Origin of the sequence: Streptomyces sp. NPDC090108 (assembly GCF_044747185.1) — a bacterium.
Lineage (GTDB): Bacteria > Actinomycetota > Actinomycetes > Streptomycetales > Streptomycetaceae > Streptomyces.
Window position 1 is genome coordinate 936968 of the sequence record NZ_JBIVDQ010000002.1, and the last position, 230686, is coordinate 1167653.

Here is a 230686-nt window from a genome sequence, read left to right on the forward strand (position 1 = left end):
CGGGGCGCAGGGCTGGGGCGCCGCCTCTACCACCGGTTCTTCGACCTGGCCGCGGCCGAGGGCCGCGCCCGGGTCGCGGCCGTCACCTCGCCGCAGAACCGGCGCTCCATCGCCTTCCACACGGCGATGGGGTTCACGGTCACCGGACCCGTCCCGGACTACGACGGGCCGGGCGTCGAACGGACCGTCTTCCAGCGCCGGCTGCCGACCCGGTGACCGGCGCCCACCGACCGGCGCCCACCCGGTGACCGGGTCCCTCCCGACGGCCGGCGCCCACCCGTTCGGTGGACTTCCCGGCCCGGCACGCGGCCGGGAGGACCGTGCCGCTCGATGATGCGTGCACAAGCAAACGCAGACGCGCGCAGACGGGCACGGACCGGGACGGCAGGTCACGGGACGAACACAGAACCACCTGGTTCGTTTTCTTGAATCATTCGTGTTTACGGGGGTAGGTTCGGCCTATGACGTCATCCCCGCCCCCGACCACCGCCGAGGAGTTGCGCGGTGCCGGTCTGCGTGTGACGGCGGCCCGCGTCGCGATGCTGGAGACCGTCCGGGACGGTGATCACCTCGGGGTCGAGGCGATCGCCTCCGGCGTCCGCGACCGCGTGGGCCATATTTCCCTGCAAGCTGTCTACGAAGCCCTGCACGCGCTCTCCGCTGCGGGTCTGATACGCCGGATCGAGCCGGCGGGGAGTCCCGCCCGGTTCGAGGGACGCGTCGGCGACAACCACCACCACGCCGTCTGCCGGTCGTGCGGCGTCGTCGCCGACGTCGACTGCGCGGTCGGCCGCGCACCCTGCCTGACGGCGTCCGACGACCGCGGTTTCTCGATCGACGAGGCCGAGGTCGTCTACTGGGGCACCTGCCCCGACTGTTCCACCGGCCGCAGTTCCTGAGCACACATTTCCGTTCGCTTCGGAAGGATTGCCATGACTGACAACACCGACCCGGTCATTGCTGAAGGAAAGAACGAGGGCGCGGGAGGCTGCCCCGTCGCACATGGGAGCACCCTGCACCCCACCCTCGCCGGCGGCAATGACCACTGGTGGCCCGAGCAGCTCAATCTGAAGGTCCTCGCCAAGGACCAGCCCGTGGCCAACCCGCTCGGCGCGGACTTCGACTACGCCGAAGCCTTCCTGAGTCTCGACCTGCCGGCGGTCAAGCGGGACATCGCGGAGGTGCTCACGACCTCCAAGGACTGGTGGCCCGCCGACTTCGGGCACTACGGCCCGTTCATGATCCGCATGGCGTGGCACAGCGCCGGCACCTACCGGATCCGGGACGGACGCGGTGGCGGCGGTACCGGCCAGCAGCGTTTCGCCCCTCTGAACAGCTGGCCGGACAACGCCAACCTGGACAAGGCGCGCCGGCTGCTGTGGCCGGTGAAGAAGAAGTACGGCAAGAACCTTTCCTGGGCCGACCTCATCATCCTCACGGGCAACGTGGCCCTGGAGACGATGGGCTTCAAGACCTTCGGCTTCGGCGGCGGCCGCGTCGACGCGTGGGAGCCCGACGCCGACGTCTACTGGGGTCCCGAGACCACGTGGCTCGCCGACGAGCGCTACTCCGGCGACCGTGAGCTCGAGGAGCCGCTGGCCGCCGTCCAGATGGGCCTGATCTACGTCAACCCCGAAGGCCCCAACGGCAATCCGGACCCGATCGCCGCCGCCCGCGACATCCGCGAGACGTTCCGCCGGATGGCGATGAACGACGAGGAGACCGTCGCCCTCATCGCCGGCGGCCACACCTTCGGCAAGACCCACGGCGCCGGCCCGGCCGAGGACGTCGGTCCCGACCCGATGGACTCGCCGATGGAGCAGCAGGGCCTCGGCTGGAAGAACTCCTTCGGCACCGGCAAGGGCCCCGACGCCATCACCTCCGGACTGGAGGTCACCTGGAACAACACCCCGATCGAGTGGGGCAACGGCTTCTTCGACAACCTCTTCGGCTACGACTGGGAGCTCACCGAGAGCCCCGCCGGAGCCAAGCAGTGGACGCCGAAGGACGGCGCCGGCGCGGGCACGGTACCCGCCGCCTTCGGCGACGGACGGATCGCGCCGTCCATGCTCACGACGGACCTCTCGCTGCGCTTCGACCCGATCTACGAGCCGATCGCGCGCCGCTTCCACGAGAACCCCGAGGAGTTCGCGGACGCCTTCGCCCGCGCCTGGTACAAGCTGACCCACCGCGACATGGGCCCGAAGTCGCTGCTCCTCGGCCCCGAGGTGCCGGCGGAGACCCTGCTGTGGCAGGACCCGCTGCCGGAGCGCGACCACGAGCTGATCGACGCCACCGACGCCGGGAACCTCAAGGCCAAGGTCCTGGACTCGGGCCTGACCGTGCCGCAGCTGATCAGCACCGCCTGGGCGTCCGCGTCCACCTACCGCGGCAGCGACAAGCGCGGCGGCTCCAACGGCGGCCGCATCCGCCTGGAGCCCCAGCGCAACTGGGAGGTCAACGACCCCGACCAGCTCGCGCTGGTGCTGCGCACCCTCGAGGGCATCCAGCAGGAGTTCAACGCCTCCTCCGGCGCCCGCAAGGTCTCTCTGGCCGACCTCGTGGTCCTCGGTGGCGCCGCCGCCGTGGAGAAGGCCGCCAAGGACGCCGGGTTCCCGGTCGAGGTGCCATTCACCCCGGGCCGCGTCGACGCGAGCCAGGCGGAGACCGACATCGAGTCCTTCGACGCCCTGGAGCCCGTCGCGGACGGCTTCCGCAACTACCTCGGCAAGGGCAACCCGGCCCGCGCCGAGTACCTGCTGGTCGACCGTGCGAACCTGCTCACCCTGAGCGCCCCCGAGACGACCGTCCTCCTCGGCGGTCTGCGTGTCCTCGGCGCGAACTACGACCAGTCCCCGCTCGGCGTCCTCACCGAGACGCCCGGCAGGCTGACGAACGACTTCTTCGTCAACCTGCTGGACCTGGACACGGAGTGGCAGAGCGTCGCCGGGGAGCAGGGCACGTTCGAGGCCCGCGACGGTGCCGACGGCGCGGTCAAGTGGACCGCCACCCGTGCCGACCTCGTCTTCGGCGCGAACGCCGAGCTGCGTGCCGTAGCGGAGTTCTACGGCAGCGACGACGCGAAGGAGAAGTTCGTGCACGACTTCGTCGCCGCGTGGGACAAGGTCATGAACCTCGGCCGGTTCGACCTCGCCTGAGCGGATCCCGCCGAACGTCCGGCCCGGGCCCCGCGAGGGTCCGGGCCGGACGCCGTCCGCCGCCCTTTGCCGCCGCCCGCCGGCCGGCCGGATCTGCGCCCGCGCGGACCGGGGTGCACGATGGTGGGGTGACGCCCGCGGGCCGGGTCCGCGCACCCGCCCCGACGGCGCCCGACGCCCGTGGCGCACCACGCGCGGGCCGTGCCGGGCGCCGCCGCGGGGGCTGTGCGTGGGCCGCCGGTCCGCCAGGTCACCGGGATCCGACCCGGACCTTCCGGATCCCCGTCCGGTTCTTCCTTCCGGATGCCGAGCGGGGCAGCACGTCACGGCGTGCCGCCCCAGGCGGGCGAGAGGAGGCGGCGGCCGATGCATCGGACACCTCCGACGACGGTCACCCCGGTACGGCTGTGGCGCTGGCGGCGCAACCCGCTGCGGCGGCACAGCGACATCGTCGAGGCCTGGGTCGTGCTCACCGCCTGGATCCTCGCCGTGCTGGGAGGCGTCGCCGCGGGCTGGGCCGCCGCGCACGCCGTGGAATCCGGGCTCGCCGCCCGCCGGGCCCACGTGCACGCCGTGTCCGCCGTCCTCGCCGACGCCGCGCCGAGGACCCCGCCCCCGGGCAGCGGCTACGACGACGGCCGGGTCTGGGCCACCGTGCGCTGGACCTCCCCGGACGGCACCGTGCGCACGGACCGGGCCAAGGTCCTCGCCGGCGCCCCCGCGGGCAGCCCCGTCACCGTCTGGACGGACGGCAGCGGCCGTACCGTGCACGCGCCCGACTCCGCGGGCGAGGCGATGCTCCAGACCGTGCTGACCGGCACCCTCGTCGCCCAGCTCGGCGGAGCGACCGTCTGGGCCGGGGGATGGGTGCTGCGCACCACGCTGGTCCGCCGGCGGCTGGCCGAGTGGGACGCCGAGTGGCGGAAGGTCGGCCCGGAGTGGCGCAACCTGAGCGGCGGCAGAGGCTGACCCTCCTGGGCCTCAGGAGCGCAGCGCCTCGAAGGCCAGGCGGCCGGCGGCACCGATCGCGAGGTCGATGTCCGGTGCCTGGGCCGCCCGCCGGTCCGCGCGGGTCAGCGCGGCCAGGGCGATCCGGTCCCCGGAGTCGGCCTCGACCACACCGATCTCGTGCCGCAGATGCAGGAACGAACCCGTCTTGCCGCTGAACCGCAGGCTGTCCGCGCGCAGTTCGGCCGCCAGACGGTGGGTGAAGACCTGGTGCCCCATCAGCCTCCGCAGCTCGGCGGTGACCCGCGGTCCGGAGATGTCGTCCCGCCACACCCGCTCCAGCAGGGCCACGAGGCCCGCCGCCGTCCCCGCGTTGGCGTGGACCGGGTCGAGGGACGTGATCGTGTGCCGTCCCGCCCGTTCGTCGCGGACCGCCAGCTCCAGGGCGAGGGAGAAGTCGTCACCGGCGGCGCCCGCGGCGCACGCGTACATGTGGTCCATGCGGTGCCGCACCCGGATGCCCTCGCAGCCCCAGGCGCGCAGCCGCGCGTCCACGTCCTCGGCCGGCACCAGGCCGAGGAGCGCGTCCGCGGCCGCGTTGTCGCTCACCGAGAGCATGAGCAGCAGCAGGTCGCCGACCGCCACCGTGGCCGGGTGCCGGAACGCGGCGAGCCCGGTGGGGCCGACGCCGCTCGCGGCCGGGTCGACGGTCACCGGACGGGCCGGGTCGAGTTCCCCGGTGGCCACCCGGTCCAGCACGACGAGCGCGAGCGGCACCTTGACCACGGAGGCCAGCGGTACCGGCTCCGCCGCGTCGAAGCCGAGCTGCTCGCCCGTGTCGATGTTCCGGGCCAGGAAGGAGCCCCGGACACCGAGCGCCGCCCAGTCCCGCGCGATCGTCCCGGCCACGTCGTGCAGGGCGCCGTCCCCGGCGACGTACGCGGGCCGGCGGTCCGCCTCCCCGCTCATCCGCGTGCCGCCGGTCGCGCCGCAGCACTCTCGCGTTTTCCCCCGGGGACCGCCGGGACCGCCGGGTCTGCTGGGTCTGCTGGGTCTGCCGGGTCCGCAAGGCCCGCTGGTTCCGCAAGGCCCCCAAGGTCTGCTGGTTCCGCAAGGTCTGCTGGGCCCGCCGGGTCTGCCAGGTCGCCGGCGGCGCCGCCCGGGGCGCCCGCCGCCGCGGCCAGGGACGGCACCAGCCAGCCGGGCACCGCCGCCGTACCGTTCGGGCGTGTGGTGGCCCCGACCGCGTATCCGCGGTGCAGTGACGGGTCGGCGAGGCGGACCCAGCGCGCTCCGTGCTGCCGGGCGAAGGGCTCCGCGCACAGCAGCGCCGCGCGCCCGGCCAGGACCTCGGCGAGCGCGGCGGCGGCCGGTCCGGCCGGGCGCGCCAGTCCCTCCGGCAGGCCCGCCCGGGCCAGGGCGCGGGCCAGCCGGTCCCGCGCGTACGGCACCTCGTCCTCCGCCAGGGTCAGCACCGGCAACGGAACCGGCGGAGCGCCCGCTCTCCGCGCGTCCGGCGGTCCGCCCCGCCGCGGCCGGAGGTCCTCCAGGTGCAGAGCGCGGCCCCGGCCGGAGCGCCCCGCCGCACCCGGTGCCGGATCCCCGTCCCCCCAGGGCGCCGACGCCAGGCCCAGCGGCACCCGGAACTCCGCCTCCTCGGGAGGCAGACGCCGCAGGGCGTAGGCGAGAGAACCGTCCGAGAGGCCCATGTCCCGCTCGTGCGGCGGAAGTTCACTCACGGTCAGGGTGATCCCGTGCTCGGCGCCGGCCCGGATCACCCGTGCCAGCGCCGCGGGCACACAGTCCGCCGGCACCCCCACGAGCCGTACCCGCGCCCGCCGGGCCGACCGCGCGGCCTGTTCCAGCCGCTGGGCACGGTCCAACACGTCCCGCGCGTACGGCAGCAGGAGCAGCCCGAGTTCCGTCGTGGCGACCTGGCGTCGCGAACGGTCGAACAGCAGGCCGCCGAACCGCTCCTCCAGCGTCTTGATCCGGCGGCTCAGCAACGGCTGGGCGATGCCCATCCGGTCGGCCGCGCGCGAGAAGTTCGCCTCGTCCACGGTCATGACGTAGGCCTCGAGATGCGCGAGGAGATCCATCCAGCAGTCATACCAATGAGTTATGGAGCAAGTGAAGTTCCCTCTTGGACATGGATCGGGCCGTGCTGCTTCGCTGTCCCCGTCGAAGATCCGCAGAGCCGACGTACACGAGCCGGGAGATTCCGCACATGACCGCACCCACCCCTCTGCCGCGCCGCCGCCTCCTCAGGACCGGCCTGGCCCTCACCGCCGCGGCGGCGGCCGTCCCCGTCCTCGGCGCGTCGTCCGCGTCCGCCGCGCCGCGCGCCTCCCGCGGCGCGGGGCGGGCCGACGTGGGCGCCGAGCTGGCCGCACTCGAACAGCGCTACGGCGCGCGCCTCGGCGTCTACGCCCGCAACACCCGCACGGGCCGGTTCGCCGCCCACCGCGCGGGGGAGCGGTTCGCGATGTGCTCCACGTTCAAGGTGTTCGCCTCCGCGGCCGTCCTGCGCGACGGGGGCGGCTGCGCACCACTGGACCGGGTGATCCACTACCCGGCGGCGGACATCCTGCCGAACTCCCCGAGGACCGCGGAGCACGTCGGCACCGGCATGAGCGTCGGCGATCTGTGCGCCGCCGCGATCCAGTACAGCGACAACACCGCCGGCAACCTGCTGCTCCGCCAGATCGGCGGCCCCGCCGGTCTCACCGCGTTCCTGCGCACCCTCGGGGACGACGTGAGCCGGCTCGACCGCTGGGAGACGGAGCTGAACCAGGCCCTCCCCGGAGACCCGCGCGACACCACCACCCCCGAGGCCGCCGCCGCGGACCTGGAGCGGGTGACGCTGGGACGGGCCCTGGACCGTGCCGGGCGCGAGCAGCTCCTCACCTGGATGAAGGGCAACACCACCAGCGCGGAGCGGTTCGGCAGGGGGCTGCCGCCGGGCTGGGTCCTCGCCGACAAGACCGGCACCGGCGACTACGCCACCGCGAACGACATCGGTGTCGCGTGGACCACCCGGAAGACGCCCGTGGTGCTGGTGGTGCTGTCCACCAAGCCCGCCCGGGACGCCGCCGTCGACAACGCGCTCATCGCCGACGCGGCGGGCGTCCTGGCCCGCGCGGTCGCCCCGGGCGAGTAGTCCGGCACGGTCGGTGACCTGGGGATTTCTTGTACATGTACGGCTTCCCAGTACCGGCAGTAACATGATCATCTTGGCCTGGGTTACCAGTCAGTCAACCAGGTGCCGGCCCCGATGGGGCGCGCCTTGCCCGGAGATGCCATGTCTACTGCCGACGACGCGTTGGAAAACACGCGTTCCACCTATGAACAGCACGTGCGGACCTGCCGCCAGTGCCATGCCGACACCACGCCCTGTGCCGTGGCCAAGCATCTCCTGCGACTTCACAACCAGGCCCGCAGAGACCATCTGCGCACCTCGGGACGCTAGGGAGCGTCTCCCCGGTCTCCGCGGGCCCGCGACGCCCGGCCCGGCACCTCGCCGCACGGCCGAACCGTCCACGTACGACCGGTACGAGGGCGGTCCGGCCGCACGCCGAGGCACCGCACCGGACACCGCGGCCTGATCCTCGAAGATCGAAGAGGCGCCCTCCAGGGCGAGTCCGGCGCCCGCCCGGGGCGGGGCGGGCCGCCGTGCTCATCGGGTCCGAGCGGCCCCTCGGCGGCGACAGGAGCCGGTCAGAGCGGGGGTGCCTCGCACAGGTCGACCAGTGATTCGGCGATCCGCGCTCCCGCGGAGACGGCGCCGTCCTGTCCGGGGAACACCCGCCCCCAGGCCCGCGCCCGTCCCAGGGCGCCGAGGCGCCACGCGAGACTCATCGCGCGCCGCAGCTCCCCGGTGGTCCGCCCCGGCCCGGTCCACGGCTCCAGATAGGCGTCGCGCAGACGGGCCACGACCGCGTCCCCGTGGCGTTCACGGGCCCGCATGGCCGGGATCCGCAGACTGCAGAACGGGTGCGAGACGACGGCGTCGCCCCAGTCGAAGAAGGTGTACCGGCCCGGTGCCGGGCTGAACAGCTGCCCCTCGTGCAGATCCGCGTGGTCGAGGGAGTCGGGAACGCCCACGGCGGCGAGCTCGGCGCACCAGTCGGCCACGCGCGGTCCGAGCGCGACGAGGCGCGCCCGCTCCTCCGTGCTGAGGGACGTGTTCCCGTCCAGCAACTCGTCGAAGCACAGCATCAGTTCCGCGGTCCTGATCCGCTGCACGCCCAGCTCCGCGAGGGCGTCGGCGTGCGGTACCAGCGCCACCTGCATGGTCGCGTACCGCCTGAGCAGGTCCTCCCAGGCGTCCGGACCGGCCGCGTCCCGTTCGAGTACGTCCTTGAAGAGGTCCCCGCCGTCGGGCAGCAGCGACCAGCCGCGCGCGGCGTCGACCGCCAGCGGTTCCAGCACGTGCTCCGGCACCCAGCGCGCCAGCGCCGCCGTCAGCGGTGCCTCGAACGCGCTCGCCGGCGGATTCGCCTTGAACCACACGGCCCCGCGTCCGGCCACCGGCACCCGTACCAGCACCGACCACGGCCGCAGCCGCACCCGCAGCGGACCGGACGTGCGCAGCCCGTGTCCGGCGAGACGGTCCGCCACCCAGCCGAGCGCGTCGGACCGCCAGCTCTCCTGCTCCCAAGGCGTGATCGTGTCCGGGTACTGTCCCCGGTCCACGATCGGCGCCGCATTGTCTGACATCCGGTCATTCCAGCATGGTGAAACGGCACCTGACCAGCGAATTCCGCCATGCCTCGGGGGAGTTGCGGGTCAGCGCACCGGGAAGCCGAAGGAGTAGCCCTGCTGCTTCAGCCGGGGGAGCACGGTGCTCAGGGCCGCCACGGTCTGCGAACGGTCGCCGCCGGCGTCGTGGAAGAGCAGCGTGGGTCCGTTGTGCAGTTCGCTCTCCACCGTCGCGACGATGGTCCCGGTCCCGGGCCGCTCGAAGTCCTTGGAGTCCACGTTCCAGCCGAGCGGACGCATGCCGTGCGAGGCCGCGAGGTGCCGGCTGTACGGGGTGAACGCGCCGCCCGGGGCGCGGTAGTACATCGGCCGTACGCCCCCGGAGGCCCGGGTGATCTGGCGGGCGGCGTCCAGGATCTGCTGGGACTGGTATGCCTCGGACTTGGAGTCCATGGCGGTGTCGTGGGACACGGTGTGGTCGCACAGCCGGTGCCCGGCCGCCACCACCTGCCTGACCAGATCCGGGTGCGCCTCGGCCTGGGGGCCGACCATGCAGAACGTCGCCTTCACGCCGTTCGCCCGCAGGACGCGCAGCACCTGCGGGGTCCAGACCGGGTCCGGGCCGTCGTCGATGGTGATGTTCACGGCCCGGGCGCCGCCCTCGGAGGCGTGGGCGATCGTGGCCTGCACCGGTGCGGTCCGCGGGGCGGCCGGGTGTGCGGACGCCCCGCCGCGGGAACCCTCGACGGGTCCCGCCTGCGCGGTCCACACGGAGGTGGCCGCGGCCAGTGCCGTCACTCCGACCGCCGCCGCGATCATTCGGCCGTGCCATCCGCGCCCGCTGTGCCGTGCCATGTCCGCCCCGTTCTCCGCTGTCCGATGGGTGCTTGTGCATCTGTCAGGACGGCGGGGGAGCGTCCGGGGCTCCCGCTGTTACCGATCAAGGACAATTCCGGGCTGCTTCCCGGACACCATCACGGCGCGGCTGTGGCCGTCGGTGGCGGGAGGCATGTTCCGGGGCACGGGAGGTGACGTACCGTCAGGTCCTACTCGTCCGGGTCCCAGGCGCTGAGCCGGTCGAAGATCTGCCGGTCGCCGTCGGTCTCCAGGGAGTCGAACGGGATGCGGCCGTGCAGGACGAGGACCAGCTCGTCGGCTGTTCCCCGGGCGGAGACGGAGGTGGAGACCGGGTCGGGGTCCTGGCCGGCGGCGGTGGCCGAGAGGGTGCCCGGCCCGGGGAGGCGGGTGCTGCGTGCGCCGTCGCCGTCGAGGGTGAGGCGCCAGGAGCGGCCCTCGGAGGCGTGGAAGTCGATCGCGGCGGGCTTGTGCGGCCACGCACTTGTCGTGGTGACGCAGGTGGACAGGAACTCGTCGATGCCGTCGAGCGCGATCTCCTCCGGCAGTGGCTGCGGCGCACCTGCGGTGATCTGGGCGTCGTAGGTGTGCACCGCCATCTGCTGGAGCTGATGCCGGGCCACGGCACCGGTGGTGTGCGGCGACTGCAGCGTCTCCCACCACGCCCAGCAGCCACGGTCCGGGCCGGCCTTCCGCAGCGCGTCCACGAGTTGCTCCGTGGACTCCGCCAGCCAGGCGAGCAGGGCCTCGCGATCCCGGGGCGCGGCCGGGGCGCCCTCCGCCGTCGACTTGGCCGGAGCGGGTCCGGCGGCGACGGTGGCGGCCCAGTCGCGGCGCCCCTCGCCGATGTGCTCCGCCAGATCGAACAGCGTCCACTCGGGGCAGGTCGGCACCTGCACGTCGAGGCTGGGGGCGGAGGCGACCGCGGCGCGGAAGGCGGTCGACCGTTCGTCGATCAGGTGCAGCAGAACAGGGAACTCGAGTGTCATCGTCACGCCGAATCCCTATCACCGCGTTCCGGCGCTCGGACAGCGGTTTTCACGGCCCTCCTCGCGGGCGGATGCCGGGCGGGACCAACTCTCGTTCACATTCATGAACTTGGCTCACGTGGGTGTACATGCGTGACGCGGCCGTGCAACGCTCGACCAACTCCCGCTCAGAGCAGTCAAGTTGGAAGGAGACCGGTCCGATGGACCTTTCCCGACGTGCCGTTCTGACCACGGCCGCCGGCGCCGCGGCGCTGTACGCGACACCCGCGACGACCGCCCACGCGACACCCGCGACGACCGCCCACGCGGCCTCCGGACCGTCCGCCCACGCGGCGGCCGAGCGGACGGCGTCCGCGGAGAGCGCCCGCACCCCGGCGGACACCGTGCGGACGCTCCGCTCCGCCGCCGACTACGCGGTCGGGAAGCTGCGGACCGTCGCCCCCGGCGTGACCGCCTTCCCCACCGGCACGAAGGCCGAGAAGTGGGTGTACTCCCAGAACGGCGACTGGGTCGGCGGATTCTGGCCCGGCACCCTCTGGATGGCCTGGCTCCACAGCGGCGACGACACCTTCCGCACCCTGGCGCTCGACTCGGCGCGCGGACTCGCACCCCGCCAGTACGACACCACCACCCACGACCTGGGCTTCCTCTTCTCCCCCTCCTGGGTCACCGCCTGGCGCCTCACCGGTGACGACACCTGGCGCACGGGCGCCCTGCACGCCGCCGACTCGCTCAGCCGCCGGTACAACCCGGCCGGCCGCTTCATCAGGGCCTGGGGAGCGCTGGACGACCCGAACAACGCCGGCCGCGTGATCATGGACACGATGATGAACCTCGATCTGCTGGCCTTCGCGAGCGAGCAGACCGGCGACGCCCGCTACCTCGACATCGCCGCGGCGCACGCCGGGACGGTACGGCGCACCTTCCCGCGTCCGGACGGATCGACCCCGCACGTGTACGACTTCGACCCCGTGACCGGCGCGCCCGTCGGCCCCGGAACCGTCCAGGGATACAGCCCCACCTCGTGCTGGTCGCGCGGACAGGCCTGGGGCATCTACGGCTTCACCACGATCCACCGGCGCACCGGCAGCCCGGAGTTCCTCGCGACGGCACGCGCGCTCGCCGACTACGCGCTCGGCGCGCTCACCCCCGACCACGTTCCCGTATGGGACTACCGCGCGCCGCAGCAGCCGTACGACGTGAAGGACGCCTCCGCCGGGGCGATCATGGCCTGCGGTCTGCTCGACCTCGCCGCGGCGGCCGGCCACCCGCCGTACCGGGACGCGGCCCTGCGCATCCTGACCGCCCTGGCCGACACCTGCCTGACGCGCCACTCCACGCGCGCCCAGGCCGTCGTCGCCCGCTGCACGCGCAACCGGCCCGCCGAGGACGGTGTCGAGATCTCCCTCCCCTACGCGGACTACTACCTGCTGGAGGGCATCCTGCGCGTGCTGCGTCCGGGGGACGTCGACCGCGCGATCGACCTGTCCACCCGGGCCGGCTCCTGACCGCTACGGCGTCCGCGCGCGTGTCCGGGTCCGTACCGCGGCACGGGTGCGGACGAGCGCGGGGCTGCGGCGTCCGTCAGCGGCCGTAGCGGCGGTCGCGGGCGGCGTACGAACGCAGGGCCCGCAGCAGGTCGATCTCCCGGAACGCCGGCCAGAGCACGTCCACGAAGTGCACCTCCGCGTACGCCGACTGCCACAGCAGGAAGCCCGACAGGCGCTGTTCGCCCGAGGTGCGGATGATGAAGTCGGTGTCGTGCCCGGCCGGCGAGTACAGGTTGTCGGTGATGTGCTCCAGGTCGAACTCCGCCGCCAGGTCCCGGGGATCGCCGCCCGCGCCGATGTGCTGGTCGAACGCGGCCCTGACCGCGTCGACGATCTCGCGCCGGCCGCCGTAGCCGACGGCGACGTCGACCTTGAGCCCGCCGCGGCCGTGCGTGCTCGCGGCGGCCTCCTTCAGGACCCGGGCCGTGTTCCCGGGCAGCAGGTCCAGCGCGCCGATGATCTCGATGTGCCAGGGCTCCTGCGGGGCGCAGACGCGCTGGACGGTCTCCTCGATTATGTCGAGCAGCGGGCCCAGTTCGGCGGCCGGCCGGTGCAGGTTGTCGTCGGACAGCATCCACAGCGTCACGTGACTGATGCCGGCGTCGGAACACCAGTGCAGGAAGTCCGTCACCTTCGCGCCGCCGACACGGTAGCCCTCGCGCACGTCCTGATGGCCGGCGTCCCGCGCCCAACGCCGGTTGCCGTCCAGCATGATCGCCACGTGCCGGGGTCGGGGCAGCCCGTCCAGCTTGCGGTTCAGGCGTCGCACGTACACCGCTTCCAACGCCGCACGCAAGGCTTTCCACGCCACGCCGATACCCCTTCCACGACCGTGTGAGAAGTGGCAACGATAGCCCCATGACCCGCGCGTGAGGCACGCGGCCGCCCCCTGCGCCGCTCGGCCGCCCGCCCGCGGTTACGCTGCCGCCGTGACCGGTCGAACCCCCAGCCGCCGAGGAGTGCTGCGGTCCGCGCTGCTCGGCGCGGCCCCCGCGGTCCTGGCCGGCTGTGCGCGCGGCCAAGGGCCCGAGCGGCAGCTGAAGTTCGCGACGGGTGCTCCCGGCGGCCCCTACAACGCCTTCGGCAAGGCCCTGGCCGCGCAGGCCGCGCACACCGTGCCCCGGCTGCGCATCACCCCTGTCGGCACCTCCGCGAGCGTGGACAACCTCCGCCGCCTCCAAGCCGGTTCGGCGGATCTCGGGCTCGCCATGGCGGACGCCGCCGACGACGCCGTACGCGGACGGCCGCCGTTCCCGTACCCCGCCGCGCGGGTGACCGCCCTCGCCCGCGTCTACGTCAACTACACCCATCTGGTGGTCCCCGCCGACGGGCCGGTGCGCGCCCTGCGGGACCTCGCGGGGCGGTCGGTCGCCACGGGCGCGGCCGGCTCCGGCGGACAGGTGCTCGCCGGCCGGCTGCTGGACGTCGCCGGGCTGACCGGGCACCGGGCGGTACGGCAGCGGATGCTCGGTCTCGCCGACTCGCTCACCGCTCTGTACGAGGGCAAGGTCGACGCCGTGATCTGGGCGGGCGGGGTGCCCACACCGGCGCTGGCCGCGCTCGCCCGCCGGTTCCCGCTGCGCTTCCTCCCGCTGGAGGCGGAGGCGGAGACCCTGCGCAACAAGTACGGTCCCGTCTACACGGCGGTCACCCTCCCGGCCGGTGTCTACGGACTCACCGCGCCCGTCGGCACCGTCGGTGTCGGCAACCATCTGCTGGCGCGCTCCGGAGTGCCGGACCGGGCGGCGAGCGAGGTGCTGCGGGTGGTGTTCGACCGGTGGCGGGTCCTGCTGGAGGGAGTCACGGCGGGCGCCCGGCTCGAACCCGGATTCGCCGTCGCCACCGGCGACGTGCCCCTGCACCCCGGAGCCGTCGCCTACTACCGCTCGGTCTACGGCTGACCCCTGGCGGCAGAGGCCCACCGATCCCGCCTTGCACAGCCCGGGCGGCCTCTCTCACGCAAGGGTCCGGGCGGCCCCGTGACGTCATGGCGCGGGCGACCTCCAGACGTCATGGCCCGGGCGCCCTCCTGACGTCATGGTCCGGGCGACGCCCTGACGTCATGGTGCGGGCGACCTCCAGACGTCATGGTGCGGGCGGTCCTCGCGCGGCGGTCCGGCCGGCCTCGCGTGGAACGGCCGCCGGTCGCCCGCTACTCCTGCCCGGCGTCCGCCTCTCCGGCGTGCGCCTCCCCGTCCACGGGGCCGACGGGCAGCCGCAGTTCGACCACCAGCCCGTGCGGATCGTTGCCGCGGGCCGTGAGCCGGCCGCCGCTCAGGCGGGCGATCTCGTCGGCGATGGCCAGCCCCAGACCGCTGCCGGGCACGTTCTGGTGCCCCGGCGCCCGGGTGAACCTGCGGGTGAGCAACGGCAACTGCTCCGCCGGGACGCCCGGACCGTCGTCCTCGACCCGCACCACCGCCCCACCGGCCTCGTCGCCCCGCTCGGAGCCCCCCGCGACCGTGACGCCGACCCGGCCGCCGGCCGGCACGAACTTCAGCGCGTTGTCGAGCGCCGCGTCGAGCACGCGCCCCACCGCGTCCGGCACCCCCCACGCCCGCACCCCCGGCGGGACCCGCGTCGCGACCAGCTCCAGCCCCGACGCCTCGAAGACCGGCTCCCACGCCGAGACCCGCCCGCGCACCGCACCCGACACGTCCTGCTCCGTACGCTCCGCCGTGCCGGACTCCACCCGGGCCAGCGCCAGCAGCCCGTCCAGCAGTTCCGCCAGCCGTTCCGCCTCGTCCAGAGCGCGCGCGTGCTCCCGCCCGCCGGGTCCGGGGACGAGATGCGGCTCGATGTTCTCCAGCTGAAGCACCAGCGCGGCCAGCGGGTTGCGCAACTGGTGGGAGGCGTCCGCGACGAAGGCACGCTGGCGGCCGAGGGAATCGGCGACCGCCTCCGCCATCCCGTTGAAGTGCCGCCGCAGACTGCGCAGTTCAGGAGGGCCGGTGTCCGAGACGGCCCGCGCCTCCAGACTCCCCGAGGCCAGCCTGGAGACGGCCCGGTCGAGGTCACGGACCGGACGCATCAGCCAGCGCGTGATCCCCGCCGCGACCAGGGCGGCGGCCGCGAACGCGGCGAGCGCTCCGCAGGAGACCACCACCCAGCGCACGGTCACGTCCCGGCGGGCGGCGGCGGCGGTCGGCACGGCCATCAGTACGGCTCCGCTGACCCGCTCGTCCCGGCCCACCGGTTCGGCGAGCACGACCCGGCGCGGCCCCCACGGCCGGACCGTCGGCAGCAGCTCGGTGGACCGCCCCGTCAGCGACCGGCGCAGCACGTCCCGCGCCGCGTCGGCGGGAACCCGCGCCCCGGCCCGCGCCAGCGTCCGGCCCGCCGTGTCCACCACGGTCACGGAGGCCCCGTACAGCTCGGCGTACCGGTCGATCTCGGCCGACAGCTCGGCCCGGTCCGCCGCCGTCCGGCCCCGGTCCGCGAGATCGGCGAACCGTACGGCGTCGGCCCGCCGCTCCAGCAGCAGATGTTCCGTGCGTCCGCTCGCGTACGACTCGGCCAGCGGGACCGACAGCAGCAGGGTGGCGGCTCCCATGAGCACGGTCAGCACCACCAGCAGGCGCCGCCTCAGGGCGCACCCCACCCCTCGCCGTCCGCCGGCGCCCCCAGCTGGTAGCCGAAACCGCGGACGGTGCGCACCAGTTGGGCGCGGCCGCTCTTGGCGCGGATGCCCGCCACATGGACGTCCAGCGAACGGGAGGCGGCGAGGAAGACATCGCCCCAGACGCGGTCCAGGATCTCCTCGCGGGCGTGCACCTCCGCGGGCCGGGCCGCGAGAAAGGCCAGGACGTCGAACTCGCGCCGGGTGAGCCGTACTTCCGTGCCGTCCACCGTCACCGTACGGCCCGCGAGGTAGATCACCACGTCGCCGGTGCGCACCGGGTTCCCGCCGCTGTCCGCACGAGAGCCGTTCGCGGGGATGGTGGTGCGGCGGCGCACGGTGTCGATGCGGGCGATCAGCTCGTTCATCCGGAACGGCTTGACCACGTAGTCGTCGGCACCCGCCCGCAGCCCCTGCACGATGTCCCGTTCCTCGCACCGGGCCGTGACCACGATCAGCGGGGCGTCGCACACGGTGCGCAGCCGCCGCAGCAGATCGAGGCCGTCGAGGTCGGGCAGCCCGAGGTCGAGCAGGACGAACTCGGCCTCGTGGACGAGCCGCAGCGCGTCCGAGGCCCGGGCGGCCCGGCGGACGGTGTGTCCCCGCTGGGCGAGGGCCGTCGTGAGGGCCTGGGCCATCCGGTCGTCGTCCTCGACGAGCAGCGCGTGCATGGAAAGTCCTCGTACGGTGGTGACCTGGGCGGCAGCCCGCGTGAATGCCGCAGCATACGGAGCCGGCACCGCCCGGGCCACCACCGGGTCAGCCCGCCGCCCGCGCCGGGCTGCGGTCCTGCCCGGCGCCGGCCGCCGCCTCGGAGCGGCTGAGCGCGGCGTCACGGGTGTCCGGCATCAGCACATAGGTGACCAGCGAGACCAGCGCGCATCCCGACACGTACCAGAAGAACACCTTCTCGTGCCCGCTGTCCTTGAACCACAGGGCCACGTACTCCGCCGTCCCGCCGAACAGCGCGTTGGCGATCGCGTAGGGCAGGGCCACGCCCAGCGCGCGCACCCGGGTCGGGAACAGCTCCGCCTTCACGGCCGCGTTGATCGAGGTGTAGCCGGTGACGATCACCAGCGCCAGCAGCGAAAGCCCCAGCGCCGACCAGTACGAGGACGCCGAGCCGAGCGCGGTCATGATGGGGTAGGTGCCCACCGTGCAGCCGACCGCGAAGGTGATGAGCAGGGGCCTGCGCCCGATCCGGTCGGAGAGCATCCCGGCGAACGGCTGGAGCAGCGCGAAGACGGCGAGCGCGGTGAAACTCACCAGTGTGGCGGTGGACTTGGCCATCCCCGCGCTGCCGATCAGGTACTTGGTGAGATACGTGGTGTACGTGTAGTAGGCCACCGTGCCGCCCAGGGTGAGCGCCATGACCAGACCCGCCTCGCGCCGGTGCTGCCACAGCTCCGCGAGCGTGCCCCGCGCGGTGTCCGGGTGGGCGTCCTCGCCCGCCTCCTCGGTGAACGCCTCCGTCTCGGTCAGCCTGCGCCGCAGCCAGAACACCACGAGGGCGAACAGCGCCCCGATCACGAACGGGATCCGCCAGCCCCAGCTCTGCAGCTGGGCGGTGCTCAGCGTGTGCTGCAGGGTGATCAGGATGGCCAGCCCCAGCAGCTGACCGCACGTCATCGACACGTACTGGAACGAGGAGCCGAGACCGCGCTTGTCGCGGGCGGACGCCTCGGTCAGATAGGTGGCGCTGGCGGCGTACTCGCCGCCGATGCTGAGCCCCTGCAGGAGCCGCGCCAGGAGCAGCACCAGCGCGCCGAAGTAGCCGGCCTGACCGTAGGTCGGCGCCACGGCGATGAGGAGCGCCGCCACCGACATCATGGTGACGGTCAGCGTCAGCGCGCTCTTGCGGCCGTGCCGGTCCGCCGCCCGCCCGAGGATCCAACCGCCGACCGGGCGCATCAGGAAGCCGACGGCGAAGATGCCGGCGGTGTTCAGCAGCTTGGTGGTGGGATTGTCGCCGGGGAAGAACGAGTCGGCGAAGTAGATCGCGAAGCTGGCGTAGACGAACCAGTCGTACCACTCGACCAGATTGCCCAGTGACCCGCCGACGAGGGCGAGACGGCGGGCCCCTGCGGAGGGTGCGGACGGAGGTGCGGGTACGGGGGCGGGGGACGGCATGGCGGCTCCAGAACGGGACGGGGGAGGCACCCGGGTGGGGCCGGGCGCGGGTGAGCGGTTTCCCCGGGGGGACGACCGCGCCCGAGCATGCGGCGCCCGGTCCAGCCGGACAAGGTCCGCCACGCAGATCTAACATCCCGCTAAGAAAGCGGGCACCTGGTCAGAGCGGTGCCATCTCCACCCGGCCGGTGAACCGGCCGCCCACCTGTTCCGCGAGCCAGTTGATGCGGTCGGGACAGTTCTCGGCCCACGGCACGTGCACGTGGACCGTGTGATCCCGGGACGGCTCGTCCTGGTACAGGTCGCGGGAGTTCACGGTCAGCGTGAGATACGCGTACTTCTCCGACACCATCTCCAGCCCGGCCCCGGGAACCTCCGGCCACGCGTTCAGATCCCAGCGGACGGCAGCGCTGTCCGCCCCCAGCGCGGCGACGAACGGTTCCGCGCGGTCGAGCGGACGACTCCAGTCGTGCACCCTGACCGGCAGGCAGCGGACAGGGTCGTCGCCGTCCTTCGAGGAGCCGCGCTCCCCGCCCGACAGGGCCCACCATTCGAGGTCGGGCAGGACGCCCAGGACCCGTGCCAGGGTGTCGGGCGACGCGATCCTCGCTTCGAAATCGACCTCGGCACAGTCGAGATCGGCGATGTCCAGCAGCGTGCGCACCGCGCGCATCGCCTCGTCGAGGTCGGCCGTCGTGAGCACGGCGGCCGCGGAGGAGTTGCTCATCGGCGAACCATAGGCCGGAGGTCTCTCGGGTCCATACCGGTTTTCCGTGTGCGGCGCGGGGGCGTGCGGCGGGCCGCGGGACACCGGCTTGGCTCTCTTGTCCAACTCTGGCTCATCGGTCTAACGTGTGCGCGGGCACCCCGAAGATCCGAAGAGGCAGACATGGAAGCGCAGTTCTCAGCGGTCGCCGCCGCCGCGGCGGCGGACGAGCACCTCATCCGGGAGACGGAGAAGATCGCCGTCGCGCTGGGGAGGATGTTCCCGGGGCTGTGCGAGGTGGTGCTGCACGATCTGCGTGATCCCCGGCACGCGATCAAGGCCATAGAGAACAACCTGTCGGGACGCCGGGTGGGCGACAGCGCGACCGAACTGGGGCTGGCCCGGATCGCCGACCCGCACTACCCCGGCGTCGTGCAGAACTACCCCAACCGCTTCCCCGACGGCCGTCCGGCGAAGAGCACGTCCATCGGGATCAAGAACAGCGCGGGCGAGTACATAGCGGCCCTGTGCCTGAACCTCGACGTCTCCGTGCTGTCGCCGGTGACGCTCGCGCTGTCCCAGCTCGTCGCCACCGACACCGGTACCGGCGACCAGGACCGGCCCCTGGAGAGCCTGCGGGACCGCAACGCCCGCGAGCTGCGCCAGGCGATCGAGACGCTCGCCGCCGAACGCGGCGCCACCCCGCGGTCGTTGGGGCGTGACGCCAAGAAGGCGCTGGTCCGGCAGCTGCACCAGGACGGCTACTTCGACTCGCGCGACGCGGCGCAGGCCATCGCGGATCTGCTCGGTGTGTCCCGGGCGACCGTCTACAACTACACCAGGTGACCTTCCGCCGCGGCCGGACACCCTCCGGCTGCGAACACCCCCTGGCTCCGGCACCCGCAGCCCCGACTCCCACAGGCTCCGGCACCCCCAGCCCCGACCCCCGCAGGCTCCGACACCCGCTGTCCCCGCCACGTAAGGACACGTCATGGCCACCGTCCCGCCCGTCACGTTCGACGACATCCGCGAGGCCGCCGTACGCCTGAAAGGCATAGCGCACCGCACGCCCGTACTCACGTCCCGGACCCTCGACGCCCTGGTCGGAGCGGAGGTGTTCATCAAGTGTGAGAACTTCCAGCGGATCGGCGCCTTCAAGTTCCGCGGCGCCTACAACGCGATCAGCCGGCTGACGGACGAGCAGCGGGCCAAGGGCGTCGCCGCCTACTCCTCCGGCAACCACGCCCAGGCCATCGCCCTCGCCGCCCGTGAGCTGGGGACGACCGCCGTCATCCTGATGCCCGAGGACGCGCCCCGCTCCAAGCTGGAGGCGACGGCCGGCTACGGAGCGGAGATCGTCACCTACGACCGTTACGCCCAGGACCGCAGCGCGCTCGGCGAGTCGCTCGCGAAGGACCTGGGCCTGGCGCTGATCCCGCCGTACGACCATCCGCATGTCATCGCGGGCCAGGGCACCGCCGCGCTCGAACTCGTCGAGGACACCGGCGAACTGGACGCGCTCGTGGTGCCCGTGGGCGGCGGTGGGCTCATCGCCGGCAGCGCGACCGCCGCCAAGGCGCTCCTGCCCGGCATCCGGATCATCGGCGTGGAGCCCGAGGCGGGGGACGACACGAAGCGCTCACTGGAGAGCGGACGGCGCGTCGCCGTCCCCGTGCCCCGCACCATCGCCGACGGCCAGGCCCTGGCCACTCCGGGGGAGATCACCTTCGAGGTCAACCGCCGTCTGGTCGACGCCGTCGAGCTCGTCAGTGACGAGGAGATCGTCCGCGCCATGCGGTTCGCCTTCGAGCGCCTGAAGATCGTCCTGGAGCCCAGTGGCGCGAGCGGTCTGGCGGCGCTCCTGGCGGGCCGTGTGGAGAACCTGCCGCGGCGCGTCGGAGTCATCGCCTCGGGCGGCAACGTGGACACGGAGAGGTTCGCCGACCTGGTGCGCGCCGGGAACCCCGGTGACGACTGAGGTTCCCTACCCGGCGGGCAGGGCGTGGTCCGCGAGCACGACGGAGCCGGAGTTGGCCAGCGGTATCCCCTCCAGGTACGCCGCCGGAAGGTCGAACGCCTCGACCAGCTCGGTCATGTGCGGGGCGAGACCGTGCAGGACGTCGTCGAGGAGCTGCGGCAGGCCGCGCACCTGCTCGGCGCGGAGGTGCCCGTCGGCCAGCAGGTCCCCGGTGTGCGGACCGAGCTGCTGGAGCAGGAACAGACGGCAGAGCCGCGTCAGCAGTTCGCGCGTGCCGGGTTCGGCGGCCCGTCCGGCCGCGTCGAGGAAGGCGTCCGCCGCCCTGAGCCCGGCATGGACGGACACCATGTCCAGCGCGGCGGATGAGGCGCCGTTCCACCGCCGTACCGGGTCGCCGGTCGGGCCCTGGCGCAGCCGGGCGCGGGCGCGGTCCCGCCAGACGGTCTCGGCCCGGGCCAGCAGCTCCCGCAGATGGCGGACGTCCGTCAGCTGATCCACCCCGTCCGGCGGGGCCAGGGCGCCCGGGGGCCGGCGGTCCGCGAAGAGCAGTTCCGCCGCGGCCTTCACCCAGATCACGGTGTTGTCGCCCTCCGCGGTGACCGTGCCCTCGATGTACTGCGGGAACTCGGACAGCCCGTTGACGGCGAACAGGCCCTGGGCCCCGCAGCGTTCACGGCACTCGACGGTGACGGCCCGCGCCTGCCAGGTGATCCAGCCCTTGGCCACGGCCACCAGGCGCTCGGCGGCCGCCCGTTCTCCGGCGTCCCCGCCGGCGCGGTCCGCGGCGGCCCAGCGGGAGAGCGCCGTGCGGTGCAGGAAGGTCATGGCGTAGGCCGTGGCGAGGCCCTTGAGCAGCGGCCCGTGATGGGAGCGGTGGGCGTTGACGGGGATGCGCATGCCCGCGCGCGGGCCGCTGACCTGCCGGAGATCGCCGTAGCGTACGGCGATGGCCAGCGCGGCCCGGGTCGCGCCGACGGCGGCGGCGCTAAGGCACAGCTTGCCCATGGTCACCCGGCCGATGGACCGCAGGGACCGCTTGCGGCGATTGCCGATGCTGCTGTGCAGCCGTCCCGCGGAGTCCAGGCTGCCGTTCTCGGACTCCAGCAGGGCGTCACGGGGAAGGAGCACCCGGTCGAACGCGGTCAGACAGTGGTCGACCGGGGCCCCTGTGCGCATGGGCAGCCGGCGCACCCCGACCCCGGGCAGAAGTCCGTTCTCGTCGCTCAGCGGGGTGAGGAAGAGGAAGACGCCCTCGTCGCGGCCCTCGACGAGGAGCCGGGCGGCGACGACGGCGCTCTTCGGGCCGCCCGTGACGCTGGTGTTCGGCATGAACTTCTGCGCGCCCGTGTGCGGTGTGTTCAGGACGAACCCGCCGGTGGACGGGTCGAGTTCGGCGGTGGTCTCCAGCGCCGAGATGTCGTTGCCGTGGTCCAGCTCGGTGCAGAGGAAGGTGCCGATCCGCCGCAGGGAGGTGAAGTCGGACAGATCGCGGCCGCGCGGGCCCTGGTGGTCGAGGAGGCTGCCGAGGAAGAGGTTGTAGTGGATGCTGGCGACGGTGCACAGTCCGCCGCCGCCGTCCACGATCGCCGCCCATTCGTGCAGCGCCGCCAGGCGGGTCGGATCGGCGGCGAGCCGACGCGGGTCCCCGGCCCTGCCGTTGACCAGCCGCAGCCAGGTGTAGGAGAGGGCGGCGCGCTCGTCCGCGCCGAGCCCCGGACGGTGGCGGAAGGTGTCCTCGGCGATGAGGTCACGCCAGCGGCCGTGCACCTGGTCGCGGCCGGCGCCGCCGAACAGCAGACCGCTCAGGCCGGCGGCGGCCCGGTCGGCCGGACCGCCGCCGGCTCCCGGAAGCGGACCGGCGGCGGGGGAGTCGCCCGCGCGTGCCTTACGGCCGGACAGGATTTCGCCGGCCGAGGGAGCGGAGGTGAGGTCCGTCCGTGAGGTCAGAGGGGTCGTCATGGCCTTCTCCGGGAGGTCGCCGATGCGGAAGGTGGGGAGCACGCCACAGCAGAAGATACGGACCTTCCGGTTTTCTTATCAAGAAGAACGCTGCTCATCGGTGACCGGGCGCTCGCGGATGGTTGTTCGTTTTTGATCGTCAACTGAGTTCATTTGAAAGCTTCTTGATTGACCGGGGTCTGCTGCGTCGTGCGGCCGACTGCCTGCGAGGCGTTGAGATACCGGGCGGCTCGTTCTATCGTGACGGCCGGCGACGGGCCCCGGATGCCCGGTGCGGCGGGCGCGGAGCGGGTGCGCGCACGCTTGAAAGGCCGACTTCCGGGGTGGCAGGATGCGTACCCGCCGGTCTCTTTTCGTCGCCGACCGGCAGTGAGGCCAGTGCGGAAGGTGTGTCGTGGCCCTGCAGGAACGAGCGATCAGGACAAGGCGCAGCATCCTGGTGGCCGCCGCCGACGTCTTCGCCGACGTCGGATACGAAGCCGCCACCATCTCGGAGATCCTCCAGCGCGCGGGCGTCACCAAAGGCGCCCTCTACTTCCACTTCGCGTCCAAGGAACAGCTCGCCCAGGCCGTGCTGACGGAGCAGCTCGAACCCGTGCTCGGCGCGCCTCCGCGCGAACTCGTCCTCCAGGAGGGTCTGGACACCGGTTTCCTTCTCGCCCACCTGCTCCGTGCGCGCGATCCGATGGTCTGCGGCAGCGTCCGCCTCACCGTGGACCAGGGTTCACCGCAGGACGGACTCGACCGGCGCGTGCCCATGGCCGCCTGGATCGAGTACAACGCCGCACTCCTCACCCGGGCCAGAGCGAGCGGTGAACTGCTCCCCCACGTCGACGTGGACGCCGCGGCCAAGGCGTTCGTCGCCGCGTTCACCGGCGCCCAGGTGCTGTCCAAGATCATGAACGATCACGCCGACCTGATGGACCGTGTCGCCGACCTCTACCAGCACCTGATGACCAGCGTCGCGGTCCCCGCGGTGCTCGTCCGGCTGGACATCTCGCCGGACCGGGGCAGGAGGGTCTACGACGAGGCCGTGGCCCTGAGCCGAGAGTCGCAGGAGATGCCGGCCGCGGGCTGACCGGGCCGTGACGGGCCGCGGGCAGTCGAGGTCCGACGGCGGCTTCGGCCCGTCACCGGCACGAGGCGACCCGACGACGTGGATCAGGACCGACCCAGGGAGTACACCGATGGACACGACCTCCTGCCCCTACGCCCTGGACCTCACGGGGCGCGACCACATGGGCGAGGCCGCCCGCCTGCGCTCCCAGGGCCCCGCGGTCCGTGTCCAGCTGCCCGGCGGGGTGCCCGCCTGGGCCGTCGTAGGGCAGAGCCATGTCGAGCGGCTGCTGGTCGATCCGCGCGTCTCGCGCAGCGCGCGCCTGCACTGGCCGGCCTTCATCGCGGGCGAGATCACCGAGGACTGGCCGCTCTACCCGTGGGTCGCCAACGAGAACATGCTCTTCTCCTACGGCGAGCACCACACCAGGCTGCGCCGGCTGGTCGCCGCGGCCTTCACGGCACGGCGCTCCGAGCGGCTGCGCCCCCGCGTCGAGGCGCTCTGCGCCGAACTGCTCGACGGTCTCGACGGGCTCGCCCCCGGCACCACCGTCGATCTGCGCGCCGACTACGCCGAGGTCCTGCCGCTGCGTGTCGTCTGTGAACTGTTCGGTGTGCCGAGGGGCGCCGAGACCGACGCGCTGGCCGCGGCGCTGAGCACGGTGTTCAGTTCCACGGTCTCCGCCCGGGAGATGGAGGCCGCCCGCCTGGAGGCGTTCGGGCGCCTCGCCGCCCTGGTCGGGAGCAAGAGGAGTCTGCCGGGCGACGACCTGACCACCGCCCTGATCGCCGCGCGGGACGAGGGCGACCAGCTGACCGAGGACGAACTGCTCGGCACCCTGTTCATGTTCATCGCCGCCGGGCAGGACACCACCGCCACCCTGATCACGAACGCAGCCGGCGCCCTGCTCACCGACCCCGGGCAACTGGAGCATGTGCGCGCGGGGAGGGCGACCTGGTCCGACGTGGTGGCCGAGACGATGCGCGTGCACACGCCCGGCGCCTACTCGCCGTTGCGCTTCGCCGTGGAGGACATCGACCTCGACGGAGTGACGATCCGCCAGGGCGACTGCATTCTGGTCAACTTCGCCGCGGGCGGCCACGAGACGGACCGGCACGGAGCCGACGCCGACCGCTTCGACGTGCTGCGCACCGGCCGTGACGTCCTGGGCTTCGGACACGGACCGCACCGCTGCCTCGGTGCGCCCCTCGGCGAGATCGAGGCGGCGTCCGCCCTGGCCGGACTCTTCGACCGCTTCCCGGACATCCGGCTCGCCTGCGACCCCGGGGAACTGCTGCCGCTGCCGACCTTCATGCTGAACGGTCACCGCTCGCTGCCCGTGGTCCTGCGGCCGGTGGCTTCATGATTTTCCGTCTCTTCCGTCTCTTCCGTCACCGGGACGCCGGGTTGTCCTCCGGGCGGCGGAGTTCCGCAGCGGCCGGCGTCCGGCCGGGAAACCGCGCGAGCGGCCCGCCGGACGCGGGTGCCGGTGCGACATGCCGGAAAACCCGTGCGGGGGCGACCGGTTCGCGTGCGGTCCCGCGGGCGTTCCGCCCCGTGTCGCCGCGTCGGATCACAGCGAATATCCAGATCACATCGAACATACCGAACATGCGCTTATAGGGAGCCGGTCGAGAGGAGAGGCCCGCGTCCCGGGCGCGTTCCCGGGCCGGGCCCGGAAGGAGAGCGTCATGGTGAAGCAGCTGCGAGCGGTCCGTACGCGGGAGGCCCTCATCCGCGCGGCGGCCGAGGTCTTCGCGCACAACGGATACGCCCGCGCGTCCCTGCCCGCGATCAGTGAGCGGGCGGGGGTCAGCGCGGGTGCTCTGCACTTTCACTTCCCCAACAAGGAAGCCTTGGCCGACGAGGTCGAGGACGCGGCGGTCCGCGCCGTGCGCGAGCTGGCCGAACAGTGTCCCCGGACGGGCGGTGGCGCGCTGGAGACGCTCGTCACGGTGACCCACCATCTGGTCGCCGCCGTCACCACCGACCCCGTCACCTGGGCGGGCTTCAGGCTGAGCGGCGACCCGGTGCGCAGGAGGCGGGCCGGGCTCCTCGAATGGTGGCACGTGTGGGTGCTCGACATGATGGGACAGGCGCGGGAAGCGGGTGAACTCGCCGACGGGGTCAGCCCGGAGAACGCGGCGGTGGCGGTCGTCGCCGCGACGGTCGGCTTCGAGGCGCTGGGCAGCCGGGAGCGGGAGTGGCTGTCCCCGGAGCGCATGGTCCAGTTCTGGACGTTCCTGTTGCCCGGGCTGGCGGCGGCCTGCCCCCCGAGTCTCGTGCAGGCGCTGAACGGCGTCGGAGTGGACCCACCGAAACGAAGAAACGGTTCGGTGGCCCTGGTGGGCACCGCACACGAGGCCGACACCGCGACCTGACGCGGGGGCTGGGCCCAGGGCCAGGGCCGGAGCCAGGGGCGCGGGCAGGAGTACGAGTACCGGCAGGAGTACGGGTACGGGCAGGAGCGCGGCGGCGGAAGGCGGGGGACTGGGGGAGGCCGGGGGCGACGGACAGGGGAGAGCGGCGGCCCGGTACCCGGCCGCCGTCCCGGCGTGCGATCGGCCGCCCGGCCGCCCGGCCGACGCGTCCGCTCGGACGCCGCCCGTGTCCCGTCCATCAGCCCCAGGGGACCCCGGACTTCCCCGTTCGCACGAGTGGCGGAGACGCGAAGAACCCCGCCCCTGATCCCAGGGGCGGGGTTCCGTTCGAGCGCCGGGCAGGCCTTGCACCTGCATTTCCCCGCAGGAAGCGGGGCGTCTTTCCTTGGACCACCAACGCACTGTGAGTCGGCCGCGGTTGTCGGCCTCGCTCGTGATCGACCTTATCCCAGGAGGCACCCGGCAGGCAAAACCCGGTGGCCCAACCGCCCTTTCCGCTGGACCCGTTGATGGCACCATCTCCTGAAGGGGCCGGGACGCGGAGCCCGGTCGGCGCGAGACAGAAGGCCGCGTGACAGGAGGCCGCGTGACGGAAGGCTGGGTGTGGGACGAGTCCCTGTTCGAGGGGGCCGCCCCCCACTACCGCCGCGGGCGCCTGCCGTACGCGCCGGGACTGGTCCCGCTCCTCGCCGACGTACTGGCGCCGGACGGCACGGGCCGGCTGCTCGACGTGGGATGCGGACCGGGCACTCTCACCCTGCCGCTCGCTCACCTCTTCGACGAGGTGGTGGGGGTGGACCCGGACGAGGGCATGATCGCCGAAGCGCTCAGGTGCGCGACCGCGGCCGGGACAGGCGCGCGCGGGCGCGGCAGGGCGGTGTGGGTCCGGATGCGGGCCGAGCGGCTCCCCGCCGGACTCGGCTCGTTCGACGTGGCGCTCTTCGGGCAGTCCTTCCACTGGATGGACCGTGACCTGGTGGCCGCGACCGTCCGCGACATGCTCCGGCCCGGCGGGGCACTCGTCCATGTGTCCCCCCTCGCCGGCGAGAGCCGGGACACGAGCGGACTTCCCTGGCCGGACGTGCCGTTCGGGGACATCGCCGGCCTGGTCGGGGAGTATCTCGGGCCGCTGCGACGTGCGGGGCGGGGGGTGCTGCCGGGCGGGACGCCGGGCGGGGAGGCCGCGGTGTTCGCGGCGGCCGGGTTCGCGGAGCCCGAGCGGTACGTCGTTCCCGGTGGTCAGGCGCTGGAACGGGACGAGGACGACGTCGTGTCGTGGACGTACTCCATGTCCTCGTCGGCGCCGCACCTGTTCGGCGCCCGTCTGACGGCTTTCGAGGCGGAGCTGCGACGGCTGCTGCGCGCCGTGTCGCCCACGGGCCGGTTCTCCGCCCGCGTGCCCGGCACCGAGGTCTTCGTCAGGCGTGGTCCCCTGACCGGCTGACCGGCTGACCGGCTGACCGGCTGACCGGCTGACCCGCGGCCGAGGGCGCGGGTGGTTCGGCCTCTCCGCGCCGGAGGCGGGGGCCGGAGCCCGTCGTGCCCCGCACGCGCGAGGCGTGGGGGCACGACGGTGTGGGCGGTGCCGGTCAGACGGTGCCGCTCTCGGTGATCGTGATCTTGCCCTTCGGCGTGCCGTTGCCGCTGCCGAGCTTCTCGATCTGGTCGACGATCTCCTTGCCCTCGACGACCTCGCCGAAGACGACGTGCTTGCCGTCGAGCCAGTCCGTGACGACCGTGGTCACGAAGAACTGCGAGCCGTTGGTGTTGCGGCCGGCGTTCGCCATGCTCAGCAGGTACGGACGGTCGTGCTTGAGGGTGAAGTTCTCGTCCTCGAACTTCTCGCCGTAGATGCTGCGACCGCCGGTGCCGTTGCCCCGGGTGAAGTCGCCGCCCTGCAGCATGAAGTTCGGGATGACGCGGTGGAAGGAGGAACCGGCGTAGCCGTAGCCGTGCTCACCGGTCGCCAGCTGGCGGAAGTTCTTGGCGGTCTTCGGGACCACGTCGTCGAAGAGACGGAAGACGACTCGGCCGGCCGGCTTCTCGTCGATGCTGATGTCGAAGTAGACGTTCTCGCTCATGGAGATCAACCTACCGCCGCACGGCCCCGGTGGTCGTCAGTGCCCGGTCACGACGCGCTGCGGCAGGCGGGCCCGGCGCGGCGCGACGGCACACCCGTTCCCGGCCGCAACCGTGGCGACGCCGCAGGTCACGCCGCGCACGCCTCCGTCCCGCTGTGGGGTCCTGCCTGCGAACCGTCACGGTGACCATGGACCGGGCCTGTTGGGCCGCGGTGGCCGCGCCGGCCGGACGCGCACCGCCGTGCGACGCATTCGCGAACGCCCGCACCGGCCGGCCGGTGTCCCGCGCCGGGAGCGGCTCCTGAATGAGGCACAGCACCCGATGGAGGACGCCCGGCCGGAGTGGGATTTGTCACCGCGTCGGCGGGACCGTCCCGGTACCCGCGGGGCCGCCCGACAGGAGAGCCGGGCGGCCCCGCGGCATGGGCCGACAGCGGCTACCAGGTGACCGGCAGCGTCCGCGGGCCCCGGATGAGCCCGTCGCGCTGGAATTCGACCTGCTCGGCGGGGACGGCCAGCCGGAGGCCGGGGAACCGGTCGATCACGGCCTGGATCATGACCTCGGCCTCCATCCGCGCCATGAGGGCGGCCAGACAGAAGTGCGGGCCGTGACCGAAGGCCAGATGCGCGGCACCGTCGCGGTCGAAGTCCAGCGCGTCGGGGTCGGGGAAGACCCCGGGGTCGCGGTTGGCGGCGACATAGGCGTTGTAGACCGCCTCGCCCTTGCGGATCAGATGGCCGCCGATCTCCACGTCCTCCGTGGCGATACGGGGGATGCCGACGCCGTTGCGGTGCGGGACGAACCGGAACAGCTCCTCCACCGCCCGGGGCAGCAGCCGCGGATCGCGGCGCAGTTGCGCGAACTGCTCCGGATGGGTGAGCAACGCGTACATCATGGAGCCGCTGTTGTTGCGTACGGCGTGGCCTCCGCTGACATAGATGGCCATGGCGAGCGAGGCGGCCTCGTCGTCGGTGATCTCACCCGTGGCGGCGGCCTGGGCCAGCACTCCCGCGAGGTCCTCACGGGGTTCGTCGCGGCGGCGCCGCAGGAGCGCGGTCACCCGGCCGTAGGTCGCCGCACGGGCCTCCTGGTTGCGCTGCGCGCCGTCCGGGTCCTTGGACAGGAGGGCCTCGGAGTTGCCCGCCCACGCGTGCCAGTCGTCCTCCTCCGCACCCAGGAAGTAGCACACCACCGCGATCGGGAAGGGCGTGTGCAGGTGCTCCATGAGGTCACCGGGAGGTCCCGCCTGCTCCAGCCCGTCCAGCATCCCGTGAGCGGTGCGCTCCGCCATCGGGCGCAGCCGCGCCATGCTCCGGCCGGTGAAGGCCCGTGCCACCACCCTGCGCAGACGGGTGTGCCGGGGCGGGTCGACGTACTGGAGCCCGGCCGTCTGCGACGCCACCGCCTGCGGCGCCATGGAGGTCACCGCGCGCCCGACCAGTTCCTCACGGGAGAACCTCGGGTCCGAAGTGATCATGCGGACGTCCTCGTACCGGGTGACCAGCCACGCGTGTCCCTCGCCGTGGGGCAGGGCGATCCGGGTGACCGGCTCGTCGCGCAGCAGTGCGTCGAGGAAGGGGTCGGGGTCCAGGGCCGGCAGGTCCTCGACGGACCACCGCCGCACCGGCGGACCGGGCGACGCGGAGGGGCAGTCGGTGTCCAAGGTCATGGCGCATCACTCCTGAGGTGTCCCGAAGGTCACGTCGGCACGTGCCGTGCTGCGTGCCGGAGCGGCCGCCGTCCCGGCCGGGTCTCCCTCTTTCTCCGGCTCTGCTCCGTAGCCTGCATCAGCCCGGAGGGGCCCGCACGTCAGGCCGGGGTGTCCCGGCGGCCACTCGCGTGACGGACGCCGGGATGCCGGGCGGCGGGGCACGCCGTGCCCGCGCCCGTGCCGTCCGCGGTGACCGGGCCGTCCGCGCGGTCGCCGCGGATCGTGCCGACCGGGCGCGAGCCAGGACTGCTGGAGTCGGTGCGGAAGTCGGGAGCGCGCGAGCCAGGACTGCCGGAGTCAGGACTTCCGTGCGACGCCCGCGTAGATGCCGACCTCGCGCGACCGCGCCGGCGGCGGTGCGTCGGGGCGCCAGAACGGCGCCTGGACCAGGCCGGGGTCGAGGAGCGTGAAGCCGTCGAAGAGCCGTTCCACCTCCGCGTGGGAGCGCAGGTTCAACGAGGCGGTCGCCCTGCCGTAGACCGCCCGTGCCGCGCTGCGGTCCGCGAAGTCGTCCGTGGCGTGGGACAGGACCAGGAAACTGCCGGCCGGGAGCGCGTCGCGCAGGGTGGCGACGACCCGGCCCGGCTCGTCCGACCCGGTGAGGAAGTGGAGCACGGAGACGAGGAGCAGGGCGACGGGCCGGTCGAAGTCGATGACACGGCGGACGACCGGGTGGTCCAGGACGGCCACCGGATCGCGCAGATCGGCCAGGACCACTCCGGTCGTCCCGTCGGAGCCGGCGCCGGAGCCCGTGGGCGCGGTCGGCGATCCGTTACCGCGCACGCCGAGCAGTGCGTCCGTGCGTGTGACCACGAACGGGTCGTTGTCGACGTGGACGACCCGCGTCCGCGGCGCGATCGACCGCGCGGTCTCGTGCACGTTCGGCGAGGTGGGCAGCCCGGTGCCGATGTCCAGGATCTGCTCGACACCTTCGCCGACCACATGCCGTACGGCGCGGTGGAGGAAGGCGCGGTTCGCCCGCAGACCGATCCGCACCTCGGGGGCGGCGGTGGCCAGTTCGTCCCCGGCCCGCCGGTCCGCCTCGTGGTTGTCCGTGCCGCCCAGCAGATAGTCGTAGATCCGCGCCGGGTGCGGTCTGCCCATGTCGGTGCCAGTGCCAGTGCCAGTGCCAGTGCCGGTACTGGTGCCGGTACCGGTGCCGGTGGTCGCGGCCGGACGGCCGTCGTGCGTCATGCCCAATCTCCTTCCGCCGGCCGTGACGGCGTCCTCGGCGCACGGCCGGCGCGAGTCTCGCACGACAACTCGCCTCGCTCATAGCGAAGTTGAAGAATCCATCACCGGCTTCGAGGATCCGATGACCGGGCCGGGACCTGCGAAGCCACCCCCCGCCCGGGACGGGTGAGGCCGCCCTGTGTGACGTGTTTCCTTGCGGTCGCTGTGCCCGTGCTGTGAACCTCTCGTGGAACACGTCTGCGAAGAACTGTTATCCGACACAGGCGAAACGGTCTCCCAGGTATCGGACAGCTCGTCCGGCGTCGAGGACAGGGAAGCTTTTTGATGAGGTCACAGCACGCGGTGGAGCCGGCGGCACTCGTGAGCGCTGCCCGGGCGGGGGACCCGGAGGCTCAGGACGCCCTGATCGGCACGTATCTGCCGCTGGTCTACAACGTCGTGGGACGGGCGCTGAACGGCTCGGTCGATGTCGACGACATCGTGCAGGAGACCATGCTCAGGGCCCTGGACGCGCTCCCCGGCCTGCGGGCCCCCGAAAGCTTCCGCTCCTGGCTCGTGGCCATCGCGATGAACCAGGTGCGGGTCCACTGGCAGCACCGGCAGGCCGCCCAGGGCATCGTCGACGACGCGGCCGGACTCGCCGACCCGGGCGCCGACTTCGTCGATCTGACCATGCTGCGGCTCCAGTTGTCCGGACAGCGCCAGGAGACCGCGCGCGCCACGCGCTGGCTCGAACCCGACGACCGCGCCCTGCTGTCGCTGTGGTGGCTGGAATGCGCCGGGGAACTCACCCGCGCCGAGGTCGCCTCGGCCCTGGAACTGTCGCCCCAGCACACGGCCGTGCGGGTACAGCGGATGAAGGCCCAGCTCGAAGCGGCGCGGGTGGTGGTGCGGGCCCTCGACACGCACCCCATGTGCGAGGAACTGCGCGGCGGACTCGCCTCCTGGGACGGCCGGCCCTCGGCGCTGTGGCGCAAGCGAATAGCCCGGCACGCCCGTGAGTGCGTGCGCTGCGCGGGCCTGTGGAGCGGGCTGATGCCCGCGGAGGGGCTGCTCGCCGGCCTGGCACTGGTCGCGGCCACGCCCGCGCTGCTGGCCAGGGTGCGCTCCGCCCTCGGGACGGCCCCGGCGGGCTCGGCGACCGCGCTCGACACCACCGCGTTCGACGTCCCGGCGCCCAGGAACACCGGAGACGAGTCCGCCGGAGCGGGGGCCGCCGAGCCGGGGACCGAGACGACCGGGACCGACGGGGCGGGGTCCGGCGGAGCCCGGACCGCCGGGCGGCGGTCCTCCGCGGACCGTGACACAGCGGACCCGGCCGCCCGCCACCGCGCCTCGCGCGGCCGCTCGGCGTCCCGCGGCGAGGCCCGCCGGCGCAGGCGGGTCCGGCGCCGGGTCGTCGGCGGAGTCGTCGTGGCCGCCTGCGTGGCGGGCGGCGGCCTCTGGTACTACGGCCCCTTCGGCACCGCTCCCGGCACCGGATCCGGCGCCACCGCCGCCGCACGCGCCGTGGGGGACCCGCTCCCCGCCCCGTCGCCGTCCGAGACCGAGGCCCCGGCCTCCCCGGCGCCGGTCCCGGCACCGCCGACCGTGCCGCCGTCGGCCCCCGCGTCCACGAAGGCCCCGGCACCCGCTTCCCCGCGCCCCACCCCCAAGCCCTCGCCGTCGTCGCCCCGGACCCCGCAGCCGTCCCGGACCGCCACCGCCCCGGCCCAGTTGCAGTCGGCACCGGCGGACACCGTGGCCCAGGTGGTCGCGCTGGTGAACAAGGAGCGGGCGACCGCCGGCTGCGGCGCGCTCACGGAGGACCCGGACCTGGAGAAGGCGGCCCAGGGCCAGTCCGACGACATGGCCGCCCGTGACTTCTTCGACCACACCAACCCGGACGGCGCCGACCCCGGCGAGCGCATCACCGCCGCGGGCTACCGCTGGTCCACCTACGGCGAGAACATCGCCAAGGGCCAGGCCACCCCGGCCGCGGTGATGGACGCCTGGATGAAGAGCCCCGGCCACCGCGCCAACATCCTCAACTGCGCGTTCAAGGACATCGGCGTGGGCGTGCACAAGGGGACGGGCGGCCCGTGGTGGACCCAGGACTTCGGCGCCAAGCTCTGACCCGGGCACAACCGAGTGGTCCCGTCGAATCCGTATCGCACCCGCACCGGCCCCGAGATCCTGCGTGTCCGCCTTTCGCCGCGGACGGCCGAGGCCGACGCCGAACTGTGGCGCCCGGTGGAACCCGAGCGCGGCTGAACGGAGCGGCATGCCCCCGAACGCCCTCAGGGGCGGCGGGGCGTGTCCCCCGGGAGGGGCGGGGTGTCGTCGGGCATCGGGGGCAGGGCGAGGTGGGCGAGGTCTCCCGGGGGGCGGGTGGTGACCGGCCACAGGGGAGCCGCGGTTCCGTCGGCGACGGCGGCCGGCGCGTCGGTGAGGTTCATGCGCTCGCGCAGGCGGCCGTAGAAGTCCATCGGTCCCAGCCGGACCGCCTTGAGCCGGCGGGGAGCGGCGTACACGCCGATCCAGTCGCCCGGGTCGAGCACCCCCCGCACCTGTCCGTCGACGCTGACGGCGGCCTGGCCGGACCGTTCGAGCACCCGCAGCGCGATGGGCTCGTCGGGGGCGGCCATCACCGACCGGTTGAACGCCATGTGCGGGGCGACCGGTGTGAAGACGAGCCCCTCCGCGCGCGGGGAGACGACCGGCCCGCCGGCGGCGAAGCTGTACGCGGTCGAACCCGTGGGCGTGGCCACCAGCAGGGCGTCGGCGGAGTAGGACGCGAGGAGCCGGCCGGCGATGTAGACGCCGGCCGACACCTGCCGGTCCCGGGCGAGCTTCTCCAGGACGATGTCGTTCAGCGCGGTGACGTTCAGGGCGACTCCCCAGTCGTCCCCGCTCTCGCAGTCCGTGCGCACGCGGGGCGGGGGCAGCAGCGGACCGCGGCCGTACCGCACCAGCGCCTCCATGTGCGAGGGCACCTCGAGCCGGCAGGACGCCCGCATGGTGAGCATCATCCGGCGTTCGACGGTGATCTGCTCCTCGAGCACGGCGTCCAGGGCGGCGCGCACCGCGGTCGCCGGGACCTCCGTCAGGAACCCCACCCGCCCGAGGTCGACACCGAGGACCAGGGCGTCGTTCTCGGCCGCGAGCCGGGCGCCGCGCAGGAAGGTACCGTCGCCGCCGAGGGTGACGATGAGGTCCGGGTCCCCGGCGGAGTCGACCTCCTCGCGGGCGCTGTGCCGCTCGCCCTCCTGCCACACGTCGATGGCGGCGCACCCCACGGCGTGCTCGGCGCACCACGCGCGCACGGCGTCGGCGGCCGCCACGGCCTCGGGCCGTCCGCCGTGCACGACCAGGCCGACACGGTTCACCGTCATCTCCGCCTCCCAGCCGGATCGCACGGAGTGCCATCCTCACCGGCGAGCGGGCGCCGGCCCCGCACGCCACGCCGCCTTCGGCCGCTCGCGGCGTCTTCGCCGTCCCCTCGCGGGGCAGCGCCGCCGTCAGTGCCGGTTCGTCGAGGAGACCGCCGTGCGGGCCGCGCGTTCGACCAGGGCGACGCCGTCCTTCATCGACTTGTTGCCGTCCGAGAGGACGGCGACCAGGTAGTGGTGTCCGCCCGAGGTGATCCGGCCGACGCTGTTGATGTCCCACAGGCCGGTCGAGTTCCGCTGGAGCCACCCGTTCTTCAGGGCGGCCTTCGGGTCGTGACCCGAGCCGTGCGTACCGCCCGCCGCCGAGACGCCCCAGGACTGCTCGTCGGCGACCTGGCCCATCAGCTTGCGGACGTAGGCGCGCGAGGTGGTGCCGAGGGCCGGTCCGTGGCCCGGCTTCGCGGCGGAACCGCCGGCGGTCCCGTCCGCGGGCCCGGCGTCGAACAGGGCGCGCAGCAGTCGTATCTGGTCGCTCGCGGTCGTCCGGGTCAGGCCCCACCGGGCGTCCGGACCACCTCGGGTGGCCTTCAGCCCCAGCCGCTTGTTGGCGGCCTCCAGCCCGTCGGCGCGGCCGATGTGCCGCCACAGGGCGTTCGCGGAGGCGTTGTCGCTGTGCTCGATCATGGCCTTCGCCTGGGCGCGCTTCGCCGTGGTCAGCGGGTGTCCGGAGTCCTCGGCCTGGAGCAGCGCCGTCGCGAGGATGTCGACCTTGATGATGCTCGCGGTGTCGTACGGGGCGTCCTCGCCGTAGACGGCCGTCTTCCCGCCCCGCGCGTCGAGATCCAGCACCGCGGCCGTCACCCGCGCCTGGCCCTCGGCCCGCACCGACGCCGCGAAGCCGGAGGCGTGGGAGCCGGCGAAGGAAGGGGAGGGGGAGGAGGAGCCGGTCCGGGAGGCGGCCTGGCCGGCGGAGGCGAGAGGGGCCGCCGTCGCCGGGGTCGCGTGGAGCGCGCCGGCCACGAGCAGTGCCGTCGCCGCGGCCGTGACCACGCCGGACACCGCCGTGCGGCCGCCCCGGGACCTGGTCCTCGCGGGACGCGGCTGGTACTTCGGGCGGTGGAGCGGATACGGCATGGTGGGCGGCCTCGGTATTCCTGGGAGCAGGGACACAGCACTGCGAACGTAAACAAAACGGCCGCTCGGCGAAGTGACGGCGGCCACGCGGACCGCCCCTGGGGCCGAAGTGTGAGCAGGGCGACAGCGGTCGCGAGGCGATGGGCGGACCGACGGTGACCTCTCCTCGCACCGCGTGATCCCGGCGTCCGCCGCGCGGTGCGATCCTTCGTGCGCCATGACCCGTCATGACCCGCTGTGATTCGGCCAAGAAATGATCAATTTCCGCCACCGGACTCTTCTGGTCGCCGTGATCACGGAGGAGACTGTGATCAATGGGGCGGCATCAGCTTCGGGAGGCGTCATGAGCACATCAGTCGAGCCGAGGGTCTCAGGTCTGGAGGTCCGGTCGATCGACTACGTTCCCCTGAGCGAGCGGCACGGCAAACTCTGGCACCTGGGCCCCCTGTGGTTCATGTCCAACGCCCAGATCGCCACCCTCGCGGTCGGGCTGATCAGCATCACCGAGGGCGGTAATCTCGTCTGGTCGCTCCTCGCGATCGTGGCCGGCACGGTCATCGGCACCTTCTTCATGGCCTTCCACTCGGCCCAGGGGCCCCAGCTGGGCCTGCCGCAGATGATCCAGTCGCGGCCGCAGTTCGGCTATGTCGGCGCCCTCCTGGTGTGGCTCTTCGCCTACGTCCAGTACGCGGGGTTCAACGTCTTCAACACGATCCTCACCGCCGACGCCCTGCACACCACGCTCCACGGCGGCGTCAAACTGTGGGTCGTCGTGGTCACCGTGGTCGCCGCCGTCATCGCGCTCGTGGGCTACGACGTCATCCACAAGGCCGAACGGGTCCTGACGTACACCTTCCTCGTCATCTTCGGGGTCTTCACCGTCGGCGTCCTGGTCTATCTGCACTACCCCGCCGGTTCGTTCGACCTGGGCGGCTTCAAACTGACGCCGTTCCTGGCCCAGTTCGGGGTCGTCGCCGGGTACCAGATCAGCTGGGCCATCTACGTCTCGGACTACTCGCGCTACCTGCCGCCCGGCGTCACGGTCCGCAAGACCTTCTACTGGACCTACTTCGGCTCCGCGCTCGGCGGTGTCTGGCTGATGGTGCTCGGTGCGCTGCTGGCCGCCTGGGCGGGCAAGAACTTCGACACCATCGCCTCGATCGACGCCGCCGGCGACAAGGTGTTCAACGGCTTCGGCGCGATCGTGCTGCTCTTCGCCGCGCTGGGCCTGATCTCGGTCACGGCCCTGAACATGTACGGCGGTTCGCTGACCCTGATCAGCGCCATCGACTCGGTCAAGCGGGTGCGTCCGACGCTGGGCGTCCGCCTGGTCACCATCGGACTGACCGCGCTGCTGTCGCTGGTCGGCGCGCTGGCCGCGACGGCCCACTTCCTGGAGAACTTCAACAACTTCCTGCTGCTGGTGCTCTACCTGTTCATCCCGTGGACCGCGGTGAACCTGATGGACTACTACGTCGTCCGCCGGGGCCGCTACGCCGTCGCCGAGATCTTCAACCCGAACGGCATCTACGGCCGTTGGGGCTGGCACGGCATCATCGCCTACCTGGTCGGGTTCGCGGTGATGATCCCGTTCTTCTCGGTCGGCACCCTGTACGTCGGCCCCGCCGCGAAGGCGCTCGGCGGAGCCGACATCTCCCTGTTCATCGGACTGCCGGTCTCCGCCGCGCTCTACTGGTGGCTGACCCGCTCCATCGACGTGGCGGCCGAGGCCGCCCTGGCCGACGCTGAGGCGGACGAGCTGGAGCGGGCCGCGCACGAGCACGCCGAGCCGGACGTGGAGCGGACCGCGCACGAGCACGCCGAGCCGGACCCGGGCGCCTGAGGCGCCGGCCGGTGCAGGGACTTCGGTGCCGTCCTACCGGGCGGTGCCGAAGTCCTGCGTCCAGTAGCTGCCGGGCTGGGCGAGGCCGACACCCATCTCCTTGAAGGAGCAGTTGAGGATGTTGGCGCGGTGGCCGGGGCTCGCCATCCAGCCCGCCATGACCTCCTCGGGCGTCGCGTAGCCGTAGGCCACGTTCTCGCCGTACGTGCTCCACGCGTAGCCGGCGCTCGTGAGCCGGTCGCCGGGCGCGGAACCGTCGGAACCGGTGTGCGACATGTTCTGGTGGGCCGCCATGTCGGCGCTGTGCGCCTGCGCGACCTTGTCCAGCGTCGAGTTGAGGGTCACGGCGGAACAGCCGACCTTGGCGCGCTCCGCGTTGACCAGCTGCACGATCCGGGCCACCGTCGAGGACGCCGTGGCGGCGGTCTGCGGGGCGCTCGGCGTCGCCGTCGCCGTGGGGGCGGACGTGGCGGCGGGAGCGGTGGTGGCCGGTGCGGTCGCGGCCGGGGTGACCGGCGACGCGGTCGCAGTGGCGTGCGCCGTGCGGACGGTGGGAACGGCGCTCACGGTGGCCCGGGGTGCGGGCGCCGAGGCCGTGGCACGGGGAGCCGGCTCGGAGCGGTGCGTCCGCGCGGTGGGCGTGGCCCCGGCCTTCCGCGGCGCCTGATGGCCCCTCGCGCCGTCCTGCGAGCCGTTCTCCGCGCGCAGCGGCACGGCGGTCGCGGTCTTCGAGGGCGTCGCCGAGGGGGTGCCGGACCCGGTGCCGTTCGCGGAGGGGCTCCGGTCGTCCCCTGCCTGGGCGCGCTCGGTGGCGTACCACCAGTCCTTCTCCGCGGCCCGAGGAGCCGAGGAGGCGGGGGAGTCCGACCCGCGCCCCCAGTCGGTGCAGGCCATGGCGGCGGACGGTATGCCCACCGCGCTCACGACCACCGCGGCGATGACCATCCGTCGGAATTGCGGCTTCTTGCGGTGCTTACTCATGCGTGACCTCACCCGGTAGTCGCCGAGCGCCCCTTCTGCGGCTGCCTCTGCGCGGACTTCGCCCTCCGAACCGCGGAAGGCGCCCCCTTGCGGTCGTCATTCTTAGGACGCCTTCACAGGGAGCGCAAAGAGCGCTTCGTACTACGCCGCTTCGTAGGGAGGCCGGCGTTTGCCAAGCGTGCGCCGGCGTGCAGCACCGGTGCCCACGGGCGTGTGCGGCGCCTGCCGCCCCGTCAGGAGCCCGCCGGATTTGCAAAGGCGAGCAAAAGTCCGGAACCGGTGAAAGGCCGTCACTCCGGGGGCGGCCACCTCGTGGATCATGACGGACAAATCCTATTTGTCAGCAGACAGTCGCCCACTCCGCCGCGGGTCCGGAACAAGGATCGAGGTGACGCATGTCACGGAACCGGCGCCCTCCGGGGATCCGGGGGCGGTCCCGGCGGCGCACCGGCGAGGTGGTGGAGGTGGTCGTGTTCCGCGCGCGCCAGGCGCAGGGCCCGATCGGCACCTCCCGCGACGGGCGCGGCCCGCGTGCCTGCGGAGGGCGGATTCCCGTGGACGGGGTCCGGGTCCTCGGGTGGAGGCGGGCCGGGTCTCCCGGTGAACAAGGGGGGCGGGCTTCTCCGGAGCGCGGGCCCCGGCGGGCCGCTGTGCCTATGGTGAGGTGTGATCGACACCGAGGCCACGCCCGCCCGGCCCCGCCGCCGGCCGGGCTACGGAGCCGCGGCGGGCGTCTTCGCCGTGGGGATGATGGGCACCACCTTGCCGACGCCGCTGTACGGGCTGTACCGGGAGCGGATCGGGTTCTCCGAGCTGATCGTGACGGTGGTGTTCGCCGTCTACGCGGTGGGCGTCATCGTCGCGCTGCTGGTCGCCGGCGGCGCGTCCGACGTCCTGGGGCGGCGGCCGGTGCTGCTGTGCGCGCTGGCCCTGGCCGCGCTGAGCGCGGTGTGCTTCCTGGCCGAGGGGGGACTGCCGCTGCTGTTCACCGGCCGCGTGCTGTCCGGATTCTCGGCGGGGCTGCTCAGCGGCACGGGCACCGCCGCCGTGCTCGACCTGGCACCGCCCGAAGCGCGGGGGCGGGCCGCTCTCGCGGCCACCGCGGCCAACATGGGCGGCCTCGGTCTCGGCCCGCTGGTCTCCGGACTGCTCGCCGAGTACGCGCCCTGGCCGCTGACCCTGCCCTTCCTGGTCCACCTGGCACTGCTCGCCGTCGCCGCCGCCGTCACCCTTCTCCTGCCCGAGACCGTGCGCCACCCGGGGCGGCGGCCCCCGCTGCGCCCCCAGGGCATGACGGTCCCGCCGGAGGTGCGCGGGGTGTTCACCCCCTGCGCGCTGGCCGCCTTCGCGGGCTTCGCCCTGCTGGGCCTCTTCACGGCGGTGGCCCCGGCCTTCCTCGCCGAGACGCTGGGGGAGCACAACCTGGCGGTCACGGGAGCCGTCGTCTTCTGCGTCTTCTGCTCCTCGACCGTCGGTCAGCTGCTCATGGGGCGCCTCGGCGCGGGTCCCGCACTGCCCTGGGGCTGCGTCGTGCTCGTCGCCGGGCTGCTCCTGGTGGGCGCCTCGCTCCTCACCGCGTCCTTCCCGGTGCTGCTGGCCGGGGCGGTGACGGGCGGGGTCGGGCAGGGCATGGCCTTCCGCGCGGCGCTGACCGCGGTGAGTTCCGCGGCACCGCCCGAGCGCAGGGGTGCCACCATCTCCGCCTTCTTCGTCATCGCCTACCTGGGCATCTCCCTGCCCGTCGTCGGCGTGGGCGCCCTCGCCGTGGCGCTCGGCGTGCGCGACGCCGGCATGGTCTTCACGGTGTGCGCGGTCCTCCTCGTCACCGCCGTGGGCATCCGGGTGCGGCTGAGCCCGCCGCGCGTGGCGTGACGGCTCCGGGAGCGGGTGCGGAACCGGACCGCCGGGGCCGTCAGATCTCCACGTGGACGTAGCTCTCGACGTAGCGGTCGCCGCCGGCGCCGTGGTAGGTGCAGGTGCGGGCGTCCAGGTCGACGTCGTACCGGACCACGCCTGCCTGCCAGCAGCCCCGAACGAACTCGGGGAAGGCGGTCTCGCCCGCCTGGTCCGCGCGCAGCGCGGCGATCAGGGCCTCGCGGTCGAAGGGGGCCACCTCGGTCATGCCGCCGGTCAGCGGCTCGCCCTGTGCGAGGACGGCCCCGGCGTCCGTGAGGTAGAGCATCGTGCCGGCCGGCACGGTCATCACGCAGTGTGTGACCCCGGCGCGGCGGAGCGCCTCGGCGAGGTACGGGAACCCGCCCACCTTCGGGCGGACGGCGGCGGCACGCGCCAGGGCGTCCTGGACACGGGTGAGGGCGGTGGTCATGGGTTTCTCCGTACGGGTGAGGTGATGTCCGCCGCGGCGGGATCGCCGGCTGCGGTCCGACATGTCAATACACTGCCATTACGACAACATGTTGTCAAAGTGTGGCGCGGCCGCTCTCCTGTCCCTTGTGGCACTCTGTTGTCGTACCGGCAGCGTGTTGTCATGCGGGAGGCGTGAGATGCGGGACGAGGCAGCCCTACTGGTCGCCGACGTGTTCGAGGCGGCGGGCGCGCTGCGGCGGCTGGGAGAGCGGACCGCCGGCGCGGAAGGGCTCACCCAGGCCCGCTGGCAGGTGCTCTCCGTGGCGTCCGACAACCCGCTCACCGTGGCCCAGGCGGCACGCAGGCTCGGCGTCAGCCGTCAGAACGTCCAGCGGGTCGCCAACGACCTCGTGGCCCAGGACCTCGCCGCCCTGGAACCCAACCCCGACCACCGGGGCTCGCCCCTGCTGACGCTCACCCCGGCCGGCCGGGAATCCCTGGCGCGCGTCACCGTCCGGGCCGCCGAACAGCACCGGACCCTCTTCGGGGACGTCCCCGAGGACGAGATCCGGGCCACGCGGGCGTCGCTGCGCCGCCTGCTGGACGCGCTCGACCGCCAGGAGGGGCCCACGGGCACCCCCTGAGGGGCTGTCTCACCGCGCCGACGGGTCCCAGGGCTCACCGCCGTTCAGCCGCACCGTCGTACACACCCGTACGACGGAAGGGGTGCGGGGCGTCGAGCCGAAGCCGAACCGCACGGGCGGGGCCACGGGCGCGAGCCGGCCGAGGTCCCGGCCCCGGTACACGGCCCGCGCGGAGGTGATCCGGTGCAGGTCGTGGGCGCCGTACCACTCGTACCGTCCGCCGCCGGCGCTTCCGCGGGTGCGGACGCCCATGAGCAGGCGGGCGGCCGGATCCGTGACGGCGGACCAGGCCGGCCGCGCGGCGAGCTCCCGCGGGATCATCCGCAGCACCGCGCCCAGCGCCCCGCGCCCGCCGACGGTGAAGGACAGGTCGAGGAGCCGGCCGGCCCGTACTGTCCAGCGGTTCCCGGCGACATGGACCTCCACGGGGACGACCCGCACCTCCTCGAAGGTGTAGGTGCCCGCGATGAATCCCGCGGTCTGCCGGGTGGGGGCCAGCAGCGTGCGGTGGCCGTCAGGCTCCTCCACCATCACGTCGCTGAACGAGCCGAACGGGGTCCGCGCCCAGTGCCCCAGCACCACGCGCGTCCCGGACGCGGTTCCCACACCGGCGATCCGGCCGTCGAAACGCAGACGGGCCGCGGACCCGGCGCCCGGCCCGGTGCCCCCGTCCCCCCTGGAGCGCAGCGAGAACAGCACGCTCATGCGGGTGCCCCTCCTTCCCTGCCCGTGTCCGCCCGTGAGGGACTCCGCCGCCCGTGTTCGCTCACGCGGGGCTTCCCTCCCCGTGATGGTCCCCTTTCCCGCGCCGCCGCGCGCGGTCACGCGCCGGCCGCGCGGGGCCGAAAGGGCGCGAGGCGCCCACCCGTACCCCCCGGATCCCGTCACAGAAGTGCACCAGGGGCTCGTGGACCGGCGGCGGCAGGCCCACCGCCAGGGTGAGCGTCTCCGAGAAGCCGTCGAGACCGGCCGCACGCAGGGGGAACGGCGGGTGTTCGACGGGTGTCTCCCACAGCACGCCGAGCGACCGGGTGCAGGCGCGCCAGCGCGTGGTCAGCCAGACGTCCCGCGCAGTGGGCACGAGCGGCTCACCGGGGCGGACGACCAGCCGGTACGACGGTCCCGTGCGCCCCCGTGAGCCCGTGTACGTCACCGTGCCGGCGCCCCGCGCCACGCACAGCCGTGCGGCATGGGCCGGGGCGCCCACCGCGCGGGCGGCGAGCATCGCCGCACTCCCCACCTCCAGGGACAGGAACCACAGGCCCTCGCGGCCGTCCCGCCGCCGTACATAGGTGCGCAGATTGGTCTCGGGGAAGTCCGGCGGTCCGGGCAGGGCCGCGGGCAGAGCCGCCGGCCGCAGGCCGGACATCACGAACGCGGTGAGGCTCACCCACGCGGTGCCGTCGAACGTGTCCACCGCCAGGCCGTCCGGCACCAGCCGCCGCACCCGCTCCAGGGGGCAGGGCCAGTGGACGAACGCCTGGGTCAGCCAGCCGGCGTACAGCACGGGGACGCGCACCCGCAGTTCCGGCCCGTACGAGACCACGCGCCCCGAATGCCCCGGAGCCCGGCGGCGAAACCCCGGTGCCCGGCGGCGGGATCCCCGGCCGGGCGGGGGAGCCTCGGTGTCGGGTGGCGGGATCCCCGGCCGGGCGGAGGAGCCTCGGTGTCCGGTGGCGAGATCCTCGGCCGGGCGGGGGAGCCTCGGTGTCCGGTGGCGGGATCCTCGGCCGGGCGGAGGAGCCCCGAGGCCCGGGGGCGAGATCCCGCGGGCCGACGAGGTCCCCGCCTCGGCGCGGGGTGTCAGTGGCGCGCGGGCGCCGCCCGCTCCAGCAGCTCGCGCGCGATGCCGAGGGCCTCGGCGCGGTCGTCCGGGACGATGCCGATGCGGGTGCGCCGGTCCAGGAGGTCGGAGGGGTCGAGGGCGCCCTCGTGCAGGACCGCCCAGAGGAGTTCGGCGCGGGTGACGGGGTGCCCGGGGAGGACGGGCTCGGCCAGCGCGGGCTCGCGCACGGCGAGTTCGTGCACGGAAGGCGCCTCGGTGCCGTACCGGCGGACCAGGCGGTCGGGAGCGGGCAGGGAACGCAGCCGGCCCGGCGCGGCGGCGCCGACGAGGGGCAGCGTGGCGGTGAGGGAGGGGCCCGCGGGCAGTCGGTGGGCGGCGACCGCGGCGTCGACGGCGTCCTGCGCCATCCTGCGGTACGTGGTCAGCTTCCCGCCGACCACGGTCACCGCGCCCTCCGCCGAGGTGAGGACCGCGTGCCGGCGGGAGATGTCGGAGGTCCGGGCGGCGGAGCCGTCGTCGCCCGAGGTGTCGAGAAGCGGGCGGAGCCCGGCGAAGGCGCCGTCGACCTCGTCCCGGTGCACCGGCGTGGCGAGGACCGAGCCGAGCACGTCCAGTAGGAAGCCGATGTCCGTCTCCGGCACCTCCGGCTCGTCCGGGATCTCGCCCTCGACCGGTTCGTCGGTGAGCCCGACGTAGGTCCGGCCGTCGCCCTGGGGCAGCACCAGCACGAAGCGGTTGGTCTCCCCGGGCACGGGGACGTGCAGGCCCGCCGGGAGCGCGCCGAGCCGCTCGGAGCGCAGGACCAGGTGGGTGCCCCGGGAGGGGCGGACACGGATGCCGTCGACGAGGCCGCCGGCCCACACACCGGTGGCGTTGATCACCGCACGGGCCCTGATCTCGCCCTCCTCGCCGGTGAGTTCGTCGCGTATCCGGGCCCCGGAGGCGGTCAGCTCCAGCACCCGGACCCGGGTGAGCACGCGGGCGCCGCGCGCGGCCGCGGTACGGGCGAGGGCGGTGACCAGCCGGGCGTCGTCGGTGACCTTGCCGTCCCAGGACAGCAGGCCGCCCCGCAGCCCGGCGGCGCGCACCGACGGCGCGAGATGCCGGGCCTCGGTGCCGGAGAGGCGGCGCGGCGCGGGCAGCACCTGGCGCGGGGTGCGGGCGGCCATCCGCAGCATGTCGCCGGCCCGGAACCCGGCCCAGGCCAGGGAGGCCTGCGCCCGGGTCACGAGCGGGGTCAGCGGCAGGACGAAGGGCTGGGCCGCCACCAGGTGCGGTGCCGTACGGGTCATCAGCACGCCCCGCTCGACCGCGCTCTCGTGTGCCACGTCGAACTGGCCGGAGGCGAGGTAGCGCAGGCCGCCGTGGATGAGCTTGGAGCTCCAGCGGGAGGTGCCGAAGGCCAGGTCGTGCGCGTCGACCGCGACGACGTCGAGTCCGCGCGCGGCCGCGTCGAGCGCGGCCCCCGCCCCGGTCGCGCCGAGTCCGACGACCAGGACGTCCGCGACCCGTCCGTCCGTCGCCGCGGTCAGGTCGCGGGTGCGCCGGGCGGCGTCCAGGGACGATCCCGCTGCGGCGCCGGAGGGTTCGGCGTGGTTGCCGGTGGAGCTCATGGGGTGAGGGTCCTCTCCAGAAGGGTGCGCAGCTCGCCGAGGAAGGCACCGGTGTCGAGTTCGGGGTCGTCCTCGTCGGTCATCGTGCGGAGCGACAGGGCGAAGGACTGCACGGTCAGCAGCACGCTCCGGGCCTGCCGCCCGGTGTGCGTGACGCGGACCGAGCCGTCCGCGTGGCCCTCGCGCAGCGCGTCGCCGAGGAGCCCGAGCAGCGCCTCCTGGCTCGCTCCGCGCCGGTCCAGGACGTAGGGCAGGAGCAGTTCGGGGTCGACGTCGACGATCTTGCGGAACAGGGGATGGGCCCGGAACGCGGCGACGCCGGTGACCAGTCCGTCCACGATGCGCGTCCGCGCGTCCGGCCCGCCGGTGGCGGGGGTGCCGTCGGCGCCGCCTGTGGCCTTCGGGTCGCCCGTGCCTTCCCGGTCGCCGGTTTCTTGCGGGCCGCCGGTGCCGGGGGGCATCGCCCTGGCGGCCACGGCCAGCCACTCGCGGGTCATCAGATCGCCCACCAGGGCCTGCAGATCGGGCCAGCGCCGGTACAGCGTCATCCGGGAGACGCCGGCGCGGCGGGCCACGTCGGCGAGGGTGGTCCGGCGCACGCCGACGGCCAGGACGCAGTCGCGCACCGCGTCGAGCACGGTGTCGGCGTCCGAACGGTTGTGACGAATAGACGTCATGTGTAACAGTGTAACGCCCCGGGAGCGGGGCGGGCCATGTTGCCCCGTCAACCGGCCCTGCGAAGAAGCGTCTTGGGCGCGCGCCGAGCGAACCGACCTTGTGAGGACGACCGTTCAATGGACATGCTGTGGAACGGCTGGGGCGACCCGGCCAAGGCGGCCCCGCTGCCCGGTGAAGTGACCGGCCTGCTGCGCGACATGCTCGGCGTCAAGCCCCCGCGCGTCTCCGGAGCGGCGGAGCTGGAGGACGTCTCCGTCCCCGGCACCACGGCGGAACCGGCGGCGCTGCGCGCGCTCGCCGAGGCGGCCGGCGGCGAGGAACACGTCCGGACCGACGCGGAGAGCCGGATCCGGCACACCCGCGGCAAGTCCACCCCCGACCTGCTGCGCATGCGCGCGGGCGACGTCACGGACATCCCCCAGGCCGTCGTCCTGCCCGGCAGCCACGACGAGGTGCTCGCCGTGCTGCGGGCCTGCGCCGCGCACCGGCTCGCCGTCGTCCCCTTCGGCGGCGGGACCAGCGTCGTCGGCGGACTCGCCCCGCGCCGGCGGGACTTCGTCGCCCTTGACCTGCGCCGCATGAACGCCCTGCTCGAACTGGACCCGGTCTCCCGGACCGCCGTGCTCCAGCCGGGACTTCGCGCCCCCGAGGCCGAAGCCCTGCTCGCCGCCGAGGGGTTCACCCTCGGACACTTCCCGCAGTCCTTCGAGTGGGCCACCATCGGCGGCTTCGCGGCCGCCCGCTCCAGCGGCCAGGCCTCCGCCGGGTACGGCCGCTTCGACGACATGGTGCTCGGCCTCACCCTCGCCACGCCCCGCGGCACCGTCGAGACCGGCCGCGCCCCCCGCTCGGCCGCCGGCCCCGACCTGCGCCAGCTCATCCTCGGCTCCGAGGGCGCCTTCGGCGTCATCACCTCCGTCACCGTACGGATCCGCCCCCTGCCGGAGCGGTGCCATTACGAGGGCTGGCGTTTCCCCTCCTTCGAGGAGGGCACCGCCGCGCTGCGCCGGCTCGCCCAGGACGGGCCCCGCCCCACGGTCCTGCGGCTGTCCGACGAGACCGAGACCTTCATCGGCCTCGCCCAGCCCGACGAGATCGGCGCCGGCCCGTCCGGCGGCGACGCCGGGTGCCTGGCGATCACCGGCTACGAGGGCACCGCCGAGGACGTCGCCCACCGCCGTGAGCGCGCCGCCGCCGTACTGGAGGCCTGCGGCGGCACCCCCGCCGGGACCGGACCCGGCGAGCGCTGGGCCCACGGCCGCTACTCCGCGCCCTACCTGCGCGACGCCCTGCTCGACACCGGCGCGTTCGCCGAGACCCTGGAGACGGCCGCCTTCTGGTCCCGGCTCCCCGGGCTGTACGCCGCCGTGCGCGGCGCGCTCACCGACACCCTCACCCGCGCGGGCACCCCGCCGCTGGTCATGTGCCACATCTCGCACGTGTACGAGAACGGCGCCTCCCTGTACTTCACCGTCGTCAGCGCGCAGGGCGACGACCCCGTCGCCCACTGGGAACCGGCCAAGCACGCGGCCAACGAGGCCGTCCTGGCCGCCGGCGGCACCATCTCCCACCACCACGGCGTGGGCACCGACCACCGGGACTGGTACGTCCGCGAAGCGGGACCGCTCGCCGTCGACGCCCTGCGCGCCGTGAAGCACGGCCTCGACCCCGAGGGGCTGCTCAACCCCGGCATCCTGCTGCCCGTGGACTGAGCCGGACCCCGCCCGGGCCGCGTACCCGGCCCGGGGCCGCGACCCCGTCCGACGGGTTGCCCGCGGCCCGCCCCGCCCCCCTCCTCACGAATCCACCGGCCCGTCCCACCGCACCCGCCCCGGAGGCACATCGATGCGACAGTTCACCGCCATCGTCAACCCGACCGCGGGCGGTTCCACCGGGGCGGCGACCCTGCTCCAGGTGGCCCGGCTGCTGCGCGAGGCCGGCGCCACCCTGGAGACCGAGTACAGCGACAGCCTCGCCCACGCGCGGGAGATCGCCCGGGACGCCGGGGCGGCGGGCCGGGTGGTGCTGGCGGTCGGCGGCGACGGCATGGCGGGCGGCATCGGCGGCGCGCTGAGCGGCACCGACGCGGTCCTCGGCCTCATACCCGCGGGCCGCGGCAACGACTTCGCCCGCGCCCTGGGCCTCCCGGCCGACCCCGAGGCCCTGGCCCGCATCCTGCTGGACGGCGAACCCCGGCACGTCGACACCATCGAGGTGGAATCCGCCGTCCACCCGCGCACGGTGGTCCTCGGCAGCGTCTACGCCGGCGTCGACGCGCTCGCCAACCGCCACGCCAACGAGTCCCGGCTCCTGCGCGGCGCCGCCTCCTACTACGCGGGCGGCCTGCGCGCGGTCACCACCTGGCGGCCCGCGGACTACCGCGTCACCGTCGACGGCGTGACCCACACCCACCGCGGCTACACCGTCGTCGCCGCCAACTCCCCCTACTACGGCTCCGGACGCATCATCGCCCCGTCCGCCGAGGTGGACGACGGGCTGCTCGACATCGTCCTGATCCGCGAGGCCCCGCGCCGCCTCTTCTTCGCCCTCATGAACGAACTCAAGACCGGCGCCCACGTCCGCCGCCCCGAGGTACAGGTCCTCCAGGGCCGCGAACTGCGCATCGAGTCCTCCCGCCCCGTGCCCTACGGCGCCGACGGCGAGGTCGAGGCCACCCTGCCGGTCACCGTCCGGGTACGCCCCGGCGACCTGGCGGTCCTCTGCTGACGGGCCGCCCCGGTCCGCCGGGGGAGGGTGCCAAGCTACGGCCCGGCCACGGTTCCTTGATTGCGCGGCGCCCGGGGAGGGGTATTCCGGTCGACATGAGCGAACGGATGGCACAGGGGCGCACCACGGCCGGAGCAGTCCCGATCCGGCTGCCGGGCTACCGGGTCCGGGCGGCGACCACCGCCGACGGCGAAGCGATCCACCGCCTGGTCGGCGCCTGCGAGCGCGAGCTGTACGGTCGTGCCGTGACCGGCGCGGACGCGGTCACCGCCGACCTCACCCTGCCCGGCGTGGACCCCCGGCTCGACACGGTGCTCGTCCAGGGCCCCGGCGAGGAGCCCGCGGGCTGGGGCTGGGTGAAGCGCGGACGGCGCTTCAGAGCCGACGTCCACCCCGCTCACCGCGGACGCGGCATCGGCACCGCGCTGCTCGCGTGGGCGGAGGCGCGGGCCCGCGAGGCGGGCAGCGACCGGCTGGCCCAGACCGTCCCGGACGGCGACCGGGCGGCGATCGCGCTCGTACGGGCCAACGGCTATCTCCCGTTCGTCACCGAATGGCTCCTGGAGATCGGGCTGGCCGCCGAGCCGCCGGTGATCGCGCCCCCGTCCGGGATCACCGTGCGGTCCTTCCGCCCGGGTGACGAACAGGAGGCCTACCGGCTCACCGAGGACGCGTTCGCCGAGTGGCAGCCGCGCCGGCTGCCCTACGAGGAGTGGGCCGGGCACTGCGTGGCCCGCGAGACGTTCGCCCCCGGGGCCTCTCCGCTCGCCTTCGCGGGCGGCGAGATGGTCGGCGCGGTGCTGTCCCTGGACGATCCGGGCCGGGACGAGGGGTACGTCGAGCGGATCGCCGTACGGCGCGACCACCGGGGCCGGGGCATCGCCGGCCTGCTGCTGACGGAGGCGTTCCGCGCCTGCCGCCGCGAAGGGAAGCGGACCTGCACCCTGTGGACGCACTCGGAGACCGGGGCGCTGCCGCTGTACCAGCGGATGGGGATGTCCGTCCGCCGCAGCTCCACGGTCTACGGCAGGGCCCTGACCGGCCCGCCGGAGTGAGGACACGCTGTCCGGAGGCGGGGGTGGGGCAGGGCTGGGGCTGGGGGAGCCGCGGGGCGGACGTTCCGGTCGATGCGCTGGAGGGAGGCGCCGGGTGTACCGGTCGCGGAGGGAGGCCGGGGGCCGGAGCCGATGCGGGGGAGACACGGCGGGGATCGACGGCGAGGTGCGGGTGCTCCGGGTGGACGGGGGGAGACGTGTCCCCGCCGGTCCCGCCGGATGTCAGGGGGTGCCGTTGCGGACCGTGCTGTTCCGGACCGTGCCGTTGCGGACCTCAGGCCGGTGCCGCGCCGTTCAGAAGGCGACCAGTTCGGCCCAGCGGGTGACCCCGCCCAGGCGGACGCGGAGGCCGTGGCGGGTCGCCAGGGCGTGCACGATCTCCTCGCCGCGCCCGTGCTCGTCGGGGTCGATGCCGGGCGGCGAGATGCCGTCCGGAAGGGCGGGACCGGCGTCGCCGACCTCCACGCGCAGTGTCTCGAAGCCGTCCTCGCGGCGCCACGACAGACGCAGCTCCGCCGGAGGCAGGGCATGGACGATCGCGTTGGTGACGAGTTCCGACACCACCAGGAGAGCGTCCTCCACGATGTCCGGAGCGACGCCCCAGTCGGCGAGGACCGCGCGCGCCCGTCGGCGGGCGACCGACACGGACCCGGCGACGGGGGGCATCGGACACACGTCCTCGTGCGCCTCCCCGGCCAGCGTGCTGAGCTGTACCACCATCTTGTCTCCATCGGGGTGAACGACGCCGGTGGGGCGCCGGGCCCGGACTTCCGCCAGGCTCTGCTGCACGGTAGGAACACCTGACGGCGCCGGTCAATGAACGGCGGTCGGCATTACCGAACGGCAGCGGCCACTCCCGTGCCCAGGTGCGCGGACACACACCAAGCGAACCGCTCGCGGCGGTAATAGGCTCAGCTCATGGCCGGCCCAGTCCAGTCGATCGAACGGGCGGCGGCGATCCTGCGCCTGCTGGCGGGAGGCCCGCGCCGACTCGGGCTCGGGGAGGTGGCGGCCTCGCTCGGGCTCGCCAAGGGCACGGCCCACGGCATCCTGCGCACCCTCCAGCACGTCGACTTCGTCGAGCAGGACGCGGCGACCGGGAAATACCAGCTCGGGGCCGCCCTGCTGCACCTCGGCACCAGCTACCTCGACGTCAACGAGCTGCGCTCGCGCTCCCTGAACTGGGCCGACGCCCTGGCGGCCCGCAGCGGGGAGGCGGTACGGCTGGGCACGCCCCTGGAAGGGAAGGTGCTGGTCATCCACCATGTGTTCCGGCCCGACGACACCCTGCAGACCCTCGACACGGGGTCGCTGCTCCCCCTGCACGCCTCCTCCCTCGGCAAGGTCCTGCTGGCCTACGGGACCGCCACCCTGGAGGAGGACCCGGACACCGGACCGGAGGCCTACACCCGGCACACCCTCGTCACCGCGGAGCAGCTCGGCCAGGCGCTCGCCGAGGTCCGGGAACAGGGGTGGGCCGCCGAGATCCAGGAGATGATCATGGGTGAGGCCGGGGTGGCCGCGCCCATCCGGGGGCATGGCGGCCTCGTCGTCGGGGCCCTCGGGGTGTCCGGTCCGGTAGAGAGGATCTGCGACGGTCAGGGGCGGCCGTGGCCCGCCCTGATCACCCTGCTCCGGGAAGGAGCCCGGGCGATCTCCAGAGACCTGGGCGCCACGCGCTGGTAGGCCCGGCGGCTCCCCTGGCGCACGTCCCTCCGCAAGCCACCGGAAGGCGAACCCGATCATGGTTGAACGGTATGTGATGTCCATCGACCAGGGCACCAACTCCACTCGATGCATCCTGTTCGACCATCAGGGACGGCTGGTGTCGGTCGCCCAGAAGGAGCACCACCAGTACTTCCCGAAGCCCGGCTGGGTCGAGCACGACGCCGTCGAGATCTGGCAGAACCTGCGGCGCGTGGTCCCCGAGGCGCTCTCCGCCGCCGGTGTCGAGGCCGACCAGATCGCCGCCGTGGGACTGGCGAACCAGCGGGAGACGATCGTCGTGTGGGACCGGCACACCGGCGCCCCGGTGAGCCGCGCGATCGTCTGGCAGGACACCCGTACCGCCCCGCTCGTCGAGGAGCTCAGGGAGCGGCCCGGGGAGGACTTCTTCCTCGACCGGTGCGGCCTGCCCCCCTCCACCTACTTCTCGGCGCTGCGCCTGCGCTGGCTCTTCGACCACGTCAAGGGCCTGGAACAGCGCGCGAAGGACGGCGACGTGCTGTGCGGCACCATCGAGAGCTGGCTGATCTGGAACCTCACCGGCGGCGCCGACGGCGGCCTGCACCTCACCGATCCCACGAACGCCAGCCGCACCATGCTGATGAACATCCGCACCCTCACCTGGGACGAGGAACTCCTGGAGCTGTTCGGTGTGCCGCGGCCGATGCTGCCCGAGATCAGATCCTCGGTGCAGATCTACGGCGAGGCCCGCACCCTCGTCCCCGGCGTCCGCATCGGCGCCGCGCTCGGCGACCAGCAGGCGGCCCTGTTCGGCCAGACCTGCTTCTCCCCGGGCGAGGCGAAATGCACGTACGGCACGGGCAGCTTCCTGCTGCTCAACACCGGCCACGACCTCGTGCGCTCCCGGCACGGCCTGCTCTCCACCGTCGCCTACCAGATCGGCGACCAGCGGCCCGTGTACGCCCTGGAGGGGTCCATCGCCGTCACCGGCTCCCTGGTCCAGTGGTTCCGCGACCGGCTGGGGCTGATCAGCAGCGCGCCCGAGATCGAGACCCTCGCCCGCACCGTCGAGGACAACGGCGGCTGCTACATCGTGCCCGCCTTCTCCGGCCTGTTCGCCCCCCGCTGGCGCAGCGACGCGCGCGGGGTCATCGTCGGCCTCACCGCGTACATCACCAAGGGGCATCTGGCCCGTGCCGTGCTGGAGGCCACCGGCTGGCAGACCCGTGAGGTCGTCGACGCCATGAACGCCGACTCCGCCGTGGCGCTGCGGGAGCTGAAGGTGGACGGCGGCATGACCTCCGACAACCTCCTCATGCAGTTCGTGGCCGACGTCCTCGACGTGCCCGTGGTACGTCCCCTGGTCGCGGAGACGGTTTCCCTCGGCGCCGCCTACGCCGCGGGCCTCGCCGCCGGTTACTGGCCCGACCTGGAGGTGCTGCGCCGCAACTGGCACCGGGCCGCCCAGTGGCTGCCCGGCATGGACCCCGCCCACCGCGAGGCGGAGTACGAGAACTGGCAGGAGGCCGTCGAACGCTCCCTCGGCTGGGTCAAGCCGCCGAAGCCGGAGCCCGGGCCGGCGTGAGCGGCCGGCCCCCGCCCCCACCCGCGAGGGAGGGAGCGAGGGCCGGCTGTCGCTGTTGCCGTTGCCGGGGCCTGGCCGGAGCCCGGAGCCCGGAGCCCGGAGCCCGCAGTCCGGGCCGTCGCCCGTGGGAGGACTCAGGGCAGGGCGCGGCGGAGCAGACTCAGGGCAGGGTGCGGCAGAGCAGGGCCGCGGGACCCGGGCGGCTGCCCAGCCGGGTGGTGAAGGCGATCCCCGCGGCGTACTCGTGCACTCCGCACTGGCCCTTGTAGTCGCCGTAGGCGAAGTCGCCGCCGGACGCGTCGGCGGGACGGTTGTCGGACCGGTCGAACCACACCGTGCGCCCGCCGCCCCCGAGCGAGCCGCGGCCCGGTGCGCACAGGGCCGCCGAGACCCGCTCGCCGCGCACGCTGTAGCCGATGAGGAAGGCACCCGAGGGGCACTGGTACTTGGTGTAGCCGGACGCCCAGTCGCCGCCCGAGGGGACGTACCGCTCGTCCGTGACCACCGTCTGCGCCCCGTCGGCCGCGCGCAGGTCACCCGCGTCCGCGTCGGTGCACAGGCCGCGGCCGGAGGTGTGGCCGAGGCCGGCGAGTCTCGTCCCGTCCGGACAGGCGGCCTTGCGGGCCCCCGCGTCCCAGTCGCCCGTGGACCGCACCCGCAGGGACTCCACCGCGTCGGCGTGATCGGTGGAGAGCATCCGCCAGACCGGCACGGCCGCGACCGGTCCGGTGCGGTCCGGTGCTGTCATGAGGTGCTGCCAGGCCGTGGCGCGCCAGTCGGCCGAGTCCAGGATGCCGGAGCGGTGCCCGGCGCTGTCGTAACGCAGCAGCGCCCAGTCGTCGTGGCCCTCGAAACCCACCAGCGGCCAGTACGCGAAGTCGGCGTCGTGGTCGGTGAAGTAGTCGGTGATGTTCGTGAACCAGGTGCGGGCCGCCGCGTTCGTGTCCCCGGCACCCGCGCCGAACTCGCTCACCCAGACGGGCGCGGTGTAGTGCTGTCCGGACTGCTCCACGTAGAACGCCTCGTCGTCCAGGGCCGTGTTCAGCTCCGCGCGGGTCATGTCCTGGTAGCGGGGGTCGTGGGTCTCGCCGATGCCCGTGGCGCCGCTGTGGTTCGGGCCGGTGTAGCCGTAGAAGTGGGCCGAGTACACCAGCTTGTGGGCGTCGACGAGGGTGTGCGACAGGGTGCGGACGGGGGTGAGCGTCGGCCGCCCGTGCGGGAAGCCGTCCACCGGCAGCCCGGTCCAGTTGATGCCCTCGATGACGATCAGCAGGCGCGGATCGGCCTCGGTGAGGATGCGGTCCGCGGCCAGCTGGGCCGCCGCGTACCAGTCGTGGGCGTCGCCCAGGCCCCAGTTGGGGTCGTCCAGGATGTCGCGGCGCACCTCGTTGTACAGGTCGGCGCCGACCACGCGCGGCACGGAGGCGTAGCGGCGGGCCATGAACACCCAGTCGTCGGCCCACTGCGCGGTGCTCTGGCTGCTGTTCCAGCGCTCGTTGCCGTCGATCCCGCAGCACCAGCGCGAGGTGTTGGTGTGGTTGTTCAGGATGACGGCGAACCCGCTCGCGCTGAGCGCGGCGACCACCGCGTCGTAGACCTCCAGCGGAGTCCTGCCGCGCAGCTGCGGGTTGGCCGCCACCGCGCCGTCGGGGACGGCCGCGGTCGCGTGGATCATCTCGTTGGAGAACGGCAGCCGCACCGTGTTGATCCCCAACTGGTGGAAGTCCGCGAGGAGCTGGGCGAGCGGGGCGCGGTCCAGGCCGAGCGGGATGCCGTGCGAGTCCTGGCCCGCGTGGTGGTTCGCGGGGTCGGCGACATTGCCGCTGCCGTTGTACGAGCCCTGCGCCCCGTCCCAGTTGGCGGCCTTCAGCCGGAACCGGTTGCCGTCGGCGTCGACCACGTACCGTCCGCGGGTCGACAGCGGCGCGGTCCAGGAGGCGGTGTCGGCGGCCGTGGCGGCCCGGGAAGCGGAGAGAAGAGACGCGGCGGGCAGGGACGGATGGGACGGCTGGGCGGCGAACACCGGCGTGGTGCCGGCCGTGAGGAGCAGTAACGCGGCGCCGGTGACGGTCAGGCGCAGAGAGGGTCGTGCGATCGGCATGGGGAAGCCCTCGGGGGTCGGGGGGTGGCGGGAACGCTGAGCCGGAGCGGCCGAGCCGCCCCGGCTGCGCGCAGTGTCCACCACCCGGCCCGCCGCACGGAAGGGCCTTCACCCCAACTGTGGTGTGAATGACGGGAGTTGGGACTGCGGGCCGGACCTCACGAGGCGCCCGTGCTCACTTCCCGCGCTCGTCGCCCTCCCGCTCGCCCAGCTTCTCGACGTACTCCTGGGCCTTGTCGACGGCGGTGTCGATCGCGCCGCTGTGCTTTCCCCCGGTCCGCTCGTCGACGACGTCGCCGAGCTTCTCCAGGCCGTCGGAGATCTGGTCGCCGTGCTCCTCGGCGATGTCCTCGGCCTTGTCCTTGAGGTTCTTCAGGTTGTCGAACACGGATGCCCCATTTCTCGGAGTCTCTCGAAGAGTGCCGCGTACAGGCGCGGTCGCCGACCCCGGCATCATCGCACCAGGCCTGTGGGGAGAAAGGATGAATTGCCGGATTCAGGAGGCGGCCTCGGTCTCCTCGTCCTCCGGAACGGCCAGTTCGGCCCAGATGGTCTTGCCGCGGTGTTCGCGGCGGGTGCCCCAGCGCTCGGTGAGCTGGGAGGTGATGGACAGCCCCCGGCCGTGCTCGTCGTCGTCCTCGGCCTGCCGCAACTGCGGGGCCGTGCTGCTGTCGTCGGTGACCTCGATGATCAGGGCGTGGTCGCGGACCAGACGCAGCACGATCGGCCCGTCGGAGTAGCGGACCGCGTTGGTGACCAGCTCGCTGACCACCACGGAGGCCCCGAACTCCAGCTCCGACAGGCCCCATCGGCGCAGATGGCGCACGGTGCGGTGCCGGGCCTCGCCGACCGCCGCGGGATCGTTGGACAGCGTCCAGGAGGCGACCCGGTCACCGCTCAGCGCCAGCGTGCGGGCCAGCAGCAGCACCCCGTCGGTCGTCGGGTCCGGCCTCGGTGCCAGGCTCTTCAGGACCGACTCGCAGATCTCCTCCAGCGGACGGTCCCCGGGCCGCAGCGCGTCGCCGAGGCGTTCGAGCTGCTCGGCGGAGCCGGGGCCGGCGGCGCGCAGCAGCACCTGGTTGCACAGCACCAGCACCGTGCCCTCGGGCAGCTCGGTGCGCACCGACCGGTAGCGGCCGCGGCCCCGGCCCAGCGGGGGACCCACCGGTACCTGGGCGAAGCTCACCGGGTCGCCCGGCCGGGCCAGGGCCGGCGGCGGGTGACCGGCGCTCGCCAGGGTGCACCGGCGCGAGACGGGGTCGTAGACGGTGTAGAGGCAGCTGGTGCCCGCACGCCGGGTGTCCTGGCTCTCCGCGGGGCGGCGCGACTCCTCCGCGTCGAGGCGGGTGACCAGTTCGTGGACGCGCTCCAGGATCTCCTCGGGCGGCAGATCGAGCGAGGCCAGGGCGCCGATGGCGGCCCGCATCCCGCCCATCGTGACGGCGGCGCGCAGCCCCCTGGCCGGTGGCTCACCGACCACCAGCGCCACCCGCGCCCCCGACAGCGGGATGATGTCGAACCAGTCCCCGCTGGTGCTGCTCGGCAGATAGCTGTGCGCCGTCTCCACCGCGTCGTGCCCGGACATGTGCGGGGGCCGCAGACTCGACTGGAGGATCCGCGCGACGGACCGCTCACGCGTGTACAGCCGGGCGTTGTCCAGACACAGCGCGGTGTGGCGGGCCAGCTCCCCGGCCAGCCGGAGATCGTCCGGGCCGAAGGGCACAGGGGTGAACGGGCGGTAGAAGCGGACCAGGCCCAGCACGCCGCCCCGCGCGCACAGCGGCACCGCCAGATGCGCGTGCGCGGTGCCCTCCGGCACCAGCTCGTGCCCCGTCGCCCGCGCCTCCTCCGGCGTCCGGCCGCTGATCAGCAGCGCCTGCCGCCTCACGAGGATGTGCCGGTAGCGGTCGGTCAGCGTCGGCTCCAGCACCCCGCCGAGCTCCGGGGCGTCCCCATCACCCCCGGGGCGGACACAGCGGTAACCGGCGCAGCGCAGCAGCAGCCGGTGCCCGAGGGACTCGACCGAGGGCACATCGCCCCGCAGCACCGAGTCCATGACGTCCACGATCGCCATGTCGGCCAGCCCGGGCACGCTGACGTCGGCGAGCTCCTGTGCCGTGGGCACGAGGTCCAGGGTGGACCCGATCCGCACGCCGGCCTCGCGGAGCACGTCGAGCCGGACCCGCGCGCGACAGCGGTCCGTCGTGTCCTCCACGGTGAGGGCGAGCCCCCGTACGCCGTCCCCCGTGACGCCCAGCCGGTACGCCGACACGGTCAGCACCCTGACCGGGGTACCGGCCGGGCCGGCGGCCACGACCTCGATGCCCGTCGCGGCGGTCCCGGTCGCCAGCACCTCGCGCAGCGCGGCCTCGACGGGCCCGTGGTGCAGCGCCGGCGCCCAGTGCCCGAGCGGGCGGCCGAGGGCACCCTCCAGGGGGAACGCCCCGTCGCGCCGTGCGGCGTCGTTGAAGCCCGCCAGACACAGATCGGCGTCGAGGACGTACAGCGGCTGCGGACAGTCGGAGAACAGCGCGCCGAGCACGGCCTCGTCGAAGCCGCGCCCCGGATCCGCGGCCATGTTCCGCGATACGTTCACCCTTCCAGACTGCGCTCCGGAGGCCCGGTGTGCCGTGCGGGAGGCGGGCCGGACCCCTCCCCGCACCCCGGTCCGCGGCGGGGCTCCGACGCTTGTGCGGGCTGCCCGCGCGTGTGCCAAGCTCGAATCATGACTGCTCCCGCGAACACGACCGGAACCAACGACACCACGCTGTACTACGGCGAACTGAGCGCGCCCCACGAGCTCCAGGTGTTCATGGAGATGCGTGACCGGGCCAGCGCCGAGGTGGCCAAGACCCTGCTGGACAACATTCGCCAGGGGGCCGACCAGGGCAAGTACGTCGTGAAGTTCCACTTCGCCGAGACGATCGACGACACGGTCGGCGGCTCCGGTTCGCAGCGGGCCGTCAGCGCGCTCGCCGCGGCGAGCGACGAGGGGCAGAAGGAGTTCATCGAGTACATGGCGGCGCTCTTCGCCGCGCAGCCCTTCCCGCCCGGTGACGACAAGTTCTCCGAGGCCTCGGTGCTGCTCTCGGTGGCGGACAAGGTGGACGGGCTGCGGTCCGACTCGTTCGACCAGAAGATCACCGACAACACGTATCTGACCTGGGCCGGCGAATCCATCGGGAACTTCGGGTCCTTCGGACTGCCGGGCACGCCGGCGATCTGGTACGACAAGGAGAACATCCCGGTCGTGACGATCGAGGGCGACGTCGACATCACCGTGCAGAAGTTCCTCGGCGACATCAAGTGACGACGAGCCGCGCGGCATGAACACGCAGGACCGACTGACGCACATCGACGAGGCGGGCGCGGCCCGGATGGTCGACGTTTCCGGGAAGGACGTGACCGCGCGCACCGCCCGTGCCAGTGGCCGGGTCCTGGTCTCGCCCCGGGTGATCGAGCTGCTGCGCGGCGAGGGCGTGCCGAAGGGCGACGCCCTGGCGACCGCGCGGATCGCGGGCATCATGGGCGCGAAGCGCACCCCGGACCTGATCCCGCTGTGCCATCCGCTGTCGGTGTCCGGTGTGACCGTGGACCTCGCGGTCGCGGACGACGCGGTGGAGATCCTGGCGACCGTGCGGACCGCCGACCGCACCGGTGTCGAGATGGAGGCGCTCACCGCGGTGTCCGTCGCCGCGCTGACCGTGATCGACATGGTGAAGGCGGTCGACAAGGGCGCGGTGATCACGGACGTACGGGTGGAGGAGAAGACCGGCGGCAAGTCCGGCGACTGGCACCGCACCTCTTCCTGACCCCGCGGGGAGGTGCGCGGGCCGCCGTCCTGGGTAGGGAACGAGCGCCCGGCCGTACCGACGGCCGGGCGCTGGACGTGCCATCAGGGAACGACGGCGAAGAACAGGGAAGGGGTGGTGGAGCCATGACGGTGGAGCAGGCCGCCGGGGGAACGGTGCAGGCGGTCGTGGTGTACGACGGCAGACTGCTGCTGGTGTCCGGACCCGGGCACTGGGAACTGCCCGCGGGCACACCGGAACCGGCCGAGTCCCCGCAGGCCACCGCGGAGCGCGTCGTCTACGAACTCACCGGTTACCTCGTCGCCGGCTCGCAGACCATCGAGCCGCGCGAGCCGGGCGAGGACCCGGTCCCGGTGCCGGCCGTGGTGTGCCAGCTGCTCAGCGAGTCGCCGTCCGACGGCGGCAGCCTCACCGCGGAGCGGCAGCGCTGGGCCCCGTTCACCGAGACCGCCGACGCCCGGCTGCCCGGCGCCGTCCGCACCTACCTGGAGGGTCACACCCCGGTCTGACCCGCATGGCTGCCTTCGCCCTGCTCAGTCGCCCGCGGCGGCGTCCGCCGACCGCCCGAGGAACCGCCGGCGGTCGACGACCGCCCGGTCGATCTCCCCGCTGGCCACGAGCGCGCCCGAGCCGTCGACGGCCCGTACCGCGAAGGTGAGCCGCCGTCCGTCCCCGGACGGCGGCTCGGCGGTCACCTCCACCTGCCCGCCCACGTGCGTGGCCCGCAGATGCTCGACGCGTACGGCGGTTCCCACCGTGGTCCGGTCCGGCCCGGTGTACGGCGCGGCGGCCCGCACCGTCGCCGCCTCCAGCCACGCGATCAGCCGCGGGGTCGCGAGCACGGGCACGTCACCGCTGCCCAGGGCCGTCGCGGTGTCGTCGTCGGTCACGTCATGACGCATCGCACCACGCTAACGCCTCCGGGCAGTCCTCAGCGGTACAGGAGCCGGGCCGGCAGTCCTCATGCGCAAGGGACCGGGCCGGCAGGAGTCAGCGGTAGAGGAGCCGTGCCAGCAGGAGGTAGGCCCGCTGCTCGGCCGCGGCGAGGGCGGCGGGGTCGATGCCCGCGGGCCACAGCTCGCCCGCCGCCGCGTCGTCGGCCTCACGCAGTTCGACGGTCGTCACGGCCAGCTGCACCTGCACGATCGCCCGGGGCGAGTGGGCGGGGTCGGCCAGCGCCTCCTCCGCCCAGCCGATCGCCTCCGTGCACGCGGCCAGTGCCCGCTCCACCCGGACCGCGGCACGGTCGTGGACCACCAGCAGCGCGCACAGCAGCCCGACGACGATGCCGAGGACGCTGGCGAGACCCCGGTCGTAGAGCAGTGTCTCGGTGGGCGAGGGGGTGGCGAGATCGCTCAGCAGCAGCGCCAGCGGGGTCAGGAAGACGACGCCCAGGCCGTAGTTGCGGACCACGCCGTACTCCAGCAGGAACTCCAGGAGCACGATCACCACGGCGAGCACCACCGGGAGCGGGTGGGCGGCCAGCACGGCGAGGGCGATGAGCAGGCCGACCGCCGTGCCCAGGGTGCGCTGGACGGCCCGCTGCGTGGTGGTGCGCACGTTGACCGAGTGCAGCACCGCCGCCGCCGAGATCGCCGCCCAGTAGCCGTGCCCGATCCCCAGTCCCACGGCGATCCCGCCGGCGACCAGCGTGCCGAGGAACATCCGCAGAGCCGGCACGAGCAGCACGGTGCGCGGGGCGTGGCTGTCCCGGCTGCCCTTGACCAGTTCCCAGGCCCGCCGCGCCGCGGGATCGACCGGCGCCAGTCGCACGCCCCGCTTCCTCGGCCCCGGGACCGTCGTCGTGACGGGGGACAGCACGGCGAGGTCGGGCAGCATCGGGGCGAACCGCAGACGGCGGTCGGTGAGGAGCGCGGCCTGCTCCCGCAGGTGCCCGGCGAGCACGGTGTCGTCGGTGGAGTACCGGGTGGAGTCGATCAGCACGGTCCAGGACAGGTCGGTCAGGCGCACACAGGTGCTGCCGCGGTCGACGGTGTCCGCGCCCGTCGGGGGAGTCATCCCCAGCGAGTGGTACGCCTGGAGCACGGCCCCGGTCGCCCGGTGCCGGGAGCGCCCGGCCCCGCCGCTGCCGGTGTCGAGGAGGTCGGCGAGCGCGCGCAGCGCCGCGGCCACGACGAGCCGCTGCGGCCGGTCGGGGTGCACGAACCTGCCGGTCATGGCCAGCGCCCAGGCCACCGCCGCCCCGGCCGCGGCCAGCGCGGTCTGCACCGGCACCTCACCGGGCTGCGGCTGCGCGTTGGCCGACACCGCGAAGGAGAAGAGCAGCATCACCGCGCCGAGCCCGCCGAGCCCGGTCGCGTCGCAGACGAGCTTCGCCAGCCCCGCGACCACCGCCGTCGCCGCGACCACCAGCGCGGCGCCCGCGCCGCCCTCCCACGGGTGCGCTGCCGCCGCGAGCGCCGAACCGAGCCCCACGCACGCGGTCATGGCCACCGCGACCACCGCGAGCACCCGGGCCCGGCGCCGGTAGGGCAGATTGCGTCCGAACGTGGTGGTGAAGGAGCCCAGCATCGCGTACACGGCGAGGTCCGGACGGCCGGCCAGGGCGACGGGCAGCGCGCTGAGCGCCATCGCGAAAGCCGCCCGCAGCGCGAAGAGGAACGCCCCGTCCACCCGGTTCAGGGTGAGCACGCCGCTCGGGACGAGCACTCTCGTCAGACCGGCGGCCGACCGCCGTCTGCCGCTGCCGTTCCCGGCAGGGTCCGAAGGGCGAGAGAGGGGCATGTTCGGTGTATATCACCTGCCCGGGGCGGTTTCCCTGCCGAATGACGACGACTTGGGCGAAGGCCCGGACGGCGTCCGCCGCCGTGCTCCCGTGTCCTGCGCCCCCGGACCCCGATGGCTCCGTCACCGTGCCGACCGGGCGGGGGGCCGCTACGGTGAGGCCGTATGAGCAGATGGCTGCCGTTGTCCGCGGTTCCCCGGCTGGCCGTCGCACTGGCGGCGGGCGCGGTGGTCGGTGCCATCGTCGGTGTGACGACCGAGCAGTCCACGCTGGGCCTGCTCTCCGGTATCGGCGCGACGGGGACGCTCTTCGTCGTCACGGGCTGGCTCGTGCTGTGGCCGATGGACGGCGCGGAGACCCACCGCAGTTCGCGGCGCGAGAACTTCCGGCCGCTCACCGAGGAACTGGTCGTGGTGGCCGCCGCCTCGTGCGGGCTGGTCGGTGTGGTGCTGCTGCTTCTGTCGAGCCATTCCGGCACCGGCCACGCCGCCGCGGCGATCGCGCTCGGCGGCGTGTTCATGGCGTGGGCGGCCCTGCACCTGATGTATGCCACCCGCTACGCGCACCTCTACTACGACGTGGCCGGCGGCGGGATCGACTTCAACAACAAGCTGCCGCCGACCTACCGTGACTTCCTCTACTTCAGCTACAACCTCGGCATGACCTACCAGGTCTCCGACACCGACGTGTCCAGTCCGGTGATCCGTTCGATGGTGCTGCGGCAGACCCTGCTGTCCTACGCGTTCGGCACCGTCATCCTGGCCACGACCATCAACCTGGTCGCGGGCATCGTCACCGGCTGACCGTATGCGGGCGGGACGTGGCGCGGAGAGCCGAGGCGCGGCCCCGCGAGGGGGCCGCGCCTCGACGTGCCGGGTCAGCAGGCGCCGACCCACTCCTCCGCGCCGTCCACGAAGATCTGCCGCTTCCAGATCGGCACCGTGTGCTTCAGGTCGTCGATCAGACGGCGGCAGGCGGCGAACGCCTCGGCGCGGTGCGGGCAGGAGACGGCGGTGATCACCGCGACGTCACCGATGGCCAGCAGGCCCGTGCGGTGCACGGCGGCCAGCGCGCGGACCGGGAACTCGGCGGCGACCTTCGCCGCCACCCGCTCCAGCTCGCGTTCGGCGGTCGGGTGGGCGCTGTACTCCAGCGCGGAGACCGGCTTGCCGCCGTCGTGGTCGCGCACCGTGCCGACGAAGAGCGCGGTGCCGCCCGCCGCGTCGTCGCCCACGGCGGCGTACACCTCGTCGAGCGACAGGGGGGTCTCGCGCAGGGACAGCAGGCGGATGGGGGTCGTCAGGGGCTGGGGTGTCTGCAGCATGGGGAATCCAGATTCAGGTCCGAGGTGCGGCTTGAGGTCGCAGTGCGGGTGCGGGTGCGGGTGCGGGGCGGGAACGGGGGAGCGGGAGCGGCGGCGCGGTGCCGGCGGGCGGACTCAGCCGCCCGCGAACGGGGGCAGCACCTCGACCGTGCCGCCCTCGGGGAGCACCACCGAGGCGTGGTCGCGGCCGCCCACCTGGTCGCCGTTCACCAGGATCGAGGAGACGGCCAGCACCTGGGCGAAGCGCGGCCGGTCGGCGTGCCGGGCCCGGGCCTCGTCCAGCGCCTCGCCGAGGGTCGACGCGCGGTACGGCTCCTCCGCCGTGCCGGCCGCGCCCTTGGCGGCCGCCCAGTAGCGGATGATCCCGGTGGGTGCTGTCGCAGTCTCCATGTCTGGTGCCTTCTTCGTCGGTGTGTCTCCGGCTCGTGGGCCGGCGGGTGTCGTCGGGTCGGGGGATCGGTGGAGCGGGGCGCGGGCCGCGGCGGCCCGTGGGGTCAGCGGCCGGGCAGCCGTACGACCTCCACGGCGGCCCCGGCGGCCACCCCGCCGGGCGGCAGCACGGCGAGGCCGTCGGCGAACGCCAGGCCGCGCAGCATCGCGGGGCCGCTGTACGGCAGGGGGGCCACCGTGCTCCCGGTCGCGCGGACCGGCAGCAGCTTGGTGTCGCGCGGGTGCCCCGGCAGGGCCTCGGCCGCGCTGAGCAGACACGGTTCGGTGTCCGCGTGCCCGCCCAGGTTCCGCAGCAGCGGGACGGCCAGGGTGACCATCCCGGCCACCGCGGCCAGCGGGTTGCCGGGCAGTCCCACCAGCCGCCGGGCCCGTCCGTCGGGAGCGGGCGGCAGCTCGGCGAGCAGCATGGGGTGGCCGGGCCGTACGGCGACGGAGTCGACCGGCAGCCGGGCGCCCAGCGCGCTCAGGGTGTCGTGCAGGAAGTCCACGGGGCCCGCGGCGGTGCTGCCGGTGGTGATCACGACGTCGGCCGTCGAGTCGCGTACCGCCTCGTGCAGCGGACCGAGTTCGTCCGCGATCCGGTGCCGGCCGGTCAGCTCCGCGCCCAGGCTCTCCAGCCACGGCGGCAGCAGGGGGCCGAGCGCGTCCCGGACGCGTCCGCCGCGCGGTACCCCGGAGTGGAGCAACTCGTCGCCGAGGACGAACAGTTCGACGCTCGGACGGCGGTGCACCAGCAGCCGGTCGTAGCCGGTCGCCGCGGCCAGGCCCAGCACGGCCGGGGTCACGGTGGTGCCGGCCGGGAGCAGCGGCTCACCGCTGCGGCACTCCTGGCCGCGCGGCCGCACGTCGCGCCCGCCGGCGAGGGGCTCCGGGCCGGGGGAGCGGTCGTGCAGGACGCCCTGGCCGTCCGCCTCCCCGTGCTCGCGGCGCAGTACGGCGGTCGCGCCCGGGGGCAGCGGCGCGCCGGTGGCGATGGGGATCGCCGTGTCCGGCCCGAGCGGTTCCGGCGAAGCGCCGGCCAGGATGCCGGCACCACCCAGCCGCCAGGGCCCGGGGCCGGACACGGCCCAGCCGTCCATCGCCGAGGTGGCGAACGACGGCAGGTCGGTGAGCGCGGTCAGCGGCTCGGCCAGGGCGTGGCCGAGGGAGTCCGCCAGGGTGCGCGGAACGGCGTGCAGGGGCTGCCCGGCCGCGGCGCGTGCCGCCGACCGGGCCTGCTCCCAGCCCGTGTGGGCCGGGTGCGCGCCGTGTCCGGCGGCGCCGCCCGTGCCGTTCGTGGGGTCCGTGTTCACGGGGCTGTGGAGTCGTTCTCGTGCTCGGCCGCCCAGCGCCCGGCCAGCTTCGTCATCAGCGCGTCGGCCTCGGAGACCGCCGCCGGGCCGCCGCCGCGCAGCGCCGCGGCGTAGCCGACCAGGAACGAGGTGATCGGCGCGGCGGGGCGCGCCACCTCATGGGCGACGACCTTGGTCATGTCCAGCAGTTCCTTGACATCGACGTCGAGATCGATGCCGAGTTCGGCCTTGGCGGCGTCGATCCATTCGTACATCCGGCTCATGGTGTCGTCCTCGCAGTCGTGCGGTCGGGTCGGGTGTCGGGTGGTGTCCGGGGGGAGTGGTGCGGGGGAGATCCGAGGGGTGGTCAGCCGCCGATGGCCGACATCGGGCGGTCGGGCCGGCGGAAGTCCTCGCTGTTGATGGCGTGGCCGCGGGCCTTGCCGCCGATGCAGGACCGCCAGGCCGCCTCCACCGCGTCGTCGTCGGCTCCGCCGCGCAGCAGCGCCCGCAGGTCCGACTCCTCGGTGGCGAACAGGCAGTTGCGCAGCTGGCCGTCGGCGGTGAGCCGGACACGGTCGCAGCTTCCGCAGAACGGGCGGGTGACGCTGGCGATCACGCCCACCACCGAGTCCGTTCCGTCGATCCGCCACTCCTCGGCCGGCGCGTTGTCCTCCCGGCCGACCGGGGTGAGGGAGAAGCGCTCGCCGATCCGCTCCAGGATCTCCTCGGCGGTGACCATCCGGTCGCGTTCCCAGGCGCCCTGCGCGTCCAGCGGCATCGACTCGATGAACCGCATGCGGTAGCCGTTGTCGACGGCGAAGGCCACCAGGTCGGCGATCTCGTCGTCGTTGACCCCGCGCACCGGGACCGCGTTGACCTTGACCGGGTCGAGACCGGCCTCGTGCGCGGCCCGCAGGCCCGCCAGCACGTCGGCCAGCCGGTCGCGCCGGGTGATGGCGGCGAAACGCTCCGGGCGCAGGGTGTCCAGGCTGACGTTGACGCGGCTCAGGCCGGCCTCGCGCAGCGCGGTCGCGCAGCGGGCCAGGCCGATGCCGTTGGTGGTGATGGAGAGTTCGGGGGCCGGGTCCAGGGCGGTGAGCCGGGCGATCAGGTCCGGCAGGCCGCGCCGCACCAGCGGTTCGCCGCCGGTCAGCCGGACCTCGGTGATGCCGAGGCGCTCGGTGGCCACGCGGACCAGGCGCACGATCTCGTCGTCGCCGAGGATCTCGTCCTTGGGCAGCCACGCCAGGCCCTCGGCCGGCATGCAGTACGTGCAGCGCAGGTTGCAGCGGTCCGTCAGGGACAGCCGCAGGTCGGTGTGGACACGGCCGAACCGGTCCAGAAGGGGCCGCGGAGCGGGGCGCGCGAGTTCGGCGGAGCCGAGCCGAAGCGGACCGGCGCCGGCGGCTTCGCTGTGCTGGTCGGTGTGCTTTCGGTACACGGTCCTGCCTTCTTCCTCTGCTGCCCGGAGCCGGTCGTACGGTGCGGGATCCTCCGCGGGGAGGCGGTCTTATGGTCGTATGGTGCGTGATCCGGGGCGGTGACGGTCCGGCACGGCGCGCCGGAGCGGCGACATCGGCGTGGTCCGCCGGTCCGCCGGGGCGTCCGGCGGGGTCCGCCCGGACCGTCGCGGCCGGTCGGGCCGGTCGAGTCGTTCCGGTCACCCGGGGGTGGGCCCGTCCGCGCGGGCGGGCCGGTGCCGGCGGGCCGCAGTCCGCCGTACCGGTGTGAGCGGGGTCCGCCGGGCCGGCGCGAGCGCGGCACGTCCCGATGATGATCTCGGGAAGCGGACCGGCCTTCGTACATCGCCACGCCGTCGCCTGCCCCGCCCGCCCGGCCGCGGACCGCGCGCGGGGCGCGGCCCGCGGCGGCGCGGGGGAGCGGACGGGAGACGGGGGACGTCATCACGGACCGGGTTCTCAGCGAGCCGCGTGGCTGCCGTGGACGGGGCCGTGCACGACCGGCGCGGGAATGTGCTGCACGCCGATCCGCTTGCGGAACACCCAGTAGGTCCAGCCCTGGTAGAGCAGCACCAGCGGGGTGGCGAAGCCCGCGACCCAGGTGATGATGCCGAGCGTGTACGGGCCCGCCGCGGCGTTGGTGGCGGTCAGGCTCCAGGCCGCGTTCAGGCTGGACGGCATGACCTCGGGGAACAGGGCGAGGAACAGCATCGCCGTGGCCGCCACCACGCTCAGGCCGGAGCAGACGAACGCCCGCCCCTCGCGCTGGGCGAAGTTGAAGCCCAGTGCCGCCACGATCGCCAGGACGGCGATCACCTCGGCGACCAGGCTGCGCGGGTTGCCTGTCTGGACCTGGGTCCAGGTCAGGAAGGCCAGCAGCAGGGCGATGACCACCACGCCGAGCTTCTGGGCCAGGTGCCTGGCCCGGTGCCGGATGCTGCCGACGGTCTTCAGCGAGGCGAACACGGCCCCGTGGAAGGTGAACAGCACGGTCGTCGTGACGCCGCCCAGGATGGCGTACGGGTGGACCAGGTCGGACAGACCGCCGCGGAACTGGTGGTCGGAGCCGATCGGCAGGCCGTGGACCATGGCGGCGAACAGCAGGCCCCAGATGAAGGCCAGCACCAGGGAGGTGAGGAAGATGATCGCTTCCCAGTTGCGCTTCCAGCGCTCACCGTTGCGCTTGGCCCGGTACTCGAAGGCCACGACGCGCAGGATCAGGCAGAGCAGGATGACGAACATCGGCAGGTAGAAGCCGCTGAACAGGGTGGCGTACCAGTCGGGGAAGGCCGCGAAGGTCGCGCCGGCCGCGGTGACCAGCCAGACCTCGTTGCCGTCCCAGACGGGGCCGATGGTGTTGATGAGGACGCGGCGCTCGTCCTCCCCGCGGGCCAGGACGCGCGTGAGGATGCCTATGCCGAAGTCGAAGCCTTCGAGGAAGAAGTAGCCGACCCACAACAGGGCGATGACGAAGAACCACAGATCATGGAGATGCACGGATCCGGTCTTTCTCTCTCAGTACGCGAAGGCGAGCGGCTTGTCGGGGTTCTGCTCGGCGCCCGGCTCCGTGGATCCGCCGCCCATCTTGATGTCGCGCATCGGCGGCCGGTCGGAGGTGACCGGACCGGCGCCGGCGTACTTGACCAGCAGCTTGAGCTCGACGACGGCCAGCGCGATGTAGAGCAGGGCGAAGCCGATCAGCGTGATGAGCTGCTCGGTGAGCGAGACGTTCGGCGAGACGGCGTCGACGGTGCGCAGCAGGCCGGTGACGGCCCACGGCTGACGGCCCATCGCGGTGAAGATCCAGCCGAAGGAGTTGGCGATCACCGGGAAGGCGAGGGTGAAGATCAGCGCACGCCAGACCAGGCCGGTGATGGCCGGGGCGAGTTCGCGCTTCTTGGTCAGCATCATGCGCGGCACGTCGAAGGAGCCGGTGCGGAACTCGGGAGCCAGCCAGAACTTCCGCCGCGTCAGCCACAGTCCGGCCGCGCCGAGCGAGAAGGAGGTCATGCCGAACAGGATCATCGCCCGGAAGCCCCAGTACGTCATGGGGATGTTCGGCATGTACGAGGAGGGGCTGCCGCCGTACTGGGCGGCCTCGGCCTTCGCGGTGTCGTTGATGCCGGGGACCGCCGAGTGGAAGTCCTTGTGCGCGAGGAAGGACAGCAGGCCGGGAACCTGCACGTCCACGCTGTTGCGGTGGTTGGCCACGTCCGGGACGGAGAAGGCGGAGAAGGGGGCCGGAGCCTCCTTGTCCCACAGCGCCTCGGCGGAGGCCATCTTCATCGGCTGCTGCTCGAACATGACCTCGCCGAGCTTGTCACCGCTGATCGCGGTGCCCAGACCGAAGACCACGGCCAGCACGAGACCGAGCCGCAGCGACGTGCGCATGGCCGCGACCTGCTTGAGGTCGGTCGGACGGCCGGCGCGCTGACGGCGGGCGGCACGCCACAGGTGGATGGCGGAGATGCCCATGACGAAGGCCGCGCCGGTGAGGAACGAGGCGGTCAGGGTGTGCGCGACGACCACCAGGTTCAGCTTCTGGAAGAGCACCGCGGCGATGTCCGTCAGATGCGCCTTGCCGCCGGTCCTGTCGAGCCGGTAGCCCACCGGGTTCTGCATGAAGGAGTTGGCGGCGAGGATGAAGTACGTCGACAGGATCGTGCCGATCGAGACCATCCAGATGCACGCGCAGTGGATCTTCTTGGGCAGCTTGTCCCAGCCGAAGATCCACAGGCCGATGAAGGTGGACTCGAAGAAGAAGGCCAGCAGGGCCTCCAGCGCGAGGGGGGCGCCGAAGACGTCACCGACGAAGCGGGAGTAGGCGGACCAGTTCATGCCGAACTGGAACTCCTGCACCAGCCCGGTGGCGACACCCATGGCTATGTTGATCAGGAAGAGCTTGCCCCAGAACTTGGTGGCGTGGAAGTACTTGGTCTTCCCCGTGCGCACCCAGGCGGTCTCCAGGCCGGCGGTGATCGCGACCAGGCTGATGGTGAGGGGCACGAACAGGTAGTGGTAGACGGTCGTCATTCCGAACTGCCATCGCGCGATGGTGTCCGGGGCCAGTGCCAGGTGCACGGCGGGTCTCTCCTCACTCCACGGCGCCGCTCGCGAAGCCGAGCCGGGCCACCGCCAGAGGGTGAATGTGGATATGTCGGGAATCAACCCCAAGGTGACATTTCGTGCGTCACCTTCGAGTGTGATACGGGTGCTGTGCCTGCGGAGTCTTTTCCGCGGCGGTCAATGCTTGATTACTGTGCGCTCGCCAGCGTCGACGAATTCGTCCGCCAAGTCAAAGAAGGGCGGTCGATCGCGCAATAGGCGGCACTTATCTCTCGCCGACAGGTGGCGTCGAGGTCGGTGTCCGGTCGAACATTATGCCTGGTCGGGGCGGGTGTCATCTGGCGGGGTCCGGTTCGGGTCGGGCTCCGGACGGGCTCCCGGGGCTAGCGCTTCAGCGAGGGGCCGGGTGAATATGAGATGCTCCGATCCGGGGAGAGAAGGTAGATAAGCGGCGCCTATCGCGTGATCGGAATTGCCTCTTTGACTTTCCCTGCGGAAATGAAACAAACTGCCGTTGCAGCGGGATTCGGAAATCGAGACTCGCGGAAGACGCGGACGACGCAGGGAGGAAGAGTGCGGGACCTGACGCGGCACACCGGCCCGGGACCCCACTCGCCGGCGGCGCGGACCGTCACGGCCGTTCCGGCCGCAGCGGCACTCACGTCCTCGAACCCCCCTCCGGGCTGACCCGCCTGCCGAGGCGCCCGCCCGCTCGCCCCCGGATCCGAGGAGACATGTCCCTCCCGGGGAGCACGAGCGGCCCGCCCTCGGCGACACGCGTCTCCCCGTCGACCGGAACCCGCCTGTACAGGCGTATGTCAGAAAGAGGCAGAGCACATCATGAGCAGCAGCATCGAGGATCCGATCGACGACCTCACGGTCACGCCGCCCAAGAAGTGGGCGACGGGTCTCCCCGCCGTGACGCACGCGCTGGAGTACTCCCTTAGCCAGACGTCCCCGCGGCGCACCATGCTGACGCTGCTGAACATCAACCAGGTCGACGGCATCGACTGCCCGGGCTGCGCGTGGCCCGAGGACAAGAAGCGGCACTTCAACGAGTACTGCGAGAACGGCGCCAAGCACATCAACGACGAGGCCACCTCGCGCCGCGTCACCCGTGACTTCTTCCGCCAGCACTCGATCGCCGAGCTGGACTCCAAGTCGGACTACTGGCTGAACCAGCAGGGCCGCCTCACCGAGCCGATGATCAAGCGTCCCGGCGCCACCCACTACGAGCCGGTCAGCTGGGACGAGGCCCTCTCCCTGCTCGCCCGCGAACTGCGCGCGCTGGACCACCCCGACGAGGCGATGTTCTACGTCTCGGGCCGGCTGAACAACGAGGCCGCGTTCCTCCTCCAGCTGTTCTCCCGCGCCTTCGGCACCAACAACCTGCCGGACTGCTCCAACATGTGCCACGAGTCCACCGGCTGGGGCCTCGGCCAGTCCCTGGGCATCGGCAAGGGCAGCGTCTCGCTGGACGACATCCACCACTCCGACCTGATCTTCCTGGTCGGCCAGAACCCGGGCACCAACCACCCGCGCATGCTCGCCGCGCTGGAGGAGACCAAGCGCAACGGCGGCGAGATCGTCGCGGTCAACACCCTGCCCGAGGCCGGTCTCATCCGGTTCAAGCACCCGCAGAAGGCCCGCGGTGTGCTCGGCAACGGCACCGCGCTCGCCGACCAGTTCGTGCACATCCGCGCCGGCGGCGACATGGCCCTCTTCCAGGGCCTCAACAAGCTGCTCCTCGACGCCGAGGACCAGGCCCCGGGCACCGTGCTCGACCACACGTGGATCAACAAGAACTCCATAGGCTTCGAGCAGTTCAGCGAGAACGTACGCAAGATCTCCTGGGACGACATCCTCGACGCCACGGGCATGACCATGGCCGAGATCGAGGAGCTCCACCAGCGGGTCATGAAGAGCAAGAGCGCCATCGTCTGCTGGGCGATGGGCGTGACGCAGCAGAAGCACGGTGTCGCCACCATCCGCGAGATCGTCAACTTCCTGATGCTGCGCGGCAACATCGGCAAGCCGGGCGCGGGCGTCTGCCCCGTCCGCGGCCACAGCAACGTGCAGGGCGACCGCACCATGGGCGTCTGGGAGCAGATGTCCGACGCGTTCCTCGACGCGCTCGGCCGCGAGTTCGACTTCAGCCCGCCGCGGCACCACGGCTACGACGCCGTGCAGGGCATCAAGGCCATGCACGACGGCAAGGCCAAGGTCTTCCTCGGCGTGGCCGGCAACTTCGTCCGGGCGACCCCGGACAGCGAGTACACCGAGCGGGCGATGCGCAACTGCCGCCTGACCGCGCACATCTCCACCAAGCTCAACCGCTCCCACACCGTCTGCGGTGAGTACGGTCTGATCCTCCCGACGCTGGGCCGCAGCGACCGGGACTACCAGAACGGCGTCGAGCAGTGGATCTCCGTCGAGGACTCGATGAGCGACGTGCACCGCTCGCACGGCAAGCTGCCCCCGGCGTCCAAGCACCTGCTCAGCGAGGTCTCGATCATCTCGCGCCTGGCCCGCAAGACCCTCGGCGTCGAGTCGAACATCCCGTGGGAGGAGCTGGAGGCCGACAACGACAAGATCCGTGACCGGATCTCCCGCGTCGTCCCGGGCTTCGAGAACTTCAACGAGCGCCTCCGCCAGCCCGGTGGCTTCAACCTGGGCAACCCGGTCAACAAGGACGTGTTCCCCACCCCGAGCGGCAAGGCCGTCTTCTCGGCCAGCGAGTTCTACGTCCCGCACGTGCCCGACGGCCACCTGCTGCTGCAGACGACCCGCTCGCACGACCAGTGGAACACCATCTGGTACGCCAACAACGACCGTTACCGCGGCATCCACAACGCCCGCCGCGTCGTGATGGTCAACCCCGCCGACCTGGAGGCCTTCGGCTTCAAGGACGGCGACATGGTCGACCTGGTCAGCATCTGGCACGACAAGGAGCGCCGCGCCGAGAACTTCAAGGTCGTGGCCTACCCGGCCAGCCGCGGTTCCGCCGCCGCCTACTACCCGGAGACCAACGTCCTGGTCCCGTTGGACAGCACCGCTGACATCAGCAACTGTCCGACGTCCAAGGGCGTCGTGATCCGCCTCGAGCACGCCCGAGTCACGACGGGCGTCGCACACGCCGGCTGAGCGGACCGGTGGCCACTCCCGTCCACGGTCAGGGGGGAGTGGCACGTGCGCCTCGGACGGCCCGGGGTCCCGCTGCAGGAGCGGGGCCCCGGGCCGCACGGGGATCTCCCGGGGGCCGGCCACCATGCCGGTCCGTCCGGCTCGGACACCGCCACGCGGTACCTCCGAACACCCCCACGCAGCACGCCTGAACAGCCCGCGCGCCACTCCTGAACAGCGCCTGAACGGCCCCCGCGGGTGACCGGCCGGAGACGGCCGCGCCCACCGGGCCCCCGTCACGGCCGCGCGCACCGCCCCCACCGGACCCCCGTCACGGTCGCGCGCATCCGCCCCCACCGGGCCGGAGCGGCCACGCGACACCCGGACCCGTCACGGCCGGCGAAGCACCACTCACTGATGTCCACCGCGTCTCGACGCGTACAGAAAGGTACTTCCCGGCATGCCAGCCACTCGCGACGCGCACGGATGGTTTCCGGCGGCTGCCGCGGTATCCGCTGCTGGATGGGGTGCGAACCAGTTCACCCCGCTCTCGATGGTGTACCGGGCGCAGCGGCACTGGGCCGCGGTCCCGGTCGCCTCCATGTTCACCACCTACCTGCTGGGCTTCCTGCCCGCCCTGCTGCTCGGCGGCCCCGCCGCGAACCGCTGGGGACGGCGGCGCGTCGTACGTCCCGCCCTGGTGCTGTCGGCGGCCGCCAGCCTCCTGCTGGCCACGGCGGCCCTGCTCCAGCCCCTTGTCTACGTCAGCCGCCTGCTCACCGGCGTCGCGGCCGGACTCGTCCTGTCGGCGGGCACCACCTGGCTCCAGGAACTGTCGGCCGCCTCGGGCAGCCCGGACGCCGGCGGCCGCCGGGCGACCTACGCGACCGGAGGCGGCTTCGCCGCCGGCGCGTTGATCGCGGGCGTCCTCACCGAATGGCTGCCCCTGCCACTGCTGCTGCCCTGCCTCGTGCACGCGCTGCTGGCCCTGGCACTCGTCCACGCGACCCGCGGCCTGCCCGAGACGGCGGTACCCCGCGCGGTCACCGTGCCGGAACCGGGGCCGGCCCGCCGACGCCGGTGTCCCTTCATGCACCCGCGCTTCATCGGGGTCGTGCTCCCGGCCGGCCCGGCGGTCTTCGCCGCCTCGACCGTGGCCTACGTCGTGCTGCCCCCGCTCGTCGCCAACCGGACCCTCGGGTACGCGCCGGTGTTCAGCGGGGCCGTCACGGCACTCACGCTCGCGGTCGGCATCGGCGTCCAGCCCCTGGCCGCCCGGCTCGACCACGCGCGCAGCGCGCGGGCCACCCTCGTGGCCATGCTGACGGTGATCGGCGGCCTCCTGGTCAGCGCGCTCGCCGTGCACTGGAACTCGGCCGGTCTGGTGCTGACCGCCGCGGTCCTCCTGGGCGCCGGTTACGGCCTCACCCTGTCCTCGGGTCTCAGGGAGATCCGGCGACTCGCCCCGCCCGGGACCAGGGCGTCGGCCGTCTCCCTCTACCACGGCGTCACCTACAGTGGATTTCTGACCCCGCTGCTGCTCGCCGTCACCGCCAGATCAGCCCCCTACCCCGCCCTGCTGGCGGGCCTGGCCGCCATCGGCCTACTGTGCCTCATGATCACGGCTTGGCACAGCCGCCGGCACCTTCCCTGACGGCACGGCGGGCGACGGCCGCACCGGCCGCACGATCCGCCGCACCGCGACGACACCATCCACCCACCGGAGGCCCGGGACCGGCCCGCCGCCCCCGTCGAAACGACACACCGGCACGACACCCTCGCAGCCGGACCCCGAGGAGAGGAACAAGACCATGGGACGAGTGACCGCGCGGCGACGGGTGCTCCGCATTCGCGACGGCGTCTCCTCATACCGCCCGGACACGCTGGCCGCCGAGGAGCCGATGGAGATCCGGGTCGACGGACGCCCCCTCACCGTGACCATGCGCACCCCGGGCGACGACTTCGACCTCGCGGCCGGCTTCCTGGTCAGCGAGGGCGTGGTGCACAAGGAGAGCGACGTCGCCGGCATCCGCTACTGCGCGGGTGCCACCTCCGACGGCGGCAACACCTACAACGTGGTCGACGTCGTCCTCGGCGCGGGTGTCGAGGCCCCCGACGCCTCCCTGGAGCGCAACTTCTACACCACGTCCTCCTGCGGACTGTGCGGCAAGGCCAGCCTGGACGCGGTGCGCACCACGGCCGCCTGGACCGTCGAGGACGACCGGCTGAACGTCGGCCCGGAGATGCTGGCCTCGCTGCCCAACAAGCTGCGCGCCGCCCAGAAGGTCTTCGACAGCACCGGCGGTCTGCACGCGGCTGGACTGTTCTCCTCCGACGGCGAGCTGCTGTGCCTGCGCGAGGACGTGGGCCGCCACAACGCCGTGGACAAGGTCGTCGGCCACGCCCTGCGGGAGGGCATGCTGCCGCTGCGCGGAAGCATGCTGATGGTCAGCGGCCGCGCCTCGTTCGAGCTGGTGCAGAAGGCCGTGATGGCCGGCATCCCGCTGCTCGCCGCCGTCTCGGCCCCGTCCTCGCTGGCCGTCGACCTGGCCGCCGAGAGCGGACTGACCCTGGTCGGCTTCCTGCGCGGCAACTCCATGAACGTCTACACCGGCGCCGAGCGCCTGGAGCCGCAGCCCGTCGCCTGAGCCCCGGATGCGCCGGATGCCGTCTCCCCTCGTCCCGTGCGGGTGAGGGGAGACGGCATCCGGCGCATCCGCGCCGCGTACGGCGCCCCGGCTACGGCATCGAGGTCTCGCCCGGGAGCCGCTCCAGGGCGGTGGCCATGTCGGTGTGTTCGGCGATCTCCGTCAGGGCGCGCGCCATGACCGAGCCCGGCTTCTGCGCCGTGGTCACCAGTCCGACCGGCATCGTCCAGGAGGGCTGCACCAGCGGCACCGCGCGCATCCCGTGCGGCACGCCGAAGACATGGAGCCACGCGTGCGGCACGATGCTCGCCCAACGGCCCGTGCGGACGTGCGCGAACAGCGCGGCCACCGAGTCGGTCTCGATCCGCGGCGAGGGCGACGCCCCGGCCTGCGCGAAGACGTCGTCCAGCACCCGGCGGCCCTGCATCGCCTCGGTCAGCAGGCACAGCGGCAGCCGCGCGGCCTCCGCCCACGTGGCCTTCGACTGGTGGGCGAGACCGTCCGCGGCCGTGACCAGGAGGACATAACGCTCCTGATAGAGCGGAATCGCGTGGAAATTGTCGGAGAGATCCTCGGGGAGGTAGGTGATTCCCGCGTCGATCTCGAAATTCTGCAGCTGGCGCAGAATGTCCTCCGACTGGAGGTCCGCTATCACCTCGACGGTGACCAGCGGGTGCTCCGTGCAGAACGGTCCCGTCAGCTCCGACACCGCGGCCGAGGCGGTCGGGATCGACCCGATCCGCATCCGGCCGCTGAGACCGCTGCGCAGGGCGCCGACCTCGTCCCTCAGGGCGTCACGGTCGGCGAGGATGCGCTGCGCCCATACCACGATGCGCTCACCCTCCGGAGTGAGGCCCTCGTATTTGCGGCCGCGCCGGACCAGTGGAACGTCAAGTTCCTCCTCCAGCTTGCGGATTCCCTCCGACAGCGCGGGCTGGGAGACGAAGCAGGCCGATGCGGCGCGGGCGAAATGATGCTCCCGGGAGAGCGCGACGAGATACTCGAGTTGGCGAAACAGCACTCCATGGGTTTACCGGACAGCTCCGCGGAAATCCAATCGGGTCCCGTTCCGTGTGTCGCCCGGGTCCGCCCGGACGGACCCCCGGCCGGGCGCGTCCCGTGACACCCCGCGGGGTGCGTCGGCGCAGGCCGGGCCGCCGGGAGTCGCGGCACCCGGCGGCCGGCGGGGTTCGGGAATCCATGAAATCCGCACTTTATCCAGCACCCTTCCGATAGGCGGCCCCTTTCTTCCGATAGGCCGTACTTGATCTACGATTTGTTAGAATTGGCGCGCCATGCCGAAGAGCCGCGAAGACTTCTCCCAGCTGATCGCCGGACTGACCCGGGTCCTCTCGCCGCGCGGCTCGTTCGCCATGGCCAAGATCAGCGGAGCGCTCCCTTTCGCGCTGCGGGCGGCGGTGACCATGGCGCTGCCCACCCTGCCGCTGGTGCTGGCGGGACGGCCCGACCTCGCGCTCTTCCCGGCGCTCGGCGCGTTCACCATCACCTTCGAGCGCAGCCTCCCCCCGCTGCGCCGGCGCCGGCTGTGGCTGCTGGGGATCGTCGCCCTGGCGATGACGGCGGCGGTGGGCCTCGGTTCCCTCCTCGCGGTGTGGGCCGGCCCCTCGGGTCCCTGGTTCCAGGGCGTGGCGGCCGTCGCGGGCATGGCGGCGGTGGCCGGACTCGCCAAGTTCGGGTGCGACTACGCCGGACTGCGCGGGCTCGGAGCGGTGCTGATGCTCTTCAGCTTCGCCGTCACGGCCGAAGCCCCGACCCAGCTCTCCCAGGTGCTCCCGCACACGGCGCTGACCGCCCTCGGAGCCGCCGTCGCCTGGCTCATGTGCCTGCCCAACTCGCTCCAGCCCCGGCGGCTGCGGCTGCTCGCCCTGGCCGACGCGCTCCAGGCCTTCTCCACCGCGCTCGACGCCGTGGGACCGAGCAGGACCTCCAAGGCCCGCAGGCAGGCGCTCGCGGCGGCGCTGCGGGCCCACTACGCGCTGAACGACGCCGACGTGGACCTCGACGGCCCGCAGGACGGGGAGGACGCCGAGTTCTCCGCCGACTACGTGTGGGCGCTGCTGACCACCGACGCCTGGCAGTCGGCCAGGGGAGCCGCCCTCTCCCGCCACCTGCGGGAGCAGGCACGGCACCTGGCCGAACGGCGCTGGCACCTGCTGAAGCCGCTCCCGCACGACCTGCGCCCGCGGTCCTCCCGGGCGGGCGGCGTTCCCGCCGCCGACGGGGCGCCCACGGCCGACGCCGAAGAGCCGCCCCCCGCCAGCGCCTCCGTCGCGCCCGCCTCCCACGCCCCCGCGGGGGTCCCCCGGCCGAAGCGCAGCGGTGCCGGCCGGCGCAGGGCCGCGGCGCTGCTGCCGAACGCCGTGCGCACCGCCGTGGGCACCGGCGCCGCCGGCGGCCTGGCGCTCTTCCTCGGCGTCGGGCACAGCTACTGGGCGGCGATCTCGGCCGCCGCCGTCCTGCACTCGGTCAGCGCGTGGAGCACCGTGCAGCGCTCCGTGCAGCGCACCCTCGGCACCGCGATCGGCCTGCTGCTGACGGCCGCCGCCCTGGTCCCGCATCCGGGCCCGGTACCCATCATCTGCATGATCATCGTGTGCGAGTTCTTCCTGGAGTACCTGGTCGCCCGCAACTACGGCCTGGGGGTCGTCTTCCTGACCCCGCTGGCGCTGCTGCTGAGTGAACTGCACACGCCGATCTCGGCGGACCAGCTGCTGCACGACCGGGTCGTCGGCAGCGCCATCGGTATCTGCGTCGGCCTCGCCGCCGCCCTGCTGCTGGTGCACAACCGCGCCGCCGCACGCCTGCGCGACGCGCTGACCGCCTGCGCCAGGGAGGCGTCCCGGGCGGAACACGCGCTCTACGGCTCGCTGGAACGGCGCCGTGTCGCCCAGGTGCACCTGGCCGCCGCCCTCGTGGACCTCTACGAGGCCAGGGACGCGGCGACCGGCGAGCTGAAACCGACCCGGGTCGACCCCGCCGCCGTGGCGGACGTCGAAGACCGCGCGTACGACGTGCTGAGCAGGCTCAGCCAGGTCGTCCTGCAGAGCGTGCACCCGGAAGACTCCGCACCCCCGTCGGGTCCGGAGGCTCCGGCGGCCGGGTCCTGACACCCAGGCCCCTGACACGCCGGCCCCTGCCGCGCCCCCGGCCCGCCTCCCTCCGCGCCCCCGCGGCTCCGCCTGCCTCGCGCGGTACGAGGTCCCACCTGCCCTTCTTCCGGTCCCCGCACCCTGCGGCCATGCCCAAGTGACCTAGGCTGAGCCCCACTTGCGGCAGGCGAGTGCCGCGAGTCGACCTGGAACACTGGGAGTTGCGATGAGCCGAGACACGTCGGGACAGTCCGCCGGAGGCGCCGAGGCGCGACGGTCCCCGGAATTCCGTCCGTACCATCACCCGGCGGCGGGCTGGGGAGCCGCCAAGAGCGTGTCACGCTTCCTGATACGCGAGGGCGAACTCGTGGACGGGCCGAGGGCCATCCAGAAGATGAACCACGAGGGCAAGGGGTTCGACTGCCCGGGGTGCGCGTGGCCGGACGACCTGAAGGGCCTCAAGCTCGACATCTGCGAGAACGGGATCAAGCACGTCACCTGGGAGATGACCCGGGGCCGCGTCGACCCCGCCTTCTTCGCCGCGCACACGGTCACCGAACTCGCCGCGTGGAGCGACGCCGCGCTGGAGGCCCAGGGCCGGCTGACCCACCCCATGCGCTACGACGCCGACACCGACACCTACGTGCCCGTCTCCTGGCAGGACGCCTTCGACCTGGTCGGCCGCACCCTGCGCGGCCTCGACGACCCCGGCGAGGCCGCCTACTACACCTCCGGACGGCTCGGCAACGAAGCGACCTTCCTGTACCAGCTGATGGCGCGCGAGCTGGGCACGAACAACCTCCCCGACTGCTCCAACATGTGCCACGAGGCCAGCGGCCGCGCCCTCCAGGCGGCCCTCGGCACCGGCAAGGGAACCGTCGACCTGAAGGACTGGGAGGCCACCGACGCGCTGTTCATCATGGGCGTCAACGCGGCCTCCAACGCCCCGAGGATGCTCACCTCGCTGGCCGAGGCGTACAAGCGCGGCGCGCAGATCGTGCACATCAACCCGCTCGTCGAGGCCGCCGCGCGCCGCACGATCATCCCGCACGACTTCGTCGACATGGCCCTCAACCGGTCCACCCCCACCAGCACGCTGAACCTCCAGCCGCGCATCGGCGGTGACATGGCCCTGCTGCGCGGCATGGCGAAGGCGATCCTCGCCGAGGCGGAGCACCGGCCGCAGGCGCTGGACCGGCAGTTCATCGACCGCCACACCACGGGCTTCGAGGCGTATCGGGCCCTGTGCGAGTCGACCTCCTGGGAGGAGATCGAGCGGCAGAGCGGCCTCGGCCGCGACCGCGTCGAGGCGGCCGCCCGCGTCTACTGCGACGCCGACCGCAGCATCTTCAGCTGGTGCCTCGGCGTCACCCAGCACGAGCACGGTGTCGACACCATCCGCGAGATCGTCAACGTGCTCCTCCTGCGCGGCAACCTGGGCCGGGAGGGCGCCGGACCCTCACCGGTGCGCGGGCACAGCAACGTGCAGGGCAACCGTACGTGCGGCATCGACCACCGGCCGTCCAAGGAGTTCCTCGACCGCCTCGCCGAGGCCTGCGGCATCGACCCGCCCCGCGAACACGGCCTCGACACCGTCGCCACCATCGAGGCCATGCGGCGCGGCGAGGTCAAGGTGTTCGTCGGCATGGGCGGCAACTTCGCGCTCGCCGCGCCCGACACCGCGTACACCTTCGAGGCGCTGCGCGGCTGCGAGCTGACCGTGCAGGTCAGCACCAAGCTCAACCGCAGCCATCTGGTCCACGGACGTCAGGCGCTCATCCTGCCGTGCCTCGGCCGCACCGAGAAGGACATGCAGAAGAGCGGCGAGCAGTCCACCTCGGTGGAGGACGCCATGAGCATGGTCCACCTCTCCACGGGCATGAAGAAGCCCGCCTCCCCGCATCTGCTGTCGGAGCCCGCGATCATCGCCGGCATGGCCCGGGCCGCCCTGCCCGACAGCGCCACGCCGTGGGAGTCGTACGTCGAGGACTACGACCGGATCCGCGACACCATGGCCGGTGCCCTGGACGGCTTCGAGGACTTCAACCGCCGCGTCCGCCTCCCGCTGGGCTTCCGCATCAAGCAGCCCGCCCGCGAACTCGTCTTCCTCACGCCCTCGGGACGCGCGGAGTTCTCCGCCGCGCCACTGCCCGACGTGGTCCCGGCCGCGGGCACCCTCAAGCTGGGCACCATGCGCTCCCACGACCAGTGGAACACCACGGTCTACTCGGACGACGACCGCTACCGGGGCATCAAGAACCTGCGCACGCTGGTCTTCATGAACGAGGACGACATGCGCGAGCGCGGGCTGAGCCTCTTCGACGAAGTCGACATCACCAGCATCGCCAAGGACGGCACGACCCGCAGCCTGTACGGCTACAAGGCCGTCCCCTACGACATCCCGCAGGGGTGCGCCGCCGGGTACATGCCGGAGATGAACGTGCTGTGCGCGATCGGCGACTACAGCACACAGAGCGACCAGCCGCTGATGAAGAACGTCACCGTGACGGTGAACCCCGCCGGTGCGCCCGGCGACCGCTGACGCCGACGGCACCGCCGACGCCGACGGCAACCGGCGCACCACGGGACCGTGCGCCGGGTCAGCCGCCGATGTCGATGACGCGCCGCGTCACCTGGCCGCTCTTGGGCAGGCGCACCGTCAGCACGCCGTGCGCCATGTCGGCCTGGACGGCCGCGACGTCCACATCCCCGGGAACGCGGACCCCGTAGGAGAAGGACCCGGACCTGCGCCGCAGCGCACTGCCGCTCCCGGACTGCTCGACCGTGCCGTGGATCTGCAGCTCGCGGCCGTCGATCTCGATGTTGACGCTCTCCCGGGGGATGCCGGGGAGTTCCGCACGCACCAGGTACGCGTCGCCCGCGTCCTCCTCCTCGACCAGCGGCATCCAGTGCCGGGAGGGCTCGGCGGGCTGCGCCGAGTGCTCGAACAGGCGGCTGACCTCGCCCCACAGCTGCTGGAGTTCCACGGCGGGGTCGTGCCCGGCCCACCAGGCCGACCTGGCCGACTTCGCGAGGCCCGTGCTTTCGTCCATGGCGGTTTCTCCCCTTTTCGTCGGGTCCGCGAGTCAGTCTAGGCCGGAAGCTCTCCGCTCGCGCACGCAACGCTCGGTGACCGCGGAGGGGCCGTGGACGACCGTGTAATAGGGGAGGCGCACGCGCCTGCCGCCCCGCTCTCCGGAGCCCGACGGCCCTTCTCCCGCCTCGCCTCCGCCCCCGGCCGGGGGCGGAGGTGCTCCGGTTGCGGAGCCCCTGACATCGCGGTTCAGTGAAAACCTGATCCGTCGCGCACCAGGAGCTGGAGCTGCCATGTCGATGTCGTTCGGTTCACCGTTCGGTTCGTCCGACCCCTTCAGCGAACTGTTCAATCGCTTCTTCGGCATGTCCCCGGCCTCGTCCCCGCCCGCCGTGCAGCGCGTCCCCATCGGACGGCTGCTGACGGAGGCGTCGCACGAGCTCCTGAACCTGGCCGCGCGCAAGGCGGAGGACGACGGGACCTCCGACCTCGACACGGAATACCTTCTGTGGGCCGCCACGCAGGTCGAGCCCTCGCGCCGGCTGCTCGCCCAGGTGGGAGTGGAGCCCGACGCCCTCGCCGCGGAACTCGCCGAGGTGCTGCCCCGGGAGTCCGGCACCCCGTCCGCCGAGCCGGGGCTCACCCCGGCGGCCAAGCGGACCCTTGCCAACGCGTACGCCCACTCCCAGGCGGCCGGTGTGTCGTACATCGGTCCCGAACACATCCTCGCCGCACTGCTGGAGGACGCCGACTCCGGCGCCGGCCGGGTGCTGTCGGCGGAGGGTTTCGACGGCAGGAAGCTGGCAGGCATGGCGGACCAGACGTCCCGTCCCGAGGGCGGGGGCGGCGAGCGGAAGAAGACCCCGGCGAACACGCTGGAGGAGTTCGGCCGCGACCTGACCGAAGAGGCGAAGCAGGGCAAGCTCGACCCGGTCGTCGGCCGCGCCGACGAGATCGAGCAGACCGTCGAGATCCTGTCCCGCCGCTCCAAGAACAACCCCGTGCTCATCGGTGAACCCGGCGTCGGCAAGACCGCGATCGTGGAAGGCCTCGCCCAGCGCATCGTCGCGGGCGAGGTCCCGCAGACCCTCAAGGACAAGCAGGTCATCGCGCTCGACATGTCCGCCCTGGTGGCCGGCGCGCAGTACCGCGGCCAGTTCGAGGAGCGCCTGAAGAAGGTCATCGACGACGTCAAGGCGTCGCAGGGCAACATCATCCTCTTCATCGACGAACTCCACACGGTCGTCGGCGCGGGCGCCACCGGCGAGGGTTCCATGGACGCTGGCCAGATCCTCAAGCCCGCGCTGGCCCGCGGTGAACTGCACGTCGTGGGCGCGACGACCATCGACGAGTACCGCAGGTACGTCGAGAAGGACGCCGCCCTCGAACGCCGCTTCCAGCCGGTGCTGGTCCCCGAGCCGAGCGTCGCGGAGACGGTGCTCATCCTCCAGGGCCTCCAGGACGCCTACGAGGCCCACCACGGCGTCCGGTTCGACCTCGCCGCCCTCGAAGCCTGCGCCGGGCTCTCCGACCGCTACATCACCGACCGCTTCCTGCCGGACAAGGCGATCGACCTCATGGACCAGGCCGGTGCGCGGGTACGGCTGCGCAGCGCCGAGCGCTCCACCGAGGTGGTCAGCCGCGAGGACCGGATCGCCAAGCTCCGCCGCGAACTCGACCAGGCCGTCTCCGGCGAGGACTTCGAGAAGGCGACGAACCTGAAGAAGGACATCGCCGAGGCCCAGGCCGAACTCGCCGGCATCGAGGAGCGCCGCGAGGGCGTGGTCATGGTGACCGCGAAGGACATCGCCGACGTCGTCTCCCGCCGCACCGGCATCCCCGTCGCGCAGCTCACCGAGAGCGAGCGCGAGCGGCTGATGAAGCTCGAGGAGGAGATGCACGCCCGGATCGTCGGCCAGGACGAGGCGGTCACGGCCGTGTCGCAGGCGGTGCGCCGCAACCGGGCCGGCATGGGCGACCCCAACCGCCCGGTGGGCTCCTTCCTCTTCCTCGGCCCCACGGGTGTGGGCAAGACCGAACTGGCCAAGACACTCGCCGAGTTGCTGTTCGGCGACGAGGACCGGCTGATCCGCTTCGACATGAGCGAGTTCCAGGAGAAGCACAGCGTCGCCCGGTTCGTCGGCGCGCCTCCCGGATACGTCGGCTACGAGGAGGCGGGCCAGCTCACCGAGAAGGTGCGCCGTCAGCCCTACAGCGTGGTGCTGTTCGACGAGGTGGAGAAGGCGCACCCCGACATCTTCAGCACGCTGCTGCAGATCCTGGACGACGGCCGCCTGACCGACGGCCAGGGCCGCACGGTCGACTTCCGGCACTGCGTCATCATCATGACGTCCAACATCGGCGCCCACCTGATCCTGGACCACAAGGGCGACGTGAAGGAGATCAAGGACGACCTGATGGAGGAGCTGCGGGCGCGCTTCCTGCCCGAGTTCCTCAACCGCATCGACGACATCATCATCTTCCACGGCCTGACCGAGGAGAACCTGGGGAGCATCGTCGACCACCTCCTCGCGCAGAGCAGGCGGCGCGTCGAGGCGCAGGGCATGAAACTGGAGGTCACGGAGGCGGCCAAGAAACTCCTGATCGCCCACGGCCACCAGCCCGAGTTCGGTGCCCGCCCGCTGCGCCGCACCATCCAGACCGAACTCGACAACCGCATCGCCGAACTGCTCCTGAGCGGCCAGGCGGAGGCCGGCGACACCATCGTCGCCGACGTGAAGGACGACTCGCTGCACGTCATGGTGCGCAAGCCCGGTGAGCACGGCAAGGACGAGCCCGCGAAGAAGGGCACCGCCAAGGCGGCCGCCGAGCCGGGCGACAAGAAGGACACCAGGTCCGGCGCCAAGAAGACCGCGAGCCCGCGTGCCAAGAAGGAAGCCAAGCCGGCCGAGGACACCGAAGCGAAGAAAGGCTGACGCGGCCGAACGCCGGAGGACCGGACGGACGGCTGTCCGGCACGATGACCCGGGCGTCACCGTCCGCCCGGGTCTTCACTCCATGAGGAGGACCCCATGGCGCACCACCACAAGTCCAACAAGAAGGTCGAGGGCAACCCGGACTACGGTCATGGGCGTGGTCTGCCCCGGCGCCCCGACGAGACGCAGCTCCAGGAGCGCACCGTGGAGGACCGCCGGGAGATGGGGCTGCCCGTCGCGGAGCGGCAGAGTCCCGAGGCGGTGTACGAGGCGGAGCGGGCCGAGATCGACCTCCAGACCGGCGAGGGCGAGATGGAGACCGGCGACGTCACGCGCAGGGAGCGGGACCCGTTCCCGCCGAGCCGCTACGACGGCGACTGACCGGCCGCCACAGGCAGCACCACACCAACGGGGAACAACAGGGCAGGGCCACCCGGATCCGGGTGGCCCTGCCCATGCGTGCTCCGTGCTAACCGATCGACACGACGACCGCCGTCGCCTGCCCGTCCGGCGCGTCGTAGCGCACGGTGTCACCGGGCCGGTGTCCGAGCAGGGCTCCGCCGAGCGGGCTGTCGGACGTCACCAACTGCCGGTCGTCGGCGTCGGGGAGTTCGCTGATCCGGAAGGTGTCGGTCGACCCGTCCGGGAACCGGACGGTCACCGTGCTGCCCACGCCCACCACGTCGGTGGGGGCGGGACCGGCCAGGTCCGCCTGGCGCAGCCGCACGGTGATCTCGTCGATGCGGCGCTCCAGGCGTGCGGCCTCCTCGGAACGCTGCAACTCGTCGGCCTGGTCGGCGTGGTCGCCGGTCTCGGTGGTGTCCTGCAGCGTCGCGGCGGCCATGTCGTGTTCCTGGCGCAGCACGGCGAGCTCTTTCTCGAGCGCTTGGCGAGCCTGCGCGCTGATCGGCTCGGGGTCTCCCGGCATCCCTGCTCCCGTGGTACAAGGCGGAAAAGCTGGACGAGGCAACGATAGGTGCGCCGGTGCCGGACGTGCCAGTTGTGCGCCGCGGGGGTGTGGGTGCGTGCGGGATGTCCGCCGTCAGGTGCCGGGCAGCCAGGGCCGCTGCCAGGGCGGCGAGCCGGCCAGCAGCTCGGCGGCCTGCGGCGGTCCCCACGAGCCGGCCGGGTACGGGAGGACGGGCGGCGGATAGGTCAGCAGCGGCTGGACGATCCGCCAGCACTGCTCCACCGCGTCCTGCCGGGCGAAGTACCGGTCGTCGCCGGTGAGGGCGGCGTACAGCAGCCGCTCGTACGGGGCGAGGGGCTCACCGAGCTCGTCGGCGAAGACGGTGTCGAGCGGGACCAGCCGCCACGCGGACTCCACGCTCAGCGCGGACAGTTGCAGCCGCATCCCGGGATCGGGGCCGATGCGCAGCACGATCTGGTTCGGCGCGACCTGGCAGGGGTCCGGCAGGAAGTTCAGCCGCGGCGGCTCGCGCAGGATCAGCCGCACCTCGGTGACCCGCGCGGGCAGCCGCTTGCCGGCCCGGATGTAGACCGGCACCCCCGCCCATCTCCAGTTGTCGATCTCCAGCTTCAGCGCGGCGAACGTCTCGGTCGTCGACCCCGGGGCCACCCCGGGCAGCTGGAGATAGCCGTCGTACCGGCCGCGTACGTAGTCGCTCGCCCGGGCGTCCGGGATCGCCCGCAGCACCTCGACCCGCTTGTCCCAGAGGTCGTTCGCGCCGGGGCCGACCGGCGGGTCCATGGCGACCAGGGCGAGGACGAGCAGGAGGTGGTTCTGCACGACGTCGCGCAGCGCGCCGACGGGGTCGTAGAAGCGGCCGCGGGTCTCCACCCCGAACTCCTCGGCCATCGTGATCTGCAGCGAGACCACGCTGTCGCGGTCCCACAGTTCGGCCATCGCGGAGTTCGCGAACCGCAGGTACTCCAGCTCGATCACGGGCTCCTTGCCGAGGAAGTGGTCCACCCGCAGGATCTGCTCCGGGGCCAGCACCTGGTTCAGCCGACGGTTCAGGGCGCGGGCCGAGGCCAGGTCGTGGCCGAACGGCTTCTCCAGCGCCACCCGGGCCTGCGCGACGAGATGCGCGGCGGCGAGCCGGTCCACGATCGGCGCGAACAGCGACGGGGGCATCGCCAGGTAGTACAGCGGACGGCGGCGGCCGCCCAGGGCCTGCGCGAGCCTCGGGTACAGCTCGGGCGCGGACACGTCTCCGGACAGGTACGTCAGCCGGGAGGCGAGCCGTTCGAACGTCGCGTCGTCGACGGACCCCTCGGCCCGCTCGACCGACTTGCGCGCGCTGTCGACCAGTTCCGCGGTGGTCCACGCGCGGCCGGCGACCCCGATCACCGGAACGTCCAGCAGACCCCGGCTCTCCAGCCGGTACAGCGCGGGGAACGTCATCTTCTGCGCGAGATCTCCGGTCACCCCGAAGATCACCAGAGCGTCGGCCTCCCAGTCACCGGACATCCGCCTGCGCCCCTTCCTGCGGTGCGAAACCGAGTTCCCGTGGTGCGAAACCGAGCGAGCCGCTCCTCGTATCGTCCGCGCCGGGAGCGGCGTCCGCGACTCGTGCCCCGGGGGGTCCGGCCCGGCCCGTGGCCCGGACGCAGGCGGAGGTGACCCGGGGGTGACTTCCGGTGGAGGGGCGACAGGCCCGGAGGTATCGTGCCTGCACGGGCCGCCTGTACGGGCACGCCAGGCATCCGGTGCCCCGGCACGCGGTCTCTCCCCCACGCCCGCAGGAGGTTCCCATGTCCTCGAAGCGACGCCGGAAGAAGAAGGGCCGCCGCAAGCACGCGGCGAACCACGGCAAGCGGCCGCAGTCCTGAACCGGGCCGCCCCGGCGCTCAAGGGGTGTCTCTCCCCTGAAAGGCCCAGCCGCCCCCGCGAGGCCGAGGCGGCCGGGCCTTCCAGGGCCGGTCACGACGGCGCACACACGGTCCGAACCCCCGAGAGGGGCGCAGAGGGGAATACTGTCCGGCCATGAGCGAACAGGGTGAACCAGAGCGGGAGCCGGGCCTCCCGGACCGGGAGCCGATTCCCGGCGTGCGCCGCGAACCGCTGCTGGACGCCCGGGTGGGGTCCAAGACCGGCCCCGGCGCGGGCGGATCGATCGGCACCGTCCTCGTCGCCACGGCCGCCAACCTCGGTGTCGCCCTGGCCAAGGCCGTCGCCGGTGTCCTCAGCGGCTCCAGCGCCATGCTGGCCGAGGCCGGGCACTCGGTCGCCGACACCATCACCGAGCTGTGCCTGCTCACCGCGCTGAAACGCAGCCGCAGGCCCGCCGACGAGGACCACCCGCTCGGCTACGGACCCACCCGCTACATCTGGGCGCTCCTCGCCTCCGTCGCCACCTTCGTCGGCGGTGGTGTGTTCGCGCTGTACGACGGCATCCACGCCCTGACCCACGACGAGAAGCCCGGCAACCCGCTCATCGCGTACATCGTGCTCGCCGCCTCCTTCGTCCTGGAGGGCATGTCGCTGCGCACCGGGCTCAAGCAGGCGACCGGGCGCGCCGAGCACTTCCGGGTGCCCACGCTGGGCTACCTCCGGCACACGCCCGACACCGCGGTCAAGGCGGTGGTGATGGAGGACTCGGCGGCCCTCGTCGGCCTGGTGCTCGCCGCGCTCGGCCTGCTCGGCGGCCAGCTCACCGGATCCGGCGTGTGGGACGGCATCGCCTCCATCCTCATCGGCGTGCTGCTCGTGTTCGTCGCCTGGGTCCTCGGCCGCGCCAACTCCGAACTGCTCGTCGGCCGCGCCCTGCCGGCGTCGCTGCGCAACGCCGTGCGCCGGGAACTGCTGTCCGTCGGGCCCATCGAGAACGTCATGGAGCTGACGACCCTGGTGCAGGGACCGGGGGAGATCCTCATCGCCGCGAAGGTCGACTTCCGCGACGTCTCCACCTCCCGTGAGATCGAGCAGGGCTGCGAGGAGGCGGAGACCCGGCTGCGCGCCCTGATCCCCGCCGTCAAGCGGGTCTACCTGGACCCCACACCGCCCCGCGGCGACGACTGAGGCAGGTCCCCGGCCCTGACGCTCGCGTCCCCGAGGACAGAAGGGATCCCCCGGCGCCGTGACCTCCCCGCCCTCCGACACCCGGGCCTTCGTCGTCATCGGCGAGACCAACGTGGCCCGCCGGGTCTGCGCGACGCTCCAGGAACGCCCCGGCGGGGTCGTCCACCTGATCGAGCCGGGCGACCGTGAGCTGCGCGAGGCCGTGCGGGACGACGCGGACGGCGTCGCCATCCTCCTGCACGACGACGTCGCCGCCCTGCGCTACGCCCTGGCCGTCGCCCATCTCGCCCCGAGCGTCCCCATCGTGGCCACCGTCTTCGACCGGACCGTGTCCGACGAGTTGGAGCGCCTCCTGCCGCAGTGCGACGCGACCTCACCGGCCGATCTCGCCGCGCCCGCCCTGGCCGGCCCGTGCGTCGACCCGCGGTACCTCGCCGTCCAGCGCTCCGGGGAACGGGTGCGCGCCGTACGCGCGCGGCACGACGTGCCGTACGTCGAGGAATGGCAGCCGCATCCGCGGCGGCTGTGGCGCCGCCTGGAACACGTGGCACGCCAGCTGCGCCCGTACGACGCCGGTGCCCGGCTGCTCCTCATCGGCCTGGCCGGCATCCTCGCCGTGCTGCTGGCCGACTGGGGATGGCTCGTCACCCATCACCTGCCGCCGGCCGAGGCGTTCTTCCACGCGGCCCGGGTCGTCGCCGGGGTCGGACCGGCCACCGCCGGCACCGAGGAGACCGGCTACGAGGTCGCCTCCGGCGTGGCCATGCTCGCGACCCTCGTCTTCAGCGCCCTGTTCACCGCGGGGGTCATCGAGCGCATGCTCGGCCCCAAGCTGATCGGCCTCGTCGGCCCGCGCACACTGCCGCGCTCGGGGCACGTCATCGTCGTCGGCATGGGGCAGGTCGGCATGCGGCTGTGCGCCGAACTCCAGCATCTGGGCATCCCCGTCGTCGGCGTGGAACGCGATCCGCACACCACGACGGCCCGGCTCGCGCGTTCTCTGGGCATCCCCGTCATGACGGGCCACGGCGGCGACCGCGCGGTACTCGAACGGCTCCGTCTCGGACACGCCCGCGCGCTGGCAGCCGTCGGCTCGGACGACCTCGACAACATCGCCGTCGCCATCGCCGCCCACGGTGTGGCCTCCGGCACCCGGGTGGTCGTCAGGGCGGGGGAGCACGAGGCGATCGCGGAGACCCGCTCCCTGCTGCCCATGGGCACGATCAGGGACGTCACCAGTCTCGCCGCCGCGTACGTTCTGGCCCGGCTCCTGGGCGAGCCGGTCACCGGTGTGGTCGCGCACCAGCACGACGTGTGTCTCCAGACCGGCGACGAGACCTTCGTCCCCTGGCCGCTCACCGCGCGCGACCGGTGCCCGCACACCCCGGGCACGGCCGCGGCCCCGCCGCCCGCCCGGCACGGCTGACCGCACCGTCCGGCGGGCCGCGGCGGCGCGGTGAGCGCGCTTCCGGTGCCGCGGACCCTGACCGGCGGATCCCGGGCGGCGGACCGTACGCGGAGGGCGAAGACTGGAGCGGACTGTTCCGCCTAGGGAAGGATCTCGCCATGGGCCGCCTCCACCGCAAGGATCTGGGACTGCTGGCCGTGCGCCTCGGCACGGGAGGAGTGCTGTGCGCGCACGGTACGCAGAAGCTCCTGGGCTGGTTCGGCGGCGGGGGCGTCGACGGGACCGCGAAGGCCATGGAGGCCATGGGGTTCCGTCCGGGCAGGCCCGCGGCGATCGCCGCGGGTCTGAGCGAGGCGGGCGGCGGTCTGCTGCTCGCGGTGGGCTTCGCGACCCCGGCGGCGGCCGCCGCCGCGGCCGGCGCGATGGCCGGCGCGGTCGCCGTGCACTGGAAGGCGGGCTTCTTCAGCACCGCCGGCGGCTACGAATACCCGGCCTATCTCGGATTCATCGCCGCGACCCTCGGCATCTCCGGCCCCGGCCGCTACTCGCTGGCCCGGGTGCTGGGCTGCCGTCTCGACCGCCCGGGCATGGTGCTGCTCTCCTTCGCGGCGGCCACCGTGGGCACCGCCGCCGTGGTGGCGCGCCGCGAGCAGGCGCTTGCCGCCGCGAAGTCCGAGGAAGGCGCGCATCGCTGAACGCGCACCACTGAACGCGCACCACTGAACGAGCCGCGCCGCGCGTGCCGTCCGCCCGGCGCGGGGGTGGCAGATAAGTGGCATAACAAGAGAAAAGTGGGCAAATAAGAGCCGAATACCTGCTTGTGTGTCGCGGGCACGAAAAGGCTCCGGAAATGCCGAGAGTGATGCTTTCCATGAGGACTTACGAGCCGCCTGGCGGGCGTACTTTGCCAGACATAGTCTGATCTGGAGCTCCATATGCGGATATGGAGTCATGCCCGGACGGCGGAAGGGTGAGAGCCTTGAGCACCATCGACGACGACAAGCGGGCCATGGAAGCAGAGGATCTGCTCGAACCTCAAGTGGGGCCCACTCCGGAGGGCTTTCCGCACTTCCACCCGTACCACCACCCCGCCGCCGGCTGGGGTGCCGCCAAGGCCGTGACCAAGTTCCTGCTGCGCGAGGGCGAGCTCTTGGACGGGCCGCGAGCGATGTTCAAGATGAACCACGAGGACGGCGGCTTCGACTGTCCCGGCTGCGCGTGGCCCGACGACATGAAGGGCCTCAAGCTCGACATCTGCGAGAACGGCACCAAGCACGTCATGTGGGAGATGACCCACAAGCGTGCCACCCCCGAACTCTTCGCCCGCCACACGGTGAGCGAGATGTACGAGTGGAGCGACTTCAAGCTCGAGGACCAGGGCCGGCTCACCCATCCGATGGTGTACGACCCGGACACCGACCACTACGTCCCCATCAGCTGGCACGACGCGTTCGAGCTGATCGGCAAGACGATCCGCGGGCTGGAGAGCCCGCACCAGGCGTCGTACTACACGTCGGGCCGCCTCGGCAACGAGGCCACCTTCCTGTACCAGCTCATGATCCGTGAGCTGGGCACGAACAACATGCCCGACTGCTCCAACATGTGCCACGAGGCCAGCGGCCGCGCCCTCCAGGCGGCCCTCGGCACCGGTAAGGGCACGGTGGACCTGAAGGACTGGGAGGCCACCGACGCGCTGTTCATCATGGGCGTCAACGCGGCCTCCAACGCGCCCCGGATGCTCACCTCCCTGGTCGAGGCGTACCACCGCGGCGCCCAGATCGTGCACATCAACCCGTTCATCGAGGCCGGCGCGACGCGTGCGCTCATCCCGCACGACATCCTCGACATGGCCACCTTCCACTCGACCCCCGTCAGCACCCTGAACCTCCAGGTGCGGGTGGGCGGCGACATGGCGCTGATCCGCGGCATGGCGAAGGCCGTCCTGGAGCAGGCCAAGACCGACCCGAGGGCCCTGGACCGCGAGTTCATCGAGCGGCACACCCACGGCTTCGAGGAGTACCGGAAGGTGTGCGAGGCCACGGAGTGGTCCGACATCGAGCAGCAGTCCGGGCTCAGCCGCGCCGACATCCTCAAGGCCGCCCGCATCTACACCGACGCCGACCGCAGCATCTTCAGCTGGTGCCTGGGCGTCACCCAGCACGAGCACGGGGTGAGCACGATCCGGGAGATCGTCAACATCCTCCTGCTGCGCGGCAACCTGGGCCGCGAGGGAGCGGGACCGTCCCCGGTGCGCGGTCACAGCAACGTCCAGGGCAACCGTACCTGCGGCATCGACAACCACCCGCCCGAGCAGTTCCTGGAGCGGATGGACGAGGCCTGCGGGATCACCTCGCCCCGTGAGTTCGGCCTGGACACCATCGGCACCCTCCAGGCGATGAACCGCGGCGACGTGAAGGTGTTCGTCGGCATGGGCGGCAACTTCGCCCTCGCCGTGCCGGACTCCGCGTTCTCCTACGAGGCGATCCGCAACTGCGAACTCACCGTCCAGGTGAGCACCAAGCTCAACCGCAGCCACGTCGTGCACGGCAAGCAGGCGCTCATCCTGCCCTGCCTCGGCCGCACCGAGAAGGACCACCAGCGCCAGGGCGTCCAGGCCACGTCGGTCGAGGACTCCATGAGCATGGTCCACCTGTCGGTCGGCATGAAGCGACCGGCCTCCAAGCACCTGCTGTCGGAGCCCGCGATCGTCTCCGGCATCGCCCGCGCGGCCCTGCCCACGAGCGCCACCCCGTGGGAGTGGTACATCGAGGACTACGACCGCATCCGCGACACCATGTCCCGGGCCCTCGACGGATTCGAGGACTTCAACCGCCGGGTGCGCCTGCCGCTGGGCTTCCGCATCAAGCAGCCCGCCCGCGAACTGGTCTTCTACACCAAGACCGGAAAGGCCGAGTTCTCGGCCGCCCCGCTGCCCGACGTGATCCCCGAGGCGGGCATGCTGGCGCTGGGCACGATGCGCTCGCACGACCAGTGGAACACCACGATCTACTCGGACGACGACCGCTACCGCGGCATCAAGAACCTCCGCACGCTCGTCTTCATGAACGCCGACGACATGCGTGAGCGCGGGATCTCGGAGTTCGACCCGGTCAACATCGTCAGCACGGCCAGGGACGGCAGCCACCGTTACCTGGAGGACTACCTGGCGATCCCGTACGACATGCCGAAGGGCTGCGCGGCTGGCTACATGCCGGAGATGAACGTGCTGTGCGCGCTGTGCGACTACAGCACCGAGAGCGACCAGCCCATCATGAAGCACGTCAAGGTCCACATCACGCCCGCCACCTGAGCGGCGCGCGCCTCTCCGCCGGCGGCCGGGCCCCCTTCCGAGGGGGCCCGGCCTCTGTGCGTGTCACCCCGGCCTGCGCCACGCGTCCCCCGGCCTGCGCCACGCGTCCCCCGGCCTCGCACCGCACCCCCTCGGCCATGCACGCCACCCCCGGCAGCGCACGGCACCCCCGGCAACGCACGGCACCCCCGGCAACGCACGGCACCCCCGCACGGGAGGACCGTGCGGGGGTGCCGGGAAAGCGGCCGGTGCCGGATCGAGGGGGCCGGTGCCCCGGAGGGTCAGTGGCCCCCGGCCGGGATGTGGTGGACGGCGATGCGCCGGCTGAAGACCCAGTACGTCCACGCCTGGTACATGACGATGAGCGGCGTGAAGATGGCCGCGATCACGGTCATCACCGTGAGCGTGTAGGAACCGGAGGAGGAGTTGCTGACCGTCAGCGACCACGCCGGGTTCAGCGTCGACGGCATGACCTCCGGGAACAGGGTCAGGAACAGCATGGCGAACGTCGCGATCACGGTCAGGCCGGAGAAGACGAACGCCCAGCCCTCACGGCCCAGCTGGTTGAAGTACATCGCCACGACGAGCGCCACGAAGGCGACGATCATCACGCCCAGGCTCTGCCCGTTGCCCGAGTTCGCCTGCGTCCACAGCAGGAACGCCAGGGCCAGCAGGAGCGAGGCCGCGCCGAGCACGGGGGCCAGCTTGCGGGCGCGCTCGCGGATCTCGCCGTCCGTCTTCAGCGCCGCGAAGATCGCGCCGTGGCAGGTGAACAGCACCAGTGTCAGGATGCCGCCGAGGACCGCGTACCCGTTGAACAGGTCCCCGGGGGTGCCCACGTACGACTTGGCGCGGTTGATCTCGATGCCGCGGGTCATGTTGGCGAAGACGACGCCCCACAGGAACGCGAGGAACACCGAGGTCCAGAAGGTCACCTGCTCCCAGCTGCGCTGCCATCGGTGGCTGGAGCGCTTGCCCCGGAACTCGAAGGACACGCCGCGGGCGATGAGGCAGATGATGATGATCAGCAGGGGTACGTAGAAGCCGCTGAACATCGTGGCGTACCAGTCCGGGAAGGCCGCGAACGTGGCGCCCGCGGCCGCCACCACCCAGACCTCGTTGCCGTCCCAGACGGGCGCGATCGTGTTGATGAGCACGCGCCGCTCGGTGTCGTTGCGCGCCAGGACCTGGGTGAGGACGCCGATGCCGAAGTCGAACCCCTCGAGGAAGAAGTACCCGACCCAGAGGAGGGCGATCAGGATGAACCACAGATCGTAGAGGTGCATGGAGATCCGTCCTCAGTAGGCGATGGAGAGGGGTTTGTCCTGCTCCTCCGGGGAGACGCGCAGGGTGGGATCCTTGGCCGGCGGCTTCTCGTCGGTCTTGGGGCCCGGTTTGGCGTACTTGACCATGAGGCCCCCCTCGACGACGGCGAGGATCGCGTAGAGCACGCTGAGCGCCACCAGGGAGCCGACCTGCTCGGCCACGCTGACGTTGGGGGACACCGCGTCCGCCGTCTTCTTCAGGTGGAAGACCACCCAGGGCTGGCGCCCCATCTCGGTGAAGATCCAGCCGAAGCTGTTGGCGAGCAGCGGGAAGCCCAGGGTCAGGGCGGCGATGCGCCAGCACCACTTGGTGAAGAACGGACTCATCCGGATCTTGTCGGTGAGCATGAGGTTCGGCGGCTCGTCCTCGCCCGTGCGGTACGAGGGGGCGACCCAGAATTTCTTACGCGTGAGCCACAACCCGATCAGGCCGATCGTGAAGCTGGTCATGCCGAAGAAGATCATGAGGCGGAAGCCCCAGTACGTCATGAAGATGTTCGGGATGTAGTCCGCGCGCGTGCCGCCGAACAGACGCACCTGCTCGTCGGCCCGGTTGTTGATGCCGGGCACGGCGGAGTGGAAGTCGCTCTTGGCGAGGAAGGACAGTGCGCCGGGCACTTCCAGGGCCACGTCGTTGCGGCCCTTGTTCACGTCCCCGACGGAGAAGATCGAGAACGGCGCCGGCGCCTGGGTGTCCCAGAGCGCCTCGGCGGCGGCCATCTTCATCGGCTGCTGCTCGAACATGACCTTCGCCAGACGGTCGCCGCTGAGCGCGGTCAGGATGCCGGCGATGGCGGTGACGACCAGGGCGCAGCGCAGCGAGGCACGCATCGCGGCGATCCGCTTGCGGTCGGTGTCCCGGCCGCGCTTGGCCCGCCACAGATGGTAGGCGGCGATGCCCATGACAAAAGCACCACCGGTGATGAACGCCGCGGTCAGGGTGTGGAAGACCTGCACCAGCGTGGTGTTCTGGAACAGCACGCGCCAGATGTCGGTCAGCCGCGCCTTGCCGGTGAGCGGGTCGATCCGGTAGCCGACCGGGTGCTGCATGAAGGAGTTGGCCGCGAGGATGAAGTACGCGGACAGCAGGCTGCCGATCGTGACGATCCAGATCGTCGCGAGGTGCACCTTCTTCGGGAGCCTGTTCCAGCCGAAGATCCACAAGCCGATGAAGACGGACTCGAAGAAGAAGGCGATCAGCGCCTCCATCGCCAGCGGGGCGCCGAAGACGTCACCGACGAAGCGGGAGTAGTCCGACCAGTTCATGCCGAACTGGAACTCCTGGAGGAGGCCCGTGACGACACCCATCGCGATGTTGATCAGGAGGAGCGTCCCCCAGAACTTGGTGGCATGGAAGTACTTCTCCTTCCCTGTGCGCACCCAGGCCGTCTCCAGGCCCGCGACGATGCCTCCGAGGCCGATGCTGAGCGGGACGAAGAGGAAGTGGTAGACGGTCGTGACACCGAACTGCCATCGGGCGATGGTCTCGTGAGCGATTGCTAGTTCCACTACGTCCTTCTCTCGCTCGATCCAGCCGCATTTCGGATAAAAGCTATCTCTTATGCATACTCCCGGCGAGTCAGGCAAATCAGGTGAAGGACTGTTCGGGTGAGCGCCGGTCCGGCCTGCCGGTGAGGCGCCGCCTGCGACCCTGGCAGGCTCGCAAATATGACCCTGATCACCCTTTTTCTTACGTATCTGCGATGTGTCCCGATAAACAAGGTCTGAAATGCGCGGGAGCAATTCCTTCTCGTGTCGCGGCGGCACACTCGCCCGGGCGGTCCCGCAGGACCGCCGCTGATCCGCTACCCGCAGGTAAGGCCGCCTGTTTGATAGGAAGGCCCGCTCACCGGCAGACTCGGCGTCATGAGATCCAGGACGCCGCTTCCGGCCCGGCCCGAGTCATGACCACCGCATGTGTCGTGGGCGGCGGCCCCAACGGCCTCGCCGCCGCCGCCCTGCTCGCGAGGGCCGGGCTGCGCGTCACCCTGCTGGAAGCCGCTGACGAGACCGGCGGCGGCACCCGCAGCGACGAGGCCCTCCTCCCCGGGCTGCTGCACGACCACTGCTCGGCCGTCCACCCCCTGGCCGTCACCTCGCCGGCGCTGCGCGCGCTGGACCTGGAACGGCACGGGCTGCGCTGGCGGTCGGCGGACGTCGACTGCGTCCACCCGCTCGACGACGGCACCGCCGGTGTCCTGCTGCGCTCGGTCGAGGAGACGGCACGCCTGCTGGGCCCCGACGGCGACCGCTACCGCGCCCTCCTCGCACCGTCGGTGCGCCACTGGGACGCCCTCGCCCAGGACACCATGGGCCCGCTGCTGCGCGTCCCGGCGCACCCGTGGCTGCTCGCACGCTTCGGCCTGCCCACCGTGCTGCCCGCCCGGGCGCTCGCCCGCCTCTTCGGCACGCCGCAGGCCCGCGCCCTGTGGGGAGGCGTCGCGGCACACGCCTACCGCCCGCTGTCCGGCCTGTTCACCTCCGCGATCGGGCTCGGCATCCTCACCGCCGGCCACGCCGCGGGATGGGCCGTGGCCGAGGGCGGCTCCCGGTCCATCACCCGCGCCATGGAGAACGCGCTCCGCGAGAACGGCGGCACCGTCCACACCGGTGTCCGTGTGACCGACCACCGGCAGATCCCGCCCGCCGACGTCACCCTGCTCGACCTCGACCCTCACCAGGCCGCCCGCATCTACGGCGACCGGCTGCCGGCGCGGGTGCGGCGGGCCTACGGGCGGTTCCGCCGCGGCCCCGGCGCCTTCAAGGTCGACCTGGCGGTCGAGGGCGGCGTTCCGTGGACCAGCGAGCCCGCACGCCGCGCCGGGACCGTGCACCTCGGCGGCACGTTCGCCGAGATCGCGCGGACGGAACGGGAGGTGAGCGCCGGGCGCATGCCCGAGCGGCCCTTCGTCCTGGTCGGCCAGCAGTACCTGGCGGACCCGTCCCGGTCGGTGGGCGACGTCCACCCCGTCTGGACCTACGCGCACGTGCCGCACGGCTACGACGAGGACGCGACGGAGGCGGTCCTGCGCCAGCTGGAGCGGTTCGCCCCGGGCGTCCGGGAACGCGTCGTGGGCCTGCGGGCCACCCGCCCCGCCGACTTCGCCGCCGCCAACCCCAACTTCGCCGGGGGCGACATCCTCACCGGGGCCAAGACCGCTCCGCAGCTCCTGTTCGGCCCCCGCTTCGCACTCGATCCCTACTCCACCGGCGTCCCCGGCGTGTTCCTGTGCTCGGCGGCCACCCCGCCCGGCCCCGGCGCCCACGGCATGTGCGGCGCCGGAGCGGCGGCCTCCGCCCTGCGCCACCTCGGCATCCCGGCGGACACAGCGCTGGGTCCCCGACCGGAGCGCCTGGCCGGCTGAACGGCTGTCGTGCCGCGTCACCGTGCGCTGCGGCACGCGCGCCGGGCTACCGGTCGCGGAGCACGGTCACGGCCGGGAGGTGCTCGAAGAACGCGACCGGTTCGGGCCTCCAGCGGGTGCGCCAGGAGGCCGCCGTGGCCGACGCCCGGTGCGCGTGCCGCTCCGCGGCAGCCTGCAGCGAGCGGTCCACGCCGTGGCGCCGGGCTATGGCGCAGACGCGTCCGAGGGTGTCGTCGTCGCACTGCGGGTCTCCGAGGGCGCCCTCGACGGTCCTGCGCTCGCCCGCGTCGAGGGCGTCGGTGGTGAGCAGGGCGTGGACGGCGTAACTGCGGCGGCCGGATCGGATGTCGGTGCCGACGGGCTTGCCCAGTGCGGCGGGGTCACCGAACAGGTCGAGCCAGTCGTGGCGGAACCGTCGATGATGTCGTCGTGGATCAGGCCGTGGGTCTGCACCAGCTCGATGCTGATCGCGGCCTCGTCGAGGCCCGGTACCGGACGGTCGCCGGCCAGCGCGGCCGCCTCGTGCAGGAAGGCCACACGCAGGCTTTTGCCGCCGCGCAGCGACATGTCGCGCACGAGGTCGAGGGCGCGCGCGGGGAACCTTCCCGGGGGCACTTCGAGGGCGCCGCCGGCGGGGTCGGTCAGGGAGTCGAAGTAGGCCGCGAAGCGTGGTTCGAACCGGCGCCGGTGTTCGGCCGCGCGCTGACGGGCGGCGAGGACGGTGGTGTTCACCTGCCCAGACTTTCACCCGTCGAGCCGTGCGTGCGTGCGTCAGCGTCTCGCGGGCCCCGATCGGGGACAGCCGGCGCTCGGGCGCGGCGAGATGGTGCCCCCGGGAATCCGGATGGGTGAAGTCTCGGGGGCACACCCTTCCATCGGCGAGCGCACGCGACCGGCGGAATGGATCGATCATGGCAGCGGAAGCGGGAAGGCGCATGTCGGCGGACCGCGCGACGCCATGGGGTGAGGAGCGCACGCCGGGCAGGGCGCCGGAGCAGCCCCGCGCGACCGGCGAGGCGGGGGGAGCAGCCCCGCGCGGCCGGCGAGGCGGGGGAGCAGTCCTGCGCGGCCGGCGAGGCGCGTGATCTCCGCACGAAGGGCCGCTGACAGACAGGTGCTCCAGGGATACGCTCTGGATTTCCGCGTCGCGCCCGGGCGACAATCGCCCGCATGACCGAGTCCTCCGGTGGCCCGTCCACCTTCCGTGACCTGTCCGCCCTTGTCGCCTCGCCCCGCGTCAACACCCTTGCCCTGTCCGTCGATGGCACGCGTCTCGTCGCCGCCGTGCAGTCACTGTCCGGGGACGGGACACGGTTCGTGTCCGGTCTGTGGGAGATCGATCCCACCGGGGAACGCGACGCGGTGCGGCTGACCCGGTCCGACAAGGGTGAGTCGGGGCCGGTGTTCGGTCCGGACGGGACGCTGTACTTCCTGTCCGGACGCGCCGCCGGGGACGACGACGAGGACGAGGGGGCCGCGCTGTGGGCGCTGCCGCCGCGCGGGGAGGCCGTCGTGGTGGCCCGGCACCCGGGCGGCATCGACGCGGTCACCGTCGCCCGCGACTCCGGCGCGTTGTGCCACACCGCGGGGCTGCTGCCGGGCGCCGCCGACGCCGAGGCCCACGGCAAGCTGCGCGCGGCGCGAAAGGACGCGCAGGTCACCGCGGTCCTCTACGAGGCCGGCCCGACCCGCGCCTGGGACCACGACCTCGGCCCGGCGGAGCCGCACACCTTCGTCCGTGCCGGTGCCGGCGCGGAACCGGTCGTCGCCGGTGGGCAGGGGATCGGTCTGGAGGACCCGGGGGACACGGCGTTGTCGCCGGACGGCACCCGCGTCGCGTACTGCCGGTTCGTGCCCGGGAGGGTCCCGGACGAGCATCGCACCGCCGTGGTCGTGGCCGACGCGGTGAGCGGTGAGGAGATCCACGTCGTCGGCGACCTGGAACACCTCTACGAGGCACCGCGGTTCACCCACGACGGCTCGGCCGTCGTGTGCTTCCGGATGCGCTTCCCGACGTACGACGCCCCCGCGGACGTGACGCTCGTCCGGGTCGGCGTGGCCGACGGAGCGGTGCGGGACCTCCTGCCCGGGTTCGACAACTGGCCCGGTGGCGCGGTCTGTTCACCGGTGGACGACACGATCTTCTTCACGTCCGACGAGGAGGGGCACGCCCCCGTCTTCCGGCGCGACCCGGACGGCGGCGTCACCCGCCTCACCGCCTCGGGCGCCTACGACTCGCTGACGGTGGCCCCGGACGGGCGGACGCTCTACGCCCTGCGCCACGCGGTCGACGCACCGCCGGCGCCGGTCCGGATCGACGCCGGCGTCGTCGACCAGACGCCGGCCGCGCTGCCCGCCCCGGGCGGCGTCGGGGAACTGCCCGGCACGCTCACCGAGGTGCACGTGGAGGCGGACGACGGGTTCGTGCTCCGCGGCTGGCTCGTGCTGCCCGAGGGCGCGTCCGCCGAGCGGCCCGCCCCGCTGCTCGTCGCCGTCCACGGCGGACCGCAGGGCAGCTGGAACGGCTGGACCTGGCGGTGGAACCCGTGGCCGTTCGCCGCGCGCGGCTACGCGGTGCTGCTGCCGGATCCGGCCCTGTCGACCGGCTACGGGCAGATCAACCAGCGCCGCGGCTGGGGGCAGTGGGGCGGGCGCCCCTACACGGATGTGATCGCGCTGACCGACGCGACCGAGGCCCGGGACGACATCGACGCCTCACGTACGGCGCTCGCCGGCGGCTCGTACGGCGGGTACATGGCCAACCGGGTCGCCACCCGCACGGACCGGTTCAAGGCGATCGTCAGCCACGCGGGTCTGTGGGACATGGGGATGTTCCAGGGCGACACCGACGCCCCCTGGTACTTCCAGCGGATCTTCGGCCACCCGCTGAACCGCCCCGAGCGGTACGAGGCCGACTCGCCGCACCTGGACGTCGCGAAGATCCGCACCCCGATGCTGGTCATCCACGGCGCGAAGGACTACCGCGTGCCCGTCGGGCAGGGCGCCTCGCTCTTCCAGGAGTTGCAGCGGCACGAAGTTCCCGCGAAGTACCTCTACTTCCCGGACGAGAACCACTGGATCCTGAAGCCGAACCACTCGCGCCTGTGGTACGAGACGACCCTCAACTTCCTCGACCACCACGTCCTCGGCGCCGAATGGCAGCAGCCCGGCCTGCTGTGACCCGGCCCACGGGTGACCGGAACACCGGGCGCCCGACGGCCTGTTGGTGACAGGTGGAGGAGCCCCCCGCCCAGCCGGCGAGGCGGGGGGCTCCGCGCGGTGCCGGCCTGCCGGTGCGGACGAGGGCCCACCACGGCGGGCAGCGCCGTGTCCGGTGCCGGGTCGCCGGCCCGGGCGCGGGGGCGAGCAGGCGGGTGACCGCGGCCGACCGCACGGCTCCGGCCGGGCGGTGCCGAGCCCGTCCACGCGGACCGCGTGCAGCGGTGGCGCGCAGGGGATCACCGGGCGGCGGACCGGTGCGCGAGGACGTCCACCTGATGCGGACGGCGTGGCCGCAGAGCGGCGGAATGCGCCCGGCCGGCCTCCGAGACCCCCCGATATGCTGCTGTTTTTCCCGGACCGCCTTTTCGCGCCCGCCCCTGGAAGGACACCCCTTGGAGTTCCGGCTGCTCGGCACCGTCTCCGTCGACACGCGCCGCGGACCGCTGCCGCTCGGCCCCGCCAAACGCCGCAGTCTGCTGGCCGCGCTGCTGCTCTCGGCCAACACACCCGTCTCGATGGCCCGGCTGACGGCATGCCTCTGGGACGACGTGCCGCCGAGCCAGGCCCGGAGCGTCATCCAGGGGCATGTCTCCCGCCTGCGCGCCCTGCTCGCGGACGGGGACGCGGAGGCGTACGGGGTGGACCTGCGGACCATCGGCGACGCGTACGCGCTCCGGCTGCCGGAGACCCTGCTCGACGCCCAGCGGTTCGAGGAACTGCTGACGCTGGCACGCGAGCAGCGCGACCCCGGCGACGCCGTACTGATGTACCAGGACGCCCTCGCCCTGTGGAAGGGCCCCGCGCTGTCGGGTGCGTTCGCGGGACCGCCGCTCCAGGCCGCGGCGCACTCCCTGGAGGAGTCACGGCTGTCCGCCGTGGAGCAGCTGGCGCGCGCGTACGGCAGGCTGGGGGAGCACCACCGGGCCGCCGCGGTGCTGCGCACCGAGGCCGTCACGCACCCGCTCCGCGAGTCGCTGTCCGCCGCGCTGATGACGGCGCTGTACCAGGCCGGCCGCCAGTCCGAGGCGCTGGACTGGTTCCACCGCACGCGGCGGCTCCTCGCCGACGAACTCGGCATCGACCCCGGGCGCGAACTCGCCGACGCGTACGGGCTGATCCTGCGCGGTGACCCGGTACCGGACGGCGCGCCGCCCGCCGTCCGGCCCGCCACGCCCGGCATCCCGGCCACCGCGCCGGCCGCGCACCCCTCACCGGCCGTGCAGACCGCACAAGCCGCACAAGCCGCACGAGCCGGTCGGGGCGCCCCGGCCACCGCAGTCGGCGCTGTCGCCCCGGCCGCACCCCCTGCCGGGCGCGACGGGCGCGACGGGCACGACGGTTCGGCAGACGGCAGGGCGGCGGACGGCACGGCCGGCCCGGAATCCGTCACCCTCCCCGGCGGCGAGGGCGCCCGCCCGGCCGCCGGCGACGGGACCCCCGGCGTACGGCACCCCGCCGCCGCAGACGCCGCCACACGGCCGGCGGCCCTCGACGACGGCACCGCGCCCCCGCCTCGCAGCGGCACCCCGCCCCAGCCCCGCACCGGCACCGGCACAGCGACCCCGCCCCACATGGCCGCCGGAGCTTCGCACCCCGCACCGTCCGCCGCCGCCCACCCCCACCCCCGTCCCGTTCCGCTCCCGTCCCTCGTCCCCGGTGACACGCACCTCGCCGACCTGCTGCCCCGCGCGCCACGCGGTTTCCACGGCCGCGGCGCCGAACTGGCCGCGCTCGGGCGGGCCTCCGCCGGAGAGGCACCGGTGTGCCTGGTGACCGGTCCGGCCGGAGTCGGCAAGACCGCGCTCGCGCTGTGGTGGGCGCACCGCAACGCGGACGCGTTCCCCGACGGCCGTCTCTTCGCCGACCTGCACGGGTTCAGCGACACCGGCGAGCCGGCGGTCACCGAGGTGCTGCGCGAGTTCCTGCTGGCCCTGGACGTGCCGGCCCGTCGCGTGCCCGAGTCGGCGTCCGCCGCCGCGGCCCTGTTCCGCTCCCTCACCGACCGGCTGCGGCTGCTGGTCGTCCTCGACAACGCGCGCGACTCCGCCACCGTCCGCGCCCTGCTGCCCGGCGGGCCCGACTGCGTCACCGTCGTCACCAGCAGGAACCGGCTGGAAGGCCTCATCGCCTCGGACGCCGCCCGCCCCGTGCCGCTCGGCACGCTCGACGCGCAGGACGGCACCGCGCTGCTCGCGGGCGTCCTCGGCGAGGAACGCGTCCTCGGCGAACCCCTCGCCGCCCGCAGGCTCGCCGAACTCTGCGGCGGACTCCCGCTCGCCCTGCGGGTCACCGCCGCGCGCCTGGCCGGGCGGCCGCAGTGGACGCTCGCCGGACTCGCCGACGAACTCGCCGACGAACGCGGACGCCTGGCCTACCTCGACGTCGACGACACCGGCGTCCCGGCCGCGCTCCGGCTCACCGTGCAGCAGCTCCCGCCCGACGCCGTCCACCACTTCGGCCGGCTCGGACACCACCCCGGCACCCACTTCGACCCGTACACCGCCGCGGCGCTGGCCGGCACCGACCCGGTGACGGCCGCGGCCGCCCTGGAACGGCTGGGCGCCGCGCACCTCGTCACCGAGACCGCACCCGGACGCTGGGAACTGCACGACCTCGTACGGCTCTACGCGCGTGGCATCGACCCGGACGCCGGACCCGACGCACTGCTCGGCGTCCTCGACCACTACATCGCCACCGCCCTCGCCGCCGCCGACACCGCCGAACCCGGCGGCGAGGCCTGCTTCTCCCTGCCCGAGCGCTACCGGCGCCCGGCCGCCGTGCGGGACTTCACGGACCGGGCGCACGCCATGCGCTGGCTGGCCGTCGAACGGGAGGACCTCGCGCGGGCCGTGACCGCCGCCCGGGCCGCCGGACTCGACGACCGGGCCTGGCGGATCATCCTGCTCCAGTGGCCCCAGGTGGTCTGGCGCGTCCGGGACAACTGGGTGCCACTGCTGCGCACCGCGCTCGACTGCGCCCTCGCCGAGCAGGACCCCTACGCGGAGGCCCGGGTGCGCACCCTGCTCGGCTGGGTCCTCGGCGAGGAGGGCATGCTCGCGGACGCCGTGGACCTGCTGACCCCCTCCCCGGAGCTCGCCCGGCGGGCCGGCGACCCGCTCGGCGAGGCCACCGCGCTGATCAACCTCGCCGTCGTCCAGGCCGCGCAGGGGGCGCTGGACGACGCGCTGGACGGCTGCACCCGCGCCGTGGACCTGGCCCGCGGGGAGAAGGACGCGCACACCGAGATGCTCGCCCTCCAGCACCTCGCGCGGATCCGGTTGAGCACGGGCCGCCCGCGGGAGGCCCTGGACGTGGCGCACCGGGCGCTGGACCTCGGACCCGAGCACGAGCAGGCCGCGCGCAGAGCGCTCCTGCTCACCGTCTGCGGGGAGGCCCGGCTGGCGCTCGGCGAGGAGGCCGAGGGCATCCGGCTGCTGGACCGCGCCGCCGGGGAGGCGGAACGCGCGGGGTACGACGAGGGCGCCGTACAGGCCCTGGAGGCCCTGCTGCGGGTGAGCGGGCGCGCCGACCACCGCAGACGGTACGAGGACGCCGTACGGCGACTCGCCGCGGACGACGCGTAGACGGGCCACGCGCGAGAGACCACGCGGGAGAGGCCACGCGCGAGGGGACCGCGCGAGAGGCCACGCGCGCAGGCCGGCCAGGTGCAGGCGGGCGCGGACGGTCACCCCTGAAGAAGCGCGCGTGAGCGCGCCGGGAGGGGGGTCCGGCGCGCTCCGGACGACGTCAGCGAAACGTCAGCGGGACATCACCGGAACGTGAGCGACACGGCCGAGACTCGACATGTCAGCAGGTCAGAGCACGGCCGACGATCCGACCGGTCGTCGTCGTACGTACACACGGGGGACATCTCCATGAACGCATCACGTCAGCGCGCCACCTTCCTCGCCGCCGCCACGGCGGCCCTCGCCCTCAGCCTGACCGCCTGCCAGGACGGCACCGGCACCAAGGCCGAGGGCTCCGCCGGAGGCGCCGCCTCCGCCGCCGCGGCCGCCCAGGGGTCGGGCTCCGGCGCCGGCAAGGCGACCACGGCCGGCGACGGACAGAAGGCGTCGGGTTCGGCCGGCACCACCGGTTCGACGGGTTCCACGGGCTCGTCCGGCTCCTCGAAGGCGCAGGGCTCCTCGGGCTCCTCCGGTGGGTCGGGGTCCTCCGCCTCCACGCCCGCATGCACGTCGAAGGACGTCAGGATCACCGCCGAGCGGCAGGACGGCCCGCCCTACACCCACATCGTCCTGACGGCGAAGAACATCTCCGGGCACGGCTGCCGGATGGCGGGCCACCCGCGCATCCAGTTCCTGGAGAGCAGCAAGCAGGACGTGCCGGCCGTCGCCAAGAGCCGGCCCGCCGTTCCGACGGTGATCGCCCCGGGCGAGCCCGCGTACGCGGCGGTCAAGCTGTCCGACGGCGGCAGCGACGAGGACGGCGAGCCCGTGACGGCCTTCTCCGTCTGGCTGGAGGGCGCCGCCGACGGCGACTCCATCACCGTCGACTCCTCGGCCGGCGGCGGTCTCTTCGTCGACCCGGCCAAGGCGCTCACCGGCTACTGGACCACCGAACTGCGCAACGGCGCCGACGAGTTCTGACCGGCCCCCCGGCGCTCCGCCGTGCCGCGCCCGTGCGCGCGCGGCCGGGGCGGAGCGCCGGGAGAGGAAGATCACCCCGGATGGCGCGGTCTTGGCCAGGTCCACGACACGCGGTACCTTCGGTGCGATATCGACGACGGCGGAACGGAAGCCGGTGGGAACCCGGCACGGTCGCGCCACTGTGTGCGAGCGGCACTTCGGGCCGTTCGTGAGTCAGACCCGTGGCCGTCGTCCTGTGCACCACCGAGATGGGACGCGAACTCCCAGAGGAGGTCCTGCCATGGCGCAGACCGTCGCCCAGCCGACAGCCACCACCCCCGTCGTACCCGCCACGCTGCCGCTGAAGGCGATAGCTCCCTGGGCGGTCTTCTTCGGCGTCCTGATGATGATCATGCTGTACTTCGTCGGCGCCGAGCAGGGCGCCACCTCCGTGTTCAACGGCACGGACGTCCACGAGTGGGTGCACGACGCCCGCCACCTGCTCGGCTTCCCCTGCCACTGACACGAGGGACGCCGCGCATCCATGAATTCCGCAACCGTACGGAACCTTCTCGTGAGGGGCATGCTCGCCGGCCTGGCCGCCGGTGTGCTCGCCCTCGTCGTGGCCTACTTCCTCGGTGAGCCGAGCGTCGACCGCGCGATCGGCTTCGAGGAGGCCCACTCCCACGAGCACGAGATGGAAGTCGTCTCCCGCTCCCTGCAGTCCACCGCGGGTCTCGCCACCGGCGTCCTCGTCTACGGGGTCGCCTTCGGCGGTATCGCCGCGCTCGCCTTCTGCGTCGCGCTCGGCCGCGTCGGACGTATCGGTGCGCGCGCGACCGCGCTGCTGCTGTCCGCGGGCGCGTTCCTCGCCGTGTACGTCGTACCGTTCCTGAAGTACCCGGCCAACCCGCCGTCCGTCGGCGACCCCGGCACCATCGGCAAGCGGACCACGCTGTACTTCCTGATGATGCTCCTCGGCGTGCTGCTGGCCGTCGGCGCGGCCGTCCTGGGCAGGCGGCTCGCACCCCGGCTGGGCACCTGGTACGCCACCGTCGTGGCGGTGGCCGGGTTCGTCCTCGCGATCGGTCTGGCGTACGCGTTCCTGCCGGCCGTCGACGAGGTGCCCAGGGAGTTCCCCGCCACCCTGCTGTGGCGCTTCCGGCTGTCCGCGCTGGCCATCCAGGCCGTGCTGTGGGGCGGCTTCGGCCTGCTCTTCGGCGAACTGGCCGAACGGCAGCTGAACCCGCGGCCGAAGCCCGCGGCGAACACGGCCGGCGGAGCGGTCCCGGCCGCGCGCTGACACCGCCTCCGGCGGCAACGGCCGTACGCGAGAGGGCTCTTCGGACTCGTCCGGGGGCCCTCTCGCCGTCCACGGCGCCTCTGCTCCGAGGCTCGCTCTCACCGTCCCGGTCCGGTTCGCCGTCCGGGGACGGCCGGGCGTACGAATTCGCTGGCCACAGCCCTGCGCATATGGCAATGTCCGCGCCATGACAGGCACGGACCGCATCTTGATCACGTCGCTCGCCGACCGTCCCTCGCTGACCTCACGGCTCTACGAGATCACCGACACCTGGCCGGCTTTCGTCCCCCACGATCCCGTCGCGGACGCCCTGTTGAGCCGCGTGGCCGAGGACTTCCCGCACTACTGCGTGGTCGCGACGGACGGCGACCGGGTGGTGGCCCGCGGCCTCGGCGTCCCGTTCGACGCCGTGTCGGAGGGCCGTGCGGAGATGCCGGACCGGGGGTGGGACCAGGTGCTCGTGTGGGCCTTCCGCGACCGGCGGCACGGCCGGCGGCCCACCGCCGCGTCGGCACTGGAGATCACGGTCGACACCGGGTACCTCGGCCGCGGGCTCTCCCACCGGATGCTCGCCGCGCTGCGGGAGGCCGCCGGCGCCCAGGGGTACGACGGGCTGCTCGCCCCGGTCCGCCCCACCGGCAAGCACCTCCGGCCGCGCGAGGACATGGCCGAGTACGTCCGCGGGCGGCGCGAGGACGGCCTGCCCGCCGACCCCTGGCTGCGCGTGCACGTCAGGGCCGGCGGCACCGTCGAGAAGGTCGCGCCCGCGTCGATGACGGTCAGCGGCTCCCTCGCCCAGTGGCGGGAGTGGACCGGCCTGCCCTTCGACACCGACGGAGACGTCGACGTGCCGGGCGCCCTCGTCCCGGTGCGCTGCTCCACCGCCCACGACCACGCGGTCTACGTCGAACCCAACGTCTGGGTCCGCCACCGCTGACGGTTCACAGCGGCCGGCCGAGCCGCACGTTCCAGCGGGCGGCCCGGCCGCTCAGCTCGGTCGCGGTCAGCGGGGGCACGTCGAGACGCCAGAAGGCCGCGGCGGGCACGCCCAGCGCGTGCACGACCGCCGCCCGCACGATCTCCGGCTCTACCACGGCGAGCGTACGGCCGGACACCTCCGCGGCCGACTCCAGCCAGCCGCCGACGCGGGCGCACACGTCCTCCACCGACTCCCCGCCGTGCGGCGCGCAGGAGGGGTCCGCCAGCCAGCGGGCCACCGCCTCCGGCTCGGCCGCGCCGACCTCGTCGAGCGTACGGCCCCGCCAGCGGCCCACGTCCAGCGGCGCCAGCTCCGCCGCGTCCACCCCGCGCAGGCCGAGCCCGGCCGCCGTGCCCCGGCAGCGCGCGCTGGCGGAGGTGAGCGTACGTACGGCGCCGGGCAGCGACTCCGCGGCGGCGCGGGCCCGTTCGGCCCCCCGCTCGTCGACCGGCCCGTCGTCGCCGAACCTGGCCTCCCGCAGCGCGGGGCTCGTCGCGGGGGAGATGAGGACGACACGGGCGGTCACGGGAACGCCTCTCCTGAGCTTTCCGGGTACGACGGCATGCATTCCCCGCGAACCTAGCAGCAGGGGCGACAGCGGCCCTCGGGGCGGGCAACTGCACGCTGTGAAAAGCCGGTCCGGACCCGCGCCTCAACCGGGCCCGCGCCGGCCCCGTGCCTGGACCCGCGCACCGGCCGGACCCGGTCCGGACCCGCGCCCCGGCCGACGGCGAGCGGGGGCCGGGGCGGCCGAACCGGGCCACCCGTAGGCGCACTTCGTGTTCCGCGTCACTCCACGGACGGCCCCAGCTGGGACAGCGCGGCCGTCACCAGGGCGGCCGTTCCCGTTTCCAGGGTGAGCCGGACGCTGGGCAGATAGCGGGGGGAGTGGTTGCCGGGCAGCGCGCGGAACTTCCCGGCGGCGTCGGCCCCTTGGGCGGCCGCCCACTGGGCGGGGCCCACGGTGCCGAGCATCCAGTACGCGCCGCGGATCCCCGGGCGGCCGTGCAGCGCCGCGCCCGCGCCCGTCAGGAGCGGGAAGTCCTCGGTGGCCGTGGTGGCGGGCCAGCCGGTGACGCGGGCGGCGCCGAAGGCCGACCGGTGCGCGGCGCGGACCGCGGCGGTGACGTCCGGATGCGAGGCGGTCACCCCGGAGCGGGAGACCTCGGTGACACGGACACGCGGCGGCAGCGCGGCCGAGGCCGCCTCGGCCCGGGCCACCCGGGCGACCGCGGCGGCCGCGCGGTCGAGGGCCGCGTCGGAGAACGCCCGCACGGTGACGCTCAGACAGGCGCGCGCGGCGATCGCGTTGCCGGGGTGTCCGGCGTCCCCGGTGCGCAGCGAGGAGGCGGTGACGACCAGCCGTTCGGCGGGGTCGGTCTCGCGGGCCGTCACGGTGGGGAGCCGGACCACGGTGCCGGCCGCGGCGAGCAGCGGATCGGCGGTGAGGTGCGGGGTGGCCGCGTGGCCGCCGTCGCCCTCGAAGAGGACCTCCAGCGCGAGGCTCCCGGCCAGCACCGGCCCGTCGGCGTGCGCGACCATGCCCGCCGGGAACGGCGCGGTGTGCTGCGCGAGCACCACGTCCGGCGCGGTGATCCGGTCGTACAGGCCGTCCTCCAGCATGGCCCGCGCGCCGCTGAGGGTCTCCTCCGCCGGCTGGCCCACCACCACGAGCGTGCCCCGCCAGTCGCCGCGGCGGGCGGCCAGCCAGCGGGCGGCGGCCGCCGCGCAGGCCAGGTGGGCGTCATGGCCGCAGGCGTGCATCACCGGGACGGGCCGCCCGTCGGCGCCGGGGGCGGTGACCGTGCTCGCGTAGGGGGCGCCGGTGTCCTCGGCCACGGGGAGGGCGTCGAGTTCGGCCCGCAGCAGGACGGTGGGGCCGTCGCCGCTCCGGAGTTCCGCGGCGACGCCGTGACCGCCGACACCGCGCAGCACGCGGAAGCCGTCCGCCTCCAGCCAGTCGGCGAAGCGGGCCGCCGTACGGCTCTCGGCGCCGGAGAGCTCGGGGTGGCGGTGCAGGTCGAGATACAGCTCGGCGGCGGGCGCCAGCAGGGCGTCCAGGCCCGGCGGCGGGCCCTCGGGGCGCCTGGTGTCCCCGGTGGTGCCGGATCTGTCGCGGGGGCTGTTCACGGGCGTTGCTCCTGGAGGGTGTCGGGGACGCGGGGCGCCTTGAGGCGGGTGTCAGCGGAGTGACAGCGGACAGCAAGGGGGCTGACCGCGGCGGCGCGTAGAAAGGGAGGTGCCAAGTGGCCCCGGCCCGCGGCAGGTTCAGCGCACGACCCGACCGGGACCGTCCCGTCCGGCAGCAGGTCCCCTGACCCAGAAGGAGCCACCATGGCTGACAACACTCTCGCCTCCCTCGCCCAGGAGATCCTGGACCTCGAGTCGGAGACCTTCGAGATCACCGACTACTCGGACGCCAGCGAGGTCATGCTCGGTTCGTCGACGAGCTGCTCCTCCACCAGCACGTGCTCCAGCACCACCAGCACCACCTCCTGCACCGCCTGACGCGGTCGTCGGGTCCCGCGGTCCCCGGAGCGTTTCGGCGCTCCGGGGACCGTCCGCGTCCGGGGACGTTCCGTACGGGCCGTGTCGGGGGGCCGTGAGCGCGGCCCGGTGACGGCGTGCGCGTGCGGGCCGCTCGCGCGGCCCGCGGCCGGTCAGGGGAACGGGTGCGGCACGCGCCGCAGTTCCTCCTCCCGGAGCGGCGCCGGCACCAGTCCGGCCCGGTGCGGGGCCGTCCGCAGGCGCGGCATGTGCAGGGCCCGCTGCCGCGGCCAGCCGAAGTCGATCGGGAGCAGTCCGGGGGCGAGCGTGGCCACCGTCCGCAGCCCCATCCGCCGCTGTTCCGGGGTGGTCTGGTCGACGGCGATCACATCGCATCCCGCCGCGGCGATCAGGTCGCGCAGGAGCAGCAGATCGTCACGGAGGTCGCCGGTGCGCGGCCGCCGTTCCTCCCAGCCGGCGAACAGCTCGTCCAGGGAGGCGGTGCGCGGCGGCGCGAGATAGTTCCGGGCGTGCCGGCGCATGGCCGGGAGCCCGAACAGCGCGGCGTGGTCCGGAAGCCGCTGGACCAGGTCGAAGTCCTCCGCCATGGCGGCGAGTTCGTCAGGCCGCTCGGCGACCTGTCCGGGCAGGTGCGGGATGTAGGTGAGGATCTCGGAGACCGCGGACTCCACGGCCGTCTCCGGCACGAAGGACGCGCCGGCCGCGAAGGCCAGGGTGCCGGGTCCGTCGTCCCGGCGCACCGCGAGACCGGTGACGACGGGCACCGGCAGGTCCACGCGGTTGTCGAAGACATGGACGTCGTAGCCCTGGAGCGCGGCCCGCGCCACCATCGCGCGCACCTCGGGGCCGCCCACCGAGTCCAGGTCGATCTCCGGCAGCGGCAGGCCGCCGTACCAGCCGAGCAGGAACGCGTCCCGCTCGACCAGTTCGAGCAGCCCGAAGAAGACCGCCTCCTCCCAGTTCCCGCCGGTCGCACACCCGTTGGAGCACTCGAAGACGAAGTTGTCCTCGCGGGTGCCCGCGCTGTAGTAGGCGAGCCGGGCGGGCACCAGGACCGGGCGGTCGTCGCGCAGGGACCAGCCGCTCACCCAGGGCATCGGGCGTCCCGGGTCGAACGGCTGGACCATCGGGTCCTCGGCGTAGGTGCGCGGCCCGTAGAGCCCGCACGAGCGCGGGTCCAGGGCGCGGTCGCCCAGCTCGTCGAAGGACGCGGTGACGACCGGCGCGCGATGCCTGCGGTGCGTGCCCGCGTACCGCTCCAGCCCCTCCAGGAACGCCAGATCGCGGCTGCGCGCGAAGGAGTTGGCCTGGCCGCTCCACGTCACGTCGGTCAGCCCGGCGTACCCCCGCATGAACACACTGCCGGCCACCGGCGCGGTCGTGGGCGACGTGACGTCGATCCACGTACCGCCGCCCAGCACCCCGCACACCGGGTTGGCGAGCCCCTTCACGGGCAGCGGGTAGCCGGCGGGGGAGCGCAGCCGGTAGGCGTCCGGGCCCGGCCGGGGGCGGGAGACCGCGGGCCCCGGAGTGGCCTCCTCGGCGGCTCGCCGGGTGCTCTCCTCGTCGAACGGCCGGCAGTGCGGGCACATCGGTTCCGGCACCAGCGGGAAGGTGCGCACCCGCAGGGTCTCCAGGTCGAGTTCGGTGACCTGGGGCAGCACCGCGTCGGGCCCGTGTGCCGCGTGCCGGGCGGCGCCGGAGACGATGAGCCGGTGCAGGGACCACACGGCGTCCACCGTGTGGTCGGGCAGCGCGGGCCAGCGTCCGGCGGCGACGGTCCCGGTGCCGGTCTCCAGCGCGTCGCGTTCCGTACGGGTGCGCAGGCGCTGACGGCGCATGGCGAGGCAGACGCCGCAGGCCGCGGCGGTGTCCGGGGCGCCGCCCCACGGCCCGAGCAGCACGGCCTGGGCGGTGAGATGGACGGTCGCCGGGTTCGCGGGGAGCGACCGGCGGACGGTGTCGCCCAGGACGTTGGTGTCGCCGATGCGCGAGACGGCCGGCGCGGCCAGCCCCGCCCGCGCGGCGCGGGACGCGAGGCGGGCCTCCAGGTCCGCGCGGGCGGCCTCCAGCGGCCACGCGGCCCGCGCGGCGGCCGTGGACGGGGCGGAAGCGGCGGGGGCGCCTTCGGTGACTGTGGTCATGTCCGGTTGCTCCAACGGAAGATCCGGGTGGCGAGCAGCCCGAAGACCAGGGCGAACACGGCGAGCCCCGCGCAGTCCAGCGCGATGTCGCCGAGGTCCCCGCGACCGCCCATGGCGTCGGTGAGCCCGTCGTTCAGATAGTGCAGCGGCAGCACCTTGGCGGCCGTGCGCAGCCAGCCCGGCATCAGGTCGTCGGGGAAGAACGACCCCGACAGGAACGCCATCGGCACCATGACGAGGTTGGCGATGGCCGCGACCGCCTCCGGGGTGTCCGCGAGACTGCCGACGACCAGCCCCATGGCGAGGAACGCCGTGACGCCGAGAACCAGCAGCGGAAGAGCCGCCCACCAGGGGCCGTTCAGCTCCAGCCCGAAGAACGGCAGCAGCGCGACGGAGGTGAACAGCAGCGTCTGCGCGCCCGCCACGCCCAGCGCGATCGTCCAGCGCGAGGCGAGGAGCGTGCTCAGCGGGGTCGGGGTGCGCCAGATCAGGCGGAGCAGGTCGTCACGGCGCCACTGCATCAGGGCGAAACCCACCGAGAACACGGCCGCGTTGCCCACACCCCAGGACAGCACGCCCGGGGCGATGTAGTTGATGGACGCCAGCCCGCCGTCGACGTGCTGCCCCTGGAAGATGAGCCCGAACAGGACCAGGAAGGCCAGCGGGAAGGCGAAGGTGAAGAAGAGGGTCGTCTTGTCGCGCACGCTCGCGACATAGGTGGCCCTGGTCAGTGCGGCGTAGGCGCTCAACGGTCGTGCTCCGATCCGGTGCCGGTCAGCTTCAGGTAGGCGTCTTCGAGGGTGGGGGTGCGGACGGTGACCGTGTCGATGTCCACGAGGTCACCGAGGGCGGTGAGGACACGGTTGGGGACGGTCGTCTCGATGACGAGGTCGCCGCCCTCGACGGTCGCCCGGTCCACACCGTCCAGGGCGAGCGCCGTCCCGGGGGTGATCCGGTCCGCGGGGACGAGCAGCCGGGCCGGGGCGGCGAGCGAACGGATCAGGCTACGCGGCGAGTCGAGGGCCACGACCCGGCCGTCGGCGATGATCGCCACCCGGTCGCACAGCGCCTCCGCCTCGTCGAGATAGTGGGTGGTGCACACGATGGTGCGGCCCTCCGAACGCAACGAGCGCAGCAGGTCCCACAGTTCACGCCGGGCCTCCGGGTCGAGCGCCGCGGTCGGCTCGTCCAGGAAGATCAGCTCCGGCTCGTGCAGCAGCGCCGTGGCGACGGCGAGACGCTGGCGCTGGCCTCCCGAGAGGTGGTCGACGCGGGCGTTCTCCTTCTCGGTCAGTCCGACCCGCTCAAGGGCCGTGCGGGCCACCGACGGGTCCATGCCGTAGAGGGCGGCGACCGTGCGCAGGTGCTCACCGGCGGTCAGCCGCGCGAAGAACGCCGACGCCTGGGTCTGTACGCCGATGCGGGCCAGCAGCGCGGTGTCGCGCGGCCAGGGACTGCGGCCGAACACGCTGACCGTGCCGGAGTCGGCCTCCCGCATGCCCTCGACGATCTCCACCAGGGTGGTCTTCCCCGCGCCGTTGGGGCCGAGGATGCCGAAGAACTCGCCGTGCCGCACGTCGAGGGACACGCCGGCGAGGGCGGTCACGTCGCCGTACCGCTTGGTGACGCCGTCCAGGACGATGACGTGTGGCGCCGCGGTGTCGCCGGGCGCGGACTCGGTCTTGCTGTGGGGTGTGCTCATCTCGCCTTTCCTTGGGGGGTGCTGCGCGGCCGGGACAGCCGTGGACACGGCCTGCCCGGACGGGAGTTCGGGGGACGCGGCGGACCGCCGCGGGTGGGCGACGGCACCGGCCGCCACGGGCGCGCCGCCCACCGGCGCGAGCGACGGTGCGCCGTCCGCCGTGGCGCGGGGCGATGGCGCGTCGTCCGTCGTGGCGCGGGGCGACGGTGCGCCGTTCGTCGCAGCCGGGAGCGGCGGTGCGCCGCCCGCCGGGGTCGCTCCCGCGCCGGCTGTTGCCGCTCCCGTGCGGGCTGCGGCCGCTCCGGTCTCGGACGGCGGTACGGCCGGTCCGGCGCGGCGGTCGCGCAGGGTGCGTCCGAGCCGGCCCAGGGCCCACAGCAGCAGCGCGGCGGCGAGCAGCGCGGGGGGCAGCGACCACGCGAGGACCGCCCGGCCGTCCGGCAGCACCGTGCGCAGCGCGGCCCCGCACAGCGCGAGGAGCGCGGCGCTCTGCACCGCCGTGAGCAGGGCGAAGCCGCCGTAGAGCAGCCGCAGCCGCGCCGAGTACGCGCCGATGCCAGGACCGCGCCGGAACACCGCCCGCACCGCGAGCGCGGTGAAGGTGCGGCTCCCCTCGGAGAGCTGGGCGACGCCGAGGGCATGGGCGAGGGCCTTGTACCCGTCCAGGGGCGGCAGCGGCAGCAGGTTGGCCAGCGCGCAGACGGTGCCGAGCAGCAGCAGCGCGCCGAGCGCGGGCCGGGCCTGTGCGCCGGACGGGAGCAGCGCCCACACCGGGTAGAACGGCACGAGGAAGAGCAGGTTGGCGAACGCCCCGGCGCACGCGGTCGCGACCTTGCGCGCGCGGCCGCCCAGGAACTGGACGTCCTCCACCTCGCAGTAGAGGTAGGTGGCGCCGAGCATCCAGCGCAGCCCGATCTCGTCGACCCGGCCGCCCCAGGCGCGCGCGAACAGCCCGTGGGCCAGCTCGTGCAGCGCGAGGCTGCACCACAGCACGCACCCGATGGCGAACAGCAGCACCGGCTGCCCGGCGGTCTCCTGGGTCTGTCGCCACAGCGTGCCCGCCTGGACGGCGACGGCCACGAGCACCGCCGTGGCCAGGCCGGTCAGCACGGTGAGGACGGCGGGCCGCCGTGCGGGGGCGGTCGCCCGGTGCAGCCGGTCCATGAGGGCGGGCGCGTCCGCGACCATCCGGGTCCGTCCGGCGAGGATCCCGTTGGGCGGCCGCTCGGGCCGCGCGGGCCGCGTCGCGGCCGGCACCGGGGCACCCTCCAGGAGACCCCGGGTCCCCAGCAACCGCAGCAGCTGCCCCCACTGGGCCTCGCCCAGCCGGACCCCGAACTCGCCCGCGTAGTCCCGGCCGATCTCGGCGAGGCTGCGGGTGCCGTCCAGGCGGGTGATGAGGAAGTGCTCCTTGGGACCGACCTCCAGACGCCGCCCCGAGCGCGGGTCCTTCAGCAGATGGATGCGGGCCGGGCCGCGCACCAGACTCGGTCCCGCGACGAGATCGGCGCGGATACGGGGTCTGGCCTCCAGGAAGGTGCCGGCGGTCACCGCGCGCCCTCCGGTCCGCCGCCGTCCGCCGCAGCCTCTCCGGCCGCGTCCCCGCCACGGAGGGCGCGCGCGAGGACGTACGAGAGGAACGCCTCGTCGCGGACGGTCATGCTCAGCCGGTTGTTGGTCATGTGCATGTACGGCGAGAGGAGCATGGGCAGCGCCTGCGCGGGGTCGGTGGGGCTGATGTCGCGCGAGCCGTCCCAGGAGCGGAAGACCAGCCGGCCGTCGCGCGCCGACCCGGCCGCACGGTCGCGGAGTTCGGCGCAGTGGTCGGCCCAGCCGCGCAGGAACGCCGGGAGCCGGCCGGAGTCGCCGTCGGCCACCGCGTCCCGGATCTGCCGGAACCGCTCGGGAAGGCTCGCGCCCATGGCCCGGTAGGCGCGGTCGTAGCCGTCGTCGGCGGTGTAGTTGGTCGTGCTGAACGCCCTGTTCCAGAAGGTGTGGTAGCGGTCCAGGAAGGTCAGCAGCGGCTCGTCGTCGGCGAGGAAGGTCCCCGACATCACCATCATCAGCTGCGCGGACAGCCCGAGCAGCACCGTGCGCAGATGCAGGTTCATGCTGCGCGCGGCCTCGATGACCAGGTCGCTGGAGTGCTGGAAGTGCCACTCGGCGAGCTCGATCCCGGCGGGGCCGCCGTACTTGCCGTACTCCGGCTCGTAAGGGCGGTCCTCGAACGTGTTGTTGGGCCGCAGCAGCATCCGCCCGTCGGGCCCGAGGAACTCGGAGCGCTCCTGGTCCCCGAACTCCAGGGTGAACAGGGTCTCGTAGAGATCGGCGAAGAAGCCGTCCTTGACCTCGTACAGCGCCGGGCGCTCCCGCAGGAACGCGGCGAGAGCGGCGTGCGTCCGCTCCCGTACGGCGGGGGCGTCGGCGGCCCGGGCGGGCTTGAGGCGCAGCCGAAGATGCGGCCCCTCCAGCCAGTAGTTGATGAAGAAGTACCCGGCGAGCAGGCCCTCCCGGGTCAGCTCGTCGACGAGCGGCCTGACGCACTTCAGCAGCAGCGGGCGGGTGCTGGCCGCGTAGAAGACGTGCACGGCCAGCCACTCGCCGGGCGCGTCACCCGCGGGCAGACCGTCCGCGGCGGAGGGAACGGGACCCGCCGAGGGCTTCGCGGGCGTGGAGGGCAGGGAAGGTGCGGTCACTGGGGGGATCCGTCCTCTTCGGGTCGGCCGGCCGGGCCGGGCAGCAGTTCGACGGCGAGTTCGGCGACGTGCCGGCCGCGCGGGGAGGTGACGTGCAGCTCCTGCTCGCCGGGGAGCATCTCCTCGAAGACGGTGCGGGCGCGCCGGCCGGCCAGGAGCCCTTCGAGAGCGGTCAGCGACAGCGGACTGTCGAAGTCGACGTACTGCGGCTTCGAGGCGCCGAACCAGGCGCCCGCCGCGCCGCCCCCGGTCTCCTCGTGCACGGTGGCGAACACCCGGGCGGGCAGCCCGTGCCGGACCCGCCAGCGGTGCCAGGCGAGGTACCAGTCGCCGTCCCCCGTGCCGGGAGCGCGCAACGGGAGGCTGCCGTCGGCCGCCGTCCAGGAACGCCGCTGCAGGACGAGGGAGTGGTGCCGGACCCGGGGGCGCCGGGTGACGCCCCCGTCCGCGGGACCGGCGGGCACCCCGCGCCACACGTCCAGCACCGAGCGGGCGGTGGGGGAGAACAGCAGCAGCGTACGGGGGATCTCCGGCAGCACCATGGGAACCAGGTAGCCGAGGTACAGCGGGACGACCTCGCGGTCCAGGCGGCGGGAGCGCAGGAGCAGCCGGTCGGTGCCGGCGTCGTGCACGGCGTAGAGGTCGTCCAGGTGGATGCGCGCCTCCTCGGGCGCGGTGCTGCTCTCACCCGGGCAGACGATCTCGTGGTCGGTCAGCCGGCCGTGCAGGTTGAGGTTGGTCGTGGCGGCACCCGCCGTCACCTCGGCGAGGACCGCGCCGGGCGGCAGCACCCGGCGCAGCTCCTCGCGCAGGGCGCGGGTCAGCCCCGTCGCGTCGCTTTCGCCGACCGCCCCGTCCTCGCCGGCCGCCCGTCCGCCCCCGCCGTTCTCCGGCTGGTCGAAGCAGTGGGTGAAGCGGGTGAACGGGAAACAGAGGCCGCCGTAGGAGTTGTTGAGCACGGCCAGCGGGTCGCCGTCACGGCGGGCCAGCTGGAGGAAGTGGCTCTGCGGCTGGAAGGCGGGTGCGGCGCCCGCGAGTTCGGCGGCCATCTCGTCCACCACCGTGTCGTCGAGCATGAACTCCTCGGCGCCGTCCGGGAGTCCGTCCCAGGCGGCGCGCATCCGCTCGGTGAGCCGCGCGCGGGTCCGGTCGACGGCCGTGATCTCGGCCATGCCCAGCCAGTTCTCCTCCGGGGCGTGGCTGCCGTCGGGCAGGAAGCCGTCGCGCGCGGCGGTGAACTGCAGGTACTGGCGGAAGATGTCCTCGTGGAAGTCGTGGACCAGCTTCAGCAGGTCCTCGCAGCGCCCGCCGCGCCCGAAACGGGCCAGGAAGAAGCCCTTGAGGGTGAGCCGCTGGGGCAGCGCCACGTCGAAGGCCGGCAGCACCCGCCCGACCGAACGCAGCGGACCGGCCGCCAGCGCCACCCACTCGCCCCGGTCGGCCGCGGTGGTCCCGGCGGACACGTCCTCGTACAGCAACGTCTGCGGCAGCACCGGCCGTTCGGCTCCGAGATCCGCCTGCAGCGAGAGCAGGCCGGCGCGCAGCGAGCCGAGCAGGGCACGCCGTGCGGGCACGTCCGCCGCCGGATACCGGGCCAGGGCGTCGGCGGCCTCGTCCAGCCGCGCGGCGATGCCGTCCGCCCAGGGGCGGTCCAGCAGGCGCAGCGACCGCTGGAAGGCGCCCAGCGGGTCGCCGCCGTGCACGCTCGTGGCGAGACCGGTCAGCTGGAGGATCCCGAGGTCGCGCAGGGCGGTGAGGTAGTGCCCGGCCTCCTCGTGCCCGGCGCCGGTCGACTCGGCCAGCCACCGCGCCAGTTCGCCGTGGCGCAAGGTCCCCTCGTGGTCCCGCAGCAGGGCGAGCATCCCGTCGAGCGCTCCCTGGCGGCGCAGGAAGAACAGCCGGTCCTGGGCGGCGTCGAAGCTGACCGGGGCGCTGTCGTCGCCGGCGGTCACGGCCCGCTGGACGTACCGGACCCGGTCCTCGTCGAGCTTCCAGCCGGACGCGAGCGCCACCGGGAGGTCGGCGCGGCGCACCGGATCGGCCGCGATGAGCTCCGCGAGACGGGTGAGGGCGACGACGTTGAGCCGGACATGCCCCCTCCAGTCGTCGCCGACCGCGGTGGGCACCGGACCGCCGTCCTGACCGACCTGGCCTTCCCGCCCGGGACGGCCGTCCTGGCCGGCCGTCTCGAAGCCGCCGAGGGCGACACCGGTGAGTGTGCTGAACGGGCTCGTCTTGCAGGCGGTGCGGTACAGGTAGGACAGCAGTGAGCGTTCCATCTTGCGGGCCCGCTTGCCGGGTACCGGCGCCGGGTCGTCGGCGAACGCGTCGAGCCGCTCCTCCAGCGTCGGCGAGGCGAGCAGCAGGCCCCGGCGCAGGCGGTCGTCGCGGGCGAGCCCGCGCAGCGCGCCACGGGTGCGGGCGAGGGAGCCGCGGAGCACCTCCTCGCCCTCGGCGTGCAGCTCCGCCCAGCGGACCCGGGCGTCCAGCCACGCGTCGAGGTCGGCGCCGGTGGTGCCGCCGAGCGCGGCCGCGAGGTCGCGGACCGCGCCGAGGTCGCCGGGCAGCCGGTTGTTGAACACCTGCCGGCGCAGGGCGAGCAGACGGCGGCGCAGCCCGGCGTCCTCCGTGGCGCCGACCGCGTCGGCGAGCGGATCGCTCAGCCGCGCGCCGAGCGCGAGCAGCCGCTCCTCCTCGGCGGCCGTACGGGCGGCCCAGCCGGCGGCCTCGGGAGCGCGCAGCGCCTCCACGGTCTCGACCGGGAGACCCGCCACGCGCAGCATGAAACGGTGATGCAGGGTCATCGGCGCCCCGGCGGTGCCGGTCCCGCCGTCGGCGCGGGCCGCGCTCTTCGCGGCGGTCGTGCCCGAAGCGCCGGTGGCACCGGGCACACCGGTGCTGTCGGGGGTGTCGGCCGTGTCGGGGGTGTCCTGTGCGGTGCCGGCGGTCGGACTCATGCCGTGCCCCTTTCCTGTGAGATGTGCCGCGGGCCGGGGAGGCCGCGCCCGGCTCCCCGGCGCGCCGGGGCGGGGTGAGGACGGCGGGTCATGGGGCGACGATGTCGAAGCGGTAGTCGGCGGGGCGGGGCCGCTCGTCGCCGATCATCATGATCAGCAGCGGGATCCCGCCCTCGTCGGCCACCCCGAGCTCCTCGGCGTACGAGACGCAGTCGAAGCCGAGCGCGACCCCGCACGCCGTCCCGGCCGCCGACGCCGCCGTGTACACGGCCTGGGCGGTGGCCCCCACGACGGCGTTGACCAGCCGGTACCCGCGGTCGCCGACCGCGTCCAGCACGGCGTGCGTCCGGGCCACCGGGACCAGGACCGCGGCCGCCTGTTCGAGGTTGTAGTTGGACAGGAAGTAGTTCTCCTGGAGGAAGAGACCGAAGTCGCCGGGCTTCACCCGCACCAGCTCGTTCGTGTCCCGGTCGTACGCGTAGAGCCCGGCGGGCACTCCGGCCACGTGGTTCACGAAGACGAACAGCCGGGTGAGCGGTGCTCCGCCGGGTGTCTCGGTGTCGCTGTCGAGCGTCCCGGCGGCGACGGCCGCGGCGAGCGCGGCGGACAGCCGGGCCGCGTCGAGGGGCGACCCGGCGGCGAACCGGCCGAAGCTGCTGCGCCGTTCCCGCAGAGCCCGCCGCACCGGCAGGTCCAGCGCGGCCGGCGCGGGCAGCGGCACGCGTTCACCCGCGCCCTCCGGCGCCGCGAGCGCGGGGTCGAGGGCGCCGGGGGCGGGGCGGTCGGCGGCGCCCTCCACGGTGGCCTCGTGGATGCGGCGGATGGTCGGGAAGGTCATGACCCGGCGCGACTTCTCCGCGGGCGACCGGCGCACCCGCGCACCCGCGGCCGGGGCGGAATCCACCGGTGCCGGTGTCTGCTCCCGCGCAGGTGACCCGGGTGCGGCCGTCGCGCCGGGAGCGCCGGCCCAGCGCAGCGGTACGACGGCGAACACCCCGTCCTCCTCCGGGTCCAGCCCGAGCAGCCGTCCCAGCCTGGGCTCGTCGAACCACAGGGCGCTGCCCAGATGGACACCGTGCGCGCGGGCCCACATCCGCCAGGTCTGCAGCAGGGCGCCGATGTCCATCGTGACGGCGTGGTAGCCGAAGCTGTTGTACTTGAAGCAGTTCTGCCAGAACGTCACCCCCAGCACCAGGAACTGGTCGGTGTCCGCCGCCTCCGCCAAGTCGCCCAGGCAGGAACGCACTTCGTCCGTGACGTCACCCGACAGCAGCCGGGTGAGCCGGTGCCGGGGCGTGTCGTAGTAGTAGACGCCCGGGGCGAGGGGGCCGTTCGCGCCGCTGATCCAGTGGATGCCGATCGGGTACAGACCGCCGCCGGACGCGGTGCCGCGCGACCAGTTGGCCTGCGTGAAGAACGGCAGTGCGCCGAGGTCGGTGTTGGCCTGCACGGCGAGCCGACGTCCGGTGAGGCCGTAGGAGTCGCGGAGCATCGCGCCGAGCACGGGCAGGGTGAACGCCCCGGTGCCGCGCTCGCCGAACAGGCCGCGGCCGAGGGTGGCGTCGTCCGCGCAGCCGCCGTCGGGCAGCGGGAAGGACGGGGCGCCGGGGAAGAACTTCCCCTTGCGGGGCCGGTCGGCCCAGTCGGGGACGAAATCGGCCGGCTCCATGGGGGTCCTGCCCCGCCGCATCACTGCGGTCGCGTACTCATGGGCGTATCCCATGGTCACTCCCTCTTCTGCTCGTCTGTGGGGGACGCCGGCCGTTCGGTGCCGGCGCCGGTGGTGGCTGGTGCGGATGCTCACCGGACGGATCCGGCGACGGAGGTCGGGCTCGGTCAGGGGAACGGATGCGGGGCCGGGTTGAGGTCCGCCGGGGACAGGTCCCGGTCACGGAGCCCCGCTTCCCGCAGCGCGGTGCGCACGCGCGGCATCAGCGGGCCGCGCTGGCGGCTCCACCCGAAGTCGATCGGGATCAGACCGGGCACCAGCACCTTCACCGTGCGGAAGCCGAGGTCGTGCTGCTCGGCGGCGGTCTGGTCGACCACCACCACGTCGAAGCCCCGCTCGGTGACCGCGGCGACACACGCCTCCACACCGTCGCGCAGGTCGGGGGAGGGGGCGAGCGCCCCGGGTCCGGAGGCGAGCGAGGCCAGCGGCACCCGGTCCGCCTCGTCCCGGCCGCGCAGCAGGAAGTCGGTGTACCGGCCCATCTCGGGGAGGCCGTACAGCAGCGGATGGTCGTGCAGCACCCGCACCTCCTCGAAGTCGGCCGCCATGCGCCGCAGCCGGCGTTCCTCGCGGGCCGTGCGGCGGCGCAGGTTGACGGAGTCGGTGGCGATCTCGCACAGACCGCCCGCGAGCGCCGCCTCCGGGTCCGGCGAGGCGCCCGCGCCGAAGCACAGCAATCCCGGCCCCCCGTCGACCCGTTCGGCGACGGCGGTCACCACCGGCACCGGGAAGGTGATCCGCGTGTCGAAGAACCGGGCCCGGTAGCCGTACATCGCCAGCCGGTCGACCATCGCCCGTGTCGCGGGCCGGGTGCTGCTCGCCGGGTCGATCTCGGGCAGCCGGGCGCGCCCGAACCAGGCCAGCAGGAACGCGTCCCGCTCGATGGTCTCCATCAGCCCGTGGTGCACGGCCTCGACCAGACTCCCGCCGGAGGCACAGCCGTTGGAGCTCTCCTGCACGAACCGCCGCCGGATGCCGCCCGGGGCGTGGTAGTACGCGACGATCTCCGGCACCAGGACCGGCCGGGAGTCGCGCAGCGACCAGCCCCACACCCAGTCGACCGGACGGTCCGGGTCGAAGCGCGGCGCCTCGGTCCCGGCCGCGTGGAAGGCGTCGGAGTACAGGCCGGTGACCCGTGGATCGACCGCCGTGTCGCCCAGTTCCGTGAGGGCGGCCGTGACCACGGTCCGCTTCGTCCGCGCCCGCATCCCGGCGTACCGCTCCAGCCCTTCCAGCAGGCCGACGCGCACGCTCGTGCCGTAGGCGCCGGTGTGCCCGCCCCAGTAGCACTCCCGCAGGTAGGCGCCGGAGCGGGTGGTGAACGCGCCCACCACCGAGGAGGTCGAGGCGGACGCCAGGTCGGGGGCGACCGACGGCCCGAGCATCCCGGTGACGGGGTTGGCGAACGCCTCCAGCGGCAGGTCGTACGCCTCCAGCGGGCGCAACCGGTAACTGCCCGGGGCGTGTTCGGGCGTCGGATCGAGGACGATCCGGGCCGCGTCCGCGCTGTCGTCGGCGCGCACCGCGCAGGACGGGCACTCGCCGTCGGGCACCAGCGGGAACCGGGCCACGTGCAGGGTCTCCAGGTCCAGCAGCCAGACCCACGGGTGCGGGCCCGCGGCGCGCGGCCGCCGGTCCGCCTCGGCGACCAGCGCGGCCAGGGCGTCCACCGCGAAGTCCGCCCGCCACGGCGGCGTCCCGGCGGCGCGGGTCTCCCCGCCCTGCTCCAGGGCGTCGCGCAGGAACCCGGCACGCACCGCCTGCCAGCGCCGGGCCAGGCACCGCGGGCAGCCGCGCGCCCCCGCCGGGGTGAGCGGACCCACCACCGCGTGATGGCCGTAGAGTCCGACCGGCACCACGCCGGCCGCGAACTCCACGGACTCCGCGGTCAGTTCGTCCCGCACGCCGAGCGGGAACACCTCGGCGGACGGGCCGCCCGGAGCGCGCCGCGCGAGGGCCGCATTCAGCCCGGCGGTGAGTCCGGCGCACACCTCGTCCCACGGGGCGGGTGCGGGGGCGGCGGCGCCGGGACGCGGCGCCGCGACGGTCTCAGTGGCCACGACACTCCCCGCCGGTCAGCAGCACCCGCACCGCGTGGACCTCGCCGGCGGCGAGGTCGGGCGCGGCCACCGGCACCGCGAACACGTCCCGGCCCGCCGCCGCGAGACCGTCCAGCACCGCGTCCCACCCCGTCCGGGTCTCCGGCAGCGGTACGACGCCGGAGGCGACCAGCGTCGCGGCCTCCAGGTCGGCCCACACGGGGTCACCGGTGTCGGGTTCCGCACCGGCCCGCCGCAGCTGCTCGGCTCCGAGAAGATCGCGCAGCGCCTCCAGGACGGCGTCGCGCGGGCGCGTTCCGGCGCCCGTGGCCCAGCGCACCGCGCCGGTCTCCGCGTCGGTCAGCCGGGCCAGGGCGACGGGCAGGACGCCGCCCCCCGCCGCCGTGAGATCGAGGACCTCCGCCGTGGCACCCAGGTTCTCCGCCGAGCGGAGCAGGAAGAGCAGTTCGGGGTCGTCGCCGAGGGAGGCCGGATCGATCGCGGTCACCGGGGCGGTACGGCGTACCGCCCCGCGCAGCGCGTCGAGGGCCAGCGCGGTCCGCAGGGCGCGGGCGAGCGCGGCGCGCGGGCTGCCGGCCGCGCCGGTACCGGCCGAGGTGCGCTCGAACAGGCCTCGGTCGTTCCAGCCGCCGAGGGTGCGCACGGCGCCGGCGGGCACCAGCACCGTCTGCCCGTCCAGCAGCGACGTGGCCTCGCTCCAGTGCGCGATCCGGTCTGCCGCCACGTCGAGGCCGCTGGACACGGCGAGTTCCGCCGGAGCGACCCGCCGCCACTTGCCGGCGGCCGCCTCCAGGGCGCCGGCGTCCAGCACCCGCGGCGGTACGACATGCTCGGTGTACACCTCGGCGGCACGGAAGAGCGCCGTCAGCCGGGCACCGGCCACATGGTGCACGTCGGCGGCGGACACCTCGCGCACCCGGCCCGGCTCGATGCCGAGGCGGAGGGTGCTGACCTTCAGCGGGGTCTGCTCCCAGTCGTCGTCGGCGTACGCGGTGAACACCCCGGCCCTCGCGTGCACGAGCACGTCACGCCGCTCCAGCGCGGCGAGGGCGGCCTTCGCGGCGTCCTCGTCGGCGGCGCCGTCGGCGGGGAGTGCGGGTGCCTCGCCGTCGGCGGGGAGTGCCGCGGTCCCGTTCCCGGCGCGTGTCCCGCGCAGCAGGTCGCCGGTCGGCGCGGCGCCGTCGGCCGTTTCGCCCGGGGCGCCATGGGCGCAGAACGGGCAGCGCGGATGCGGCAGCAGCGGCTCGGTGAGGACGTCGAGGGAGTCGAGGTCCTGGACGACGACCTGGTTGCGGGTCTCGGCCGGCAGGGCCTCGGTGACGAGGCGGAACACCTCGAACGCCAGGAGGTTGCCGAGCATGCCGGCGAGCGGACCCGCGAGGGAGGGCGCGGGCGCGCCGAGCGGCGCGGCGGGCCCCGTGGAGGCCCACAGGCCGGCGCTGTCGGCGGCGTCCGACGCGGCGCCGAGCCGCAGCGCCGCACAGCACCAGCAGCCCGGTGTGCCGGCGGTCATCACCGGGCCGACGACCGCGCGGTCGCCGAACCGCCACGCGCCGAGCAGCCGTCGTCCGGCGGGCACGCCCTCGCCGAGCAGCCGGAGCAGCTGACGGGGCCCGTCCGCGCCGGTGACCACCACGGTGTCCCAGCCTTCGAGGTCGGCCCAGCCGTACGTCCCGTCCACCGTGCGCGGCAGCCGGGCCAGCCGCGGAGGGCAGCCCGCCTCGGAGAGCTCCGCGGCCTCCATGTCCAGTGCGGCGGTGCCGTCCACGCCGTGCAGTTCTCGGCTGAGCACCCCCTGCGAGGGGTCCTGTTCGGTCACGGCCACGGCGGCGCAGCCGTTGCGGAGCAGCCCGAGCGCGGCCCAGCGGGCCAGGGCGTCGCCGCCGAGCACGGCGACCGGGGTGGAACGGAAGCGCAGGAACCGGCCCGGCGCGTCGTCGGCGTAGTGGTCGAGATAGTCGAGCTGGTGCGCGAAACGGGCGCTGACCTGCGGGTCCAGCGTCTCGGCCGGAGGGCCGGATCCGGCATCCCGGGCGAAACCACGCGCGTAGAGTGCGCGCACGAGTTGGACCACCATGCCGCGCTGGAGATCCCCCAGTCCGGCGCACAGCTCCTCGACCCGCCGCTCGCCGTCGAGGTGGGGCACGATCAGCGTGGCGAACCGGTAGGCGGACTTGGTGACGACGTTGAATCCGCCGTGGGCGTTGTGGAACAGCACGCCGTTCGGGGTCTGGGTGAAGAGAACGTCCCTGCGGATGCGGGGCCGGGACTGTGCGATCTCCTCGTAGGACGCGGGAGCTTGTGCCATGGCGTGCGAAACCTCCGGGGGCAGGGACGGTCAGCCGGCGGCCGACGGGGGAACGTCCGTCGGGTCGTGCGGAGCGGGAGCGGCGGCGGTGGTGGCGGTGGCGGTGGCGGTGGCGGGGAGGCTGGTGCCGGCCGCCTGGACGAAGAGCCGGAGCAGGTCGTGGACCCGGTAGCGGCCGGAGGGGTCCTCCTCCAGCAGTCCGGCGTCGACCAGGGCGCGCAGGACGAGTGCGCCCGGAGCGGGCGGAGAGGCCCTGCCGAGGCCGGGGGCCGCGTGCGCCGGTGGCGGTGGTACGCCTCCCGGCGGCAGCACGGGCTGCTCGCCCGGCGGTTCGCCGCGCAGGACGGCCAGTTGCAGACCGCGCAGCACCGGGCCGGGCTCCAGGCCCAGTTCGGCGGTGAGATGGCTCTGGATCCTGCGGTACTCCGCGAGTGCCTCGGCCCGGCGCCCGGAGCGGTACAGGGCCTCGATCAGCAGGGCGGAGAGCCCCTCGTGCCCGGGGTCGGAGTGGACCGCCTCGCGGGCCTCGGCGATCATCTCCCGGTGCCGTCCCAGCCGGATCTCGCCGTCGAAGACCCGCTCCACGGCGAAGAGACGTTCCTCCGCCAGGCGCGGGACGTGGTCGCGGTGCAGTTCGTCGGAGTGGACGTTGCCGAGCAGCGGCCCCTTCCACAGTCCGAGCGCGCTGCGGGCGAGACCCAGCGCGGTCTCCGGGTCGTCACTGGCGGACGCCCGGGCCAGCAGGCCGCGGAACTGGAGCAGGTCCAGCGTGTCGGCGTCGGCCTCCAGCCGGTAGCCGCCGGGCACCGCCTCTATGGCGCGGTCGGCGATGCCGTACTTCGCGAAGAGCCGGCGCAGCCGCAGTACGCAGGTGTGCAGAGCCGACCGGCCGCCGGCCGGCGGCCGGTTGCCCCAGACCACCCGCTGGAGCAGCCCGGCGGAGACGACCGTACCGGGGTGCAGCAGCAGGGCGGCGAGGAGCGACGTCGGCTTGGACGGCTGGAGCACGACGGTCTCGTTGCCGTCGGTGATGGCCAGGAGGCCGAGCACCAGGAACCGGGGGCGGCCCGGTAACACGGCGGTGGACAACGTCTCGGGGAGGGCGCCGTCGGGCGCGGGAACACCTGTCTTCACCACAGCCTCTCGCATCGCAGGGGTGAGTGATGCAACAACGGCCTTGCACGGACAGGTTGTTGTCCAGTCCCCTGATAAGGGTCATGAACAAGTCATCTGCTGAGACGGGAACTTAGATTCGATCAGGCCGCGTCGTCCAGTGGTTGGCGGGAAACAACAATTTACGGGCGAGCTACAACAACCCTTTCCCAACGTGGTGTTGGCGGGTGCGGCCACCGGCGCATACGCTCCCGCATGGGTGCTTCGGCATCTCACGGAACACTGCATTCAGGGAAGAGGATCCATGGCCTGGTGGGCGCTGGTCCCCGTCGTATCGATGATCACCGGGCCCGTCGCCCTGTACGTCCTCAGCCGGCGCAAGCGCCGGACGGACGAGGCCGAGGAGCGGTACGAGGAGCTCGCGCACCGGTACGACGAGCTGCTGGAGAAGTCCACGCCGGCCGACCCGCCCCACGGCACCGGCACCGGGTCGCAGCGCCCCGAGAGCTCCTGAACCCGACCGACCGGGAGCCCTGGGATCCGACCGGGAGCTCGGGAACCCGACCGACCGGGAGCTCTGGAACCTGACCGACGGGGAGCTCGGAACCCGAACGACCGGGTGCGGCCGGTGGCCGCGCTCCGTCGCCATGGTGTTCGCGAGCGCACAGACCGCCGTGAGCCGGCTCGGTCACGGCGGTCTGCGGTCAGGGGCCTGCGGTCCGTGGCCTGCGCGCTACGGTCAGTCGTTCTGCTGTTCGAGAATCTTCCAGGGGGTCCTGCTCGCGTACCAGCCGTCGACACGCGGCCCGAACAGGTCGGACGGCCAGCCCGCGGTCTGCACGGCCGTGTCGTAGACGGCGTCACCGAACTTCACGATCGCCTGGTGCGGGTCCGGCAGCCGCCTGAGGTTCTCCCACGGCAGCAGGGCCAGGCCGGCCTCGGGATACCAGGCCGCGCCCTCGACCCCCCAGGACCGGCCCTCCAGCCCGTCCGGCTCGGGCCAGATGTAGGCGTACATCCCGATCTCCGGGGCGTCCGCGTCGTTGAAACGGGTGTTGTCGAAGGAGAACCCCACCGACACGTAGGCGTTGAGCTGGGCGTTCTGCATGAACGGCGGCCCCTGCGGCGGGGGCGCGGTGTGCTGCGCCCGGAACCGGGTGGCGGACAGGTCGAACCCGCCCCACATCACCCCGACGCGCGGCCGGTGCCCCAGGAAGGGAGCCTGCCACGCCTCCAGCCCTGCGGCCGCGAGGTTCATCACCCGCCAGATCTGCCGCGCCGCGTCCGGATCCCAGGTGCGCGTCGCGGTGTCCGCCTCGAAGGTCGGCGGCGCGTCCGGGATCTCACAGATCAGCGAACTGCGCGGCCTGCTGATCCCGAGCTCGGCCGCGGTCTCGCAGAACGTGTCGTAGAACGCGGCGACCGACTCCGCGTCCAGCGGCAGGGTCCGTGATCCCTTGTCGGTCTCGATCAGCACATCGCCGTCCAGCAGGCGGTAGTGCACGGAGAAGGTCACGTCGGGGTGCCGGAACGCCGGTGTCCTGAGTCCCCGGGGGGTGATCTCCAGGACGATGTTCCCCCAGCCGACCTCGAAGGGTTCGTCCAGGGTGTACTTGCCGGCGACCTGCGCCACGCGGTTCACATAGTCGACCGTGGGCGACAGGTCCTTGTGGACCAGCACCGGCCACGGCTCGGGACGTTCGCTCACGGAAAGCCTCCCAGGGTACGGAGGGGATCTCGGCCGTGGGTGCCACCGGTCCGAGCCCGCTCCGCGGCGGGGCGACGGCTCGCCCTGGGACACCGAAACGCGACGGCTTCCATTCTGGCACGCGGCTTCGGCGCGTGCCCGGCGCGGCTTGGGCACGTGGCCGGCGTGGCTTCGGCACGTGCCGGCGTGGCTTCGGAACCGGCTCGGGGCTTCAGGATTCGCCTGTGCGGCTTCGGGACCGGCTCGGGGCTTCAGGATTCGCCCGTGCGGCTTCGGAACCGGCTCGGGGCTTCAGGACTCGCCCGTGCGGCTTCGGAACCGGCTCGGTGCGGCGAAACCGTTGCCCGCACGGCGTCCCACGGCCTGCCTGCACGGCACCCCACGGTCTGCCCGCACGGCGCCCCGAGGCCTGCCCGAACGGGCACACTCGCTCCGGATCACGGGAAAGCGGAGGATCTGCCGGATCCGCGGCCGCGTGGAACGATGGACGAACGGCGCCCTCGGGGTGCCGGGACCTGTTGAGGCCACGACAGGAACGGCGAGACGCGGGCCGCGCGACCGCCTCGGGCGGGAGCCGGCGGATTCCCCCAGCCGGCGAGTCGAGGAGGAATGCGACATGGCCTCGTCCGAGACGCCCCCCGCGGAGTGGTCCACGGCTCCGCCCGATCCGACGGGCATGCAGTTCGGCATCTTCACCGTCGGGGACATCACCACGGATCCCACCACCGGGCGCACGCCCAGCGAGGCGGAGCGCATCCGCGACACCGTCACCATCGCACGCAAGGTGGAGGAAGCCGGACTGGACGTCTTCGCCACCGGCGAGCACCACAACCCGCCCTTCGTCCCGTCCTCGCCGACGACCCTGCTCGCCTACATCGCCGCGCAGACCGAGCGGATCATCCTGTCCACCTCGACCACGCTGATCACGACCAACGACCCGGTGAAGATCGCCGAGGACTTCAGCGTGCTCCAGCACCTGTCCGGCGGCCGTACGGACGTCATGCTCGGACGCGGCAACACCGGCCCCGTGTATCCCTGGTTCGGCCAGGACATCCGCGAGGCCATCCCGCTCACCGTCGAGCACTACGGTCTGCTGCGACGGCTGTGGCGGGAGGAAGTGGTCGACTGGGAGGGCGAGTTCCGCAGCGCGCTCCAGGGGTTCACCCTGGCACCGCGCCCCCTGGACGACGTGCCGCCGTTCGTCTGGCACGCCTCCATCCGCACGCCCGAAGTGGCCGAACTCGCCGCCTACTTCGGTGACGGCTTCTTCGCCAACCACATCTTCTGGCCCGCGTCCCACACCAAGTCCCTGGTGAGCCTGTACCGGCGGAGGTTCGCCCATTACGGCCACGGCTCCCCGGAACAGGCGGTGGTCGGTCTCGGCGGACAGGTCTTCGTCCGGCCCAACAGCCAGGACGCGATCGAGGAGTTCCGCCCCTACTTCGACAACGCGCCGGTCTACGGACACGGCCCGTCCTTGGAGGAGTTCACGGAACTGACGCCGCTCGCGGTCGGCTCACCCGCTCAGATCATCGACAAGACACTGAGCTTCCGCGGCTACGTCGGCGACTACCAGCGCCAGCTGTTCCTCGTCGACCACGCGGGGCTGCCCCTGAAGACCGTGCTGGAGCAGCTCGATCTCCTGGGTGAGGACGTGGTGCCGGTGCTCCGCAAGGAGTTCGCCGCCGGCCGCCCGGCCGACGTCCCCCCGGCACCGACCCACCGGACACTCCTGCGTGCCCGACGCGAGCGCGAGGAGGAGACGGCACGACCGGCCGGCGCCGGCACCGGCGACAGCGACAGCGACAGCGAAGAGAATCCGGGACCACGATGAAGATCACCATCATCACGGGCGGCCTCCGCGAACCGTCCTCGACGCGCCTTCTCGCGGACCGGCTGGCGGCGGCCGTCGCCAAGGACGTCGAGGCCGCCGGTGAACCCGTCGAGCTGACGTTCGTGGAACTGCGCCCGCTGGCCCATCCCATCATGGACGCCATGCTGACGGGGTTCTCCGGAGAGGCGCTGGAGGCGGCCTTCGAGCAGGTGGCGGGCGCCGACGGCGTCATCGCCGTCACCCCCGCCTTCAACGCCTCCTTCAGCGGGCTGTTCAAGTCGTTCTTCGACGTCCTGCCCGAGCAGACCCTCGCCGACATGCCGGTCCTCATCGCCGCCAGCGGTGGCACCGAACGGCACTCCCTCGTCCTCGAACACGCCCTGCGCCCGATGTTCTCCTACCTGCACGCCATCGTCTCGCCGCGCCCCGTCTACGCCGCCACCAGCGATTTCGGCGCCGGTACGGACTCGGCCCTGGGCAGCCGTATCACCGAAGCGGCGTCCGACTTCAGCCGCCTCCTGCGCGCCTGCGGCCCCCGCGCCCGCCACGAACCGGCCGACGACGACCTCGCCTCCATGCGACGCCTGTTGAGCGAGACCTAGGGGGCGTCTCTTCGATCGTCGCGGACCCACGAAGATCGGGGAGACGCCCCCTAGGACTTGTCCGGGCGATCATGTGCGGAGCCGGACGGTGAGGGCTGCCGCGGTGGCCGTGCCGAGGTGAACTCCGATCGCCCACCTCCGCCTTGCAGTTGCACGCACCAGACCCCGCTCGGGGCTGCCATGAGGCGCTGCGGGTCAGGGCCGGCCTGATCCGGAAGACAGGCCCTGGTCCTGCGGAGACGGTATCGGGGCGTGCAGCTCACCGCGTGTCACCTCCAGGACCGCTTTTCCGGAGATCTGACGCCCGCGAAGCGCCTCGGCTGCCTCAGCGAAGCGGTCCCAGGATCCTTGCCAGCCGATCTCGACGGTGACGGCTCCCTCGGCGGCCAGCTCAGTGAGAACGGCCAGGTCCGCGCCGGTGTCGCCCTCGATGACGAAAGAGGTCAGCGATTTGGCCGGGCCGACGGTCGCGTACGGCGGAAAGACCGCCGGCTCCCCGGACGTCCAGCCGACGCTCTGCACGCTCCCTCCGGGAGCGAGCAGGTTCCACGCCGCCACCAGCTGGGAGCCGCCGACGCTGTCGATGACCACGTCGACCGGTCGCCCGAGTCCCTCCAGTCCGATCAGCACCTCGTCGGCACCGGCCTCGGCCAGCCCCTCCCTGCGGGCGGCCGAGCCCACGGACGCGATCACGTGCGCACCGGCCCGCGCCGCCAACTGAACGGCGAACCTGCCGACTCCGCCGGAGGCGCCGGTGACCAGCACTCTCCTGCCCGGTCCGAGCCCGGCGGCCCGCAGCGAGCGCAGTGCGGCCACTCCGGCAACCGGCAGGGCAACAGCCTGCGCCCGTTCCAGGTTTTTCGGTATCTCGGCAAGCGCACCCACATCGATCGCGACGCGCTCGGCGAACGCTCCCGAGGTCAGGGCCACCACCTGGGTCCCCACCGCCGGGCCGGTTCCGTCGGCTGCGACCTGAACCACCGCTCCGGCAGCGTCCGAACCAAGCACCGACCCCACAGGGACGCGACCGGAGCGGGCGTCGTTGAGGTCGCCGTAGTTCAACGAGGCGTGAGAGACATCCACCAGGACCTGGCCCGGCCCGGGCACGGGATCGGGAACCTCGGCGAGGCGGACAGCGGCGGGAGCGGACGGATCGACGATGAGAGCACGCACGGACATGCCTTCTTCCTTCGGTTCACGACGTGTTACAGCAGCCATCGTCGGTAACCTTGCTCGCCGGCGGAAGGAGGCACATTCATGTCACGCAGTCACACGCATGTTGCGGCGGCGCTGAGGGACGAAGCCTGCCCGGTCACCGAGGTACTCGACCGCGTGGCGGGCAAGTGGAGCATCGGGATCCTGATCGCCGCTGCCCACGGCCCGGTCCGCTTCACCGAACTGGAACACGCGATCAACGGCATCAGCCGACGGATGCTCACTCTCAACCTGCGCAGGCTGGAGCGGGACGGACTACTCGTTCGCACCGTGTATCCGACCGTGCCGCCCAAGGTGGAGTACAGCCTCACCCCCATGGCCTCGGAGCTCCACACCTCACTGACCGGGCTGGTGGGCTGGGCCGAACGGCATCGGTCCGCGGTCGCCGAGGCCCGCGCCGCCTACGACACCGCGGCGAAGCAGCGACCCGACACCGACTGAACGGGCCCTGACCGGCTCTCGGGCGTCTGTGATTCAGCGACAGCCGGCGAGGGCGAAGGGCCGACCATGGGCGTCACAGACCTGCATGATCGGCCGGACAGCTCCTAGGTGTCGCCGTGCACGACGCTGGTGACACTCACGTGGAGACGTGAGACCGGAGGACGGTCACCGGCGGCGGTGTGAGGCCGGTGGTAGCCGTAGTGGACGTTCCAGACCGCGACCGCCCGCGCCCGTTCTGCTTCAGCGGACCACACGTTGTGACGTTCACGAGCGCGTTCGCATGGGTCACCGCACCACCTCGGTGTTCCGGCCGGCCGTGATGACGGTGAGGAGGGGAAGAGCGATGAGCAGCGCGACCGCGACGAGAAGCCCGCTTGTCCAGAACGGCCCGAGAACCCCGGCCTCGCTGCCGAGCGTGGCTGCGGTGACGACGGGGCCGACTGCGGCGCCCACGTTCAGCGCCGCCGTCGCATACGAGCCGGCCATCGTGGGGGCTCCCGCGGCCTCGTAGAGGACCCGTGTGATCAGCGTGCTGCCCAGCGCGAACGACAGCGCGCCCTGCGCGAACACGAGGGTGAACAGGGCGGCCGGCTCGTCGGCCAGCACCGCCAGAGTCGGCCAGCCGATGAGCAGCAGCGGACCGGCGACCGCGATGACCGCGCCGGGACTTCGGTCGGACAGCCGTCCGGCGACGGTGACACCCAGGAAGGAACCGGCACCGAAGAGCACCAGAGCGACAGAGATCCACCACTCGCCCAGCCCGGCACTGTCGGTCACCACGGGGGCGAGGAAGGTGAGGCTGCCGAAGGTCGCCGCGTTCACCAGCGCGCCGATCAGCATCACCAGGATCAACCGCGGCCGGGCGAGCTGGGCGAGCTCCGCTCGCAATGCGGGCGTGCCGGTCGCCTCGACCTCTTCATGTCCTGCGGGGATGCCTTTCAGGATGCCGAGAGCGGCGGGCAGGCAGAGGGCGGCGACCGCCCAGAAGGTGGCCCGCCAGCCGAGTGTCGTGCCGAGCACCGACCCACCGGGGACACCGGCGATCGTGGCCACCGTTGTGCCCGACAGCAGGACGGCCAGCGCGCGCCCCTTCCTGCCGGGTGAGACCAGAGTGGCCGCGGCCGTCAGAGCTACGGCGAGGAACCCCGCGTTCATGAGCGCGGCGACGACTCGGGCGGCGAACAGGACGGGGAAGCTCGTGGTGACGGCGCCCAAGGCGTGAGCTCCCGCGAAAACGAGGACGAACCCGAGAAGGGCCGGGCGCCTGGGCCAGTCGCGGGCAAGCGCGGCCACCAGGGGTGCGCCGACGGTCATGCCGATCGCGAAGGCCGAAGTGAGCACGCCTGCCGTAGCGACGGTGACGTCGAAATCCGAGGCGATGTCCGGCAAGAGGCCGGCGAGCATGAACTCCGAGGTGCCCATGGCGAAGACCACCATGGCGAGCAGGTACAGCGGGAGAGGCATCGAGTGGCTCCGAGGTGAGGAGAGGTACGAGAAGGTCATCTCGTCACCGCGGCCAGCCCCGACCACACACTCGTCGCCCCACAGAAAGCGGCGCGACGACAGGGTTACGGGATCAGTGGTTCAGGGGGCTGACGGCGTGACCGAAAGCCCCCACCTCGTCCGACTCAGGACTCGACATGGCCCGCACGCTACCCGACCGACGCCCGTCGAAGCATCCTGCCTTCCCAGGCATCGGGCTGCGTCACCAACGTCCTGTCCCATAACACCTGGGCCTTTTCCGGGGGATCGCGCCCGGACTGCACGATGCTTTCCTCGAACCCGCCCAGGTGATCGACTCCGCTCCGTCATGATCATGACGCCTCGGAGAGGGGCCTTGGGAGAGGGGCCTTGGGGCAGCGAAAGGGGGAGAGCACGCCCATGCGCATCGCCGCGCAGGAGACGACTCAGGTGTGCCCGCAGTGCGGGGCCGGTATCCGCGCCGACGGCCGGTTCAACGTCTGGTGCCCGCCTGCGACTGGAACGTGGAACCTGCGCCCCTGCAGGAGGAGCGGAGTCGGCCCGAGAGGCTACGGCGCACCCTGGCCCGACGGCACGGCGAGAAGCTGCTCGCCGAGGTGAAGGCCGGGCAGACACTGCGCGCCCGCCGCGACGCCGCCTCGCTCCGCGCCTACGCGATCGTCTGGCTGCACAAGGGCACTGGTTCCGGGCTTGCGGCCCGCACCGAGATCGGCACCGGCGGCTGGTGACGCCCGCCTGACGGCACCACGTGCTCCGGCTCCCCGCTTCCCGGGGGCCGGATCACGTGCGTTCTACCCCGTCGGCGAAGACGGGTGGCGCGTCCTCCTGGATCTCCGCCGGCGGTCGCCACGCCACCCACATCAGAGGCCCGAGGGAACCTGACCGACTGCATAGACTGCTGCCGCGACCGCGAGGCGGCCATGCCGGACGACCACACCAGTCGTGACGGTCCGGCCGACATCCGCCCCGCGCAAGCCGAAGAGGCGGCAGAGCAGTCTGCAGCCCCTGCCGCAGGCAAGCGCCGGACCGAGTTCTGGGAGTCACCGATGAGCCGACGATTCGAGGAACTCGACTGGCAGCAGACCCCGTTGGGTGAGCTCGCCTTGCGACGGCGCTGGTACCCGGCTCTCGAACAGCACGTGTACGAGATCAAACTCAATGACGAGTTCCTGATGTCCAGCCTGTTCACGGTCGCCGAAGCCGAGTTGGCGAACCTCGCTCTGGCCGAAGTCGCCGGGCGCCGACCGCTGGACGTGGCCGTTGGGGGGCTGGGGCTCGGATGCACCGCTCAGGCGGTACTGGGCAGCCCGGAGGTGCGCTCAGTGATCGTCGTCGATGCGCTCGACGCCGTGATCGATTGGCACGAGCGCGGGCTGCTGCCGGGAGAGGTCTTCGCGGATCCACGATGCCGCCCGGTGCACGGCGACTTCTTCGCGATGATGCAGTCCTCCACCGGTCTCGACCCGTCCGCCCCCGGCCGCCGATTCCACGCGATCATCGTCGACATCGACCACTCGCCGCGCCATCTCCTGCACCCCGGCCATGCCGGCTTCTATCAGCCTGCCGGCCTGAAGAAGCTCAGCGACCGGCTCCACCCCGGCGGGGTGTTCGCCCTCTGGTCCAACGACGCGCCCGACGACGGGTTCATCGCCGCACTGACCGAGTCCTTCACCGAGGTCAGGGCCGAGGTCGTCACGTTCGACAATCCGTTGCAGGGCGGCGAGTCCGCCAACACCGTCTACCTCGCCCGCACCCTGGATCCAGCGCAGTGAGCAGTGCCGTGGCCACTTGTTCATGACAGGTGGCCACGGCGTCCGGCGGCTTCGGTCACGGCGTGCGCAACTCCCCGCCGGGACTGTCCACGCCACCGGTTTCCGCCATGCCGGGACGGGGCGCCCCTGAGCCGGGCTGCCGCCTCCCGCCTGGATTACGCGGCCCAGGGGAGCGTGACCTTGCTGCCGTCAGGGAGGACGGCCTGCCCGCCGATCGACATGGCGACGAGCGCCTGAGAGTCCTCAAGCGCCTTGAGCCGGCGGATGGCGCCGCCCGGGACGATGACCGCCTGGCCGGCCTGGACCGTCTCGGTCTCGTCGCCGATGGCCACTCGTTGACGAGCTGGAGAAGACCGGCTATCTCCAGCGACGTCCTCACCCCGCCGGCGGGCGGCGCAAGTTGGTGGTGCTCACCGAGCAGGCCCGGAAGCACTTGGACGTGGCAGGGGGCATCCTGCGTAACCTCGAGGACGAGTTGGCGGAGCGGCTGCAGCGGGAGGGGCTGACCATGCCGCGAACCGAACTGGCCGCACTCGTCCGGGCGCTGGCCGGTGAGACTGTCCCGCCACTCCGCCCCGTGTGGTGAGCGTCCCGGCCTCCCGCTAAAGCGGACGTCGCACCTCCGATGTGACCATGGCGTCGGTGGCGTACGCCTTCTGTCTTCATTGCCCCGCGTGCACTGAGCATCGGAAGTAAGTGATCAGGGGCTGCTCTCGTGACCTCACCTGGGTCCGATGCTCGCCCTTCAGCCCTGCAAGCGGTTCGTCAAGGACAACGTGCTCGTCGTGGACGGTGCCCTGGCCGTGGTGCCCACCTGTGACCACACCTTCCGAGCGGTCGAAGAACCACCGCTACTCCAACAGCGACCAGATCGCATCGACGCCGACACTCGTCTGGTCGTCGTGGCCGGCCGGCCGTTCGCCGGGGACCGCAACGACTGCGCGGCGTGGGAGGAATCCGGCGCCAAGACCGCCGTCGGCAAGACGATGACCATCGCCGATGGCGGCTACCCGGGTGCCGGTCTCGTGATGCCGACCACGGGGGGTATCCCCAGTGACCGGGGGAGAGCGGCTGCGTAGGGTCGCAGTGCCTGATTCACCGGCCCAACTCGGCCTGTACATACGGGGGAACCTTCATGCAACGCTCCAAGGCGCGCACTCTTGCGGCGGCGGCTCTGGCCGCTCTCACCGTCGGCGGGCTGGCCTCCTGCTCGGCCCTCGGGCAGAAGACCTTCGAGGACGACGCCCAAGTGTCTCAGCGCATCACCTCGATCCGTCTCGACAACGGGAACGGGGGTGTGCGGGTCGACGCTTCGGCCGACACTTCCACCATCTCCGTGCACCGCAAGGTCGATTACCGCGGTGACAAACCGAGCGACACTTCTTTCCGGGTGAGGGGCGCCGTGCTGGTGCTGTCCGGCTGCGGCCGGAACTGCGGTGTCGAATACGTCGTCAAGGTACCCGCCGGTCTGCCGGTGACGGGAGGCACGTCCAACGGCCGCCTCACACTGACCGATGTCGGCGCGGTGGATGTCCACACCAGCAACGGCAGGATCACGGTGACCGACGCCGAGGGTCCCGTGAAGCTGCGCACGTCCAACGGTGACGTGGACGTCCGTGACGTCAAGGGCGGCGGCATCGACACGCGGACGTCGAACGGCGAGGTGACGATCCGGACGGCCACCCCGCAGAACATCAAAGCCCGCACGGCCAGCGGCGACCTCACGGTCACCGCACCGCCCGCCAAGTACCGCATCTCGGCGGACGACTCCAACGGCGACAAGAACGTGACGCTCAAGAACGACCCGTCAGGCACGTACAGCCTGGAACTGACCACGAAGAACGGCGACCTGACCCTGAAGCCGGCATCCTGAAGGCTGTCCGGTAGCCATCCGCGCCACTCCCCAGATGCACAGTGCGTCCTGATGCGGGAGGGCGAGGATCCGTCCGGGAAGGCTGGGGCTAGATTCTTCGGATGTCTTCGCACCTCAGTCATGGCGCTTCGGGAGCGCTGCGGCGCTTCTCCGGATGGCTTGCTCGAGGGTCGGTGGGCCATCCGATGCTGGAAGGGATCGACTACTGGGAAGAGTTGCGCGAGTCGCCTTCCCAGATGGAGATCTGTGTCGCGATCTTCGCCAACGTCCTCGAACTGGACGAGCAGGGCGAACCGGTCAATGAGAAGTATGCGGAACGCCGGGCTGCGGCGTGGCTCTACCGGTACTGCACCGGAAAGCTGCCTGAGGGAGAGCCGGACATCGAGCCCTGGGAGTGCCGACTCCATTGACCGCTGTCGTGCGATGCGGTTCGAGTGCCTTATTCACCGGTTGTGGCTCTGGCGCAACTTCTGTGACGCGGAGCCGCCGAGCAACAGTCGGGCCCTTTCGTGTCGTACGCGAAGTCGCCCGAAAATGGTTCGTGGGCACGGTGGTTGGGCCGAGAGTTCGGGGCCGTGGAAGAGGTGGTGCTCCGGCTGAACGAGTTGTTGTTCCCTCGGGGTCGACAACTACGCCACCCGCAAGGGCCGCCACTACGGCACCGTTCTCGTCGACATCGCGTCCCGCCGCCCCGTCGACCTGCTGCCGGACCGGGAAGCGTCCACGCTCTCGACGAACCGGGCGAGGTCCACAAGCGCCTCCGCCAGAGCGCGGGTCAGCGACGGGTACTGCGACATGGACGATCCCCCCCCCGAACCTCCCCGAAGGTGATGGCGGTAGAACTCTCGGCGTACCCCATCACACGCGGCTGACAGCACTCACCGTCACCTCGCCACTCTGCAGACTCTGCGGGCAGGGGCCATGTCCAGCGGCACTGTCGGCGGTTGCCGAGGTGCCGCGTCGGCGGTCGTACCCCTCGTGGTGACCGGGCCGGGGACGGTCAGGGGCTCGGCGGGGTTGGTGCGTCCGTGTCGGTGTGCTCGGCCCCGGATGCCGCGGCGCCGGCGGCCGGCGTCGGGCGGACCAGCAGCAGGATCGTGTCGACCAGGTCGGCCGCCGGGTCGCCCGTGGCCAGGTGGCGGAGTTGGAGGCCCATGACCAGGGCAACGGTGGCGGCGGCCAGGCGCTCCGCGTCGGGGACCCCGAGCGCGGTGAGGATCTGGGCGGCGACACGGTCGTACGCGGCGAAGGCCTCCCCGGCCGAACGGCGCAGCCGCTCGTCGCGCCCGGCGTGCAGGTAGAGCTCGAACGGCGCGAGGTGGGCGCTGTCGAGCGCCGTACCGCATCCCACCTGGCCCGCGAGCGACGCCGCGGTGTCGATGTCGACTCCCTCGTTCTGGCACCGGTCGGCAAGCTCGGTGAAGTGCCGAGCCTCCTCGCGCACGAAGTGCAGCAGGCTCGCCCGCAGCAACTCGTGCTGGGTGGCGAAGTGATAGGTGACCGATCCGAGCGAGACCCCGGCCACCCGGGCTATGCGCCGGTTGGTGACCGCCGCGACGCCGCCCTCGCCGATGATCCGCAGGACAGCCGTGATGATGCGCTCGCGCGTCGGAGCGGAGACCTCTGAGGAGACGGAACTGTTCGCCATGCCCCCGATTGTTCCATCGGTACGGCCTGCCGCTCCCACCTGCCGTTTCACCTGAACCGACCGGGTGTGACCGGAGGACAGGCGCGAGCCGTCGCAACGGGATTGCCGCAGCCGCGTGGTGGACTCCGCTCCCTCGTCTCTCTATTGTTCGTTCGAACGAACGAGAGAGGAGACAGGTCGTGCGCATAGCCGGGGCAACCGTTCTGCTGACCGGAGTCACGGGCGGCATAGGAGGTGCGCTCGCCGCGGAGCTGTCCGCGCGCGGGGCGCAGCTCATCCTGACCGGCCGCCGCGCCGAGGCACTGGAGCCCCTGGCCGAACGCTACGGCGCCCGGACCGTCCTGGCGGATCTCGCCGACTCCGGCGACGTGTCGCGCCTGGCCGAGGAGGCGGCCGACGCCGACATCCTCGTCGCGAACGCGGCCCTGCCGTCCAGCGGTGACGTGCTCGACTACACGCCCGAGCAGATGGACCGCGCGCTCGCCGTGAACCTGCGCGCACCCGCGATGCTCGCGCGCCTGCTCGCCCCGCGGATGGTCGCGGCGGGGCGCGGTCACATCTGCTTCGTCGGTTCACTCTCCGGGCTGGCGGCCACCAGGTCGGCGTCCCTCTACACCGCGACCAAGTTCGGACTGCGAGGCTTCTCCCTGGCCTTCCGGCAGGATCTGCACGGCACGGGGGTGGGCGTCTCGATCGTCCAGCCGGGCTTCGTACGGGATGCGGGGATGTTCGCCGAGACGGGCGCGCCGACGCCCGGCGGTGTGCGGACCGTGTCGCCGGACCAGGTGGTGAAGGGGGTGGCGCGGGCGATCGAGCGTGACATCGCCGAGGTCAACGTGGCACCCCCGGAACTGAAGTTCCTGGCCAGGGTCGCCTCGCAGTTCCCGGGGTTCGCCGAACGCGTGCAGCGGAAGGCGGGCGCGGAGAAGACCGTGGACGGGATCGTGACGGCCCAACGCGCGAGCCGCTGAGGGCGCCGCCCAGCCTCCCGGCACTCGGCGCTCCGGCACTCGGCGCCCCGGCACTCGGCCCTCCTGTGCTGCCACCTCCGGCACTCGGCCCTTCTGCGCCGCGGCCTCCGGAACTCGGCCATCCCGTGCCGCCAGCCCCCGGCACGCGGCCCTCCCGTGCTGCCACCTCCGGCACTCGACCCTCGTGCGCCGCCGCCTCCGGCGGCTCTCAGCTCCCCTGCCCCGCCACTCCCTGCCCCGCCACTCCCTGCCCCGCCACCCCCGGCACCAGCCGCAACGCGTGCAACGCCGTGCCCAGGTCGGCGAGATGGGCGGGCTCGGCGAGGGAGCGGCCGGTCAGTTTCTCTATCCGCCGGAGGCGGTAGCGCACGGTGTTCGGATGGATGAACAGGCGTGACGCGGCCTCTCCCGCGGCGCCCCCGGCCGAGAACCAGTGCCCCAGGGTCCGCAGGAGCCGTGTCCGCTCGGCGGCGGGCAGCCGCAGCACGGGCCCCAGGACCACCTCGGCCAGCCGCGCCGCCTCCGCCGGGGCGGCCGCGACCAGCATGGCGAGGGGGCTGTCGTCGAAGTGGGCGACACCCGGCGCGTCGGCGGGCAGCCCGGCGAGCGCCAGCCGCGCGAAGCGCAGCGCCTGCGGGGTGTCGCGCAGCGAGTCGAAGCGGGGGCTCACCCCCACGCGCGCGTTCCGGAGGGTCAGTGCCCGGTGGGTCAGGCTCCCGGCGTCGGGATGGGCCAGCGCGAGCAGCCCGATCTGCTCGCCGGGCAGCAGCCGCCAGGCGGACGGCACACCCGTCCGGCGCAGGGCCGCCTCGATGCCGGGCAGCGGCTCGCCGCCCGGGTCCGGCACGGAGGCGGCGACGACGGCGTACGGTCCCCGTTCCGGCAGGCCGAGTTGGCGAACGGTCTCCCACAGGGTCGTCCGTTCCGCGAGCGCGCCCGTGAACAGCGCCTCGACCAACGCCGAACGCCGCGCCTCGCGTTGGAGCGCCAGATCGGCGCTGGCCTCGCGGTAGGCGGCCGCGACCGCCTCCGCGTAGCGGCCGAACTGCGCCCAGATCTCGGACGACCCAGCGACCAGATGGGCGTCCGTCACCTCCGGATGCCGCTGGGCCTCCTCCACGAGCCGCGCCCAGAGATACTCGAAGCCGATCCGGTACGCGTGCAGGGTGTCCGCGAGGGGGACTCCCTGCTCCGCCCGCAGCCGGCCCGTGCGCTCCGCGGGTCGCACGTCGGGTTCCGCGTCGCGGGCGAAACGCCCCAGCAGCTGGTCGGCGTTGGCGCCGCAGGAGTCCCGCAGCGAGGCGAAGGAGATCAGCGACTCGTCGGCGTACGCCTCGACCTCCGCGCGGATGCGCAGCGCCATCCGCTCACCCAGTTCCGGCAGCCGCGCCCGCAGCGCCCCACTCACCTCGGTCAGACTCATCCGCGCAGCCTACGACGTGCTCTTTGTTCCCCGGAACAAACCCGGAAGCCGGGAGCTGTCCGCCAGGCCATGGACGCGCGGAAGGCGCGGCGGCGAGCATGCCGTGAGCGCCGGCGGCGGGAGCCCGGCGCTCTCGTGTGCGAGGAGGCACCATGGCCAATCTGGCGGAGTTCCTGGCGGAGACGGCGGCTGAGCGGCCCGAGGGCGCCGCGCTGCGGGTGGGCGCGGAGGTCATCACCTACGCCGAGCTGGACCGGCTGAGCGCCCAGGCCGCGACCCTGCTGCGCACCGAGGGCCTGCGCACCGGCGACCGGGTCGCCCTGATGCTGCCCAACGTGCCCGAGTTCGTCGTCCTGTACTACGCGATCCTGCGCGCCGGCGGCATCGTCGTACCGATGAACCCGCTGCTCAAGGAGCGGGAGGTCGAGTACCACCTGCGGGACTCCGGCGCCGTCCTGGCCTTCGAGTGGCACCGGGCGCCGGGGGAGGGCGCGCAGGGCGCGGCGGCGGCCGGGGTGCGGCACATCGTGGTCGAGCCCGCCGCCTTCGCCGCCGAACTGGGCCCGCTGGAGCCGCAGCACGGCATCGCGCCCGTCTCCGGCGACGACATCGCCGTACTGCTGTACACCTCGGGCACCACCGGTCGCCCCAAGGGTGCCTCGCTGACCCACGCGGGACTCCGCCACAACACCGAGGTCAACGTCGTCCATGTGCAGCGGGTGACGTCGGACGACGTCATCGTGGGCTGTCTGCCGCTGTTCCACATCTTCGGGCAGGTCTGCACGATGAGCGTCGCCGTGTTCAGCGGCGCCACGCTCGTGCTCGTGCCCCGGTTCGAGCCGCAGGCCGTGCTCGACGCCATCGCCGCCTCGCGCGCGACCCTCTTCGAGGGTGTCCCCACCATGTACGCGGCGCTGCTCCAGCACCCGGGCGCCGGCGACGCCGACGTGTCCACGCTGCGCATGTGCGTCTCGGGCGGCGCCTCGCTGCCGGTCGAGGTCCTGCACGGCTTCGAGCGGCGCTTCGGCTGCATGGTCCTCGAGGGCTTCGGCATGTCCGAGACCAGCCCGGTCGTCTCCTTCAACCACCCCGACCGGCCGCGCAAGCCCGGTTCCATCGGGACGCCGATCCGGGACGTCGAGGTACGGCTCCTCGACGACGCCGGCCAGGACGTGGCACCCGGCGAGGTCGGTGAACTCGCCGTGCGCGGACCGAACGTGATGAAGGGGTACTGGAACCGCCCCGAGGAGACCGCCGCCGTCCTCCCCGACGGCTGGCTGCGCTCCGGCGACCTCGCCCGCCGGGACGAGGACGGCTACCTGTACATCGTCGACCGCAAGAAGGACCTCATCATCCGCGGCGGTTACAACGTCTACCCGCGTGAGATCGAGGAGGTCCTGCACGAGCACCCCGACGTCGCGCTCGCCGCGGTGGTCGGTGTGCCCCACGAGCGGCTCGGTGAGGAGGTGGCGGCGGCGGTCGTCCTGCGCGCGGGAGCGCAGGCGGGCCCCGCGGAGCTCCAGGAGTACGTGCGGGAGCGGGTCGCTGCTTACAAGTACCCGCGCCAGGTCTGGCTGGTGGACGCCCTGCCGGTGGGCCCGAGCGGGAAGATCCTGAAGCGGGAGATCACGGCTCCGGCGGCCGAGGGCGCTCCGCGGACGCGCTGAAGCGAGCCGGACGCGGCATCCGGAGCCGCCGAGGGCGGCCCGGGCACCGTGTCCGGTAGCGGCCGAGCACAGCACCTGGAAGAGTCGGGGGCGGCGTCCCGGGGCGGCGGCCCCGACCGCCGTCCCGCTCAGCCCACCTTCGCCAACTCCACCGCCAGCGGCTCCAGAACGCGCGGGGTGTACGGCAACGGGAGCTGCACGACGGCGAGATCCGCGCCCTCGGCGGCGAACTCGGCCGCCTGCGCCGCCGTCAGCGCCGGGTCGCCGGTGAGACGGACCTGTGCGGAGAGCCGGATCTCCGCCGGGTCGCGCCCGACGCGCTCGCAGTGCGCGCGCAGCACCTCGCGAGCCCTGCGGAACTCCGCGGGCGTCCCGGTGTCGAAGTTCCAGTGCTGGGCGAACCTGGCGACGGTGCGCAGCGTGCGTCTCTCCCCGCTGCCCCCGATGCACAGCGGCGGGTGGGGCCGCTGTACCGGCTTCGGTTCGCAGCGGGCGCCCGCCAGTTCGTAGTACATGCCCTTGAACGTGGTCACGCTGTCGGGGCCGAGCAGCGAGGCCAGCACCGCGCACGCCTCCTCGAAGCGGTCGCTGCGCTCGCGGGGGGTGCCCAGCGCGATGCCGTAGGCGTGGGACTCCTCCTGGCTCCAGCCGGCTCCGATGCCGAGTTCCAGACGGCCGCCCGAGACGACGTCCAGTGTGGCCGCCATGTTGGCCAGCACCGCCGGATGCCGGTGGTGGACGCCCGTGACCAGCGTCCCCAGACGCAGCCGCCGTGTCGCCTGCGCGAGTGCCGCGAGCGTGACCCAGCCCTCCAGCCGGGGCGTCGCCGGATCCGTTCCGTGCAGGGCCTGGAAGTGGTCGGAGGTCCAGCCGGACTCGAAGACGTCCATGCCGTCCGCCGCTTGCCACACGGCCAGCATCGCGTCCCAAGTGGTGCCCTGCGGCGAGGTCTTGAACCCGAAGCGCATCGGGTGACGGTACGACCACGAGCGTGGGTCGCGCAGATGAAACAACAATTATCGACACACTCAAAACTCTGAACAAGCTCGAAGCGACAGTTCTTGACAGGACTCACCAGGATCCGTACGTTCCGCAACGGTCCCGTGAGATCCGAACTCGGCTGACACATCAGCCTGTCGAAGCACGTCCCGTCCTTCGAGGAGCAGACGATGCGCGGAAAGAGATCTGCCGTACCCCCACCCGTCACGGGCGACGCGCCCCGTGAACGGCGGCACCCCCACAGACTCCTGGCGTCCCTCCTGGGCGTTCTGACGCTCGTCCTGGGAGCCCTGGTCGGCCTGGCCGCCCCGTCCGAGGCCGCCGGCTCCCTGCCCTGCGACATCTACGGCGGCGCGGGCACCCCCTGCGTCGCCGCGCACAGCACCGTGCGCGCCCTGTTCTCCGCCTACAACGGCCCGCTGTACCAGGTGACCCGTGCCTCCGACGGCGCGAAGGCCGACATCGGGCTGCTCGCCGCGGGCGGTTACGCCGACGCCCAGCGCCAGGACACCTTCTGCGGCGGCACGACCTGCCGGATCACCAAGGTCTACGACCAGACGAGCCGGCACAACGACCTCAACCCCGGACCGGCCGGGACCGCGGGCATGGGCGCCGACCGCGGGGCCGACGCCGGTGAGATCGCGGTCACCGCGGGCGGCCACAAGGTCTACGGCATCTGGATCTCACCCGGGGTCGGCTACCGCTCCACCGGGGCCGCCTCGGGCGTCGCGGTGAACGGACAGGCCGAGGGCGCCTACATGGTGGCGAGCGGCACCCACGTCGGCTCCGCCTGCTGCTTCGACTACGGCAACGCCGAGAGCACCCCCGCCGACACCGGCAACGGCCACATGGACGCCGTCAGCATCGCGACCACCTGCTACTTCGCGCCCTGTACCGGTTCCGGACCCTGGATCGAGGCCGACCTGGAGAACGGCATGTTCCAGGGCGACAACGGCTCCAACACCGCCAACCGCGGCAACAACAGCACCTACGTCACGGCCATGCTGAAGAACAACGGCCAGACCAGGTACGCCCTCAAGGGCGGCAACTCCCAGACGGGAGCGCTCACCACCTGGTGGGACGGCGGCCTGCCCACGCGCGGCGGCTACCAGCCCATGCACCAGGAGGGCGGCATCATCCTCGGCACGGGCGGCGACAACAGCAACTGGAACATGGGCACGTTCTTCGAGGGCGTGATGGTCTCCGGCTATCCCACCGACGCCGCCGAGAACGCGGTGCAGGCGAACATCGTCTCCGTCGGCTACTCCGGCCAGACCAACGTCCCCAACGGCCCCCAGGGAACGGTCACCGGGCCTGGCGGCAAGTGCGTCGACGTCGCGGCCGACGACACCGGCGTCAACAGCGCGGCCGTACAGCTGTGGGACTGCCAGACCTACGCCGAGGACCAGCACTGGACCCACAACCCCGACGGCTCCCTCGGCACGCTCTCCCGCTGCCTGGACATCAACGGCAACGGCACGGCGAACGGTACGCAGGTCGAGCTCTGGGACTGCAACGGCGTGGGCGGTCAGAAGTGGGTGCAGCAGGCGGACGGTTCGCTGCTGAACCCGCAGTCCGGCCGCTGCCTGGACTCCCCGAGCGGTGCCACGGGCAACGGCACGCGGCTGCAGATCTACGACTGCAACGGCTCGGCCGCCCAGAAGTTCTCCGTGAACGCCGGCGCCCCCGTGGCCTCGCCCGGCGGCAAGTGCGTCGACGTGGCCGCAGACGACACCGGCGTCAACGGCACGGCCGTACAGCTGTGGGACTGCCAGACCTGGGCCGTCGACCAGCACTGGTTCCACCGCTCCGACAACGGCCTGAGCACCCTGGGCCGTTGCCTGGACATCAACGGCAACGGGACGGCGAACGGTACGCAGGTCGAGCTCTGGGACTGCAACGGCGTGGGCGGTCAGAAGTGGGTGCAGCAGGCGGACGGTTCGCTGCTGAACCCGCAGTCCGGCCGCTGCCTGGACCTTCCGAACGGCGCGACGGTGAACGGCACGCGACTGCAGATCTACGACTGCAACGGCTCGGCCGCCCAGAAGTTCAAGCTGGGCTGAGGCCCGCGAGGAAGGCCGGGCCCGTGAGGCGGGGCGACATCCCGTTCCCCTCACGGGCCCGGCGCACCTGTGGCCCACGTACGTGCCCCGCCGCGCCCGCTCGCTCCGACGCGTCAGGAGTGACGCTTTTCGGACGGGAGACCGGTGATCCGATAGCGGCCGAGGTGTGGCCTTTCGATGTGATTGTGCAGCAGGGCGACAGCGGCGGTGTCTTCCGTCGCGCGGGCGCCGGCGTCGACGCCGTGGAGGTGCGCGGACCGCTCGGGGCGTGCGTTCCCGGCGCGGCCGGTGTCCCGGAGAGGAGGTTCCAGGGGCCTGCGTTGGAACCGGGCCGCGTCCGTCGCGAGGGGCGGCCGGTAACGGTGAACGATCGAATCTGGCCAGTAAACGATCGTTGAGGGACGGTGAGGGGTGCGTAAGCTGCGCTGGCACACCCGCGCTTCACCACGGCCTCCGCCGCCCTCGTCCCGCCCCGACCCACCTCCGGGAGCACACCGGTGCATCTGGACCCGCCGCTGCCCGAGACGCTCGAGCGTCTCGCGGCGCTGATCCGTGAACGCGGCCTCGACCGCGCCGACGTGCTCGATCCGGGCGGACTCGCGGCGCGGACCGCGCTGCCGGAAGGCACGGTCCGCACCCTCCTGGCGGGCGGCGCGCCCCCCGCCGACACGGTCAACGACCGCGCCCGCACCCGTATCAACGTCGTCGCCGCGGCGTACCTGGCCACGACCGGCGGCCGGATGTCGGACCTCGCGGCCGAACTCCACACCCGCCTCGGCGTCTCGGAGGTCTGGGCGCGGCAGGTCTGCGACGGCAAGAAGGTGCCCAACCTCGAACTCCTCCACGGTCTGGTGAAGTTCTTCGGGGTCGACGGGGGAGAGTCGTTCTTCACCGCGCCCGCCGAAGACGCCCTGAACCAGGCCCTGTTGCCGGCGCTGCGCACGCTGGAGACCGACCCGCTGCAGGCGCTGATGGACCGCTGCGGCGTGCGCGGAACGGATCTGCGGGCCCACGGGGCGCCGTCCCGCAGACAACTGGAGCGGCTCGTGGAGGGAGTCCTGCGGTCGGTGCTGCCGGACGGGCCGGACGAGGGAGCCACCAGCCGATGACCGTCAAGCGCATGAAGGTGCTTCTCGCCGAGCTGGTGGCCGAGGCGTCGCGGACCCTGCGGCCGCCGGCCGAACCCCGCACCGTCATGGCGGAGTTCTGCCGCGCCATGAGCGTGCACCGCGGCCGCCCCATCACCCTCGTCTTCCGCGCGTTCCCCGACGGCATCCCGGTCTCCGGCATGCGGCTGGACTGCGGCGACCGCTCGATCATCGTCGTCGAGGACCGCACCCCCGCCGAGTCCCAGCTGGTCATCCTCGGCCACGAGCTGTGGCACGAGGAGGAGGGCGACTGCGAGCACCACGTGGCGGGCCTCTCCGCGGCGGCCGCACGCGCCCTCGGCCCCGGGCAGACCCCGGCGACGGTACGGCAGGCCGCCGAGCGGATCCTCGCCGCGCACGAGGTCCCCCGCGACACCCTGCCGGCCATCGCGGCCCGCTCCGGTTCCGCGCTGGACCACGAACAGGACGCGGAGACGTTCGGACTGCTCTTCGGCCGCGAGGTGCGCACCTGGATACCCGGCCGGTACGCCCAGGACCCCGAGAACGCCACGACCCTGGAAGGCCGCATCCGCCTGTCCCTCCTCAACCGAGGCGGGCAGACACTCCGGTGAGCCTCGGCGACCTGCACATCCCCTACGCGCTCCCGGCCGTACTCCTCGTCGCCGCACTGGCGTTGAAGGCGCCCACCTTCCTGCGGGCCTGGAAGGACCCGGACGTACGCGCCACGACCCTGCTGCTGCTCCTGGCCGCCGCGGTGTTCGTGTCCGTGCCCCCGGCGAGCATCCACCTGATCAACACGGTGACGGGAGTGCCGAACATCGCGGCGCCGTGGGTGTATTCCCTGCTCACCGCGTTCTGCGGCTCGTGCCTCGCCATGGTCGTCACCTGGCGCGACGAGCCCTCCGCGCGCCGCCGCACCCTGATCCGCCGCATCTGGCTGATCTACACCGGCATCATCGTCGCGCTGTGGGTCACCTTCCTCCTGGCGGACGTCCCCACCGAGCGCGTCTACGACCTCGACACCTACTACGCGGCCGAACCGTGGATGCGCGAGCACATCATGCTGTACCTGATCGCGCACATGGTGTCCGTCTTCGTGGCCGCGTACATGATCTGGAAGTGGATCTCGAAGGTCCGGGGCGGCCTGCTGAAAGTCGGACTGGTCTTCCTCCAGGCCGGCTACGCCTTCGGACTGGTCTTCGACATCGCCAAGATCGCCGCCGTCGTGGCCCGCTGGACCGGGACGACCGACTGGGACTGGCTGTCGACCAAGGTCGCGCCGCCGTTCGCCATTCTCGACGCCACGCTCGTCGGCATCGGCTTCATCCTTCCGCAGGCGGGCCCCTTCCTCCAGCAGTGGACCCGCGACCGGCTGACCTACCACCGGCTGCGCCCGCTGTGGCGGGCGCTGCGGGCCGTCGGCCCCTCCGCCGCGCAGGCGCGGGTCGGCCGCCTCGCACCGCTGGACCTCCGTCTGATGCAGCGCCAGCAGCGCATCCACGACGGCCTGCTGATGCTTGCGCCGTCCCTCGACGACGACCTCTTCAGCCGTGCCTACGACGAGGCGCGCGCCGCCGGCCACGACGAGGACCGGGCCCGGGGCATCGCCGGCGCCGTCGCCGTACGCGCCGCGCTCGACCTGACGGGCGCCGCGTCCCCGGCGGGTGCGTCCCCGGCGGGCGCGGCCGCCGGCTCCTCGGGCCGGGACACCGGCCGGCGGCAGGAGGCGCCCATGCCCGGCGACGATCGCCACACGCCGGCCCCGGTCGGCGGGGCCGCGTACGACATCGAAGCCGTCTCGCGGGCGCTCAGCCGGCCGCGAACCATCGACACCATCCGGCAGCGGGTGGCACCGAGAGAAAGCATGAGCACACATGGCTGACCCGCTCGCCACCCGCCGGCCGACCGCCGTCGTCATAGGCGCCAGCGTCAGTGGCCTCTGCGCAGCGGCCGCACTGGCCGAGCACGCCGATGTCACCCTCGTCGAGCGCGACACCCTGCCCGAGGGACCCGAACCCCGCCGCGGAGTCCCCCAGGCCCGCCACGCCCATCTGTTGTGGAGCGGAGGAGTCACCGCCTTCGGTGAACTGCTGCCCGGCGTCGTGGACGAGGCCGTCGCCCGGGGTGCCCGGCTCGTCCACATCATGGGCGACATGGTCTCGCGCGCCCCCAACGAGATCTGGTTCCGCCGCTTCACCGCCACCCGCCACCGTAACCTCGTCTGCTCCCGCGACCTGCTCGACGCGGTGATACGCGAGCGGGTCCTCGCCGACGAGCGCATCACGCTCCGCCGGCACACCACCGCCCTCGAACTGGTGGGCGACGCCACCCGGGTCACCGGCGTCCGCGTCCGCACCCGTGCCGGTGACGACGGCCACCCGGGCCGCGGTGAGAAGGGCCACGAGCAGGGCGCGGGAAAGGAGACCCTCACCGCGGACCTGGTCGTCGACGCCTCCGGACGGGGCTCGCGCGCCCCCGTGTGGCTGACCTCCCTCGGTCTGCCGGAGGTCGCCGAACGCGAGGTCGACGCCGGCGTCGCCTACGCCACGCGCCTCTACCGCGCCCCCGGGACGACGGCCGGCACGTCCTTCCCCCTCGTCAACGTCCAGGCGAACCCCGCCAAGGCGCCCGGCCGGGGCGGCATCGTCCTCCCCGTCGAGGACGGCCGCTGGATCGTCACCCTCTCCGGCACCCGGGGCGGCGAACCCACCGGAGACAGCGAGGCCTTCGCCGACTTCGCGCTCTCCCTCGGCGACCCGGTCATCGGCGATCTCATCAAGGACGCCGAGCCGCTCGGCGACGTGGTCACCACCCGCAGCACCGCCAACCGCCGCCGCTACTACGAGAAGTCCAGCCGCTGGCCGGACGGGTTCGTCGTGGTCGGTGACGCGATCGCCGGCTACAACCCGGTGTACGGACACGGCATCACCGTCGCCGTCCAGAGCGCCCTGGCCGTCCGCGACACACTGCGCTCCACCCCGCTGACCGCGCCCGGTGTCGCCCGGCGCCTTCAGCGCGCCGCGACCAAGCCGGTGGCCGCCGCCTGGGATCTGGCCGTAGGACAGGACGCCCTCTACCCGGGTGCCGCGGGCAGCCCGCCCACCCGGCTGGAGCGTGCCCTCTCCCGGTTCGTGGACCGCGCCGTCGCCACCGGCGCCGCCAACCCGCGCGCCCTCGGCGCCCTGCTGGACGTGATGAGTCTGGAGAGGCCGGCGACCCGCCTGTTCTCCCCGGACATGCTCCTCCCCATGCTCTTCGGCCCCCGCCGTCCCCACCTCCAGGGCCCGCCCCTCACCGACGAAGAGCGCGAGAGCGCCACTTCCCGGGACAGGCCCGGCGGTCCCTGAGGGCGCGCCACCACGTCCGGCCCGCCCGGCACCGACACGCAGACCGCGCAGACCGGGAGGCCCGCGCAGACCGTGCGGGCCTCGCGGGCCGGGCGGGGTGGCGGGCGACGGTCACGCGATGGCGAGCATGACCGCCAGAGTCGAGTCGTACTTCTGCTGACGCCCGGCGACGGATTCCAGCACCTGCTGGGCGCTCTCCCACTGCGCGGGCTGGGCCTTGGCGAACTCCTGCCAGCCGATCACCACGAGGAGCCGGCCCGGGACCTCCGGACCCCAGCCCACGTCACCGGCGGCATCCGTGAAGGCCTGCCAGTTCCGGCCGGCGAAGGACGGCAGGTCGAGGGCCGAGGTGCAGCGGTCCATGAATCCCGCCTGGTCGGTGACGCCGACGAGATCGAGCGGGATGACCTTCCAGCCGGCCGCCTGGACCACGGACGCGAGTGTGGCGTGGGACATTTCAGCACCGCCTTAAGGAGCCGGCCCGCTTCCGCCCGGAGCCGCCCCGCGGTCGCGAGGGGGCTCCGCCATGCGGACGAGCGGCGCCGGCCGGTGGGGGAGACCGGCCCCGCGGACGCGGGGGGCCCGTCGATGAACCCATCATGCCTCACGGTGAACGAACCCTCACGCTGAGGCGGTACCGGCCGTCCGCCCGGTCCGCCCGTCCGCGCCCGGTCCGCCCGCGCGCCCGGGTCCGTCCGCGCCCGGGTCCGTCCGCGCCCGGGTCTGTCCGCCCGCTCGATGCGCGCTCCCGCTAGCCGAAGCGCACCGAGCGGAGCTCCAGCGTGTCCTTGGCCGGCTTGCCGTGCGCCTTGAGCTTCCACTCGGAGCCCTCGCAGTTCGCGCCGAGGTAGACGGTCACGGCGGTGTCGGTGTCGTTGTGCGGGCCGTAGCCCGGCAGCTCGTCGTCGTCGCCGACGGCGTGGAGGTTGACGCACTTGCCGCTGTGCGGGTCGTGGAGGGTGACGTGCCGCTCCTGGCCGTAGCCGTCGACGTACTTGTAGTGGAAGTCGCCCTGGGCGGCCTGGGCCGAGCCGGCCATCGACAGGACGAGCGCGAGCGCGCCGAGACCGGCGCTCAGGGTGGTACGGAGCGTCATGACGGGAGGGGTCCCTTCCGGAGATGATCACGGTGGATGCGGGGCCGACCCTAGAAGGACGCTGTGGGGGCGAACCGATCCGCCGGGCCCCCGTCCCGGCGCGTCCCGTCACCACCACCCGTTCGGACCACGCGGGCCGTCCGGCTCACGCGTCCCCACGGCGTCCGGCCCGCTGTCCTCACGCGATGGGTACGGCCCGTCCCGTGACCCGGGTGCGGTCGTCCCGCGGGTCCAGGTCGATCAGGAGGTCGCTGGGGCGGCCCATGTCCTCTCCCTGGCGGATCGCGATCCGCGTGGCCGTGCCGCCGGCGAGGCCCAGCGACCGGAGGTACCCGCCGAACGCCGCCGCGGCCGCCCCCGTGGCCGGATCCTCCACGACACCCCCGACCGGGAACGGGTCCCGGGCGTGGAAGAGCTCCGGCGACTCGCGCCACACCAGGTGGACGGTGGTCCAGCCGTGACGCCGCATCACCTCGGCGAGGCCGTCGAAGTCGTAGTCCAGGTCCGCCAGCCGGGCCCGGGTGGCGGCGGCCAGGACCAGGTGGTGGTTGCCGCCGAAGGCCACGTGCGGCGGCAACGCGGCGTCCAGGTCGCCGGCGCTCCAGCCCAGGGCCGCGAGCGCCGCCTGCAGTTCGGCGTCCGTGGCGGCACGGGAACGGGTCGGCACGCTGGTGAGGGTGGCCCGCACCGCGCCCTCGGCGTCCAGCTCGGTTGCCACGCGGATCTCCCCCGCGGGGGTGTCGAGGACGATCTCGCCCGGCCCCATCCGCTCGGCCAGGGCGACGGCCAGGGCGACGGTCGCGTGGCCGCAGAAGGCGACCTCGGCGAGCGGGCTGAAGTAGCGGACCCGGAACCGGCGCGCCGCCTCGTCGAGGCCGGTGACGAACGCGGTCTCGGAGTAGCCGACCGCCGCGGCGACGGCGAGCATCTCCGCGTCGTCGAGCCCGGAGGCGTCGAGCACGACCCCCGCGGGGTTGCCGCCCGCCGGGTGGTCGGTGAAGGCGGAGTAGCGCAGCGGCTCGGCGGCCGGGACGCCGGGGTGTACGAGGTCTGCGGGGCCTGCGGGGATCGTTCCGCTCACGTCGAAGGTCATGGCACTACGCTGTCACCGCCCGGCCATCGAGTCCAACGATGAAAATCGATCCGATCCATCGACAGAACGCATAGGCTGGCACCGTGGAAACCCGCCTGCTGCACACCTTCGCCACCCTCGCGCGCACCGGCAGTTTCACGGCCGCCGCCGCCGAACTCCACCTCGCCCAGTCCACGGTCACCGTGCACATCCGCACTCTGGAACAGGACCTCGGCACCCGGCTGTTCGACCGTCTGCCCACGGGCGCGGTCCTCACCGAGTCCGGGCGGCGGCTGCGGGAGCGGGCCGAGGACGTGCTCGACGCCGAGGCCAGGCTGAGGGCCGACGCCGGAGGCGTGGGGGGACCGGTGGTCGTCGGCACCCCGGAGTCCCTGTGCTCGACCCGGCTGCCCGCGGTGATCGCCGCCCTGCGCGTCAGCCGTCCCGAGGTCGACATCCACCTGCACGCGGCCGCGACCGAAGGGTGCGTGGAGGGGCTGCGGTCCGGGCGTCTTGACGTGGCGCTGTTGCTGGAGGAGGAGGCGGAATTCCCCGACGTGACGACCGAGCTGGTCGCCCGCGAGCCCCTGGCCCTCGTCTGTGCCCCCGGTCATCCGCTGGCCGCGCGCGAGCACGTCACGACCTGGGAGGACCTCGCCGGCGAGGACTTCTTCCTGCTGGAACAGGGCTGTTCCTACAGCGACGGGCTGGAGCGCAGGCTGCTCGCCGTGCCCGGAGCCCGGCCCCGTCTCACCCGCTTCGGAAGCGTCGACGCCGCCCGTTCCTGCGTGGCCGCAGGACTGGGCCTGACGCTGCTGCCCCTGGCGAGCGTCGAGGAACACCTGCGCGACGGACGCCTGGTGCGCGTGCGCGGGCCGCGGTTCGCCGACGTGCCGGTCCGGCTGGCCCGCCACCGCAGACGAGGGACCGCGCCGGCCGCGCAGGCGTTCGCCCGCGAACTCGTACGGCAGCTGTCCGCCTGACACGGCAGCTGTCCGCCTGACACGGCGGCGGCCCGCCTGACACGGCGGCGGCCCGCCACCCGGGCCGCCGGGGAATCCCCTCACCCGTCCGCGGGCCAGCCTCCGGGGGAAGCCCCTCACCCGTCCGCGGCCCGGCCTTCCGGGGAATCCCCTCAACCGTCCGCCGCCCGGCCCCCGGAGAAGCCCCCGCCACCTGTCGGTGCCCGGGGCCTCGCCGGAGGCCGGGCGGCGGACCGCCGGCGGTCGCCGTCAGGCGTGGAGCAGCTTGTTGAAGAAGGTCCGGTACTGCTGCAGTGCCAGGCGGAGGCCCTCCGTCTTGACCTCCTCACCGCGGCTCCACTGCGCCTCGAGCTCCTTCTTGTGGTCGGAGAAGGTCTCGGCCAGCGACTGGATGACCTCGGCCACCAGGGAATCGGCCGCGCGGACGGCCTCCTTGGGGTCGTCGACGAAGTCGCCCTGGATCCGTCCCCAGCGCTCACGGTACGACTCCGACTCCGAAGCGGCGATCAGAGGCTCCTCGCCCTCCTTGCCCTCATCGGCCCCCTCGCCCTGCTCGGCCGTCCGCGCGCCCTCCTCCTCCCCGCGCTCCCCGGGTTCCTCCGTCCGCTCGGCCTCGTCCGCCCCCGCCGGTTCGGCCGCTTCGTCCCTTCCGGTGGTGTCGTCCCCGTATCCGCTGTCCGTGCCCCGCCCCTCCGTGTCCCCGGTGTCCCCGATGTCCCCGGAATTCCCGAAGTCGTCGGAGCCGGCCGGTTCGGACGTGTCCTCGGGCACGGTCGTGGCCTCGCCCGGGTAGGCGGGAGGGGACTGCTCGGACATGGTGTCCGACGTGGTGTCCCGGCCCGGGTGGGCCAGGTCCTCCGTCGTCAACTGGCTCTGCGATCCACTGATGTCGGTGCCGGAATCTGACATGGCTCTTCTCACGTCTTCTCACGCTGATTCATACCGAGGCGGAACGAGGGGCCGGGCCGGGCTCTGTGCCGCTCGGCGGCCTGCCGTTCAAGGGAGTTGGGAGAGCTGTTCCCGGGCCGTGGTGCCGGCGTCGCCTCTCCTCCTGGCCGGTCTCCGAGTACCCCTGCCGGGGAGGCGCACACCCGCGGGAGCCCGTCCGGCGGCCCGGTCCCGTACACCGGCCGGGCGTTCGTCCCCGGGCCCGGCCGAGGCAGCACGCCGAGTGGCGGCGGGGTGTGCGAGGCTCGGAAGGGCAGACCGAGACAGTCCGGAAGGGGCGACCCAGTGGCATCCAGCGATGTAGTCGAACTGATCCTCAAGGACCACCGGACCATGGAGGACCTCTTCCGGCTCATGCGCAGCTCGGAGGCGGACCGCGCGAAGGCCCTCGGGGATTTCGCCGACCTGCTGATCGCACACGGAGAGGCGGAGGAGACGGTCGTCTATCCGGCGCTCAAGCGCTACAAGCCCATCGACGACGAGGAGATCGAGCACGGCTCGGAGGAACACGCCGAGGGGAACAAGGCGCTGCTGGAACTGCTCCAGGTCGACGAGGTGGGCGGGGAGGACTGGGACGAGAAGCTGGAGGAACTCGTCGGAGCCGTCAATCACCACTTCGACGAGGAAGAGCGCACCATCCTGAACTCCGCCCGGGAGAACGTGGCGGGCAGCCGCCGGGACGAGCTGGGCGAGGCCTTCCTCACCGAGCGGGCGGCCCGGCTGGCCGTGGGCTGCGGCAGCGTCGAGAACGTGCGGCGGATCGTACGGCGCGAGGAGCGGGAGCAGTCCGAGTAGTCCGCGGCCACCCGGACACACCGCGGCGCCCCGCCGTCCCCGCGCCGCTCGAACGGACCAGGGCGACGGACGGAGCGCCGCGCGCACACGCGCCGGTGTTCCGTCCGCCGCCCTGACGGCCCCTCCGCCCCTCGCCTCACCCTCCGCCCGGTGGCGCCGCGTCCAGCCGCCCGGCGTTCACCCGCCAAGCGCTCACCGGCCCGGCGTTCACCCGCCAAGAACTCACCGGCCCGGCGTTCACCCGCCAAGAACTCACCGGCCCGGCGTTCACCCGCCAAGAACTCACCGGCCCGGCGTTCACCCGCCAGGAACTCCCCGGACCGTCGTTCACTCGCTCGGCAGCGCCGCGCTGATCCCGGCGAGGGCCGAGCCGGGGTCGATCGCGATGGCCAGATCCCCCAGGGAGACGATGCCGATGGGCCGGCCCTCCTCGACCACGGGAACCCGCCGTATGGCCCGATGCCGCATGAGTCCCATGACCTCGTCGACATCGTCGTCGGGGGCCACGGTGATCAGATCCTCGGTGCACGCGTTGGCCGCCGTGCGCTCACCGGCATCGTCGCCCTCGGCCAGCACCCGGAGAACCAGATCCCGGTCGGTGACCACCCCGCGCAGCCGGCCCTCCTCCACCACGAGCACGTCACCGACGTCCTCCCGGCGCATCAGCTGGGCGACATCGACCACCGACGTCAGAGGTTCCACCATGACGAGGTCCGTGGTCATGATCTCGCGAACTTGCTGCGTCATACGCCCTCCCTCGTAGGGGAAAACGGGGCATCGGTTCGATGTCCACGGGGCCCGGGTACCCGTAACCCCTGTCGCCGAACACACAGGTCACAGCGCCGGGACCGGTGCGGCCCCGCCACGCGGCGTGCCCGGGGCGTCACCGGGGCGGACGGCTGGTGGTGTGGCGGCGCCTGATCCACAGCGGCCAGACGAACCAGCACAGCACGTACCAGGCGACGACGATCCCCACCAGCCAGAGCATCCGCGGATCGTGGGTCACGACCCGGAGGACGAGCAGGAGCGCGGCGGTCATCGTGGCCAGGAGCAGGACGAGACCGACGAAGGTCAGACGCGAGGCCAGGGCCACCGCCTGCGGTTTCACGCGTCGCCCGGCGACGAGCCGGTGCAGGGCCACCGGACCGATCAGAGCCCCCGTCGCCGCCGCGCCCAGGACGACCGTCGTGACGTAGATCGCCCTGTCCGCGTCGTCGAGATCGGCGAACCTGGGCGTGAACACGACGGTGAGCAGGAAACCGAAGAGGATCTGCACGCCCGTCTGCGCGACCCGCACCTCCTGGATGAGTTCGCTCCAGCGCCGGTCGGCACGCTCCTCCACGCTCTCGTCGCGCCCCGCACGCTCCGGGCGGTCCGCGCCCGCGTCACGTCCTGGGTCCGCGCGTGCCGCGCCCGCGTCACGTCCTGGACCCTCGGCGCGTCCGCCCGCGTCACGTCCCGTGCTCATCGTCCGCCACGCCCTCCGTCGCCCGGTCACCGATGACCTCTCCCGCCTCACGCATTCCACGCGACGCGGCCCGCCTCACCCGGCTCTCCGATATCGGGAGACGATGACGGGAGAGGCGGGGGCGGCGAGAAAGGGAGAGGGGAAAGGGAAAGGGAGCGGACATGCGGGGTGCGACACCGGCCTCAGACGGCGTCGCTGCGCTCGGTCCCCTCGTCGCGGCGCGCGTCGTCGTGCGCCTCGCGACGAGGGCTGTCGGCGGACGAGCCCAGCAGTTCGTCGAAGAGCGCGCGATAGTGCACCATCGCGCCGCGCAGCTCCTCCGTGGTCGCACGGCCGTCCGCGCTGCGCAGCCGCACTCCGTGCGCGTCCCGGTAGTGCTCCAGAGTCCGGGCGTGCTCCACGGACAGGTCCTTGAGCCGCTGCTCGAAGCCCTCCGTGGGGTAGCCCATGTCCTTCATCAGCCGGGTGACCAGGCTGTCCGCTTCGCCGACGCTCCGGCCGGGATCGTCGACGAAACGTCCCTGGGTCGTCTGCCACTCGGCGGCGTACCGCTCGCGGTCCTTCTCGGGCAGGGGCCTGATGTCGAGTTCCTGATGGCGCTTCTCACGGGAGCGCAGTTCACGTTCGGCCGACATGCGGCCGTCGCCGGATCCCACGGCTCGGTCGTACTCCGGTCCGAACCGCTCGCGCAGGTGGCGGCGCCGCGTCAGGAGCCACACTCCGGCGGCGATCAGGATCAGGATGACCGCAAGGGGAACAATGATGGCGACAAGGGTTTCGGTGGTGGTCATCGGACCTCCCGGTGTTCCCGCTCCGAGTACCCCCTGGGCCGTGCGGTAGGCGTCGGGCCGACGGGCGGTAGGCGCCGGGCCGACGGCGGCCGCTGGCGGGCGGATGTTCCCGGGCCCGCCGGGGGCCCGCACCGGCCGCTCCCGCAGGCCGCGGCTCACACCAACGCGCCCCCGCCCGCGGGTGGTTGAAGCCCGGTGTCCTCCCGTGGGCGCGGCCGGACCGCGTCTCGTAGGATGGCGCGCCGGTGACGGACGTGACTCTCGGGGGGACGCACGTGGAACGACCGGACGACCGCATTCCCTCGGCCCTGCGCTTCACCACGGAACTCGTCGCCTGGGTCGCCGCACCGTGGGCCCTGGCCTCCTGGTCGTGGCCGCTCGCCCTCCTGTCGGTGGTGGTCCTCATCGGGCTGCCGACCGTCTTCTCCACCCCGGGGGACAAGGCGCGGGTGATCGTCCCCGTCCCGGGTGCCGTGACGATCCTGATCGTGCTGCTCCAGCTCGTCGCCGCCGTGACCGCCGCCTGGGCGGCTTGGCCCCCGTACGTCGCCGCTCTCGTCGCGGTCCTGGCGGCCGCCACCGTCGTGACCGAACGCCGGCGGTGGCGATGGCTGCTCTCCCCTGACCGGCGAACGGCCGCGGCTCAGGCATCGGCATCGGCATCGGCTTAGGCATCGGCGTCGACTTGGGCATCGGCGTCGGTTTCCGCTTCCGCTTCCGCTTCCGCTTCGCGAGGCTGGGCGAGGCGCTCTCCGGGACTCCGGCGGCGCCCGCGTGACGGTCGCGTGCGCGGTGTGCGGGTTCCGTGGTGGTGCCGGGGTTGTCGCGCGGCCTCTTGGGCGAGGCCCGTCAGGAACCTCCCGCCCCGGTGGGGCGGGTGTCATGCTGGGGGGCATGACTGAGGGGGATGCGGTGGCCCGGTCGGGCGTACGGGTCAGGCTGGACGGCAGAGCGAACGCGGACGACGTCACCGCGCTGAAGGCGTGGCTGGAGCGGGAGAACCCGCTCGCGGAGCGGATACGCGCGCAGACGCTCCTCGTGGAGGAGCGCACCCGCACGGACGGGCCCCAGGAGCACATGGGGTTCGGAACGGAGATCGTGCTCGTGGTCGTCGGGTCGGCGACGACGGCAGCGGTCACCGAACTCCTCGGCTATGTCGAGCGGGCGGTACGGGCCTGGCTGGAGAACCGGCGCAGGGTGGAGAGCGGGGCGGCGCCCCGGGCGAGGATCGAGCCGCTGGACTCCGGCGAGGAGTAGTCCGGTGAGCCGCTACGACCCGCGCGGTAAGGCCAACCGGGCTCTGCTGGTCGGTGTGTCCGAGTACGACTACACCCTCTCGGAGACGCCGGACGGCGTGCCGGGACAGCTCCCGGCCGTCCACCACAACCGGAACCGGCTCAGAAGGGCGTTACGCGCGCTCGCGGTGTTCGGCGAGGGGGAGGTGGCCGACAGCCCGTCGCCGTCCCACGACCAGTTCGACGAGGCGCTCCGCCGTGCCGCCCAGGAGGCGGAAGGACTGCTCCTCTTCTACTTCGCCGGGCACGGCATCGTCTCCAACTCGGGGGCCGACCTCTTCCTCCAGATGCGCAACGCGCGCGTACTGGCCGGCCGGCACGACGTGTTCCCCAACGCGCCCTCCTTCGTCCACGTGCTGACCGAACTCGCCGGCAGCAGGGCCGAGCGGGTCGTGGTGATCCTCGACTGCTGCTACGCGGGGAACGCGGCCGGAATCTGGCAGCGCTTCCAGGGCCCCGGCAGGGAGAAGATCCTGCTGCTGATGAGCGTGCAGTCCAACCGCCTCATCGGCGTGGGCGACGGCGGCGGGGCGACCCCCTTCACCGCGGAACTCGTCCGGCTCCTCGACCAGCACCGGCGGGACAGGGACGAGTTGTGGCTCTCGGGCCTCCACACCGAACTCAAGCGGGCGATGCTCGCGGCGGCCCACCTCACCGCCTTCGGCGACGTGCAGGAACCGCAGGCGGCATGGGACCCGGGCGAGGACGTCCTGCTGCGGGGCGGCACGCGAACAGACGGTGCCGGGCGCGGCGGCACGGGGTCCGGTCACGGTGACACCGGTGGCGGCCACGGCGACCTCGGTGCCGGAACCGGGGTCGGGAGCGGAACCGGAACCGGAACCGGTGACGGCAGCGACGGCCGTCGCGGTGTCAACCGTACGGACGGCCACGGCACGGCCGGATCCCGCGCCGACCACGGCGGCACGGCGGGCAGCCGTACGGACAGCGGGCGGGGCGACGCCTCCCGCCCCCGCGGACGGGCCGAACCCGATCCGCCGCCGCCCCGGCTCCACGGCCGGCGGACACCCGCCCCGCTCCGCACGGGCCTCAGGGACGCCGCCGCCCGGCTCCGGCGCGCCCTCGCCCGGTTCCGCGGCCGCCCGCGCGCCCTCGCCGCCGTGTTGCTTGCCCTCGGCGTCACCGCTCTCGGGAGTTACGGCATCGTCACCCTGACCGCCGGCCACGGCACCTGCCTGCCGCCCCTGGAACTGCGGGTGATGACCGACCCCGACCTGGAGTCCACCGTGCGTGCCGCCTCGGACGCCTATCTGACCTCCGGCGCGAACACCACCGGCGCGGGCTGCCGTCGTACCGGTGTCACCGTCTTCAGCGCGGGCGCTGCGGACGCGGTGACCGCGCTGGGACAGCGGAGCGAGGCCTGGCAGGACCCGGGAGGGGACGACGACCCGCAGCGGGACGTCGGGCCGCAGCCGGACGTGTGGATCCCCGCGGCCCGTGCGGACGTCGCCCGGGTCGACGCCGTACGGCGGGCCGGCTCGAAGGTCCGGTTGACGCCGGACAAGGAGGCGTTCGCCTTCTCGCCGGTCGTCCTGGCGGTTCCGCAGGAGCTCGGCGGCAAGGGCGACGCGCGCCGGGCGGGCCGCACGCTGGTGGAGCTGATCGACGGCCTGCGCGAGGCGGACCCCGGTGCGGACGTACGGCGTACCGACCCCGAGTACACGGACGCGGCGCTGCTCGCGACGATGGGCCTGTACAGCGGCTCGGGCGAGGCCCGCGCCGGCGAGCAGCGCCTCGCCCGGTCCGGACCCCCCGCGCCGACGGCGGCCACCCTGCTCTGCACGCTGCCCGACGACGACGCCGTCGACAACCGCACCGCGGCGCTGGTCCCGGAGTTCCTGCTCAAGAGCGGGGTCGGCTGCGACCGGGCGACACGTGCCCCGCGCACGGCGGACTACCCGGACGACGTCCCCGGCCTGGAACCGGTGTTCGTGCGGGTGCGCTGGACGGACGCCGACCGTGACGCGGAGGCGCGCCGCGACGCGGTGGAGCGCTTCCGCGACTGGCTGACCGGCGAGGGAGGCCTCCAGGTGTTCGGTGAGGACGGCTTCCGCGACACCTCCGCCGAACACCGGCTGCTCGCCGCGAAACCGGCCGACGGTGTGCTGCCGGAACCCGGTGCCCTCCTGGAGTCGGCCGGCCCGACGGGGATGAACACGGCGCTGGAGCAGTACCGCAGCGCCAACGGCCCCGGCAAGGTCCTGTTCCTCCTGGACAGTTCGGGCTCGATGACCGGACTGTGGGACAGCCCCAGCGGAGGCCCCGGCCTCCTGAAACAGTCACTGGGCGGACTCGGCCCCGATGACGAGTACGGCGTCTGGGCCGTGTACGGCACCGGCGGGCGCGGCCACGGCGAACTGCTGCCCTTCGACCGCCACGGCCGGGGCGAGGGCGAGCGGGTCCTCGCCGACCGGAAGAAGACACGGGTCCACGACGACGAGGCCGATCCGCACGCCGCCCTGCTCGCCGCGTTCGACGAGATGACCGCGCGCGGCAGGCACGACGACCGCCCGGAGCTGATCGTCTACCTCACGGACGACGAGGACGACAACCGGCTGACCGGGAAGAACCTCACCCAGGTCCTGGACCGGGCCCACCAGGCCGGTGTGCCCGTCGCCATGGTGTCGCTGGTCAGCGGCGGCTGCGACCGGGGACGCCCCGACGCGCTGATATCCGAGACCAGCGGCGGGCGCTGCCTGGACGCGGGCGACGACCTCGGCACGGGACTGCACGACGAGGTGGCCCGCACGGGAACGGGGGAGGACCGATGACCCTGCGACGACCCCAGGCCGCCGGCCCGGCCCGGTGCCCGAGGCGGACGCGTCACGTCCGCCTCGGGCCGGGTTCACCGGCCGCGCGGTCCCTCCTCGTGCTCCTGGTCCTCACGCTCGCCGCCTGCACCGGCGCCAAGGACAGCGGCGCGGACGGAAAGCCCTCCGGTGCGACGTCCCGCGAGATCGTCGTGGCCAGCGGCCGGGACGTCACCGGGAAGAACGGCATAAGGCAGCGCCTCATCGACGCCTGGAACACCCGGCAGGGCGACTCCGGCTACCACGCCCGCCTGGTGGAGCTGCCCGGCTCCGCCGACGAACAGCGCAGCCAGCTCCTCGGCGCGCTCCAGTCGGGCAGCGCGCGGTACGACGTCATCAACCTCGACGTCACCTGGGTGCCCGAGTTCGCCGCGGCGGGGCTGATCCGCCCACTGCCCGACAGCGCCGTGGAGGACCCCGGCGACCTCGTGCCGTCGGTGGCCGGCACGGCGGACTGGAAGGACGAGCGGTACGCGGTGCCGTTCAACAGCGACGTCGGGCTGCTGTACTACCGGCGCGACTACCTCGGCGCGGCCGGCACCCAGCGCACCGATCTGAGCAAGGGCGTCACCTGGGACGAACTGCGCCAGCTCATCGACGCCGTCAACCACAGGCGGCCCGGCGGCTTCCAGGCGGGCTGGACCACGCAGCTGGGCGGCTACGAGGGACGTACGGTCAACGCCATCGAGGCCTTCGCCTCGGCCGTCGAGGGCTTCCGGCTCACCGACCCCGACGGCCACTACACCGCCTCCGAGCAGGAACTGAGCGAAGGCGTGGCCGAGCTGCGCCGGCGCACGAGCTCGGCGTACACCCTCGACGACGCAGTCCACTCCGACGAGACCACCTCGCTCAGCGACTTCGCCGACGGCCGCACCGCCTTCCTGCGCCACTGGCCGTACGCCTACGGCGCCCTGTACCGGTCGTTCACCGACAAGCAGCTCGGTGTGGCCCCGCTGCCCGGCCGCGCCGTGCTCGGCGGCCAGAACCTCGCGGTGACCAGCGCCTCCCCGCAGACGGCCGAGGCGGCCGACCTGATCCGGTTCCTCACCGGCCGGGACAGTGAACGCTGCCTGCTGGACGCCGGGTTCGCCGCCACCCGCGTCTCCGCCTACGAGGACGACGGTCTCACCTGCTCGCACGCGCGCACCGCCGGCACCCCCTCGGCCTCCCCGACCGGCGAGAGCGGCGACCGCATGCCGCGCGACGCCGCCGGCCGCCCGAAGTACGCGCGCGCCATCCTGCTCCCGGCCCTGCGCCGCGCCGTACAACGGCCGCGCACCCCGCTGTACGGCGCGTTCACCCAGACGTTCACCACCCAGCTGGGCGCACTGTTCGGCGACCACCCGCCGAGCGACGCCGAACTGGCGGCACGTCTGGACACCGCTCTGCGCCGCACGCTCCCCGACTGAACCCCACCGCCGCGCCCCGGACCGGTCTGCCCCGGCCGGACCCGACCCGAGCCGACTCGGCCCGGACCAACCCGACCCGGCCCGGACCAACCCGGTCCGACCCGACCCTGCTTGGACCGACCCGGACCGGCCGCGGCGCATCGGCCCGGCGCGAACCGCGTCTCGCCGCCACGGGCCCGATCCGGCGATCCGGCGATCCGGCGATCCGGCGATCCGGCGATCCGGCGGCCCGCGCGCGAGCGAGCCGCCGGGCCGCGTGACCGCCCGGACGTTACCGTTCCACCGGACGGTTTCCTGGGCGGGGCCGCGGCCCGGACGGCCCCGCGCGACGGACGACGGGAAGGCGCCGTGCCCCGGCCCCCGGAGATCACCGTCAGGAACCGCCGACGGGGGCGTGACCGCCCTGGAGGAACCATGCCCCACGCCCCGCAGCAGCCCGCACCCGTCAAGGGCCTGAACGGCCGCATGCTGATGGCGGCCGTGGTCTCCGCCATCAGCGGACTGCTGTACGGCTACGACACGGGCATCATCTCCGGCGCGCTGCTGCAGATCTCCAAGGAGTTCCGCGTCGGGAACACCATGAAGGAGACGATCGCGGCCGGGATCCTGCTGGGCGCCGTGATCGGGTCTCTGGGCTGCAGCCTGCTCTGCGAGCGCTTCGGCCGGCACCGCACGATCCTGCTGGTCTGCTGCGTGTTCATCGCGGGCAGCCTGACCTGTTCGTTCGCGCCCACCGCCGTCACCCTGGCGCTGGCCCGCGTACTGCTCGGCTTCGCGGTCGGCGGCGCCACCCAGACCGTGCCCATGTACGTGGCCGAGCTGGCCCCGAGGGCCATCCGCGGGCGGCTCGTGCTCTGCTTCCAGCTCGCGATCGGCGTCGGTATCGTGATCGCGACGATCGTGGGCGCGAGCGAGGCGGTGTCCTGGCGGGTCGCGATCGGCGCGGCCGCCGTACCCGCCCTGATCATGTTGCTCGGACAGCTGCGACTGCCCGAGAGTCCGCGCTGGCTGGTCGAGCAGGGCCGCAGGGACGAGGCCGAGCGGGTGCTCGCGGACGTACGGCCCGACGGTTACGACGTCTTCTCCGAGATGGAGGAGATCGTGGCCCTGGCGGGACAGCAGCGGCGGGTCGGGGAGCGGGACCGGGGATGGCGGGGTCTGCGGCAGCCGTGGATCCGGCCGGCGCTGGTGGTCGGCTGCGGCATCGCCGTCTTCACCCAGCTCTCCGGCATCGAGATGATCATCTACTACGCCCCGACGATCCTGACCGACAACGGCTTCCCCACGGCCGACGCGCTGCGCATCAGCGTGGCGCTGGGCGTGACCTACCTGGTGATGATGGTGGTCGGCCTCTGGATCGTGGACAAGGTCGGGCGCCGCCGGCTCACCCTGGTCATGGTGCCCGGCGCGGCCGTCAGCCTGTTCGTGCTGGGGGCCTTCTTCGTCACCGGCCACTCCTCACGCGCCTTCGTGCCCGCCATCGTCGCCTGCCTCGTCACCTTCATGTTCTTCAACGCGGGCGGACTGCAACTGATGGGCTGGCTCACCGGGTCCGAGATCTATCCGCTGACGGTGCGCGCCGCCGCCACCAGCGTGCAGTCCGCCACGCTGTGGAGCACCAACCTGCTCATCACCCTGACGCTGCTGACGATGATCGGCGCCTTCGGCGTGGGCCAGGTGTTCTGGATCTACGGGCTGTTCAACGTCGCGGCGTGGCTGTTCGTGTGGCGCCGCATGCCCGAACTCACCGGGCACAGCCTGGAAGACATCGAGAACCACCTGAAGAAGGGGGAGTTCCACCCCCGCGACTTCGCCCGCGCCTGACCCCGGACACCGGCACCGGCGCCGGCCCGGCGCGGACCGCCCGTGCCAGGAGGTGGTGCGGGGCGTCCTCGCACAGGACCAGGTGCCAGCCGGCCGCGCGCAGCGCGGGGCGCAGGTTCTCCTCGGCCAACGGGTCGTCCGGGTCGAGGTCGTCGCGGCCGTGGCGGGCGGCCCGCTCGGCGCGCCCGGAGGGGTGGAAGAGCAGCAGGACCCCGTCGTGGGCGGTCACCCGGGCCCATTCGCGCAGCGCCGCCGCCGGGTCGGGCACATGGTTGAGCAGGCCCGCGCTGAAGACCCCGTCCACCGCCCCGTCGGGCAGCGGCAGCCGGCACGCGTCGGCCAGGAGCAGGTGGCCGTCCCGCTCCCGCCCTTCGCGTACCGCCGCCGTGAGCATCGCGGGCGTCAGGTCGAGCCCGAGGACGACGCCCTCGTCGCCGACCTGTGCGCGAAGCGCGGGCAGCACCCGGCCGGTTCCGCAGCCCAGATCCACCACGCGCCGGCCGGGGAGCAGCCCCATCCGCCGGGCCGCCGCCGCGTACCGGGGGCCGTCGTCCGCGAACCGGGCGTCCCAGGTGGCCGCCCGCCGGGTGAAGAAGGCGCGGGTGGCGGTCTGTTCGGCCCGCGCCGCGACGAAGGCGGCGAAGCGTCCGAAGACGTCGTCGCGGTGTCTGGCGAGGGCGGCGAGCTCCGTGGCGGCGGACCCCGTGGCGGCGGATCCCGCGGGAGCGGACCCCGCGGAGGCGGCCGCGGCCGCGACGGCTTCCGGGGAGGTGCCGGGAACGGCTTCGGCGCCCGTGTCGCCGACCTCCAGATCGAACCGCAGCCCCCAGGCCGAGCCGCCGATCCGGAACGCCTGCACCGGACCGTGGTCGCACGACGCGAGCGCTGTCGCACCCGCCGGGAGGTCCACCCGGCCGCGGTGCCGGTGAGGCACCCGCAGCTGTGCGGGGAGGGCCGCGAACAGCGGGTCGGCGGGGCCGGCGGCGGTCATCCGCACATCGCCCCAGCCGGTCCCGACGGCTTCGCCGCCGTCCCGGGTGCAGCTCGCTTCGCCGCCGCCCCAGCCGGTCCCGACTGCTTCGCCGCCGTCCCGGACGCCGCTCCCTTCGCTTCGTACGCCGGCAGCCTCGGCTTCCGTGCCGTTCCTGCCGGGCCGTGCGCCGTTCCGGCCGGGCCGCGCACCGGCGCGGGGCGGGGCGACGCCGCCCGCCGCGACCGCCAGCAGATCCGCGCCCAGACACACCCCGAGCACCGGCACCTCGGCCTCCAGCACCGCGCGCAGCAGCGCCAGCTCCGTGTCGCGGCCGGGGAAGTCCTCACCGGCCGACATCGGGCCGCCCAGGACGACCAGCGCCACCATGCCGTCCGCGGTGTCCGGCACCTCGTCGCCCGCCCAGGTACGGCACACCCGTACCGGCAGTCCGGCCGCCTCGAGAGCGGCGCCGAGGGCGTACGGCTCCCGCCGCTGTGCGTGTTCCACGATCTGGATCACGGGCCACCACCTCCGCCGCGCCCGCACCCGGCAGATGGCGCTGAACGCAAATACAGGGACACGGGGCAATCATAGATCGCATCTGCGATTGTATATCCGCCCTCGTCTCGCATATGCGATTCCGCGACCGGAGGTGGCCGCGCCGGGCGGCCGGAGCCGCTCGACCCGGGGCGCCTCTGGTTTACGAGGGCGGCACGACTTCGCAGGTGGCGGATGCGACGGACTCCGCAACGGGCACCGTCCGCGCGGCTAACTTGAACCCGTACGACGGAGATCCGAAAGTCAGGCCCGCAGTCCCCTTTTCGCAAGGAGGAACACCATGAGCTTGAGCATCCGCAACCAGATCCCCGGCACCGTCACCGACATCGCCGCGGGCGAGGCCATGGCGACCGTCAAAGTGCGCCTCGAAGGCGGCCAGGACCTCACCGCCGCGATCACGCTGGACGCGGTGAAGGACCTCGGACTCGCCGAAGGGTCCCCGGTCCGCGCCATGATGAAGGCCACCGAGGTCGCCCTCGCCACCGGCCATGTGCAGGGGGTGTCGATCCGCAACCAGATCCCCGGCACGGTCAGCGACGTCGCCGAGGGCGGGGCGATGGCCGCGGTGAAGGTCCACGTCGACGGGGGAGAGCTCACGGCGGCGATCACCAGGGACGCGGTCACCGATCTCGGTCTGGTGGCGGGCTCGCCGGTCGTCGCGCTGATCAAGTCGACCGAGGTGGCCCTGGCGATCGCGTGACGGCCGGGTGCTCGCTCCGGCGCTGACCGGCCGTCTCCGCCGCGCAGGACGCACGCGGCACGGCCGTCCAGCGCGGCCGCACCTCGGCACGGACGGCCGGGCCGTCTCCGCCGGGGTGCGGGCACCGACGCCGATCCGGCGGCGTCGCAGCCGGGAGACCGCCTGGGTGGCGGGGCCCGTGACCCAGGCGGCGTCGGAGCCGGTAACCGCTCGGGCAGCGGGCCCGTGACCCGGCAGTGCCGACGCCGGGGAACCGCGGCGGCGGCGGGGCCCGTGACCGGGAGTCCGGCTGCGCGCCGTACTGCCCGCCGTACTGCCCGCCGTTCCCGTGCACCAGATGGGTCCCCGGCCTCGGCGGTCCCGCCCGCGAGCACTTAGGCTGCAAAAGAAGGGGCAGCTGTGCCGTTGACGTCTCGCGGAGAGGGGACCCCCTTGGCAGGCAACCGGCAAGGCGCGGCCGAGAGCACCGCCGGCATACCGCACCGCATCCCGCCCGGACAGCACCACGTCCACGGATGGCCCGTCTCGCACTACGGCTCCGTGCCCCGCTTCCGGCCCGAGCGGTGGAACCTGCGCGTCTTCGGCGCCACCGCGGGCGGTGCCGAACGCCAATGGGTCTTCGACGAGCTGACGGCGCTGCCCCACACCACGGTCGTCGCCGACCTGCACTGCGCCACGGGTCCCACCTCCACGGACCACGAGTGGTACGGCGTCCCCGCCCGTACCCTCCTCGAACTCGTCCCGCCCGCGCCCGGCGTCACGCACGTCATGGCCTGGGCGGAGTACGGCTACACGGCCAACCTGCGCCTGGCCGACTTCGACACCCCGGAAACCCTCCTGGCCACCCACCACAACGGCGAACCCCTCACCGCCGAACACGGCTTCCCGCTGCGCCTCGTCGTCCCCCACCTCTTCGGCTACAAGGGGCCCAAGTGGCTGCGCGGCATCGAGTACCTCACCGAGGACCGGCGCGGCTTCTGGGAGGAACGCGGCTACCACAACATCGGCGACCCCTGGCGGGAACAGCGCTACTCCGACCAGGAGGGGCCGGGCGACGGTCCGCTGCCCGGCGCCGCGGCCCTGGCGGACCCGCCGTACCGAGGTCCCTCGATCTGAGCGCGGCTCCTGAGCACCTCCGTCGCGCGTGCTCCCGCGGTCCGGTGCGCAGCATGACCTCGAAGCCCGGCGCGCACGCTCCCGCACCCCGCCGCCGTCCGGGCGGGAACCGCACGACATGCCCGCCGTTGCGCCATTCGTGTGTGACGGTCACACGGTCGGCGGTATGTCGAGTGCCCGAGGAGGCGGTTGACGCCCGTCGGCAGCCAGGATGGCGTGACTCAAGTCGGCGCATCGTGAGCAGCAGGAGACAACGGATCTGTGAGCATCCTCAACGAACCCCAGGATGCCGCGGCAGCTGAGGACTCGTACGAGAACGAGCTGCCGGTCAGGCGCAAGCAGCCCGGCAATGTCGTGGTGAAGTGGATGACCACCACCGACCACAAGACGATCGGGACGCTGTATCTGGCGACGTCGTTCGTACTGTTCCTGATCGGCGGCGTGATGGCGCTGCTCATGCGTGCCGAGCTGGCGCGCCCGGGCCTGCAGATCATCTCCAACGAGCAGTTCAACCAGGCGTTCACGATGCACGGCACCGTCATGCTGCTGATGTTCGCGACGCCGCTGTTCGCCGGTTTCGCGAACTGGATCATGCCGCTGCAGATCGGCGCGCCCGACGTGGCGTTCCCGCGGCTGAACATGTTCGCCTACTGGCTCTACCTGTTCGGCTCGGCCATCGCGCTCAGCGGGTTCCTCACCCCGCAGGGCGCGGCCGACTTCGGCTGGTTCGCCTACTCGCCGCTCACCGACGCCGTGCGGTCGCCCGGCCTCGGCGGCGACCTGTGGATCATGGGCCTTGCCTTCTCCGGTTTCGGCACCATCCTCGGCGCGGTCAACTTCATCACCACCATCATCTGCATGCGCGCCCCTGGCATGACGATGTTCCGCATGCCGATCTTCGTGTGGAACGTGCTGCTGACCGGTGTCCTGGTCCTGCTCGCCTTCCCGGTCCTCGCGGCCGCCCTCCTCGCCCTGGAGGCGGACCGCAAGTTCGGCGCCCACGTCTTCGACGCGGCCAACGGCGGAGCACTGCTCTGGCAACACCTCTTCTGGTTCTTCGGCCATCCGGAGGTGTACATCATCGCGATCCCGTTCTTCGGCATCGTCACCGAGATCATCCCGGTCTTCGCCCGCAAGCCGATCTTCGGTTACATGGGCCTGGTCGCCGCGACCATCGCCATCGCCGGTCTGTCCGTGACGGTGTGGGCCCACCACATGTACGTCACCGGCGGTGTGCTGCTGCCGTTCTTCTCGTTCATGACGTTCCTCATCGCCGTTCCGACGGGTGTGAAGTTCTTCAACTGGATCGGCAGTATGTGGAAGGGCTCGGTGTCGTTCGAGACCCCGATGCTGTGGACGACGGGCTTCCTCGTCACGTTCCTCTTCGGCGGTCTGACCGGCGTCATCCTCGCGTCGCCGCCCATGGACTTCCACGTCTCCGACTCGTACTTCGTGGTGGCCCACTTCCACTACGTGGTCTTCGGCACGGTCGTCTTCGCGATGTTCGCCGGATTCCACTTCTGGTGGCCGAAGTTCACCGGCAAGATGCTGGACGAGCGCCTCGGCAAGATCACGTTCTGGACCCTGTTCATCGGCTTCCACGGCACCTTCTTGGTCCAGCACTGGCTGGGCGCCGAGGGCATGCCGCGCCGCTACGCCGACTACCTCGCCTCCGACGGCTTCACCACCCTGAACACGATCTCGTCGATCAGCTCCTTCCTGCTGGGCCTGTCGATCCTGCCGTTCCTCTACAACGTGTGGCGCACGGCCAAGTACGGCAAGCCGGTCGGCGTCGACGACCCGTGGGGCTACGGCCGCTCGCTGGAATGGGCGACCTCCTGCCCGCCGCCGCGGCACAACTTCCTCACCCTGCCGCGGATCCGCAGCGAATCCCCGGCGTTCGACCTGCACCACCCGGAGGTCGCCCGCCTCGAACAGGAGGCGCACAGCGGCACCCGGCACGTCATCGAGACGGAAGGCGGCCGGCCTTGACCCCGCCGGACCGCTCCGGCCCCCTGCCGGACCCTTCCGGCCCCGTACCGGACCGCTCCGGTCCCGTACCCGGCCGCTCCGGGCCGCAGTCGAACTCTTCCGGCCCCGTGCCGGAGCGCTCCGGGCCGCCTTCCGACCGCCTCGGCTTCTCCTCGAACCTTCCCGGCTCCCCGTCGGCGCGGCCTACCCCCTCGGTCGCGAACGAGGTCGAGGGCTATCTGCTCCTGCACGCCGAGCGGGAGCAGGCCGAGCGCGAGGCGGCGGCTCTCTGCGCCCGCCTGTCCTGGCTCACCACCGGGCAGGCGGAGGACCTCACCCGCCACTACACGGAACAGCGCATGGGCCTGACCCGGCAGGCACTCCAGGCCACCGCGGACCGGGCCAAGCGGCTGCGTGGGGAGTACGAGGCCCGCTACGCCGACCTGCGGCGCACGCTCCTCAAGCGCCACGCGGCCTGCGCCTCCGTCGTGCTCGCCTGCTCCCTGGCGACGAGTTCCCTGGCGCTGACGTCCCGCTGACCTGTCGATGTGCGTCCGCCGCCTCCCCGGGCGCCCTGGCGGGTCCGGAGGCGGCGCACCCCGCACACCGCCGCCGGCCGGACCGCACCTGCGGTCCGGCCGGCGCCGTGTCCGGCCGGTGACCTGGTCGCAGGCCCTGTGAGCCCCGTGAGCCCAGTCAGCACTGTCGGCCCCGTCGGCCCCGTCGGCCCCGTCAGGCCCGTCAGGCCCGCCGGGCCCGCCAGACCGGTTGGACCGGCCTGACCCGCTGGCACAGTGCGCCCTGGCTGTACGTCAGGTCACCTTCACCTGGGCTCCTGGCCGGTGACATGATGACCCGTGACAGGGCGACGGCGGTCCGAGGAAGCCGGTGAGAATCCGGCGCGGTCCCGCCACTGTGATCGGTGAGCGAGTCCCGACAGGCCACTGCCCGGACAGGGCGGGAAGGCCGGGGCGAGCGACGACCCGAGAGCCAGGAGACTCACGCGGTCGCCTCCTCGACGGACACCGGGGCGGATCTCCCCGGGGGAGGGATGGTTCGGGCATGCCCGAGTCGCCGATCGGAACAGCGCCGGACACAACGGCGGAAACTCTGTGGGAGACCCCGTCGGAAACCCGGTGGGAAGCCCCGCCGGCAACCGGAACCGCCTCGGCGGAAGCGGGGGCGGGCGCGGTGGCCGCACGGGGCGTCGGTCAGGTGCCGTGCCGGGTCGTCGTGTGCCGGGACTGCTGCTGCGGCACCGCCAAGGTGACCGGCGTCGACCACGCGGCGCAGACCGCACGCCTGCGCGCCGAGACACCGGTCCGCGTCTCCGCATGCCTGGACGCGTGCGACCAGGCCAACGTCATCGTCGTACAGCCCTCCTCGGCCGGCCGTGCCGCCGGTGGCCGGCCGGTCTGGCTGGGACTGGTCAACGACCCGGAGGCCACCCAGGACGTCATCGACTGGGTCCACGAGGGCGGCCCGGGCGTCGCCGCCCTCCCCGAGATCCTCGCCCTCTACGCCGTCACACCCCCACGCCGAGGCACACCGGCCCCGAACGGCGCCTGAGGCCGACGCGGTCGCTCCCGCCCGGCGGCCTCCGCCGGTGGGGCGGCGTCGACCGCTCGGCGATGGGCCGGCCGGACGGGCCCGCGCCGACGGGCAGCCCGGCCCGCGCGGACCCGGTCCGGCGATAGCGTGCTCCTCATGACGGCTGAAGACGAGGCGCTGCCCGGCGGGATGATGAACGCGGGGGCGGTCTTCCGCCGAGGGGATGTGGTGGAGCGACCGGCACCACGCAACGCGCGCGCCCTGCACGTACATCTCCGGGCGCTGAAAGAGCACGGCTTCGACGCGGCGCCGACCCCTCTCGGCCTCACCGCGGACGGACGTGAGCAGCTGACCTTCATCCCTGGGGACGTCGCTCTGCCACCGTTCCCGGACTGGGCGATGACGAGTTCTGCCCTCGCATCCGTGGGGAGCCTGCTGCGACGTCTGCATGACACCAGCGCGGCCGTCGCGACCGACACCCGTGCCGAGTGGCTTCCCGACCTCGCCGACCCGCAGGGGGGAACGATGATGTGCCACAACGACGTGTGCCCGGACAACGTGGTCTTCCGCGACGGTCGCGCCGCAGCCCTGATCGATTTCGATTTCGCGGCCCCGGGCCGTGCCGTCTGGGACGTGGCCATGACCGCGCGCTACTGGGTGCCCATGCTCGATCCCAGGTCCGCGGCCGCTCTCTACCCCCGCGGACTGGATGCGGCCGCGCGCCTGCGGATTCTTGCCGACGGTTACGGTCTCTCGGCCGAGGACCGCACCGAGTTGCCCGGCGTCATCGAACAGGCCACGGATGTCTGCCGGGCCTTCGTCGCCCGCCGCGTCGCCGGCGGAGACCCCGTCTATCTCGAAGCCTTGGCCGAGCGTGGCGGATGGGACCGCTGGGACCGCATGCGGACATGGCTGGTTGATCACCGGCGGACATTCACGGCTGCCCTGCTGAACTGACCGACCGACGCACCCGTGGCGCCTTCAGGGCCGTGCCGCACGGGACCTGGCCGGCATGGGCAGACGAAGAACGGTGGGACGGGAGTGCCCTGGCGGGTCTGCTCTCACTGCGACACTCTGTAGGTCCGCTCTCGGGGGAGGCTGGCATGGGGCAGGAGCCGGTGTCGCGGCAGGAACTCATCCGTCGACGGCGAAGCAGGGGGTTCGTCGGGCGGCTGCACGAACTGGCGGTGTTCCGGGAGAACCTCGCCCGGGACCCGAGCAGTGAGGCGTATCAGTTTCTCTTTCATGTGCACGGTCTCGCCGGCGTGGGCAAGTCGACCCTGATCCGCAGATGGGAGGCGGTGGCCCGGGAGGCGGGCGCGGTCACCGCGGTCGTGGGGGAGGAGGCGGTCAGCGCGGTCGAGGCGATGGAGGCGATCAGCTCTCGGTTGGCGCGACAGGGCTGCCCGCTGAGAGCGTTCGACAAGCAGCTCGGCCATTACCGGCAGAAGTACCACGAGGCCGAGGCTGCCATGGCGGGACTCCTGCCGGATGGTGACGGCCCTGGGACCGCTCTGGAGCCGACCCGAGCCAGTGCCCTCACCGCGCAGATCGGGATGGCGGGCCTGTCCCTCGTCCCCGGCGTCGGCGCGTTCAGCGGCGTGATCCGGCCGGAACAGGTCGCTGCCGGCCTGGACCGGGCGCGCGCCGTGGTCGGCCACAGACTGCGCAGTCACGAGGACACCCGGCTGGTGATGTCCCCGTTGGAGATACTCACCCCGTCCTTTCTTGCCGACCTCGGCGGCGTCGCTGAACGAAGGCCGTGGGTGGTGCTCTTTTTCGACACCTACGAGCGCACAGCGCCGCTCTTGGACACGTGGCTGCGGGATGCCCTGGTGAACGAGGTGTACGGGCCCGTGCCCGTCAATGTCCAGGCTGTGCTGTGCGGCCAGGGGCGCCTTGACCCGGCATGCTGGGCGGACAGCCTCGACCTCGTCACCGAGGTTCCCCTCGAGCCGTTCACCGAGAACGAGGGCCGGGCCCTGCTCGCCGCCCGCGGCGTGTCCGACGAGCGGGTGACCCAGCTCGTCCTGAGCCTGTCGGGGCGGCTGCCGGTGCTGCTGGACGCGCTCGCCAGGAACCGCCCGCAGGACAGGAGCGCCGTGGATGACCCTTCGGACACCGCGGTCGAGCGCTTCCTGAAATGGGAGAGGGACCCTGCCCACCGCGACATGATCCTTGCCTGTGCTCTGCCCTTGCGGCTCAACGACGACGTCGTCCGCATCCTCGCTCCGGCCGGTAGCGACGGGCTGACGCGCCTGCGAGAGCTTCCCTTCCTCACCCACCGGTCGGGAACCTACGGCTACCACGACGTGATCCGCTCATCGATGCTGCGCCTGCAACGCCAGCGATCGCCCGTCGACTGGGGCCGTCGGCACACCCAGTTGGCCGCGGCTTTCACGACGTGGCGCCGCGAACAGGAGGAGGGACTCAGCCTTCACCGTCTCTGGGACGACCCTGTGTGGCGCGACCATCGACTGAACGAGACCTACCACCGCCTGTGTGCCCGCGCCCCCTCTGCCCTCCCGGAAGCGCTCCACGACACCATCCACGCTTGCGCGCACAGCGCGGAATCACTGCGTCGCTGGGTTCGACTCCTTGTCCAGGCAGGCCAGGACTCCGACACCGACCACCTTGCCCGGACCGGACAGCACCTCCTGGAACTCGCGTCCCAGCCGTCCCAGGAGAAAGAAACGCTCGACGCCCTGCTCGTACTGCCTGACCTGGAAAATCCGGCACGAGCCCTCGCCTACACGCTCCGCGGCCAGGACCACCGGCTCAATGGCCGGAACGAACAGGCGATCGAGGACTACACCACGGCCCTGAGCCTGGACCCGACGCTGGCCCGCGCCCACGCAGGACGAGGCCACGCACACCGGAGCCTGTGCCATCACGCGGCCGCCCTCGCGGACTTCGACCACGCCATCGGGCTCGCTCCCGACCAGTCCCTGCACTGGATCAATCGCGGCGCCGCACGACAGGATCTCCGGCACTATGAGGACGCGCTCGCGGATTTCGGCCAGGCCGTCGAAATCGACCCCCGAAGCGCTCGCGCCCTGGCATTCCGCGGACACATCCATCACCGCATGCGCCGGCACCGGATGGCCTTGGACGACCTCTCCCACGCACTCACCCTGGACCCCGAGCATGCCTGGGCCTATGCCATCCGCGGGGACGTCCATCTCACCCTCGGAGACGCCCGAGCGGCACTCGCGGACCTCGACCACTCACTCGCGCTGGCTCCGGACATCGCGTGGTCGCACTGCTGGCGTGGAGAGGCGCACCGTGCTCTGGGCCACCACGCCGAGGCCCTCGCCGACCTCGAATACGCCATCGCGCTGCGCCCGGAACGGGGCTGGTTCCACTACCGGAGCGCTCTCGTCATGCGTCTGACCGGAGCGGTGGAGGAGCCCCAGCGTTGGCGCAGGGCCCTGGAGATCCTGGAAGCGCAGGCCGCGGAGGAGGAAGCGAGCGACTTGGCACGCAGCAACTTCCTCGTAGCGCTGTGCGGACTTCCCGATTGGGGCCGTGCCGAAAGCCAGCTGGAAACTTTCCTGTCCCACTCGCCCTCACCGCACCAGGTCATCGAAGCCATGGACGACCTGGAGAACCTCAGCCACGCGGTGCCTGTAGACGCCGAGCGGCTGTCCGCCGTCCTCGGCCGGCTCCGAGAACAGCTCGGGAGTGCCAGGAACTGAATTCCTCGTATCTGCCCTCCATAGGTTCGGCAAGCCGGCGACCACCCTGGCCACCGCCAGGAGTGGCGTCCGTAGGACATCGACGAGACAGCCCGCGGTCGAGTCGGCGTACCCGGTCCCTGTGAGCGGTGGGCCGGGACGGGGCGATCCAGGATGGGTGTACTGTCGCAGCACTGGAAGTAGAAACGCGGGTTCACCGCTGATGGTCGGCGTCGGTCGATCCAGCCGGGGCCACGCGCGCATACGCGGTATCGGACGATCCGCCACTTCTTCACATCGAAGGAGTGCGCAGTGAATGCCCGTCCCCACGGAGCTGCCGAGAAGGTCGGCGCTCCCACCCGAGCCTCTGCTTCCCCCCGCTCCCTCCGCGAAGCGCGGACAGCCCTCGCCGGCCTGGCGGCGGTGTTCCTGGTCGAGATGCTCGACAACTCGATCCTCAACGTCGCACTGCCGACCATCGGCCGCGAGCTGTCGGCGTCGGCGACTGTGCTGCAGTGGATCACGGGCGTGTATGCCGTCGTGTTCGGCGGCCTGATGCCGGCTTTCGGGGCGCTGGCCGACCGGCTCGGCCGCCGCCGGATCATGCTGGTCGGCCTGGCGCTGCTGGGTGCGGCGAGTCTGGCCACCGTCTTCGTCACCACGGCGGAGCAGCTCATCGCGATCCGCGGCGCGATGGGCGTCGCCGCCGCGATGACGACGCCGGGTTCTCTCGCCTTGACCTTCCGCCTGTTCGACGAGGACGGGCTCCGCGTCCGTGCGACGACGCTGATCTCCACCGTGGGTCTGGTCGGGCTCGCCGTCGGGCCCACGGTCGGCGGCTTCGTGCTCGCGTTCGCGCCCTGGCAGGTGCTGCTGCTGGTCAACGCGCCGATCGCCGCTCTTTCGTTCCTCGGCATACGGTGCGGCATCCCCGTGGACGAGGCGGACGAGCTGCACCGCGACCTGATCGACGGCGCGGGTGCCCTGCTCGGTACGGCCGCGATCGTGTTCGCACTGCTCGCACCGACACTGTTCGTCGACGCGGGCACCACATCGGCACTCCCCTGGCTGACCACGGCAGTCGCCGTCGTGACGGCGGTGCTGTTCGTCGTCCGTCAGCGTTCCGCCCGGCATCCCCTGCTCGACCTCGCACTCCTCGCCCGCCCTCTCGTGTCGAGCGGCCTTGCGTTCAAGGGGGCCGCGGGCCTTGCGACCGCCGGCCTCGGCTACCTCGTGACCCTGCAGCTCCAGCTCGACTGGGGCTGGACGCCCGCCCGAGCGGCGATGGGCATGCTGCCGCAGGTCGTCGTGCTGATCGCCGGCGGAGCTCTCATCGGACCGCTGGTCGTACGGGTCGGTCTCGACAAGGCCGCCTGGCTCAGCGCCGGAGCTGTCGTATGCGGACTCACCGTGTACGCGCTGCTGGGCCGCTTCGGGTACGTGTGGGTCGCGCTCTCGCTCGTGCTCGTCGCCGCGGGCATGCGCGTCGTCGGTGTCGTCGCCGGGACCAACGTGATGCGTGGCCTCCCGCCGAACCGCACCAGTATCGGAGCGGCGCTGGTGGACACCGCCGGCGAAGTCACCACCGCGATCGGCATCGCCGTCGGCGGGACCATCCTGGCCTCGCACTTCACCGGTGACATCGCCGCGACCCGCTGGAGCAGTCACCAAACCGGTGAGTTCCGCGAGGCGGTCACCCGTGCGGGCCTCACCCTCACGGCCTTGGCCGCGGCGCTGGTGGGATGGGGCATCGTCCGCGCCCGTCGTGTCGCGGCGGACGGCACGACGACATCGCCCGCGGCCGAAGCGGACGCCGAGTAGGCGAGAGGAGCGAGCCGTCGGTGCCCCGCACGAGAGGACAGGCGCGATCCGCTCATGGCCGTCGGCCTGGGAGAAGGGGACCGGCCGGAGATTCTGGACGCCGAGCAGCGCGCTTTCATCCCAGCCGTCGTTCGGCCGCGCGCCACGCGCCGGGTGTGCCGCGGGGCTCGTGGCGTCGTAGGGGCTGAGTGCCGGCCACGAGGGCGCGCATCTCGGGGAGTGAGTCGCCGACCGCGCCGTGCGTACGGGCCTGGACGAGGACATTGCCGAGCGCGGCCGCCTCGGCGGGACCGGCGACCACCGGCAACCCGCAGGCGTCGGAGGTCAGTTGGCACAGCAGCTCGTTGCGGGCCCCGCCGCCGACGACGTGTACGACGTCCACGGTACGTCCGGACAGGCGCTGGGCGTCCTCGATGGCCCGGCGATGGGCGAGGGCCAGCGAGTCGAGCACGCAGCGGACGGTTTCCGCCCGATTCCCGGGCGGCTGTTGCCCGGTGGCCCGGCATGCCTCGGCGATCCGCTCCGGCATGCGTCCAGGGGCCAGGAAGCCGGGGTCGGCCGCGTCGACGACGGACTTCAGGGGCTCCGAGGCCGCGCTCTCGGCGAGGAGCCGGTCGAGATCCGGCTCGTTCCAGGCGCGTTGGCATTCCTGGAGGAGCCACAGGCCCATGATGTTCCGCAAGTAGCGGACGGTGGAGTCCAGTCCCAGCTCATTGGTGAAGTGGGCCCGGCGGCTTGCTTCCGTGAGGACGGGTGAGTCCAGTTCGAGGCCGACGAGGGACCAGGTGCCGGTGCAGACGTAGGCGAACCCCGGTCCCGGCAGGGCGGGGACAGCAGCGACGGCGGAGGCCGTGTCGTGCGAGCCGACCGTGGTGACGGGTACCGGGCCGGGTAGCCCGGTCTCCTCCAGGACCGCGGGCAGCAGTCGGCCGGCCGGGCTGCCGGGGTGGCGCAGCGGCGGGAACAGCGACAGGTCGATGCCCAGTTGCCGGGCCGTCTCCGTGGACCAGTCACGGGTGCGCGGGTCGATCAACTGGGTGGTCGAGGCGTTGGTCAGTTCGGTGCCGCGCGTGCCCGTGAGCCAGTACGTGAGCAGATCCGGGATCAGCAACAACTGCCGAGCGCAGTTTAGTTGGGCGCTGCCTCGTGCGGCGACGAGCTGGCAGAGGGTGTTGAACGGGGCGTCCTGGACTCCCGTGCGTGCGTACAGTTCAGGCGCCGGAACCGTCGCCCGCACCTGCTGGGCGGCCCCTTCGGTGCGGGCGTCCCGGTAGTGCACCGGATTGCCGAGGAGCGCCCCGTCGGCGTCCAGCAGACCGTGGTCCACGGCCCAGGAGTCGATGCCGATCGAGGTCAGGTGCGCCGTCCGGCCCGCGGCGCGCAGACCGTCCAGGACCCCGGCGTACAGGCCGAGGATGTCCCAGTGGAGACCGTCCGGCAGTCGCACCGGCCGGTTCGGGAAGCGGTGGGCCTCGGCGAGTTGGAGGGTGCCTCGCCCGGCGCGTCCCACCATCACCCGGCCGCTGGACGCGCCGAGGTCGACGGCGGCGAAGGCGGCGGAGACGTGCGGGTGCGCCGGGGAACTTGGCCGGCGAGGTGCGCGAGGCTGCGCTGCTGGGCGAGTGAGAGGTGCGCCGGCCGCGTTCGACGCGTCCTCCCGCCCGCTCACCGCAGGAACGCGGCCGCCACGCCCGCGTCGACCGGGACGAGCGCACCCGTCGTGCGGGTGAGGTCGCCGCCGGTCAGGGCGAACACCGCGTCCGCCACGTGCTCGGGCAGCACCTCGCGTCCGAGCAGGGTGCGCCGGGCGTAGAACGCGCCGAGTTCCTCCTCCTCGATCCCGTACGTCGCCGCGCGCCGGGCACCCCAGCCCCCGGCGAAGATGCCCGAGCCGCGCACCACCCCGTCCGGGTTGACGCCGTTGACCCGGATGCCGTGTCGCCCCAACTCGGCCGCCAAAAGGCGTACTTGGTGAGCCTGGTCGGCCTTCGTGGCGGAGTAGGCGATGTTCTCCGGGCCCGCGACGACGGCGTTCTTGGAGACGACGTAGACGATGTCGCCGCCGAGGCCCTGCTCGGTCATGACCCGCGCCGCCTCCCGGGACACCAGGAAGGACCCCCGGGCCATGACGGCGTGCTGCCGGTCCCAGTCCTCGGCCGTCGTGTCGAGCAGCGGTCCGGGCACGGAGATCCCGGCGTTGTTCACGACCAGGTCCACACCGCCGAAGGCGAGCACCGCGCTCCGGAAGGCCGCGGCGATCCGCTCCTCGCTGGTCACGTCCATCGTGACGGCGAACGCCCTGTCGGGGCCGCCCAGTTCCTCGGCGACCTCGGCCGCGCCCTTGATGTCGGCCACCACCACGCAGGCACCCTCGGCGGCCAGCCGGCGCGCGACCGCCCGCCCGATGCCGGAACCCGCCCCCGTCACCAGCGCGACCCGGGTGGCCAGCGGCCGTGGCCTCGGCATCCGCCGCAGCTTGGCCTCCTCCAGGTCCCAGTACTCGATCCGGAACTTCTCGCGCTCCCCGATCGGGGCGTACGACGACACGGCCTCGGCGCCGCGCATCACGTTGACGGCGTTGCGGTAGAACTCGCCCGCGACCCGGGCCGTCTGCTTGTCCTTGCCGAACGAGAACATGCCCACGCCGGGGACCAGGACGACCGCCGGGTCCGCGCCGCGCATCGCGGGGGAGCCGGGGACGGCGTGCCGTGCGTAGTAGGCGGTGTACTCCGCGCGGTACGCGGCGTGCAGGTCCCGCAGCCGGGCCCGTACCTCGTCGAGCGGCGCGGACGGCGGCAGGTCGAGGACGAGCGGGCGCACCTTCGTGCGCAGGAAGTGGTCCGGGCACGAGGTGCCGAGTGCCGCGAGCCGCGGGTGCCCGGCACGGGACAGGAAGTCGAGGATCTCGGCGCAGTCGTCGAAGTGACCGACCTGGGCGCGGTCCCGGGAGGCGAGGGCACGGACGGCCGGGGCGAGCGCGGCGGCTCGTCCGCGGCGTGCGGCGGGTTCCAGTGGGGCGTACTCCGGGACGAGGGGGCCGAACGGCTCCGGCTTTCCGCGAGCCGCGATGAAGGCCTCCGCGGTGCGGATGATGTGCAGGGCGTTGCGCTCGCACTCCGCGGAGGTCTCGCCCCAGGCGGTGATGCCGTGCCCGGCGAGGATCACCCCGATCGCCCGCGGGCTGGCGGCCCTGACGCGGGCGACGTCGAGGCCCAGCCGGAGACCGGGCCGCCGCCACGGCACCCACGCCACCCGGTCGCCGAAGCACTCGGCGGTCAGCTTCTCGCCGTCCGTCGCGCAGGCGAGCGCGATCCCGGAGTCCGGATGCAGGTGGTCGACGTGCGCGGCGTCCACCAGGGCGTGCATCGCGGTGTCGATGGACGGCGCCGCGCCGCCCTTGCCGTGCAGGCAGTAGTCCAGGGCCGCGGTCATCTCCGTGTCACGCACGTCCTCGCGTACGTCGCTGTCGCGGGGGTCCGCGTGTACGTCCGTGTCGCGCAGGTCCGCGTGTACGTCCATGGCGTCCCGGTCGGCGTGTATGTCCGTGTCGCGCCGGTCATGGCGTACGCCCGCCCGCGCGTCCTCCTCGCGCGCCACGCCCGCGTTCCCCGCCCGCGCGCCGGCGAGCGCCCGCAGCCGGTCCAGGCGCAGCACGGCGAGTCCGTCCGCCGTCAGCGTGCCGAGGTCGCCACCCGAGCCCTTGACCCACATGAGCTCGACGTCGTCGCCGGTCACCGGGTCGGGTGCCATGGCCTTCGCGGAGGCGTTGCCCCCCGCGAAGTTGGTGTTACGCGGATCGGCCCCCAGCCGGTGGGCGCGCTCCAGGAGTTCGGCCACCGCGGGGTGCTCCACCGCCCCGGCGCCCGCCCGCACGCCCCCACCGGCCACGCGCCCCGCCCCGCCGGGCTCCCTCGCCGTTCCGCCGCTCACGCGCCCCGCCCTTCCAGACACCCTCTCCGCCTCGACGGGCCCCGTCTCCGCCTTGACGGGCCCGGTCTCTGTCCCGTCGGGCCCCGTCTCCGCCCCGTCGGGCCCGGTCCCCGTCCCGCCGCTCACGCGCCCCACCCCGCCTGCTCGCCGCCCGCCCGCTCCTTGGCCATCCGTTCCTGCCTCCCCGAACGGAGGTAGGCCGCGACCGGGTCGGGGTCGAGGCCGGCCTCCGTCCGCACCTCGGCGAGCAGCGGGCGCACGTCCGTGCTGAACGCGTCCATCAGGACCCCGTTGGCCGCCAGCACGTCCCCGCCGCGCTGGGCCGCGTCCAGGGCCTCGGCGTCGACCAGGAGCGCCTTGGCGGTGGCCTCCTGGACGTTCATCACCGAGCGGACGACGGCGGGGATCTTCGCCTCGATGTTGTGGCACTGGTCGAGCATGAACGCCACGTCCGGGGTGAACCCGCCGCCGCGCACCACCTCGTACATGATGCGGAACAGCTGGAACGGGTCCGCGGCGCCGGCCATCAGGTCGTCGTCCGCGTAGAAGCGGGAGTTGAAGTCGAAACCGCCGAGCTTCCCCTCGCGCAGCAGGGTCGCGACGATGAACTCGATGTTGGTGCCCGGCGCGTGGTGCCCGGTGTCCACCACCACCCGTGCCTTCGGGCCGAGTCGGAGACAGTGGACGTAGGCGGTGCCCCAGTCGGGCACGTCGGTGGCGTAGAAGGCCGGCTCGAAGAGCTTGTACTCCAGGAGCATCCGGTGGTCCTCGCCGAGACGGTCGTACACCGTGTGCAGGGCCTCGGCGAGCCGGTCCTGGCGGGTGCGGAGGTCGTCCTGGCCGGGGTAGTTGGTGCCGTCGGCGAACCAGAGCTTCAGGTCCCTGGAGCCTGTCTCCTCCATGACGTCGACGCAGTCGAGGAGATGCCGGACGGCCTTGCGGCGCACCGCCGGATCGGGGTTGGTGACCGAGCCCAGCCGGTAGTCGTCGTCCTGGAACACATTGGAGTTGACCGTGCCGATCCGCAGCCCGCGCTCGCGCGCGTGGGCGGCGAGCGCGCCGTAGTCTTCGACGCGGTCCCACGGGATGTGCAGCGCGACGCTCGGCGCCACCCCGGTGTACGCGTGCACCTGGGCGGCGTCGTCCACCTTCTCGAACGGGGTACGGGGGACGCCGGGCTGCGCGAATACCTTGAAGCGCGTGCCGGAGTTGGCGTACGCCCAGGAGGGGGTCTCGACGGCCTGGGCGGTCAGCGCCGCTTTCACGGCGGCCTGTGACCGGGGCCCGCCCCCGGCGGCGTCCTTGCTGGTTCCGGCGGTCATCGCGCAGCCCTTCTGGAGGACGGTCTTCCGTTGGTCTGGTCAGCTGGAGAAGCGGTGGGTGCCCGAACCCGCGGTGAACACCGCGCACCCGTCGTCCCGGCGCAGGAACGCGGCCGTGCCACCGGCTGCGCGGGCCGGACCGCGGTCCTCGGGTACCCATACCTCGGCGGTGGTGTTGGGGGGTACGGTCAGGGTGAGGCGGAAGCCGCCGGCGTCCGTCCTCCAGTCCGTGGAGATACGGCCGTACACCGAGTCGTGGCGGGCGTGGGCCTCGGTCACGCCACCGCCGGGGCGGGGCCGGACGAGGATCTTCCGGAAGCCGGGTGCGGCGGGGGCGATCCCGGCGATGTGGGTGTACATCCACTCGCCGACGGAGCCGTACGCGTAGTGGTTGAAGGAGTTCATGCCGGCGTCCTGGAAGCCGCCGTCCGGTGTGATGGAGTCCCAGCGCTCCCACATCGTGGTGGCGCCCCGGTCGATCTGGTAGCCCCAGCCGGGGAACGTGCGCTGTGTGAGCAGCCGGTAGGCCACGTCGGTGTGCCCGGTGTCGGTGAGCACGGGCAGCAGCCGCGGGGTGCCGAGGAACCCCGTCGACAGATGCCCGTTCCTGGCCTCGATCAGTTCGACCAGCCGGCCGGCCGCGGCGGCGCGGTCGGCCTCGGCGAGCAGGTCCATGGACAGGGCCAGGACGTACGCCGTCTGGGTGTCGCCCTTCACCCGGCCGCCGGCGGTGACGTACGCGGCCCGGAAGGCGTCCCGGACACCGCCGGCGAGGGCGCGGTACGGCGCCGGGTCCCTGCCCAGCACCTCTGCGGCCCGCGCCACCAGATCGGCGCTGTTCGCGAAGCAGGCGGTGCCGATGACGTCCTTCGGGGTCTCGTCCTGGACGTTCAGCCAGTCCCCGAAGCCCTCGTCGGGCCGCAGGAACCCGGTGCTGTGGGCCTTGAGATAGTCGAGCCACCGGGTCATCGAGTCCCAGGCCCGCTCCAGGACCCGTACGTCCCCGTAACTCCGGTACAGCGCCCACGGCACGGTCACCCCGGCGTCGCCCCAGCCCGCCACGCCCGCGCCGGTGTCCATGAACGGCGCCACGTCGGGGAACGCGCCGTCCGCCGCCTGCCCGTCGCGCAGGTCGTCCAGCCACTTGGTCAGGAACCGGGCCGACTCCATCGTGTACGTCGCGGTCGGCGCGAAGACGCCGATGTCACCGGTCCAGCCGAGCCGCTCGTCGCGGGCCGGGGTGTCGGTGGGCACCGACACGAAGTTCCCGCGCTGCCCCCAAGTGATGTTGCTGTGAAGCTGGTTGAGCAGGGGGACGTCGGTGCGGAAGTCCATCGTGAAGGGGGCGGAGGTGTGGATCACGCGTCCGGTGACCGCGTCCAGCGGCGGTCTGCCGGGATAGCCGGTGACCTCGACGTAGCGGAACCCGTGGGAAGTGAAGCGTGGTTCGAAGGTCTCGGTGCCGCCGCCTCCCAGGGTGTAGGAGTCGGTGGCCCGCGCGGTCCGCAGGTTCGCGGTGTAGAGCGTCCCGTCGGGGTTCAGCACCTCCGCGTGCCGCAGCCGCACGCGGGTGCCCGCCTCGCCGCGGACACGCAGGCGGACCACGCCCACCATGTTCTGGCCCAGGTCGAAGACGAAGACGCCCGGCCGGGGTTCGGTCACCTTCTTGGCGGCGATGTCCCTCTCCACGCGGACGGGCGCGTCCACCTGGGCGACCAGCGGGGGAGTCGCCTTGCCGAGTTCTTCGACGGGTGTCCAGGCGGAGTCGTCGAAGGCGGGGCCGGTCCAGCCCGCCGTCTCGCGCCGGGCGTCGTGGTCCTCGCCCGACAGCAGGTCGGCGTTGGTCACCGGGCCGGTCGCCGCACGCCAGTCGGTGCCGGAGAGCACGCGGTCCGTCGAGCCGTCGGTGTACGTCACCTCCAACTGGCCGATGAACGCGGGCCGGTCACCGTACTGGTGAGCCCCGAACCAGGCGATGTTCCCCGCGTACCAACCTGCCGCGAGGGTGACCGCGAGCGCGTTGGCGCCCGGCGTGAGCCACCGCGTCACGTCGTACGTCTGGTACTGGACGCGCTTGCGGTAGTCGGTCCAGCCCGGTGCGAGCCGGTCCTCGCTCACCCGCGCGCCGTTGAGGCAGGCCTCGTAGAGGCCGAGCGCCGACGCGTACAGACGGGCGCGGGCGATCTTCTTCCCGGCGGGGAGCCGGAACGCGTGACGCAGCCGCGCGGCGGGGGAGTACGCGGGCACCACCTTGCCCCAAGGGCCCCCGCCCCATGGGGCGAGCACCTCGGCGGCCGCCCATGAGCCGTCGTCGTAGCCGGCCGAACTCCAGTCGCCGGAAGGCTCCTTGTCGACCGTCTTCCACGAGCCACCGGTCGGGACGGTGCGCACGCCGTCCGAAGTCGTCAGCTCGACCACGCCGATCAGGCCCGCGGGGCCGGGGGTGGCGTTGGTCGCGGCGACGGCGACGACCGTGGTGCCCGGCTCCGGGGCGAACTCCACCACGACGGGGCGCCGCCAGTTGTCCGCCGGGCCGTCCGGTTCGACCTGTGCGAGCGGCACGCCGTTCGCACAGGCGGTGAATCCGTCGTCGGCGCCCATGACCAGACGGGCCCTGGTCACCCCGGCGGGGATCTCGACGCGCCCGCGGAACCAGCGGGTCGCCGCCGGGGCGCTGCTCGCGGGATCGCCCTCGGGGAACCAGATCCACGAGGCGCCCTCCAGCGAGGGTGCGCCGACGAGGGCGGCGGGAGCGGCTATCCACCGCGCCGCCCAGTCGGCCCCCGCGGGCAGACCCGTCTCCCACCAGGAGGGTTCGCTCCACTCGCCCGCGCGGCCCGCACCGTCCCAGACGCGGACCTGCCAGTGATAGCGCGTCCGCGCCCTCAACTCCGGCCCCGCGTAAGCCACCAGGACCGATTCCTCGGACACGACCTTGCCGCTGTCCCACACGTCCGGACGGTCCAGCCGGCCGGGCGCGGTGGCCACCCGGACCTGATAGGCGCTCTGTGCCTGCCCGTACCCCTCGGGTTCCAGCGGCCAGCTCAGCCGGGGACGGGGCACATCGAGTCCCAGCGGGGTGCTCACGTACTCGACGGTCGGCCGGGAGACCCGGAGGGGCCGGCCCCCGCCGTGAGGGGGTGCCGGTGCGGCGGCGGCGCCGGCGGCGGCCGCGGTGCCCACCGCGGTCACGAGGGCGGTACCGGCGGTGGTGCCAAGCAGCTGTCTTCTGCTGATCACGGTCGGCTCCGTAACGACTCGCCAATGAATCGTTTCACGAGAGGTGAAGGTAGGGGCGCCCGCCGAGAGCGTCAAGGGGGAGGGGTGGGCATCCGTGCATCCACAACAAATCCAAGTACCGCCCATTGACGCGGTAGTTGACGCGGGCTTAGCTTCCCTGGACGTTGGCTGAAACCTTTCACGACCGATCGGTGTGACCCATGCCAGAGCCCCCCGTCCTGGCCGTGCAGGGCCTGAGCAAGTCCTTCGGTGCCGTGCGCGCGCTCCACGACGTCTCCCTGGAACTGCGCGCCGGTCAGGCCCACGCCCTCGCGGGCGAGAACGGCGCCGGAAAGTCCACCCTCATCAAGACCCTCGCGGGCGTCCACCGCCCCGACACCGGCCGCCTGCTGTTCGACGGCGAACCCGTCGTCCTCCACAGCCCGGCCGACGCCCGCGACGCCGGGGTCGCCGTCATCCACCAGGAACCGGCGCTCTTCCCCGACCTGTCCGTCGCCGAGAACATCTTCATGGGCCGCCTGCCCCGCCGCTCCTTCCGACGCGTCGACCACCGGGCCGCGAAGCGAGCGGCCCGGGACCTGTTCGCCCGTCTCGGCGTGGATCTCGACCCCGGACAGCCCGCGCGCGGCCTCTCGCTCGCCGACCGGCAGCTCGTCGACATCGCCAAGTCGCTCTCCTTCGACGCCCGCGTCCTCGTCATGGACGAGCCGACCGCCGCCCTCACCGGAAGCGAGGCGGACCGCCTCTTCGGCGTGGTCCGCGCCCTGCGCGAACAGGGCGCCGCGATCCTGTTCGTCTCGCACCGCCTGGAGGAGATCTTCGCGCTCTGCCGGCACGTCACGGTCCTGCGCGACGGCCGACTGGTCACCAGCGAACCCCTCGACGGCCTCACCGAGGACGATCTCGTACGCCGCATGGTGGGCAGGGACCTCGGCGAGCTGTACCCGAAACAGCCGGCCGAGACCGGCGAAGTCGCCCTCGACGTACGGCGGCTGACCCGCGAGGGAGTCTTCACCGACGTCTCCTTCGCGGTGCGGCGCGGCGAGATCGTCGGCCTCGCCGGCCTGGTCGGGGCGGGCCGCAGCGAGGTCGCGCGGGCCGTCTTCGGCGTCGACCGGTGGGACAACGGATCGGTCGAGGTCTGCGGAACCTCGCTGGCGGGCGGATCCCCGAGCGCCGCCATGGCCGCGGGACTCGCCCTCGTCCCCGAGGACCGGCGCGCCCAGGGCCTGGTGATGGGCATGTCCATCGAACGCAACATCGGCCTCACCGGACTGCGCGGCACCGTACGGGCCGGAATCGTCGACCGCGGCGCCGAACGCCGCCGCGCCGCCGACTGGGCGGTCAGACTCCAGGTCAAGCACGCCCGCATCGCCGACGCCGTGAGCACCCTCTCCGGCGGCAACCAGCAGAAGGTCGTCCTCGCCAAATGGCTCGCCACCCGGCCCAGGGTGCTGATCGTCGACGAACCCACCCGCGGCATCGACATCGGCACCAAGGCCGAGGTGCACCGGCTGCTCTCCGCGCTCGCCGCCGAGGGCGTCGCCGTCCTGATGATCTCCTCCGACCTGCCGGAGATCCTCGCCATGGCCGACCGCGTCCTCGTCATGCACGAAGGACGCCTCACCGCCGACCTGCCGCGCACCGACGCCACCGAGGAGTCCGTCCTCGCGGCGGCCACCGGGAGGACCGGATGACGATCACCCAACATCCCTCCGCGCCCGCCGCCGCCCCGCGCGGATCCGGCGCGGCCCGGCTCGCGGAACGGGTCCTGCGCATCCGCGAACTCGCCCTCCTCCTCGTCCTCTTCGCGATGATCGCGGTCGCCCGGGCCGGGAACAGCGCGTTCCTCTCCACCCAGGGCGTGAAGGACCTCCTGCTCAACGCCACGATCCTGGTGCTCGTCGCCACCGGCCAGGCACTCGTGGTCATCACCCGCAACGTCGACCTGTCCGTCGGCTCCGTGCTCGGCCTCACCGCCTTCGCCGCCGGCAGCCACCTGCAGGCGGGCGGCGCCGCCCCGGCGGCCGTCCTGCTCGCGACCGTCCTCGGCACCGGCTGCGGCCTGCTCAACGGCGCCCTCGTCAGCCTCGGCCAGGTCCCCGCCCTCGTCGTCACGCTCGGCAGCCTCTACATCATCCGGGGCGCCGACTCCCTCTGGGTCGGCTCCCGCCAGATCACCGCCTCCGACCTGCCCGCCGGCTTCACCGACTTCGGCTCCGGCGGCGTCCTCGCCGTCCCCTACCTGGCCCTGATCGCCCTCGCCGCGCTCCTCGCCACCGGCGCCTACCTGCGCCACTACAGCGGGGGCCGCGAACTGTACGCGCTCGGCTCCGACCCGGAGGCGGCACTCCTCGCCGGCATCCCCGTACGCCGTCGCGTCCTCGCCGCCTACACCGCCTGCGGCGCGCTCACCGGACTCGCCGGCGCCCTCTACCTGGCCCGCTTCGGCAACGTCGACAGCTCCACCGGCAGTGGCTACGAACTCACCGTCGTCAGCGCCGTGGTCGTCGGCGGCGTCGCGTTCACCGGCGGCTCCGGCACCGTCCACGGCGCGGCCCTCGGCGCCCTGCTGCTCACCACCGTCGGCAGCGTGCTGCCCGCCCTCGGCGTCAGCTCCGTGTGGGTCCTCGCCGTCGACGGCGTCCTGCTGGTCCTCGCCATCGCCGTCGACCGGATCGTGGCCCGGCGCGTCGCCCGCACCCTGAAGAAGAGGTCCGCGTCGAACCGGAGGGACGGCCACCATGGCTGACACGCCCGCGCCGGGTACGGCCGGCCAGGACGACTCCGCCGCGTCCACGCGACGCGCCACCCGCGAGGACACCCCCGTACCCGTGCCGGGCACCGTCGGTCAGGACATCCCAGGGCCCTCGCCGCGCACCGCCGGCCAGGACACCCACTCGCCGCGTACGGCCCGCGAGGACACCCCCGCGCCCGCGCCGCACGCCCCCCGCCAGGGCGCGCCGCCGTCCCGCGCCGCCGGCCGGGGCGGTTCCCTCGCGCGCGCCGTCCGCTGGGACACGGCCGTCGGCGCGCTCCTGCTCGTCCTGCTCCTGCTCTCCTTCTCCTTCGTGGACGGCTTCGGCAACGCCCTCAACCTGTCGTTCCTGATCGGCAACACCCTGCCCACCGCGCTGATCGCCCTGCCCATGACCCTGCTCGTGGTGTCCGGCGAGATCGACCTCTCCGTCGCCTCGACCGCCGGACTGTCCGGCGCGGTGATGGGAGCCCTGTGGAACGCCGGCCTGCCCATCGAGACGATCATCCCGCTCTGCCTCCTCCTCGGCGCGGTCTGCGGACTGGCCAACGGCCTCCTCGTGACCCGCCTCGGACTGCCGTCCCTGGCCGTCACCATCGGCACCATGGCCGCCTACCGGGGCATCGCCCAGATCGTCCTCGGCTCCGACGCCGTCACCGACTTCCCCGCCCGGTACCTCGACCTCGCCGCGGGCCGCATCGACGGCACCTTCGTCCCGTACGCCCTGCCGCCCTTCCTCGCCCTCCTCGCGATCGCCGCCGTCACCCTGCACGCCACCCCGTTCGGCCGGTCCCTCTTCGCCCTCGGCGCCAACGAGGAGGCGGCACGGTTCGCCGGCGTACGCGTGCGGAGACAGCGACTCCTGCTGTTCACCGCCACCGGCCTCATGGCCTCGGCCACCGGCCTCTTCTGGGCCCTGCACTACGCCAGCGCCCGCTACGACAACGCCACCGGACTCGAACTCTCCGTCGTCGCCGCCGTCCTGCTCGGCGGCATCGACTTCGACGGCGGCCGGGGCACCCTGGGCGGCGCCCTCGCCGGGGTCTTCCTGCTCGGCACCCTGCAGAACGTGATGAGCCTGCTCGACGTCTCCGCCCAGTCCCAGATCGTCGTCACCGGCGTCCTCCTCGTCGTCTCCGTGCTGGGGCCGCGCGTCGTACGCCGGACCGCCGCCGCCCGGGCCGGCCGCAGAGCCGCCGCCACCGTCCTCCCGCGCGCCTCCTGAAGGGACCCCACCGCGATGCCCGCTCCCGGAATCCGCAAGGCGTGTGCGGCACTCGCCGCCGTCGTCACGCTCGCCCTCACCGCCACCGCGTGCGGGGGCACCACCAAGAACTCCGTCAAGGACGACGACACCGCCGCCAGGGCCTCCCACGGCAAGGCCGACCCGCACGCCCCCGTCAAGAAGGGCCTCACCGTCGCCTTCCTGCCCAAGCAGGTCAACAACCCCTACTTCACCGTCGCCGACCAGGGCGGCGAACAGGCACTGAAGGACCTCGGCTCCTCCTTCAAGGAGGTCGGCACCAACAGCGCCACCGACACCTCCGGCCAGGTCTCCTACGTCAACACCCTCACCCAGCAGCGGGTCGACGGCATCGCCGTCTCCGCTCAGGACCCCGGCGCCCTGTGCACCGCCCTCAAGCAGGCCATGAGGAACGGCATCGAGGTCGTCACCTACGACTCCGACACCGACGCCGGCTGCCGCGACGTCTTCGTCTCCCAGGCGAGCGCCGAGGCCCTCGGCCGCACCGAGGTCCAGCTCCTCGGCGAACAGCTCGGCTACAAGGGCGAGATCGCGATCCTCTCCGCCGCGCAGACCGCCACCAACCAGAACACCTGGATCGGGTTCATGAAGGACGAACTCGCCAAACCCCGCTACAAGAACATGAAGCTGGTCGGGACCGCCTACGGCAACGACGACGCCCAGCAGTCCTTCCAGCAGACCCAAGGACTCCTCCAGGAACATCCGAGGCTGGCCGGGATCATCTCCCCGACCACCGTCGGCATCAAGGCCGCCGCCCAGTACCTGTCCGGCTCCAGGTACAAGGGCAAGGTGAAGCTGACCGGCCTCGGCACCCCGAACGACATGCGCCGCTACGTCAAGAACGGCACCGTCGACGCCTTCGAGCTCTGGGACCCCGCCAAGCTCGGCGCCCTCGCCGCGCACGCCGCTGTCGCCCTGTCCTCCGGCCGCATCACCGGACAGCGGGGCGAGACCTTCCGGGCCGGCGGCCTCGGCACCTTCACGATCGGCGACAAGGGCGTCGTCGACCTCGGCGAGCCCACCGTCTTCGACAAGGACACCATCGACCGGTACAAGTTCTGACCAGGGACGCGTCCCGGCCCGCGGCCGGGAGCGGTGCCCCGCGCCCGGCATAGGCTGGGCGCGGGCGGGGGACGGCAGAACGGGAGCACAGGCGCGCATGGCAGGCAGAGTCGGCATCAAGGACGTGGCCCGGCACGCGGGGGTCTCCGTAGGCACCGTCTCGAACGTCATCAACCGCCCCGACACGGTCACCGAGGAGACCCGGCTGCGGGTCCAGGCCGTGATCGACCGGCTCGGCTACGTACGCAGCGAGAGCGCCCGCCAACTGCGCGCCGGACGCAGCCGGATCATCTCGCTCCTCGTCCTCGACATGGGCAACCCCTTCTTCGTCGACGTCGCCCGCGGCGCCGAACGCGCCGCACGCGAGGCGGGAATCGGCGTGATGGTCTGCAACAGCGACCAGAACCCCGCCGAAGAGGCCGACTACCTCGCCCTGTTCGCCGAACACCGCGTCCGCGGCGTCCTGCTCACCCCGGCCGACGCCACCGGCCGCAACATCGACGCCTTCCGCCGCCACCGCATCCCGTTCGTCCTGGTCGACCGCGTCGCCGAGGGAACCACCGAGTGCTCGGTCTCCGTCGACGACGTCGCCGGCGGCGCCCTCGCCCTGCGCCACCTCCTCGACACCGGCCACCGCTCGATCGCCTACGTCAGCGGCCCGCCCCAGCTCCAGCAGGTCAAGGACCGCCGCGAGGGCGCCCTCCTCGCCCTGGCCCAGGCCGGCCTCGCCCCCGGCGCACTGCGCGAACTGCCCACCGAACGCCTCGACGTGGCCGCCGGCCGCGACGCCGGCGCCCGCCTCCTCGGCCTCGCCGACCGCCCCACCGCGGTGTTCTGCGCCAACGACCTGCTCGCCCTCGGCGTCCTCCAGGCCCTCTACGCCGCCGGAGTCCAGGTCCCCCGGGACATCGCCATCGTCGGCTACGACGACATCGAGTTCGCCGCCGCCTCGGCCGTCCCCCTCACCTCGGTACGCCAGCCCGCCGTCACCATGGGCGCCCTCGCCACCGAACTCCTCCTGGAGGAGACCGAGTCCGGGACCACCGGCGGCCACACGCACCGCCGCGTGGTCCTCCAGCCCGAACTCGTCGTCCGGGGCTCCAGCCTGATGCCGCGCTGACTCCCGCCGCTCACCCGCTCGCGGTCAAGTCCGTTCGGAGGGGCGGATGTTCTGGTTGAGGCGGAACATGTTCGTCGGATCGTAGGCGTCCTTGACCCGCACGAGCCGTGCGTAGACCTCCTCGGGATACGAGGCGCGCACCTTGTCCTCGGCGCCGTCCCCGGTGAAGTTGACGTACATCGTGCCCCGGCCGTGGCCCGCTATCTCCTCCCGCGCCGCCCGTGCCCAGGCGACCGCCTCGCCGAAGTCCGCCGGGTCGGAGGTCCGCGCGATCACGTTGCACAGCAGGCTCGGCTCGCGCTGGCTGAAGGCCGTGGCATCGGCGGGCACCCTCGCGAACGCACCGCCCAGCTGGTGCAGATGCACCTCGGACGCGGGCGTCGGCGTCGCCAGGTGCTGCCGCAGGACGGCGTCGAGCGCCTCGTCCGTCGGCTCGACGAACGCCGACGTGAAGTAGTTGTGCGCGCCGGCCTCCCACAGCGGGTCCAGCATCCGCTGCACGGCCGTGTACGGCATCGGACCCAGGATGTCGGCGACCGGCGTCCCCAGCGCGCGCAGCGGCGCCACCGCCGCCTCACCGGAGGCGGGGTCGCCCGCGTACACGGCGCCCAGCACCACGACACGCGTGCCGTGCACCTCCGGCGGCAGGAACGGCACCGGAGGCGCCGTCGTCAGGTTCACGAGCGTCGTCAGGTCGTCGGGCAGCTCCGGAAGCAGCTCGCGCCACCCGGTGATCACCTGCTCCGCCTGCTCCAGCGGGAACACGATCAGCCCGCCCAGCACCTGCGGTCCGACCGGATGCAGCCGGAACTCCAGCGAGGTCACGATCCCGAAGTTGCCGCCACCGCCGCGCAGCGCCCAGAACAGCTCCGGGTTCTCCTCCTCGGAGGCCCGCACCACCCGGCCGTCGGCGGTGACCATCTCGACCGCCGCCAGATTGTCCGAGGCCAGCCCGTGCCGGCGCAGCAGCCAGCCCACGCCGCCGCCGAGCGTGAACCCGGAGATCCCGGTCGAGGAGACCAGTCCGCCGGTCAGGGCGAGCCCGAAGGCCTGCGTCTCGTGGTCGAGGTCGGCCCACGTCATCCCGGCCTGCGCGACCACCCTGCGCTCCACAGGATCGACGAAGGCGCCCTTCATGGGCGACAGGTCGATGACGATGCCGTCCTCGCAGGTCGAGAAGCCGGCGATGCTGTGCCCGCCGCCGCGCACCGCGACGAGCAGATCCTGACTGCGCGCGAAGTCGACGGCCCGCACCACGTCCGCGGTCCCGGCGCAGCGCACGATCAGGGCGGGACGCTTGTCGTGGGCCGCGTTCCAGACCGTGCGGGCCTCGTCGTAGCCGGGGTCGCCGGGACGCACGACGCTGCCGCGCAGCCCCGCCTCCAGCTCGGCGACGGTGGCGTCCCCCAGGATCCCCCTCGACGTGTCGACCGACATGGCCGGCTCCCTCCGTACGAGTGTTCCAGCGGATGTCCACGACCGTAGACGCGGCCTCTTAGCACTCACTCAGCAGCGGCTTCGCCGTCTCTCCGCGCGGCTGGACGGGCGTACCGCCGGTCCAGAGCGTCACGGCCCGCCGTCCGCCGGTCCAGCGCGTCACGGCCCGCCGGTCCAGCGCGTCACGGCCCGCCGGTCCAGCGCATCACGGGCCGCCGTCCGCCAGGACGCGCAGCAGGGCCGTGCCGCGCGTGTCACCGAGGCGTGTGAACAGCCCGGCCGCCCGGGCGAGCGCGGCTTCGGCGCCGTGCGGATCGCCGCCCCGGCGCAGCAGCGGCGCCAGCGTCAGCTCGACCCATCCCGCCGCCGACGTCGACCCCGGGATGTGCTCCACCGCCCGGGCACGCTCCAGCAGCGCGACGGCCCCTGCCGTGTCCCCCGTGCGGCGGGCCACCAGCCCGAGGTGGAGCAGCGTGTTGGTGACGCCGGGGAGGTCGTCGGCCTCCTCGAACCCCGTGAGGACCCGGGCGAACGTGTCCCGCGCGCCGCCGGTGTCGTCCTCGGCCAGCGCGAGCAGCCCCAGACAGCCGAGCGTGACCCCTTCCTCCCGCCGGTCGCCCAGGTCGCGCCGGATCGACAGCGCCGCCTCAAGACGCTTGCGGGCCGCGTCGAGGTCTCCGTGGCCGCGCAGGATGTTGCCGAGCACGTTCAGGGCGAGCGACTCGCCGTGCGGATCGGCCAGGGCGCGGAAGCGGTCGGCGGCACGCTCCGCCGCCGCCACCGCGGCATCATGGTCCCCCGCCAGACGGCAGGCCCACGCGTACGTCGTCAGGGCGTGGCCGAACGCCCGGGCCGGCCCCACCGCCCTCCCCGAGAGGACGGTCTCCTCGAAACACACCGACACCGGTCCGGCGGGACCCGCCTCGACCGTGTACCCCGGTGTCATGACCGGGAAGAACCGGTCGCCGCCCGTGCCGCCCGTGCCGCCCGTGCCGCCCGTGCCGCCCGTGCCGCCTGTGCCGTCCGCGACCGTTTCCTCCAGCAGCCGCAGGCTCCGCGCCAGGGCGTCACGAGCCGCCGCGCCCTCACCCCGGCACACCGCCCAGACCCCCTCCAGATGGGAGGCGGCGGCGAGAACCGACGGCTCGCCCGCGTTCCGCGCAAGGGCCTGGGCCCGGTCCAGGGCGGGGCGGGCGCGGTCCCAGGCACCGCGCATCCACAGCAGTACGGCCTGCTGGTAGTGGGCGTGCGCGCGCCCGGTCGGATCCGGATCCGTCCGCCGGCGCTGGATCGCGACGATCTCCTCGGCGACGTCCTCCAGCAGGGCGCCGTCCCCGAGCCGGATCGCCAGCACGGCACGGCCCAGCAGCGCGCGGGCCCGCTGCGGGGTGGGCGCGGGTGCGGCGGCCAGGGCGTCGTCCAGCCAGCGCCGCCCCTCGGCGAAACGCCCCCGCTCGGTCCAGAACAGCCGCAGCGCCACGGCCAGCCGCAACGCCTCCTCCGGTTCGTGGCGCAGCAGAGAGCGCAGGGCAGCCCGCAGGTTGCCATAGTCGGCCTCCAGTTCAAGGGAGGTCGGCCCCGCCGTTCCGGTGGGCGGCTCACGGTCCCGCGCCACCGCGAGGGACAGGTAGAAGCGCCGGTGCGCCGCCTCCGCCGCCGGCTGCTCCCCGGCGGCCCGCAGCCGGCCCGCGGCGTACTGCCGGATCGTCTCCGGCAGCCGGAAACGGACCTCGTCCCGCCAGGGCTCCACGCCGACCAGCGACTTGTCGACGAGCCTGCCGAGCAGGTCCAGCACGGGTGTGCCGCTCGGGGATTGGGCGGCCTCGGGGGCTGGAGCGGCCTCTGGGGCCGTGGTGCTGTTCGGCGTGGCAGTGGCCTCAGGGGCCGGATTGGGGCCCGGTACGGCAGTGGTCTCCGGGGCCGGTGTGGCGTCCAGCGCGGCAGGGGCCTGAGTCTCCAGGGTGGCAGTGGCCTGAGGGGCCTGAGTGGCGCCCGGTACGGCAGTGGGCGCCGGGCCCTGACCGGCGTCGCCGGGCGCCGGCACCGCAGCCGTCCAGAGGGCGCCCGAGCACACCGCCTCCGCCGCCGCGAGGGAGAACCCGCCCGCGAACACCGCGAGCCTGCGGAACAGGCGCCGTTCCTCCTCGTCGAGCAGACGGTGGCTCCACTCCAGAGTCGCCAGCAAGGTCTCCTGACGGGTCGCACCCCGCCTGCCGCCGGGGCCGAGCAGCGTCAGCGCGTCGTCGAGACGCTCGGCGATCTGCCGCGGGGACAGCACGTGCGCCCGCGCCGCCGCGAGTTCCAGCGCCAGCGGCATCCCGTCCAGCCGGAAGCAGATCCGCGCCACGGCCGCCGCGTTCTGCGCGGTCAGCCGGAAACCGGGGCAGGAGTCGGCCGCCCGTTCCACGAAGAGCCGCACCGCCGCGAACCGGCCCAGCTCCGCGACGGGCGGCAGCCGGCGCGGATCGGGCAGTACCAGCGAGGGCACACGGAAGGTGCGCTCCCCGTAGCTGCGCAACGGCTCCCTGCTGGTCGCGAGAACCCGCACCCCGGGACAGCGGGCCACGATCTCCTGGACCAGAGCGGCGCAGGCGTCGACAAGATGCTCGCAGTTGTCCAGCACCAGAAGTGTCTCCAGCGGACCCAGCTGGGAGATCAGCGCATCCGGCGCGCTCCCGCCCGTGCCGGAGTCCCCCCGCCCCGGCTCTCCGGAGTGCTCGGACAGGGGCACCTGGAGCCCGAGTGCCGCGGCGACGGCCTCGGGCACGAGATGCGACTCGGTCAGCGACGCCAGCCCGACGAAGGCCGCCCCGTCGCGGAACTCGCCGTCCCGCCGTCCCGCCACCGCGAGCGCCAGCCGGGTCTTCCCGCAGCCGCCGGCCCCGGTGAGCGTCAGCAGCCTGCTCCGCCCGAGCAGCCGCTCCACCTCGGCGATCTCCCGCTCCCGGCCGATCAGAGCCGTCGCCGGCACCGGCAGAGGGTGCCGGCGACCCCGGTGTCCCCGTTCGCCCGCCGCTGCCGAACCGGACCCGCCCGGGGAACCCCCGGCCGGCGAACCGGCCACAGCTGTCTCCGCCCCCACCCGACCGGTCCCATCCGAACCGGCTCCCACGGGACCGGCGCCCGTCGAACCGGCTCTCACCGGACCGGCGCCCGTCGAACCGGCTCTCACCGGACCGGCGCCCGTCGAACCGGCTCTCACCGGACCGGGCTCCATCGGGCCGGGCTCCACCGGACCCGCTGTCACCGAACCGGGGTTCATCGGGCCGGTCTCCACGGAATCGGTGAGCAGTGTCCGGTACAGGCGCCGGGTCCGTGGGTCGGGATCGGTGCCGCTGTCCCGACGTGCCGCCTCCCGCAGCCGTTCGTACACGGCCAGCGCCTCCCCGCGCCGCCCGTCGTCGGCCAGCACCCGCATCAGCGCGCGGTGGGCGGGCTCGTCCAAGGGGTTCTCGGCGACCGAGGAACGCAGTACCTCCACGGCCTCCGCAGGGCGGTGCTCGCGCGCCAGCGCCTCGCCTAGCCCCAGCCGCAACGCCGCGCACCGCGTCCGCAGGACCTCCGCCGCGTCGCTCACCCAGGGCTCGTACCGGTCCTCGGGGAGCAGCCCCGCTTCCGCCATGGCCAGCGCGGCCCGGTGCCCGGCCGCATCACCGTCCGCCAGCGCCCGCCGGGCCCGCTCGTCGAACACGTCCAGATCCACCCGCACACCCCCGTCGGGGGCGAGCAGCACCATGTCGTCGCGGAGGAGGACGACCTCGCCGCGCGCCCCCGCCGAAGCCAGCGCCCGCCGTACGGCGTGCAGCACCTGGTGCAGGTTGTTCGCGGCGGCGGCGTGGCCGAGACCGGGCCACAGCATGTCGTACACCCGCTCGCGGTGCAGACGGTGGCCCGGTGACAGGCACAGCAGTTTCAGCAGACTCCGCGCCTTGCGCAGCCGCCACGCCCCGGCGGCGACCGGGCGGTCCTCGACCGCCACGGAGAAGCCGCCGAGAAGCCGGATGTCCATTTCATCGGCCATGGATGCCCTCACGAGCAGGCTACCGTCCGGCCGGTGCCACGGCAGTCGGGCCGGTGGGCGGCGGGCGGCGGTCGGGCCGGCGGGGCGACCGCCTCCGCGGGCTGCCCGCGCGGACGCGCGCCCGGTCCTGCCGGAACGCCGACGCCCGCCCTGGCGGAACCGTGGGGGTTCCGCCAGGACGGGCGTCTTCACCGTGATCCCCCGGGCGGCCCGCCGGCCGCGCGGGACGGCGGGGTCACCGCGTGGTGGTGACGCGGTGCTCCTTGAGAGAGGCACAGTTGGAGCCGGTGACCTGCACGTACACGTTGCTGATGTTGCCGCCCCAGTCGACGCAGTGGCCCTTGCCGTAGACGTAGGCCGGTCCGGCGTACGACGTGTACTGCCCGTAGTCCTGGTCGCCCTGGTCGGTGTCGGGGACGTAGATCCAGGTGGACATGTCCCTCACCGCGCCCGGGTTGGTGCGGATGGTCGCGACGCAGTTGTTGCCGTTCGACGCGTTGTAGGTCAGGTAGACCGTGCCGAGGGAGCCGATGGGCGCCGAGTTCACGGTCTTGTAGCTGCTTCCGCAGACCTTCTGCGGAGTGGTGTTGGGTGTGGCGGACGCGGGCGCCGCCAGAGCGGCGGTGGTCCCCGCCGCGAGGCCCATCAGCGCGGTGACGGTCAGGGCGGATCGAGCGAATCGCATATTTCCCCCTTGTTGCTGTTGGATTTCCTTTCTCCTGTCTGGTGTGACTCGCAGACCATCCGGATGGTTGTACCGGTCCGCCGGACCTGTCTGAGTGGTGCGCCGGGGTGTCGATCACCCGTAGAGGGAGCGGCCTCCCGGGCTGCCCGCCGTGAAGCGCATGCCCATGGCGATCTCGTCGCCGACCACCGACCACACGGTCTCGTCGTCCTGGAACGGGAGCGGGTCCAGGTCGCCCGTCTCCCGGCGGACACGCTCGACCTCGCGTTCCAGGCGCTCGAAGCCCGCTTCCTCGTCCTCGTCGTCGGTGAACGCGAACTCCTCCAGCAGGGACTGGAACCGGGCAGTCACATGGACGAGGGAGGAGACGTCGGTGTGGAGTTCCCGCACGGTCTCCTCGTCGGCGTCGAAGGCGTGCACCTTGCCGGAACCGGGGTCGAGGGCGAGGTGGGCGTTGAGCAGCCAGCCGAAGACGGGCCAATCACCCGCGCCTTCCGGGGCGTTCCCGAAGTCCCCCGTCTCGACGACGTCCTGGACGAGGGGAAGCCGGCCGGTGCCCTCGTCGGGCTCACGCAGTGCGAGCGTCCCCATGGGCACGCCGACAGCCCGCAGGAGGCGGGCGCCCTCGGTGTCCGCGACGGAGGGCGGGAAGGCGCCGTCGGGCATCGTCGCGATCCGGTCCGCGCCGAAGAGACCCACGAGTTCGCCGCGGGTGATGTCGAAAAGCACTGCTGACACTCCGAACTCCGCATGCTGTCCCGGATCGCGTCACACCCTCTCACACCCGCTCCACCGGGCCGTGACGCGTCCCGGCGCCTGTCAGTTCCGCGGCCTGTCCTCCGACTTGTCACGGAGTTCCCGCCAGAACTGCGTATGACGCACCACGTACAGGGCGGCGAGCAGAATGACGATCTGGAGGCCGACGGCCAGCAGCCAGAAGACGATCTCGCTCGTCAACTCGTCGGTCAGATAGTTGAAGTTCATCCCGAAGAACCCGGTGATGAAGGTCAGCGGCAGGAAGATCGTCGATACGACGGTGAGCCGGTTGATCACGGCGTTCTGCTCGCCGCCCACCAGGGACGAATAGGTGACCATGACCCGCCGGGTGGCTTCCTGGAACGACTCGATCGCCGTGAGCACCTGCGCCATGTTGCGTTCGTACGTGCTGTGCAGCGCCCGCCGTTCCTCGGGGATCTCGCTGTTCACGGCCCGCCGGGCGAGGACCTCCTGCATCGCCTGCACGAAGGGCAGCAGTTCGTGATGCATCAGGGACGCGCGTCGCCGAAGGAGCGCCAGCCGGTACACCTGCTGCTGACGTCGTCGCTCGAACATCTCGTCCTCCAGATCCTCGACGTCGAGCACGCCCTGCGCGGCGGACCGGCGGAACGTCTCCAGTGCGCCCTGCAACAACAGGAACACACAGGCGAGGAGGTGGGGCGGTCTGTCGTGCGGCAGCCGGGCGATGAAGTTCCGCAGCGCCGCGACCGGCCCCCGGTGCACGGTGACCAGGAACCGCTCGCTGAGCAGGACATGGACATGGACCACGTCCTCGTCCACCATCACCGGCACGACGAACCCGCCGAGCCGGCCCTCGTACTCGGCGCGGACGGGTTCGCCTTCCCTGCCGAGCCACCCCAGTCCCTGCGGGTCCAGCCCCAGCAGGTCCGAGAGCGGTCCCGCACCCGGTGGCGCCTCCGCCGGCAGCTCGATGTCCACCAGAAGGAAGTCCGAGACCCCCATGCGCTCCCGCGCCGCCGACAGGCTGGTCAGGCTGACGGCTCCGTCCGGCATCGACACCACCGATACGATCACGCTGCACAGCCTGCGCACGGGCGGAGGCTCTCGCACGGACACCTGGGCGCAAACGCCCGAAGATCCCCCGGACAGGCGCAGCGCTGTGACCGGCATTCGAGTGACGCAGCCCGGCGGACGACCGGCGGCGACAGCGGACGCCCGAGCCGTCCACCCCGGCGGGGACACCCCTTGCCGAGGTACCTGCGCCTCTCCGCATGATCCGGCGCGCCTTCCGGGCCGCCGTGGTCGGCAGACCCCCGGAGACCTCCGGCAGACCGGGCGCGTGATCCGCAGCGACGTCGGCTGCGCTTCGGCGTGTTCCTTTCGGGTGATCCGACGCGCTGTGTCGCCTGCACAGGCTGACAGGCGAGTTGACTGTGCCGGCCGCTGCCGTGCGCATGGCCGCGTCCAGTGCGGCGGCCCGCTGAGGCGATACTGATCATCCACCCGATAACCCGTCACCGGTCGCCTGTGCGGCCTGCCTGGGGAGGTCTTGTGAGTCCGAGTCCGCGTGAAGTGTTTCTCCGGCTTGTCCATGGGGTCGCCGACCGGAAGTTCGACGAGTTGCCCGACCTGTACGGCGAAGTCACCGATGTCCGGCATCCGATGGCGACGCCGGAGGCCGAGCCGCTGACCAGCCGGCGTGCACTCCAGGAGCACTTCTCGGTGCCGCCGGAAGTCCGGGAGTCCTTGCCGAAGCGGCAGGTCGTCGATGTCGTCGTGCACGAGACGGCCGACCCCGAAGTGATCGTCGCCGAGTTCGCCTATGAGTTCACGGCGCCGGACGGCTCCACGGCCAAGGTGCCCTGCGTCTTCGTCCTGCGCGTCCGGGACGGCCGGATCATCGAGTCGCGCGACTACATCGACCCGATCCGCACGTACACGGCACGAGGGGACGCCGACCGCCTCATCGCGTCGCTGCGGAAGGCTGTTTCCTGACGTCGGGCTTGCGAGAGGTGACGTGTCACATGGCTGTTGACTGGAGGGCCGACCGGATCGGGGCCGCGCTGTGCGGGGAGAACCCGACCGTGCTGCGACGGCTCGGGGCGGGATTCGCGGTGATCGGCGACGTACAGTTCCTGCCCGGGTACTCGGTTCTCCTCGTGGACGAACCCGGCGTGCAGCGGCTGTCGGACCTGCCGAGGGCCAAGCGGCTGACGTTCCTGTCCGACATGGACCGGCTCGGTGAGGCGGTCGAGCGCGTCTGCCGCCGCTCGGATCCCGCCTTCCGCCGGGTCAACCTGGAGATCCTCGGGAACACCGACCCGTTCCTGCACGCTCACGTCTGGCCCAGGTTCGACTGGGAGCCGGCGGAGTCCGTCGGCAGGCCGGTGTGGCTCTACCCCGCAGACCGGTGGCGTGACGAGAGCTTCGGACTGGGGCCGCGCCACGACGCGCTGCGCACCGAGCTCGGCAACGAGCTGGACCGGCTCGGTGCCACGGGCTGACGCCACGCACGCGGCTGACGGGCTACGAAGTCGGCGCGGTGACCGCCCTGTTGGGCAGCGGGCTGGAGTAGACGACGCTGGTGGTGACGGCCCCCAGCCCGGCGATGCGCCCCGTCGTACGTTCCAGATCGCGCATGGACCGCGCGACGACCTTCAGCACGAAGCAGTCCTCCCCGGTCACATGGTGGGCTTCCATGATCTCCGGGGTGGACGCGACGAGATCGTGGAACGGCCTGTAGTTGCCGGTCGGATAGCGCAGCCGGACGAAGGCCATGATGCCGAGCCCGAGCCGTTCGGGGTCCACGACGGCGGAGTAGCCGCGGATCACGCCGCTCTCCTCTAGCCGGCGCACCCGTTCGGTGACGGCGCTGGGCGACATCGACACCGCCCGCGCGAGTTCGGCATAGCTGGCCCGTCCGTCGCGTTGGAGGGCGTCCAGGATGCGGGCATCGGTGTCGTCCAGGGATTCAGCGGCCATGACCGATTATCACCGCGGAATCCCCGGGGAGGTACAGGGAACCCCCTTGATCGTCGGTTCAGACAGGACGGGGAACTCCATAGCGTTCTCCCCATGGTTGACAACGACATGAGCCCGGCGCTCCGTGTGCCGCCCGCGGCCCCGGCGGAGGCCGCCGCCTTCTTCACCGCGCGCCTGACCTTCCAGGCCGACGTGTCCGACGTCGGTGCCTCCCTCGCCTCGGGCGACCCCGGATTCGTCCTGGTCGATTCACGCGCGGCCGCCGGCTGGGCGCAGGGTCACGTGCCGGGTGCGCTGCACCTGCCGGTGGCCGACATCCCGGAACGTGCTCCGGACCTGCTGGATCCGCGGATCCCGGTCGTCACGTACTGCTGGGGGCCGGGCTGCGACGGCGCCACCCGCGCCGCCCTCGCTCTCGCCCGGCTCGGCTACCGGGTCAAGGAGATGATCGGCGGCATCGAGTACTGGATCCGCGAGGGGTTTCCGGTGGAGAGCGCGACCGGCACCGAACGGCGCGCGGCCGACCCACTGACCGCGCCTGCCGGCTCCGTCACCTGCGCCTGCTGAGAGCTCCGCCGGACGGGCCGGGCGCACCGGCGCGCGCCGCCCGGCCCGTCGTCGTACCCGCGGCCCCGGGTTCCCGAACCGTGGCTCCGGGTTCCCGTACCCGTGGCCGAGGGTTCTCGCCCGCGTGGCCGCGGGTTCTCGTCTCCGGGGTCCCCGATCGCCGCCGTCGGCAGCCGTTTAGGGTCGGCCCATGTCGAGAACCACACCGCCGCGTCCGATCGATGTCGAGGCGCTGTTCCCCGAGCTGTCGGCCCACCGCGGCACCACCACCCGGCTGCATCCCCGCCCGGGCCGCCCGGGCGTCGAGGACAGCTCGGTGGGCGGTCCGCTGCTGTGGCCGGCGGACGAGCCCTGGCCGGTGTGCACCGAGCCGCATGACCACGCGCACGGCAGGCGTCCGGCGGACATCCGCCGGGAGCGTCAGGTGCAGGCTTCCGTACGACGCCGGGACCTGGACCCCGGCTGCACCGAAGAGGAAGCGGCACAGCTGGAGCGGCTCCGCGAGAAGCACCGGACACCGGCGGCCGGTGCGGATGATCCGCTGCCGTTGATCGGTGTCGCCCAGCTCTACAGCCGGGACCTTCCCGACCTGCCGGCCGGCCCGGACGGCTGCGATCTGCTCCAGGTGTTCTGGTGCCCCTTCGACGCCCACGGTCCGAGCGGCTACGGGATGCTGCTCGACCTTCGCTGGCGCAGGTCGGCGGAGGTCACCGAGGTGATGACGCGGCCGCCGTGGCCGGAGGTGGTCGGCTTCGACGGTTACGTGCCGGAGCCGTGCGTGTTGCATCCCGAGCAGGTGGCCACGTACCAGTACGCCGGGCTCCTGCCGGAGGAACTGGGTGCCCGCATCGACGACTGGGACGCGGCTCAGGAGGAGGCGCGGGAGGAGCTGGAGGAGGCCGGGCAACCGGACGAGGCCGACGGCCCGGCGACCGAGGACGCTCCGCGGCCGCCGGCGTGCTACCAGTACGACCTCTCCATCCCGCCGGGCTGGCGGGCCGGCGGTTTCGCCTCCTGGCACGTCACCGACCCGTATCCGATGGACTGCCCCACCTGCTCGGCTCCGATGCATCTGCTGCTGACCGTCGACAGCTCGGAGTGGGACGGCGGCAGCGGCAGTTGGCAGCCCCTGGAGGAACAGGGGCTGCCCCCGCACCCGTTCGCGACACCGACCGAGGTGACCGTGGGCCGCTGGGGCGAACTGAACATCTTCGCCTGCCCCGAGGAACCCGCTCACCCGCACCGCTGGAGCATCCAGTAGGGCGCTGGACACGAGCCGCAACACTTCGCCCGGCAGCCCGGCAGCCCGGCAGCCCGGCAGCCCGGCAGCCCGGCAGCCCGGCAGCCCGGCAGCCCGGCAGCCCGGGACCGGGACCGGGACCGGGGCCGGGGCCGGGGCCGGGACCGGGACCGGGACCGAGGATGGTCCTGCGGTCCCGGCCACCGGGGAGCCGGTCAGGAAGGCAGTGTCCAGCTCTGGTTGGCCGCGCCGGTGCACGTCCAGATCTGCAGGCGTGTCCCGTTGGCGCTGCTGGGACCCGTGGCGTCCAGACACTTCCCGGACTGCGGGTTCACGAGCGAACCCGCGGCGCCCGGCTGCCACTTCTGGGCGCCGGTCCCGTTGCAGTCGTACAACTGGACGGTCGAGCCGTCGGCGGTGCCGCCCGAGGTGATGTCCATGCACTTGCCGAGTGCCTGGAGGCTGCCGTCGCCGGCGACGGTCCAGTTCTGCGCCCCGCTGCCGTTGCAGTCGTACAGCTGCACGGCCGTGCCGTTGGCGGAGGAGGCGCCCGCGACGTCCACGCACTTGCCGCCGTAGCCGCGTACCGGGCCGGTGCTGCCGGACGGCGGCGGGGTGACCGGGCCGGACTGGCCGCCGACCCACCGCAGGCCCTGGATGAGCAACTGGTTCTGCTGGGTACTGGCGAAGGTGGAGGACAGGGTCGTGTTCGTGGCGTAGTCCATGGCGTTGTGGCCGAAGTTCGCGTAGATCATCCTGTAGTTGCGGTTCGACCAGACGACCGGGTAGAAGCCGCTGTACCAGGACTGGTTCGGGTCGGTGCCGACCGGGAAGGTCGACGGAGCCATCGAGGCGAGGATGTCGATGGCGGGGTTCTGCCGCAGGTCGTTCTGCCAGCTGTACCACTCGCTGACCGACGAGGTGATCGTCGCCGGCAGACCCGCGGCGGCCGGATGGTCGCGGTCGCCGATGGTGAGCGTCTCGGCGGTGGGCCCCCAGGTGTTGGTCCGGAAGGTGCCGGTGCCGAGGAAGGTGTTGTGGTACCAGGGCCAGTCGCCGGTGTCCGTCGTGAACGCCGAGACGTGGAAGCCGAAGAAGCCGCCGCCGTTGTTCATGAAGGTCTGGAACGCCGACTGCTGCGCCGCGGTGTGGGGGTAGTCGTCGAGGAACATCACCACCTGGTAGCCGGCCAGGTTCGCGGTGTTGAGCCGGCTCCAGTCGTTGGTCGCGGTGTACGAGAACCCGTACTGCGACGCGGTCTGCGGGAACCAGGAGTTGGCCTCGTGGACGAAGCTGATGTGGGCGGCGTCGTACGTCCCGTCGTAGAACGCGAGCACCTTGAAGGCGGGTGCGGCCTGGGCGCTGTGCGCCGGTCCGGCCGACAGGCCGAGCAGTACGGCCAGCAGCACGGACAGCCGTGTCAGGGTCCGGGACAGCCGGCGCGCGGTGCGGGATCCGACCATGGGGCGTCCTTCCTCGTACGTGGGGGAGCGGAGGACAGGGGGAGCGGGCGTGCTCTCATTCATGGATGTAGACCCAGTTCATGCCCATGTCAACACTCTGGTCCAGACCAGAAGCGGTGCGCCCCGGCGTCCGCCGCCGCCGCGTGCGGTGCGCGGCGGCTTTCGCGGCGACCCCGTCCGTGGCGAGTGAGGACGCGGCGGCGGTGTCTTGGTCGCGCAGGGCGGGCAGGAAGCGGTCGGCCGTACTGTGTTCCGTGGTGGCGGTGAGGCCGGACGGGGCGACGGCGTGTCCGTTCCAGCGCAGCGTGATCTCCGGCCAGGGGACGCCGCCCGTGGTGCAGTAGAGCGTGGCCGCCGCGTCCCCGGTGCCGTCGCCGTCGAGGTCGCCGAACGTCAGCAGGTCTCCACGTGGCTGTCCGGTCTCCTCCCAGGCCAGGCCCATCACGCCGTGCTGTGCCGGGATGTCCGGCAGCTCGCCGCCGCTGAGCCGTCCGCCTTTGTGCCCGCAGGCCGCGGGCACGGGAGCGGCGAGCAGGCTCGACGCGGTCACCGGCTGCCGGGACTGTATGTCGTCCGCGACGGCCCCGAGCGCCTCGTTGGTGAGCTCGACGCCCCGCATGAGGTCGGGGCGGAAGCACGCCCCCGCGAACGCCTTCAGCGGAACGTCGGCGACATCGGCCTTGCTGACCAGCCCCAGGCGCGGTCCCGGGGCGTCGGTCGTGCCGCAGACGGGGTCGAGCCGGCAGCCGCAGGACACCGTCCTCGACGCGTCGGCGCCCTGGAGCGCGGAACCGGCACCCGTGGCGGTGGTGGCGAACGCCAACTGCTCCGGCCCTGGCGCCCCTTGTCACCCAGGTGTGGTCCAGCGGGTGGTGAACAGGGCGCACTCCAGCAGGTCGGCCCCCGCGTCCGGCGGCCAGCCGCCGACCTTGCTCAGCTGCCTGGCTGCCGCCTGCAGGAACGAGAGGTACACCTCGTAGCGGTGAGGAGACCATCCTCCGTCCGACCACACCCAGGCAGCCACCGACCCGTCGGGGTCGTAGCCGGTGTCCTTCCCGACCTGGGCCGCCAGCCCACGCATCCGCCGGGCCAGGACCTGGTCGAGGACGAGTGGCTGTGGCCCCTGCCCCGTCGGGACCGCCTGTCCGGCGAAGTAGAGGAACTTGGTGAAGAACGACGGTCCCAGCCCGTTGGACGGCAGGAGCAGAACCTCGTAGGCGCGCCGTGCGTCGTCCTCGCGCAGTGCGGCGACAGCCTTGGCGAGCACGTTCTCCAGGTCATCGGCGGCAAGTATGTTCTTCAGCGTGGTCGGCCCGCTGCCGGCCGGGGTGCCGCTCTTGCCTTTGCCCCACACATAGGTGGCGACCAGGGCCTCGGTGTACGCCTCGCGTCCGAGCGCGTCCGCGACGGCCGACGCCACCAGCGCCCTGCTGATCTCGGCGTCTCCCGCGCTGGAACGGGATGCCAGCGCCGCGGGCCACGGGGTGATCTCCGCCCACCGGGCGGGTGTGTAGTGCACGGTGTGTGCACCCGGGGTCGCGTCCGGATACCGGCCCGCGTTCTCGCTCCACCAGTGCACCAGGGCCGCGACGACCTCCTCGGGCAGCCCCCGAGCGGCCATCTCCCCGTCCACCGCGTCCGCCCTGCTCTGCCTGTCGTCGTCCAACGTTCCCCCACATCAACGGTAGTGATGCCCCATGCCTCCTCCGGGGCCCGGAAGAAGGAGTTTCACACCGTGACGGTGATTTGGGTAGTAAAGGAGCCTGGCGGCCGCATCGTTGTCCGTGGCGCCGCCGGGCCGGGTGAGGCGGGAGGGGTGCGGAGGGCGATCTCCGCCGGCGCGAGGGCGGTGGCGTGATTGTGGGTGGTGGACCGGGGTCGGCGATGGCTTTCCGGAGCGGGTGCCGGGGGTGCGGTCGCGGAGGCGCAGGGGGGCGGGGACCGCTTGGGGACCGCCCCGGGTGGGGCTGTTCGACGCGAAGCGACGAGTGGGTGGCGGGAGAGGGGCGGGATGCGGAAGCGCGCGCGTGCCGTCGTGATCCGGTCGAACCCGAAACCGCCCCGTCCGTCTCCCGCGACGCTCGGATAGCATGATCGCACTTACGACGAACGCCCTGATCACCCGCCCTTCACCGGAAAACCGTGCTATCCGGCTCGAAGGGTGACCAATTGGACTTACATCTAACAAAGCGGCCAGACAATTGATACCTAGAACATCGCGGGTGTTCTCGCGAACAGACTGCAGAGCCACGTTCGCCGCGTGGCGTCGACCGCGGGTGCTGCTGTGGGCCGCGGCGGGTTCGGTGACCCTCGGATTCCTCGTCGCGCTGGAGGTCGCCGCGCGTCACTACGGTCTGCCGGGGCCGATCACCACGCAGGCGCAGGAGGTGATCTTCGCGCCCAAGTCCGGCTTCCTGCTGTACGCCAGCATGGGGCTCATGATGGTGGTGCTCACCTGGCGCGAGCGCTTCATCGCGGCCGGTGTCGCGATCGGCATCGACATCACCGTCTTCCTGGTGCGCTGGGCGGCCGGTGCCGAGGTGAAGGAGGGGCATCCCTTCGGAAACGGTGCTCTGTGGGTGATTCTGGGTTACGCGGTCATCGCTCTCACGCGCCGCACGGGCCAGGAGCGCACGCTGCTGCTGAAGGGCGTCGGACTCGGCCTGCTTCTGGTGACCGGCCGCAAGACCGGTGACACCTGGCTGCTCATCACCTCCAGGACCCGCCCCATGGTGCTCGATCAGTACGTGGCGACCGCCGACCACGCGCTGGGCAACCCGTCGTGGGTGGTGGGCCGGCTCCTCGACGCCACCAGCCCTGTAGGGCCCCATCTCCTCGACTGGGTCTACACACAGCTCGCGGTCGCCGCCGTCTTCGTCGCGCTCTACCAGCTGCGCAATGTGGCGGCCGAGCGCCGCTTCCCGCGTCACCATCTGGTGCGCACCTTTCTGCTCATCGGCCTCCTCGGGCCCGGCATCTATATGCTCTTCCCGACGGTCGGACCGGTCTTCGCCTACGGCGCCGACGGCGGACACTGGGCGGTGGCCAACCTGTGGCCCCACACCCCGACCCCGCTCGGCACCCCGCACGCCATGGCGTTCGACGCGATCACCCCGCGCAACTGCATGCCGAGCCTGCACACCGCCTGGGCCACGACGATCTTCATCCACTCCCGCAAGGGCCCGAGGGCACTGCGGTTCGCCGGCACGTTCTGGCTGATCGCCACACTCGGTGCGACGCTGGGGTTCGGCTACCACTACGGCGTGGACCTCATCGCCGGCGTGGTGTTCGCCCTCACCGTCGAGGCGGGCCTGCGCACCTTCGACCGAGGCTGGGACCGGCAGGGAATCCAGCTGGTCGCCCACGGCGCGACCGTCTTCGTCGCGCTCCTGGTGTCGTACCGCTGGCTGCCGACGCAGATGGCCGCGCACGCCTGGGTGTCCGGACCGCTCCTCCTCCTGGCGATGGCCTCGGTGATTTACGCCTACATGCGCACCACCAGGGTGTGGGAACCGGTCGTCATCCCGGCCCCGCGGCCGGAGCCGGCACCCGAACTGAAGCTGGTGCGCTGACGGCGGGCCGAGCCGATGAGAGGCCGCCGGCCGACGCGGAAGTCGTCCGGTGGTGTGAGTGCCGCCCGCCGATGTGCGGGCGGCACTCGTGTATCCGGGGGAGGAGCAGCACCCCTCCCCGGGGCAGGGGGCATCGCGCATCCACCCGAGTCCCCGAGCCGCCGCCGACCTCGGTCGTCACGGGTCAAGGACTTGTCCACGCCTCACCGTTGCCGGAAACTGTCCGCCGCGGCGAGGATCGACACGGCTACGCTCGGGCCGGAAACGCCGGTGGTGCGGGACGTCGAAGGAGTGGTGATGAGCCGGCCGCTGTTGTTCCTCGATGTGGACGGGCCCCTCAATCCCTACGCGGCCAAGCCGGAGAGGCGCCCCCACGGCTACGTCACGCTCCGGGTGCCCCGCCGCGGTCCGATGCCCTGGGAACGCGGCGGGTCTCTGCTCCGCAGGCGATTCCGCAGGGTCTGGCTCAACCCGGACCACGGCCCGGCATTGTCGGGCCTCGACTACGAACTGTGCTGGGCCACCGCGTGGATGGCGGAGGCCAACCGCTGGCTCGCCCCGGAACTCGGCCTCCCCGAACTCCCCTTCGTCGACTTCGGCGACGCCCTGCTCCGGGAGCGGCCCGACGGAGTCCACTGGAAGACCGCCCCGCTGGTCGAGTACGCCGACGGCCGCCCCTTCGCCTGGGTGGACGACGAACAGAGCGATCTGGACGAGACGTACGTGAGGGCCCACCACCGCGCCCCCGCGCTGCTGCACCATGTCGACCCGAGGATCGGCCTGCGCGAGAACGACTTCCAGACCCTCGCCGGGTTCGCCGGTTCATCAAGGACGGGGGCACCGGGCACCGGGCCCCTCGGTGACTGACGCCCATCACCTTGCCGTGCCGGTCTCCCTCTTCCGGAGCCGGCGCAGCACGCCGGGGGAGGAGCGGTGTACCGGCTGCCGCGCCGCTCTCACACCGGTGGGATCAGGTCAGGCCGTACACCCAGGGCCGTGATGTCCTCGCGGACGGTCGTCACGAACCGCCGTATCTCCGCCGTGAGGACCTCCCGGGTCACCGGTGAGGACACGTGCGGCTCGGCGACCGAGCCGATCCGCCATCCCTCCTCCGATTCCGTGATCCGTACGATGCCCACCTCCGCGTAGGACATCGAGTCGAACGCGAAGTCATCGTGCTCGCCGCCGGTTGCGAAGTCATCGTGCTTGCCGCCGGTTGCGAAGTCATCGTGCTCGCCGCCGGTTGCGAAGCCATCGTGCTCGCAGTCGGTCTGCCGGAGCCAGTGCGCGAGAGCGCGCGCCAGTTCGGCCACCGGGAACAGGCCCTCGGCGAAGACCACTTGAGCACCGTCACGGATGACCAGATCGGCTTCCAGGTCCACGAGCAGGATCGCCGCGTCCGCCGTGCCGGGTTCCATGCCGCGCCGGATCAGGTCCGGCATTCCCAGGTTCTGGTACACGAACTCCACCGGCATCCGGCTCTCCCGAGCACTCAAGGGCCACACATCCGCAGGTCACCCGTACGTCGAAGTTATCAAGCCCGGGCTTCCTGCCGGCCACCCCGGCCTCGCCACCGCTCGGCCCAAGGCTCTCCGCCCGCCCCACCCGCACCTCCCCGCCGGACAGGCCCTAAGCTCTCCCGCGGTGGGCCGCGGGCCGACCCGCGAAGACGCTCGCCCGAAGCCGTGCGAGCGATCGCTCGACCGTGGACGTCGTGTCCGCCGGCGAACCGCCCCCGAACCGCGCCGCCCGATGACCTGCCGTGCACCGCGCCGCGCCGAACCGCCCCACGCGGCCGCGTGCCGCACCCCCGTCGTACGTCACGTCCGGCGTCCGACCCGCCAGGAACGAGGTCCCGCATGCCCCGATGGTCCGCCGCGCTCACCGAGGCCGGTATCGGCGACGCGCGACTGCGGCGGGACTTCGACGTCCAGCGCAGACTCGTGCGACGGTACCGGCGCGAGGAGTACCTCGCGGTACGGCTGCTGCTCCCGGCCGGACTGCGGCCCCATGTGGTCGCCGTGGTGGCCTTCATGCACGAGACCGATCGCCGGATCGATCTCGGGGACGCGCGGTCCCGGCAGGACGCCCTCCGTGCCTGGAGCGAAGAGGTGCGGGACGCTCTGGACGGAGCGGAGTCCGGGCAGCCCGCACTCCGGGCCCTGGTGGAAGTGGTCCGGCAGCACCCCGAACTGGGCTCGCGAGTGCGGGACTTCATGAACGGCGCCCCGGTGGAAGCCGCCTGGAGAGGCTTCGGTACCGAGGCCGACTTCCAGGACTACGTCGACCGGTACTCCATGCCCGCCCTGATGCTCACCGCATCCCTGATCGGCCCCGGTCCGGGAACCGGAACCCACGAACCGTTCGTCCAGGGGTGCCGGAAGCTGATCGAGGCCATGCAGCGCACCGACTTCCTCGCCGACCTGCCCGAGGACCTGGAGGAAGGACGCGTCGGTGTGCCCGCGGACGCGCTCGCGCGGCAGGGGCTGGACTTCGGCGCACTGCGGGAGCGCCCGCAGGAGAGCGTCTCCGCGATGGCCGAAGTGGTCGACGGCCAAGTCGCCCTCGCAGCCGAGGCGTTCGGTGAGTGCCGCGATCTGCCCACTCTCGCCGAGCCGCGGTACCGGCCCTTCCTGCGGGCACTCGTCTCCGTCCAGGAACTCCGCCTGCGCGCGGTCGAGCAGGCAGGCGGATCGCTCCTCGGCAGCGGAGCCGACCCGTCCCTCACGGGTGCCGTGCGTGTCCTGTGGCGTGAGTACCGGGCGGTCCGTCGCGTAAGGGGCTGACGCCGGCCGGTGCGGTCAGGGGATGTCCGTGCGGGATGCCGCGCCGGCTGCGGTGAGGATGCCGGCGGTCTCGACGTGGCCGCCATGCCGCGCCCAGTGCAACGGGGAGAGGCCGGTGCCCCGGTCCTCACGAAGGTCCGGGTCGGCGCCGTAGGCCAGCAGGACGCGCACCGCCTCCGCATGCCCCCAGGCCGCCGCCGCGCACAACGGTGTCCCCTCCGAGCCGAGCCCGCTGCTCTCGGTGTCGGGCGCGGCGCCGGCCGCCAGGAGCAGACCGGCGATCGCGGCCTCCCCGTTCACGGACGCCAGGTACAGAGGGGTGGTGCCGTCGCTGTCCGCTCCCTCGGGGTCGGCTCCGGCGCGCAGGGCTCGTTCCGCACGGGCGGTGTCACCCGAGAGGATCGCCGAGAAGAGGGATCGGGAGTGCTTCTTGCGCCGCCGCCGGTTCATGGAGAGCGAGGCTAACAACTCCGCTGCGGAGAAACCGAGTTGATTTCGGCATCACCGTGGTGACACCACGCCGGGACCGGCTGGCCGTGACACCGGGCCTGTGTTTCCATGCCGGGGTGGACACAGGGAGCTTCGGAACCGCTGAGGAGAGGCCGGACGTGCGGGTCCGGCCGAGGGGCGACGACGACGTCGAGGACTGCGTGAGCGTCCTCGCCGAGGTGCACCGGTGCGACGGATACCCGGTGAACTGGCCCGAGCGGCCTGGTGAGTGGCTGTCGCAGGCATCTCTCCTCGGGGCATGGGTCGCCGAACACCGAGGACGTACGGTCGGCCATGTCAGCCTCTCCCGCGGCGGCGACGGAGACCTCGCCCCCGGTCTGTGGAGCGAGCGCACCGGCACGGGAAGCGACCGGACCGCGGTGGTCAGCCGCCTGTTCGTCGCCCCATGGGCCAGGGGACACGGGATCGGCGCCCTCCTGATCGGCCGGGCGCTGGAGGAGGCGCGCCGTCATGGCCTGCATCCCGTGCTGGACGTCGTGGCGACCGACACCGCCGCCGCGGCCCTGTACGAACGGCTCGGGTGGGAACGGATGGCCACGGTCGAACAACAGTGGAGTCCCTCCCTGTCGGTGAAGATCCACTGCTATGCGGCAGCCCCGCAGTAAGCGGCGATCCCGTGAGTGCGGCCGCCGGCCGACACGCGGGCGTGCCGCCGCGGCGCCGGTAAACCGGATGCCCCGAAGCCCGGGGGTGGCTAGAGTCGCGGGCATGCTTCTTCTCCAGTTCTACGGCTGACGCGAGCGGGGCGGCGCCCCGGCCTCCGTTCCGCATGTCCAGGTGTGCGCTTCCGCGACCGAGCCCTTCTCGGACCGAGGACGCACGCCGGCGTGCCGTGTCCCGTTCCCGTAGAACCGAGACGAGTGAGCTTCTGTGTCTTCCCAGTCCCGTCGGCGTGCCCACATCGCGATGGTCGGCAGTCCGGCCGTCAGCCATGTCCTGCCGAGCATCGAGGTCATCCGTGAGCTGGTGGCCCGTGGTCACCGGGTGACGTACGCCAACGACCCCATGAGGGCCGACCTCATCACCGCCACCGGCGCCGAACTCGTGCCCTGTACCACCGTGTTGCCGGTGGCCGACAACAACTGGCCCGACGATCCCATCGCCGCCATGAGCCTCTTCCTCGACGACGCGGTCCAGGCGCTGCCCCAGTTGCGCGCCGCCTACACCGACGACCCGGCGGACCTCTACCTGTACGACATCGGCGCCTACGCGGCCCGCGCCCTGGCCGAGTCGCAGGACCGGACCGTCCTGCAGCTGTCCCCGACGTTCGTCGGATGGGACGGGTACGAGCAGGACGTGGCGACCCTGCTGTGGCAGATGCCCGGCGCCGACGCGTACCGGGCCAGGTTCGCCCGGTGGCTCGCCGGCTGCGGGGCGGTGACGACCGACATGAACGCGTTCGCCGCTCCCCCCGCCGGGTCCCTGGCCTTGATCACGCGGGCGATGCAGCCCCACGCCGACCGCGTCGACACCGGCAGGGTCACCTTCGTCGGCCCCTGCTTCGGCACGGGCGCCCCCACGGACGGCTGGAGTCGCCCCGCGGACGCGGAGAACGTCCTGCTGATCTCCCTGGGCTCCGCGTTCACCCGCCGGCCCGAGTTCTACCGCCAGTGCCTGGCCGCCTACGGCGATCTGCCCGGCTGGCACGTCGTCCTCCAGATCGGCAGGCACACCGACCCGCGGGAACTGGGCGACATCCCGGAGAACGTCGAGGTGCACTCCTGGGTTCCGCAACGGGCGATCCTGGAGCAGGCGGACGCCTTCGTCACCCACGCCGGCATGGGCGGCTGCGGTGAGGGTCTCTTCGCGGGCGTGCCGATGATCGCCGTACCCCAGGCGGCCGACCAGTTCATGAACGCCGACCGGCTCGTGGAACTGGGCGTGGCCCGCCGCGTCGACACCCCGCAGGCCACCGCCGACGTCCTGCGGTCCGCCCTGACGGACCTCGTCTCCGACGCCGAGATCGCCCGCCGCTCCGCGCATCTGCGCACCGCGGCACGGGCCGAAGGCGGCACCACCCGCGCCGCCGACCTCATCGAGGACATGCTGCCCTGATCCGGCCCCGGCCCGCCGGGGAGAGGGGTGCGGTGGGGCAACCCGTACAGCTCTTGCGGCGCGCGCAGGTCATGCCATGCGTGTACTTCCCGCACCGCATGCAGCTCGTGCCCCACCGCACCCCTATCCGCCCCGGCCCGTGGGAGGCCGCCCCGAGGGCCACTCGAAGTCCACCCGAGGCCCGACCGCGTCCACCCCCAGGGTGACCCAATCCGCATTCACTCGTTTGCAGGAACACCAGCTCCGAACGCCCCCGGTCCCGGAAGGCTCCCGCCCGATGGTCCTGTCCTCGCTCCGTCATCTCCCGCACGGTTCCGCCCGGCGCCTGCTGCAAGCCGAGCGCAGACTCGCCGAACGGTACGCCGATCTGGTGCGCCTGGCGTACCTCGTACTGCCCGCCTCCCTCGGCCGGCACCGCCGGGTCCTGCTGGCCCACTCCCTGGTGCAGCGGAGCCTGCCCGAGGCCGTGCCCACGGTGCCAGCACCCCGTTCGCCCGGAGCCACGGGCCGGGGCGGCGGCGGTCGCGGTACCGGCGTCGGCGCCGACCCGAGCCGGTCGGTGTGGGTGCCGGTGCTGCGCGGTGCCCTGGGCCTGTGCCGGCGGCCGCGACTGTGGCCGCCGGGAGCCCGGCCGCCCCGCCTCCTGCTGCCGCGGCTGCCCGTCGTCATCGGGTTACGGCTGTTCCCGCGCGTGGGCGGCGCCGAGGAGATCGTGCTGGGGCAGGCGCTGTCGGGGCTGTCCGCCCCGGCGCGGGCCGCGTTCGTCCTGCTGCGGGTGGAGTGCCTCACGGAGGACGAGACCCGCGCGGTGCTCACGGCGGCGGACGCGCCCGACGCGGAGGCGGCCGTCCGCGAGGCCGCCCGCCTCGACGCGGCCCTGGGTGCCACAGCCGCCGCGCTCCCCGCCTCCGACGAGTTCGACGCCTGCACGCTCCAGGCCCGCCCCACCGACCTCGTGCGCCGCCGGCGCCGGGTACGCCTGGCCGGCGCCGCGCTCGTGGTGGCCCTCACCGCGAGCGTGTCGGCGGTCGCCGGCAGTACGCACTCGGCACCGGACGCCGCCGGGCCCGACCGGGCGGACCGGCACGGGCCGCGGGCCGCGGACCTCGTACGGGTGGACCCCCGCATCTGGGCCGACACCTCACGCGTGGACTTCACGGCATGGCCGGCCCGCGGCGATCGGACCGGCGACCGCGCGCTGCTGGACCGCGCCCTGGCCGTCTGGGCCCGGCCGTCCTCCCGTACGCAGGTGACCCACGGCCCCGGCACCACCACCGAACCACCTTCACGCGCACCGCAGTTGCTCTACGCCGGTGTGCTGGACGGCCGTTCGTGGGTGGTCTTCCACGACGGCCAACGCCTCGCCCGCTACAGCGAGTCGGACTCCGGTGACACGCTGAGCGTGGCCCGTGTCGACGACGCCGACGTGACGACCGCCGCGGCGGTCGCGCTCGACACGCGTGACGGAACGGCGCGTTACCTGCTGGCGCCATGGGTCGCGGAGACCGCCACCCGAGACCTGGCACGGCCCGACTCTCCCGCCCGTCCGCTCGCGGTGTCCCGCGACGGGGTGACCGTGCCGGTCCCGCTGTTCGACGGTGGTGGGGAGGGCGCCGGCGGTGCGGCGAGCGGAGGCTGCGGCAGGCACCCGGTGCTCCAGTTCCGGTCGTCGTCCGCGATCGCCGAGCACCACGCCTTCCTGCTGGCGGGCCTCGGCGGCCTGACGCCCGTACACCTGACGTACACACCGCTGCCCGGCCACGGATCGCCCCCGGCGCGCCAGCCGCGCGAGGCGACCGGACCGGCGGCCCTGACGGCGTGGGCCCGGGTGGGCTGCGGCCTCGGCGGGCTGGCCGAAGGCGGGGTGAAGGCGGTCAACGCCTGGGACTTCGCCGAACAGGACCTGCCGGACGGCGGCGGCCACGCCGTGTGGACGTGTTCGCGGGCCGACACCTGGGAAGGGACCGGCGATGTGACCGTGGCCCTGCGCCTCTCCGGGGCCCGCCCCGGAGAACCGGCACGGACGGTGACCCGGGCGCGGTCCACCGCCGCGTGCAGCAGGTTCGGGCAGAACGTACTGGCCCGTACGCGCTGGCGGTCGCCGCAGGGGCGGTGGTACGTGCTCGCGGCGGGCAGCCGGGCCGTCACCGGACTCACCCTCACCGGTGACGTCGACGCCACCCGGCGCGGGCGCACCCTCGCCGTACGGGCGCCGGAGCACGCCGCGACGCGCGTCCGTGCCCGTCTGGTCTCCGGTGAGGAACTGGGGGAGGTCTCCGGGCGGCGGAGGTGAGTGTCCCTCGCGGGGTCAGTCGTCGTCCCGGTCCCTGACCACGACGAGGAAGGCGTCCGAGTGCAGGTCCATCACCACGGTCGCGGCGACGCCCTGCGCGCGGCGCGCGGCCGCGTACTCCTCCGCCGGCCACGAACCCCTGGGAGAGCCTGCGGGAAAACGCTCCAGTACCTTCTTGCTCATGGCGGCGGACACCTCCGGCATCTCGGTCGCGCGGACCCTGCGTCCCGCCTTCTCCGACTGCCCCCGCTCGGCGCGAACATGTCACCGACGGCGGCCCGCCCCGGCGGCCGGACGGTGATGTCACCCAAGGTCCGCCGCGGCCGGTCGATCCGGCTCTCCCCGAACAGCCGACGCCGGAGTGCCGGACCGGCCCGGCACGCCGTCGCTTTCCTAGGCTGGCAGGTGTCCCGATCCGTACACCGCACCCCTGAGCACGCGGCGACCCGGCAGCTCAGGCCCGACGCACCGGAGAACCCCTCATGAAGATCCACCTGTCCAGCGTCTTCGTCGACGACCAGGACAAGGCCCTGCGCTTCTACACCGATGTGCTGGGATTCGAGAAGAAGCACGATGTGCCGCTGGGCGTGGACCGGTGGCTGACCGTGGTCTCGCCGGAGGACCCCGACGGCACCGAGCTGCTGCTCGAACCCGCCGGTCATCCCGCCGTGCAGCCGTACAGGGCGGCCCTCGTCAAGGACGGCATCCCGGCCACGTCCTTCGCCGTGGAGGACGTACGGGCGGAGTACGACCGGCTGCGCGCCCTCGGCGTGCGCTTCGCCCAGGAACCGGTGGAGACGGGCGCGGTCACCACGGCGGTGCTGGACGACACCTGCGGCAACCTGATCCAGATCGTGCACAGCGCCTAGGGGGCGTCTCTCCGATCTTCGTGGGTCCGCGACGCCCGGCACGGCACCTCGCCGCACGGCCGAACCGCCCACGTACGCCCAGTACGAGGGCGGTCCGGCCGCACGCCGAGGCACCGCACCGGACGCCGCGGCCTGATCCACGAAGATCGAAGAGACGCCCCCTAGGTCGCGTCTCCCCGGACCGGGGCGGACGGGCGCGGTCCCGGCCACCGGGGAGCAGGTCCCGGCCACGGGGAGCTCGGCTCGGCCGCGGGGGAGCAGGTACCGGCCCCGGTCCCGCTGGGGGCGGGGGCGTGACACGTGGTGCGGGCGTGGTTCCCGAGGGCCGCGCCCGGATGGTAGACACAGCGGGATCACAGCTCCTGTCCGCCAGCAGGAAGGTTGCCGTTGCATGTCTGCGACACGACGTCAGATCATGGCCGGGGCGAGCGCGCTGGGCGCGGGCATCGCCTTCACCGGGGCGCTGTCCGAGCTCTTCGCGGGCACCGCCGCCGCACAGGACCTGGGCCACACCGGTTACGGGCCGCTCGTACCCGACCCGAAGGGCCTGCTCGACCTGCCGGAAGGCTTCCGCTACCACGTGCTGTCCCGGGAGGGGGACGAACTGCGTTCGGGGGAGGGCCTCGTGCCGTCCAACCACGACGGCATGGCCGCGTTCGCGGGCGGGGACGGCCGTACCCATCTCGTGCGCAACCACGAGAACCGTCCCACCGCGAAGATCCCGGTGCCCTCCGTCCCGGGCATCACCTACGACCCGGAGGGGCACGGCGGCTGCACCGCGCTCACGCTCGATTCCCGTGACCGCGTCCTGTCCGAGCGCGTCGCCATCGCGGGCACGGCCGTCAACTGCGCGGGCGGCCACACCCCGTGGGGGACGTGGCTGACCTGCGAGGAGACCGAGGACCGCGCGGGCACCAACGGCTACACCAAGGACCACGGCTTCATCTTCGAGGTCCACCCCACCGATCCGCACCGCACCGGCGCCGTGCCGCTGACCGCGATGGGCCGCTTCCAGCACGAGGCGATCGCGATCGACCCGGGGCGCGGCGTGGTCTACGAGACCGAGGACGCCTTCCTCAAGCCGTTCGGCCTGTTCTACCGCTTCCTGCCGAACAGGCCGCGGGGCGGCGTCGGTTCACTGCGCGCGGGCGGCCGTCTCCAGGCGATGCGGGTGCCGGGCGTACCGGACCTGTCGACCGTCCAGGAGACCGGTGCGGCCTTCGACGGCGTCGAGTGGGTGGACGTACCCGATCCGCTGGCCGCCGTCACGCCCACCCGGCTCCAGGACTACGGCCCGAAGGGCATCACCCACGCGCAGAAGCTGGAGGGCTGCTACTGGGGCGGCAGATGCGTGTACTTCGTGTCGTCGTTCGCCCGCAGCGCGGACGGCTCCGGGGCCGACCACTTCGGCCAGATCTGGCGCTACGACCCCGACCGGCGCCGTCTCACCCTCGTGATCGTCTTCGGACCCGGCACCGACGTGCAACTGCCCGGCGAGTCCCCGGACAACATCTGCCTCGCCCCCAGCGGCGGCCTGATGGTCTGCGAGGACGGCAACGGCGCCCAGCACGTCTTCGGCGTCACCCGGGGCGGCGAGGTCTACGCGATGGCGCGGGGCCGGCAGAACATCGGTACGCCCGAGCAGCCCGAGTGGGGCGAGTTCGCCGGGGTCACCTTCTCGCCCGGCGGCGGCACGATGTACGTCAACTGCTACACACCCGGCACGACCTTCGCGGTCACGGGACCCTGGCGCCGATAGAGGACCGCCGGTAACTCCGTTACCCGCGCACGCCCATGGGCGGCGTGCCCCGGTGTGTCGCCGGTGCACGCCGCCCTGAGGGCCGCGGGAGGTGAACCGCGTGGTCATGGCGGTTACTTCGGGTCCTGGCCGAACTTCGCGGCCGACCAGAAGTAGCCGAGCACGACCAGGACCACGCACCAGGCCACGGCGAGCCATCCGTTGTGACCGGTACCGGTACCGAGCAGCAGTCCGCGTAGGGTCTCGATCGCGGGCGTGAACGGCTGGTACTCGGCGATCGGACGGAACCAGCCCGGCATGGCGTCGATGGGCACGAACGTGCTGGACAGCAGCGGCAGCAGGATCAGCGGCATCGCGTTGTTGCCGGCGGCTTCGGCGTTCGGGCTGACCAGGCCCATGCCGACCGCGATCCAGGTGAGCGCCAGGGAGAACAGCACGAGCAGTCCGAACGCCGCCAGCCAGTCCAGCACACCGGCGCCGCTGGAGCGGAAGCCGAGGGCCACGGCGACGGCGCCGACGAGGACCACGCTCATGACCGACCGCAGCACACCTCCGACGACGTGTCCGACGAGCACCGAACCGCGGTGGATCGACATCGTGCGGAAGCGGGCCATGATGCCCTCGGTCATGTCGTTGCACACGGTGATCGCGGTGCCGATCACCGTGCTGCCGACGGTCATCAGCAGCAGACCCGGGACGATGAAGGCGAGGTAGGCCGAGCGGTCCGGCGCCCCGCCGCCGATTCCCGCGCTCATGGTGTCGCCGAAGATGTAGACGAAGAGCAGCAACAGCATGACCGGGGTGAGCAGCAGGTTCAGGGTGAGCGACGGGTAGCGCCGGGCGTGCAGGAGGTTGCGGCGCAGCATCGTCGCGCTGTCGCGCACGGCGAGGGAGAACCGGGCCGGGCGGGCCGGCGCGGAAGAGGCCGGACGGGCGGAGGTGACGGGGGAGTTCATCGGACAGCCTCCTTGGGCTGGTCGGGGATGCCGGCGCCGCCGGTCAGGGCGAAGAAGACGTCGTCGAGGTCGGGGGTGTGCACGGTCAGCTCGTCGGCCTCTACGCCGGCCGCGTCCAGCTGGTCCAGGACCGAGCGCAGCGCGCCCTGGCTGCCGTCGCTCGGGATGCGCAGGGTGAGGGAGTCGTCGTCCCGTGAAGCCGTGCCGAGCGCGGAGACGGCGTCCCGGTAGGCGTCCGGGCCGTTGAAGCGGAGCCGGACGTGTCCGCCGGGCACGATCCGCTTGAGCTCCTCCGCCGTGCCCTCGGCGACGAGCACGCCACCGTGGAGCACGGCGATCCGGTCGGCGAGTTCGTCCGCCTCCTCCAGGTACTGCGTGGTCAGGAACACGGTGACGCCGTCGGCCACGAGTTCGCGGACGATCTGCCACATCTGGTGACGTGACCGCGGATCGAGACCGGTGGTCGGCTCGTCCAGGAAGATGATCCGTGGACCGCCCACCAGCGTCATGGCGATGTCGAGGCGGCGTTTCATGCCGCCGGAGTAGGTGGACGCGGGCTTCGACGCGGCCTCGGTGAGGCCGAAGCGCTCCAGCAGTCCGGCGGCCACCCGCCGCCCCTCCGGTTTGGGCAGGTGGTGCAGGTCCGCCATGAGGAGCATGTTCTCCTCGCCGGTGATCAGGCCGTCGACGGCGGAGAACTGTCCGGTGACCCCGATCGAGGCGCGCAGCGCCTGCGGGTCGGTGGCGAGATCGTGGCCGCCGACGAGGATCCGTCCGCTGTCGGGGCCGGGGGATACGAGGGTGGAGAGGATCTTGACCACGGTGGTCTTGCCGGCCCCGTTCGGGCCGAGCAGGGAGAAGACGGTGCCTTCCGGTACGGCCAGGTCGATGCCGTCGAGGACGGTCTTGTCGCCGTAGGACTTGCGCAGTCCGTTCACCGCGATGGCCAGGTCGGTCACGACGGGTACTCCTTCATGCGGGATGCGGGATGCGGGATGCGGGATGCGGGGTTGTGCGGAGGTGCGGGAGTGCCGGGCTGTGCGGGGGATGCGGGGGCTCACAGGCTGCGGGCGGTGATGTCGCCGTAGGAGGTGGTCGCGCGGACGTTCAGGACGGCCGAACCCCCGGTGTTCACGAGCGCGTTGTGGATCCGGCCGTAGGAGGTGCCGGCGTCCAGGGAGGCGGAGACTCCGCGAGCCGCGCCGACCGTGATGTCGCCGTGCTCGGTGCGCAGCCCGATCGTTCCGCCCTCGGCCTCGGTGACACTGATGTCCCCCCGCTGCGTGCTGATCTCGGCCGGGCCGCCCAGACGGCCGACCGTGATGCCGCCGTCGAGCACGCTGAGCCGCACGGCGGCGGTCTCGTCGAGCTTGACCGTGGCCTGCGCGCCCTCGAAGACGACGTCACCGAGCCGTCCCACGCCGCGGAGTTCGGCCCAGGCCGCCTTCGCGTCGACCCGGGAGCCCGCGGGCAGCTGGACCGTCACCTCGACGGATCCGGACGGCCCGAGGATGCGGTTCCGCGCCGGTTCGGCCTCGATCCGCAGGACGCCGTCGCCGTAGGACACCGTGGTGCGTTCCGCCGCCTTCACGTCCCGGTTCCTGGACGCGTCGGCCGGCAGGACCGCGACCGTGGTGTCGGACCGGTCGGCGGCGATGAACCGGATGCGGCCCGCGGGGATGTCGAGGACGGCCGAGACCGGGGCCGGGGTGTCGAACTTCCGCGTCACGTTCTCGTTCTTCGCCATGGTGCGCTCCCTCGGTTTCTCGTTTCTGATGAAGGAAACGCTACGTTGCGTTCAAAGGTCTGGCAACAGGTTCGTTGCGTGCAACTGCGGTAAGTGCAGCTCGAGAAGCTCTTTTCATTGCAATGGTCTTGCGCCTAATGCAACAGTGGAGAGGTGTTCGTTGCAATGAAATGGAGGTGAACGCTATGCTGACGGCACCACGGGCCACGAAGGAGACCACGATGCCGGGAGGCAGGCTCACCGAGCAGGAGCGTCGCGAGATCGCGCTGGGGCTGGCCGACGGCCTCGCCTACGCGGAGATCGCCCGACGGCTCGACCGTCCGACCTCGACCGTCACGCGCGAGGTCCTGCGCAACGGCGGCCCCGACGCCTACCGCCCCGACGTCGCCCACCGCGCGACGGAACGCCGTGCGCGACGGCGCACGCCGGCCGGACCGCGGTCTGCGAAGCCCCTGCCGCAGGAGCACGGACGGGACGCGGAGGCGGTGCGCGCCTACGAGGAGAAGCTCGCCACCGTTCTCATGCAGACGGGCACGCCCAGGATGATGGCCCGGGTGCTGGCCTGCATCTCCATCACCGACGCGGGCAGTCTCACCGCGTCCGAACTCGTCGAGCGGCTCCAGGTCAGCCCGGCGTCCGTGTCCAAGGCGGTCGCGTACCTGGAGAGTCAGGGTCTGGTCCGACGGGAACGCGACGAACGGCGCCGCGAACGCTATGCCGTCGACAACGACGTCTGGTACGAGTCGACGATGGCCAGTGCCCAGGCCACCGCCCGCATAGTCGAGACCGCACGGCAGGGCGTCGCCGTCTACGGCCGGGACACGCCGGCGGGCACCCGCCTCGAGAACATCGCCCGGTTCGCCGACTTCGTCTCGGAGAACATCGCCCGCGCCGCCGGCCAGGCCCGCGCCATCCTCCATGAGGGCGCCGGCACGCCCGTGGACACCGCCGCCGCACCGGACCGAGACCGCTGACGGACGGTCACGCGCTGTCTGTGCGTACTCCCTTGACAGTGTGCATATCGTTTATCGATAGTATCGAAAAGCGATATGCACACTGCGATCTACGGGGGGAACCGTGGGTGTCAAGCACTGGTGGAACCGGACCGACAGCCGGTTACTGGAAGTACTTCTGGGCCTTGCCGTTCTCCTGGACGCGGTGTTCGGGGTGGTGCTCCCCGTCCTCGGAGTCACCGGCCTCATCGACCCCGTGGCGAACCGTGAGGTCGAGGTCGGGACCGTGTCCCGCCTGACAGGCACCGTGTCCGACCCGGCGGGCCACGGCATGACCCTCAACGGCACCCGCCGGGCCGAACTCGTCCTCGCCCATCCCGACCTGGGCCAGCGCGTGTTGCTCGTGCTGCCGGACGTCATCGGGAGCCTGTTCCTGCTCCTCGTCCTGATCCTGCTGTTCCAGATGGCCCGGACGCTGCGGGGCGGCGACGTCTTCGTGCCGAGGAACGCGCGGCGCCTGACCGTCATCGGGCTCACGGTGCTGGTGCAGGCCGTGCTCTCGCCCGTGCTGCCCACGCTCACCACGGCCCTGCTGGTGCGGAACACCGCAGTGGCCGAGCGCATCCCGTTCACCATCACCTTCAGCGGCGAGTACATCCTGCTCGCCCTGCTCCTCCTGGCCCTGAGCGAGGTCTTCCGGCGCGGTGCCAGGCTTCGTGCCGACACCGAGGGACTGGTCTGATGCCACCTGAGGAGGAGCACCGGGTCACCTCCCACCTGGACCGGCTGCTGGCGGAGCGCGGCATGACGCTGTCCGAGCTGGCGGCCCGGGTGGACGTGACGGTCGTCAACCTCTCGATCCTGAAGAACGACCGCGCGAAAGCGATCCGCTTCTCCACCCTCACCGCGATCTGCCGCGCGCTGAACTGCCAGCCCGGCGACCTGCTCAGCGTCCGCGAGGACTGACCCCGGCCACGGCGGGTCCGGCTCCCGGTGCCTCCGGGCCGAGGAAGCCGTCGGGGAACAGGTCACGCGTTCACGAGGCCGTTCTCGTTCTCCGCCGCGTACGCCTCCGCGAAGTCGGCGTGGACGTTCGCCCGTCCCCGATCCGCGGTGTGCGCAGGGCTGTTGGATGTCCCGGTCACGCTGGCCATCGGCGCAGCCTGGTGCTCACAGGATCCGCCGTCCGGGCCCCGCATAGGATGGCCGGCATGCGGCGCGAGGAGGTCCTCCGGGACGACGGCACGTGGCTGGGCCTGTCCCTGGACGTACGGCGACCCCGGCGGCCGGGCCTGTGCGTGTTCGGCGCCGGGCAGCGGCTGCTGGTCTCCCAGGACTCACACCCGGTGCTGCTCGCCGAGGTCGACGAGCACCTCGCCGGCGTGGACTTCTGGCGCACCGACGACTACCGCTCCTGCCTCCCGCCCCTGCGCGCCGACGCCGGACGTGCCCTCGCGGGCAGCCCGCGACGCTGGGCCCACCGCTTCGCGCACCACCTCGCCGAGTCGCCCGACAGCCCCTTGCACGAGGGGCGATGGCTGCTCACGCCCGAGAGTCCCCTCCCGCGCTGGCGCCCCGATGCCACCTCGCACGCGGAGTACTGGAGCTCGATGCTCGTCGAGGGGCATCCCGGCGGATACATCGACTGGTTCGTCCACTCCGTGTCGTGGGAGGTCTTTCCGCTGCGGCCCGTGCCCGGTCCGGACGACAGCCGGGTCAAGGCGTACCGCAAACAGGTCCGCGAAGGGAGCCTCCCGCCCGTCCTGTTGTGGTGGGTCAGCGGACTGGACTGCCACCTGATCCTGGACGGGCACGCCCGGCTCGCCGCGGCCATCGCCGAGTCCGTCGAGCCCCCTGTCCTTCGACTCGACCGCATCACACCGCGCGACGACCTCGCCGCGGGTGTGCACGCCGCCGTGGACTCCTACGAACGTGAACTGGCCCGCTTCGCCGCACTCCGCGCCGTCCACGGGCCCACCGTCCCGGACGGCGCCGCGACCGCCGGGCCGCGACTGGCCCGCAGCCTCCACGACCTCGCCACCAAGGCCCGGCCCACCTGGTCATGGCCGCTGCCCGGCGGCGAACCCGAGTGGCGCCGCATCGAGCGCGAAGTCACCGCCGGCCGCGCCTGGCCCCGTCTCTGAGCCCGGCACGCCCGCGCGCGAGCCGGCCGCCGCGACAGCATCGCCGACGGCTACGACAGCGCCGCCGGATGCCGCGCCCTGACCGGCGTGGAGTACCGTCGACGCCATGACGTTTCTCCCGGCATCGTCGACCACCGCCCCGTGAGGAGCTGGTGGACGTACCTGGAGGAGCGGACCCGGGAGGAGACCGACGCCGAAGTGCTCCGCGACCGCAGGATCTCGGCGGTCAGAACCGTATGGGAGGCCCTGCGCCCCCTGGGACTCGGCCTCCACGAGGCGGAGCGGGTGGTCCAGAGCCGGTACGACGCCCTCGGCGACCGGGTGCGGCGCACACCGCCCGATCCGCTGGACACCCCGTCCCTGGCCGCCCGCGCCGAGGCGCTCACCGGGCGCGTGACCGCGGTCGAGGCGCTGTGGGACGGCGACACCGTGCACGACTGGTTCGTACTGCTGCTCGTGCTCCTGGACGATCCGGAGGGCGAGGCCTGCGTGGCGACGGTCTACCGCGGGCCCGGCGGTTCACCTCCGGGACCCGCCGCGGCAGAGGCGGGCCGGGCGCTGGCCGCCCACCTCGGCGTGCCCTTCCACTTCGCCTCCCCGGACGTACCCGACGACGACGCGCCACGATGGCGCTCCGTCCGGCCGCGCCCGGTGTCCGCGCCCCGGGACGAGGTCGCCCGCGGGAAGCGGAGCCGGAACCGGCCGGGCACGGGGCGACCGCCCGCGTGAGCGGTGGCGCTTGGGCGGAATCCAGGACGGCGCCCCTCGCCTGCCTTCGACGCCGCCCCTCCGAAGGCAGGCGGGGGGCGCCGATCCCGTTCGAGGCTCAGTGGCCGACAGCGGTGACGTACCGGTGGAGCACCTCGTGTCCCCCGGCTGTGGGATGCAGACCGTCCGAGAGCAGTTCGGTCCTGCCGCGCAGCGGTTCCCACAGGTCGAGGAAGTCGACGTGGTTGACGGCGCACCAGGACCGCATGGTCTCCCGCAGGGCAGCCGTCCGGGCCAGGGTGAAGCGCAGCCCCTCGTGGTCGCCGGTGCGCGCCTCGTCGAGCCACGTGGGTCCCGCGACGACGAGTCGCGCGTTGTGGCGCCTGGCCGTACCCGCCAGTGAGGCGAGCCGGTCCGCGACCGCCGCCGGTCCGTCGCTGCGGGCCGGAGCCGCGACGAGCGGCTCGGCGCTGTCGTTGACGCCGGCGGCGACGAGCAGGGTGTCGGGCAGGCGGGGAGCCAGCAGCGCGGGCGTCTGCTCGCAGACGTCGGCCAGCGTGCTGCCGGGGACGGCCAGATTGAACACCCGGTGGTCCCTCTCGTTCGCCGCGATGTGGGCGGCCGCGAGGCGCGCCGTCCACCCGCCCGCGGGGTCGCAGCGGCCGTAGGCGATGCTGTCGCCCACGATCACGACCCGCGCCGCCGGGCGCAGCGGCTTCGCGTCCAGATAGGCCCAGGCGCTCTCCCCGGAGGACAGCAGCACGCGCCTGCGGGCGTAGTCGTCGACCTCGTAGCCGTCGGCCGCGGCGAGGTCCTCGTCGGTGAGGTGCAGGACGGCACCCTCGACCACGGCCCCGATCTCGCGCTTCAGCGTGAGGTGGACGTCCAGGCCGCTGGTGGCGATCACGGCCGGGTCGGTGATGGGCAGGGGCCTGGTCGTATGGCCGGCCAGCGCCGCCGGTGAGCGGGGAACGGTCCGACCGAACAGGGTCTTCTGCACCTGCTCGTCCAGCAGTGTGCCGAAGGAGAACAGCTTGTGGGAGCGGGAGTCGGTCACCTTGAGCGCCGCGGCCTTTCGTCATGGAACGGTCAGGCCACCCTAAACGCGCAGGTCAGAGGAGTGGTTACCAGGGCTGGTCCGGTGATGTGTCCTCATTCCCGTCCGCTTCGGCCCCGCCGGGCGGGGCCACCAGGACCAGCTGGGACACGCGGCTGTTGTCCCTGCTCCGCACGGTGACGCGGTACAGGCCCGGTTCGTCGGCCCGGACGGTCGCGGTGAGGCGGCGGTTGTGCAGCGACAGCCGCGCGGGCGGCAGTTCCGTGCCGTCCAGGCGCTCGACACGGCAGGTCACTCCCGACGGCGACGCAGGGCCGCGGATCGTCATGGTCCAGGGGGAGCCGGCCTCGGCGAGGTCGGGTGTGTCCAGGCCGCAGCCCGCACCGCCCATCGGGGGCCCGAGGTGCCGGTCGCCCCGGACCAGTTCCGCCAGTGCGTCCATGGCGAACGGATCGGCGGCGACGGCGCCGTGCTGGAGGGGCAGGGGAGTGGTGAAGGCGCCGAGGGCGGCCGACTCGGTGGACACCGTGCCGTCACCCTCGCAGTCGAAGGTGGCGAGCCGTCCGTCCGGGTGCCGGATGAAGGAGTCGTCGCTGTGGCGGCGCACCGTGTGGCAGTGGGCGTGGACGACACCGCCGTCGATCGACAGACTCTGCGTCGTCTCCTGGCGGACACCGACGACGGCGTGGTGGCCGGGCAGGGCGACGGCCTCACGCCGGACGGCGTCGTCGGCGGCGAGGCGCGCGAGATCCGGGTCTCCGCCGATCCCGGCGACGTCACCGGGCGTGAGGCGGCGTGCCGAAGCGCCCTCCAGCACGCAGGTGTACCGCGGAAGCAGGTCGTGCAGGCCGGGCATCGTCGCGCAGAGCCGCCGCAGTCTGCCGTGGGGGAGGGGTACGGGGGTACCGCGACCGCTGTTGAGGATGGAGACCGCCTTGACCGCTCCGTGGAAGGGCGTGCCCAGGGTGAGGACCGCCCGCGTGTCGCCGGCCAGATCCGAGTCGTGCACGGGATCGAGGGCGGCCTGGGTGACCAGCCCTCCCATCGAATGGGAGACGAACACCAGGCGCGCCGGCGTCTCGTCCCGGCGCAGCCGGCGGGCCGCGTCATGGGCGGGATGAGCCCGCCAGTCCATGAGGTGCTTTCGCGCGGCGGCGGCCAGAAGCCGGCCGTTGACCGCGACCGGGAGCCGCCAGTCGTAGGCGAACTCCAGGACGGCCGCGGGATCGGGCACGCACCGGCGCATCGCGGCACCCAGCGCGGTGTAGGGCTCGAAGCCCCTCAGGTGCGGCGTCCAGGCGGAGTGACGCAGCAGTCCGGTCGCTGTGACGCGTCCGAACCGCCCCGCGAGTTCGTCGTCGGTCATGCGCAGCGCCGCCAGCCCGTCGCGGCCGGTCCAGGCCCTGACCAGCCAGCGGGTACCGGACAGGCCCCAGAGCAGCCGGCCCGTGGCGGTGTCGCGCAGCGCGCTGCCCATGATGCCGGGCACGATGACGACGGCGTCCTGGGTGACGTTCCCGCTCACGGGTGACGCGTCGTCGGGATTGGCCGATCGGCCGGTCGCGTGGTTCATGGGCGTGAACAATAGGCGGCATGTTTCAAGAGGAAGGGGACAATGCGGAAGATCACTACCAGGCCGGTGCGCATGCGGTAATGGACGGCCCGCCGGCCGGTACCGGCGTCCTGGCGGTGATCGCCGTGGACGACCCCGGCACCCGGGGCTTCACCGAAGCCCTGGAACAGCAGTTGCGCGTCGTACGCGAATGGTGGGCGGACTCCCCGGACGGCTTCACCGAGCGCCGCGTCGAACCGCACGTCCGGTACGACATCGAACGCTTCCTCCACGAGCAGCGGTTGAGGGAGACCCCGCAACAGGTCCCCCTCGTCCTCTTCATCTCCTCGCACGGCGTACTGGGCACCTCCCAGCGCCACTTCCTGCGGCTGCCCGCCACCCGGGACACCCGGCTCCTCGCCACCGGCATGCCGACCAACGAGGCGGTCGTCGCCGCACTGGACTCCCACGCCCGGCACGTCCTCGTCATCCTCAACGCCTGTCACGCCCAGGGCATCGAAGCCGAACTGCACCAGTGGAGACGGGACCTGGACCTGGACCGGAGCCGCAGCATCAACGTCATCGCCACCACCGACACCGACTCGCAGGTCCGGGCGCTGGAGTTCGCCACCGTCCTGGACAAGGCGCATCAACGGCTGCGGGACGTCAGCGACATCACCCGGCCCCACCTCACCATCGACGAGTTCACCGACGCGCTGGAGCACGCGACCGACGAACTCAACGCCGAACTCGGACTCACCCACCCCGACGAGCGGCTACCCGGCCCCCAGACGGTGCTGAAGTCCAAACCGGGCAGGCAGTGGCTGCCCACGCTGCCCAACCCCGGCTTCCGGGCGCAGCGTTCACTGCTGCCGCCCGAGCGCGCCGAACTCGCCTTACCCGCCGGGGAACTGGACGCATGGCTCACGGAGGACGGCGGGAGGGACTCCCACTGGTACCTGAACGGCCGCTCGTCGGTGACGCTGAAGATGACCGAATTCCTGCACCGGCGCGCGGTCATCGTCATCGTCACGGGCGCCGCCGCCACCGGCAAGTCCGCCCTCCTCGCCCGTACCGTCACCCTGAGCGAGCCCGCGACGCGCGCCGACCCCTCCTACCGTCACGCGCTCGACTCCGCCCAGGACGGCCGCCTCCCGCCCGCCGGGGCCGTCGACGTGGCCGTGACGGCCCGCAACCGCGGCTCCGTGAGCCTCCTCGAAGCGATCGCCACCCGTCTGCCCGGACCGCCCCCACCTCCCCCCACGGCCGGCGGCGACCCGGTGCGCCACTGGCAGGACATCCTCGCCGCGGCGCTGCGCGTCCCCGACGAACGACCCCTCACGGTGGTGATCGACGCCTTCGACGAGGCCGTCGACCCCGCCGCCTGCCTCCGCGACGTCCTCCAGCCCCTGGTCGCCGCCTCCCGCGGTCGCCACCGCAAGGACCCGTCCGACGTCCTCATCCCCACGCAGACCACCTCCGCGGGTCCGCCGGCCGCGGCGGGGCGTCCGCTGCGCCTCGTCCTGGCCGTGCGCAGCAGCACCCCCCGCTCCACGCAGGCGCAGGCCGCCGACGGCACGACCGAATCCGGGCCGCTCGGGCAGCTGCGCGCCGCCTTTCCGGCCGCCGAACTCGTGCGCACCGACGACGACGCCGCCAAGGAGATCCCGGCATACGTCCAGGCCCTGCTCGGAGCCGCGCCCTGGGCCCGCGAACAGCCCCGACTGCGCGAGGAGGCGGCCCGAGCCGTCGCCGGACTGGTGGGCCGCTCCTTCCTCGACGCCCGCCTCGCCGCACAGCGGCTCATCGAGGAGGGTCCCGGGCAACTGGACAATCCGTTCTGGAGGACCCGGGCCGCCGCCGGCACGCTCGCTCTGTTCCAGGAAGACCTCAAGCAGGCCGACCCCTCCGGCCCCCGGACCGCCACCGCACTCGCCCTGCTGCGCGCCACCGCGTTCGCGCTCGGCCAGGGGCTGCCCTGGGCGGCGGTCTGGCCCGCCGCCGCCCAGGCATTGGCCGGCCGCGCGATCCCCGACGCCGATTCACACATCACGAGACTTCTGAACGGCCGCCTCGCCGGGTATCTCACACACGACATCGAGGACGACCGCAGGGTGTACCGGCCGGCTCACGAACAACTGGTCTGGCTGCTGCGCCGCTGGCCGACCGAGGGGGACGAGGCAGTGAGCCAGCCCGAACGCGACGCATTACCCGATGCCGCCGACCGGCAGGCGCACAAGGCCATCACCGCGGCCCTCGCCCCGCTGGCCGGACGCGACGCCGGCAAGCAACCGCACCCCTACCTCGCCCGCCACCTGGCCCGGCACGCCGCGCTCGGAGGCGTCCTCGACGACGAGCACCTGCCGCCCAGCCTGCTGCCCTGGGTCGCCGGCGATGCCGTACGAGGGCTGCTGCGGCTGCCCCACCCGGACCTCGGCAACCGCTGGTGGCTGCACGCCTGGGCCGCCATCGAGCCCTACATCCAGCACGCCGACCTCCCCTCGCGCTGTTCGAGCCTCCATCTCGCGCACACCGCCATGCGGTTCCCCGGTCTGCCCGCGACGGCCGTGCCGGAGGACAGCGCCCGCCTGGACGGTTCACAGCTCCGGGTGCTCTGGTCGCGGTGGACGCCTCCCGCCAACGTCCTCGCCACC

General features: G+C 72.9%; 191 protein-coding genes, 3 pseudogenes and 2 riboswitches (2 of these 196 cut by a window edge). Of the genes and pseudogenes, 102 read left to right on the forward strand and 92 right to left on the reverse strand.

The window, feature by feature from the left end; translation table 11 throughout:
* The 4 genes from ACIPRD_RS09190 to ACIPRD_RS09205 all read left to right on the forward strand — a co-directional run.
* A protein-coding gene (locus ACIPRD_RS09190; protein ID WP_356405041.1) for a GNAT family N-acetyltransferase crosses the window boundary here: on the forward strand, positions 1-216 show its 3' portion. The gene continues 246 nt to the left of window position 1, outside the view; 216 of the gene's 462 nt are visible here — the last part of the coding sequence; the start codon falls outside the window, past its left edge; it ends in the stop codon at positions 214-216.
* A 245-nt stretch (positions 217-461) separates the two neighbouring features.
* Positions 462-899, forward strand: coding sequence for a Fur family transcriptional regulator (locus ACIPRD_RS09195; RefSeq protein ID WP_356405043.1), 438 nt, complete (start codon positions 462-464; stop codon positions 897-899).
* Between the two features lie 33 nt (positions 900-932).
* The gene (gene katG / locus ACIPRD_RS09200) at positions 933-3158 is read left to right on the forward strand and encodes a catalase/peroxidase HPI (protein ID WP_356405045.1); all 2226 of its coding nucleotides are present in this window, start codon (positions 933-935) and stop codon (positions 3156-3158) included.
* A 366-nt stretch (positions 3159-3524) separates the two neighbouring features.
* On the forward strand, positions 3525-4127 hold the full coding sequence (locus tag ACIPRD_RS09205; RefSeq protein WP_356405047.1) for a hypothetical protein: 603 nt from the start codon (positions 3525-3527) through the stop codon (positions 4125-4127).
* Positions 4128-4139: 12 nt separating this feature from the next.
* Here the strand turns inward: ACIPRD_RS09205 and ACIPRD_RS09210 are convergent, their stop codons facing one another.
* Together ACIPRD_RS09210 and ACIPRD_RS09215 are read right to left on the reverse strand one after the other, a co-directional pair.
* Positions 4140-5075: a serine hydrolase gene (locus ACIPRD_RS09210; RefSeq protein ID WP_401561481.1), complete on the reverse strand. Its 936-nt coding sequence runs from the start codon at positions 5073-5075 to the stop codon at positions 4140-4142.
* On the reverse strand, positions 5072-6205 hold the full coding sequence (locus ACIPRD_RS09215) for a LysR family transcriptional regulator (RefSeq protein WP_401561483.1): 1134 nt from the start codon (positions 6203-6205) through the stop codon (positions 5072-5074). The genes ACIPRD_RS09210 and ACIPRD_RS09215 overlap by 4 nt, the downstream gene beginning before the upstream one ends.
* A gap of 128 nt (positions 6206-6333) precedes the next feature.
* Between ACIPRD_RS09215 and bla the strand changes: the two genes are divergently transcribed.
* Positions 6334-7266, forward strand: coding sequence for a class A beta-lactamase (bla, locus tag ACIPRD_RS09220; protein ID WP_356405053.1), 933 nt, complete (start codon positions 6334-6336; stop codon positions 7264-7266).
* Between the two features lie 557 nt (positions 7267-7823).
* Here bla and ACIPRD_RS09225 read toward each other — a convergent pair.
* The 3 genes from ACIPRD_RS09225 to ACIPRD_RS09235 form a co-directional block, all read right to left on the reverse strand.
* A complete protein-coding gene (locus ACIPRD_RS09225) occupies positions 7824-8825 on the reverse strand; it encodes an aminoglycoside phosphotransferase family protein (protein ID WP_356405055.1) in 1002 nt (333 codons plus the stop codon).
* Between the two features lie 69 nt (positions 8826-8894).
* Positions 8895-9662: a polysaccharide deacetylase family protein gene (locus ACIPRD_RS09230; protein ID WP_356405076.1), complete on the reverse strand. Its 768-nt coding sequence runs from the start codon at positions 9660-9662 to the stop codon at positions 8895-8897.
* A gap of 191 nt (positions 9663-9853) precedes the next feature.
* Complete coding sequence (locus tag ACIPRD_RS09235; RefSeq protein WP_401561486.1) at positions 9854-10657, reverse strand: maleylpyruvate isomerase family mycothiol-dependent enzyme; 804 nt, start codon at positions 10655-10657, stop codon at positions 9854-9856.
* A gap of 194 nt (positions 10658-10851) precedes the next feature.
* On the opposite strand from ACIPRD_RS09235, the gene ACIPRD_RS09240 reads away from it, so the two are divergent.
* A complete protein-coding gene (locus ACIPRD_RS09240) occupies positions 10852-12159 on the forward strand; it encodes a glucuronyl hydrolase (protein WP_401561489.1) in 1308 nt (435 codons plus the stop codon).
* A 76-nt stretch (positions 12160-12235) separates the two neighbouring features.
* Here the strand turns inward: ACIPRD_RS09240 and ACIPRD_RS09245 are convergent, their stop codons facing one another.
* Entirely contained in the window at positions 12236-13012 is a 777-nt protein-coding gene (locus tag ACIPRD_RS09245) for an isoprenyl transferase (RefSeq protein ID WP_356405080.1), read from the reverse strand.
* A gap of 118 nt (positions 13013-13130) precedes the next feature.
* Between ACIPRD_RS09245 and ACIPRD_RS09250 the strand changes: the two genes are divergently transcribed.
* Positions 13131-14102 (forward strand): TAXI family TRAP transporter solute-binding subunit, encoded by a 972-nt coding sequence (locus ACIPRD_RS09250; protein WP_401561491.1) that lies wholly within the window; start codon positions 13131-13133, stop codon positions 14100-14102.
* A gap of 251 nt (positions 14103-14353) precedes the next feature.
* Here the strand turns inward: ACIPRD_RS09250 and ACIPRD_RS09255 are convergent, their stop codons facing one another.
* The 4 genes from ACIPRD_RS09255 to ACIPRD_RS09270 form a co-directional block, all read right to left on the reverse strand.
* Complete coding sequence (locus tag ACIPRD_RS09255; protein WP_401561494.1) at positions 14354-15772, reverse strand: ATP-binding protein; 1419 nt, start codon at positions 15770-15772, stop codon at positions 14354-14356.
* A gap of 14 nt (positions 15773-15786) precedes the next feature.
* Positions 15787-16491 carry a response regulator transcription factor gene (locus tag ACIPRD_RS09260; RefSeq protein ID WP_401561497.1) on the reverse strand — a complete coding sequence of 235 codons (705 nt, stop codon included), beginning with the start codon at positions 16489-16491 and terminating at the stop codon, positions 15787-15789.
* An 88-nt stretch (positions 16492-16579) separates the two neighbouring features.
* Positions 16580-17950, reverse strand: coding sequence for an MFS transporter (locus tag ACIPRD_RS09265; protein ID WP_401561500.1), 1371 nt, complete (start codon positions 17948-17950; stop codon positions 16580-16582).
* 160 nt (positions 17951-18110) lie between these two features.
* Positions 18111-18677, reverse strand: a complete 567-nt coding sequence (locus ACIPRD_RS09270) for a hypothetical protein (RefSeq protein WP_401561503.1) — start codon at positions 18675-18677, stop codon at positions 18111-18113.
* Between the two features lie 162 nt (positions 18678-18839).
* Here ACIPRD_RS09270 and ACIPRD_RS09275 point away from each other — a divergent pair, with 162 nt between their 5' ends.
* Positions 18840-19502 (forward strand): transcriptional regulator, encoded by a 663-nt coding sequence (locus tag ACIPRD_RS09275; protein WP_401561506.1) that lies wholly within the window; start codon positions 18840-18842, stop codon positions 19500-19502.
* A 145-nt stretch (positions 19503-19647) separates the two neighbouring features.
* Positions 19648-20634, forward strand: coding sequence for a threo-3-hydroxy-L-aspartate ammonia-lyase (locus ACIPRD_RS09280; RefSeq protein WP_401561508.1), 987 nt, complete (start codon positions 19648-19650; stop codon positions 20632-20634).
* Positions 20635-20640: 6 nt separating this feature from the next.
* Here the strand turns inward: ACIPRD_RS09280 and ACIPRD_RS09285 are convergent, their stop codons facing one another.
* Positions 20641-22635: an acyl-CoA dehydrogenase gene (locus ACIPRD_RS09285; RefSeq protein WP_401561511.1), complete on the reverse strand. Its 1995-nt coding sequence runs from the start codon at positions 22633-22635 to the stop codon at positions 20641-20643.
* A gap of 352 nt (positions 22636-22987) precedes the next feature.
* Here ACIPRD_RS09285 and ACIPRD_RS09290 point away from each other — a divergent pair, with 352 nt between their 5' ends.
* The 4 genes from ACIPRD_RS09290 to ACIPRD_RS09305 all read left to right on the forward strand — a co-directional run bounded on the left by ACIPRD_RS09290 (position 22988) and on the right by ACIPRD_RS09305 (position 27475).
* Positions 22988-23671 carry a ScbR family autoregulator-binding transcription factor gene (locus ACIPRD_RS09290; RefSeq protein WP_356405100.1) on the forward strand — a complete coding sequence of 228 codons (684 nt, stop codon included), beginning with the start codon at positions 22988-22990 and terminating at the stop codon, positions 23669-23671.
* Positions 23672-23780: 109 nt separating this feature from the next.
* Positions 23781-25016 (forward strand): cytochrome P450, encoded by a 1236-nt coding sequence (locus ACIPRD_RS09295; RefSeq protein WP_356405102.1) that lies wholly within the window; start codon positions 23781-23783, stop codon positions 25014-25016.
* Positions 25017-25341: 325 nt separating this feature from the next.
* On the forward strand, positions 25342-26031 hold the full coding sequence (locus ACIPRD_RS09300) for a ScbR family autoregulator-binding transcription factor (protein ID WP_401561515.1): 690 nt from the start codon (positions 25342-25344) through the stop codon (positions 26029-26031).
* A 586-nt stretch (positions 26032-26617) separates the two neighbouring features.
* Positions 26618-27475 carry a class I SAM-dependent methyltransferase gene (locus ACIPRD_RS09305; protein WP_401561518.1) on the forward strand — a complete coding sequence of 286 codons (858 nt, stop codon included), beginning with the start codon at positions 26618-26620 and terminating at the stop codon, positions 27473-27475.
* 145 nt (positions 27476-27620) lie between these two features.
* Here ACIPRD_RS09305 and ACIPRD_RS09310 read toward each other — a convergent pair whose 3' ends face one another.
* The 3 genes from ACIPRD_RS09310 to ACIPRD_RS09320 all read right to left on the reverse strand — a co-directional run bounded on the left by ACIPRD_RS09310 (position 27621) and on the right by ACIPRD_RS09320 (position 30928).
* Positions 27621-28112 (reverse strand): peptidylprolyl isomerase, encoded by a 492-nt coding sequence (locus tag ACIPRD_RS09310; protein ID WP_356405109.1) that lies wholly within the window; start codon positions 28110-28112, stop codon positions 27621-27623.
* A 437-nt stretch (positions 28113-28549) separates the two neighbouring features.
* Positions 28550-29782, reverse strand: coding sequence for a cytochrome P450 (locus tag ACIPRD_RS09315; RefSeq protein ID WP_356405113.1), 1233 nt, complete (start codon positions 29780-29782; stop codon positions 28550-28552).
* A gap of 339 nt (positions 29783-30121) precedes the next feature.
* Positions 30122-30928 (reverse strand): SAM-dependent methyltransferase, encoded by an 807-nt coding sequence (locus tag ACIPRD_RS09320; RefSeq protein ID WP_401561910.1) that lies wholly within the window; start codon positions 30926-30928, stop codon positions 30122-30124.
* Between the two features lie 414 nt (positions 30929-31342).
* Here ACIPRD_RS09320 and ACIPRD_RS09325 point away from each other — a divergent pair, with 414 nt between their 5' ends.
* Together ACIPRD_RS09325 and ACIPRD_RS09330 are read left to right on the forward strand one after the other, a co-directional pair.
* On the forward strand, positions 31343-33133 hold the full coding sequence (locus tag ACIPRD_RS09325) for a sigma-70 family RNA polymerase sigma factor (RefSeq protein WP_401561522.1): 1791 nt from the start codon (positions 31343-31345) through the stop codon (positions 33131-33133).
* Between the two features lie 21 nt (positions 33134-33154).
* Positions 33155-33271: pseudogene (locus ACIPRD_RS09330) on the forward strand (AraC family transcriptional regulator); the annotation flags it as partial.
* 26 nt (positions 33272-33297) lie between these two features.
* Here ACIPRD_RS09330 and ACIPRD_RS09335 read toward each other — a convergent pair.
* Entirely contained in the window at positions 33298-34392 is a 1095-nt protein-coding gene (locus tag ACIPRD_RS09335; RefSeq protein WP_401561524.1) for an NAD(+)/NADH kinase, read from the reverse strand.
* Between the two features lie 126 nt (positions 34393-34518).
* On the reverse strand, positions 34519-35523 hold the full coding sequence (locus tag ACIPRD_RS09340) for a serine hydrolase (protein ID WP_401561526.1): 1005 nt from the start codon (positions 35521-35523) through the stop codon (positions 34519-34521).
* A gap of 343 nt (positions 35524-35866) precedes the next feature.
* Between ACIPRD_RS09340 and ACIPRD_RS09345 the strand changes: the two genes are divergently transcribed.
* Positions 35867-37366, forward strand: coding sequence for a cytosine permease (locus tag ACIPRD_RS09345; protein WP_356405121.1), 1500 nt, complete (start codon positions 35867-35869; stop codon positions 37364-37366).
* Positions 37367-37399: 33 nt separating this feature from the next.
* Here the strand turns inward: ACIPRD_RS09345 and ACIPRD_RS09350 are convergent, their stop codons facing one another.
* Positions 37400-38347, reverse strand: a complete 948-nt coding sequence (locus ACIPRD_RS09350; protein WP_401561529.1) for a CAP domain-containing protein — start codon at positions 38345-38347, stop codon at positions 37400-37402.
* A 413-nt stretch (positions 38348-38760) separates the two neighbouring features.
* Positions 38761-39005 (reverse strand): annotated as a pseudogene (locus ACIPRD_RS09355) (hypothetical protein); the annotation flags it as partial.
* Between the two features lie 8 nt (positions 39006-39013).
* Between ACIPRD_RS09355 and ACIPRD_RS09360 the strand changes: the two are divergent.
* Positions 39014-40219 (forward strand): MFS transporter, encoded by a 1206-nt coding sequence (locus ACIPRD_RS09360; RefSeq protein ID WP_401561532.1) that lies wholly within the window; start codon positions 39014-39016, stop codon positions 40217-40219.
* Positions 40220-40259: 40 nt separating this feature from the next.
* On the opposite strand, the gene ACIPRD_RS09365 is transcribed toward ACIPRD_RS09360, so the two are convergent.
* Positions 40260-40673, reverse strand: a complete 414-nt coding sequence (locus tag ACIPRD_RS09365) for a DUF1398 family protein (RefSeq protein ID WP_401561535.1) — start codon at positions 40671-40673, stop codon at positions 40260-40262.
* Positions 40674-40851: 178 nt separating this feature from the next.
* On the opposite strand from ACIPRD_RS09365, the gene ACIPRD_RS09370 reads away from it, so the two are divergent.
* Positions 40852-41298, forward strand: a complete 447-nt coding sequence (locus tag ACIPRD_RS09370) for a MarR family winged helix-turn-helix transcriptional regulator (RefSeq protein ID WP_356405129.1) — start codon at positions 40852-40854, stop codon at positions 41296-41298.
* Positions 41299-41307: 9 nt separating this feature from the next.
* On the opposite strand, the gene ACIPRD_RS09375 is transcribed toward ACIPRD_RS09370, so the two are convergent.
* The 4 genes from ACIPRD_RS09375 to ACIPRD_RS09390 all read right to left on the reverse strand — a co-directional run bounded on the left by ACIPRD_RS09375 (position 41308) and on the right by ACIPRD_RS09390 (position 45374).
* A complete protein-coding gene (locus ACIPRD_RS09375) occupies positions 41308-42003 on the reverse strand; it encodes a hypothetical protein (protein ID WP_401561536.1) in 696 nt (231 codons plus the stop codon).
* 61 nt (positions 42004-42064) lie between these two features.
* Positions 42065-42844 (reverse strand): DUF2071 domain-containing protein, encoded by a 780-nt coding sequence (locus ACIPRD_RS09380; RefSeq protein ID WP_356405133.1) that lies wholly within the window; start codon positions 42842-42844, stop codon positions 42065-42067.
* Between the two features lie 257 nt (positions 42845-43101).
* Entirely contained in the window at positions 43102-44697 is a 1596-nt protein-coding gene (locus ACIPRD_RS09385; protein WP_401561539.1) for a glycerol-3-phosphate dehydrogenase/oxidase, read from the reverse strand.
* On the reverse strand, positions 44694-45374 hold the full coding sequence (locus ACIPRD_RS09390) for a TetR/AcrR family transcriptional regulator (RefSeq protein ID WP_401561541.1): 681 nt from the start codon (positions 45372-45374) through the stop codon (positions 44694-44696). Before ACIPRD_RS09390 ends, ACIPRD_RS09385 begins: the two co-directional genes overlap by 4 nt.
* 117 nt (positions 45375-45491) lie before the next feature.
* Between ACIPRD_RS09390 and ACIPRD_RS09395 the strand changes: the two genes are divergently transcribed.
* From ACIPRD_RS09395 to ACIPRD_RS09405, 3 genes are all read left to right on the forward strand, one after another.
* The gene (locus tag ACIPRD_RS09395; protein ID WP_401561544.1) at positions 45492-47087 is read left to right on the forward strand and encodes an FAD-binding oxidoreductase; all 1596 of its coding nucleotides are present in this window, start codon (positions 45492-45494) and stop codon (positions 47085-47087) included.
* Between the two features lie 133 nt (positions 47088-47220).
* Positions 47221-48102: a YegS/Rv2252/BmrU family lipid kinase gene (locus tag ACIPRD_RS09400; protein ID WP_401561547.1), complete on the forward strand. Its 882-nt coding sequence runs from the start codon at positions 47221-47223 to the stop codon at positions 48100-48102.
* 95 nt (positions 48103-48197) lie between these two features.
* Positions 48198-49157 (forward strand): GNAT family N-acetyltransferase, encoded by a 960-nt coding sequence (locus ACIPRD_RS09405; protein ID WP_356405143.1) that lies wholly within the window; start codon positions 48198-48200, stop codon positions 49155-49157.
* 294 nt (positions 49158-49451) lie between these two features.
* Here ACIPRD_RS09405 and ACIPRD_RS09410 read toward each other — a convergent pair whose 3' ends face one another.
* Positions 49452-49877, reverse strand: coding sequence for an ATP-binding protein (locus ACIPRD_RS09410; RefSeq protein WP_356405145.1), 426 nt, complete (start codon positions 49875-49877; stop codon positions 49452-49454).
* A 198-nt stretch (positions 49878-50075) separates the two neighbouring features.
* Here ACIPRD_RS09410 and ACIPRD_RS09415 point away from each other — a divergent pair, with 198 nt between their 5' ends.
* Both ACIPRD_RS09415 and glpK read left to right on the forward strand, forming a co-directional pair.
* Positions 50076-50843: an IclR family transcriptional regulator gene (locus ACIPRD_RS09415; RefSeq protein WP_356405147.1), complete on the forward strand. Its 768-nt coding sequence runs from the start codon at positions 50076-50078 to the stop codon at positions 50841-50843.
* Positions 50844-50901: 58 nt separating this feature from the next.
* Positions 50902-52428, forward strand: a complete 1527-nt coding sequence (gene glpK, locus ACIPRD_RS09420) for a glycerol kinase GlpK (RefSeq protein WP_356405149.1) — start codon at positions 50902-50904, stop codon at positions 52426-52428.
* Between the two features lie 160 nt (positions 52429-52588).
* Here glpK and ACIPRD_RS09425 read toward each other — a convergent pair whose 3' ends face one another.
* From ACIPRD_RS09425 to ACIPRD_RS09435, 3 genes are all read right to left on the reverse strand, one after another.
* Entirely contained in the window at positions 52589-54529 is a 1941-nt protein-coding gene (locus ACIPRD_RS09425; RefSeq protein ID WP_401561551.1) for a glycoside hydrolase family 5 protein, read from the reverse strand.
* Between the two features lie 175 nt (positions 54530-54704).
* On the reverse strand, positions 54705-54917 hold the full coding sequence (locus tag ACIPRD_RS09430; protein ID WP_356405153.1) for an antitoxin: 213 nt from the start codon (positions 54915-54917) through the stop codon (positions 54705-54707).
* 108 nt (positions 54918-55025) lie between these two features.
* The gene (locus ACIPRD_RS09435; RefSeq protein ID WP_401561554.1) at positions 55026-57125 is read right to left on the reverse strand and encodes a SpoIIE family protein phosphatase; all 2100 of its coding nucleotides are present in this window, start codon (positions 57123-57125) and stop codon (positions 55026-55028) included.
* A 129-nt stretch (positions 57126-57254) separates the two neighbouring features.
* Between ACIPRD_RS09435 and ACIPRD_RS09440 the strand changes: the two genes are divergently transcribed.
* The 3 genes from ACIPRD_RS09440 to ACIPRD_RS09450 all read left to right on the forward strand — a co-directional run bounded on the left by ACIPRD_RS09440 (position 57255) and on the right by ACIPRD_RS09450 (position 58850).
* Positions 57255-57839: a DsbA family protein gene (locus ACIPRD_RS09440; protein ID WP_401561557.1), complete on the forward strand. Its 585-nt coding sequence runs from the start codon at positions 57255-57257 to the stop codon at positions 57837-57839.
* 16 nt (positions 57840-57855) lie between these two features.
* Positions 57856-58341, forward strand: a complete 486-nt coding sequence (moaC, locus tag ACIPRD_RS09445) for a cyclic pyranopterin monophosphate synthase MoaC (RefSeq protein WP_356405160.1) — start codon at positions 57856-57858, stop codon at positions 58339-58341.
* Positions 58342-58466: 125 nt separating this feature from the next.
* Positions 58467-58850, forward strand: coding sequence for an NUDIX hydrolase (locus tag ACIPRD_RS09450; RefSeq protein ID WP_401561560.1), 384 nt, complete (start codon positions 58467-58469; stop codon positions 58848-58850).
* A 24-nt stretch (positions 58851-58874) separates the two neighbouring features.
* On the opposite strand, the gene ACIPRD_RS09455 is transcribed toward ACIPRD_RS09450, so the two are convergent.
* Positions 58875-59243: a thioesterase family protein gene (locus ACIPRD_RS09455; RefSeq protein ID WP_401561563.1), complete on the reverse strand. Its 369-nt coding sequence runs from the start codon at positions 59241-59243 to the stop codon at positions 58875-58877.
* Between the two features lie 88 nt (positions 59244-59331).
* Positions 59332-61086: an FUSC family protein gene (locus ACIPRD_RS09460; protein ID WP_401561566.1), complete on the reverse strand. Its 1755-nt coding sequence runs from the start codon at positions 61084-61086 to the stop codon at positions 59332-59334.
* A gap of 165 nt (positions 61087-61251) precedes the next feature.
* On the opposite strand from ACIPRD_RS09460, the gene ACIPRD_RS09465 reads away from it, so the two are divergent.
* A complete protein-coding gene (locus ACIPRD_RS09465) occupies positions 61252-61890 on the forward strand; it encodes a DUF1345 domain-containing protein (protein WP_356405168.1) in 639 nt (212 codons plus the stop codon).
* Positions 61891-61964: 74 nt separating this feature from the next.
* Here the strand turns inward: ACIPRD_RS09465 and ACIPRD_RS09470 are convergent, their stop codons facing one another.
* From ACIPRD_RS09470 to ACIPRD_RS09500, 7 genes are all read right to left on the reverse strand, one after another.
* The gene (locus ACIPRD_RS09470; RefSeq protein ID WP_356405170.1) at positions 61965-62411 is read right to left on the reverse strand and encodes a molybdenum cofactor biosynthesis protein MoaE; all 447 of its coding nucleotides are present in this window, start codon (positions 62409-62411) and stop codon (positions 61965-61967) included.
* Positions 62412-62525: 114 nt separating this feature from the next.
* Positions 62526-62801, reverse strand: a complete 276-nt coding sequence (locus tag ACIPRD_RS09475; RefSeq protein WP_356405172.1) for a MoaD/ThiS family protein — start codon at positions 62799-62801, stop codon at positions 62526-62528.
* A gap of 104 nt (positions 62802-62905) precedes the next feature.
* Positions 62906-64153: a molybdopterin molybdotransferase MoeA gene (locus tag ACIPRD_RS09480; RefSeq protein WP_401561569.1), complete on the reverse strand. Its 1248-nt coding sequence runs from the start codon at positions 64151-64153 to the stop codon at positions 62906-62908.
* The gene (locus tag ACIPRD_RS09485) at positions 64150-64416 is read right to left on the reverse strand and encodes a DUF6457 domain-containing protein (protein ID WP_356405176.1); all 267 of its coding nucleotides are present in this window, start codon (positions 64414-64416) and stop codon (positions 64150-64152) included. Before ACIPRD_RS09485 ends, ACIPRD_RS09480 begins: the two co-directional genes overlap by 4 nt.
* Positions 64417-64499: 83 nt before the next feature.
* Positions 64500-65477: a GTP 3',8-cyclase MoaA gene (gene moaA / locus ACIPRD_RS09490; RefSeq protein ID WP_401561912.1), complete on the reverse strand. Its 978-nt coding sequence runs from the start codon at positions 65475-65477 to the stop codon at positions 64500-64502.
* A 577-nt stretch (positions 65478-66054) separates the two neighbouring features.
* Positions 66055-67092 carry a cytochrome d ubiquinol oxidase subunit II gene (gene cydB, locus ACIPRD_RS09495; RefSeq protein WP_356405178.1) on the reverse strand — a complete coding sequence of 346 codons (1038 nt, stop codon included), beginning with the start codon at positions 67090-67092 and terminating at the stop codon, positions 66055-66057.
* Between the two features lie 18 nt (positions 67093-67110).
* Entirely contained in the window at positions 67111-68676 is a 1566-nt protein-coding gene (locus tag ACIPRD_RS09500) for a cytochrome ubiquinol oxidase subunit I (protein WP_401561573.1), read from the reverse strand.
* A gap of 825 nt (positions 68677-69501) precedes the next feature.
* On the opposite strand from ACIPRD_RS09500, the gene ACIPRD_RS09505 reads away from it, so the two are divergent.
* The 3 genes from ACIPRD_RS09505 (at position 69502) to fdhD (ending at position 74432) form a co-directional block, all read left to right on the forward strand.
* The gene (locus ACIPRD_RS09505) at positions 69502-71805 is read left to right on the forward strand and encodes an FdhF/YdeP family oxidoreductase (RefSeq protein ID WP_356405182.1); all 2304 of its coding nucleotides are present in this window, start codon (positions 69502-69504) and stop codon (positions 71803-71805) included.
* 439 nt (positions 71806-72244) lie between these two features.
* Positions 72245-73438: an MFS transporter gene (locus tag ACIPRD_RS09510; RefSeq protein ID WP_401561576.1), complete on the forward strand. Its 1194-nt coding sequence runs from the start codon at positions 72245-72247 to the stop codon at positions 73436-73438.
* Between the two features lie 157 nt (positions 73439-73595).
* A complete protein-coding gene (fdhD, locus tag ACIPRD_RS09515) occupies positions 73596-74432 on the forward strand; it encodes a formate dehydrogenase accessory sulfurtransferase FdhD (RefSeq protein ID WP_356405186.1) in 837 nt (278 codons plus the stop codon).
* A 91-nt stretch (positions 74433-74523) separates the two neighbouring features.
* Here fdhD and ACIPRD_RS09520 read toward each other — a convergent pair whose 3' ends face one another.
* The gene (locus ACIPRD_RS09520; RefSeq protein WP_356405188.1) at positions 74524-75453 is read right to left on the reverse strand and encodes a LysR family transcriptional regulator; all 930 of its coding nucleotides are present in this window, start codon (positions 75451-75453) and stop codon (positions 74524-74526) included.
* Between the two features lie 274 nt (positions 75454-75727).
* Between ACIPRD_RS09520 and ACIPRD_RS09525 the strand changes: the two genes are divergently transcribed.
* The gene (locus tag ACIPRD_RS09525) at positions 75728-77560 is read left to right on the forward strand and encodes an FUSC family protein (protein WP_401561580.1); all 1833 of its coding nucleotides are present in this window, start codon (positions 75728-75730) and stop codon (positions 77558-77560) included.
* A gap of 208 nt (positions 77561-77768) precedes the next feature.
* On the forward strand, positions 77769-80084 hold the full coding sequence (locus ACIPRD_RS09530; RefSeq protein ID WP_401561582.1) for an FdhF/YdeP family oxidoreductase: 2316 nt from the start codon (positions 77769-77771) through the stop codon (positions 80082-80084).
* A gap of 58 nt (positions 80085-80142) precedes the next feature.
* Here the strand turns inward: ACIPRD_RS09530 and ACIPRD_RS09535 are convergent, their stop codons facing one another.
* The gene (locus ACIPRD_RS09535; RefSeq protein WP_356405194.1) at positions 80143-80595 is read right to left on the reverse strand and encodes an Hsp20/alpha crystallin family protein; all 453 of its coding nucleotides are present in this window, start codon (positions 80593-80595) and stop codon (positions 80143-80145) included.
* 274 nt (positions 80596-80869) lie between these two features.
* Between ACIPRD_RS09535 and ACIPRD_RS09540 the strand changes: the two genes are divergently transcribed.
* Together ACIPRD_RS09540 and ACIPRD_RS09545 are read left to right on the forward strand one after the other, a co-directional pair.
* Positions 80870-83512, forward strand: a complete 2643-nt coding sequence (locus ACIPRD_RS09540) for an ATP-dependent Clp protease ATP-binding subunit (RefSeq protein WP_356405196.1) — start codon at positions 80870-80872, stop codon at positions 83510-83512.
* Between the two features lie 96 nt (positions 83513-83608).
* Complete coding sequence (locus ACIPRD_RS09545) at positions 83609-83893, forward strand: hypothetical protein (protein WP_356405198.1); 285 nt, start codon at positions 83609-83611, stop codon at positions 83891-83893.
* 88 nt (positions 83894-83981) lie between these two features.
* On the opposite strand, the gene ACIPRD_RS09550 is transcribed toward ACIPRD_RS09545, so the two are convergent.
* Positions 83982-84440, reverse strand: a complete 459-nt coding sequence (locus tag ACIPRD_RS09550) for a GreA/GreB family elongation factor (RefSeq protein ID WP_401561585.1) — start codon at positions 84438-84440, stop codon at positions 83982-83984.
* 114 nt (positions 84441-84554) lie between these two features.
* A complete protein-coding gene (locus ACIPRD_RS09555) occupies positions 84555-85946 on the reverse strand; it encodes a glucose-6-phosphate dehydrogenase (protein WP_356405202.1) in 1392 nt (463 codons plus the stop codon).
* A 284-nt stretch (positions 85947-86230) separates the two neighbouring features.
* Here ACIPRD_RS09555 and ACIPRD_RS09560 point away from each other — a divergent pair, with 284 nt between their 5' ends.
* The 5 genes from ACIPRD_RS09560 (at position 86231) to ACIPRD_RS09580 (ending at position 92215) form a co-directional block, all read left to right on the forward strand.
* On the forward strand, positions 86231-86308 hold the full coding sequence (locus ACIPRD_RS09560; protein WP_373296929.1) for a 50S ribosomal protein bL37: 78 nt from the start codon (positions 86231-86233) through the stop codon (positions 86306-86308).
* A 154-nt stretch (positions 86309-86462) separates the two neighbouring features.
* Complete coding sequence (locus ACIPRD_RS09565) at positions 86463-87497, forward strand: cation diffusion facilitator family transporter (RefSeq protein WP_356405204.1); 1035 nt, start codon at positions 86463-86465, stop codon at positions 87495-87497.
* A 58-nt stretch (positions 87498-87555) separates the two neighbouring features.
* Positions 87556-88923, forward strand: a complete 1368-nt coding sequence (locus ACIPRD_RS09570) for a potassium channel family protein (RefSeq protein WP_401561589.1) — start codon at positions 87556-87558, stop codon at positions 88921-88923.
* 140 nt (positions 88924-89063) lie between these two features.
* Positions 89064-89600 (forward strand): DoxX family protein, encoded by a 537-nt coding sequence (locus tag ACIPRD_RS09575; protein ID WP_401561592.1) that lies wholly within the window; start codon positions 89064-89066, stop codon positions 89598-89600.
* Positions 89601-89914: 314 nt separating this feature from the next.
* Positions 89915-92215 (forward strand): FdhF/YdeP family oxidoreductase, encoded by a 2301-nt coding sequence (locus ACIPRD_RS09580; protein WP_401561916.1) that lies wholly within the window; start codon positions 89915-89917, stop codon positions 92213-92215.
* Between the two features lie 281 nt (positions 92216-92496).
* Here the strand turns inward: ACIPRD_RS09580 and cydB (ACIPRD_RS09585) are convergent, their stop codons facing one another.
* Together cydB (ACIPRD_RS09585) and ACIPRD_RS09590 are read right to left on the reverse strand one after the other, a co-directional pair.
* Positions 92497-93501, reverse strand: a complete 1005-nt coding sequence (cydB, locus tag ACIPRD_RS09585; protein ID WP_356405211.1) for a cytochrome d ubiquinol oxidase subunit II — start codon at positions 93499-93501, stop codon at positions 92497-92499.
* Positions 93502-93513: 12 nt separating this feature from the next.
* Positions 93514-95049, reverse strand: coding sequence for a cytochrome ubiquinol oxidase subunit I (locus ACIPRD_RS09590; RefSeq protein WP_356405213.1), 1536 nt, complete (start codon positions 95047-95049; stop codon positions 93514-93516).
* Between the two features lie 395 nt (positions 95050-95444).
* On the opposite strand from ACIPRD_RS09590, the gene ACIPRD_RS09595 reads away from it, so the two are divergent.
* Complete coding sequence (locus ACIPRD_RS09595; protein WP_401561595.1) at positions 95445-96905, forward strand: phytoene desaturase family protein; 1461 nt, start codon at positions 95445-95447, stop codon at positions 96903-96905.
* A 46-nt stretch (positions 96906-96951) separates the two neighbouring features.
* Here ACIPRD_RS09595 and ACIPRD_RS09600 read toward each other — a convergent pair whose 3' ends face one another.
* Entirely contained in the window at positions 96952-97095 is a 144-nt protein-coding gene (locus ACIPRD_RS09600) for a hypothetical protein (RefSeq protein ID WP_401561598.1), read from the reverse strand.
* A 14-nt stretch (positions 97096-97109) separates the two neighbouring features.
* Positions 97110-97637 (reverse strand): polyprenyl synthetase family protein, encoded by a 528-nt coding sequence (locus tag ACIPRD_RS09605; protein WP_401561601.1) that lies wholly within the window; start codon positions 97635-97637, stop codon positions 97110-97112.
* Positions 97638-98075: 438 nt separating this feature from the next.
* Here ACIPRD_RS09605 and ACIPRD_RS09610 point away from each other — a divergent pair, with 438 nt between their 5' ends.
* The 6 genes from ACIPRD_RS09610 (at position 98076) to ACIPRD_RS09635 (ending at position 106953) form a co-directional block, all read left to right on the forward strand.
* The gene (locus ACIPRD_RS09610; protein WP_401561604.1) at positions 98076-100085 is read left to right on the forward strand and encodes a prolyl oligopeptidase family serine peptidase; all 2010 of its coding nucleotides are present in this window, start codon (positions 98076-98078) and stop codon (positions 100083-100085) included.
* Between the two features lie 434 nt (positions 100086-100519).
* Complete coding sequence (locus tag ACIPRD_RS09615; protein ID WP_401561607.1) at positions 100520-103711, forward strand: BTAD domain-containing putative transcriptional regulator; 3192 nt, start codon at positions 100520-100522, stop codon at positions 103709-103711.
* Positions 103712-104002: 291 nt separating this feature from the next.
* Complete coding sequence (locus ACIPRD_RS09620) at positions 104003-104734, forward strand: DUF4232 domain-containing protein (RefSeq protein WP_356405228.1); 732 nt, start codon at positions 104003-104005, stop codon at positions 104732-104734.
* A 103-nt stretch (positions 104735-104837) separates the two neighbouring features.
* A riboswitch (cobalamin riboswitch) is annotated at positions 104838-104979 on the forward strand.
* 35 nt (positions 104980-105014) lie between these two features.
* Positions 105015-105236, forward strand: a complete 222-nt coding sequence (locus ACIPRD_RS09625) for a CbtB-domain containing protein (RefSeq protein ID WP_356405230.1) — start codon at positions 105015-105017, stop codon at positions 105234-105236.
* A 21-nt stretch (positions 105237-105257) separates the two neighbouring features.
* Positions 105258-106016 carry a CbtA family protein gene (locus ACIPRD_RS09630; protein WP_401561611.1) on the forward strand — a complete coding sequence of 253 codons (759 nt, stop codon included), beginning with the start codon at positions 105258-105260 and terminating at the stop codon, positions 106014-106016.
* A 187-nt stretch (positions 106017-106203) separates the two neighbouring features.
* Positions 106204-106953: an N-acetyltransferase gene (locus ACIPRD_RS09635; RefSeq protein WP_401561614.1), complete on the forward strand. Its 750-nt coding sequence runs from the start codon at positions 106204-106206 to the stop codon at positions 106951-106953.
* Between the two features lie 4 nt (positions 106954-106957).
* Here ACIPRD_RS09635 and ACIPRD_RS09640 read toward each other — a convergent pair whose 3' ends face one another.
* Complete coding sequence (locus tag ACIPRD_RS09640) at positions 106958-107521, reverse strand: histidine phosphatase family protein (protein ID WP_401561617.1); 564 nt, start codon at positions 107519-107521, stop codon at positions 106958-106960.
* Positions 107522-107784: 263 nt separating this feature from the next.
* Positions 107785-109125, reverse strand: coding sequence for an amidohydrolase (locus tag ACIPRD_RS09645; protein ID WP_401561620.1), 1341 nt, complete (start codon positions 109123-109125; stop codon positions 107785-107787).
* 204 nt (positions 109126-109329) lie between these two features.
* Between ACIPRD_RS09645 and ACIPRD_RS09650 the strand changes: the two genes are divergently transcribed.
* On the forward strand, positions 109330-109503 hold the full coding sequence (locus tag ACIPRD_RS09650) for a thiazolylpeptide-type bacteriocin (RefSeq protein WP_031179489.1): 174 nt from the start codon (positions 109330-109332) through the stop codon (positions 109501-109503).
* Between the two features lie 152 nt (positions 109504-109655).
* Here the strand turns inward: ACIPRD_RS09650 and ACIPRD_RS09655 are convergent, their stop codons facing one another.
* The 9 genes from ACIPRD_RS09655 to ACIPRD_RS09695 all read right to left on the reverse strand — a co-directional run bounded on the left by ACIPRD_RS09655 (position 109656) and on the right by ACIPRD_RS09695 (position 126233).
* Positions 109656-111647 carry a TOMM precursor leader peptide-binding protein gene (locus tag ACIPRD_RS09655; protein ID WP_401561622.1) on the reverse strand — a complete coding sequence of 664 codons (1992 nt, stop codon included), beginning with the start codon at positions 111645-111647 and terminating at the stop codon, positions 109656-109658.
* Positions 111644-112396 (reverse strand): ABC transporter permease, encoded by a 753-nt coding sequence (locus ACIPRD_RS09660; RefSeq protein WP_356405243.1) that lies wholly within the window; start codon positions 112394-112396, stop codon positions 111644-111646. The genes ACIPRD_RS09655 and ACIPRD_RS09660 overlap by 4 nt, the downstream gene beginning before the upstream one ends.
* Positions 112393-113349, reverse strand: a complete 957-nt coding sequence (locus tag ACIPRD_RS09665) for an ATP-binding cassette domain-containing protein (protein WP_401561919.1) — start codon at positions 113347-113349, stop codon at positions 112393-112395. The genes ACIPRD_RS09660 and ACIPRD_RS09665 overlap by 4 nt, the downstream gene beginning before the upstream one ends.
* 1547 nt (positions 113350-114896) lie before the next feature.
* Positions 114897-115973: a lantibiotic dehydratase C-terminal domain-containing protein gene (locus tag ACIPRD_RS09670; protein WP_401561922.1), complete on the reverse strand. Its 1077-nt coding sequence runs from the start codon at positions 115971-115973 to the stop codon at positions 114897-114899.
* Positions 115974-116041: 68 nt separating this feature from the next.
* A complete protein-coding gene (locus ACIPRD_RS09675; protein WP_401561626.1) occupies positions 116042-119002 on the reverse strand; it encodes a lantibiotic dehydratase in 2961 nt (986 codons plus the stop codon).
* 88 nt (positions 119003-119090) lie between these two features.
* Positions 119091-120725 (reverse strand): SagB family peptide dehydrogenase, encoded by a 1635-nt coding sequence (locus ACIPRD_RS09680; RefSeq protein ID WP_401561629.1) that lies wholly within the window; start codon positions 120723-120725, stop codon positions 119091-119093.
* Between the two features lie 113 nt (positions 120726-120838).
* On the reverse strand, positions 120839-122791 hold the full coding sequence (locus ACIPRD_RS09685; RefSeq protein ID WP_401561632.1) for a TOMM precursor leader peptide-binding protein: 1953 nt from the start codon (positions 122789-122791) through the stop codon (positions 120839-120841).
* Positions 122781-125099, reverse strand: a complete 2319-nt coding sequence (locus ACIPRD_RS09690; protein WP_401561635.1) for a TOMM precursor leader peptide-binding protein — start codon at positions 125097-125099, stop codon at positions 122781-122783. The genes ACIPRD_RS09685 and ACIPRD_RS09690 overlap by 11 nt, the downstream gene beginning before the upstream one ends.
* A 30-nt stretch (positions 125100-125129) precedes the next feature.
* Positions 125130-126233 (reverse strand): BTAD domain-containing putative transcriptional regulator, encoded by a 1104-nt coding sequence (locus ACIPRD_RS09695; protein ID WP_401561638.1) that lies wholly within the window; start codon positions 126231-126233, stop codon positions 125130-125132.
* A 283-nt stretch (positions 126234-126516) separates the two neighbouring features.
* Here ACIPRD_RS09695 and ACIPRD_RS09700 point away from each other — a divergent pair, with 283 nt between their 5' ends.
* Positions 126517-126726 carry a hypothetical protein gene (locus tag ACIPRD_RS09700; protein ID WP_356405256.1) on the forward strand — a complete coding sequence of 70 codons (210 nt, stop codon included), beginning with the start codon at positions 126517-126519 and terminating at the stop codon, positions 126724-126726.
* A 225-nt stretch (positions 126727-126951) separates the two neighbouring features.
* Here the strand turns inward: ACIPRD_RS09700 and ACIPRD_RS09705 are convergent, their stop codons facing one another.
* A complete protein-coding gene (locus tag ACIPRD_RS09705) occupies positions 126952-127920 on the reverse strand; it encodes a DUF5996 family protein (protein WP_401561641.1) in 969 nt (322 codons plus the stop codon).
* A 676-nt stretch (positions 127921-128596) separates the two neighbouring features.
* Here ACIPRD_RS09705 and ACIPRD_RS09710 point away from each other — a divergent pair.
* Together ACIPRD_RS09710 and ACIPRD_RS09715 are read left to right on the forward strand one after the other, a co-directional pair.
* Entirely contained in the window at positions 128597-129754 is a 1158-nt protein-coding gene (locus tag ACIPRD_RS09710) for a CE1758 family FMN-dependent luciferase-like monooxygenase (protein WP_401561925.1), read from the forward strand.
* The gene (locus ACIPRD_RS09715) at positions 129751-130356 is read left to right on the forward strand and encodes a CE1759 family FMN reductase (RefSeq protein WP_401561644.1); all 606 of its coding nucleotides are present in this window, start codon (positions 129751-129753) and stop codon (positions 130354-130356) included. The genes ACIPRD_RS09710 and ACIPRD_RS09715 overlap by 4 nt, the downstream gene beginning before the upstream one ends.
* 195 nt (positions 130357-130551) lie before the next feature.
* On the opposite strand, the gene ACIPRD_RS09720 is transcribed toward ACIPRD_RS09715, so the two are convergent.
* On the reverse strand, positions 130552-131574 hold the full coding sequence (locus tag ACIPRD_RS09720; RefSeq protein WP_401561647.1) for a zinc-binding dehydrogenase: 1023 nt from the start codon (positions 131572-131574) through the stop codon (positions 130552-130554).
* Positions 131575-131613: 39 nt separating this feature from the next.
* On the opposite strand from ACIPRD_RS09720, the gene ACIPRD_RS09725 reads away from it, so the two are divergent.
* Entirely contained in the window at positions 131614-132012 is a 399-nt protein-coding gene (locus ACIPRD_RS09725) for a helix-turn-helix domain-containing protein (protein ID WP_356405264.1), read from the forward strand.
* A gap of 285 nt (positions 132013-132297) precedes the next feature.
* Here the strand turns inward: ACIPRD_RS09725 and ACIPRD_RS09730 are convergent, their stop codons facing one another.
* Entirely contained in the window at positions 132298-133476 is a 1179-nt protein-coding gene (locus ACIPRD_RS09730; RefSeq protein ID WP_401561650.1) for a Cmx/CmrA family chloramphenicol efflux MFS transporter, read from the reverse strand.
* A 521-nt stretch (positions 133477-133997) separates the two neighbouring features.
* Here ACIPRD_RS09730 and ACIPRD_RS09735 point away from each other — a divergent pair.
* On the forward strand, positions 133998-134222 hold the full coding sequence (locus ACIPRD_RS09735) for a hypothetical protein (protein WP_401561652.1): 225 nt from the start codon (positions 133998-134000) through the stop codon (positions 134220-134222).
* 318 nt (positions 134223-134540) lie between these two features.
* Positions 134541-135266, forward strand: coding sequence for a spermidine synthase (locus ACIPRD_RS09740; protein ID WP_401561928.1), 726 nt, complete (start codon positions 134541-134543; stop codon positions 135264-135266).
* Between the two features lie 155 nt (positions 135267-135421).
* On the opposite strand, the gene ACIPRD_RS09745 is transcribed toward ACIPRD_RS09740, so the two are convergent.
* A complete protein-coding gene (locus ACIPRD_RS09745) occupies positions 135422-135598 on the reverse strand; it encodes a hypothetical protein (RefSeq protein WP_401561655.1) in 177 nt (58 codons plus the stop codon).
* 390 nt (positions 135599-135988) lie between these two features.
* Here ACIPRD_RS09745 and ACIPRD_RS09750 point away from each other — a divergent pair.
* The 4 genes and pseudogenes from ACIPRD_RS09750 to ACIPRD_RS09765 all read left to right on the forward strand — a co-directional run.
* Positions 135989-136300: pseudogene (locus ACIPRD_RS09750) on the forward strand (IS5/IS1182 family transposase); the annotation flags it as partial.
* A 101-nt stretch (positions 136301-136401) separates the two neighbouring features.
* A complete protein-coding gene (locus ACIPRD_RS09755) occupies positions 136402-137139 on the forward strand; it encodes a DUF4097 family beta strand repeat-containing protein (protein WP_401561658.1) in 738 nt (245 codons plus the stop codon).
* Between the two features lie 101 nt (positions 137140-137240).
* Complete coding sequence (locus ACIPRD_RS09760) at positions 137241-137549, forward strand: hypothetical protein (RefSeq protein WP_401561660.1); 309 nt, start codon at positions 137241-137243, stop codon at positions 137547-137549.
* 265 nt (positions 137550-137814) lie between these two features.
* On the forward strand, positions 137815-137970 hold the full coding sequence (locus ACIPRD_RS09765) for a hypothetical protein (RefSeq protein WP_401561931.1): 156 nt from the start codon (positions 137815-137817) through the stop codon (positions 137968-137970).
* Between the two features lie 169 nt (positions 137971-138139).
* Here ACIPRD_RS09765 and ACIPRD_RS09770 read toward each other — a convergent pair whose 3' ends face one another.
* On the reverse strand, positions 138140-138787 hold the full coding sequence (locus ACIPRD_RS09770; RefSeq protein ID WP_401561663.1) for a TetR/AcrR family transcriptional regulator: 648 nt from the start codon (positions 138785-138787) through the stop codon (positions 138140-138142).
* Between the two features lie 179 nt (positions 138788-138966).
* Here ACIPRD_RS09770 and ACIPRD_RS09775 point away from each other — a divergent pair, with 179 nt between their 5' ends.
* Positions 138967-139758, forward strand: a complete 792-nt coding sequence (locus ACIPRD_RS09775; protein WP_401561666.1) for an SDR family NAD(P)-dependent oxidoreductase — start codon at positions 138967-138969, stop codon at positions 139756-139758.
* Positions 139759-139966: 208 nt separating this feature from the next.
* Here the strand turns inward: ACIPRD_RS09775 and ACIPRD_RS09780 are convergent, their stop codons facing one another.
* On the reverse strand, positions 139967-141181 hold the full coding sequence (locus tag ACIPRD_RS09780) for a PucR family transcriptional regulator (protein ID WP_401561669.1): 1215 nt from the start codon (positions 141179-141181) through the stop codon (positions 139967-139969).
* A gap of 152 nt (positions 141182-141333) precedes the next feature.
* Here ACIPRD_RS09780 and ACIPRD_RS09785 point away from each other — a divergent pair, with 152 nt between their 5' ends.
* Positions 141334-142848, forward strand: a complete 1515-nt coding sequence (locus ACIPRD_RS09785) for a long-chain fatty acid--CoA ligase (RefSeq protein ID WP_401561672.1) — start codon at positions 141334-141336, stop codon at positions 142846-142848.
* Positions 142849-142976: 128 nt separating this feature from the next.
* Here ACIPRD_RS09785 and ACIPRD_RS09790 read toward each other — a convergent pair whose 3' ends face one another.
* Entirely contained in the window at positions 142977-143816 is an 840-nt protein-coding gene (locus ACIPRD_RS09790) for an LLM class F420-dependent oxidoreductase (protein WP_401561674.1), read from the reverse strand.
* 201 nt (positions 143817-144017) lie between these two features.
* Between ACIPRD_RS09790 and ACIPRD_RS09795 the strand changes: the two genes are divergently transcribed.
* The 5 genes from ACIPRD_RS09795 to ACIPRD_RS09815 all read left to right on the forward strand — a co-directional run bounded on the left by ACIPRD_RS09795 (position 144018) and on the right by ACIPRD_RS09815 (position 150366).
* Positions 144018-145910, forward strand: coding sequence for an arabinofuranosidase catalytic domain-containing protein (locus tag ACIPRD_RS09795; protein ID WP_401561677.1), 1893 nt, complete (start codon positions 144018-144020; stop codon positions 145908-145910).
* Positions 145911-146407: 497 nt separating this feature from the next.
* Positions 146408-147019, forward strand: coding sequence for a hypothetical protein (locus ACIPRD_RS09800; RefSeq protein WP_356410273.1), 612 nt, complete (start codon positions 146408-146410; stop codon positions 147017-147019).
* Complete coding sequence (locus ACIPRD_RS09805; protein WP_401561680.1) at positions 147016-147630, forward strand: toxin; 615 nt, start codon at positions 147016-147018, stop codon at positions 147628-147630. Before ACIPRD_RS09800 ends, ACIPRD_RS09805 begins: the two co-directional genes overlap by 4 nt.
* A complete protein-coding gene (locus ACIPRD_RS09810) occupies positions 147627-148901 on the forward strand; it encodes an MAB_1171c family putative transporter (RefSeq protein WP_356410267.1) in 1275 nt (424 codons plus the stop codon). The genes ACIPRD_RS09805 and ACIPRD_RS09810 overlap by 4 nt, the downstream gene beginning before the upstream one ends.
* A complete protein-coding gene (locus tag ACIPRD_RS09815; protein ID WP_401561684.1) occupies positions 148894-150366 on the forward strand; it encodes an NAD(P)/FAD-dependent oxidoreductase in 1473 nt (490 codons plus the stop codon). The genes ACIPRD_RS09810 and ACIPRD_RS09815 overlap by 8 nt, the downstream gene beginning before the upstream one ends.
* A gap of 111 nt (positions 150367-150477) precedes the next feature.
* On the opposite strand, the gene ACIPRD_RS09820 is transcribed toward ACIPRD_RS09815, so the two are convergent.
* The 3 genes from ACIPRD_RS09820 to ACIPRD_RS09830 form a co-directional block, all read right to left on the reverse strand.
* Entirely contained in the window at positions 150478-150822 is a 345-nt protein-coding gene (locus tag ACIPRD_RS09820; protein WP_356410261.1) for a barstar family protein, read from the reverse strand.
* Between the two features lie 295 nt (positions 150823-151117).
* Positions 151118-151462, reverse strand: a complete 345-nt coding sequence (locus ACIPRD_RS09825; RefSeq protein WP_356410258.1) for a hypothetical protein — start codon at positions 151460-151462, stop codon at positions 151118-151120.
* A gap of 178 nt (positions 151463-151640) precedes the next feature.
* Positions 151641-152555: a PhzF family phenazine biosynthesis isomerase gene (locus ACIPRD_RS09830; RefSeq protein WP_401561687.1), complete on the reverse strand. Its 915-nt coding sequence runs from the start codon at positions 152553-152555 to the stop codon at positions 151641-151643.
* Between the two features lie 83 nt (positions 152556-152638).
* Between ACIPRD_RS09830 and ACIPRD_RS09835 the strand changes: the two genes are divergently transcribed.
* The gene (locus tag ACIPRD_RS09835; protein ID WP_356410251.1) at positions 152639-153517 is read left to right on the forward strand and encodes a LysR family transcriptional regulator; all 879 of its coding nucleotides are present in this window, start codon (positions 152639-152641) and stop codon (positions 153515-153517) included.
* A 249-nt stretch (positions 153518-153766) separates the two neighbouring features.
* Here the strand turns inward: ACIPRD_RS09835 and ACIPRD_RS09840 are convergent, their stop codons facing one another.
* A complete protein-coding gene (locus ACIPRD_RS09840) occupies positions 153767-154426 on the reverse strand; it encodes a hypothetical protein (protein ID WP_401561690.1) in 660 nt (219 codons plus the stop codon).
* Between the two features lie 324 nt (positions 154427-154750).
* Between ACIPRD_RS09840 and ACIPRD_RS09845 the strand changes: the two genes are divergently transcribed.
* Positions 154751-155260 (forward strand): hemerythrin domain-containing protein, encoded by a 510-nt coding sequence (locus ACIPRD_RS09845; RefSeq protein WP_356410245.1) that lies wholly within the window; start codon positions 154751-154753, stop codon positions 155258-155260.
* 327 nt (positions 155261-155587) lie between these two features.
* Here ACIPRD_RS09845 and ACIPRD_RS09850 read toward each other — a convergent pair whose 3' ends face one another.
* From ACIPRD_RS09850 to ACIPRD_RS09860, 3 genes are all read right to left on the reverse strand, one after another.
* Positions 155588-156007, reverse strand: a complete 420-nt coding sequence (locus ACIPRD_RS09850; protein WP_356410242.1) for a CBS domain-containing protein — start codon at positions 156005-156007, stop codon at positions 155588-155590.
* A 136-nt stretch (positions 156008-156143) separates the two neighbouring features.
* Positions 156144-156728 carry a DUF6328 family protein gene (locus ACIPRD_RS09855; RefSeq protein WP_401561694.1) on the reverse strand — a complete coding sequence of 195 codons (585 nt, stop codon included), beginning with the start codon at positions 156726-156728 and terminating at the stop codon, positions 156144-156146.
* Between the two features lie 182 nt (positions 156729-156910).
* The gene (locus ACIPRD_RS09860; RefSeq protein ID WP_401561697.1) at positions 156911-157519 is read right to left on the reverse strand and encodes a hypothetical protein; all 609 of its coding nucleotides are present in this window, start codon (positions 157517-157519) and stop codon (positions 156911-156913) included.
* Positions 157520-157794: 275 nt separating this feature from the next.
* On the opposite strand from ACIPRD_RS09860, the gene ACIPRD_RS09865 reads away from it, so the two are divergent.
* The 5 genes from ACIPRD_RS09865 (at position 157795) to ACIPRD_RS09885 (ending at position 164875) form a co-directional block, all read left to right on the forward strand.
* Positions 157795-158190 carry a hypothetical protein gene (locus ACIPRD_RS09865; RefSeq protein ID WP_356410232.1) on the forward strand — a complete coding sequence of 132 codons (396 nt, stop codon included), beginning with the start codon at positions 157795-157797 and terminating at the stop codon, positions 158188-158190.
* Positions 158191-158413: 223 nt separating this feature from the next.
* Positions 158414-158776 carry a hypothetical protein gene (locus ACIPRD_RS09870; protein WP_356410229.1) on the forward strand — a complete coding sequence of 121 codons (363 nt, stop codon included), beginning with the start codon at positions 158414-158416 and terminating at the stop codon, positions 158774-158776.
* Positions 158777-158780: 4 nt separating this feature from the next.
* Positions 158781-161603 carry a caspase family protein gene (locus ACIPRD_RS09875; RefSeq protein WP_401561700.1) on the forward strand — a complete coding sequence of 941 codons (2823 nt, stop codon included), beginning with the start codon at positions 158781-158783 and terminating at the stop codon, positions 161601-161603.
* Positions 161600-163051, forward strand: a complete 1452-nt coding sequence (locus ACIPRD_RS09880; protein WP_356410222.1) for an extracellular solute-binding protein — start codon at positions 161600-161602, stop codon at positions 163049-163051. Before ACIPRD_RS09875 ends, ACIPRD_RS09880 begins: the two co-directional genes overlap by 4 nt.
* 414 nt (positions 163052-163465) lie before the next feature.
* Positions 163466-164875 carry a sugar porter family MFS transporter gene (locus ACIPRD_RS09885; RefSeq protein ID WP_401561703.1) on the forward strand — a complete coding sequence of 470 codons (1410 nt, stop codon included), beginning with the start codon at positions 163466-163468 and terminating at the stop codon, positions 164873-164875.
* On the opposite strand, the gene ACIPRD_RS09890 is transcribed toward ACIPRD_RS09885, so the two are convergent.
* The gene (locus tag ACIPRD_RS09890) at positions 164796-166367 is read right to left on the reverse strand and encodes a methyltransferase domain-containing protein (protein ID WP_401561706.1); all 1572 of its coding nucleotides are present in this window, start codon (positions 166365-166367) and stop codon (positions 164796-164798) included. The two genes, ACIPRD_RS09885 and ACIPRD_RS09890, sit on opposite strands and share 80 nt — an antisense overlap.
* Before the next feature lie 319 nt (positions 166368-166686).
* On the opposite strand from ACIPRD_RS09890, the gene ACIPRD_RS09895 reads away from it, so the two are divergent.
* The 8 genes from ACIPRD_RS09895 to ACIPRD_RS09930 all read left to right on the forward strand — a co-directional run bounded on the left by ACIPRD_RS09895 (position 166687) and on the right by ACIPRD_RS09930 (position 177242).
* Positions 166687-167106 carry a molybdopterin-binding protein gene (locus ACIPRD_RS09895; protein WP_401561708.1) on the forward strand — a complete coding sequence of 140 codons (420 nt, stop codon included), beginning with the start codon at positions 166687-166689 and terminating at the stop codon, positions 167104-167106.
* Positions 167107-167538: 432 nt separating this feature from the next.
* Complete coding sequence (locus tag ACIPRD_RS09900) at positions 167539-168222, forward strand: sulfite oxidase-like oxidoreductase (RefSeq protein ID WP_401561711.1); 684 nt, start codon at positions 167539-167541, stop codon at positions 168220-168222.
* A 261-nt stretch (positions 168223-168483) separates the two neighbouring features.
* The gene (gene ctaD / locus ACIPRD_RS09905) at positions 168484-170214 is read left to right on the forward strand and encodes a cytochrome c oxidase subunit I (protein WP_356410208.1); all 1731 of its coding nucleotides are present in this window, start codon (positions 168484-168486) and stop codon (positions 170212-170214) included.
* 107 nt (positions 170215-170321) lie between these two features.
* Entirely contained in the window at positions 170322-170732 is a 411-nt protein-coding gene (locus ACIPRD_RS09910; protein ID WP_401561714.1) for a hypothetical protein, read from the forward strand.
* Positions 170733-171071: 339 nt separating this feature from the next.
* Positions 171072-171194, forward strand: a riboswitch (cobalamin riboswitch).
* A 190-nt stretch (positions 171195-171384) separates the two neighbouring features.
* Entirely contained in the window at positions 171385-171762 is a 378-nt protein-coding gene (locus ACIPRD_RS09915; RefSeq protein ID WP_401561716.1) for a (2Fe-2S) ferredoxin domain-containing protein, read from the forward strand.
* 138 nt (positions 171763-171900) lie between these two features.
* Complete coding sequence (locus ACIPRD_RS09920) at positions 171901-172701, forward strand: aminoglycoside phosphotransferase family protein (RefSeq protein ID WP_401561719.1); 801 nt, start codon at positions 171901-171903, stop codon at positions 172699-172701.
* 146 nt (positions 172702-172847) lie between these two features.
* Positions 172848-175442, forward strand: a complete 2595-nt coding sequence (locus ACIPRD_RS09925) for a tetratricopeptide repeat protein (protein WP_401561721.1) — start codon at positions 172848-172850, stop codon at positions 175440-175442.
* Between the two features lie 291 nt (positions 175443-175733).
* On the forward strand, positions 175734-177242 hold the full coding sequence (locus ACIPRD_RS09930) for an MFS transporter (RefSeq protein ID WP_401561724.1): 1509 nt from the start codon (positions 175734-175736) through the stop codon (positions 177240-177242).
* 115 nt (positions 177243-177357) lie between these two features.
* Here the strand turns inward: ACIPRD_RS09930 and ACIPRD_RS09935 are convergent, their stop codons facing one another.
* The 4 genes from ACIPRD_RS09935 to ACIPRD_RS09950 all read right to left on the reverse strand — a co-directional run bounded on the left by ACIPRD_RS09935 (position 177358) and on the right by ACIPRD_RS09950 (position 185734).
* Entirely contained in the window at positions 177358-178911 is a 1554-nt protein-coding gene (locus ACIPRD_RS09935) for a rhamnulokinase family protein (RefSeq protein WP_401561727.1), read from the reverse strand.
* A complete protein-coding gene (gene rhaD / locus ACIPRD_RS09940) occupies positions 178908-181094 on the reverse strand; it encodes a bifunctional rhamnulose-1-phosphate aldolase/short-chain dehydrogenase (RefSeq protein ID WP_401561934.1) in 2187 nt (728 codons plus the stop codon). The genes ACIPRD_RS09935 and rhaD overlap by 4 nt, the downstream gene beginning before the upstream one ends.
* A gap of 200 nt (positions 181095-181294) precedes the next feature.
* Positions 181295-182494, reverse strand: coding sequence for an L-rhamnose isomerase (gene rhaI, locus ACIPRD_RS09945; protein ID WP_401561730.1), 1200 nt, complete (start codon positions 182492-182494; stop codon positions 181295-181297).
* Positions 182495-182533: 39 nt separating this feature from the next.
* Entirely contained in the window at positions 182534-185734 is a 3201-nt protein-coding gene (locus ACIPRD_RS09950) for an alpha-L-rhamnosidase (protein WP_401561733.1), read from the reverse strand.
* Between the two features lie 200 nt (positions 185735-185934).
* Here ACIPRD_RS09950 and ACIPRD_RS09955 point away from each other — a divergent pair, with 200 nt between their 5' ends.
* From ACIPRD_RS09955 to ACIPRD_RS09975, 5 genes are all read left to right on the forward strand, one after another.
* On the forward strand, positions 185935-187431 hold the full coding sequence (locus ACIPRD_RS09955) for a sugar ABC transporter ATP-binding protein (protein ID WP_401561736.1): 1497 nt from the start codon (positions 185935-185937) through the stop codon (positions 187429-187431).
* Positions 187428-188486 (forward strand): ABC transporter permease, encoded by a 1059-nt coding sequence (locus tag ACIPRD_RS09960; protein ID WP_356410178.1) that lies wholly within the window; start codon positions 187428-187430, stop codon positions 188484-188486. The genes ACIPRD_RS09955 and ACIPRD_RS09960 overlap by 4 nt, the downstream gene beginning before the upstream one ends.
* The gene (locus tag ACIPRD_RS09965) at positions 188479-189717 is read left to right on the forward strand and encodes an ABC transporter permease (RefSeq protein WP_401561739.1); all 1239 of its coding nucleotides are present in this window, start codon (positions 188479-188481) and stop codon (positions 189715-189717) included. The genes ACIPRD_RS09960 and ACIPRD_RS09965 overlap by 8 nt, the downstream gene beginning before the upstream one ends.
* A gap of 15 nt (positions 189718-189732) precedes the next feature.
* Positions 189733-190818, forward strand: a complete 1086-nt coding sequence (rhaS, locus tag ACIPRD_RS09970; protein WP_401561741.1) for a rhamnose ABC transporter substrate-binding protein — start codon at positions 189733-189735, stop codon at positions 190816-190818.
* 97 nt (positions 190819-190915) lie between these two features.
* Positions 190916-191938 (forward strand): LacI family DNA-binding transcriptional regulator, encoded by a 1023-nt coding sequence (locus ACIPRD_RS09975; protein ID WP_356410169.1) that lies wholly within the window; start codon positions 190916-190918, stop codon positions 191936-191938.
* Positions 191939-191962: 24 nt separating this feature from the next.
* Here the strand turns inward: ACIPRD_RS09975 and ACIPRD_RS09980 are convergent, their stop codons facing one another.
* The 5 genes from ACIPRD_RS09980 to ACIPRD_RS10000 form a co-directional block, all read right to left on the reverse strand.
* A complete protein-coding gene (locus ACIPRD_RS09980; protein WP_401561744.1) occupies positions 191963-193375 on the reverse strand; it encodes an FAD-binding oxidoreductase in 1413 nt (470 codons plus the stop codon).
* A 205-nt stretch (positions 193376-193580) separates the two neighbouring features.
* Positions 193581-197396, reverse strand: coding sequence for a tetratricopeptide repeat protein (locus ACIPRD_RS09985; protein WP_401561747.1), 3816 nt, complete (start codon positions 197394-197396; stop codon positions 193581-193583).
* A 235-nt stretch (positions 197397-197631) separates the two neighbouring features.
* The gene (locus tag ACIPRD_RS09990) at positions 197632-198081 is read right to left on the reverse strand and encodes a spore-associated protein (protein ID WP_356410161.1); all 450 of its coding nucleotides are present in this window, start codon (positions 198079-198081) and stop codon (positions 197632-197634) included.
* A gap of 114 nt (positions 198082-198195) precedes the next feature.
* Entirely contained in the window at positions 198196-198810 is a 615-nt protein-coding gene (locus ACIPRD_RS09995; protein ID WP_401561937.1) for an SUKH-4 family immunity protein, read from the reverse strand.
* Positions 198811-198900: 90 nt separating this feature from the next.
* The gene (locus ACIPRD_RS10000; RefSeq protein ID WP_356410159.1) at positions 198901-199893 is read right to left on the reverse strand and encodes a CorA family divalent cation transporter; all 993 of its coding nucleotides are present in this window, start codon (positions 199891-199893) and stop codon (positions 198901-198903) included.
* A 498-nt stretch (positions 199894-200391) separates the two neighbouring features.
* On the opposite strand from ACIPRD_RS10000, the gene ACIPRD_RS10005 reads away from it, so the two are divergent.
* Together ACIPRD_RS10005 and ACIPRD_RS10010 are read left to right on the forward strand one after the other, a co-directional pair.
* Positions 200392-200814 carry a nuclear transport factor 2 family protein gene (locus tag ACIPRD_RS10005; RefSeq protein ID WP_356410157.1) on the forward strand — a complete coding sequence of 141 codons (423 nt, stop codon included), beginning with the start codon at positions 200392-200394 and terminating at the stop codon, positions 200812-200814.
* A 29-nt stretch (positions 200815-200843) separates the two neighbouring features.
* Positions 200844-201323, forward strand: a complete 480-nt coding sequence (locus tag ACIPRD_RS10010) for a diadenosine tetraphosphate hydrolase (RefSeq protein ID WP_401561751.1) — start codon at positions 200844-200846, stop codon at positions 201321-201323.
* 22 nt (positions 201324-201345) lie between these two features.
* Here the strand turns inward: ACIPRD_RS10010 and ACIPRD_RS10015 are convergent, their stop codons facing one another.
* Positions 201346-201801 carry an Lrp/AsnC family transcriptional regulator gene (locus ACIPRD_RS10015; RefSeq protein WP_401561754.1) on the reverse strand — a complete coding sequence of 152 codons (456 nt, stop codon included), beginning with the start codon at positions 201799-201801 and terminating at the stop codon, positions 201346-201348.
* A 93-nt stretch (positions 201802-201894) separates the two neighbouring features.
* On the opposite strand from ACIPRD_RS10015, the gene ACIPRD_RS10020 reads away from it, so the two are divergent.
* The gene (locus tag ACIPRD_RS10020; protein WP_356410148.1) at positions 201895-202368 is read left to right on the forward strand and encodes a rhodanese-like domain-containing protein; all 474 of its coding nucleotides are present in this window, start codon (positions 201895-201897) and stop codon (positions 202366-202368) included.
* A 190-nt stretch (positions 202369-202558) separates the two neighbouring features.
* Positions 202559-203629 (forward strand): hypothetical protein, encoded by a 1071-nt coding sequence (locus ACIPRD_RS10025; RefSeq protein WP_401561757.1) that lies wholly within the window; start codon positions 202559-202561, stop codon positions 203627-203629.
* A gap of 194 nt (positions 203630-203823) precedes the next feature.
* Here ACIPRD_RS10025 and ACIPRD_RS10030 read toward each other — a convergent pair whose 3' ends face one another.
* Genes ACIPRD_RS10030 through ACIPRD_RS10040 form a run of 3 tightly spaced genes read right to left on the reverse strand, consistent with a single transcriptional unit; the run spans position 203824 to position 206737 of the window.
* The gene (locus tag ACIPRD_RS10030) at positions 203824-205071 is read right to left on the reverse strand and encodes a ThuA domain-containing protein (protein ID WP_401561760.1); all 1248 of its coding nucleotides are present in this window, start codon (positions 205069-205071) and stop codon (positions 203824-203826) included.
* A 55-nt stretch (positions 205072-205126) separates the two neighbouring features.
* Entirely contained in the window at positions 205127-205894 is a 768-nt protein-coding gene (locus ACIPRD_RS10035; RefSeq protein WP_401561762.1) for a hypothetical protein, read from the reverse strand.
* Positions 205895-205918: 24 nt separating this feature from the next.
* Positions 205919-206737 carry a hypothetical protein gene (locus ACIPRD_RS10040; RefSeq protein WP_401561765.1) on the reverse strand — a complete coding sequence of 273 codons (819 nt, stop codon included), beginning with the start codon at positions 206735-206737 and terminating at the stop codon, positions 205919-205921.
* Between the two features lie 556 nt (positions 206738-207293).
* Between ACIPRD_RS10040 and ACIPRD_RS10045 the strand changes: the two genes are divergently transcribed.
* Positions 207294-208643 (forward strand): phosphatase PAP2 family protein, encoded by a 1350-nt coding sequence (locus tag ACIPRD_RS10045; RefSeq protein ID WP_356410134.1) that lies wholly within the window; start codon positions 207294-207296, stop codon positions 208641-208643.
* A 297-nt stretch (positions 208644-208940) separates the two neighbouring features.
* Entirely contained in the window at positions 208941-209510 is a 570-nt protein-coding gene (locus tag ACIPRD_RS10050) for a hypothetical protein (RefSeq protein WP_401561768.1), read from the forward strand.
* An 89-nt stretch (positions 209511-209599) separates the two neighbouring features.
* On the opposite strand, the gene ACIPRD_RS10055 is transcribed toward ACIPRD_RS10050, so the two are convergent.
* Positions 209600-210139 carry a hypothetical protein gene (locus tag ACIPRD_RS10055; protein ID WP_401561771.1) on the reverse strand — a complete coding sequence of 180 codons (540 nt, stop codon included), beginning with the start codon at positions 210137-210139 and terminating at the stop codon, positions 209600-209602.
* A gap of 363 nt (positions 210140-210502) precedes the next feature.
* Between ACIPRD_RS10055 and ACIPRD_RS10060 the strand changes: the two genes are divergently transcribed.
* Complete coding sequence (locus ACIPRD_RS10060) at positions 210503-211429, forward strand: squalene/phytoene synthase family protein (RefSeq protein ID WP_401561774.1); 927 nt, start codon at positions 210503-210505, stop codon at positions 211427-211429.
* A gap of 15 nt (positions 211430-211444) precedes the next feature.
* On the opposite strand, the gene ACIPRD_RS10065 is transcribed toward ACIPRD_RS10060, so the two are convergent.
* Positions 211445-211879 carry an ankyrin repeat domain-containing protein gene (locus tag ACIPRD_RS10065; protein WP_401561777.1) on the reverse strand — a complete coding sequence of 145 codons (435 nt, stop codon included), beginning with the start codon at positions 211877-211879 and terminating at the stop codon, positions 211445-211447.
* A gap of 158 nt (positions 211880-212037) precedes the next feature.
* Here ACIPRD_RS10065 and ACIPRD_RS10070 point away from each other — a divergent pair, with 158 nt between their 5' ends.
* The 3 genes from ACIPRD_RS10070 to ACIPRD_RS10080 all read left to right on the forward strand — a co-directional run bounded on the left by ACIPRD_RS10070 (position 212038) and on the right by ACIPRD_RS10080 (position 216287).
* On the forward strand, positions 212038-212544 hold the full coding sequence (locus ACIPRD_RS10070) for a GNAT family N-acetyltransferase (protein ID WP_401561780.1): 507 nt from the start codon (positions 212038-212040) through the stop codon (positions 212542-212544).
* Positions 212545-212845: 301 nt separating this feature from the next.
* Complete coding sequence (locus ACIPRD_RS10075) at positions 212846-213994, forward strand: macrolide family glycosyltransferase (RefSeq protein WP_401561939.1); 1149 nt, start codon at positions 212846-212848, stop codon at positions 213992-213994.
* Between the two features lie 277 nt (positions 213995-214271).
* Positions 214272-216287, forward strand: coding sequence for a hypothetical protein (locus ACIPRD_RS10080; protein WP_401561783.1), 2016 nt, complete (start codon positions 214272-214274; stop codon positions 216285-216287).
* Between the two features lie 15 nt (positions 216288-216302).
* Here the strand turns inward: ACIPRD_RS10080 and ACIPRD_RS10085 are convergent, their stop codons facing one another.
* On the reverse strand, positions 216303-216491 hold the full coding sequence (locus tag ACIPRD_RS10085; RefSeq protein WP_401561786.1) for a hypothetical protein: 189 nt from the start codon (positions 216489-216491) through the stop codon (positions 216303-216305).
* A 278-nt stretch (positions 216492-216769) separates the two neighbouring features.
* Here ACIPRD_RS10085 and ACIPRD_RS10090 point away from each other — a divergent pair, with 278 nt between their 5' ends.
* Together ACIPRD_RS10090 and ACIPRD_RS10095 are read left to right on the forward strand one after the other, a co-directional pair.
* On the forward strand, positions 216770-217156 hold the full coding sequence (locus tag ACIPRD_RS10090; protein ID WP_401561788.1) for a VOC family protein: 387 nt from the start codon (positions 216770-216772) through the stop codon (positions 217154-217156).
* A 391-nt stretch (positions 217157-217547) separates the two neighbouring features.
* Positions 217548-218915 (forward strand): alkaline phosphatase PhoX, encoded by a 1368-nt coding sequence (locus ACIPRD_RS10095; RefSeq protein WP_356411146.1) that lies wholly within the window; start codon positions 217548-217550, stop codon positions 218913-218915.
* A gap of 113 nt (positions 218916-219028) precedes the next feature.
* Here ACIPRD_RS10095 and ACIPRD_RS10100 read toward each other — a convergent pair whose 3' ends face one another.
* The 3 genes from ACIPRD_RS10100 to ACIPRD_RS10110 form a co-directional block, all read right to left on the reverse strand.
* Positions 219029-219781, reverse strand: coding sequence for an ABC transporter permease (locus tag ACIPRD_RS10100; protein ID WP_401561942.1), 753 nt, complete (start codon positions 219779-219781; stop codon positions 219029-219031).
* 86 nt (positions 219782-219867) lie between these two features.
* The gene (locus ACIPRD_RS10105; protein ID WP_356411149.1) at positions 219868-220830 is read right to left on the reverse strand and encodes an ATP-binding cassette domain-containing protein; all 963 of its coding nucleotides are present in this window, start codon (positions 220828-220830) and stop codon (positions 219868-219870) included.
* A gap of 98 nt (positions 220831-220928) precedes the next feature.
* Complete coding sequence (locus ACIPRD_RS10110; protein ID WP_401561793.1) at positions 220929-221618, reverse strand: DUF4097 family beta strand repeat-containing protein; 690 nt, start codon at positions 221616-221618, stop codon at positions 220929-220931.
* A 221-nt stretch (positions 221619-221839) separates the two neighbouring features.
* Between ACIPRD_RS10110 and ACIPRD_RS10115 the strand changes: the two genes are divergently transcribed.
* From ACIPRD_RS10115 to ACIPRD_RS10125, 3 genes are all read left to right on the forward strand, one after another.
* The gene (locus ACIPRD_RS10115; protein WP_401561945.1) at positions 221840-222592 is read left to right on the forward strand and encodes a MarR family transcriptional regulator; all 753 of its coding nucleotides are present in this window, start codon (positions 221840-221842) and stop codon (positions 222590-222592) included.
* Positions 222593-222695: 103 nt separating this feature from the next.
* The gene (locus ACIPRD_RS10120) at positions 222696-223313 is read left to right on the forward strand and encodes a DUF2975 domain-containing protein (RefSeq protein ID WP_401561796.1); all 618 of its coding nucleotides are present in this window, start codon (positions 222696-222698) and stop codon (positions 223311-223313) included.
* Complete coding sequence (locus ACIPRD_RS10125) at positions 223313-223537, forward strand: helix-turn-helix transcriptional regulator (RefSeq protein WP_356411158.1); 225 nt, start codon at positions 223313-223315, stop codon at positions 223535-223537. The genes ACIPRD_RS10120 and ACIPRD_RS10125 overlap by 1 nt, the downstream gene beginning before the upstream one ends.
* A gap of 62 nt (positions 223538-223599) precedes the next feature.
* On the opposite strand, the gene ACIPRD_RS10130 is transcribed toward ACIPRD_RS10125, so the two are convergent.
* Positions 223600-223725, reverse strand: a complete 126-nt coding sequence (locus ACIPRD_RS10130) for a hypothetical protein (protein ID WP_401561799.1) — start codon at positions 223723-223725, stop codon at positions 223600-223602.
* A gap of 57 nt (positions 223726-223782) precedes the next feature.
* On the opposite strand from ACIPRD_RS10130, the gene ACIPRD_RS10135 reads away from it, so the two are divergent.
* Together ACIPRD_RS10135 and ACIPRD_RS10140 are read left to right on the forward strand one after the other, a co-directional pair.
* Positions 223783-224715, forward strand: coding sequence for a hypothetical protein (locus ACIPRD_RS10135; RefSeq protein WP_401561802.1), 933 nt, complete (start codon positions 223783-223785; stop codon positions 224713-224715).
* A gap of 87 nt (positions 224716-224802) precedes the next feature.
* Entirely contained in the window at positions 224803-225444 is a 642-nt protein-coding gene (locus ACIPRD_RS10140; protein WP_401561804.1) for a hypothetical protein, read from the forward strand.
* Positions 225445-225541: 97 nt separating this feature from the next.
* Here ACIPRD_RS10140 and ACIPRD_RS10145 read toward each other — a convergent pair whose 3' ends face one another.
* Together ACIPRD_RS10145 and ACIPRD_RS10150 are read right to left on the reverse strand one after the other, a co-directional pair.
* Positions 225542-226480 (reverse strand): GDSL-type esterase/lipase family protein, encoded by a 939-nt coding sequence (locus ACIPRD_RS10145; RefSeq protein ID WP_401561807.1) that lies wholly within the window; start codon positions 226478-226480, stop codon positions 225542-225544.
* A 67-nt stretch (positions 226481-226547) separates the two neighbouring features.
* Positions 226548-228053, reverse strand: a complete 1506-nt coding sequence (locus tag ACIPRD_RS10150; RefSeq protein ID WP_401561809.1) for a hypothetical protein — start codon at positions 228051-228053, stop codon at positions 226548-226550.
* Positions 228054-228133: 80 nt separating this feature from the next.
* On the opposite strand from ACIPRD_RS10150, the gene ACIPRD_RS10155 reads away from it, so the two are divergent.
* A protein-coding gene (locus tag ACIPRD_RS10155) for a hypothetical protein (RefSeq protein ID WP_401561812.1) crosses the window boundary here: on the forward strand, positions 228134-230686 show its 5' portion. 1965 nt of this gene lie beyond the right edge of the window; 2553 of the gene's 4518 nt are visible here — the first part of the coding sequence; it begins with the start codon at positions 228134-228136; its stop codon lies beyond the right edge, outside the window.

Bases quoted from the DNA above. Each gene is read 5' to 3' on its own strand.
- ACIPRD_RS09780 (WP_401561669.1), bottom strand. From the start codon at position 141,181: ATGAGTCTGACCGAGGTGAGTGGGGCGCTGCGGGCGCGGCTGCCGGAA.
- ACIPRD_RS10010 (WP_401561751.1), top strand. From the start codon at position 200,844: ATGGCTGTTGACTGGAGGGCCGACCGGATCGGGGCCGCGCTGTGCGGG.
- ACIPRD_RS09725 (WP_356405264.1), top strand. From the start codon at position 131,614: ATGTCACGCAGTCACACGCATGTTGCGGCGGCGCTGAGGGACGAAGCC.
- ACIPRD_RS09760 (WP_401561660.1), top strand. From the start codon at position 137,241: ATGTCTTCGCACCTCAGTCATGGCGCTTCGGGAGCGCTGCGGCGCTTC.
- ACIPRD_RS09550 (WP_401561585.1), bottom strand. From the start codon at position 84,440: ATGCCGGGAGACCCCGAGCCGATCAGCGCGCAGGCTCGCCAAGCGCTC.
- ACIPRD_RS09635 (WP_401561614.1), top strand. From the start codon at position 106,204: ATGACAGGCACGGACCGCATCTTGATCACGTCGCTCGCCGACCGTCCC.
- ACIPRD_RS10110 (WP_401561793.1), bottom strand. From the start codon at position 221,618: ATGGCGAAGAACGAGAACGTGACGCGGAAGTTCGACACCCCGGCCCCG.
- ACIPRD_RS09455 (WP_401561563.1), bottom strand. From the start codon at position 59,243: ATGCGTCATGACGTGACCGACGACGACACCGCGACGGCCCTGGGCAGC.
- ACIPRD_RS10050 (WP_401561768.1), top strand. From the start codon at position 208,941: ATGAGCCGGCCGCTGTTGTTCCTCGATGTGGACGGGCCCCTCAATCCC.
- ACIPRD_RS09680 (WP_401561629.1), bottom strand. From the start codon at position 120,725: ATGGGATACGCCCATGAGTACGCGACCGCAGTGATGCGGCGGGGCAGG.
- ACIPRD_RS10100 (WP_401561942.1), bottom strand. From the start codon at position 219,781: ATGCTGCGCCGCAACCTCCTGCACGCCCGGCGCTACCCGTCGCTCACC.
- ACIPRD_RS10075 (WP_401561939.1), top strand. From the start codon at position 212,846: ATGGTCGGCAGTCCGGCCGTCAGCCATGTCCTGCCGAGCATCGAGGTC.
- ACIPRD_RS09315 (WP_356405113.1), bottom strand. From the start codon at position 29,782: ATGACCTTGGACACCGACTGCCCCTCCGCGTCGCCCGGTCCGCCGGTG.
- glpK (WP_356405149.1), top strand. From the start codon at position 50,902: ATGGTTGAACGGTATGTGATGTCCATCGACCAGGGCACCAACTCCACT.
- ACIPRD_RS10085 (WP_401561786.1), bottom strand. From the start codon at position 216,491: ATGCCGGAGGTGTCCGCCGCCATGAGCAAGAAGGTACTGGAGCGTTTT.
- ACIPRD_RS09365 (WP_401561535.1), bottom strand. From the start codon at position 40,673: ATGACCACCGCCCTCACCCGTGTCCAGGACGCCCTGGCGCGTGCCGCC.
- ACIPRD_RS09300 (WP_401561515.1), top strand. From the start codon at position 25,342: ATGGTGAAGCAGCTGCGAGCGGTCCGTACGCGGGAGGCCCTCATCCGC.
- ACIPRD_RS09460 (WP_401561566.1), bottom strand. From the start codon at position 61,086: ATGCCCCTCTCTCGCCCTTCGGACCCTGCCGGGAACGGCAGCGGCAGA.
- ACIPRD_RS10080 (WP_401561783.1), top strand. From the start codon at position 214,272: ATGGTCCTGTCCTCGCTCCGTCATCTCCCGCACGGTTCCGCCCGGCGC.
- ACIPRD_RS09410 (WP_356405145.1), bottom strand. From the start codon at position 49,877: ATGGTGGTACAGCTCAGCACGCTGGCCGGGGAGGCGCACGAGGACGTG.
- ACIPRD_RS09470 (WP_356405170.1), bottom strand. From the start codon at position 62,411: ATGCTGCAGACACCCCAGCCCCTGACGACCCCCATCCGCCTGCTGTCC.
- ACIPRD_RS09960 (WP_356410178.1), top strand. From the start codon at position 187,428: ATGACGATCACCCAACATCCCTCCGCGCCCGCCGCCGCCCCGCGCGGA.
- ACIPRD_RS09720 (WP_401561647.1), bottom strand. From the start codon at position 131,574: ATGGCTGCTGTAACACGTCGTGAACCGAAGGAAGAAGGCATGTCCGTG.
- ACIPRD_RS09665 (WP_401561919.1), bottom strand. From the start codon at position 113,349: ATGAGCACACCCCACAGCAAGACCGAGTCCGCGCCCGGCGACACCGCG.
- ACIPRD_RS09575 (WP_401561592.1), top strand. From the start codon at position 89,064: ATGGGCCGCCTCCACCGCAAGGATCTGGGACTGCTGGCCGTGCGCCTC.
- ACIPRD_RS09975 (WP_356410169.1), top strand. From the start codon at position 190,916: ATGGCAGGCAGAGTCGGCATCAAGGACGTGGCCCGGCACGCGGGGGTC.
- ACIPRD_RS09620 (WP_356405228.1), top strand. From the start codon at position 104,003: ATGAACGCATCACGTCAGCGCGCCACCTTCCTCGCCGCCGCCACGGCG.
- ACIPRD_RS09395 (WP_401561544.1), top strand. From the start codon at position 45,492: ATGGACATGCTGTGGAACGGCTGGGGCGACCCGGCCAAGGCGGCCCCG.
- ACIPRD_RS09655 (WP_401561622.1), bottom strand. From the start codon at position 111,647: ATGACCACAGTCACCGAAGGCGCCCCCGCCGCTTCCGCCCCGTCCACG.
- ACIPRD_RS09855 (WP_401561694.1), bottom strand. From the start codon at position 156,728: ATGAGCACGGGACGTGACGCGGGCGGACGCGCCGAGGGTCCAGGACGT.
- ACIPRD_RS09545 (WP_356405198.1), top strand. From the start codon at position 83,609: ATGGCGCACCACCACAAGTCCAACAAGAAGGTCGAGGGCAACCCGGAC.
- ACIPRD_RS09265 (WP_401561500.1), bottom strand. From the start codon at position 17,950: ATGCCGTCCCCCGCCCCCGTACCCGCACCTCCGTCCGCACCCTCCGCA.
- ACIPRD_RS09465 (WP_356405168.1), top strand. From the start codon at position 61,252: ATGAGCAGATGGCTGCCGTTGTCCGCGGTTCCCCGGCTGGCCGTCGCA.
- ACIPRD_RS09275 (WP_401561506.1), top strand. From the start codon at position 18,840: ATGGAAGCGCAGTTCTCAGCGGTCGCCGCCGCCGCGGCGGCGGACGAG.
- ACIPRD_RS09595 (WP_401561595.1), top strand. From the start codon at position 95,445: ATGACCACCGCATGTGTCGTGGGCGGCGGCCCCAACGGCCTCGCCGCC.
- ACIPRD_RS09985 (WP_401561747.1), bottom strand. From the start codon at position 197,396: ATGGCCGATGAAATGGACATCCGGCTTCTCGGCGGCTTCTCCGTGGCG.
- katG (WP_356405045.1), top strand. From the start codon at position 933: ATGACTGACAACACCGACCCGGTCATTGCTGAAGGAAAGAACGAGGGC.
- ACIPRD_RS09730 (WP_401561650.1), bottom strand. From the start codon at position 133,476: ATGCCTCTCCCGCTGTACCTGCTCGCCATGGTGGTCTTCGCCATGGGC.
- ACIPRD_RS09560 (WP_373296929.1), top strand. From the start codon at position 86,231: ATGTCCTCGAAGCGACGCCGGAAGAAGAAGGGCCGCCGCAAGCACGCG.
- ACIPRD_RS10135 (WP_401561802.1), top strand. From the start codon at position 223,783: ATGCGGCGCGAGGAGGTCCTCCGGGACGACGGCACGTGGCTGGGCCTG.
- ACIPRD_RS09690 (WP_401561635.1), bottom strand. From the start codon at position 125,099: ATGGCACAAGCTCCCGCGTCCTACGAGGAGATCGCACAGTCCCGGCCC.
- ACIPRD_RS09405 (WP_356405143.1), top strand. From the start codon at position 48,198: ATGAGCGAACGGATGGCACAGGGGCGCACCACGGCCGGAGCAGTCCCG.
- rhaS (WP_401561741.1), top strand. From the start codon at position 189,733: ATGCCCGCTCCCGGAATCCGCAAGGCGTGTGCGGCACTCGCCGCCGTC.
- ACIPRD_RS09215 (WP_401561483.1), bottom strand. From the start codon at position 6,205: ATGGATCTCCTCGCGCATCTCGAGGCCTACGTCATGACCGTGGACGAG.
- ACIPRD_RS09210 (WP_401561481.1), bottom strand. From the start codon at position 5,075: ATGAGCGGGGAGGCGGACCGCCGGCCCGCGTACGTCGCCGGGGACGGC.
- ACIPRD_RS09450 (WP_401561560.1), top strand. From the start codon at position 58,467: ATGACGGTGGAGCAGGCCGCCGGGGGAACGGTGCAGGCGGTCGTGGTG.
- ACIPRD_RS09425 (WP_401561551.1), bottom strand. From the start codon at position 54,529: ATGCCGATCGCACGACCCTCTCTGCGCCTGACCGTCACCGGCGCCGCG.
- ACIPRD_RS09700 (WP_356405256.1), top strand. From the start codon at position 126,517: ATGGCCTGGTGGGCGCTGGTCCCCGTCGTATCGATGATCACCGGGCCC.
- ACIPRD_RS09525 (WP_401561580.1), top strand. From the start codon at position 75,728: ATGCCGAAGAGCCGCGAAGACTTCTCCCAGCTGATCGCCGGACTGACC.
- ACIPRD_RS09715 (WP_401561644.1), top strand. From the start codon at position 129,751: ATGAAGATCACCATCATCACGGGCGGCCTCCGCGAACCGTCCTCGACG.
- ACIPRD_RS09860 (WP_401561697.1), bottom strand. From the start codon at position 157,519: ATGACCACCACCGAAACCCTTGTCGCCATCATTGTTCCCCTTGCGGTC.
- rhaI (WP_401561730.1), bottom strand. From the start codon at position 182,494: ATGACCGCCGGAACCAGCAAGGACGCCGCCGGGGGCGGGCCCCGGTCA.
- ACIPRD_RS09885 (WP_401561703.1), top strand. From the start codon at position 163,466: ATGCCCCACGCCCCGCAGCAGCCCGCACCCGTCAAGGGCCTGAACGGC.
- ACIPRD_RS09610 (WP_401561604.1), top strand. From the start codon at position 98,076: ATGACCGAGTCCTCCGGTGGCCCGTCCACCTTCCGTGACCTGTCCGCC.
- ACIPRD_RS09870 (WP_356410229.1), top strand. From the start codon at position 158,414: ATGACTGAGGGGGATGCGGTGGCCCGGTCGGGCGTACGGGTCAGGCTG.
- ACIPRD_RS09345 (WP_356405121.1), top strand. From the start codon at position 35,867: ATGAGCACATCAGTCGAGCCGAGGGTCTCAGGTCTGGAGGTCCGGTCG.
- ACIPRD_RS09840 (WP_401561690.1), bottom strand. From the start codon at position 154,426: ATGTCAGATTCCGGCACCGACATCAGTGGATCGCAGAGCCAGTTGACG.
- ACIPRD_RS10060 (WP_401561774.1), top strand. From the start codon at position 210,503: ATGCCCCGATGGTCCGCCGCGCTCACCGAGGCCGGTATCGGCGACGCG.
- ACIPRD_RS09805 (WP_401561680.1), top strand. From the start codon at position 147,016: ATGACCGTCAAGCGCATGAAGGTGCTTCTCGCCGAGCTGGTGGCCGAG.
- ACIPRD_RS10025 (WP_401561757.1), top strand. From the start codon at position 202,559: ATGTCGAGAACCACACCGCCGCGTCCGATCGATGTCGAGGCGCTGTTC.
- ACIPRD_RS09385 (WP_401561539.1), bottom strand. From the start codon at position 44,697: ATGAGCTCCACCGGCAACCACGCCGAACCCTCCGGCGCCGCAGCGGGA.
- ACIPRD_RS09990 (WP_356410161.1), bottom strand. From the start codon at position 198,081: ATGCGATTCGCTCGATCCGCCCTGACCGTCACCGCGCTGATGGGCCTC.
- ACIPRD_RS09260 (WP_401561497.1), bottom strand. From the start codon at position 16,491: ATGCACGCGCTGCTCGTCGAGGACGACGACCGGATGGCCCAGGCCCTC.
- ACIPRD_RS09505 (WP_356405182.1), top strand. From the start codon at position 69,502: ATGAGCAGCAGCATCGAGGATCCGATCGACGACCTCACGGTCACGCCG.
- ACIPRD_RS09815 (WP_401561684.1), top strand. From the start codon at position 148,894: ATGGCTGACCCGCTCGCCACCCGCCGGCCGACCGCCGTCGTCATAGGC.
- ACIPRD_RS09350 (WP_401561529.1), bottom strand. From the start codon at position 38,347: ATGAGTAAGCACCGCAAGAAGCCGCAATTCCGACGGATGGTCATCGCC.
- ACIPRD_RS09650 (WP_031179489.1), top strand. From the start codon at position 109,330: ATGGCTGACAACACTCTCGCCTCCCTCGCCCAGGAGATCCTGGACCTC.
- ACIPRD_RS09375 (WP_401561536.1), bottom strand. From the start codon at position 42,003: ATGAGCGTGCTGTTCTCGCTGCGCTCCAGGGGGGACGGGGGCACCGGG.
- ACIPRD_RS09630 (WP_401561611.1), top strand. From the start codon at position 105,258: ATGAATTCCGCAACCGTACGGAACCTTCTCGTGAGGGGCATGCTCGCC.
- ACIPRD_RS09555 (WP_356405202.1), bottom strand. From the start codon at position 85,946: ATGTCCGGTGACTGGGAGGCCGACGCTCTGGTGATCTTCGGGGTGACC.
- cydB (WP_356405211.1), bottom strand. From the start codon at position 93,501: ATGCACCTCTACGATCTGTGGTTCATCCTGATCGCCCTCCTCTGGGTC.
- ACIPRD_RS09710 (WP_401561925.1), top strand. From the start codon at position 128,597: ATGCAGTTCGGCATCTTCACCGTCGGGGACATCACCACGGATCCCACC.
- ACIPRD_RS09580 (WP_401561916.1), top strand. From the start codon at position 89,915: ATGGAAGCAGAGGATCTGCTCGAACCTCAAGTGGGGCCCACTCCGGAG.
- ACIPRD_RS09370 (WP_356405129.1), top strand. From the start codon at position 40,852: ATGCGGGACGAGGCAGCCCTACTGGTCGCCGACGTGTTCGAGGCGGCG.
- ACIPRD_RS10115 (WP_401561945.1), top strand. From the start codon at position 221,840: ATGCCGGGAGGCAGGCTCACCGAGCAGGAGCGTCGCGAGATCGCGCTG.
- ACIPRD_RS09400 (WP_401561547.1), top strand. From the start codon at position 47,221: ATGCGACAGTTCACCGCCATCGTCAACCCGACCGCGGGCGGTTCCACC.
- ACIPRD_RS09770 (WP_401561663.1), bottom strand. From the start codon at position 138,787: ATGGCGAACAGTTCCGTCTCCTCAGAGGTCTCCGCTCCGACGCGCGAG.
- ACIPRD_RS09955 (WP_401561736.1), top strand. From the start codon at position 185,935: ATGCCAGAGCCCCCCGTCCTGGCCGTGCAGGGCCTGAGCAAGTCCTTC.
- ACIPRD_RS09440 (WP_401561557.1), top strand. From the start codon at position 57,255: ATGACTGCTCCCGCGAACACGACCGGAACCAACGACACCACGCTGTAC.
- moaC (WP_356405160.1), top strand. From the start codon at position 57,856: ATGAACACGCAGGACCGACTGACGCACATCGACGAGGCGGGCGCGGCC.
- ACIPRD_RS09790 (WP_401561674.1), bottom strand. From the start codon at position 143,816: ATGCGCTTCGGGTTCAAGACCTCGCCGCAGGGCACCACTTGGGACGCG.
- ACIPRD_RS09475 (WP_356405172.1), bottom strand. From the start codon at position 62,801: ATGGAGACTGCGACAGCACCCACCGGGATCATCCGCTACTGGGCGGCC.
- ACIPRD_RS09335 (WP_401561524.1), bottom strand. From the start codon at position 34,392: ATGACGGTGAACCGTGTCGGCCTGGTCGTGCACGGCGGACGGCCCGAG.
- ACIPRD_RS09340 (WP_401561526.1), bottom strand. From the start codon at position 35,523: ATGCCGTATCCGCTCCACCGCCCGAAGTACCAGCCGCGTCCCGCGAGG.
- ACIPRD_RS09310 (WP_356405109.1), bottom strand. From the start codon at position 28,112: ATGAGCGAGAACGTCTACTTCGACATCAGCATCGACGAGAAGCCGGCC.
- ACIPRD_RS09880 (WP_356410222.1), top strand. From the start codon at position 161,600: ATGACCCTGCGACGACCCCAGGCCGCCGGCCCGGCCCGGTGCCCGAGG.
- ACIPRD_RS09895 (WP_401561708.1), top strand. From the start codon at position 166,687: ATGAGCTTGAGCATCCGCAACCAGATCCCCGGCACCGTCACCGACATC.
- ACIPRD_RS09240 (WP_401561489.1), top strand. From the start codon at position 10,852: ATGGACCTTTCCCGACGTGCCGTTCTGACCACGGCCGCCGGCGCCGCG.
- ACIPRD_RS09270 (WP_401561503.1), bottom strand. From the start codon at position 18,677: ATGAGCAACTCCTCCGCGGCCGCCGTGCTCACGACGGCCGACCTCGAC.
- ACIPRD_RS10130 (WP_401561799.1), bottom strand. From the start codon at position 223,725: ATGGCCAGCGTGACCGGGACATCCAACAGCCCTGCGCACACCGCGGAT.
- ACIPRD_RS09740 (WP_401561928.1), top strand. From the start codon at position 134,541: ATGAGCCGACGATTCGAGGAACTCGACTGGCAGCAGACCCCGTTGGGT.
- fdhD (WP_356405186.1), top strand. From the start codon at position 73,596: ATGGGACGAGTGACCGCGCGGCGACGGGTGCTCCGCATTCGCGACGGC.
- ACIPRD_RS09925 (WP_401561721.1), top strand. From the start codon at position 172,848: ATGGGGCAGGAGCCGGTGTCGCGGCAGGAACTCATCCGTCGACGGCGA.
- ACIPRD_RS09415 (WP_356405147.1), top strand. From the start codon at position 50,076: ATGGCCGGCCCAGTCCAGTCGATCGAACGGGCGGCGGCGATCCTGCGC.
- ACIPRD_RS09320 (WP_401561910.1), bottom strand. From the start codon at position 30,928: ATGGGCAGACCGCACCCGGCGCGGATCTACGACTATCTGCTGGGCGGC.
- ACIPRD_RS09510 (WP_401561576.1), top strand. From the start codon at position 72,245: ATGCCAGCCACTCGCGACGCGCACGGATGGTTTCCGGCGGCTGCCGCG.
- ACIPRD_RS09785 (WP_401561672.1), top strand. From the start codon at position 141,334: ATGGCCAATCTGGCGGAGTTCCTGGCGGAGACGGCGGCTGAGCGGCCC.
- ACIPRD_RS10015 (WP_401561754.1), bottom strand. From the start codon at position 201,801: ATGGCCGCTGAATCCCTGGACGACACCGATGCCCGCATCCTGGACGCC.
- ACIPRD_RS09530 (WP_401561582.1), top strand. From the start codon at position 77,769: ATGAGCCGAGACACGTCGGGACAGTCCGCCGGAGGCGCCGAGGCGCGA.
- ACIPRD_RS10065 (WP_401561777.1), bottom strand. From the start codon at position 211,879: ATGAACCGGCGGCGGCGCAAGAAGCACTCCCGATCCCTCTTCTCGGCG.
- ACIPRD_RS09325 (WP_401561522.1), top strand. From the start codon at position 31,343: ATGAGGTCACAGCACGCGGTGGAGCCGGCGGCACTCGTGAGCGCTGCC.
- ACIPRD_RS09195 (WP_356405043.1), top strand. From the start codon at position 462: ATGACGTCATCCCCGCCCCCGACCACCGCCGAGGAGTTGCGCGGTGCC.
- ACIPRD_RS09755 (WP_401561658.1), top strand. From the start codon at position 136,402: ATGCAACGCTCCAAGGCGCGCACTCTTGCGGCGGCGGCTCTGGCCGCT.
- ACIPRD_RS09850 (WP_356410242.1), bottom strand. From the start codon at position 156,007: ATGACGCAGCAAGTTCGCGAGATCATGACCACGGACCTCGTCATGGTG.
- ACIPRD_RS09485 (WP_356405176.1), bottom strand. From the start codon at position 64,416: ATGAGCCGGATGTACGAATGGATCGACGCCGCCAAGGCCGAACTCGGC.
- ACIPRD_RS09820 (WP_356410261.1), bottom strand. From the start codon at position 150,822: ATGTCCCACGCCACACTCGCGTCCGTGGTCCAGGCGGCCGGCTGGAAG.
- ACIPRD_RS10095 (WP_356411146.1), top strand. From the start codon at position 217,548: ATGTCTGCGACACGACGTCAGATCATGGCCGGGGCGAGCGCGCTGGGC.
- ACIPRD_RS10030 (WP_401561760.1), bottom strand. From the start codon at position 205,071: ATGGTCGGATCCCGCACCGCGCGCCGGCTGTCCCGGACCCTGACACGG.
- ACIPRD_RS09980 (WP_401561744.1), bottom strand. From the start codon at position 193,375: ATGTCGGTCGACACGTCGAGGGGGATCCTGGGGGACGCCACCGTCGCC.
- ACIPRD_RS10020 (WP_356410148.1), top strand. From the start codon at position 201,895: ATGGTTGACAACGACATGAGCCCGGCGCTCCGTGTGCCGCCCGCGGCC.
- ACIPRD_RS10150 (WP_401561809.1), bottom strand. From the start codon at position 228,053: ATGAACCACGCGACCGGCCGATCGGCCAATCCCGACGACGCGTCACCC.
- ACIPRD_RS09625 (WP_356405230.1), top strand. From the start codon at position 105,015: ATGGCGCAGACCGTCGCCCAGCCGACAGCCACCACCCCCGTCGTACCC.
- ACIPRD_RS09675 (WP_401561626.1), bottom strand. From the start codon at position 119,002: ATGAGTCCGACCGCCGGCACCGCACAGGACACCCCCGACACGGCCGAC.
- ACIPRD_RS09795 (WP_401561677.1), top strand. From the start codon at position 144,018: ATGCGCGGAAAGAGATCTGCCGTACCCCCACCCGTCACGGGCGACGCG.
- ACIPRD_RS09295 (WP_356405102.1), top strand. From the start codon at position 23,781: ATGGACACGACCTCCTGCCCCTACGCCCTGGACCTCACGGGGCGCGAC.
- ACIPRD_RS09230 (WP_356405076.1), bottom strand. From the start codon at position 9,662: ATGGCACGGCACAGCGGGCGCGGATGGCACGGCCGAATGATCGCGGCG.
- ACIPRD_RS09830 (WP_401561687.1), bottom strand. From the start codon at position 152,555: ATGACCTTCGACGTGAGCGGAACGATCCCCGCAGGCCCCGCAGACCTC.
- ACIPRD_RS09225 (WP_356405055.1), bottom strand. From the start codon at position 8,825: ATGTCAGACAATGCGGCGCCGATCGTGGACCGGGGACAGTACCCGGAC.
- ACIPRD_RS10090 (WP_401561788.1), top strand. From the start codon at position 216,770: ATGAAGATCCACCTGTCCAGCGTCTTCGTCGACGACCAGGACAAGGCC.
- ACIPRD_RS09535 (WP_356405194.1), bottom strand. From the start codon at position 80,595: ATGGACGAAAGCACGGGCCTCGCGAAGTCGGCCAGGTCGGCCTGGTGG.
- ACIPRD_RS09920 (WP_401561719.1), top strand. From the start codon at position 171,901: ATGACGGCTGAAGACGAGGCGCTGCCCGGCGGGATGATGAACGCGGGG.
- ACIPRD_RS09540 (WP_356405196.1), top strand. From the start codon at position 80,870: ATGTCGATGTCGTTCGGTTCACCGTTCGGTTCGTCCGACCCCTTCAGC.
- ACIPRD_RS09390 (WP_401561541.1), bottom strand. From the start codon at position 45,374: ATGACGTCTATTCGTCACAACCGTTCGGACGCCGACACCGTGCTCGAC.
- ACIPRD_RS09280 (WP_401561508.1), top strand. From the start codon at position 19,648: ATGGCCACCGTCCCGCCCGTCACGTTCGACGACATCCGCGAGGCCGCC.
- bla (WP_356405053.1), top strand. From the start codon at position 6,334: ATGACCGCACCCACCCCTCTGCCGCGCCGCCGCCTCCTCAGGACCGGC.
- ACIPRD_RS10125 (WP_356411158.1), top strand. From the start codon at position 223,313: ATGCCACCTGAGGAGGAGCACCGGGTCACCTCCCACCTGGACCGGCTG.
- ACIPRD_RS09205 (WP_356405047.1), top strand. From the start codon at position 3,525: ATGCATCGGACACCTCCGACGACGGTCACCCCGGTACGGCTGTGGCGC.
- ACIPRD_RS09965 (WP_401561739.1), top strand. From the start codon at position 188,479: ATGGCTGACACGCCCGCGCCGGGTACGGCCGGCCAGGACGACTCCGCC.
- ACIPRD_RS09825 (WP_356410258.1), bottom strand. From the start codon at position 151,462: ATGACGCTCCGTACCACCCTGAGCGCCGGTCTCGGCGCGCTCGCGCTC.
- ACIPRD_RS09565 (WP_356405204.1), top strand. From the start codon at position 86,463: ATGAGCGAACAGGGTGAACCAGAGCGGGAGCCGGGCCTCCCGGACCGG.